A 225,269-nucleotide genomic window follows, 5' to 3' on the forward strand; every position below is an offset into this window, starting at 1 on the left:
GGCAAAGCGCGCGCCTTCGGGTAGATAGGTGCGGTTGGCAATCCGGTGCGCCAGCGTATTGTCACGCCCCTGCAAAAAGGCCATCACTGGGTCAATGGTGCTGTCGTAATGGCTGAAATTGAGCAAGAAATGCTGTACGGCCAGGCTACGCTGCTTGCGCGGTAGCTTTTCGCATTCACGCCGAATCTCGCTAAGCCCCGCGCGGGAAAACAGCCTGAGCACCAGCGCCAGCGCGAGATCTTCCTGCACTGCGATTTCTTGATTCGCTCGCAAAAAGCCGGTGATATACGCCGTGGATGGGTACGGCGTATTGAGCTGCGTCATCGGCGGAATCAGCGAAAGAATGCGAAGTTCAGACATCAGGAAACACCAGTAAAAACGCCGCCAGCTGGCGGCGGGATTGTTGCCACAGCGCGGCCATTAGGCCTTTTTCACAAATTCGGATTTGAGCTGCATCGCGCCAAAGCCGTCGATTTTGCAATCGATATCGTGGTCACCTTCGATCAGGCGAATGTTTTTCACCTTGGTGCCCACTTTCACCACCGAGGACGAGCCTTTGATCTTCAGGTCTTTGATCACGGTGACCGAATCGCCATCTTGCAGCACATTGCCGTTGGCGTCTTTCCAGACTTTCGCGACTTCAACGCTGGCGGCGGTATCGGCCGCATTCCACTCGTGGGCGCACTCTGGGCAAATCAGCAGGCTGCCATCTTCATACGTAAACGCCGAGCCACAGGCTGGACAGGGGGGCAAAGCAGACATGCTGATTCCTTGTACAATAATAAAGAGTTCGCCACATTATACCCCGAGCCGACACAACCTCAGGAGCTAAGCGATGGGCATCAATTCCGCCAAGCAAGACGCCAAACGCCTGAAACGCGATCATCAGGAAGCCGGCCACCATGAAGATGAGCTGATCAACGAGGCGCGCCGCACTGCACTCAATGATTGGCTGAGCCAGCGCAAACAAGATGGCCGCGCCGCCGCGGCACAGCGCCATCTCGATAAACAGGCACTGCAACAGTTACAGCGAAAAAAGAAATAAGCAGGGTATTGCCTTTCAGGCCTTATCTATTAATGACTACAGAGTCATACCCCACTAGCGCGCCATCAACTGCTCGGCCAGCTCACGCAAATCCAGCACGCTCAGCAAGCGCGTTTGGCTGCCTTGCCCGGCCATCACGCTTTTCCAGTTTTGCGCCTGCGGGTTCGCGTGCAAACGCTGATGGCCACTATCAAACGCATGCCCATCTTGCGGCGGCCACTCGGCTTCATCAATACTCATCAGCCGCGCTACGCCAAAGCCGATCAGTGTATCGCCGCATTCCACCACCAGCACACTGGCTGTTGGGGTGAGCGTGGGTGGCTCTAGGCCCAGCACCTGCGCGAGCGAGTAAGTCGCAATCGCTCGCCCGCGGTGCACCACCAAGCCGCCGGCGTAATCGCCGCCACCCATCATTTGCTCCTGATGCTGCCAGGGCAAAATCTCCACAATCTGCTCGATCGGGGTACCGACTTCGGCGCATAAATCATAAGTGAGCATCTGGCAGGTGGGGCGCTGTTGGCGGCTACCCGCCAGCCCGATTTCACCTTCGCTGCGCATATTCATCCGGCCCAGCCCCTGCAGATCGGCAGCGGCCTGCAATGCCGCCACATCCAGCATCAGGTAATAACCCAGCGCGCGGGTTTGCGCCGAGGTATTGTGCTCGGGTAACTGCCGGCTATCGAGCACGCCGGCCAAATAGCGCTGCTGCGCAAATGAATGTGCGGGAATCGGCGCGAGCGAGAGATCATAGGTCGGCACCACATCGTTGATCTCATCCACCAGAAAAGCCACCAGCCCAGCCGGAAACTGCACCAGAAAGGCCTGCTGATTGGCGTGGCGCAATTGGCTATTCAGCCCCAGCATGCGATACAAATCCACGGCCGGAATACTGCTGCCCGCGTGCTCCAGCACGCCAAGGCAAAACCCGCTCGCGAGCGCCGAATCGCGGTCGATATTCGGCGTGAGTATGGTGGTAAACACCGCATCGGAGGGCATGGCCAGAGGTACACCGCCGCAGCGCATCAGCATGACATAGCTCAGCTCGGCCGCGCGGCCCTCGCCCCCCCCTGCGGCCGTTTCAGCGGGCAACACCATCGGTAAATCCGGCAGACGGCTCAAGGCCGCCGGATCGAGCACGCTCACCAAAGCCTCGACATCCCGCCGCTGAAAACTACCGGCCAGCAAATGCAGCTGGCCTGTTTGTGCACTAACCGGCTGAAAATCACGCCCCTCGGGTTGAAACACTCCTTGTACGCCATGCGCCAAAAGGCCGATCAACTGGCCTTCGTGCGCCATGATCACCACGCTTTGCGCGGGCAACTCGGGCGTGCTCAGGCCGAGCACGCGGCGCAAATCCAGCACCGGGATTAAAGCGCCACGCAGATCGATTGCACCGATAATCCCGCGGGCAGCTGAGGGGTATTCACGCAAACCAAGACAAGGCGTCACCTCGCGCAAAGCTTGCAAGGGCAAAGCCAGCTGCATCTCATTCAGCAGAAAAACGCCGAATACCCGTTCCAGCTCATTGTTCATGGTATTTCACACTGCGCTGCAGCTCGTCGATCAGCCGCGCCACCACGGTGGCCATTTGCTGTTGTTGCTCGGCGGCTTTGGCAATCTCGCCCGCGCTGCTGCTGCTGCTGTGCACGCTTTGCATAATGCCTTCAAAGTGGCTGGCCGCCACTCGGCTCACTTGCGCCCCCTGATCGACTTGTTGATTCGATTGCTCGATCAGCTGCGTAATTTCTTTCGCTGCTTCCGAGCTGCGCTCGGCCAGCTTACGCACCTCGGCCGCCACCACTGAAAAACCGACGCCATATTGCCCAGCGCGCGCGGCCTCAATCGCGGCATTAAAAGCCAGCAGATTGGTTTGATTGGCAATCTCGCCAATCACGCGCACGATCTCACCCACTTTGTGCGAGCTGTGCTGGATGCGGTCGATGGCTTCAATTGATTTTTGCACCGATTCAAAGCCGGCCTCGGCCGAATGCGCCGATTCTTGGGCCAACATCGAGGCGGTGGCTGAATTCTCGGCCACCCCGCTAATTCCACCAAGTAGCTGCTGCAATTGCATCGCCATCTCTTTGGTTTTACTGGCGATTTGTAGCTCTAGCTGCACTTCATCGGTGATATCGAAGGCATATTTAACGATTTTGGCGACCTGGCCATTCAAATCAAGAATCGGGTTATAGGTAGCCTGAATCCACACGTCGCGGCCAAATTTACCCACCCGCTGAAAACGCCCGGACTTGATCTTGCCTTCGTTCAGATCCAACCAGAATTCGCGATATTCTTTGCTCTGCACATATTCAGGTGCACAAAATACCGAATGGTGATGCCCCTGAATTTCCCGCAGGGTATAGCCCATGGTGGCGAGGAAATTTCGATTGGCAGTGAGCACATTGCCATCCAGATCAAACTCCACCACTGCTTGCCCACGGCTGATCGCATCGACTTTGGCTTTGTACTCGGCGTTTTCCAGCTTGGCCGTGGTGATATCACTGGCAAACTTCACCACCTTCACCGGCTTACCGAGCGGATTAAAGATGGGGTTGTAGCTGGCCTGCAGCCAGACTTCCTTGCCCCCCTTACCAATGCGCTTGTATTCACCGGCCTCATACTCACCGCGCTCCAGTCGCTCCCAAAAAGCTTGGTATTCCGCACTGGCCGCGTGCTGCGGATCAACAAACATGCGATGGTGATGGCCCCGAATTTCATCGAGCTGATAATTCATCAGCTGCAGGAAGTTCTGGTTGGCGGTGAGCACACGCCCGCTTAAATCGAATTCAATAATCGCATCCGCACGATCAATGGCGCTGATTTTGCCCTCGGCATCCAGCTGCTGCAGTTTGGTGGCCGTGATATCGCTGGTGATCAAAAGTACCTTTTGCAGGCTGCCATCCAAGGCCATGATCGGGCTCATACTGCCGGTGAGCCAGACTTCACGCCCGCCCAGCGCCTGCAAACGAAATTCCACGCTCACCGCGCGCCCCTCGCGCAGACTACGCCAGCTTTCCTGATAGCGTGGGGATTCAATATCCTCGGCAAACATGAATTCACGTTCGGTTTTGCCCACCACTTCTCGCTGCGAATGCCCAAGCACTTTCAGCATATTCTCGTTGCAGGCGGTGATGACGCCATCACGGTCTAGTTCTGCCGTGCAATTACTCAGTGAAATGGCCTCGATCCGCGCAGTGACTTCTTGCGCCGCCGATTTACGCTCGGTGATATTGGTGCAAAATTTCACCACTTTCACGACATGACCATCAATATCAAAAATCGGGTTGTAACTGGCCTGCAGCCAGACCCGGCGCCCGGCTTTGCCAAAGCGCTGATATTCGCCGGTCTCGAATTGCCCTTTGCCCAAGCGTTGCCAGAAGGTGCGATAGGCGGCGCTTTGCACTTCTTCATGCTCGACAAATAGGCTGTGATGCTGTTGCAGCACCTCATCCAGCGTGTAACCCATGATCTGCAGAAAATTCTGATTGGCATGCAACACATGCCCGCCCAGATCGAATTCCACCACCCCTTGCGAGCGACTGATGGCCGCCACTTTGCCATCGTCTTCCATTGATTTTTGCTTGGCTGGGGTGATGTCGGTGGCGAATTTCACGATTTTTACCACCGCGCCATCCGGCCCCTGCACCGGGGTGTAGGTGGCCTGTAGCCAGACCGAGTGGCCTTTGTGGTGCACCCGGCGGTACTCCCCGCGCTGGGCCATGCCGGCTTGCAAATTATTCCAAAAGGTCTGGTATTCCTCGCTCTCGGCGTACTCTGGCAAACAGAATATCCGGTGGTTTTGCCCCATCACCGCCGGCAAACTGTAGCCCATGGTGGCAAGAAAGATCGGATTGGCCGCCAGCACATCGCCCTGCGGGGTGAATTCGATGACGGCTTGCGAGTTGTAAATGGCCTGAATTTTGGCATCGTCTTCCGCCGATTTGGTTTTGGTGGCGGTGATGTCATTGGCGAGCTTGATGACCTTATAAGGCTTGCCGGCTTTATCTTTCACCGGTGTATAGGTGGCCTGCAACCATACAGGAACGCCCTCTTTAGTGAGGCGCACAAATTCACTTTGGTGGTATTCGCCTTTGTGGAGCTTGGCCCAGAATTCTTTGTAATCATCGCTTTCAACAAAGCGCGGATAACAAAACATACTGTGGTGCTTGCCCACCAGATCGTCCAGTTCATACCCCAGCAGGTTCAGAAACACCGGGTTGGCATCCAGAATCACCCCATCTAGGTCAAATTCGATAATCGCCTGATTGCGATTGAGCGCCACCAAAAGCTCGGCCAGCTCGATCGCGTATTGCTGTTGATTGGCCTGATTTTCAAGTTGCTGCAGGATGGCTTCGTGAGTTTGATTTAACAGCATGGCGAGTTCCTCAACGGGGTGTCTGATTCACTATAAATCAGCGTGCCAAAATTGCTGCACTGCATACACGCCCAGTTTTGCGACAAAACAAACTTAGCCAAACACGGCGCCAAGCCCCCAATACCCCACCTAAGTAATTGCTTGTAGAGCAATATAATCCTTGTTCATATAGATATACCTAAGCAAAAAATCATACGAAGTAGGCAGTTACACCAGCTACTTAGCCGCTATCGCCTCCCACTGCGGGTAATTTTTATTCATCGATACCTTGCATTACAAAGTAGCTTGTTTTACTCTAAATATATCGCCGGATGATGCCTACCTCATCCGCCCTACAGCGAGGACGCATGAAAACGCAATTACGCAAAGGCACATTAGAGATGTGCGTGTTGGCGGTGCTGGCGCAGCAAGATAGCTATGTGTATGAGCTGGTGAGCCGGTTATCGGCCAGCATGGAAATCAGCGAGGGCACGATTTATCCGCTGATGCGCCGCCTGCAGGCCGATGCCTGGGTGAGCACTTATCTCACCGAATCCAGCAGCGGCCCGGCCCGCAAGTACTACCGGCTCACCCCGGCAGGGCAAACCGCGCTGGCGCAAATGCAGCAGGAATGGGCAAGTTTTGTGAGTGAAATCAATCAGGTGCTGCAAGCTCATGCTGCACCGCAAGGAGTGGATCATGCAACAAACTGAGTTTCTGAATCAGCTGGAAGCCGCTTTGCAGGCCTTGCCCGCAGGCGAGCGGGCTGAAATTTTGGCCGATTACCGCGCTTATTTTGCCGATGGGCTGGCCGATGGCCGCAGCGAGGTGGAGATTGCCGCGGCGCTGGGCGATCCGGCGCGGCTGGCGCGCGAGTTATTGGCCGAACGACGCCTGCAAAGCTGGGAAGCACATAAATCCCCGCGCAATCTGTGGGGGGCGCTGGTGGCGCTGGGAGGCCTTGGGATCATTAATGTGCTGCTGGCGCTGCCGTATTTGCTAATGCTCACGGTGTTATCGAGTTTATGGCTGGGCGCACTGGGGATTACATTCGCCGGTTTACTACTCACCGGCACTTGGGCCACGCAAACCGTGTTTGGCTGGCCCAGCCTTAACCACAGCTGGGCCACGGTGGCGCAGGATGAAACCGGCTGGCCATGGGCGGGCCGGCAAGCGGGTGAAATCTGGGCCAGCGGCCCGGCCGGTGAATCGGTGCATATTCAGCGACAAAGCGATGGCCAGGTGATTATTCAGGCCACCGATGGCGACGATGAGCTGCATATTCGCCGTGACGCCAGCGGCACGGTGCAGCAGATTCGCGCCAGCGATGGAGAAAACGTGCTGAATATTGGCGGCTGGATGGGGCCAACGCCGGGCGCGCTGCTGGCCACCGGCTTGGGTCTGCTGCTGTTGGGTGGCTTTGGTGTGGTGGTCGGTGGATTGATTTTGCGCGCCATCTGGCGTGGCACCGGGCGCTGGCTACGCTGGCAAGCCGAGTTGGTCAGCGGACAAACGCATCAATCAGCAGTCTAAATCTTGAATACAGGGTATATAGCCAAAGCCATTGATTTAAAAAGGCTGCAGACATATACCCTATTTATTTTTGTGCACCCACGCTGACCAGCCGCTAAACAGGCTTGGCGTACGGGCGGCAATGGCACTGCGGTGCCAAGGATTTTCTTCCCAGTAGCTGTCATGAAATAGGCAGCCAACTTCACCGCCGGCTTCCAGCAAGATCAACACCCCGGCCGCGTAATCCCAGAGTTTTTGTGCGCCATGCAGCATGACATCGGTGCGGCCAGCGGCCAGCCAGCACCAGTCGATGGTGGAGGCGCCAAAATTGCGGTGGCTGTGATAGGGGTTTACCGTCACCACCCGCGTGGCCAGATGGCCCGACAGCCATTTGGTTTCGATGGAAGCCATGGCTTGCTTCAGTGGCTTGTCGTCTTGCACTAGCGGCAGCCGATCATCATTTAGCCAGGCGCCAGCGCCCGCTTCGGCGGCGAAGCACTCATCCAGTACCGGCAGATACACCACCGCCAACACCGGGCGCTGCTGCTGAAACAGCGCAATCGAGACGGCAAAATACGGTAAGCCATGGGCGAAATTACTGGTGCCATCAATCGGATCGACAATCCACAAACCGTCGGCGTGCGCCGCCCACAGCGCTTCTTGCTGATCCTGACTCATTTCCTCACCCAATACCGGGCAATCGACCAACTGCGGCAGCAGGCGTTGCAAGGCGGTTTGCGCGGCCAGATCGGCTTCGGTAAACAGGCTGCCATCGTGTTTGATCTCAGCCGCTACTTTACGAAAACGTGGCATCACTTCGGTGGCGGCGACTTCGCGGGCGATCTGGATCAGGGCTTGCAGCCTTGCACTGGGCTGGGCAGAGGTAGACTTCACGGGCAGGTTTTCCACAGGCAATCAGCGAATACAACAAAGGCTCATTGTATGCCAAAAACGTAAAAAACCCGCGCTGCTTTCGTCAGCGCGGGCTAGGGTATTTCCCAGCGGCGGCGGGCACCGCTGGTCACCGGTCACTGGCTTAGTAAGGCCATTTCCAGTTTTTAACTTCTGGCATGTCATCGCCCACTTGAGAGATGTACTGTTCGTGCTCAACCAGTTTGTCCACCAGTTTTTGGCGAACATGGGCACCGATTTTTTGCAGTTTAGGTACACGGTCGATCACGTCGATAGCCAGGTTGAAGCGGTCCAGCTGATTCACCACTACCATATCGAATGGCGTAGAAGTTGAACCTTCTTCGATATAACCACGAGCGTGGATGTTGCTATGACCGTTGCGACGATAAGTCAGACGGTGGATCAGCCATGGGTAACCGTGGAAGGCAAACATCACTGGCTTGTCAGTGGTGAAGATCGCGTCGAATTCGCGGTCTGACAGGCCGTGTGGGTGCTCTTCTTTCGGTTGCAGCGTCATCAGGTCACACACGTTCACAAAGCGGATCTTCAGATCTGGGAAGTGTTGACGCAGGATGTCGGTCGCAGCCAGCGCTTCCATGGTCGGGATTTCACCGGCACACGCCATTACTACATCTGGCTCGCCGCCTTCATCGTTAGATGCCCAGTCCCAAATACCCAGACCTTTGGTCGCGTGTTTGATCGCTTGATCCATAGTCAGGTATTGCAGTGCTGGCTGTTTACCGGCTACGACCACGTTCACATAGTGACGTGAGCGCAGTACATGGTCAGTTACCGACAGCAAGGTGTTGGCATCAGCTGGCAGGTAAACGCGGATCACTTCAGCTTTTTTGTTCACCACGTGATCGATGAAGCCTGGATCTTGGTGAGAGAAGCCGTTGTGGTCTTGACGCCATACGTGTGAAGTCAGCAGATAGTTCAGTGACGGAATCGGTTTACGCCAGTTGATGTGGCGAGTGGTTTTCAGCCATTTCGCGTGCTGGTTAAACATCGAATCGATCACGTGGATGAACGCTTCGTAGCAGCTGAAGAAGCCGTGACGACCGGTCAGGTTGTATGCTTCGAGCCAGCCTTGGCAAGTGTGCTCAGACAGAATTTCCATCACACGACCATCTTGTTTCAGATTGTCGTTGTTGTTCACACCGTCCACTTCGAAGTGGTTAGCCAGCCAGTTTTTACCTGAGTACTCAATGGTGGCGTTCCAGCGATTCGATGCAGTTTCATCTGGGCCGAAGATACGGAAGTTTTTCTCGGCTTCGTTTTCTTTCATCACGTCAGCCAGGAAGTTACCCATTACACGGGTCATTTCCGCATTCACAGTACCTGGTTTGTCAAACTTCACTTCGTAGTTACGGAAGTCTGGCATTTTCAGGTCTTTCGACACTTGGCCATGCACAACTGGGTTGCTACCGATCCGTTTTTGACCTTTTGGTGCAATCGCTACCAGCTCTTCTTTCACAGTACCGTCTTCATTGAAGAGGGTATTGATTTGGTAAGATTTCAGCCAAGTTTCCAGGTTTTGAACGTTTTCGCCATCGATATCAGAGAATGGCACCTGGTGGCTGCGCCAGTAATCTTCGACTTTCTTGCCTTTGATTTCTTTCGGGCCAGTCCAGCCTTTTGGCGTGCGCATGATGATCATTGGCCAACGTGGGCGAGTGATCATTTTGCCGGCAGCCAGTTCTTCTTTAGCTTTAGCGCGAATCGCGGCAAATTTGTCCATACACAAGTCCATGGCAGCAGCCATTTCTTGGTGGATGTCGTTAAAGCTTTCTGGTTTTTCGTTGAAAGTTTCAGTTTTCAGTTCAACGAAGATCGGCTCGTAACCGTAACCGGTAAACAGGGCCGTAACTTCTTCTTTATCCATCCGCGCCAGCAGCGTCGGGTTGGCGATCTTGTAACCATTCAGGTGCAAGATTGGCAGCACGAAACCGTCATTGATCGGGTGGATGTATTTAGTAGAGTGCCAAGAAGCCGCCAATGGGCCAGTTTCAGCTTCACCATCGCCCACCACTGCGAACACAACTTGATCTGGATTATCCAGCGCAGCGCCGTAAGCGTGAGATACTGAGTAACCCAGCTCGCCACCCTCGTGCATTGAGCCTGGGGTTTCTGGGGCTACGTGTGATGGGATGCCACGTGGGAAAGAGAACTGTTTGAACAGACGCTGCATACCGGCTTCGGTGCGGTCGATGTTCGGGAAGAACTCTTCGTAAGAACCTTCAACCCAAGTGTTGGCTACGAAACCAGGGCCACCATGGCCAGGGCCAGTGATGTAGATCGCGTTGATGTCGCGGTCGTTAATCAGACGGTTAGCGTGCACGTAGATGAAGTTCAGACCTGGTGTAGTACCCCAGTGACCCAACAGACGTGGTTTGATGTGTTCACGTACGAGCTTTTCTTTCAGCAATGGGTTATCCAGCAGGTAGATCTGACCAACTGAAAGGTAGTTGGTTGCCTGCCAGTAACGATGCATTTTGTCGAGCAATTCTGCAGATAACGGTTGTTGAGCCACGATACACCTCTTTTCTAGGTTGTGTTGAGTGTCTGAAGTGAGGAGCTTTTGTATCTCCTTACCCGATGGAGCCAGTATACGTAGCCCGTTCTGCCGGCTACTGATACAAATCAAAAACTGCGTTGGCAACTACCCTAGCGGGCTGCGAATCGTTGATACAACGCAAAAAACCGGGCTCTGCGTGTAATTTTGTTACCGTCTGGGCGGCTTATTCGCCGCGCGCAAACAACAAAATCCGATTTTCCCTCCATCTGCACCACGTGTTCTGCACGCTATCGCTAGCGCGCAGGGCAGCGCCTACTGAGCGTGCCATCAGCATATTACAAGACCATAACAAGCAAACTCAACGGATTATTAACACAAATCAATCGCAATACTGACACACAACAAAAGTAAGCCGACTCGCCTGCCGCCCAAACACAAAAAAGCCCGCCAATGGCGGGCTAGATTGCTGATAAACCCCACTCGCGAAGCGAGGCCCCCCTCAAGGAGGGGGCGGGAGGGGTGGGAATAGAACATCAAGGCTGCAGTTTCAAAGCCATATTGCCTAGACTCGGCTCTACCGAGACTTGAAGAATGTGGCCCTGCCACTTTGTCAGCAGCCTGAGCCCGCCAATGGCGGGCATGGGTTTACCACATGCCACGGCTAGCGTGGCATGTGGTACTTAGTAATGGAAGAACACCAGTGTCATCAAGATATACACCGGCAGCAGGCAGCTCACCGACCAAGCCATATACCCAAAGAAGCTTGGCATTTTTACGCCCCGATCTTCGGCCACCGCTTTCACCATGAAATTGGGCGCATTGCCGATATAACTCATCGCACCCATAAACACCGCACCGGCGGAGATGGCCATTAGCGTACTGGCCAGTGGGCCCATCATATGCGCGGCATCACCGTGCGCCAGATTGAAGAACACCAGATATGTTGGGGCATTATCCAAAAATGCCGACAACAGCCCGGTGAGCCAGAAATACATCGCATCATGCGGCGTACCGTCGGGGTTGCTCACCAGCTGCACCAAACCTGCCATGGCGCCGGCCGAGCCGGCCTTCAAAATCGCCAGTGCCGGGGCCATGGCGACAAAAATACCGGCAAACAGCTTGCCCACTTCCTGCATTGGGCCCCAATTAAAGTCATTGCCCGCCCGCACTTGCGCCGGTGTGATTTTCAGCGACAGCAAGGCCACGGCCAGCAAGCCCAGATCACGCACCAGATCTTGCAGCGCCAACTCCACCCCAAACACCGACCATCCCAGCCCTGGCCGCCACATCCCTGAGAGCAAGACCAACCCCACAATCGCGCCCAGCAGCCAGAAATTACGCTTGCCATAGATTTTCAGCGCGCTATCTGGGGTTTTATCCACCGGCAGTACGCCTTCTTTGGTGAAGTAATGCCGATCCAGCAGGTAAAACAGGCCCAGCAGCAAGGCGGAAGTGAACGCCACAGGCGCGGCCATATGCTCGACCGTCCACATGAAATCCACTCCTTTCAGAAAACCCAGAAACAGTGGCGGATCGCCCAGCGGCGTGAGGCCACCGCCCACATTGGCCACCAAAAAGATAAAGAACACCACCACATGCACATTATGCTGGCGGTTATCGTTGGCCTTTAGTAGCGGGCGGATCAGCAGCATCGCCGCGCCCGTCGTGCCCATTACCGAGGCCAGCACCGTGCCCAGTGCCAAAATACCGGTATTGAGCTTGGCCGAGCCATGCAGATTGCCCCACACCAAAATCCCGCCCGACACGGTATACAGCGCAAACAGCAACAGCAAAAACGGAATATATTCTTCCAGCAAGGCATGCCACAGCACCCCGCCCATTGCCGGCCACCCCGCCAGCAGCGCATAAGGCAGCGCAAAAGCCGCCGCCCAGAAAGCCGCCACCTTGCCAAAATGGTGATGCCAGAATTTCGGCAAGAAAATCGGGCACAGCGCAATCGATAATAATAAGCCGGCAAACGGCAACATCCACGGCAATGACAGGGCAGCCCCATCAATCTGCGCGGCCTGCGCCAGCGCTGGGCACAGCGCCAATAGCGCAGTAGCAAACTTCCACATTTTTCTTCTCTCCCAAATACCATAGAGCCGTATCATGCTGCAGCACAATACGGCTCTAGGTTAGCTAGGCATACCCCTACAGGCACACCTTTTCCTTACCCCAATCAGGGCTGGATAAACTCGATTTTATAGCCATCCGGGTCTTCGACAAAAGCAATCACGGTTGTGCCATGCTTCATCGGGCCGGGCTCACGGCTGACTTTGCCGCCTTTGGCGCGCACCGCTTCACAGGTGGCATAAATATCGTCGGTTTCCAGCGCGATATGGCCATAACCGGTGCCCAGCTCGTAGCTGCTGGTATCCCAGTTATGTGTGAGTTCCAGCACGGTATGGCTGGCTTCATCACCGTAACCGACAAACGCCAGCGTAAAACGCCCTTCCGGATAATCTTTCCGGCGCAAGAGCTGCATGCCCAGCACCTCGGTATAAAACGCAATCGAGCGCTCCAGATCACCGACCCGCAGCATGGTATGTAACATTCGCATCTTTTTTCCTCGTTCAACGAAAAGCGGCCACGCCGATTTTCTCAATGGTGGCAGTAGTTTACCGTGAAGCGCGCTGTTGCGCCCGCACCAATACGGCAATTTTTTTACAGAAATTCGCGCAAAAGTGTTGACGGGCGGCTAAATATCCTTATAATTCGCGCTTCTGTATGCAACGACACGGGTCGGTAGCTCAGTCGGTAGAGCAGCGGACTTTTAATCCGTTGGTCGTGGGTTCGAATCCCACCCGACCCACCAAGCGTTCCATACATCCCTCTGGGTCGGTAGCTCAGTCGGTAGAGCAGCGGACTTTTAATCCGTTGGTCGTGGGTTCGAATCCCACCCGACCCACACAAGATTCTGCAAAAAGCCTCAACTTCGGTTGAGGCTTTTTGTTTTTCAGCGCGTCAGCGCTCATCTCTCAATGAGCCGAGCTAGCCTGCGCTCAATCAAACTTGCCGATTCGCCACCCAGCGGCAGTGCGAGGATGAATTTGGCACCGCCGGCGCGCCCGCCTGCTTCTACCCATACATCACCGCCATGCAAACGGGCAATCCGGCGTGTAATCGCCAGACCAAGGCCCGCGCCTTCGCTGGGGGCGCCGGCGCCTAAACGCACGAGCGGGGTAAAAATGCGTTCACGCTCACTCTCCGGCACGCCGGGCCCGGCATCTTCGACGATCAGATAGCCATATTGCGCATCCTCGGCGCTCGTTAGCCAGACCGGTGCAGCACCGTGGCGCAGGGCATTGGCCACCAGATTGCGCAAGGCGTACGGCAACAAAGCCGGATCAGCCCATAGCGTCAGATCTGCCGGCCATTCATCGTGCAAACCTGCAAAATCCTGCACCGCAGCTCGCAGCATGGCGCAATCTAGCCATTCGCAACGCTGGTGGGGCTCATACATTTCCAGACTGGCATAGTGCAACACCTGCTCCAATAAAGCCTGCATTTGCCGAATATTAGCCTCCAGCCCGGCGCTGGCAGCACTCGGGTCGACCTGCAATTGCTCGAGCTGGAAGAACATCCGCGCCAGCGGCGTGCGTAATTCATGCGCCACCGCATGCAATAAATCGCGCTGGGCGGCGAGTAATTCGCTGATTCTGGCGGCCAGTAAATTCATCCGCGCCGCCAGCGGATACAAGGTAGAGCTCGTCGGCAACGCCTCGATGCGGGTGGCCAATGCCCCATCCCCCAATGCCTCAACAGCCCGCTGCAAAGTTCGCACCTCGCGCCAGTAGGGCCGGATGAGCGCCAGATACAGCCCGCCACCAGCCAGCAAGACAAAACACAAGCCAGCCAGCAGCACAGAATCGAGTAGCGGCGGGATTTGCGGCATTTGCAGGCGCATCACCCACGGCGTATCCCCCAAACGCTGATACACCTGATCTGCCACCCCGTAGCCCGCAGCCGGATACAGCAATTCGCCTTGCCGCAAGCGGCTTTGTTCAGCTGAGGGAAAATCGGCCAAGGGCAACAGCTGCAACTTTACCTCGCCCAGCGTGTGCTGCAGGTGGCTCAGTCGCTGCGGCAAAGCTTGCGGGCTACTAGGGTCGAGTAATTGCTGCGCAATCAGCCGCAAAGGGCCTTGGTAGGTTTGCCGGGCATAGTGCTGCTCGCGCCCCGCCAAAAGCTGATCATAAACCGCACTGGCCACGAGCGCCGCCAACCCCAACACGGCCGCGGCCAGCAAGAGCTGGCGCAAAGTAGGCCACCACAGCCGATCGCTCATGCCGACACCTCGGGCAACAACATATAGCCCTGACACCAGACTGTTTTAATTTTTTCCGGAGATTTGGGGTGATCGCCCAGTTTGCGCCGCAGGCGCGACACCACCACATCGGCAGAGCGATCTAGGCCATCAAACTCAATCCCGCGCAGGTATTGCAGCATGGTATCGCGACTCACCGCCTGGCCGGCATGCTCGGCCAGCAGCCAGAGTAATTCAAACTCGCTGTGTGTTAGCTCCAGTGGCTGGCCACCCAGCGTGGCGCGGCGGCAGCTGCGCTGCAAATGCAATTGCCCGCGCGTGAGCTCCGCCAGCGGAGCCGGCTGGGCCCGCCGCAACAGCGCCTGAATGCGGGCCAGCAACACCCGCGGCTCGACGGGCTTCACTACATAATCATCGGCCCCGCTTTCCAGGCCATCAATCTGATCCAGATGCTGGTTGCGCGCGGTGAGCATCAACACCGGCAGATTGGAGATGCCGCGCACCAGCCGGCAAACACTAAAGCCATCCAGCCCCGGCAGCATCAAATCCAGCAAGAGCAGATCAGCGCGCTGCTGGCGCAGCCAGGGCAAGACTTCGTCGCCTCGGCTTAAATGGCTGAGCTGATACCCTTTGGCGCGCAGGTAATCGACGATCAGTGCGGCGAGCGCGGCATCATCTTCCACCAGCAAAATATGTGGCATATGTGCATGACGGTGTACTTGAGATAGCGCCGACTATAGCGCCGGCAGATGACAGGCGACAAATCCAAGTTGTTTCGGTTTTTCACATCCATTCACATCTTCACACAGGCAGCGCGGGCGGGGCTGGCTAGCATGGCGACGTCATTTCACCGGAGCCTTCTCATGTACCCAACCCTTTTACTCGCCAGTGTGGCGGCCGCCTTACTCAGCGCCTGCGGTGGCGGCTTACCCACCCCGGGCACTACCCCAGCCCCGAGCCAAGCGCCAACACCCGCCCCAAGCCCTAGCCCCGCACCGCTGACAGCGGCAGGGGTTTGGCTGGCCCCCGCCTATGGCTATGCACTGCAAATCACCCCTACGGCACAGGGCTATCGCTGGGCGCGGTTTGATTACACCTCGCAAGGCTGCCTGCTGAGTGAAACCCAGCAACTGGCGGCGAGCGAGCTGGCACAGCGCTTGCAGATCGACCCGGCCCAGCGGCTGGCGCAATATCGTGAAGCCGGTCAGGTTTACAGCCCCGGCATCGAGTTTGCCCCCGCCAGCGCCTTGCCCACGCAATGCAGCGAAGCGCAGCGCCGCCGCACCGTGGATGAGGCCGGCTATCGCGCCGACCCGAATGCCGATTTACAGCTGATCTGGCACACCTTTGCCGAGCATTATCATGATTTTCACCTAAGCCAGACCGATTGGCGGGCGCTGCGCCCCGCTGCTAATGCTTTAGCTGCCAGCGCGGGCGATGCCGAAGTGTTTGCCGCCGCCTGCACGCTGACCAGCGCGCTGCAAGATGGGCATGTCAGCATTTTTTATGGCGAAGACAGCTGCACCACCACCCGCAAACCCATGCTTAGCGTCCTGCTCGCCGAGGAATACGCCAACCAGCAGCAATGGGCACCGCCGTTCAGCTCAAGCCAGCAGGCCGCACTGCAAGACTATGTCAGCCAAGGCATTCAGCAGCGCAAAGCCCTACCCGCCCTGCGTTATGCTCACGCGGGCACGGCTGGCGCCGCGGCCAATCAACAACTGCAATGGTTTATCACTGCGGAAGGCTATGGCTATCTGGCCATTCACCAGTTATCGGGCTTCAGTGCGCAGGACACACTGGCCAGCGATGTAGAGGCGCTGGAAGCCGGCCTAACTCAAGCACTACAGCAGCTCGGCCAGACCAAGGGGCTGATTATTGATTTGCGCTACAACCCCGGCGGCTACGACGAAACGGCGCTGAGGGTGATGCGCCGGCTACTTCCCGCGGCGCAAACGCTGTTTAGCAAACAGGCGCGCCTGGGCGAAACACGCACCGCTTTGCGCCCGGTGCGCCTCAGCCCGGCGGAGGGCAGCTACCGTCAGCCGATTGCCGCGCTGATCAGCAATAGCACGTTTAGCGCGGGCGAAATTTTGGCGCTGTCTTTACGCAGCCGGCCACGCACGGTATTGATTGGCGAAGCCAGCGGCGGCGCGCTCTCCGATACCTTGGTGAAACGCACCAGCGGCAAGGTGAATTTCAGCCTCTCGAACGAGTTTTACTATTCACCCCAAGGGGAATGGTTTGAAGCGCGCGGGGTGCCGGTGAGCGTCCCCGCCGCCCTGCCCAGCAGCGCAGATCTTGCCCAGCAACACGACCCCGGCATGGTGGCGGCGCTGGCTTGGCTGCGCCAGCAATAGCGGGGTATTGGCTGCAAAGCCAAAGCAGAAATAACTTTGATGGCAATACCCCAGCACGCATCAGCTAATCGTGAAAAATTCGAATAGCTCGTAGCTGGGGGTTTGCTCTAGCAGCCGGCTGGCGCGCAAAACCTGCTCGCCAGCGGCACTGTGCAAATGCAGCTCGCGCATTGGGCCAAAACTGCCGCGCGGGGCGATCAAGAGCGCCGGGCGTTCCATCTGTGGCCAGGGCGGCAGTGCCAAGCAATGCAAGGGCGCCGCCCCTGCCACCACCGGACTGAGCTGCAACAGCGCCGGCCACGGTGACAGCGAGAGTATTTCAATACCGATCTCGGTGCTCTCCGCTTCCAGATCGACGGTTTGCCAGCGTACCGCCGCCAGCAACCAGCCCACCTCGCGCTGATCGCACACCAGCAGCGCATCCCCCACCCGGCACGGCAAATGATCGCCTTCGATACTCAGCCGCAAGGCATAGCCGCCCGCACCTGCATTCAAAATTTCCCAATACGCCGGGCCTGCCGCATCCCGGCCGCTTGGCGCGTGGCGTAAGGGCGCGGCGTCGGCCAAACTGAGCGGCTGGCCGGCATTGAGCTGCACCGCGGCCTGGCGCAGGCCATACAACACCGCGAGGCTACCTTGCTCGGGCTGGCGTGGGGCCGCCCGGCGAATGTGATTATCAAAACGGCGCGCTAGCTTGCGCCAGAGCAACACCGGAATCTCCGGCTGCACGCCGTGGTGCAGTTGATCGTTTTCGATGCGCTCGATAATGCGGGTGAGCTGGCGCAATAGCGGCCCGGTTTCCAGCCACAGCGCGATCCCGGTTTGCGGGTCGACTTCCTGATGCGGCAAGACCGGGGGCAAATCTTGATCCAGCAACAGCAAAAAGCCCGTACGCCCAGGGGCTACATCACCCAGCTTGCGGATTTCGCAGCTTTCGGTGTCGGTTTGGATAATGCGGCGGATTTGCAATTGCTCGAGGCTGCTAAACGCCTGTAGATTGGCCAGCGAAAGCAGCAGGCATTCTTTGTACAGCAACAGCATCGGCGAGGGCGGCGCCGTGCTGATCAGCTGCAAACTGATATCGCCACGTGTCACAGCGTATTTGAATAAGGTATGCAGCTGCAGCCACACGCCATCCGGCACCGGCGCATAGGCTCGCTGGCAAGCCCAGATCAGGGCCAGATAGGTACTGAATAAATCCACCAGCACGGCGGCGATTGGCTTGCGGCCCAGATAAAAGCGCGCTTCGGCCAAGTCACGCAGAGTGTGCTTCAGGCCATTGGCCTGCTCCAGCAACAGCGCACACAAAAAGCCCAGCTCTTGCTTAGTGCGGCCCATCGGCTGCTTGCTCAGCGCCTGCTCGGGCTGAATTAGCCGCGCCAGCGTGGCGATGATCGGCTGGTAGCGCTGCATCAGCTGATAGCGCAGCTTGGGCTCCAGCTGGGTGCGATTTAATTGCACCAGCTGATCGAGCACCTGGCTGGCGCTGCTTTGGGTGCTTAAGAGCTGCAAGGAGCCCAGCCATTCTTCCAGCGCATGCGGATCCCGATCCAGCCGGCTGGCGGGTTGCTGGGTGATTTCCGGAGTGATTAATGCCTCAAGCACAGCGTGTATGCCTTATTGCGCAGCGCGCAAACCAAAGAGAGACGCCAGTATGCGAGCCTCGCTCGCCGTATGTCATTGGTATTATGCCGTAAATACCTAGAGGCCAGCTTGTTGCACCGCAAGTGATGGCCTGCGCTGCAACTTAGCCCTGCGCGTCGATATCCTGCAGCGACTCTTCGCCTTTGGTGGTAAGAAAATGGCCGACTTGATCAGGGCGTACTTCCAAATGCCCTTTGCGCAGCAGAAAAGCCAGCGCCTCGCCATGCGCGCGCGCAGTTGGGTCGGCTTTCAGTTTGCGCAGGGTTTCCACGCACAAATGCGAAAACAAATACTCGCGCCCTTGCGGGGTGATTTCCAGAATGCCGGTTTTGCGCGCATAGGCCGCCAGCTTATTGCCGGTGAGTACCCGCACATTTTTGAACACATTGTGGCTCAGGCGGGTGCTGGTCAGGCCGCGGCTCACTTCGATCAGCGCCGCCAGCTCGGCTTTGGATAATTTAAGACTCATATAGATTCATCCGATAACTTTGCCCCGCATGATACGCGCTTTCGCCCCGCCTCTGCGCACCACAACACCCCAGCGGCAGAGGGCATAGCCTACCCTTGGGCCCTCGTCAGTGTTTAGCCCCATATACCTAGGCACGTATAACCCCGAAGGCACCATTATTATTTGCCTTAAAGTATATACCCAGTAAAAACCCGCCAATGGGCGGGTTTCGCAGTGTGATAACAAATCCCACTCGCGCAGCGAGGCCCCCCTCAAGGAGGGGACGGGAGGGGTGGGTATAGAACATCAAGGCTGCAGATTCAAAGCCTTATTGCCTAGGCTCGGCTTGGCCGAGACTTGAGGAAGATTGCGCTTCTACTTTGTTAGCAGCCGAAGAAACCCGCCAAGCGGCGGGTTGCTTCGGCTTCAGCGGCGCAGCGCGCCGGCAAGCTTAGAGGGCGGCGGCGAAAATCGCGCAGACTTCGTCAAAGCTTGGCTGTTTCGGATTGGTCAGACCGCAAGCATCTTTGAGCGCATTTTGGGCCAAGGTAGGGATATCTTCCGCCTTGGCGCCCAGCTGGCCCACACCACTTGGGATGCCAATATCGGCCGCCAGCGAGCGAATCGCATCCAGACACACATCCGCAGCAGCATTATCCGAGAGGCCGGCGACTGATTCACCCATCGCGCGGGCCACATCGCCCAGCCGTTTGGCCGCCACCTGCTTGTTATAGGCCTGCACATGCGGCAGCAAGATGGCATTACACACGCCATGCGGCAAATCGTAGAAGCCCCCCAGCTGATGCGCCATGGCATGCACATAGCCCAGAGAGGCATTATTAAACGCCATCCCGGCCAGGAATTGCGCATAGGCCATTTGCTCCCGCGCTTCCAGATCTTGCCCATTGGCCACCGCGCGGCGCAGATACTGGCTGATAATCTCTACCGCTTTGAGCGCGCAGGCATCGGTAATCGGGGTCGCCGCAGTAGATACATAGGCTTCGATCGCGTGAGTGAGCGCATCCATCCCCGTGGCGGCGGTCAGGCCAGCGGGTTTCAGCAGCATCAGCTCAGGGTCATTCACCGACAAAATCGGCGTGGTGTGTTTATCCACAATCGCCATTTTCACATGCCGGGCTTCGTCGGTAATGATGCAGAAGCGGGTCATTTCACTGGCCGTACCGGCGGTGGTGTTAATCGCAATCAGTGGCAGTTGAGGCTTGGCCGAACGATCCACGCCTTCGTAATCTTTGATACTGCCGCCATTCACGGCCACCAAGGCAATCCCCTTGGCACAATCATGCGGCGAGCCGCCACCCAGCGAGATCACGCAGTCACAGCCGTTTTTTTGCAACAGCGCCAGGCCCGCTTCAACATTGCCGGTGGTCGGGTTGGGCTGGACGCCATCAAACACCACACTGGCCACGCCATATTCAGTCAAGAGGCTTGTCACTTTTTGCACGATACCCACTGCCACCAGCGGCACATCGGTCACGATCAGGGCTTTTTGATAACCATAGGACTGGATGGTTTTCGCGGCATCGGCCAGACAGCCAGCGCCCATCAGATTCACGGTCGGAATAAAAAATGCAGTGGTAGTCATGAGAAATCCCCTTTCAGGATCTGGATCAGGTGTACCCAGCCTACGCCCAGTTTCACTGTAAGAATTTGCGCCAAAGCAAACCCTGCTGACGTCGATTTAGCGAGCGTGCATTTATCCACTTTCGCGCCTTGGCGCTAGCAAAATCGCGGCCTGCCAAGCAATACGGCAAAGCATTTAGCTGGCCAATTGGCGCAAAGCGTCGCCGATCTGCCACAGCCGGGCCATGCCGTAGTCCATCGCCCGCCACTACCGCTGATAATGGGCAAAACTGTGATGGAAACCCTCGGAATGAACTGTACCGGTTGCGGTGCGGCGCTCGCGATCGATGCGCTGGTTTGCCCCTACTGCGGATTGCACAATGCGGTTGACCTATTGGCGATCCGCGATTTCAAAGTGCTGGCTGAACACAGCGAGCTGCGCTGCCCGGCGGGCTGTGGCGATCTGCGCTTATTGCAACTAGGCGCAGGCCTACACACCACGGTGGGGCACTGCCCCAGCTGCAATGGCCTGCATTTCGCCCCGGGCGCTTTGCAAATTGCCCTCGATAAAGTCGCCGGCCAGGTGCGCGAAATTAACCACGGCCGGCTGGCGCGAATCAAAGCCGAGCGTATCCCAAGCGACAGCGTGCGCTACCGGCCCTGCCCGGTGTGCCAAAAACTGATGCACCGGCGCGCGTTTAGTCCACAGGTACGGATCATCGTCGATGATTGCCATGCCCATGGCCAATGGCTGGATAGCGGCGAATTCACCGTACTGGCCGAATGGCACGAGGCCGGCGGCCAGCAGCTGGCGGCGCAAGAGGCCGAACGCCAACAGCGCATTGCCAGCGTACAGGGCGATCTGCCACCCCCACCACCCACCGAGCCCACGCCCGTTGGCCAGCGCCCGCTGCCAGATTGGCTCAGTGCGCTCTTGATCGCCGGCGTAATCGCCTGGCTATTTGGCCTGATCTGGCCGGTGTGGCTACTGCTCGCTGGCGCGGCGGGCAGCTGGTGGTGGCAACGGCGGAGCTAGCGATATACCCAACCAGGTATACGATCACAGGCTATTTTAGAAAAGGACTTTAGTCATATACCCATGAGGTCCCTGTGCATTGATTGTCCTGTGCACGGCTAAGCCCTTGTTGCATCAATACCACGCAGCTGGGCGGCCTTTTTCTTTGTAAGCACCATGGCTTTTGGTCAGCATATAGAAAGAAAACCCGCATAGAGTGCGTCAAGCTTACGTATAGCTGCGGGCCTAGTGCGCGCAGCGGGCGGCTAGCCACCACAAGGCCACATCAAAGCGGCAGACCGTGTAAGCCCATTACGCCACTGACATCAATCCATCAGCAAACGGTGATAATCTGCCGTTTATCACCTTCAAACGCCGGATACCCGCATGGCTGAACCCCGTTTCGATAACCCGGTTTTTATCGTGGAAAAACAAAGCACACCCGTTGATCTGAGCGCAACGCCGTTTTTCTACAATGCCGCCGGCCAGCCCAGCTATGTAGCCAGCTTGCCCGCCGGGGTTGCGCCACTGAGCCCGGTTGCCACCGACCCAGCGCTGGCGGTGGGGCATGAATATCTGGTACGCGAGGTGGTGGGCGTGAAGCCCAATGCGCCGTATGGCATTGAAACCCAGCTGGGCATGCAGGGCGAGCGCATTACCTACGAGCCGCTGTGGGTAAGCCGCAGCATTGCCGCTGCGTTTGGCATTACGCTGGTTGCGCCGGGTGAGGCCATCCAGATCGTGAGCCCGGTGCACACGCTGGCGCATATCGAATACGAATACGGCGTGTTTGCCGGGCATTGGTCGCCGTATCAGGGCACCGGCAATCAGCTACTGACCGAGGTGTGTACCGATCTGGAGCACCATGATTTTCCGCATGTGTTTGCCTCGACCGATGCCGATTTCCCGCTGGTAATTTCGGTTGCCCGCTATTGGCCGGCGCTGGGCAAAATCCGGCTGGCCGATTTATGGGTGCCGACGGGCTATGCGCTGTATATTCCGCCCAAACCGGCCGACCCGGCGCTGCCCTGTATTGATCTGCACAATAACCGCAATTCAGCGCGCGCCTGCTGGGGCCAGCTGCACCGGCACAGCATCCACACCGACACCTTATTGCAAGCTGAGCATGGTTATTTCTACTGGTACTGGAATGCCATCCCCACCCACCACTGCCACCCGGCCCAACCCGGCTAATGGAGCCCCTCATGCCGCTCGATGAATTACTCACCCCCGATAGCGCCGTGTATAAAACCCTGCTTGAATCGACCAAGGCAATCCCCTGGCGAATCGATTGGGCCACCATGGCTTTTACTTATATCGGCCCGCAGATCGAGCCGCTGCTCGGCTGGGAGCGCGATAGCTGGCTGAGTGTGAATGACTGGGCGGAGCGTATCCACCCCGATGATCGCGAAGCGGTGGTGAATTTTTGCGTGGCGCAATCGCAAAGCGGCATCGATCACGAGGCCGATTACCGGGCGCTCACGCGTGACAATGGCTATGTGTGGATTCGCGATGTGGTGCATGTGGTGCGCAATGCTGCTGGCGAGGTTGAGGCGCTGGTGGGGTTTATGTTCGATATCAGCGAGCGCAAAAAAACCGAAGAAAAGCTCTTAAGCCTGCAAAAAGAGCTTGAAGCCCTGTCATTCAAAGATGGCCTCACCGGCATCGCCAACCGGCGCAAATTCGATGCCCAGCTGCATGCCGAATGGGCCAATGCCCAGCGCAGTGGCGAGCCGCTGTCGCTGATCCTGCTCGATATCGATTACTTCAAGCAATACAACGATTTATACGGGCATTTGCAAGGGGATGAATGCCTGCGCCAAGTGGCGCAAACTTTGCAGCTAGCCGCGGCCGGCCCGCGCGATCTGGCCGCCCGCTTTGGCGGGGAAGAATTTGTAATTTTGTTGCCTAATTCCGATCACAAAGCGGCGCAAAAAGTCGCCGCGCGCTGCTTGCGGCTGATTGATAAATTGCAATTACCCCATGCCAAATCCAGTGGCAGCCACCATATTACCGCCAGCTTCGGGGTGGGCACGCTGCCGGCCGGCGATGTGCGCAGCGCGGCCGAGCTAGTCGCGGCAGTCGATCGGCTGCTGTATCGCGCCAAGCAGCAAGGCCGCCATTGCATTGTGAGTGATCAGGCCAGCGAAGCCTGCACGGCCTAAATACCCAGGCAGGTATTGCTCACAGAGCTTGATAAAACCAAGGCCGGTGAGCAATACACCGGCCTTGTGTTTTGGCGCGCGGCTTAGCGCCCGATTAGCGCATGCACATCATGACTCATGATGGCCAAATACGCTGCCAGACCCAGATACAAGAGCCCGTAGCTAAAGCGATCACCACTGCTGGCCTGATAGTAATGCTGATTAGCCGGATCATGCGGATCAAACTGCCACGCCAGCTTGAGCTGCGGCAAGGCCAACACGGCCACCAGCACCAGCATCGGGCTGGGCCGATACACAAACAGCGCCAGCAAAATCGGCACGCCCAGCAGCCACAGCCGGGGTGACAAAATTGCAGTAATTCGCCCACCATCAAACGGCGCCAACGGAATCAGATTAAACAGATTGAGCATAAAGCCGGCATAGGCCAGCGCATAAAACAGCGGGCCGCCACCGGCACGGGCATAGAAATAACACGCCACCGCCGCCACGGTACCCGCCAGCGGGCCAGCCAGTGCGATATGGGCTTCGGTTTCCACATTCATCGGCTGCGCCTTAAGCTCGATCCACGCACCAACAAAGGGGATAAACGTCGGCGCGCCCACATCCAGCCCCCGCTGGCGCGCAGCAAGATAGTGGCCCAGCTCATGCACCAGCAGCAGGCCAACGAAGCCCACGGCATACGGCCAGCCAAAGAACCAGCCATACACCAGCACCGACAGCAGCATGCTGCCGCCGGTGGTGAGCAATTTGCCCAGCTTCGCGCTGCTTAAAAGCAGCAACAAGAGCTTCATACTTGTGCCGAATCGTCAGATTTACCGCCCAAAAAGCGCCGGATCGCCGCAAAGCCGCCGACCAGCGCCAAACCGATCAGCTTGGCCGATTTCGCCAAGAAGGCGCCAATCACCGCCAGCAGGCCGAGTTTTTTCGCAGCCACCCCACCGACCAGCGCAGCCAGGCCATATTCGGCCACCTTGTCGGTGCTGGCGTTAAAGTCGCTGTAGCGTTTGCCATCGTTAAATTCCAGCGCCGCCAGCAATTGTTTGGCGATGGGTTTTTCTGCCTCTACCGTGCTCATACCAGTCACCAGATTCATGCTGATATAGCCTTCGCGGCCTAGGGCATAGGTGTTGTAATTCACGCCCTGCTCGGCATCGCTGCTCGCGCCTTTATCGCGGGTATTGGCCGACCAGACCAAGCGATGGCTGGCCGCTTCATACGTCGGTTTTTCCACCCAGCCAATCACCTCAAATTCAGGAATACCGCGCTCTTTGCGCATTTTATTGGTTTCTTCGGTGCCTTCTTTCAGGCTGGTGAGGAGTTCGGCCGCATCCCAGTCTTTGGCATCGTCGTCTTTGATGTAGCCCGATTTTTCATAGCTGACATCAATAAACCAGTTTTGCTGCTCATCTTCCGGCATGATCAGCCCCAAGAGATCATCGCCCACCGAATTGCCCATCGCCACCATCAGCGTTTTGGCCTCGGCTTGTGGAATAAACGCATAGCCGGCCGGTAATTTCAGCTTGGCCTGATCAATCAGCCCGATCTCGGCCGGGCCATGCTGAGCCGCCTTGGCTGCGGCCTGATAGGCACTTTGAATCGCCGGATCGCTGGCCCACAGCCAGCTACTGCACAGCAAGGCCAGTACGGCCATGAAGAGTTTTTTCATCATCTCACCTTGTTTGGTTTTGGTTTTATGAAAGAAAGATGCTGATCCTGCCAACTGAGTAAGTCAAAATTTAAGCCAACATCTGTCAGACTAAGGGCAAAGTGCGCAACAAAGATCAATCCGCCAGCGCTAAGCTCACCGGCATGGAGACACCATGAAAAAAGCCGCTACCGTTCAAGACTATGCCCGCCGGCTGCAGCGCGCAGTGGGGCTGATCTGGCAACACCCGCAGCAGAGCTATTCGCTGGAACAACTGGCCGCGGCCGCGCATTTCTCGCCTTACCACTTCCACCGCATTTACCGGGAGATGATGGGCGAAAGTGTGGGCGCCACCCAGCAACGCCTGCGTTTACTGCAAGCGGCGCGTTCGCTAGGCCAAACGCCTGCGCAGCAGCTCGAACGCCTGGCGCGGCGCAGTGGCTACGGTAGCAGTGCCGCCTTTGTACGGGCGTTTGCCGCCAGCTATGGGCATACCCCGGGCGCCTACCGGCGCATGCGGCTACAGGTACTCCAGCGTCATTTACAACAGGAGCCCAGCATGTACCCGATTCGTCTGCATACCCAAACTAGCCCCTTGCCGCTGGCCTTGTGCCCGCATCAAGGGCCGTATATCCAGATTGGCGAGGCCTTTGCCAAGCTACAGCTGCACAAAACCAGCCTGCCCGTGAGCCTGCCGCTACGCTGGTTCGGGCTGTATTTTGATGACCCGCAATCCGTGGCACCCGAGCAATTACGCTCGGCCGCCGCGCTGACGGTGAACGCCGATGCGCCACTGCCCGTGGGCATCGAGGCCTTTGCGCTACCGGCCGGTCGTTACGCCGTGCTGGAGCACATCGGCCCCTATAGCGAGCTGGAGCAAGCCTATCAGTGGCTGTATGGCGTGTGGCTGCCGGCCAGTGGTGAGCAGCCGGGCAATGTACCGGTGATCGAGCAATATCTGAATCTACCGATCGACACCCCGCCAACCGAGCTACGCACTGAAATCTGGGTCGCGCTGCAATAACACCCACCACCTGTATTGCCCTACAGGCTTTTAATAACATTGCCTGTAGGACAATACCCTTGATCTCGCTCACTAGCCGGTAGAAATACCGGCCACCTTGCCATGGGCGATTCATGCCCAGCAGGCTACACTGGCGCTCTTGCCCACCTCGCCCCTGCGCCATCATGACTCGCACGATCTACCTGCTCCGCCACGGCCAAACCGAACTGAATGCACAGCGCCGCATGCAAGGCCATTGTGATTCCCCCCTAACGTCACTGGGCCAAGCTCAGGCTCGCGCCATGGGCCGCACCTTGCGCACCCTCATTACCGAACCCGCCAGCTGGCAGCTGGCCGTTAGCCCACTGGGCCGGGCACAATACACCGCACAATTAGTCTGCGCCGAGCTCGGTTTGCCGGCGGCGCATCCGCACACCGATGCGCGCCTCATTGAAGTAGGCTTTGGCGACTGGGAAATGCAGGCGGTCGAGCCGCTGCATGCACAATATCCCGAGCTGGCCGAGCGGCCCGATTGGCATTTCGCCGCCCCCAATGTGGAGCCCATGGCGGCCGTGCAAGCGCGGATTGCCGCGCTATTGGCCGACCCCGCTCTGCCCGCGCAACTGATTATCGTGGCGCACGGCTTGTTGGGGCGCTTTATCCGCGGCGCGTATGCGCAGCTGCCGCTGGATGAAATGCTGCAGCAGGAAATGCCACAAGACGCTTTTTATCGCCTGCAGCATGGGCAGATCGAGCGCATTGCCTGCCTGGACCTGTAATTATCCACAACTTATCGACGGGCTGTGCACGGTTTTATCCACAGTCGCTGCACTGCAACATTACCGGCAGGTTACCGTAAGTCGCTTGCGGACCGGCAAGGCATCGGATACAAACAAATGAACGATGCCAACCCGGAGGTGTGTGATGCGAATAATGACTGGATGTGTGTTGGCCCTCGCCCTAAGCCCGCTCTGGGTACAAGCCGCCGGCTGCCAAAAGCCACTGCGGATGGCGGTCGAGCAATGGCCGCCCTATGTGTATAGCGATGCGCAAGGCAAACCGCGCGGCGTGGATATCGAGATTTTGCAGGCGATCTTTGCCGAAGCCGGCTGTAGCCTGCAGATTGGCCCCGAATTACCGCGCAAGCGCCGGCAGGCGATGTTTATCGAAGGCAAAATCGACCTGATGCTGGCCGCCAGCATCACCCCCGAGCGCCAGCAATTTAGCTGGTTTACCGCGCCCTACCGCGATGAATCGGTCAGCCTCTTTAGCAAACCCGAACAAGCGGCCCAATACACCCAGCTCGAAGGTTTTGGCAGTATTTTGCAGCAGCGCATCGCCCTATTGGCCCCGAATGCCGGCTGGTATGGCGAAGACTACAAAAAACACTATTTCTGGCTCAATGAAGCGCGGCTGCTCTCGCCGTTTGAGACCTTTAATCAGGGCGTACGCATGCTGGCGGCCGGCCGCGCGCCTTTATTGCTAGGCGACACCGGCGCCGTACATTTTGAAGCCGGCCAGCAGCAAATCAGCGTCTATCAGCTACCCCTGCTGGTAATGAGCGAGCCGGTGCACTTTATGCTCAGCAAAAAAAGCGTAAGCCAAGCCGATAGCGAAAAACTCAACGCCGCCCTGCTGCGATTAGAAAAACGTGGTGTGCTAAAGAAAATCCGCAGCCAGTATGGTTTAAGCCTGAACGCCGCGGCCCCAGCCAGCCGCTAGGCTGTTTCCTGGCGTGACAGCCTCACCGTATGCATTGCGCATACTTTCATCGATTGATATTCTGAGTTCAAACTATAGAAAGATCACTCGGAGTATCCCATGCGCCTGTTGCAGCGTTTATCCCTGTTTACCCGTATTTTATTGTGGCTATTGGCCGTACAGCTTTTAGCCATCGTGGTATTTAGTATCAGTAGCTATCTGGGTAAAGCCGAAGAAGTACGCCATAGCATGGATGCGCGCCTGACCGCCGCGGCCAATTCGGTGCCCTATATGCTGGCCGGCGATTATATCGGCCGCGCGACTCAAGCGGGCAGCATTGCTGACGGCGAATATCGCCAGCTGGTGCGCCGGCTGGGCGAATATTCGCGCCGCGTCGGTTTAGCTTACTGCTATGTACTGACGGTGCGGGATGGCAAGGTGTTTTACATTGGCGATGGCGCCCCCGAAGCCGAAATCGCCGCTGGCAAATACGCCAAGTACTTTGACCAATACGAAGATGCCGCCCCCGCCATCCTGCAAGCCTGGCAAAGTGGCCAAGCACAGTTCGCCGAATATAGCGACAAATACGGCACGTTCCGCTCCGTATTCCTACCGATGCAGCAAAATGGCCAAACCTACCTGATTGGGGTGGATGTCACCATGGCGCAAGTGGCCGAGGCGAAGCTGGCCGAGCTGCTACGGATTATTCAACTGGCGATCCTATGTGTACTCATTGGCAGCGTGCTGGCGTATTTTGCCGCCCGGCAGATTGCCCATCGCCTGCAGCGCTCCGCACGCCGGATTGGCCAGATTGCCGCCCAGCGCGATTTGCGGCAAACCCTGCACGAACAAGGCGGCGACGAAATCGCCGCGATGATGAGCCAGCTGAATCAATTGCTGCAGCTCTTACGCGAAACCTTGGCCAAGGCCGGCCACAGCGCAGCCAGCAATGCCGGCGCAGTGCGCCAATTTCATACCTTAACCGAGCAAATGAACAAAAACCTGCTGCACACCACGCAAAACATGCAGGCGCTTAACCAAGATGTGCAAGCCATCGATCACAGCGCGCAACATTCAGCCACGCTGGCCGCCGCCACGCGCGATCGGGTAAATCAGGCCAGCAGCCAGCTGCAGCAAGCCGGCGCAAGCTTCGGGGCCATGCTCAGTGCCGTGAACGACAATGCCGGCTCGACCGAGTCTTTGGCGCACGAGCTGGACCAGCTGGCCCGCTCCACCGGCGACATTACCCGGGTTTTGGATGCGATTGGCGCGATTTCGGATCAGATTAACCTACTGGCGCTGAATGCCGCGATTGAAGCAGCGCGGGCCGGTGAAGCCGGGCGCGGCTTTGCGGTCGTGGCCGATGAAGTGCGCAAGCTGGCCGGGCAAACGCAGCTTTCGCTACAAGATTCGCGCAGCGCCATCGCCAAGGTGGTGGACGGCATCACCATCACCGCCACCGACATGAGCGATATGTCGGAACGCGCACGCCAGCTGGTGCAAACCGCCGATCAGGCCGTGAGCCATATCCACGAGCTAGTCACCATGCTGCACCAAACGGCCACCGAAGCCAGCGAAGCGGTGAGCGAGGCCGAGCGCATCGAGCAGGCCGTGCACCACATCGCCACCGAGGCCAGCGAGGCGGATCAACAACTGCAAACCACCGCGGGCCACTCGCGGCAAATTCAGGAGATCGCCCGCCAGATTGGCGAGGCCGCCAGCGAGCTGCAGCGCGAATTGCAGCAATTCCAAACCTAAGCATGAACAGGTTGGCGCGGCGGCCCTGCGTACCGTCGTGCCACTATGTCGGAACGGGTAATACCTAGCCAGGTATTGCCCGCCAATCCATATTAAAAATAGCTCAGCGGCAAATACCCCTAAGCATCAACGCCGCAGCACCTCGGCCAGCGCCTGCAGCAGCAGCGCGACATTTTCGCGCCGCGCGCCATACCCCATCAGCCCAATCCGCCAGGCTTTGCCGGCTAGCGCGCCCAGCCCGGCGCCGATTTCCAGGTTGTAATCGTTCAAAAGCGCAGTGCGCACCGCCGCATCATCCACTCCAGCCGGAATGCGCACAGCATTCAATTGCGGCAGGCGGCCGGATTCTTCCACCAGAAACTCGATGCCCAGTTCGGTCAGGCCGGCCAGCAGTAGCTGATGCTGCTGGGCATGCCGCGCCCAAGCGTGCTCCAATCCTTCGGCCGCCAGCAGACGCAGGCTTTCGTGCAGTGCATACAGCGCATTCACCGGCGCAGTGTGGTGATAGCTGCGTTTGCTGCCATTGGCATTGCCCCAATAGCCCATCACCAGGGTTTGGTCGAGAAACCAGCTTTGCACGGGTGTTTTGCGGGCTTTGAGTTTTTCCACCGCCGCCGGTGAGAATGACAAAGGCGCCAAGCCAGGCACACAAGATAGGCATTTCTGGCTGCCGGAATACACGGCATCAATGCCCCAGTCGTCCACCCGCAGCTCGATCCCGCCCAGCGCCGTCACGGCATCGACGATGCTGAGGCAACCATATTGCTTGGCCAGTGCGCACAGCGCTTGGGCATCCGAGCGCACGCCAGTGGAAGTTTCGGCATGCACAAAAGCCAGAAAGCGCGCTTGCGGATGCGCTTGTAGCGCCGCTTCTACCGCCTGTGGGTCAACGGGCTTGCCCCATTCGGCATCGACCACCACGGCATGGGCGCCCACCCGCTCCACGTTTTGCCGCATGCGCTCGCCAAACACGCCATTGCGACAGACGATGACGGTTTCGCCGGCCTCAACCAAATTAACAAAGCAGGCCTCCATCCCGGCCGAGCCAGGGGCCGACACGGCCAGCGTCATCTCGTTGCGGGTCTGAAAGGCGTATTGCAGTAGCGCCTTCACCTCATCCATCATGCCGACAAACAGCGGATCGAGATGGCCAAGCGTCGGCTTGGCTTGCGCCGCCAGCACCGATGGATACACATCCGATGGGCCGGGGCCGAGCAGCGTGCGGCGCGGGGGCTGAAACGGGGCAACTTGGGGCGGGACAAGCAGCATGGCAGGCTCCTGAGCGAAGTAGGCAACAGGCTGATTATGGCGCGCAGGCTGGCGCGCGTCACCGGGTTTTTGCTGCAAGTGCACAATATTCGCTGTACGGATCAGCCCAAGCTGAGCAATACCACTCGCGGCGCTGTGCCGGCCCCGCTAGGGCTGATCGCGGTACAGCTCGTTTTCCGCCACCGGGCTTGGGGTATTGCCCTCGGTGCCTTTTTGCATGCGACTTCTGGCGCTATACATCTTGCCGCGTGCCAGGCATTGCGGTGCAAAAGTGAGAAAGCCAATGTCGGTCGGCAGATCGTCATACACCGCCTCCATCCCGCCTTGCATGCAATAGGTTTCATGCCAGAAACCGGTGCCGCCGCTGTGGCGCATAAACTGCTGCCACCATTGGCGGTGTGGTTCGGAGCGCGCCCAGCGCTCCAGCGACTCGAAATCACGCCAGTATTGCCGCATGCCAACATGCGGTGGAAATAAGGAAAACAGCAGGTTTTCATGCCGCAGCAGGCCATCAGGCTGCTGCTCAACCGCTTGAGCGATTTTGGGCCCCAGGCCCAGCAGGGTTTTGAGGCCGGTCCAGGCGTTGACCCGTAAGCCGAGGTAAATCACCACCAGATCGGGGTAGGCCGATAAATCCACGGTACGACGATGTACTTTGCTCATGATTCGCTCAGCGGCAAACAGACCGCCTTAGCTTAAACCAGAAGCAGGGCCGCTGCTGCTGCCGCTCGCCCCGCGTGGCGCAGCCGCCGCAGCTGGCGGTGGTTTAGCTGGCTAGCCCACCGCCCCAGCTCCACCGTTTAACCAATCAGCTGGCGTAGCTGGGTGGCCCAATCCACGCGCTGCCAGTCCGGTCCCATCCACAGTGCGCGGTAGCTATCGCCACGGAAACGGCGATCCACTTCCACCAGCACATGCACGCCTTCCGGGCGTGGGATGCAGGTGACCTCGACTTCCTGTACGCCGGTGAGGCCGCCAAAGCCGCCCTGCGTCGGGCGGAATTCGAATTCCTGATAGCAGCCCAGCGAGCTGTAAATATCATTGACGCGCACGGTGCCGATTTCGACATCGGTGCTGGCGTGCATATAGCCCAGCTGGCCCAGCGCAGCGATCAGCGCCTGCATTTGTGGCAGCGGCCGTACATCGAGAAAATCACGGTCTTTGGCATCGATCGCCGCGGCAATCGCCAGATCGGTATGCACCCACACCGCCGCACGGATATGCGGGTAATACGGCGCACCCGGCGTGGTTAGCGCGGTGGCATTGTTCACCGGTAATTCAAGCGGTAATTGGAAAGAAAATGGCAGGCGTTGCTCTTGCCCAGCCTGGATTTGCAGGGCGCCACTGGCACGAAAACGCCCCAATGCATGGGCGACGCGGATTTCATCTTCGCCGGCTTCCTGCTCGGCTTCGGTCATCAGCACCAGATCTACGTATTCGATGGTTTGCTCAACGCTACCGCCTTTGATACACACCACCCCGCTCAGCGTACCGCCGGGCACCACTTGCGGATTATCCAGCACCGTATCCACCGTAGCGCCACCCACGCCCACCGCCGCAAACAGTTTCTTAAACATCGTTTCTCTCTAATTATCCGTGCAGCATATGCTGCGCTGGTTCTGATTGGTGGGCCGATAAAAAGTTTCACGCGGCAGTGAACAAAAAGATGGCTTGAGCATCTAGCGGGGTATATCGCTCAACATAAGCATTTATAATGATGATGTGGCAATACCCCAGACTAAAAACCATTCCGCCATCGCCATACCCTGCACGAGCCACTGCAGCCGTTGACAGCCTTGGTACAATGACTTTTTTGCCTGCTGTCCGAGTCCTGCCATGAGTAGCCGCCCCGAACCGAACCTCAGTGCCGATTTATCCGGGCTTAATTGCCCGCTGCCGATTTTGCGCACCAAAAAAGCCCTGGCTGCGCTCGAAGGCGGCCAGCTGCTGCAAGTAACGTGCACCGATCCAGCCACGCCAACCGACTTTGCCGCCTTTTGCAAACAAACCGGCCATACCCTGGTCGAGCACTGGCAAGCTGAGGGCAAGTTTCTGTTTCTGATTCAAAAGCGCAGCGCCTAAGCCCCATACCCGAGCATGTATCGGGCGATAGGCCATAGCCAAATTAAGCCACACGGATATACCCCACAAGGATTGCCAATATGACTACCACCTTGACCATTACCCGCCCCGATGACTGGCACCTGCATTTGCGCGATGGCGCGGGCCTTGCCAGCGTGCTGCCGCATACGGCGCGTGAATTTGGCCGCGCAATTGTGATGCCCAATCTGAAGCCGCCGGTCACCAATGTGCAGCTGGCTGGGGAATACCGTGAGCGCATTCTGGCCGCCCGCCCGGCCGGCAGCGCATTCCAGCCACTGATGACGCTCTACCTCACTGATAACACCACCCCGGCCGACATTGTGGCCGCCAAGGCCAGCGTCTTTGTGCATGGGGTGAAGCTGTATCCGGCTGGCGCCACCACCAATTCGGACGCCGGCTGTACCGACGTCAACAAAGTGCTGCCCACCATCGAAAAAATGGCCGAAGTGGGCCTGCCGTTTCTGGTGCATGGCGAAGTGGTGGATGCCGAAATCGATATTTTCGATCGCGAAGCGGTGTTTATCGACCGCATCATGAAGCCACTGCTTGAGCGTTTCCCCACCCTACGCGTGGTGTTTGAACACATCACCACCAAAGACGCGGCCGAATTTGTGGCCAGCGCCGGCCCTAATGTGGCCGCCACCGTCACCGCGCACCACCTGCTGATGAATCGCAACGCGATGCTGGTCGGCGGCATTCGCCCGCATCTGTATTGCCTGCCCGTGCTGAAGCGCGAATTGCATCGCCAGGCGCTGGTGCGCGCCGTCACCGCTCATGATGAGCATGTGCGCCGCAAATTCTTCCTGGGCACCGATAGCGCTCCACACGCCAAAGGCGCCAAAGAAAGCAGCTGCGGCTGCGCCGGTATGTATACCGCCCATGCGGCCCTGCCACTGTACGCCGAAGTATTTGATGCGGCCGGCGCGCTGGATAAGCTGGAAGCCTTTGCCAGCCTGAATGGCCCGGCCTTCTACGGATTGCCGACCAATCCGGATAAGGTGACGCTGGTGAAAGAAAGCTGGACCGTGCCCGCCGAATATCAGTTTGGCGATAGCGTGGTGGTGCCATTGCGCGCCGGTGAAAGCATCCACTGGAAACTGCAGGACTAAGGCGATGGACTGGCCTCACCGTGGTTCCTGTTTATGCGGCAGCGTGCGCTATGCGGCAGGCGAATTTGCCCCGCAAATGGCGCATTGCCATTGCAGCATGTGCCGCAAATTTCACGGTGCGGCTTTCGCCACCTTTGGCAGCACCCGCGCGTTTCGCTGGCTCAGTGGCGAAGCGCAGCTAGCCAGCTTTACCGCAGCCAATGGCACGGTGCGCCAGTTTTGCCAGCAGTGCGGCAGCAGCCTTACTTTTCAATCGCCCGCCACTCCGGCCGGGGTGGTCGAGATTGCCCTCGGCACGCTGGACACCCCACTGGCACAGCGCCCTGACGCCCACATCTGGGTAGGTAGCGGTGCCGATTGGTACTCCCCCACGGCTGAGCTGCCCTGCCATCACGCCGGACGTTCTTCGGAGCTTGTATGCCCATAATTCGTAGCCCACGCCAGCACAGCTGGCTGCTCTGGGGGCTGGCGCTGCTGGCGCTAGCGGTCTGGGGCCGGCCTTTGATTCAATCCACCCAGTTTGAAAATCATTTCTTCGGGCTGTTTTATTATTCGATTTTGGCAGGGCTGGCGCTGTTTTGGGCGCTGCCGAGCGAGCAGCGCCTGATCGCGGGCCATTTTCAGCGCCGCACCCTACTGCTGGGTCTGCTGCCGATTCGCACCGTGAGCGCGCCAGTGAGCGCGTTTCGTGAGATCCGCCTCGAGCAAGATCCGAATCTCTTCCGCCGCGATACGGTCTGGCTCATGATCTGCGGCGAGCCGGACAACCCCGAGCAAGTGGCCCGCTTTGCTTTTGCCCACTGGCCGGCCAGCGCGCGCAATATTGTGGCCGCGAGCCAGCTACAAACCGAGCTGGCCGCAGCCACCGGGCTGAGCATTGTGCGCGCAGAAGACGCCGCTGCCGAATAAGCACACTTAGCATCGGCTCAAAGCGTTGTAAGCACACCGCGCCGCGCTGCCAGAACCAGGGCCCAGCAGGCCAGAATGCTATGATCGCGGCATGATCATTTCGCCTGCTGGCCTGTTCCATGTTCAAGCTCCGTACCCTATCCTGGCTATTCCTTCTCAGCGGCGCCGCGCACGCGGCCGACCTCGCTAGCTGCCAAAGCATCGCCGATAATCACGCCCGCTTGGCTTGCTACGATCAGCTAGCCCGCAACGTGAGCCCCGTGGCCACGCCAGCTGAAACCAGCACCAGCAGCGCCACAGTAGCCGCAGCGCCGACCGAACCGAGCATCCCAAGTACAACGAACACCGTGAGCCCGGTCGCGGCCACCACGCTGGCCAGTGGCGATGCGTTTTCACAGCGCTGGGAGCTCGATGCCGCCGATCAAAAAGGCGTTTTCACTATTCGGCCGCATCAGCCGGTGTATTTCCTGCCGTTCTCTTGGCGGGAAAACGTGAACACCCAGCCTTGCTCGCTCAACCCGCGCAATTGCGCCAAACGCTCGGCCGATAGCTTTAAAAATCTCGAAGCCAAATTCCAGCTTTCATTCAAAACCAAATTCTGGGAAGACATGCTAGGCAGCCCGATTGATCTGTGGGGCGCCTACACCCAGCAAAGCTATTGGCAGGTTTACGATCAGGAAACCTCTGCGCCATTTCGCGAAACCGATTACCAGCCGGAAATCTGGGCCACCTTGCCCTTGGCGTTGGGCCCCGACTGGCTGCGGCTACGCATGCTCAATCTTGGCCTGGTGCACCAATCCAATGGCCAAACCTTGCCGCTCTCCCGCTCGTGGAATCGCCTGTATGCCAGCGTGGGCCTGAGCTCGGGTGATTTGTCGGTGATTATCAAGCCATGGTGGCGACTCAAAGAAGACCCGGCCGATGATGACAACCCGGCCATCACCGACTACAGCGGCCGTATGGAAACCCTGTTGACCTATCCTTGGGGCAAACATCAATTTGCGCTCACCTGGCGCAATAATCTGAAATTTAACAGCAGTGTACCCAATCGCTCTTACTGGCTATTGGAATGGGCCTTCCCGCTCGCCGGCCAGCTGCATGGCTATGTGCAAGCCTTTGATGGCTATGGCGATTCACTGCAAAACTATAATTTCAAAAATCGCGGCGTCGCGCTAGGTGTGTCGCTGGTGAAATGGCAATAAGCCGCCGGCCATTCGTTCGCGCCTCGCGTGCTGACTAGTGGCCATAATCCAGCGGCTGAACGTCTTGCAGCGTGCCATTCACAAAGCGCAGCTGCATCATCAGCTTATCGCGGCCAAAGTTATACACCCACACGGTGACTTCGTTGCCGGGCTGGCTGCGATCGACTACCCATTCGCCCCAGCGATTGCGATAGCGGGCCGGCTCGATCAGCGTACTGATCTCGCTGGGCTCGCCGCATTTGCTGCGGATTGAGGCTTGGCTGTCTTCCACAGTGACTAGCCGATTGCCACAGCGAAGATTCGTATCGGCCCAAGCGGCCTCCGTGCCCAATAGCGTCAGCGCTACGGGTATTGCCACCCATGCTTTATTCAAAACAGCCTCCAAAGCAATACCCCATATAGGTATCGTCATTAATACATCGTATCAGCATCCAGCCAGCCCGCGCAGCGCAAGGCCGCAGTCTGGCTGCTAGTATAGAAGCGCCACCCTGAATGGAGCGCGAACCACTGTGCAACTTGGCGATTTCGTTTATGCCCTCACCGTCGCCCTCATCGGCCTGGGCGGCTGGCTGTACGCCCGCCACGAATCCGTGCAGCAAGTGCGCCTGCAGCGCTACTGGCTGCTGGCCTGCCTGTGTATCGCGGGCGGGCTTTGCCTCGAAATTGCCGCCGAACACCTGCCCGCCTGGAGTCTCGCGCTGGCCATCAGCCTGATTGCCGCTGGCAGCCTGCTGCAAAGCCATAGCTTGGGCTTACTCCTTAACCCACCGCAAACCCTCTGCCGCTTTAATTGGAGCCTGCTGGGCGTGGCCAGCAGCGCCGAGCTCTTAGCCAGCTTTGGCCTACTGCCTGCGCGCTTGAGCATGCTGCTAACCGCGCTCACGCTAGCCACCTGCTTTTTGCTACTTAGCTGGCGCTTTTGGCAGCACGAGCAAGCCTTTGGCCGGCGCTGGCCGGGTATGTTGCCCCTGTTGGGCCTGCTGGCGGCCAGCTGTTTTCTATTTCGCGCCGGCCTTATCGCCCTGCTGAGCGACAGTTTTTCGCCGCTGCTGGAGCAGTTTTTATTTCTGATCGCCTCTACCTGCAACATCATGATGAGCCTGGGGCTTAATCTCTTGCTGCTACGGCAAACCAATCAGGCGCTTTCACGCCTGGCCATTCAGGACGCGCTCACCGGCGCCCTGAATCGCCGCGGCCTATATGACGCCGTTGCGGCCTTGCCCGCCCCCACACGCGAGCCCGTGAGCGTGGCACTGATTGATCTGGATTACTTCAAACAAATCAACGACCACTACGGCCATGCCGTCGGCGACGATATTCTGCGCCAGCTGGTTGGCCATTTGCAGCGCACGCTGCGCCCGCACGATCTGATCGCCCGCTATGGTGGCGAAGAGTTTTGCGTGCTGCTACCCGGGCTTGATCAAACCACCGCCAGCCGGCTGTTGGATGAAATCCGCGCCACGTTTGCTAGCCAAAGCTGGAGCGATACCGTGCCCGAGCTACGCTGCAGCTTCTCGGCCGGAGTGAGCGAGTGGCAAACCGAGCAAGACCCCGACAGCAATTTCGCCCTCGCTGATCAGCGGCTGTATCAGGCCAAAGCCGCTGGCCGCAATCAAATTCACCCTACCCCGCGCGGCCATTGATCATCCTTGGCTTGCGCCCCCGCCAGTGGACGGGGATAATCGCCCCCGCGAAGCGGGACAGATCATCGCTGCCGTGGCAACACGGGGGAGGAAAGTCCGGGCTCCATAGAGCAGAATGCCGGCTAACGGCCGGGCGGCGTGAGCCGACGGACAGTGCAACAGAGAGCTGAACCGCCGATGGCCCCGCAAGGGGATCAGGTAAGGGTGAAAAGGTGCGGTAAGAGCGCACCGCGGCGCTGGTAACAGTCGCTGGCAGGGTAAACCCCATTCGGAGCAAGACCAAGCAGTAGGCGTTGAGGTTGCTCGCTGAGTCTACGGGTAGGTTGCTGGAGCGCGGTAGTAATGCCGCGCCTAGAGGAATGATGATCACGGGTGGCAACACCCGGACAGAACCCGGCTTATCGGCCCGCTTCGCCCTTTCTAAGCCCCACTCAAATCGCCAACACGGCACAATCGCCATTCATACCCGGCCTAGCGACGGTGAATCACTGCATTACACATACTGCAGTTGCCGACGCTCCGCCTGAATAATCGAGAGATACACCAGCGTGGCGCTCAGGCCAAACTCACTTTTGGCTTCATTCACCGCTTGATTCAGATTCATGCCCTGCGCCATCCGCTGCTGAACAAATTGCTGTACTTGCTCATTCATTGCACTACTCCTGCCAACTGATCATGCAGAAATTGTGCCTGCACTGCCCATCGGCGCGCGTGGTAACAATACCCCGTTGGCATGTGCATAAATTACGTCAAGGCCTGTCAACCAGCGCCAAAGGCCGATGCAAAATAATCGCCCCTACAAATCAAACGACAGGTATAAGGCTACAAGCTTTATCTACTGTGCCTTGCGCGTAAATACCCATACCCCCGCCTGTAATTCAGGCGGCACAATCAGCTGAGATAAAGCTGGCACCTCGGCCCAATCAAACGCAGTTTGGGTTTCATAATCGGCCCAATTGCCGGTGATAAAGCGCGAATGGCTGCCGATCACAATATACGTCTGCACGCAGCGCTGCCGGAAAATCTGCCGCTCAAAGCCATTCCCCGCCGGCGGCCAGCTGCATATCACCACCTCCGGCTGATACCGCTGAATCGCCTCAATCGCCCCGAGGCGCTCAACTTCAGGCGGATAACTCACCACTTTTTCCCAGCTGTAATCATCGCTGGTGCGCAGCGGGATGCCCGCTTCGCGCAAGAACCGGCTTAAAGTGCCATCCCCGGCAGCGATTTCCAGCGCCGAGCGCCCCTGCAGCAATTCAGCCAGCGCGCTAATCAATTCCCGGGAGTAAAAACACCAGATCCCGCGCTTTTCCACCAGTGGCATTAGGTATTGCTTTTGCCAGATCAGCGGCCAAAGCCTGCGAAACCAGCGCAGCGACACGGGCTTGCGCACCAAATCATGCGCAAAGAGTAGCCTTTGTGCCAGCAAGCCATTCCATAAATTAAAACGCACCTTGCCGCTTTTCACGCCCGTAGCCAGCGAAAACGCATACTGCCGCAAGGCGAGCTCAGCCAAACGCAAGCGCACTTGCTGCTCGACAAACAAGGCAAACGCACGCCCATCCCGCTCACCAGCCAGGAAACGGGCATCCGGCTGTGCCCGCTGCGCGGCTTTAGCTAGCAGGCGCTTGAGTTCAGCCGGATCACGGCGGGCAAACGTTTGCGCCAGCTCATCGCGCACCCCGGCCCACAATACTGGAAAAGCCGCGGCCAATTCGCTAAAACCCGGGTTTTGCTGCAACCAGGCCCATGTTTGTTCTGCACTTTGCTGCGCCATTTTGCTCCCCTTTGGCCAGCCACTACCGTAGCAAAGCCAAGCCCTTGTGCGCAAACCATCCTGTGCCGGCGCCAACAAAGCGCAACGAGCGCCACATTTTTGCCACACATCGGCTCACCAGCGCCATTTTGCGCAATTAACCTTGACGCGGGCTAGTGAATGCGCTTTAATTGCAACCCTTGTGAGCAGCAATGCACACTGGCCAATTAGCTCAGTTGGTAGAGCAGCGGATTGAAAATCCGCGTGTCCGTGGTTCGATTCCGCGATTGGCCACCAAGAATTAAACAAAAAAGCCAACCTTCGGGTTGGCTTTTTTGTTTTGCACGCCCCATTTCAAGACGTCATTTGCAGGACCCTAGCGCGCCACCTCAATCTGCGGGGCGGAAGCCAGCTGCATTTTGCTGCGGCGTAGCATCTCTTTCTGCATAGCCGCAAATTGCTGCTGCATCTGCTGTTGCACATACTGCTTACCCAGACTGGCCATCCAGCCCGAAGCTGGCTGCCAGTCGGCGGCATAGCTCATGGTGGTGGATTGCGCCTGCTGTTGCAGCTGCATACGGCTACTGAAGGCGCCTTGCTGCGCATCCAAGCTATGCGCCACAATTTCGTCCAGACCGATTAATTCGATCTCACGGGTGGAATTGAGCGACCAGCTTAATAAGCCCAGCTGCAATTGGCCTTCCTGCTGCACCACCCAACGATTGGCTTTGCGGCTCAGCACCTTGCTGCTGCTCATGTTCGGCATGAACTCGCTCATATGCTCAAAATCACTGAGCACTGCGAAGGCCAGTGGCTTGGCCACAGGCACACTGAATTGTGCAGAGAAATATAAATGCCCATTGCGCTCGGTGCTTTGCACAGCAATGGGGGCCAAGTCTTGCGCCCAGACCGGCCCAACAAGCAAGATGGCTAGCAATAAACGGCGCATATCTCCTCCTGCGCCCACCGGCAAATCAGCTGGGCAAGTGACTGCCCGCAGCAGCCCGGAGGTTCAGTTTAGTGGCGAGAAAATTTCTGTGCCAGCTGATTCAGCTTTTCGGCACGTTTGCGGTCGGCCTCAGCGGCCGCTTCGGCGGCCTGCTTAGCACGGCGCTCGTCCGCTGCTTTTTTGAAATGCTCGTGCAGGCTGGTAGCCGCGAATTCACGCTGCTCATCGGTCACAGCATCGGCCTTGCTGCCATCGAGGTTATAACGCTCGCTCGCGGTTTGCATGGCTTTCAGGTAGCGCACTGACCGGGTATGCATCGACAAAGCACTGCGCAATACGCGCCGATTAATCTCTGGCAGCGCGGCAATCACTTGTTTGTCGATCCCGATCGCCAGCGGCTGGCAGTCACGGAATACCGCAAACTGTTTTTGCAGCTCTTTCAGCAAGCCAAAAGTAGTAGGGGTGGCGGGTTTGGTTTCTGGGGTGGTCATTCGATCAACGCTCGTCAAACAGTGGTTCTGCGAGCAGGCATTCTAGCAGATTCGCTTGCGATACCAAGCCTTGCAGATTGACGGCCGACTAAAGTCTTATGACCAGCGCTTACGCCGACGCCCCAGCAAGGCAAGCGCACCAATCCCTAGTAAAGCCCAGCCCTCAGCGCCAAAGCGCCCCTGCGCCGGAGCAGCAGGCGCTGGGGCAACAGTTTTTGGCAAGGCTGGAGCGGAGAGAGACACGCTCACAGCAGCCGGGTTGGCCGCCACAATTGCAGTTGTAGCCGCCACTTCAACCACTGCCGCTTGCGCTTGAGCGGCAAACACGAAGGCAAACACCACAAGAATCTGACGCATGCTGGCACCTTAACAAAGTAATTTTGTTACGTAATATACCAGCAAGATAAGACAATTGCATTACCAATTACAGCCAGCGTAATGACGTGTAATTGTAGTCACAAGCTGCGTCAGTACATTTTCAGCCTTAGATTTATGCTGGTAGCGCCTGCCCGAATGCGGCCAGATATTGCTCAGCCAGTTCCGCGCGAGTGAACTTGTGATTTTGCCCGCCTTGATGCGCAATCTTGATGCTACCCAGCAATGACGCCAGCCGACCGGTCGTGGGCCAATCCCAACCTTGCAGCAAGCCATGCAATAAGCCGGCCCGGAAGGCATCGCCACAACCTGTTGGGTCCACTACGGCCGCCGCTGGCACAGCTGGGATCTGATGGCAGACGCCATTGGCATAAATCTGCGCACCTTGCGCGCCCAATGTAACGATCAAGGCTTCAACCTTGGTGGCCAACTGCGCAATACTGAGTCCGGTGGCTTTGCTGAGCATTTCAGCTTCGTAATCGTTGAGCGTTAAGTAGCTTGCGAGCTCAACCAATTCCAGCAGCTCTTCACCACTAAACATCGGCATACCCTGGCCCGGATCAAAAATGAATGGCACCTTAGCCGCGGCCAGCTGCCGCGCGTGCTCTTGCATGCCTTGTTTGCCATCCGGGGACACGATCCCGATTTGCAATGGCTCTTTCACCATTGCCAATGTATTCACATGCGACATCCCCATCGCGCCAGGGTGAAAGGCAGTAATTTGATTGTCGTCGAGGTCAGTCGTAATAAAACACTGCCCAGTAAAGCCTTCTTGCTCAGTAATGTAATCGCGCCGAATCCCTTGCTGATCCAGCCATGTCGCGTAGAGATCAAAGTCTTTGCCTACAGTGGCCATGATCAGCGGCTCAGAGCCCAGCAGCTTCAGCGTATAGGCGATATTGCCAGCACACCCACCTAATTCGCGACGCATTTCGGGCACCAGAAACGACACCGACAAAATATGGATTTGCTCGGGCAGGATGTGCTTTTTGAAGTGATCGGGAAACACCATGATGGTGTCGTAGGCCATAGAGCCGCAAATCAGTGCAGACATGTTTTTCTCCTCAGTGTGGGCTGAATTATACGTGCTGAGATGGAAACACTGGCGTAATTTGCCCAGTACATTCGCTGTTGCAGCGCAACCACGGTCGGCGGGGATTTCTGGCCTTTCGTCGGAGCTGACTTTACGCTGACATCCAGTCTGGGCATAGTGCCACACATTAGGGAAATTACTTATCCGTCGTTGGTATGCCGCTCGATCTATTCTCGCTGTCTTTACTTGCCATGTTGGCCGCCTGCCTCGGGGCCGGCATGTATCTGGGCCTTGCCCGGGGCCATCGCTCGGAGCGTGGGGTGAGCACGCTGGCGGCTGGCGGCGCTACGCATCAACTCGGCTGGCTACTGTGGGCGCTCGCCACTTTTAATAGCCACCAATGGCTCAGCTGGCTGGGTGTGCTGTGTCTGTTGCTGGGTCAGCTGGTGCTTTTGGCGGGCACCCGCCGCACTTTTGCCCGCCCGGCCCTACTGGGCTGGTGGGGGGCCTTGGTCCCCTTGTGGCTGGTGGCACTCATCATGAGCCTGAGTGGCCTGATTTTGCCGCACCAAGCACCGCTGCTACATGCGCTATTGCTGGCGCCGCTGGCCTTCCAGATTTCCCGCGAAGCGTTTCACCCCGGCAATGACGAGCATTGGAGCGCTCCCCGCTGGCTGCTGGTCGGCTGCATGCAGGGTCTCTCGCTCACGCTAGCGCTGAGTGCCTTAGGTACCGCCAGTGGTGTGCTATCGCTGGAACGCGCCGCCAGCATTTGGGCAATCCTCGCCTGCCTGATCAGCCTTATCTTGCCGTATAGCTATCAACTGCTGGTAGCGCACCGCCTGCATGCCCGCCTCAGCAAACTGGTGCGCTATGACGCGCTCACCGGTCTCCTGAATCGCCGTGGCCTCGAAGAGCACGCTGGGCGCGAGCTGCATCGCGCCCGCAAGCACAATGGTTCGATGGGGTTGATGCTGATCGATATTGATCAGTTTCGCGTGGTGAACCAGCGGTATGGCTATGGCGCCGGTGATGTCGCTCTGAAAAAATGCGCCCGCGAATTGCGCAAAATCCTGGGTGAAGACGCCCTGATCGGCCGGATTGCGGGCGAAGAATTTTGCGTATTGCTCAACGATTACAATTCGCAGCAATTGCGTACTCTGGCGGTCGAAATCGAAATGAGCCTGCAGGCATTGGCGATTGAGCATGGCGATCACTGCTTTCACCTTTCGGTCACACTGTCACTGGTGAAATATGGCCGCCATGGCTATCAGTTTGAGTCGCTACTGCAAAAAGCCGAAGAAAAACTGCAATACCGCAAAGGCAATCTGCGCGGTGAAAATCCAGCGGGTAGCGGCGCGATCACCATTACTCCGGCCACCTAAGCCCCGCCCGCCAAGTCACGCTTGGCCCGACTTTGCCATAGATCAAGCGGCCACAAACTTAGTGCTAACAATCATTTAGCCGCCGATTTCAGCAGTGGTACAGTAGCCTCAACCTTAACCCGAGGATACGCCCGATGAAATTCGATACGCTTGCCATCCACGCCGGCTATAGCCCCGACCCCACCACCAAAGCCGTGGCGGTGCCGATCTACCAGACCACCAGCTATGCCTTTGATGACACCCAGCATGGCGCTGATCTGTTCGATCTGAAGGTCAAAGGCAACATCTACACCCGCATCATGAACCCGACCACCGATGTGCTAGAGCAACGGGTAGCGGCGCTCGAAGGTGGGATTGGCGCACTGGCGCTGGCGTCCGGGCAAGCGGCGATTACCTACGCAATCCTCACCATCGCCGAAGCGGGCGACAATATCATCGCCACCAGCGCGCTGTATGGCGGCACCTACAATCTGTTTGCCCACACCCTGCCGCAATATGGCATCAGCGTTAAATTTGTCGATGCAAACGACCCGCAAGCTGCTGCCGCGCTGATCGACGAGCGCACCAAGGCCATTTATTGCGAATCGATCGGCAATCCATTGGGCAACGTCGTTGACTTTGCCGCTTTCGCCGCCGTCGCTCATGCCGGAGGCGTACCGCTGATTGTCGACAACACCGTGCCCACACCGTACATCACCCGCCCGATCGAGCACGGCGCCGACATCGTGGTGCACAGCCTGACCAAATACATGGGCGGCCATGGCACCAGCATTGGCGGCATTATTGTCGATAGCGGCAAATTCCCGTGGGCGGAGCACAAAACCCGCTTCAAACGCCTGAACGAGCCGGAAGTCAGCTACCACGGCGTGGTGTACACCGAGGCGCTCGGCCCCGCCGCCTTTATCGGCCGCGCGCGCACGGTGCCGCTGCGCAATATGGGCGCGGCAATCTCGCCGTTTAACTCTTTCCTGATCTTGCAGGGGCTGGAGACGCTGGCGCTACGGATGGATAGACACGTGGAAAACGCGCTGAAAGTGGCCGATTTCCTTGCCACGCATCCGAAAGTGGAATGGGTAAACTACGCCGGCCAAGCAGGCCACCCGAGCAAACCCTTGGTGAATAAGTACTTTGGCGGCAAAGCGTCAGGCTTGTTGACCTTTGGCGTGAAAGGCGGCCGTGAGGCCGGTGCACGCTTCCAGGATGCGTTGCAATTGATCACCCGGCTGGTGAATATTGGTGACGCTAAATCATTAGCTTGCCACCCGGCCAGCACCACGCATCGCCAGCTCTCGCCTGATGAATTGAAACGCGCTGGGGTTTCGGAAGATATGGTGCGTCTGTCGATCGGGATTGAGCACATCGACGATATTCTGGCCGATCTGGATCAGGCCTTGGTGCAAGCCTAAACCCTAGGTATATCGCCACAGGCCAATTCCAGCAAAGCCTGCAGCAATATACCTGGCTAAAAATCAAACCCAGTCTGCCGCAGCGCCGCAACGGCCTGCTGGCAGCGGGCCTCGCCGCGGCCGGCCACCAGCGCAAACGGCACCTGCGCTTGCTCGAGCGCAGTTTGATAGCGCACTAGCAATGCATCGCGATCCAGCGGGTTTTCGCGCAGCGGGTCGGGCTGCCATGGCAAATCGGCGGCGGTGAGTAAATGCAGCTGATAATCCGCAGGCCGCCACAGGGCGCGTAATTCGGCAGGGCATTCGCCAAAGCGCACCTGCGCCCAGATGATGCACACCAACACACTGGTATCGCATACCAGCCACTCCGCCTCACTCGCCAGCTGCTGCTCCAGCGCCAGCTGACCATGAGCAATCGCCAGAATGTCATCCATGCTGTAGCTGGTGCGCCGCTGCGCGGCAAACCATGGGCGCGAAAACTCGGGCACCCATGGCGCGTGCAAAGTGCGGGCTAGCGCGCGGGCCAGACTGGTTTTGCCGCAGGATTCCGGCCCAACGATCGCGATTTTGCGGGTCATGCCGCCGCCAGCTCGCGTTGCCAGTTCCGCCAGCCCCATACCGCCAGGCCTGCCAATAGCAGATACAGCACGCCGGTGATGTGCAGCGATTTATAGAAATACACCCCGCTGGCCAGCAGATTGAGCACTATCCAGTACGGCCAGTTTTCTAGGCGTTTTTTCGCCTGCATCCACTGCGCCAACAAGCCAAACACAAAGATCGCCGAATCAAGCACCGGCACATCGGTGGGCAAAAAATGGATCTGCAAATTGGCCACTGCCGCCGTGGCCAGCACGCCCACCCCATTAATCAGCCACCACTCATTGCGGCTGAGGCGTTGTACCGGCAATTTGACCACCGTGGTGGCGTCCAGCCGACGCTGCCGCCATTGCAGCCAGCCATACACCGCCAGCACGGCATACACCGCCTGCAGCGTGGCCTCGCCAAACAGATTAAATTGCGCAAACAGCCACACATACAGCACGCTGGCCACCAGCTGCAGCGGCCAGGTCAGCACATGCGAGCGCGCCGCCAAGGCGATAGCCAAAATAGTCAGGGCAAAGCCGATGATCTCCAAAGCAGTCATCCGGGTTCCTTCCGGGGCAAAAGCGTTAGTGTACCGCGCCGCAGCCAGCTGGCTAGTGGGGCAGTCCGCCTGCGTGCCGCAAATGCACTGTGCTTTGCGTCACCGCAAGTTGCGCCATGATCGGGCCAAATGCTGGCAGCAAGCGGCGTGGCTCACGGTATAATCAGCCCTAACCAATGCGGAAAGATCGCCATGACCCAAGCAGCCCTGCCACTCGCCCAACGCCTTGTTATCAAAGTAGGCTCCAGCCTTGTTACCAATGATGGTAAAGGCCTCGATCATCAGGCTCTGGCCCGCTGGGCCAAAGAGATTGCCGAGTTGGCTCGCCAAGGCAAACAGGTGGTACTGGTATCGTCTGGTGCGGTCGCCGAGGGCGTGGCCCGCCTGGGCTGGAGCAGCAAACCCACCGCCATCCACGAAAAACAAGCGGCCGCAGCGGTGGGCCAGATGGGCCTGTGCCGCGCGTACGAGGCGGCTTTTCAGGCGCATGGCCTCACTTGCGCCCAAGTGCTGCTTACCCACGAAGACCTGGCCGATCGCACCCGCTATCTGAATGCTCGGTCAACCTTGCTGACCTTATTGCAGCTGGGCGTGATTCCGATCATTAATGAAAACGATACCGTGGTCACCGCGGAAATTAAATTTGGCGACAACGACACTTTGGGTGCATTAGTAACCAATCTGATTGAGGGCGATGCGCTGGTCATCCTGACCGACCAGCAAGGCCTATTCACCGCCGACCCGCGCAAAGACACAGCGGCCCAGCTGGTGCAATTTGCCACCGCCGGCGATGAAAGCCTGGAAGCAATGGCCGGTGGCGCCGGCTCTAGCGTCGGCACCGGCGGCATGTACACCAAAGTGATCGCCGCCAAACGCGCCGCGCGCAGTGGCGCAGCCACCATCATTGCCTGCGGCCGCGAAGCCGATGTCTTAACCCGCCTGGCCAAAGGCGAAGCCATTGGCACCCAGCTTACCGCGCACACCACCCCATTGCATGCCAAAAAGCAGTGGATTGCCGATCACCTCCAGCTCAAAGGCCGCGTAACGCTGGATGCCGGTGCAGTACGGGCGCTGAAACAAGGTGGCTCAAGCCTGCTGCCGATCGGGGTGATCGCCGTGGACGGCGAATTTTTGCGCGGCGAGGTCGTGAGCTGCGTTGATGCCAGCGGGCAAGAAATCGCCCGCGGTCTGATCAATTACAGCTCGCAGGAAACCAGCCGTATTCTGCGCAGCCCCACCGGCCAAATCGAAGCCAAGCTGGGCTACATTGATGAAGCCGAGCTGATTCACCGCGACAATCTGGTAATTTCCTAAGGTATTGCCCGCCAAGCCTTAATCAGCAAGCTTTACACATTAATACAAGGGTGAGGTATGCAAGATCCGGCGCAATTGGCCCAGCTGGCCCGCAGTGCAGCGCAACGCAATGACTGGGCCGCCGCCGAACAGCTGATGGCGCAAGCCCTAGCGCTCGCGCCGCAGGTGGCGCCGCTGCACCTCAATTACGGCAACATCCTCAAACAATTGGGCCGGCTCGATGCCGCCCGCAGTGCCTACGAGCACGCCCTGTACTGGCAGCCGGATTGGGCCGATGCGCATTACAATCTGGGCAATCTGGCACTCACCCAGCACGACCAACTTGCCGCGGCCGAGCATTATCGCGCGGCAATCCGCAGCCAGCCCGACTATCTGCCGGCACATTACAGTCTGGGCACCATCCTGACCAATCTGGGTCAGCTACGCCCCGCCCACCAGCATTTTGCTACCGTGCTGCAGCGCGAACCGCAGCATCTGGATTCACTACACAATCTGGGCCGGCTGTATCGCCGCGAAGGGCGGCTGGAGGAGGCGCGCGCCTGCTACAAGCAAGTGCTGCAACTGGCGCCCGAGCACGCGCTGGCTCGTTACAGCTTGGGCACCCTTGATTTGCTGGAAGGCCACTGGGCAGCCGGCTGGCAAGGCTATGAGGCCCGCTGGGCGGCGCTGGGCAAGGCGTATCCGGCGACGCCGCTGCCATGCTGGCGGGGCGAAGCGGTAGCGTCCGAGGCGAAGCTCTTGGTGATTGGCGAGCAGGGCTATGGCGATATGCTGCAATTTGCCCGTTTCTTGCCGCAGCTATGCACGCGCTTTACGCAAGTGACCGTCTTAGTCCCCGCAGCGTTGCAGCGCTTGTTGCAGCAAAGCTTTCCGCAACTGGAAATCGTGAGCGAGCTGGCTAGCCACGCGGGCTTTACTCACCATATTCCGTATATGAGCCTAGCTGGCGCTTTGCAGATTAGCGAAGCCGATCTGAGCAGCGAAGCTTACTTGCAGGTTGATTCAGCCGAGGCAGCCCAGTGGCAAGCGCAATTACCGCCGGGGCGCAAAATTGGGCTGGCCTGGCAGGGCAACCCCCAGCAAGTAGACAATGGCTGGCGCAGCATTGCGCTGAGCCAGCTAGCCCCCGTGCTAGCTCAGCCCGGTATTCAGTGGTGCAGCCTACAACATGGCCAAGCGGCGCCAGCGCCACTGCGGAACGACATGCAACACTGCCCCGATTTTGCCGCCACCGCGGCCTATCTGCAGCAGCTGGATTTGGTGATTACCGTCTGCACCTCGGTTGCCCACCTCGCCGGCGCCCTTGGCCGCCCCACGCTGCTACTCTCGCGCTTTGACGCCGACTGGCGCTGGCAAGCACAGCGCAGCGACAGCCCTTGGTATCGCTCGATGCAGATTATCCGCCAGCCGCAATTGGGGGACTGGGCGGCGGTGGTCGAACAAGTGAGACAAGGGCTAGCAGCAAAGGTATAAAAAACGCCGCTGAGTGCGGCGTGGTATTTAATCTAGGGTCTCTAGAGTGCGCTCAGGCACCGGGAAGTCAAAGCGGCGTTTGATCAGATCGGGGTTGTACGACTCTAGGAAAAAGCAAAAACGATCCGTCAGCGCATACTGCCACTGATTAAATCCACGCGTAATCTGCTTCCAGTTCACGGTTTTACCTACCGTCCAGGTTTGGTCAGGTTTGCCCCAAGCATAGGCACGGTACTGCCCAGAATTGCAGTGCATCCCCTCGTAAATAACGCTTTTACTAGCGCCACTACCCGGCACAACCGCCACCACATACCGCACCACCTCATCGGCGCCGGGGGTCACTGAATCGAGCGCCAGATAGTATTTGCTGGATTTATTGCGCTCAGGAAAGCTAAATTCCTGCCATTTCTTCAGCTCGTTTAACTTAGGCGGCTGAATCAGGGCATTATCTTCTGCGGGAATTTCGGGTGGTTGATCAGAAAACCAATCCCAGAAATCGGCTTTACCACCTGTCCGTGGATCACGATTCGCGCCATTGGGGCTATTGGGCCCAGCCCAGCTGAGCACCGAGATACTGAAAATAATCGCCAGAGTACATACTGAGCGCATCAAGATGATCCTTGTGTAGGCGACCGCTGGCCGCCGATTAATGCTCGATCCGCACAATGCGCACCGCTTCTCCTTCGTGTTCGCTATACCAAGCCGGCTGCAGCGTCACGTGGTCGATATGATATTGGCTCTCCAGCATCTCGTTCAACTGTAAAATCATCCGCGGCCAATCGGCGGGCTCGGCGATGATCAGATGGGCCGAAAGCGCATTACGCTTACCGCCGATATTCCAGACATGCAAATCATGGACTTCGCTGATGCCCGGCGTGGCTAGGATGGTGCGGGCCACGGCTTCTAAATCAACACCATCCGGTACGCCATCCATCAACAAATGCGTCGATTTACTGAGCAAGGCCCAGGTCGAGCGCAGAATCAGCAAGGACACTGCAATCGAGAGGATCGGGTCGATCGGCTGCCAGTTGGTAAAATAAATCACCGCCCCAGCCGCAATCGCCGCGACCGAGCCGAGCAAATCACCCAAGACATGAATCAGCGCGGCGCGGCTATTGAGATTGTCGTGATCATGCGAAAGCTGCCATGCGGAAATCACATTCACCAGCAAGCCGATCACCGCGATCACCATGACCCCCATGCCATTGACCGGCGCCGGATGCAGTAAGCGCTGCACCGCCTCGACCATAATCCACACCACCAGCGCAATCATGGTCAGGCTATTGATCAGTGCGCCAATCAGCTCGGCGCGCGCATAACCATACGATTTGGCCTGATTGGCCGGGCGTTGGCCAATCAGATTGGCGATCAGCGCCAACAGCAGCGCGGCGCTGTCGGTCATCATGTGGCCGGCGTCGGAAATCAGCGCCAATGAATGCGCCCACCAGCCCCCAATCAGCTCGACAAAGGCAAAGCCGAAGGTCACCACCAGTGCAATCAGTAGGCGTTTTTGCGAGCTGGGCACGCCATGATCATGATGATGGTGGCTGTGATCGTGGTGATGATCGTGGCAGGCATTGTGGCCACCGGGGCGATCGTGTGGATGCTGATGCAAAACACCATCGGGATATTTCTTCGCCGTATGAGGGGTATAGTTCGCCATGCGCTATTCCATAATCCATTTAGCGACATACCTATGCAGGTATATCTAAACAGGCCACCCGCAGTAGTGCGAGGACTTGGCTACAGTAGCATAGCTGGGCGTGCACCGGGCTGCGCCAGCGCAAAGCGCCACCAATCACTGGCTAGCGCCCAAGAAAAACGGCATCAAGCTGAGCTTGATGCCGTTGGTGTATCGCTAGGTCAATCAGCCTGACTTAGCAGGTTTCTGGCGTACAAAATGCTGCGCTCGGTGCGACCGCCGCAGGCGTCAGCATAGCTAAGGCGCTCAAGGCCTGAGCAAACGCCGCCGGCTGGCCCAGGAACGGCCCGATATCGAGGACTTGGAATCGACCTTCCCGCTCCAGCAATAGCGAAGGAAAACCGCGCAAGCCATGCTGCTGCATCAGCTGTTGCGTAGCGCGATAATGCGCCTCCACATCGCCAGCCAGCTCAGTCATGGCCGCGCTAAAGGCCACACTATCCAGACCCAGCGCCGTTGCGTGTTGCAACAAGACCGTGCCTTCGGCGATCCGCTCGCCTGCGGCATAGTGAGCGCTTTGCAAGCGGGCCAGCATCGCCCGCCCCAAGCCGGCCAGCTGCTCGGCCGCCAATATCGCCAAGGTAGGCGGCGTGGAATCAAACACCGCGCTGCTATCGCATAGCAAGCCATCAAAATACGCCGCGCCAAAAGGCTGGCCGGTCAGCTCGGCAATCCGCCGATCATGCGGAATCACATAATCGCGCAAGGCCAGGCTCACACTTTGCCGATTTGCACCGGCCATCATGCCGCCCGGGTGTAACACGAGCTGCACTGTAGGCAAAGCGGCAGCGGCTTCGATCAGCGGGGCGGCGGCATAACACCAGCCACACAGCGGATCAAACACATAATGCAGCGTGAGTTGTGGGCTTACCATTGCATTTCACCTTTGTTTACTTTGGCGCCAATCTCCAGCGCGATCCCCAAGCCGGCATCTGGATAAGCTTTTTTCATTGCCTCAATCAGTGCGGTGCCGTTGGCCGCTTGCGGCAATTGTTGCTCGAATGTTTGCAGGTAAGCCTTGGTGTAATCGATGGCGCTGATATCCATTTTCGCACCCGCCTGCATATGCCCTGGCACGACCACAGTCGGTTTCAGTGCAGCCATTTCATCCAATTGGGCAACCCAAGCTTTGCGCTCGGCAGCCGATTGCGTGTCGGCAGTCCACACGTGCAGGCCATTGAGCACACCCACATTGCCAGCAATGGCTTTGATGGCCGGAATCCACACATACGGCCGGTGCGCCAGCGCACCAGTAGTACCGCGAATCTCGACCGCTTGGCCATCAACGCGCAAAGTGGTGGTGTTTAGCGCTTCAGGTACCACCGGTTGTACCGGGGCATTGGCCCCCATTTTCGGGCCCCAGAAAGCCACTTTGGCGGGCAATTTGGCCTTGATCTTGGCCAATACGGCTGGCGTCGCCACCACTTTGGCCTGTGGGAAGAATTGTTTCAGCGTTTCCACGCCGAAGTAGTAATCCGGGTCAGCTTGGCTCACCAGAATGGTGGTCAGGGTTTTGCCGCTATCGAGCACATTGGCGGCAATTCGCAGTGCATCGGCCTTGGTAAAACCGGCATCGATCACCAGCGCTTCTTTCTGGCCGTACACGAGGGTGGAATTCACATGAAAGCTCGCGCCATCAGCGTTATACACTTTCAATTGCAACGGCGCCGTTTCGGCTTGGGCCGCGCCAAAGGCCAAGAGAAAAGAAGCGGCGAGTAAAGTTTGACGTACCATGGTGCAATCTCCTTGCATTTCGTTCGTGATTGAATGGTCGCCAGTTTAGTTGCATGAGCTGCGCAGATAAATCGGCTAAACTGCGCAATATTGTTGCAAAAATCGATCAGATAGCGAACCAAGATGGACCGACTCACCGCAATGAAAGTGTTCTGCGAAGTAGCCGCCAGCGGCAGCTTTAGCGCCACGGCCGACAAGCTGGATATGTCGCGCGCCATGGTGACCCGCTACATCGCCGAGCTGGAAAACTGGCTCGATGCGCGCTTATTGCAACGCACGACCCGCAAAGTCACCCTCACCGATGCGGGCGAAAGCTGCCTGCGCCGCAGCCAGCAAATGCTGGCACTGATGGGGGATATCGAAGAAGAAACTGCCCGCCATGACGGCGAATTGCGCGGCCAGCTGCGACTAACCAGCAGTATGTCGTTTGGCTTTGCGCACCTAGCCGCTGCCCTCAGTGATTTTCTGCAGCAACACCCGCAACTGAAAATCGATCTGAATGTCAGCGACCGCACCGTCAATCTGGTTGAAGAGCGCATCGATCTGGCGATCCGCATTAGCAGCGAGCCCGATCCATTGCTGATCGCCAAACCCCTCGCTAGCTGTCCATCTGTCTTGGTTGCCGCACCGGGGTATCTGCTTGCACACGGCACACCTACTGAGCCTGCAGCCCTTACCCACCACCGGTGTCTGAGCTACGCCAATTTTGGCAAAAGCCGCTGGCAGTTTCAGCGCGGCGAGGAGCAGCAAAGTGTGAACGTCAGTAGCCGCCTCAGCGCCAACGAAGCCACAGTGCTGCTGCATGCGGCCCTGGCCGGTGGCGGCATTGCCTTGCAGCCCACGTATCTGGCGCAGCCCTATCTGGCGACGGGCCAGCTGCAAGCGGTGTTACCCGATTGGGCCGTGCCGGCAATGACGATTTACGCGCTCTACCCTTCCCGCCGACATTTATCGCCCGCAGTGCGGGCTTTACTGGATTTTTTGCATGCGCGTTTTCAGGCGCAACCGTGGTAAATGACAAATGGGTCAATTAGCTTGCCCATACAGCGAATCCGCAATCGCCGCCCGCGCAAAATTGCCACAAGCTAGCAATCAGACCCGCCGACCAGCCTAATCCTGGTCTATGCTGTGAGGTAGATTCTCTGCACCTGCCGCGCTCAAAAATGCGGCCTACTCGGGAGTGTGTCAGCAATGCCGATCAAGTCCAAACTTCTCCTCGCCTCGCTGTCTGTCAGTGTTCTGGGCATTATCCTGGCCTGCTGGGCCGTTGCCGGCTGGGGCTGGTCAGGCTGGAGCGCGGTGGCAGTCTTTGGCGTGGCGGTCGTGGTGCTGCAAGGGGCGCTGGCCCATTGGGTGCTCAAACCGATGCAAGTGCTGCTCGATTCGATGGCTCATCTCTCGGAAGGCGGTGGCGATCTGAATAAACGCATTCCGGTACACAGCGAAGATGAGCTCGGCGAAGCCGCCCGCGGCTTTAATGAATTTGCTACTGCTTTGCAAAACACCTTCCGCGAAGTGCAGCGCGATATGGAAGGCTTGTCACTGGGCTTAAAAGAAATCACTGCAGTCACCGGCCAATTGGTGAAAGACAGCCACACGCAGGCTGATTTTGTCGCCGCTTCGGCTGCGGCGGTAGAAGAAATCACCGTTAGCATTACCCATATTGCCGATAGCGCCAACGAAGTGGATGAAGTGGTCGCCGAAACCCAGATGATTTCGGTCGATGGCGCACACACCGTACACAGTGTCTCAGATGAAGTCGCCAAAATGCAGTCGTCAATCAGCTCGCTGAGCACCGCCATGGCCGATCTGGGGCAGCGCTCAAAAGAAATCGGCGGCATCGTGAGCGTGATTAAAGACATCGCGGAGCAAACCAATCTGCTCGCGCTGAACGCCGCCATCGAAGCGGCCCGTGCTGGCGAACAAGGCCGCGGCTTTGCCGTGGTGGCTGACGAAGTCCGCAAACTGGCCGAGCGCAGCGCCAAAGCCACCGTAGAGATCACCGAACGGATTAGCTCGGTGGCTAAAGATACCGATGCTGCACTGAAAAACATGGATCAGGCCGCCAGCGGTGTACGCAATAGCGTTGATCGCGCGCAGGAAGCCAGTAATCTGATGCACGATATCGGCAACCGGATGCAAAACGTCGTGGAAGTGGTGCGCAGTATTGCCGACGCCACCCGCGAGCAAACGGCCGCCAGCACCACAATGGCGCAGTCATCCGAACAAATCAACGCCATGACCCAGTCTTCCGACTCAGCGCTGCAGCAAACCAAACGCGCGCTGGAAACCCTGGATAATCGCGCCCGCGAATTAATGGCGTCAGTGGGCAAATTCAAACTAGAAGACATCTCGGTACTGCATGGCTGGTTTGCTGCCAGCGGCTTTCGGGCGGTTGCCGATATCAAAGCGCGGTTAAATAAAATTGGCCACCACTGGAGTGACAATCATAGCGGGAAAGATGTCCCCGGCATGCTGAAAAAAGCCGTCGAGGAAGGAAAACTTCCTACTGCGGCCGCGATTGGCGGGGTAAAAATCCAAGCGTGGGCAGGTAAAGGCATTCTGGCCAATCTGGACGAGCTGGCCGCGCGTCAGCGCTGGAATCAAATTTTACCGCGGGTGCTGGATGATCAGATGCACGGCGATGGCCATTATTGTGCGGTGCCACTGGGGGTCGCCCGGGTGAACGTGATTTGGGCCAATGTCGGCTTGCTGCGCCGGGTGGGCGTGAGCCAACCGCCACGCAGCTGGGAAGAATTCATCAGCCTATGTGAAAAACTGCAGGCGGCCGGCATCACTCCGATCGCGCACAGTGAGGTGAAATGGCAAGTAGCGACGCTGTTTGAAGCAGTAGCACTGGGGATGGGCGGAGCTAAATACTATAACGATGCCTTCAGCCGGCTCGACCCGGCCACCTTGAGTGGCCAGCAAACGATTCAGGCGCTGGAATTATTCCGGCGGATCAAACCCTTCTGTAGCGAAGACCCGGTAGGCCGCGACTGGAATCTGGTTTCTGCCGACATCATCAATGCTCGCGCCGCAATGCAGCTGATGGGGGATTGGGTCAAAGGTGAATTCGACACCGCCGGCAAGCAGGCGGGCACCGATTATTATTTCTGGCCCGCGCCCAACCAGGCTGGTGAGTACAGCTTTGCCGCGGACACCCTCACCATGTTCCGGCAAGATGATCCGGCCCGCGCAATTGCCCAGCGTGACTTTGCCGAGCTGTTGATGAGCCCGGAATGCCAGATCGCATACAACCATCACAAAGGCTCAATCCCCGCCCGTACCGACATCGATCGCAATCAGCTCGATGCCTACGGCAAAGCCTCGGCGAACGACTTTGCCGATGCGGCGCAGAAAAATACCCTGGTGCCATCATGGGCCCACAATATGGCAGTACAAGATGATCTGAAAAAGGCCTGGATCGAAGTGGTGTACGAATTCTGGAATTCGCCCACCATGACCGCCGCTGCCGCGGCCAGCAAACTGGTGGCCGTTGTACGCCGCTAAACGCTGATTGCAGAAATGAGTCACCCAACCAAGCCACAGCTACTGCTGTGGCTTGGTTATTTAGGGCTTTTTGGGTAGCCACTGGATAACGCTGATGGCGTCTTCCAGCTGGCGCAGCCGACTCTGGCGGCGCGTCAATTCGGCCTGTAGTGCGGCCAACAGAACGACGGCACGAAAAGGTTTGCCTGCTTGGCTCGCCAACGCCCGTGCCACCATCTGGGCATCAACTTCCAGTAGGCGGGTAGCCTCGGGCAAGCTCACCGCCTTGGCCGAGCTGGGGCGGCGACTTACAAAGCTAATCGCGTAAGCCTGCTCATTCAGCAATACGACAAATTGCTCGTTGTGCGGGCCTAACTCCCTACGCAGGGTTTCTAGCTCGGTAATCTCGGTGCGGATCTGGGCAGCCAATGGCATGGGGCACTCCTATGTTGCCGCGATTAAAGTCAATTCGCCCCGCTGGGTCAAGACGGCAGTACGGCTTTTGGGGGCTACCGCGGCGAACAACGCTACCCTTTATCTCACGCCAGCATAATTTTACTTTTTGCATCAGCAGCTTGTAACTATAAACAAGGCATGCCAAATCCATATTCACGCCTACTGCTCAGTTGCTTGCTGTGCGGCCTCTGCTGGGGTTCGTCGGTCTATGCCGAACAACCGCTAGTGGTGCGCTTTGCGCCCGAAAAAGACTACGGGCCATTTATCTATGCGGATCAACATGGCGCCATTCGGGGTTTATCGGCCGAAATGCTCAATGCCCTGCTCCCGTATGCCGGCCTAGAGATTCAGTATTTACCGGCCCAACCGCTGGCCAGTATTTTGCAGCAAGTACAGCAGCAACAAGCTGACCTGGTTTCATCATTGCGCCCCACCCCTGAACGCGGCCGTTATCTTGGCTTTACCAGCCCGTATGTGGCGGTTCCCGCGGTATTGGTAACGCCCGCCAGCCATAGCGATGCCAATTTGCAGGCATTAGCGGGCCAGATTGTGGCCGTGGGTCAAGGCTATGCAGTAGAAGACTATGTCCGTCGCCTCTATCCACAGGTAATCTGGCATAGCGTAGAAAATGACCAACAGGCGCTACAGCTCCTCAACGAAAGGAAAGTCAGTGGTGTGGTTGCAGATCTGGCCAGTGTGCTGTTTATCCAGCGCCAATTTAGTCAAACGGCGTGGCATATTGGAGGCTCAATTGGTTTTCAATATGAATTAGCCTTTGCCTATCGGAAAGACCGTCCTGAAATCGGCGAGCGCCTTAATCACGCGCTGCGGCAATTACCCAACACCGAGCGCGAAGCCATCTTGCAGCGCTGGCTCACCGCCCATGATTTAAGCGCCCCGACCCCTTTGCAAGAGCGTCTGTTATTGCTGGGAGTCATGCTCCTTGCGGCGGCAGGCCTGATCATCACCATTTTGCTGCTCAGGCCGCGCCATGCCCAACTCTAAACGCACTCCAGCGCAGTTGTGGTCAGCACAAGCCAAGCTGATGCTCGGCTATTTTTTACTGGCCTATCTGTCCATCCAGCTATTTCGGCATGGCACTAGCATTGCGGTGATCTGGTTTGCCAATGGATGGGCGATTATCGGGCTGGCTGACCTGCCCTATCGCAATTGGCCACGCATGCTGGCCGCCATCTTAATCAGCCTCTTGGCCGCCAATCTCGCCTCGGGCGATCTGCTCGCCACCGCCATTCAGTATGTGCCCGGCAATATGGCCGAGATTTTGCTCGGGGCATGGCTTGTGCGGCGGCAACGGCTGCGAACCGGGTTTTATTACTCGGTAACCGGTGTGCTGCGCTTAATGTATCAGGCGGTATTTCTACCGGTGCTGTGCGGCGCCTTGATGTCTGCGCTGGTGTTCTGGCTGCAAGGTCAATCGGTCGGGCATCTGCTGCTGCATTGGGTGGAGGGCAGCATCATTGGCGGCGTAGCCATGGTGCCGCTCTGGTACTGGATCAGCCAGCATGGCCTGCTCGCCCTGATTGCCCGCGTGTGGCGCCTAGAGTATTTTGCCCATCTGCTGCTAACGATCGGCATCGCGATACTCGCGCCGTTAAGCATTCCATTTCCATTTATTTATGTCAGCTTACCGCTGTTTCTGATTGCCTATCGGCACGGGCTGGCGGGCAGTGTGTTGGCCAATGCACTGGTAGCACTGACGATCAGCACCGAAATCAGTTTTGGCCTGCTACTACCGCCAGCTACAGTTTACAACTGGGGCTTATCGCTGCTCTACATCCCGGTATTGGCCACGCTGATTCCACCGTTGCTACTGGCCATTGCCCTGGATATGCATAAGGCTGCGGGTGATGCCCTGCAGCTGAGCGAACAGCGCTATCGCTCGCTGTACCAGAACACGCCGGCCATGCTGTTTTCATGCAGCGCAGAAGGCGAGATCAGCAGCGTGAATCAGCTCTGGCTGGAGCGTATGCATTACACCGCGAAAGAAACCATCGGCCGCCCGGCCACCGATTTTCTTACCCCGCTCGCGCTCAGTATCTGGCGCCAAAATCTGTGGCCGCGCTTGCTGGAAACCGGCCAGTGCCAGAATGAACATCTGCAACTATTGAGCCGGCAAGGCGAAGTCATCGAAGTGCTGATGTCTGCCGCGCTAGAGCGCAATCGCCGGCATGAAATCACTCGGGTGTTGGTGGTGCAGCTCGACATCACCGCCAAGCTCAAAGCCGAACATCTGGCTTATCACGACACCCTCACCAATCTGCCCAACCGGCAATTGTTTAATGATCGCCTCAGCCAAGCTTGCCAGCAGGGCTTGCGCCATCACACCCCATTTGCGGTGGCCTTTGTTGATCTGGATCGCTTTAAAGCCGTGAATGATCAGCACGGCCATAAAGTTGGCGACTTGCTGCTGATCGAAGTGGCCAAACGTCTGCAGCTGGCCACTCGCAGCACCGACACGGTGAGCCGGCTGGGTGGAGATGAATTTGTGCTGCTGCTCAGCGGGGTGACGCAAGGTGAAGAAGCCCAGCAGTTGGCCGAGAAAATCGTCACCTCGCTGGCCGAGCCCTTTCACTTGGCCGGCCACACCTTAGCGATCTCGGCAAGCTTGGGGCTGAGCTTCTTTCCACATCATGGGCAAGACCCAGCAACCCTATTGCGCCTTGCTGATGAGGCGATGTATATCGCCAAAGGCAATGGCAAGAATGGTTTTCACTGCCATACCCAGCATGGGTATGGCCCGAGCTAGCTTTTAGGCCTGCGCGCGGGTGGCCAACCAGGCCAAGATCCCTTTGGCGGCCTGTCGCCCAGTGGCGAAACACGCGGTGAGCAAATACCCCCCGGTCGGCGCTTCCCAATCGATCATTTCCCCAGCCACAAAAACGCCCGGGCAGGCTTGCAGCATCAGGCCGGCATCCAGCGCCTCCCAGCGTACACCACCAGCCGAGCTAATCGCCTCATCCAATGGCCGTGGCGTGCGAATCGGAATCGGCAAAGATTTAATCGCTGCGGCCAGTGCCGGCCAGTCTTGCAGCTGAGGCTTGCTTAACAGCTCATGCAAGAGCGCGGTTTTTACGCCTTCCAGTTTCAATTTGCGCCGCAAATGATTGGCCAGCGAATCGGCACCGCGTGGCTGCTGCAAAGCCGCCAAAATCTGTGCCTCGCTGCGCTGCGGCAACAAATCAACATACAAATGCACCGGCTGGCTAGGTTCCGCCAAGAGCTGCTCGCGCAACTCGCGCGATAGCGCATACACCAGACTGCCCTCAACACCGCCAGCCGTCAGTACAAATTCGCCGGCCCTTTTTACTGCGCTGGGGCTCGTGGCGGCCGCCACGGCTTTCAAAGGCGCGCCGGCGTATTTGTCGGCCAGATAGCTGGACCAGCCCACATCAAAGCCACAGTTGGCCGGCTGTAATGGCGCCACCGCGACACCCTGAGCCGCTAATAGCGGCACCCAGCGACCATCCGAGCCCAGCTTGGCCCAGCTACCGCCGCCTAGCGCCAGCAGCACCGCGCTAAAGCGCCGGGTGATTTCACCCTCGGGCGTAGCCAGCCGCAATTCGCCCGCCGGCGTCCAGCCCAGCCAGCGATGGCGTACATGCAAGCGCACCCCTTGTGCTTTCAGGCGACTTAGCCAAGCGCGCAGCAACGGCGCGGCTTTCATTTCGGTCGGGAACACCCGCCCCGAGCTCCCCACAAAAGTGTCGATACCCAGCCCATGCACCCATTCGCGGACGGCCTGGCCATCAAATTGCCGCACCATCTCAGCCAATGGTGCCGACCCCGCACCATAGCGCTGGATGAATTCTGCGCACGGCTCGGCATGGGTGATATTCATCCCGCCCACGCCGGCCAGCAAGAATTTGCGCCCCACCGAAGGCATGGCATCAAAGACTTCGACCGCGACCCCGGCTTGCGCCAAAACCTCGGCGGCCATCAGCCCCGCTGGGCCGCCACCGATAATGCCCACCACGGGCGCTGCTGTTTGCATAGATTGTGCTGGCCTGCGGCCAGCCCTGTGAATTGAAGTTCGAGAAACCGATTATGGCGCGGGCGCGGCCAATTCGCGCTGAATTTTCCACTGGCCATGCTCACGCACCAGCCAGAGGGTTTTGCGATTGCGCTCACGCAGCAAATTAGAGCGATAGTCCTGCACAAAGCGCACTTCGGCGGTATCCAGCTGCTGCGCTACGATCTCAACCTCGCGCAGGCGGATCTGCACAAACTCGCCCGCTAACACGCGCTGCTCGCGCTGGGCGCGCCATTGCGCCAGCGTTAAGCCGCCCTCCGGGGTGAAGGTATCCGCATAGCTGGCCAGATAAGGTTTAAGCAGTTGCTGCTGCCAAGCGCTAGACCACTGCTCCAGCAGCGCATCGATGGCTTTGGCCGATTGCGAGCGCAGCAAAGTGGGGCTCTCCGCCGCCCATACGGCCGACGGCAGACTGATCAGCAGCGCGCTGCTGCAGGCTAGGAATAACTTACCCATGTGGGGTCCTTTCACGCGTACGGCCTGCGTGTTTGCACCACCAACACCGGTACGACAATCTAATTGACTCATTGTGCAGTCTGGCCACGACGGCCAGAGCACACCCTACTTTTGCAACTCGCTACACAGAAATTGCGCTTAGTAATGCGGCGGAATCTCGTCGAATAAGCTGCGCGGCGCGGCGGCTTCCGCCGGGGCCTGGTTTTCCTGCAACAGGCGCACGGCCGCCACCAGCTGATCAATCTGCCGCTGCTGCTGGGCCACCAGCTTGTTCAGCTCATCCAGTAAATCGTCTTGCAAGGCGAGACGGATTTCCAACTCGGTGAGGCGTTCTTCCATCTTGGATTCTCCTGCATTGCATCGATTAGGCGCCTGTGCACAGGCAGGCGCATTGTAAGCCAAGTCGCGGGGCGGCGACTACCGCCGGGCATCTTGGCACATTACTCTGCCAGGGTATCTTCCCAGAAGCATTACTAATTAACACATACCGAGCAATACCCATAGAGAAACCCCGACCAATGGTCGGGGTTGCTCGGCCCAGACTCACCTACCCGCTTATTGTGGCAGTGAGATTGTCACGCGATCCAGCGCCGGCACCGGCAGATTCGGGTTGGCTTTGAGGTAGCTTTCCATTGCATCGATGTCTTGCGCGCCGCCCAAGATATTGGTGCCCTTGGTTAACACAGTGAAGTTATCACCGCCACCCGCGAGGAAGTTATTCACCGTAATCCGGTAGCTGGCAGCAGTATCGATCTGCACCCCATTAAGCTTCACGCTATTGCGCAGCACGCGCTGACCAGCGGCGCGGCCTTTATCGTAGCTGTAGCTAAAGCCATTCGATACGAGCAAAACACGGTCAAACGGCTGGTTGTTGGTGTAACCCACAAACTGCTGCTCCAGCAATTCGATCAGATCAGCCCCAGTCACCGTCATCGACACCAAGGTATTGCCAAACGGTTGCACGGTAAACAGCTGCCCATAAGTCACCGAGCCATCCTTCGCTGGCGTCAGATCGGCACGCACACCACCCGGATTCATAAAGGCGATTTGCGCGGCGCCCAGCTTAGCATCTTTGGTCGCGGCCAATTGCGAATCGGCAATCACATTGCCCAGTGCGCTTTCGCCTGCTTTATTGGCAGATTTGCTCAGTGGGCCGGCCACGGTACCGGTGATGCGGTCTTCCAGCGGTTTAATCAGCGCTTCGTACTTGCTCACCAAGGTGCTCAAGATGCCGTCTTTCGCCACATCATTGGTCACCCACAGGTTTTTCGCGCCAGATTTCACCACATCGCGGGTTTTCGGATCGAGCTGCAGATCAATCTCGGACACCACACGGCCATATTGGCTGGCACTGGTCACCAGTTTGCCATTGATCTGGCAGTTATAGGCTTGGTGGGTATGGCCAGAAATCACCGCATCCACAGCTGGGTCAAGCCGCTTGACGATATCAACAATCGCGCCCGACACGCCTTTACATTCATTCAGGCCGCCGGTTTGCGTGCCGCCTTCATGCACCAGCACCACAATTGCTTCGATACCGTCTTTTTTCAGCGTTGGCACCAGCGCATTGACGGTATCGGCTTCATCTTTAAAGCTCAGCCCTTGCACGCCGGTTGGGGTCACGATGGCCGGGGTGTTTTTCAGCGTCATACCAATGAACGCCACTTTCACACCACCAAAGGTCTTCACCTGATACGCCGGGAACAATGATTTACCGCTGGCATCGTCAATCACATTGGCGGCCAGGAATTTAAACTTAGCGCCTTTAAAGGCACCGGCAGAGCTACAACCATCTTTCGGATGGCAGCCACCGTTTTGCATTCGCAGCAGCTCTTCACGGCCATCATCAAACTCATGATTGCCGACGGCATTCAATTCCAGGCCAATTTCATTCATGGCCTCGATGGTCGGTTCATCATGGAATAGCGCCGAAATCAGCGGGCTGGCACCGATCAGATCGCCGGCCGATACCACGATATTGTTCGGGTTTTTGGCTTTCAGGGTTTTGATCCAGGTGCCCAGATATTCCACCCCGCCCACGGCCACGGCTTTGCTGGCATCCGAGGCATCTACGCCTTTGGCAGAGCCCGGCTTGAGGTTGCCGTGGAAATCGTTAATCGCCAGGATTTTGACGTCGATCGGGCCCGAAGCCACGGCCGCTGGCGTAGCAGTTGGGGCAGGTGTGGCCACTGGATTGTCGGTCGCACCACCGCAGGCAGCGATGGCGACAGGTAATGCAGCTAAAGTCAGCATTTTGTGTAGTTGCATGCTGTTGTCTCCCTATGATGAGGCGACCACAATATGCGATTAGCATGACAAAAATGGGGCGATTCGATGAACTTAAAACGACCGTTTCATGACAAGACCGAGACTTGCTAATACAGGGTATACAGCCACAACCCATGCATTAGCTAGGCCTGATAAAGATACGCCACTAGGTATGCCGAAAACGCGCGATCAACCACAGGGTAATCAGCACAAACAGCAAATTACTACTAGCCGAAAACACCAGCGCCCAGCCTCGGCCATGCGCCAACACCTGCACCAGCGCATAAAAAGTGGCGATCAGCGAAGACAAAGTCCATACCGCCCATGAGCTCAGCGCAATATTGGCACTGGAACGCGAGCGCCAGAGCGTGCGCCATTGCGGCAAATAGGCCAGCAAAGACAGTACGCCCACGCCAGCTTGCAGCACCGTGGCCCCTTCAAGAATTAATTTATTGATGGCCATGCGCCAGCCTAGTTATCCGTTTTATCCTCGAATGACTGCCCCGGGTGCGCGAAGTTCGCCCATGCTCGCCAATTTCCAACAATAAGACAAAGACATAGCGTGCTACCAAGCAAGCCACTGGGTGTTTCACCATCACCACAGCCATTCAGCTCAGGCTTAACCCTGCCGATAAATCAGCTAAGCTAAAGCAAGCCCACGACGAGTCCGGCCATGAATCAAGCGATTACCGACCGCGCGCAATGGATCAGCTATCTGGCCAACCAGCCCACGCCCATCCTTGCCCACACCCAGCAAGAGATTCGCCATTTTCAGAGCGAGATCGACCAGATCGGTTTGCATGAGATCAGCCAGCTGATCCGGCATGATCCGCTGCTCACGCTGCATATCTTGCGCTATCAGGAAGAACACCGGCAAACCCGCCAAACCACCGATGTCACCACCATCGACCGGGTGCTCCTGATGATTGGCGTAGTGGGCTTTTTCCGCGTATTTGGCACCCTGCCCACGCTGGAAAACGATGTGCACGCTCAAAAAGCCATGATTTATGGTGCGCACCGTACTTGCGCCCGCGCCTATCTGGCCTCGCGCATTGCCGAAACCTTCAGCCACTATCGGCGCGATATCGAGCCCAAAGAAGTCATCACCGCCGCCCTCTTGCACGACACGGCCGAAATCCTGCTGTGGATGGCCTCGCCCCGCCAGATGATGATGGTGAGCGAGCTCATGCGCTCCAACCCCGGTATGCGCAGCGTGGACGCCCAGCACAAAATCCTCGGCTGCCAGATTAATGAAATCCAGCAAGGCTTAGTCGAGCTGTGGCATCTGCCCCACACCCTGCTACACCTGATCGACGACCACTACGCCGACGAACCCCGCGTGCGCTTGGTCCACCTCGCCGTCGGCATGGCCCGCCACCTAGAAAAAGGTTGGGACAACCCGTATTTCCAGGCCGACCTGCAAAACTGCGGGCAGTGGTTTCACCTCGAGCCGGCTTTGATCTACAACCACATCCGCGATGTGGCGCTCGATTGCGCCCGCAGCTGGCACTGGTATGAAGAACAACCCGTCGCCGCTATGTTAATTCGCGCCTAAGGGCGTTTAGCCTGAAAAATAAAAAAGCCACCTCGCGGTGGCTTTTTTATTGCTGCGGTCAAGACTGACCGCACTGCACGCTTAGCCGCACTGCACGGCCAGCTGTTGGCTGGCGATGGCGGCGGTTTGGCGCAGCACGCGATGCAAGGCACGATCGCGTGATTGAGGAACGGGTTGCCAGTCGGTCACCGGTTTGCGGCGGCCGCCGCGACAGATCACGATTTGAAACCAGCCTTCCATTTCCTCGGCCCGGGCTGCCGGGCGTGCTTCAATATTAAAATCAAACATGTATAAACGCTCCAAGTGGGCGCTTGCACGGGTTTTCTGGTTGGAAAAATACTGTGTTAGCGCCGTCAGCCATCCACGCCGGATGGCATAGCACCAATCGAAGAGCACCAGGTTCGGTTCGAACCCAATCCGGGTTGGTCCGGGTAGGCCATGGCTGACAGTAGAGGGGGCTGTCACCAGCGGGCGTTTTAGGTAGATCGGCAGGGCCGATTTGCGAAGATAAACTTGCTTAACACATCATGCCTTTAGCGGCACTTTGCAGGATGTGCTCGATCAATTGAGTGCCGCGAGTATGCCCGATCTAAAAAACACTGTCAAATCATTACTTTGGCTTTTATAAGCCACCCCGAACTACCCTGCCTGCCATGCACTCGCCCACCCGGCTTGCGGTATAGTGAAATGATTGCGACTCTGTGATCGGGCTACCGATGAATGAATCTGATCCGATAGGCGGCGCCTTGGCCCGGCTGCAGCGCGCGGCCGATAGCCATAAAGGCAGCTTTGGCAGTGTAGCCATTCTGGGTGGCGCGCCGGGCATGGTGGGTGCGGCGCTCTTAGCTGGCCGTGCGGCTTTGCACATGGGCGCCGGTAAAGTGTGGCTGGGCTTGCTGGACCCGCGCCCCTACTGCGATTGGCAACAACCCGAGCTGATGCTGGGCAGCACCGCGCACGCTTTGGCCCAACCCTACACCCATCTCGCCTGCGGCATGGGCATGGGTATTAGCCCGCAAAGCGCTGAATTATTAGGTTTGGCCCTCAATACCCCCACCCCCTTATTACTGGATGCTGATGCGCTCAATCTGCTGGCCACCCAAGCCCATTTGCGAGCGCAATTACAAGCCCGCTGGGCACAGGCCACGGTGCTCACGCCACACCCGGCGGAGGCGGCGCGGCTGCTGGCTTGCACCACTGCCGAAGTACAGGCTGATCGCGTGCAGGCGGTACAGACTTTAGCGCGTGAATTAGGTTGCACCGTGTTGCTCAAAGGGCATGGCACCTTAATCGCCGACCCAGATGGCCAAATCAGCCGCAACCTCACCGGCAACCCAGCACTGAGTAGCGCTGGCCAAGGCGATACGTTGGCCGGCATGATCATCGCGCTGGCCGCGCAAGGGCTAACGTTGGCCGAAGCGGCGCGGGCGGGCGCTTATCTGCATGGCGCGGCGGCTGATCGCTGGCGTAAACAGCATCCAGCCGGCATTGGTCTCACCGCCAGCGAAACCAGCCTGATCGCCCGGCAGATCCTGAATGAAGATGTCATAAAAAATTCATCAAATGGCAACACATGAAGGGGATAAGGAAAGGGAAAATCAGGTCATAAACAATTTATACCGTTTTACCTTTTCTTTTTTGGAGTCGTGCCATGACGAAAGCAGCCCCAGCCGATACCGCGTCAACAGCCCCAAGCACCACCCGCCGCCGCCCTGCCGCCCGTAGCGCGGCCAAACCGCGCGCCACCGCCGCCAATACCCAGCCAGAAGCACTGCCAGCCGCCGCCGCTGAAGTGGTCGCCGAAGTAGCTGTGCCGGCCGTGGCAGCTCCGGTAGCCGCAGAGGTAGCACCTGCCCAGCCTACGGCCGCCGAAGCCAGCAGCAAAGACAGCAAGGCCGGCAAAGCCACTCGTGGCAAAAAGGCCGAGAAAAAAGAAAAACTGGTACGCGATAGCTTCACCTTCCCTGCCAGCGACTACGCCCTGATTGCCAGCAGCAAACAGCGGGTGATCGCCGCCGGTGTGGAAGTGAAAAAAAGCGAAATCGTGCGCGCTGGCCTGTATGCGCTCAGCCAGCTGGATGACGCCGCCCTGCTCGCCTTGGTAGGCCAGCTGGAAAAAATCAAAACCGGCCGCCCAAGCAAGAAATAAGCGCCCAAGCAACAAGCCGCCCGGCTGGCGTACACCAGACGGGCGGCTTGTTTAAGAGCAAGCTTTGCTTGCCAGCGCACCGCAGCGCTTAGTACTTCGGTAAAGCAGGTTGACGGGTTTTCCACAGCGAATACAACACCCCCGCCGCCAAGAGGCCAAAGGTCACCGCCAGCGACAGGGCGGCAGGCACTTTGCCATCAAAGACGAAATCACCCAGGAAGATTTTCGAACCAATAAACACCAGCACCAGCGCCAAGGCGTATTTCAGGTAATGGAAGCGATGGATCACCGCCGCCAGCGCAAAATACAGCGCCCGCAAACCTAAAATCGCAAAGATGTTGGAGGTGTAGACAATAAATGGATCGGTGGTGATGGCAAAAATCGCCGGCACACTATCCACCGCAAACACCAAATCAACCAGCTCCACCATACACAGCGCCAGAAACAGCGGCGTTGCCCACCACACCTGCTTATCGCTGCCTGCCGCCGCCGGGGCGCGCACAAAAAAGCGCTGGCCGTGTAGTTCATTGGTTACCCGCATATGCCGGCGTAGGAAACCCAGCAGCGGGTTCTGGGCCAGATCGGTATTTTGCTCACCGGCAAACAGCATTTTCAGGCCGGTGAAGATCAGGAACACCGCAAACACATACAGCGTCCAGTAATACTGGGCCACCAGCGTAGCCCCCAGACCAATCATGATGGCCCGCAGCACAATCACGCCCAAAATACCCCAGAACAACACCCGGTGCTGATACATCCGTGGCACGGCAAAATAAGTGAAGATCAGCGAGATCACAAACACATTATCCAGCGACAGGCTTTTTTCGATCAAAAAGCCGGTGAAATACTGCATGCCGGATACTGCCCCCAGATACCACCACACCCAGGCCCCGAACAGCAGGCCGGCGGCAATATAAAACGCCGACAGCTGCAGGCTTTCACGCACGCCGATCTCGTGGTCTTCCTTATGCAAGACCCCCAAATCAAACGCCAGCAGCCCCAGAACAATGGTGACAAAGGCTAACCACAACCAGAGTGGCTGACCCAGCCATACCCCCAGTAGTATCTCCATGATCTTCACTCCACAATTAGCTTAAAAGGATATACCCCATCAACTTCGTAACACGCTGCGCGCAGTGCGCGGCTGGCTCGGGATTGGTTGTACCGCATACCAATCGTATTGCCAGCAGGCCATGGCCCGCGAAATTAACACCGCCTCGCCATCGGCCAGCCAGCCATCGGCATCCACCACCCCGAGCATTGCGCGCAATAGTTTCACCTGTAGCGCCGGGTCATCCACCTCGGCCAGCAAACGATCCAGCAAGGTGGTGTCCAGCTCAAGGTGCCCCACCGCTTGGCCGGGCAGGTATTGCAGCAGGTCATCGCACAGGTCTTGCAACACCTGCTGCAATAAAGGCTCACTGATGCCTAATTGGGCCAGCAGCCGGCTTTCGCGCACGGCGGCCAGTTCGGCGGGGTCTAGCCCCCCGTCCGACAACAGGGACAGGGCCAGCAAACGACAAACTGCTTCATGACTATTCACAGCATAACGACGCATGGTGGTTACTCCTGAGCTGGGGAAAAACCGATTGAGTCAGATTTAGTAACCCAGCCCAAGCGGGCTGGCTACTGGGGCAAAGCCACGGCTTTGCCGTACTCGGCGGCTCACCGTGCGGCTGGCCCGATCGGTGGCGCGATTAATCGCAAACAGCTGATCGGTGGCCACATCTTCGATAATCACATCGGGAATCTGATGCAGGCTAATCACTAGCTGGCAATGCTGATCCACCCCGCCGCGCGGGCCATTCACATCAGACAGGCGCACGGTCACTTTGCGGATATGGCTAGCCAAGCGCCCAAGGCCAAATTCGATCTGGCGGGCGATATGCCGCTGCAGTTTTTCGTCCAATGCAACGCCCTGGCTACTGATTTCGATTTTCATGGCATGACTCCTTTGCAGAAACAATCCGAGCTGGATATGGGTCAAATTTAATGCCGCACGCCAATAAATAAAAATCGTATATTCTTGTTTCTAACTTCAGTTTTTTGGAACAATCGCCGCCATGAACCAATTAAACTACAAGCACTTGTATTACTTCTGGGTGGTGGCCCGCTCGGGCGGGGTGATTCGCGCCAGCGAACGCCTACACCTCACCCCGCAGGCCATCAGTGGCCAGCTGCGCGCGCTGGAAGAGCAAATCGGCCAGCCGCTATTGCGCCGCGATGGTCGCCAGCTGGCACTGACCGAAACTGGCCGGCTGGTGCAAAGCTATGCGGATGAGATGTTTAGCCTTGGCGAAGAGCTGCAAACCGCGCTGGCAGGCGGGCCGCAAGCCTCGGTGCAACGTTTGCGGGTAGGGATTGGCGATATGGTGCCCAAAACGGTGGCCTTTGAGCTCTTGCAGCCAGCGCTGCAGCTGGATGAGCCACTGCGGCTCATCTGCCGTGAGGGCCAGCTGCTGCCGCTGCTGGCGGAGCTGGCGACGCACAAACTCGATCTGGTGATTGCCGATCGGCCCGTACCGCCCGAAACCAATATCCGCGCGTTTAATCATTTGCTGGGCGAAAGCACGCTCACATTGATGGGCACCCCCGCGCTTTGTGCGCGCTGGCAAGGACCGCTGCCGCAGGCGCTGCAGGGCGCGCCGCTGTTATTGCCGGGGCCAGATGCCGTAATTCGCCCGCGGCTAGAAGCCTGGCTCGAACGCGCGCAAGTGCGGCCGCAGATCGTGGCCGAATGTGATGATGGCGCTTTGCTCAAGGCCTTTGGCAAAGCCGGCGCCGGCTTTTTTGCCGTACCCACCGTGCTGGCCGCCAGCATCGGGCAGGAATACGGCGTGCAAGCGCTGGGGGTGATTAGCGAGCTGAAAGAGCAGTTTTATGCCATCAGCGCGCAGCGCCATCTGCGCCACCCGGCCGTGGTGGCCGTGACCGAAACGGCCCGCCAGCATTTGTTTGCCTAAACACCGGCTGGCGGTACGTGGCCGGGGCGGTTTAGTGCGCCAAGTGCATTTGCTGGCGCTGTGGCGCGCTGCTTTTTTTCTCGCTGCTTTTGCCCTGCTTGCCGGCATAATCGCTAGCGAGTAGCGCCTCGGCCGCCTCTGCCGACATACCCCCCTCCTGTAACCACACGCCAACCAGCTTGGCCAAGCGGTCTAGAGCAATACGGTGGGTAGCATCGGTATGCTGATACAGCCAATCGCTCAGCGCCATAAAGCGCTCGAACGGCTCATGGCCCAAAATCACCGGCAGCGTATTGGCAAAGCGGCCCGAATTGGCCACCAGATCCCAATAGCGGGCAAAGCGCACCAGTCGCTGCATAGTCGGGAAATCAATATCGCGGTTGGCCATGATGGTGTACGGCGGATACGGGTCGTACACCATCGCAAATTCAGCGGTATGGCGAATAATCGGCGTGCCGCGCAGGCGTTTCAAAATCCCGAACTGAATCTCATGCGGGCCAATGCCCACCAGCTGATTAAAGCCGGCGGCAAAGCTCTCTACCGTTTCGCCCGGCAAGCCAGCGATCAAATCCACATGCAAATGCGCTTGTGATTCCTGCATCAGCCAGCGGATATTCTCCGCCGCTTTGGTGTTATTCTGCTTGCGGCTCACCAGCGTTTGCACCGCCGGATTCAGGCTTTGAATCCCGATCTCGAATTGCAAAGTGCCCGCTGGAAACCGCCGAATACTGTCTTTGAGCCCATCGGGCAAATGATCGGGCACCACCTCAAAATGCGCAAACACCGGGTCAGCCGGGTTGGCCGCCAGCTTATCGAGGAAAAACTGCATAATCCGCTGGCTGGTTTTGATATTCAGATTAAAAGTGCGATCCACAAATTTAAACAGCCGCGCCCCACGCTGATACAGCGTTTCCATCTCGGCCAGAAACGCATCCAAATCAAACGGCCAGGCGGTTTTATCCAAGGCCGACAGGCAAAATTCGCACTTAAACGGACACCCGCGTGAGGCCTCGACATACAAGGTGCGGTGGCGAATATCTTCATCGCTATACAGCTGATACGGCATCACCAAGTCGCTGAGCTGCGCCTGCACGCCAGCGTGAATCTTCATCAGCGGCTGCGGCCCCTGCAAAATCTCGCGGCATAACTTGGGCAGCGTCACCTCGCCCCAGCCGGTGATCACATAATCGGCGTCTTTCACAATCTGCTGCTCGGCGCTCTCGTACGATACCTCAGGGCCGCCGAGGATAATCTTCACCTCTGGCGCAATGCGCTTAAGCAGCGCCACCAGCCGCGCGGTTTCTTCCACATTCCAGATATACACGCCAAAGCCGATGATCTTGGGCTGCCGCGCCAGCAACCGCTCGGCAAACTCGGTGGTTTTGCCACCGATCACAAATTCCACAATCTCGGTCTGCGCCTGCAAATCGCCCATATTGGCCAGCAAATAGCGCAAACCCAGCGAAGCATGGGTGTAGCGGGCGTTGAGCGTACAGAGCAGGATAGACATGGGGGTAGATTGCGAAGCAAAAGCGGTATTTTACGGTGTTACGGCCAGCTCGTGGCTGGGAATTGCTCAAAGGCGGGGTAGTACCGTAACACCTGCAAATTCACATTGGCAAAACGGCATTGGTGCCAAGCAGTTATGGCTCAGATACACTCTGTGACGGGCAGCAGGCGGCCAAGAGCAGGAGTTACATATGCTCCCAGCTTGCGGAGCTCCTGCCTCAGGTTACCTCCAACGTTAATGCTTAGTTCAAATGATTTCATCACACGTTTTTTACCGACTAACTTTGGCGACGTTATTCGCCACTACCCTCATAACAGCATCCTCAGCATCTGCAGATGACCTGTCCGCAACTTTGGCTAAAGTACGGCCAACACCTTGTCTAGATGCTGTGGCCCCATTCTTTATCACTGAAATAATTGCAAATGGGTCGCACTCCTTTTTGGCTGATGTCGGTCGACAAAAGAACCTCTCGCAAACTTGGGCACCCGGAAATCCGTTGTACGATCAAGCCTACTCGGTGGTTTTCAGCGTATTTAGCAACGACGAAGTATTCAAAGAACAGTTTCGCATTGTCTCTGCAAAAACTTACCTAGTACTCCAATTCCGGCGTGCATCATCACAAGAGCAAGATTACCTAAGCAAATTCTTCGCCTCGAAGGAAGGAGCGGTGTACTGGGAGTACATGTTAGACGGTGCAACGTGCGAAGGCTTATTTTCTGGAGTCTCAAAAAGAAAAGTTCCAATTACGGCAGAGCAACTGGTGGTGGCTGAGAACTGGATAAGAAAATTTCCGCTCAAAAAGGAGGAGTTTGAGGCAGAATATTTAAAACTAACCGCAGCCCAAAAGAAAAACTTTGATAAGGGTTACAAGCTTCTCTCAAGACTTTCAAACTCGGAGGCGCCTGACGAAGTTGCCTTCCAAGTTTCACTTATTTCGGACGAAAAATTCATCCTCGCAGCAAAAAGAAGTGCTCTCCCTGCAATGAAAGATTTGAATCAAATAATTGACGGATTTGCTGGTAGTAGGGATTGAGGAAATACTAAACATCCCACTTAGTCGGCTGCCCCACTTCGTAGAAGTAGGGCTGTAATGGCGAAGTAATTTTGGCCGTTGTTCATTTGCGACGACCCACCTCTTTGGGTCGGGAGCTGCCACCCAAAATCGATAAACAATTGCCAATAAAAAACGCCGCGGGCGAATACCCTGCGGCGTTTTTAATTAGCGAAGGCCCGGCTTATTCGCCTTGGGCGGCCTTGATGTCGGCAACCATCTCGGCCAGCTCACCACTTGCGTACAGCTCTTTCATGATGTCGCTGCCACCTACGAATTCGCCCTTGATATACAGCTGCGGAATCGTCGGCCAGTTGGCAAATTCTTTGATGCCTTGGCGAATTTCTGGGTCGGCCAGTACATTCACCGCCGCAAAATTCACGCCCAGATTTTTCAGAACCTGTACCGCGCCTGCTGAAAAGCCGCATTGTGGGAAAGTCGGGGTGCCTTTCATGTACAGGATGACCGGATTTTCGTTCACTTGTTGGCGGATGGTGTCTTGAATGCTCATGATGATTCGCTCGCAAAGCCTGAATAAATTAGTCGGGAATTGTAAAGCCGCTACCCGCCGCTCGCAAGGTGTGGCGACGGAGAGTCGGTCGCCGGCCACCAGCGGCCGCCGCTCACTCGGTCATTGTCGCCCAGATCGCGCCAGGTGTGTACTTCGGCAAAGCCGGCCGCCTGCAATAATTCGCGGCAGGCCGCGCCCTGATCCCAGCCATGCTCCAGCAGCAGCCACGCCCCGGCACGCAGGTGGGCCGGCGCAGTGGCAATGATAGTGTGTAAATGCCGCAGCCCATCGTAGCCATCGGTGAGCGCGCCACTGGGCTCAAAGCGCAAATCGCCCTGATGCAGATGATCATCTTCGGCGTGGATATACGGCGGGTTGGACACAATTAGCGCAAATTGCTCCGCCCCCAGCGCGCTAAACCAGTTTGACTCTAGCCAGCGCACCTGGGCGCCCAGCGCTTGGCCATTCTGCCGCGCGATCGCCAAAGCATCCGGCGATAGGTCAACCGCACTGACGGTTAAATCGGGGCGCTCTAGCTGCAACGTGATCGGGATACAGCCCGAGCCCGTGCCCAGATCGAGCACCGCCCCGCCCTGCGGCGCGCGGGCCAGCGCCAGTTCTACCAGCAATTCGGTATCCGGGCGGGGTATCAGCACCGCCGGGCTCACGGCAAATTCGCGGCCATAAAACTCGCGGCTACCCAGCAAATACGCCACCGGCTCGCCATCGCGGCGCCGCTGCGCCAACGTGGCAAAGGCCTGCGCTTCGGCTTCGCTGGCCGGCTCATCATCATGCGCGATCAGCCAGGCGCGATTTTTTTGCAGCACGTGCAGCAGCAATACTTGCGCATCGATCCGCGCTAGGCTGCTGCTTTGCAGTAGTTCTCGCCAGCTTGCCACTTAGTCGTCCCGCGTCAGTACTTCAAGCAATTCAATCTCGAATAGCAAATTGGAATTCGGTTTGATGTGAGCGCCGATCTGGCGCTCACCGTAGGCCAGATGCGCGGGGACGAAGAGTTTGCGTTTGCCGCCGACTTTCATGCCCATCATGCCCTGATCCCAGCCTTTGATCACTCGGCCGGTACCGATCACGCATTGAAACGGCTGGCCTTTGGCGACGGATGAATCAAACACCGTGCCGTCTTCCAGCGTGCCGATGTAGTGGGCGGTGATTAGCGCGCCGCGCACGCAGGTTTTGCCCTCGCCCACGACGAGGTCTTCAATGATTAATTCGGTGCTCATGCTCTACTCTGCGAAATAGCGTTAAGCCGCCGATTTTAGCATGCTGCCGCTAGCCCACCGGCGCGGGAAAGACCAGCGTAACACTGGCGCCACCCAGCCCGCTGCGGCCCAGCTCGATGCGCCCGCCATAGGCCTGCACAATATCGGCCACCACCGCCAGACCAATGCCATGGCCCGCCACGCGCTCATCCAGCCGCACGCCGCGCTGCAGCGGGGCGCTGGTATCGACAAAACCACGACCATCGTCGCTCACCACGATGGTGAGCTGCTCGCGGGCGGCAAAGAGCCGCAGCTCGACTTGGCTCTGCGCCCATTTGCCGGCGTTATCCAGCACATTGCCGATCACTTCAAACGCATCGCCCTCATCCAGCGGCCATTGCAATTCGCCCGCGCAGCTAAGCGAAAATTGCAGCGCGCGCGCGGCGTGGACTTTTTCCATGCTGGCGATCAACCGCTCGGCAATCGGGCGCAGCGCCAGCGGCGCGGCCAGCGCGGCTTGCCCACGCAGGGCGGCGCGGCCCAGCTGATGCTGCACAATATGATCCATCCGCGCTACTTGCTCGCGCACATGGCGCGCCAGCTCGGCCGATTGCTGCTCGGCGCGCAAGATGGCCAGCGGGGTTTTCAGGCTGTGCGCCAGATCGCCCAGCGCCTCGCGATAGCGTTGCTGGCGCGCGTGCTCTTGCTCCACCAGCTGATTCAGTTGCCGGCTCAGTGGTGCGATTTCGGCCGGGTAGACACCGCTCACCTGCCGCTGCCGACCGGCCTCGATCTCGCGCAATTCGCCCGCCAGCTGGCGCAGCGGGCGCAGCCCCCAGCGCAAGAGCAAGGCTTGCGCGAGCAATAAGCCTAGCGCAGCGGCGGCCAGCCAGCCCCACAAGGCTTGCTGAAATTGTCGGTATTGCTGTTGTAGATTGCGGGTGTCTTCATACACGATAAAGCGCACCACCTGCGGGGTATCGGCTGCCACCCAGCGTACCTGATAGGCTGCCAGCAGATACTCCCTACCCGCTAATTGCAAGGGCTGTTGCAGCCACTGGCCGGTAGCGAGATTGAGCTTGGGCAGTGCGGGCAATTGCGCGGCCGAGGGTGTGCGCCAGATCGGCTGCGGCTGCTGGGGAAATTCGATCTGCCCATACAGGCCCGAATCGGGCGTCACCCATTGTGGCTCAGTCAGATTATTGGGCATTTGCAGCCGGCCGCTACGATCGAGCTCGCTGACCGCCAGCAGCGTATACACGCCGCTGCGCAGGCGCTCAAAATGGCTGAGCTGCAAATGGCTGAGATAAATGCGCTGTACCGTCCAGCCAGCTAGGCAGAAAAAGGTCAGCATCACCACGCTGGCGCCGATGTGCAGGCGGGTGCGGATGGCGCTGCTCATGCGTCTTCCAGCGCCAGCCGGTAGCCGCGGCCGCGCACGGTTTCGATCACCACCAGACTGCCATCGGGGCTGAGCTTGCGCCGCACCCGACCCAGCAGCACTTCGATCACATTGCTATCGCGGTCTTCATCATGCGGGTAGAGATAATCGCTGATCGCCTGCTTGCTGACGATATTGGGCCGCGCGCCGACCAGGTATTCCAGCAGGCGAAACTCATAGGCGGTCAGCTCGATGGGTTGGTCAAACATCTTGACCTGCTGCCGCGTAATGTCGATTTTGAGCGGCCCAAGCTGCAAGCCATCGGGCTGGGCTTTCAGCGCGCGGCGCAACAGCGCCATCACCCGCGCGGCCAGCTCTGGGTATTCAAAGGGCTTGGTGAGGTAATCATCGGCGCCGGCTTCCAGCCCGGCCACTTTATCTTGCCAGGCCGCGCGAGCGGTGAGTACCAAAATCGGCATATCTTTGCCGGCGGCGCGCAGGCGGCGAATCAGCTCAACCCCGCCGAGCTTGGGCAGGCCCAGATCGACAATCAGCAAATCAAACGGGTATTCCTGCGCCTGATACAGGCCATCGGCGCCATCAGCGGCGGTATCCACGCGATAGCCAGCGGCGGTGAGCTCGCGGGCCAGCGCTTCGCGCAGGCGGGTTTCGTCTTCGATCAGCAAAATGCGCATGGCGCACTCCTTGTGCCGGGCAGCTTAGCGCACGGCTCCGGTGGCTTCATCGACAAACACGGCGCGCACATCGCCCGCCGAGGTCAGCACTTTCACGCGCCAGACCGATTTATTGCCATCGACGAATTTTTCCACGTTCAGCACTTTGCCACCGTTGGTTTTCTGTTGCGCCAGAGCGGCGGCTTCATCACGGCCGACCGCCGCTTGCACCAAGGCACTGGCACTCAGACACACCACCAGAATCGCTGTTTTCCACGCTGTTTTCATCGGTTTATCCTCCAAGATCAGCACATTGTAACCGCAAGCACCATTGGCCTACTGAGATAATTTACACACGCCCAAGCGGGCTTATTTACTGCTCTAGCTCCACCAGCACCCGCACCGGAATCCGCGAGCCGGGCCGCCCCGGATCATAGGCCAGATTGGTGGTATAAATTTGCGAGCGGTATTCATAGCTGACCCGATAATCGCGAATACGTTGCGTGGTATCGCTCACCGGGCGGCAGCGCTGCACCTCGCGGCTGACCGTGTCGTAGCGCGGGCTAGGGTTGTACTGGCTGGCCACATGATCGCCCAGCATGGCGCCGATCAGTGTGCCAGCCACGGTGGCCACATCTTTGCCACGGCCTTTGCCGATCTGGTGGCCGATCACCCCGCCGGCCACGCCGCCTAAAATCGTACCGGCGCTGTTATCCAGCGTATTGCGCGGCACTTGTTCGGTGATCCATTCGCTGCGGCACTCCTGCCGCTCTTGGCGAACTGATTCATACTGCGGCTCGACACTGCGCACGATGGCGTAATCGCGCTGCTGCCAGCGTGGAGTGCTGTTGTTGGTACGCTCACCATACCAGCCATCGCTGGCCATGGCGGTGGTGGTCATCAGCGCCAGCAGGCTGGCGCCAAGCAAGGTAGTGGTGCGCATGATGGTGACTCCTGTGCGTGGGTACAGCTGCACTATGCCTCTGACCAGCTGAATCTGCGCTGAACCGCAAATGTGCGCCCGCACTCGGAACTTCACCGCCACCCCACTGCTCAAAGTGGGCAATCAATGTATTTCGATAGGATGCCCATCATGCCTGAACACCGGCCCCGCTTTGCTGCTCGCCATGCCCTGCTCCCGCTCTTGCTGCTGGGATTGCTGACCGGCTGCGAGCAAGCCACCCAGCTCACCCAGCAAGCCGCCTCGTCCGTGGTGGGGATTGTGGGTGAAGAAGTCAAACGCCAGACCGATGGCGTGATTGAGCAAGTGGCCAGCGATGCCAATGAAGTGCTACAGCCGCTGGGCGTGGATACCAATCAGCTAGCCAGCGCGGTCAAACAAAAAACCGGGCAACTGGTGCAACAAGTATTGAGCCCGCAAGCCGACTGGAGCACGTTGCTGCAATTTAAAGGTAAATTCCCGCAAGATATCGGCCTATTTACTGCCGTTAGCCCCATCATGCCGGGGCTAGAGCAGATTTTGGGTGATCAGCTGCCCGCTTGGCTGGCCGCGATGAGCGCGCCCAGCCCGCTGCATTACGACAAGGTGCTTTACCTGATTGGCAATAAGCCCACCGCCGGCAAGCCGGATACCGCATGGCTGATCATCGATCCGGAAAACCGCAAGCTGCAAGCCGGGCTGATTCAGCAAGGGCAAGTCAAAACCTTTAGTAGCGCCGGCGAAGCCCTGCACCAGCCGGCTGAAGTACAGCAACACATTCAGCAATACAGCAAGAAATAAGCCGGCATAAGGGTATAGGCTGCCAAGCAATATCCAGCAAGGCCTGCAGCCCAATACCTATGGCTGAATATGAATAAAGCCTGGCCGGTATAAAAAGCCCTGCACCAAATCCACGCCCAGCGTGCAGGCCATCTCGCGCTGGGCTTCGGTTTCGATGCCTTCCAGCACGGTTTGTTTACCGGTGGCTTGGGCATAGGCAATCAGGCTGGAGATAGCGGCGCGGTGGAAGGGGCAATGCAAGAGGCTGAGCCAGCTGCGATCAAATTTTAGGCAATCCACCTTGATCAGCAGCGGCAAAGACAGCATCGATTGCGGCGCGCCAATGTCATCCAGCGCCAGCGGAATGCCTTGGCGGGCAAAATCATCGGCCATTTTGATGCTGCGACCGGCGGCGCTGATATCGCTGTTTTCGATGATTTCCAGCACCACATCGCCCCGGCGCGATAAGAGCTGCAAGAGCGGATGCATTTGCTCACCTTCATCGGCCACCTGATACACATCGGGGTCGAGATTGACAAACAGCGGCAGCGGCGGCGCGTAATCGAGCTGCAGCTGCTTCATCTGGTATTCGGCCTGAAACATCGTCAGCGGGCTATCGTGCAGCGCATGAAAGACCTGATCAGTACGCAAAATCTGGCCCTGGGCATCGTAAAAACGCGCCAAAGCTTCATAGGCGGCGATTTCGCCGCTGTGCGGATTGATCAGCGGCTGATATTCAACGCCGAAACGCTGCTGCCCAAGCACATCGAGCAACAGGCTGACCGGAAAGGCAGACATAACAGACAAACACTACAGCAAGGGGGCTAGCAGCTTAACCCTAATTGTGTGACCCGCGCCACCTTTATTGCACCGTATAGCCTGCTAATGCAATCTGGATATTGCTTGCAGGGCAATACCCCAGCACTAGCGTACCGGCCAATACCAGGCGGGCCGCTCCAGCGCACTTTGCCCTTCGATCTGCGTTTCGCCCAGTTCCTTCACCAAGGTAATCACCTGTGTTTCACGCTGACGGCTTAAAGCGGTTACCAATCGGGCGGCATGGCTCACCACAATGATCTGCGCCTGGGCGCTGGCGGCCACAATCAGCCGCCCCAGCGCGGGCAGTAAATCGGGGTGCAGGCTGGTTTCCGGCTCGTTCAGCACCAGCAATTCGGGCGGGCGCGGGCTGAGCAAAGCCGCGCAAAGCAATAGATAACGCAAGGTGCCATCCGATAATTCGGCCGCCGCCAAAGGCCGCAGCAGGCCGTGCTGCCACATGCGCAGCGCAAAACGGCCATGCTCGACCTCAATGTCCAGCCGTGAGCCAGGAAAAGCATCTTCGATCGCCGCCGCCAGCTCATCCCCGCGTCCCAGCTCGCGGATGGTCTGGATCGCCGCGGCCAAATCGGCGCCATCATGCGCCAATATCGGCGTATAAGTACCCACTTGGCTCTGCCGGGCGGGTGCCTGGGCATCGCTGCGCAAATGGTCATAAAAGCGCCAGCCGCGCATCCGCTCGCGCAAGAGCAGCACTTCGGGTGCGCGCAACGGGTCGGCACACTGCGCAAACAAACTATCGTAGGCCGGTAAATGCCGGCTAAGCACTTGCCACTCGCGGCCGCTGCGCACCCGGCACAAGGCATTGCGCCGATCGGCCAGCACCGCCGCTTCGCGCAGCACCGGGCCGGCCCAGATACATTCGCGCTTGATCTGCGGATCTTGCCCAAACAAGGTCGTGCTATCGGGCGCGGGCAAACCTAGGTCAATCAGATAGCCATAATCGTCGGCGGCAAAGCCCAAGCGCAAAGCGATGGTTTCTTGCCGGGTCGTACCCTGAATCGGCACTTCGCCAGCCTTCATCGCCCGGCTAATGGTTTCGGGCCCAGCCCATAACGTGGCCGCAAAGCCGCCTTCCTGCGCCAGATTGGCCACCAGCCGCCCCTGCGCGCTCTCGGCCAGCAGGCGCAAAGCGCGATAGAGGCTGGATTTGCCACTGCCATTGGCGCCGGTAATGACATTCACCTGCGCCAGCGGCACGATCAGCTCGCGCAAAGAGCGGTAATTGGCAATCGCCAAGGTTTGCAGCATGGTCATCCCGGCCAGAATAAGCAACCTTCAAGCATACCGAAAGCCCGCCCACAGCGCAGCCCGCGCAGGCCAACTTATCCACGCAAAAACAGCAAAAGGTAATTTTTATGAAAGCTATGAAATAACTCACACACATAGCCTCCAGTTATCGGCGTAGAAAAATTCGCGCAGCATATTTGGTGTAGGATGCCCTGCTTATAACAAGGAGATGACATGCGCAAACCGATCACCCCGCTGCGTGCAAGCGGCCTGTTGTTATTCAGTTTAATTAGCGGCTCGCTCTGGGCCGCCAGCCCCTGGCAAGAAGGCCGGCAATATCAGGCCGGCGAAGAAGTCAGCTATCAGGGTCAGGTGTATCGCGCGCGCGTAGCCCATGAGGCTATTAGCGGCGCGAACTGGAATCCACAACAAGCCGCCTCGCTGTGGCTGGCGCTCAAAGCCAGCCCCGCCCGCGCCACCAGCACGCCCGCCGCGCCCGCCGCGCCCGCCAATAATGGCATCGCAGCCGGCAGCTGCCCTAGCGTCTGGAGCAGCAGCGCCACCTATGTGGGTGGCAATCAGGTGAGCTACAACGGTCGTCTCTATCAAGCCAAATGGTGGACGCGAGGCGAAATCCCCGGCACTACCGGGCAGTGGGGGGTGTGGCAAGATCTAGGGGTATGCGCGGCCAACCCAGCTGCAACAAGCACACCAGGCAATACCCCCACCCCAGTCATCACAAGCAAACCAACGGCAACCCCGACCCTCGCGCCAACCGCGACGCCGAAACCCACCAGCTCGCCGAGCACCGCGCCAAGCGCCAGCCCCAAACCGAGTGCGAGTCCAAGCACCAAACCAACGGCAACACCCACCGTCGCCCCGACAGCCACGCCCAAACCAACAGCCGTGCCTACCGTTGCCCCGACCGCAACACCCAAACCGACTGCCACACCTACCGTAGCCCCAACGGCTACCCCTAAACCAACGGCAACGCCAACTGCAGCCCCCACCGCAGCACCAACGGCCAGCCCAACGCCAGCCCCAAGCGCAACGCCCGCACCTAGTAGCGGCTTGGGTTTAGTGATTAATGAAATCGCCAGCGACCCATACGGTAGCGGCAGCTGGCTGGAAATCCGCAACGACAGTGCCGCCAGCATTAATCTGGCCGAGCTGAGCCTGCGCACCCGCAATAACAGCGGCACGCTCACCACCTTTGCCCTTGGCAGCGGCACGCTGCCCGCCCAAGGCATCTTGGTGCTGGCCGCCAGCACCGGCGCCGCCGGGCAAGTGAATACCAACCAGATCCGCTATCTGGGCAGCAGCAGCAACTATCCGCGCTGGAGCAGCGCCGGCGGTGCACTGGAGCTGCTGCGCAATGGCCAAACCGCCGATTTTGTCCGCTTTGGTAGCAATAATGATGCCGCCAGCAGCGCCAATAGCTGGAATGGCAGCAACGCGCCAGCGATCAGTAATCAGTTTGGCCATGCACTGGTGCGCTATTTCACCCAAAGCAAAAACACCCGCAGCAGCGCCGACTGGACCAATGTGGCCTTCTCGACCCCGGCCGGGCGCAATGATGTGCCTGCCAATGCCAACGACGACGATGGGGATGGCATCCCCAGCAGCGCCAAAGTCGCGGGCGGCACTTATGCCGGGCTGGATTTATACAGCATGGGCGCCCGAGCGGGCCGCCGCACGATCCTGATTCAGGTCGACTACATGCAAAGTAGCGATGAAGGGGTAAAACCGCAGCGCGAAGCCCTGCAAGCGGTGGTGGACGCCTTTGCGCGGCGCAATATCGATGTACTATTTGATACCGGCAATCTGTACGCGGCCGGCTTTAGCCCGGTGAATTTCAATCTGGGTGGCGGGAAAGCAGTGCCGTTTGCGGCCTGCGTGGATTTGAGCCCACCCGCCGGCTGCAGCCGGCTGGCCGATTACAAAGCCGACAGTATGGATTTACGCCGCCGGCAGATTTTCCACTATCTGTTAATGGCCAGCAGCCGCAATGTCGATGGCAGCGCCGGCTCATCGGGCGTGGCGGAAATCAATGGCAATGATCTGGTCGTGTCGCTGGGCAAATGGGGCCTCAACAGCAGCACGGCCAGCAATCGCTACCGGCTGATCAATTTCCAGGCCGGCACCATCATGCATGAGCTGGGCCATAATCTGGGCCTGCGCCATGGCGGCTTTGAAAACACCAACGACAAGCCCAACTACTACAGCATCATGAATTACCTGTATCAGTTGCAGGGTTTGGGCCAGAGTGCCACCAGCGCCGGCGCGCTGCAGCGGTATTATCTCAAGCGCGGTTATTACAGTCTCAATAGCTGCAGTATCGAAGGCAGCCCGTGCGGCAATACCTTCCGCATTGATTATTCCGATGGCAGCGGCGAGCGCCTGAACGAAAGCGCGCTGCTCGAAAGCGCACTAATCGGCCGCGGCAGCAGTGCGGGCCTGTATGCCGACTGGAATAACAGCCGCACGCAAGATGGCGCGAGCTATGCTCTCGATCTGAATGCCGATGGCAACCTGGGCTATCTGCAAGATTACGATGACTGGGGTAATATCAATCTGCGCTTTGCCCGTACTAGCTCGGGGAATGCCGGCGTAGCCATGCTGCGCAGCTTCAGTGCAGTGAGTGAGGTACCGGCCTCGAAAGCCTTTATGCATGACGAATTTGAAGCGGCCGAAGAGCATGCGCCCGATGCCAGCTTCTTTGCCGAGCTGCAGCAGGCCTCCCCTTATCGCCAATAACTGGATCTCGAATGACCAAGTCAATCAACTTGACGTGTGCCCTGGCCAGCCTGCTGGCTGGGGTGTGGCTGGCCAGCCCGGCCAGCGCCGCACCCTTGCAAGTACACAGCACGCTGCAAATGGGCGAGCAGCTCAGCGGCCCATTGCGGCAGTTCAAACAACGCCAGGGCCGCCTGCAGGTGCAGGTGGGTGAGCAACGTATGGAAGTCAGTCCTCTGCCCGTCCGCTGGGCCGTGGCCCCGCAAGGCCTCACCGCCACGCTGGCGCGCCGCGCACATCCGGCAGGCCCGCAAGACTGGCTCACGCTGGAAGGCCAAGCCCGCGATGGCCAGCCGCCACGCTGGCTGCTGGGCCGCAATCTCACCAGCGGCGTAGCACTCAACCCACAGCAGCAGCTGGTGTGGCGCGATGGCGCACTGCAACTGAGTGATGGCCAAGGCGGCCTGCAAACGCTGCCGGCAGATGGCGTGATTGGGCGGCAGGGCCAATGGCGGCAATGCCTGCAGATTGTTGATCTGCGCGTACCCGCCGCTGAGACTAGCGACAGCGAAGTCACTTTTGATCTGCTCTCGTGGCCCACCAAGCAGGCCCGCTGCCGCTAAGCGCGATCGTCACGCCAACAAAAAAGCCAATGGTGTTTACCCATTGGCTTTTTTTATTCCTAGCGCCGCTTTACATCAGGAAAATCGTCGCCAAGCCCAAGAAGATAAAGAAGCCCAGGCTGTCCGTCATGGCGGTAATCAACACTGATGAGCCATAGGCCGGATCGCGGCCAAGTTTTTGCATGGTCAGCGGCACAAACAAGCCCACCAACGCCGCCACCTGCAGATTCAACATCATCGCGCCCATCATCACCAGGCCCAGCGAGAGCTGGCCGTACAGCGCCCAGGCCATCACGCCGAGCACTCCGCCCCACACCAGGCCATTGATCACGGCAATACCCAGCTCTTTGGCCACCAGCAGCCGCGAATTGCTGGTGGTAATTTGCCCCAGCGCCAGGCCGCGGATAATCAGCGTGGTGGTTTGCGTGCCGGTATTGCCGCCAATGCCGGACACAATCGGCATCAGCGCAGCCAGCGCCACCAGATGGGCAATGGTGTCTTCAAAGGCGCCAATCACCCGGCTAGCCACAAAAGCGGTACAAATATTGATCGCCAGCCATGGCCAGCGGTTTTTCACCGCTTTGCCCACGCTGGAAAAGAGGTCTTCTTCTTTCAAACCCGCCAGCGACAGCACTTCGGCTTCGGATTCTTCCCGGATCACATCCACCATCTGGTCGACGGTGATCCGGCCAATCACTTTGTGATTGCTATCCACCACCGGCGCGGAAACGAGGTCATAGCGCTCGAAGGCCTGCGCCGCGGCGCCCACATCATCAAACGGCTGGAAGATCACCACATCGCTGGCCATTACCCCAGCCACGTATGCATCTGGATCGCTCACCAGGAGTTTATTCAGGGGCAATACCCCCTTGATGATCTCATCATCATCCACCACAAACAGCTTATCGGTATGGGTGGGTAGCTCATCAAAGCGGCGCAAATAGCGCAGCACCACTTCCAGCTTTACATCGGCGCGGATCGTGACCATGTCGAAATCCATCAGCGCCCCGACCTGATCGTCGGTGTAGGACATCGCCGATTGCACTTCCGCGCGATCGTCGGCATCCAGCGTTTGCAGTACTTCGCTTTGCACCGCCTGCGGCAGATCGGGCACCAGATCAGCCAGCTCATCGGTATCGAGCTGCCCGGCGGCGGCGATGATCTCGTGCGGGGCCATGCTGGCCAGCAGCTGTTCGCGCACCGCATCCGAGACTTCCAGCAGAATATCGCCGTCGTCGTCGGCATCAACGAGGCTCCACACCGTTAAACGATCGGCCGGCGGCAGGGCTTCCAGAATGTGGGCAATATCGGCCGGGTGCAGATGCGCCAGCTTCATTTTCAGCTCGGCTTCGTTTTGCCGATGCACCAGTTGCTCGACCAGATCGTGCTTGGCCATGGCCTGCTTGTGCACCATGCTCTCGACGATTTTGTGCCGTTCGAGCAGATGAATCACCTGCTGCAGACTTTCTTGCAGGCTTTCCTGGGCTTTGCGGGTGGTCACATTCATAAGCAAACTCGGGCAAGGTGAACTGGCGCCAATCTGGCGCGCGCAGTGTAGCACGCGCAAAAGCACAAAATGATGGCGATAATTAGGATTACCGGTTTAAGCAATGTCGCAGCGGAGCAAGCGGCGTATAATCGCCGCCGCTGATTGATTGCATCTTCATTACGGGGCGCTTCTTATGCTCAATGCCTTTGTCCTTTCTGCAGGCCGCCTGATTCAAGTGCCGGCGCTGGTGCCAGAAGACCTCTCACGCCCCGAAGTACTGTGGGTGGATATGGTTGACCCGACGGATGATGAACGTCAGCTGGTGCAGAGCGTATTTCATCTGGAGCTGCCCGAAGATGAAGAGCTGAAAGACTTGGAAGAATCCGCCCGCTGTTATGTCGACGACAATGGCGTGCACATCAGCTCGTTTTTCCTCACCCACGCGGAGGACGAACACCAGAACGTCACCGTATCGTTCCTGCTCAATGAAGGCCGTCTGCTCACCATCCGGCAGGAAGAACTGGCGGTATTTCGTTTATTCCGCCTGCGCGCGCGGGTGCAGCCCGGCTTTGTGGCCAGCGCGCAGGAAATTTTGCTGGCGATTTACGATGCCGCGGTGGAATACGATGCCGATGTGCTGGAAGAAATCTATACCAAGCTCGACGATGTCAGCCGCCGCGTGCTGGACCATAGCGCCGAGATGACCGACGAGCTGATGGGCCAGGCGCTGGCCGAGCTGGCCGGCCACGAAGACATCAACGGTAAAGTGCGGCTGGACTTGATGGACACGCGCCGCGCGCTGTCTTTCCTCTTGCGCTCACGCCAGCTGGCCGCCGCGCAGGAAAACGATCTGCGCGAAATTTTGCGCGATCTGGAATCACTGAATAATCACAGCGCCTTCCTGTTCGACAAGATTAACTTCTTGATGGATGCGGTGATGGGTCTGATTAATTTGGCCCAGAATAAGATTATTAAAATCTTCTCGATCGCCAGCGTGGTGTTTCTGCCCCCAACGCTGGTGGCCTCGATTTACGGGATGAATTTCCAGCATATGCCCGAGCTGCAATACGATTGGGCCTATCCGCTGGCGCTGCTGCTGATGGTGATGTCGGGCATCGCGCCCTATGTGTTCTTCAAGCGCAAAGGCTGGCTCTAAGCCACTTATCTGACGGGCGCGCCGGGCGTGTGCGCCGTCTTACCGCCAATCGTGTCAATGTAAGTATTCTACTGGCATTGCCCGCGCGGCTTGCGTAGGCTCAATCGTTATCCGCAGCGCCACACGCCCATGACCCGCACAGTCCAGAATGCTGACCAACGTTTGCGCGATATTCAGCGCCTGCTGCATAGCGCGCCCGAACAGGCGCTGCAGCTAAGCGAGCAATTGCTGCGCGAAAGTCAGCAAATCGGTGATATGGCCAGTCTGGTGCAGGCCACCGTGTTTATTGCCAACACCCACAATCAGCTGGGCGTGCGCTGCGACGATCAACAACGTCTGCTTGAAGCTCTGATGATTTGCCAGCACCACGATTTACCCCATCTCGCGATGGACGTCCTTGAGCGGCTCGGCCGCGATTACTATACCGGCGGCCTGTACGCCGAATCGCTGGCGGCCTGGAAGCAATGCATCGAGGTGTGCCGCACCCTGCGCCACTGCGGCCCCACCCACGCCGATGCGCTGATTGGGCTGGGCCATGTCTGCAGCGCCTACAACGCCTACGAACAAGCGGTGGAATTTCATCGCGCGGCGCTGCAATTATTGCGCTTAAACCCACAGCTGCAGCAGCAAGCCAAAGCGCAGCTGAGCCTGGGCTGGGATCTCTATCACGCCGGCCAGATGGGTGAGGCCATCAATACCCTGCAAGCCTGTGCCGATTTCAGCCAGGCTAATGGGCTGCAACATTTTGTTTCGGAATGCCTGCTGCATCTGGGCACCATTGCCCTGAAGAGCTACCACCTGGATCAAGCCGAGCTGTATCTGACTCAGGCGCTGGAATCCATCGAGCAAACTCCGGCCCACTGGACCGAATGCAATGTGCTGGGCCAATTGGCCGAAGTGCATTTTTTGCTTGGCAATCCGCGCATGTCGCTGGACATTATCGAGCGGGCCCTGCGGCTGGCGCGCCAAGATGGCATGCGGCATATCGAAGCCCGCTTTCATGCCCAGGCCAGCGGCTATTGCGCCGCGCTGAAAGACCACGATGGCGTGGGCTTTTATGCCCAGCAACTGGATCAGATTCACCTGGAAAACAGCAAATCCTGGCATATTCCAGCGATCGACCTGAGCGACATTCGCCAGTACTTACCGAAAAAAGCCTAGGTATCTTAAGCAAAATCAATGACAACAAGCCTCGCCAGCCTATACCCTCAAGCCAAACTGCCGCGCCTAGACCGGTCGGCTTGTAATTGGCCGCTTGGCCCCCATATGCTGACGAATCATCACTGCCGCTGGAGCCGCCCATGAGCGTGCCACACCTCACCACTGCCCTGACTGGCCCCCTCTTGGAGCTGGAACGCAAAATCCTCGATGCCCAACCGGAAATCGAGCATTGGTTCCGCAATCAATGGCAAGAGCACACGCCGCCGTTTTATGGCTCGGTGGATTTGCGCAATGCCGGCTACAAGCTGGCGCCCGTGGATATGAATCTGTTTCCCGGCGGCTTTAATAATCTGAATCCGGAATTTCACCCGCTGGCCGTACAAGCGGCGATGATGGCGCTGGAAGGCTACTGCCCGGATGCGCGGCGCATTTTGCTGATTCCAGAAAACCACACCCGCAATGCGTTTTACCTGCAAAACGTAGCGGCACTGGTGAAAATCCTGCGCCAAGCCGGCATGGTGGTCCGCGTAGGTAGTCTTAGCCCCGAAATTAGCGCCCCAACCGAATTAGCCCTGCCTGATGGCAGCACCCTGCTGCAAGAGCCGGTGGTGCGCCAAGGCAATCGCGTAGGTCTGGCGGATTTTGATCCGTGCGTGGTGCTACTGAATAACGATTTGTCCGGCGGCATCCCGGCCATCTTGGAGAACATTGAACAAACCCTGCTGCCACCGCTGCACGCTGGCTGGGCGGTGCGGCGCAAAACCGGCCACTTCAGTGCTTATGACAAGGTGGTTGACGAATTTGCCAAGCTGATTGATATCGATCCGTGGTTTATTAACCCGTATTTCGAGCATGTAGATGGGCTGGATTTCCACGCCCGCGAAGGCGAAGAACAGCTGGCCGCCACGGTGGATGCGATGATCGGAAAAATCGCCGCCAAATACGCCCAGCATGGCATCGACCAAACCCCGTTTGTGATCGTGAAGGCCAATGCCGGCACCTACGGCATGGGCATTATGAGCGTGAAATCCGGCGCCGAGCTGGTGAATCTGAATCGCAAGCAGCGCAATAAAATGTCGGTAATTAAAGAAGGCCTCACCGTGCACGATGTGATCGTGCAAGAAGGGGTGCCGACTTTTGAAACCATCGACGAAGGCGTAGCCGAGCCCGTGATTTATATGCTGGATCGCTTTGTGATTGGTGGTTTCTACCGCGTACACACCGGCCGCGGCATTGATGAAAATCTGAACGCCCCGGGCATGCATTTCCAGCCGCTGGCATTTGCCACCCCGCTGACCACCCCCGATTGCGATGGCTCGCCCGATTGCGAAGCCAACCGCTTCTACGCCTACGGCGTGGTGGCGCGACTGGCCCTGCTGGCTGGCGCGCTGGAACTGGAAGCCGAACCCAACTAAGCGGAGCACCCGATGGCCCAGCTGCATATCCTGTTTGTTGCCGATCCGCTGGAAGGCTTCAAAATCTACAAAGACAGCACCTACGCCATGATGCGCGAGGCGGCGCAGCGCGGCCATCAGGTGTTTGCTTGCCTGAGTGATGATCTGCGCCTTAGCCAAGGTCGGGTGCGCGCACGGGCGCAGGCGCTGCAACTGCAGAGCGAGGCAGACGCTGGCGCTTGGTATCAGGTTACCGACACAGTCGATCGCGAGCTGGCGGATTTCTCGGCGGTGATCATGCGTAAAGATCCGCCCTTTGATCAGGCCTACCTGTATGCCACCCAGCTGTTTAGCCTGGCGGAAGCGCACGGCGCAAAGGTATTCAACCGCGGGCAGGCGCTGCGCGATCTGAATGAAAAGCTGGCGATCTTTCAATACCCAGAGCTGATCGCCCCCACGCTGGTCAGCCAGGATATGGCTGATATTCGCGCCTTTGTGGCCGAGCATGGCGATGTGATCGTTAAGCCGCTGGATGGTATGGGGGGGGCGGGTATCTTCCGCCTGACCAATCAGGATAAGAACTTGGGCAGCATACTGGAGATGCTGAGCCACAATGGCAGTCGCCTAGTGATGGCCCAACAATACCTGCCCGCCATCAAAGACGGCGACAAACGCATTTTGCTGATTGATGGTGTTCCGGTGGATTGGTGTCTGGCGCGAATTCCGGCGGCGGGCGAAACCCGCGGTAATCTGGCCGCCGGTGGCACCGGTGTTGCCCGCCCACTGAGCCCGCGTGATCGCGCGATTGCCGAACAGCTGGGGCCCAAGCTCGCCGCACAAGGCCTGCTGCTGGTGGGGCTGGATGTGATTGGCGAGCATCTGACGGAAATTAATGTCACCAGCCCGACCTGCTTTCAAGAAATCACCGCGCAATCAGGCATCAATGTGGCGGGATTATTCATCGATGCGCTGGAGCGCCGGTGCGCCTAAGCGCAGACCTGCCCCGCCTGCTGCGCGCTGGCTTGGTGCTATTGCTGTGCCTGTGGCTCAGTGCCTGCGGTAAAAACGAGCTGTATCAGCAGGAAAGCTATGTGTTTGGCACTCGCGTGCAGATCAGTATTTACGGTCTGGATGAAGCCGTAGCCGCCAAACACGCCGGCGCCGTGCTGGCTGAACTGGATCGGCTACACCGCAAGCTGCACGCTTGGCAGCCCTCCGAGCTCACCGAGCTCAACGTTGCCATTGCACGCGGAGAGAGCGTGCAGGCGGATGTTGAGCTCATCGAAATGCTGCGCAGTGCCCAGCAATATGCCCGCCAGAGTGATCAGCTGTTTAATCCAGCCGTGGGCGAGCTGGTGCGGCTGTGGGGCTTTCACCAAGACACCTTTGCGCCGGTCACTCCTGACCCCGCGCAGTTGCAAGCCGTACTGAGCGCAGCCCCCACGCTGGACGCGCTGCAAATTGAAGGCAGCAGCATCAGCAGTAGCAATCCGGCAGTGCAGATTGATCTGGGTGGTTTTGCCAAAGGCTGGGCCCTGGATCATGCCGCGCAATATTTGCGCCAGCAGCGGGTGCTCAACGCCCTGATCAATATTGGCGGCAATGTTTTAGCGCTGGGCAAAAAAGATCAGGAGCCGTGGAGCATTGGCCTGCAACACCCGCGCAAACCCTCAGCGATGGCGGTGTTACAGCTCAAAAGCGGCGAAGCCATTGGCACCTCGGGCGATTATCAGCGGTACTTTATGCAAGGCAAAGAGCGGCACAGCCACCTGATTGACCCACGCACCGGCCAGTCAGCCCACGGTATTCAAGCCGTCTCGATTATTGCCCCCCCGAGCCAGAGCGCGGGCACGATTTCCGATGTTGCTACCAAGCCGATGTTCATCGGTGGTTTGGCCACCAGCTGGCAGTATGCACAGCGCTTTGGTGTACGCGATGTACTGGTGATTAATGAGCAAGGGGAAGCCTATCTGTCGCCGAGCATGCAAGCCCGCCTGAAATGGCTAGATGCCCCCAGCCGGATTTACCGCCTGCGCTAGGCTGACGGCAAATTGCAATTTGGCCTGCGTATACTACGGCCAGTCAGCTGGCCCACAGGTAGGCACAGTGTTGCAGCGCGGCTGTTTGTCATTTTTGCTACTGCTCGAATCAGGCAAACAGTTATATGATGCATTAATTGACTGAAAACCTAATGCCCATAAGGCTTTAGGGAACGAAGAAGGAAGTACTGGTTCATGGTAGGCATAATCATCGTTACCCACTATTCGATGGGTGAGGCATTGATGACCTGTGCGCAGCACATCATGGGTCGGCCATTGCCCAATTTGGGCCAGCTTGCCGTGAGCAAAGCCGACGACCCGGAGCAGGTATTGCAACGCGCCAAAGCACTGATTGCCGAGCTGGATGATGGCGACGGCATCTTATTGCTAACCGATATTTACGGCGGCACGCCCTCCAATGTTGCCAACCGGCTGATCGAAGCCGGCAAGATCGAAGCCGTCGCCGGCGTGAATCTACCCATGCTGGTGCGGGCGCTGTCGTATAGCCATCAATCTCTCGAGATTGCCGTGAGTAAAGCCATCACCGGTGGCTTGGAAGGCGTGTTGTACATGCTCCCCGGCAACCCTTTGTAAGCAGGAACACACTATGCCGCAGCTTGAAGTCGAAATCGTCAACAAATTAGGCCTGCATGCGCGAGCCTCGAGCAAATTTACCCAGCTGGCCAGCCAGTTTCAAAGCGAAGTCTGGATCAGCCGCAATCAGAAACGTGTGAATGCCAAATCCATTATGGGCGTGATGATGTTAGCCGCCGGCAAAGGCAGCAAGATTCTGATCGACACCAGCGGCCCGGACGAAGACAAAGCCTTGGAAGCGCTCACCGCGCTGGTGGCAGATCGCTTCGGCGAAGGCGAATAAACGCAGACTTGCGCCGGATTGCCGCCTGCAGAGTGGCAACCGGCACGCCAGCCCGTGCGCTGGCCTAACCGGCGGCAACGCCAGCAGGAGGAACAGGGATGAGTATCAGCCTACACGGTTTGGGCGTGGGAGGTGGCATTGCCATCGGCCATGCTCATTTGGTATCGCACACCGATATCGAGATCGTGCATTACGTCATCCCGGCCGATGGCATCGCCGCCGAGCTGCAACGCTTTGACGAGGCCATCCGCAATACCCGTAAAGAGTTGGAAATGCTGTGGGGCAGCATCCCGGACAATGCGCCAGCCGAGCTGGGCGCTTTCCTGAGCCTGCACATCATGCTGCTCAATGACCACACCCTGTCGAAAGAGCCGCGCCACATCATTGAAACCGAGCGCTGCAATGCCGAATGGGCCGTTAAGCAGCAGCTGGATGTGTTACTTGCCCAATTTGACGAAATTGAAGAAGAATATTTACGCGAACGACGCACCGACGTCATTCAGGTCACGGAGCGAATTTTCAAAGCGCTGGCCGGCCATCAGCATGGCCCCCATGCCCTGCATTGCGGTGGCGATGACTGCATTTTGGTCGCACATGATTTGTCGCCGGCCGATATGGTGCTGTTCAAAGACACCAATTACCGGGCTTTTATCACCGATGTGGGTGGCCTGACCTCGCATACCGCTATTCTGGCGCGCTCGCTGGATCTGCCGTCCGTCTTGGCACTGCGCACCGCGCACCAGATTATCCGCGAGCAAGAGCTCATCATCGTCGACGGGATCAAAGGCTGCGTCATTATTGATCCTGATGACAAAACGCTGGCCGAATACCAGTTCCGCCAGGCCGAATGGCTCATCAAACAGCAGCAACTACAAGATATCCGTACCAAGCCGGCCGTCACCTATGACGGCACCGAAGTGGATCTCTCGGCCAATATCGAGCTGCCTGAAGATTGCGAGCTAGCGCTAGAAAATAACGCCAGCGGCGTGGGTCTGTTCCGTTCCGAATTCTTGTTTCTGAAAGAAGACGATCTACCCACTGAAGAAGAGCAATTTGTCGCCTATAAAGCGGCCGCCGAAGCCATGGCGGGTAAGCCCGTCGTGATCCGCACGATTGACTTGGGTAAAGACAAAATTCCATCCTGGCAGGCCGAGCGCGAAGCCCCCAATCCGGCGCTGGGGCTTACCGGGATTCGCCTGTGCCTAGCCGAGCCGCAAATGTTCCGCACCCAGCTGCGCGCTCTGTTACGCGCCTCGGCATTTGGCAAAATTAAATTGCTGATCCCGATGCTGTCGGCGCTGAGCGAGGCCAAACAAACGCGCCAGCATATCGAAGACATCAAGCAGCAACTGCGCGAAGAAGGCATTGCCTTTGATGAGCAGATCGAGCTTGGCGGCATGATCGAAGTCCCCGCCGCGGCCATGGCAGTGGGCGTATTCCTGCAACACCTCGATTTTATTTCAATCGGCACCAATGACCTGATTCAGTATTCGCTAGCGGTCGATCGAAATGATGATTCGGTGAGCCATTTGTATGACCCGCTCAACCCCGGGGTCTTGCAACTACTCAAACACATCATCAGCACCGCCGACAAACTCGGCAAACCTGTATCTATGTGCGGCGAAATGGCCGGCGACCCCAGCCTGACCCGACTGCTACTGGGTTTGGGGCTGCGGCGCTTCTCGATGCTGCCGATTCAATTATTGAAAGTAAAACAGCAATTACTGGGCGCCGAGCTTGGCCGGATCAAACCCATCGTTAGCAAAATGCTGAAAGCCGACGATGAAGACACGCTGCGGCAATTGCTGCAGCAGCTCAATAGCTAGCTGGGAGCTCGCCCGTGGCTCAACCCATAGGCAGCGCGCCTCACCTCCTCTCGCTGGCCTCGTTGCACGGTATGCTGGCGCAGGCCAAGGCGGACTTCACCAGTTGTTGTGAGCATAGCCAGAGTCTGGCGCTGCAAATCCTGCCACAGGCACGGCAGCATGCCGAGCCCAAGCTACTGAGCGAGACCCTGCATCTGTTGGGGCGCTGCGAGCAGGTATTACAACAAACCAGCGAAACGCTACTTCATCTGCAGGAAGCCAGCCAGCTGGCGGCTCCAGACACACTGGGCAACATTCTTGAGCTAATGGCCCGTTGTCATGCTGATCAGCAAGACGCCAGTTTAGCCATGCAGTTTTGGGGCAAGGCGCTGCAGGCGGCGCAGCCCTTTGATGACCGCGAATGCTTTGTGCAGTGCTTTCTTGGCGTGGGCAATCTGTATTTTCAGCACGAGCACTTTAATGAAGCGCTGTATTACCAAAGCCAGGCGGTCGATTGGGCCGAATTAAGCGCTGATGCCGACCTACAAGCCCAAAGCCAGCTGCATCTCGCCGCCACATTGATAAAATGCCAGCAATTCGATTTGGCGGAGCAACTACTGTTTCGCACCGAAGATCAATTGCAATTACCTGCGCGCTTAAGCTGGCTAGCGGAAGTAAACCATTATCTGGGGCAGCTCTATCAAGCCCGCGGCGATGATTTGCGCGCTGAGGTGTTTTTTCAGGCGGCCCACGATATTAACCAGCACACCGCCTACCACTGGGGGCAAACCCAAAGTCTGCTGAGCCTAGGCCGTCTGAAAATCCAGCAAGGCGCAAGCGACGCTGCCGAACATCTGTTAACGCAGGCACTGGCGCTGGCCGAAACGCACGAAAGTAATCAGCAGCGTTTGCAAATCCACCGTGAGCTATCCGCCTTGTACGAGCAGCGCGGCGACTTTATCCGCGCCACGATGCATCACATTGGCTATCACGAGCATTATCAACAACAGATTCGGCAACATACGCGGCAAAACCTCGCGGCGCTGTCCAGCCGTCGCCTGCGGCAAGCCGAAATCAAACTACGACTGCTGCGCAGCGAGCTGGAAATCCGCCAGCTACGTCAGCAAAGACATCAGGAACAAGAACGGCTAGAGCGGCTGGAAACCGCTGCTTACCGAGATGCCCTAACCGGTGTTTACAACCGGCGGGCGCTGGATGAACAACTACCGCAACTGATCCAGCAACTCGCCGAGCAAAACCTGCCTTTGTGTCTGTTGATGATCGACTTTGATCATTTCAAACAGGTTAACGACCACTATTCGCATCAGATTGGCGATGTAGTACTGCAAACTGGTATGCAGCTTCTACAAGGCATGATTCGTGATACCGATATTCTGGCGCGCTTTGGCGGGGAAGAATTTGTCCTAGCCCTACCCAAAATCCATGCGGGCCAGGCCATGCAAATCGCCGAGCGGATGCGGCGGAAAATTGCCGATTACCCTTGGAACGAAGTGACCGCTGGGCTTAAGGTCACGATTAGTCTGGGATGCGCACAATGGCATCCGGGCATGCGCCCAGCCGAGCTCATTCAACACGCTGATCTGGGCCTCTATGCCGCGAAAAATGGCGGTCGCAACCGAGTCTGTCTGCATGAGGATCGCCCATGAGCGAGGCACAAGATCTGCTCCACACGCTGGCCGAGCTGGATTTACGCTTGGATAGCGATCCGGCGTATGTCAGAGCTGCCGCACCTGAGCTCCTGAAAGCCATCCGCCGCGCTAAGCAAAGCGAATGGCTGGGGCTCACGCACCTACTACAGGCGCGCGCCAGCTACCAGCTGGGCGAAGTCCCCCTCGCCTGCGAGCAAATGCAGCAAGCCATCCGCGCCTATCAGCGCCAGCAACAGCTGCATCCACAACTGCAGTGCCATGATGAACTGGCCAACTGGCTATATAGCCAGCTGGACTACTTCCGCGCGCTGGATGAATGGCTCAAAGCGCTAGAAATCGCCACCCAGCTGCAAGCCACCGAAGGGTGTATCCGTGCCTATATCGGTGTGGGCAAAGTGCATTTGGCGTTTGGTGATGATGTAAGGGCGATGGAATGCCAGCAAATCGCCCAGCAGCTTTGCCAACCGCTAGCCGATGCGCAACTCGATTGCGAAGTCAATCTGAATATCGCCACTTCGGCCTATCGGCTGGGCGATGATCATTTAGCCGCCAGTGCGCTACTGCAGGTTGAGCAGGCGCTGGCCAAACACAGCCTGCCGCCCGCCTGGGCGGCCGAAGCCCTCACAGTGCGCGGCCTGTTGGCGCTGCGCCAAACCCAATACGAAGAGGCGCAAGAGTTACTTAGCCAAGCCTACCAGCGTTATCGCCAGCTACAACAACTTGCCGGGCAAGGGCGGGTCATGCTGGCATTGGCCCGCAGTTTTCGCGCATTACAACAGCAAGATCTGGCCGAAGAATGCCTAGAGGAAGCGGCCCGCCTCGGGGCGGCCGGCCAGTGGCCAGAAATCAGCATCGAGGCACATAGCCAGCTGGCCGAGCTGTACATCGATGCCGGCCGCTACCAGCCGGCCCTCGTGCACCGCAAAGCGTTGCACGCCTTGATCGCCGCGCAGCATCAAGAACAGGGTCAACCATTGCAATTACCCCGGCAGGCCACCAGCCAGCTGCGCAAGCTGGAACGCGAGCTGGAAACCCATAAGTGCTGGCTGCGCCTGCGCCAAGCCGCACCGACCCGCCACTAAGCCCCAGCCCGCCGGTCGCCTCGGCGGCTTGGGGTATAATCCGCTTTTTGCCTTACCCCTTGCCTCATGACTATTCAAACCACCTCGATGTCGGCCGAACTGCAGGATTACTTCCTGAATATGGCGCTGCGTGAACCGCCGATTCTGCGCGAATTACGCGAAAGCACCGCCAATCATCGGGTGGCCAAAATGTCGCTCGCACCCGAGCAAGGCGCCCTGTTGATCTGGCTGTTGCGGCTGATCAATGCCAAGCGCTACCTGGAAGTCGGCACGTTTCTGGGCTATAGCTCAACCGCCGCAGCGCTGGCGATGGGGGAAGATGGGCACGTCGTCGCCTGCGATGTGTGCGAAGAATTCACCCAAGAAGCGCAGCAGTGGTGGCAAAAAGCCGGCATCACCGAGCGCACCACGCTGCACTTGGGCCGCGCGGTTGATACCTTGGAGCGCTTACTGGCCGAGGGCCACGCTGGCCAATATGATTGCTTGTTGATCGATGCCGACAAGCCCAACTACCCCAATTACTTTGAATACGCGCTGCAACTGGTGCGCCCACGCGGGCTGATTATTCTGGACAATATGTTTCTCAATGGCCGCGTCGCCACACCGGCGGAGCATCATCCGCGCAGCGTAGCGATCCTGCACGAATTCAATCGCCAGCTGCGTGATGATCAGCGCGTGGAGCATTGCATGCTGCCCACTGGCGATGGCATGACGATTCTGTTTAAGCGCTAACTATCCATACGTATAGACCTGTAGCCCTTAGTGTATAAACCCTAGCGAGCCATACCCGCACGGGTATTTGATCCGGCATCTAACTTACCCCAGTTTTGCGGCAATGCAACAAGCGCCGCATGCCAGTGGCAAGTTAGCGCTCAGGCGCTACACTGGGAAGCATTCCTTCCCCGGTGTTCGTCATGCAAGTGCTGCAGCAGCCCTTTAGCGCCACCCCCGAATTTAGCCAGCTGATCGCCCAGATCAATGGCCAGCTGCACAATCGCCGCACCCAGGCGCAAGCCCAGCTCGACAGCCTGCTGCTGCGCTGCCGGCAAGAGCATGACGCCGTCGGGCTGATCACCACTGTGGAGCTGATGTCGCAGATCAGCTATGGCGATCAGCTGCTCAATCAGCAATACGAAGCCCTGCAAATGGCCGAAAGCCAGCATCTGCTGGCGGCGCAGGCGCGCTTACTCACCCTGATTGGTCGGGCCCTGTACGCCAGCGCCCGCTACCAAGAAGCGCTACAGCACTGGGCTCGTTGTTTGGCGGTAGCCGAGCTGGCCCAAGAAGTGGTGCCGTGGATCAAAGCCAAAATGGGCTTGGGGCAAATCTACGATGCGCTGGGCGATCCGGCCCGCGCCATTGCCCTGCACAGCGAAGCCATCCAGCGTGCCGAGGCCGTGGCCGATGCATGGCTGCTATTGCAGGCCAAAATCAATCTGGGCGTTAATCTACAAAAATTGCAGCGACTGGATGAAGCACTGGCGGCGTTTAATCATGCGCTTGATCTCGCCCGCAGCCTGCAGCATGCCGACGACGAAGCTGAAGCCCTGCTGCGCGTGGGCGGGCTGTATCTGCACAAACAAGCCTATTCGCTAGCCTTAACCGCATTGGAAGCCGCCTGCACGCTAGCCGAGCGCAGCAGCTATTGGTGGGCGCTAGGGCAGGCGCGGCTGCAACGCAGCGAGTGCCTGTTGCGGCTGCAACGCCCCAAAGAGGCGCTGCAAATGGGTTTTCAAGCGCTCGAAGCCGCCAAACAGGCCAACGCCAAACATCTGCAGCTCAAATGCCAATTGCTACTCGGCGAAATCAACGCCGAGCTCAATGAATTTGCCACCGCCTACTACACCCTGCACAGCGCTTGGCAGCTCGAGCAGCAAATCAGCCAGTCCACCCAGCGCGAGCCCTTAGCCGCGCTGGCTGAGCTCACGGCCAGCACGCCAAGCCCAGATCAACTGCTGCTTGATCTGGCTTGCAGCCCCTTACTGGCCGGCCCCGCCAGCGCCGAAGCGCGTAGCCGGCTATGCCAAGTGGCCTGCCAGGTGCTGCAAGTGGGGCAAACCAGCTGGTGGCAGCTCGCTGCCGATGGGCAGCAATTGCAATGCAAACTCCGCCACAACCAAGCCGGGTTGCCGCTACCTTGCGGCCCCGATTTAGCCCGCCCGCGGTTTACGCCGCTGCTTGAGCAGCTGGCCGCGGGGGAAACCATTATCGCTCACGCCGCCGAGCGGCATTTTTATACTTGGCAATGGAGCGAGCTGGCGCTGGCTGCACAAGGCATTGGGGCGCTGTTATTTTTCCCGATTAGGCAAGATGAGCGCTTAATTGCGGCCATCTGCTTTGAACATCTCGGCCCGCAACGTAACTGGCAACGCGCGGATGTCCTGCGCGCCGAGCGGCTGGCCCTGCTCGCATCCCGCATGTTGTGATCCGCCCGGCAACTGGCTGATCTGCAAGCAAAAACTCGCCCAAGCGGCGAAACCCCTAAAAAATTTACGGTCTTTTCGCTCCAAAATATCGCGCTATTCCGATAAAAAACAAGTATTTAGCTGCCGCAAGCGCCGCAAATCTGCGACAATACACGATTAGTCTGTTTTGTTGTCGCCATGAGTTCTGTTCAAGCCCCCCTCACCCCGATTTACCAGTTGCCGGCCGGCATGCAAGCCCGCCAGCCCGCCCCATTCTTGCCGATGAGCCGCAAGGAAATGGATGCGCTGGGTTGGGATGAGTGCGACATCATCATCGTGACGGGCGACGCCTATATCGATCACCCCAGCTTTGGCATGGCGCTCTTAGGCCGTTTGCTTGAAGCGCAAGGCTTTCGTGTGGGGGTGATTAGTCAGCCGGATTGGACTTCCGCCGAAGATTTCAAACAGCTGGGCAAACCGCGGCTGTATTTCGGCGTCACCGCCGGCAATATGGATTCGATGATCAATCGCTACACAGCCGACAAAAAGCCGCGCTCGGACGACGCCTACACCGCGGGTGGCGTGGCCGGCAAACGCCCCGATCGCGCGCTCAACGTGTATTGCCAGCGCTGCCGTGAGGCCTATCCGGGCGTACAGATTATGGCCGGCGGCATCGAGGCCAGCCTGCGCCGGATTGCCCAATATGATTACTGGAGCGACAAAATCCGCCAGTCGGCGCTGATTTACAGCAAGGCGGATCTACTGTTGTATGGCAATGCCGAACGCGCGCTGGTGGAAGTAACTCAGCGGGTTGCCGCTGGTGAGAAAATGAGCGAGATCCGCGATGTGCGGGGCACGGCCTTTCTGGTGCCGCAGGGCTGGCGCCCCGAAGGCTGGGTGGAGATGGACTCTTCCGTGGTCGACAATCCCGGAAAGATTGATCCACTGATCAACCCGTATGCCGATGAAAGCGAGCGCCAGCAAAGCGCGCAGAGCGATACCCCCAAAGATGGAGCACAGCCAATCCGTATTGTTTCACGTGAAGCACGGCTGGCCGCGCGGCGGGAAATCCGCGGCCGCACGGTAATCCGGATTCCGTCATTCGAAACGGTAACCTACGATCCGGTCAGCTATGCCCACGCCAGCCGCACATTGCATCTGGAATCCAACCCCGGCAATGCCCGCGCGCTGGTGCAGCAACATGGCGAGCGCGATGTCTGGATTAACCCGCCCCCGATTCCGCTGAAAACGGATGAAATGGATTACGTGTTTGACCAGTATTTTGCCCGTAATCCGCACCCCAGCTATGGCCAGCAAGTGATTCCGGCCTGGGACATGATCCGCTTCTCGATCAATATCATGCGCGGCTGTTTTGGCGGCTGTACCTTCTGTTCGATCACCGAGCACGAAGGCCGCGTGATCCAAAGCCGCTCGGAAGATTCGATCTTGCGGGAGATCGAGGAAATTCGCGACAAAACCGCCGGCTTTACCGGCCATATCAGCGATTTGGGCGGCCCCACTGCCAATATGTACCGGCTGGCCTGTAAAGACCCGGCCATTGAGCGCTCCTGTCGCCGGCTGTCCTGTGTTTACCCGGGTATTTGTGAAAACCTGAATACCGACCACAGCAGCCTGATTCAGCTCTATCGCAAAGCGCGCAAGATTCCGGGCGTGAAGAAAATTACCATCGGCTCGGGCCTGCGCTACGATCTGGCGGTGGAATCGCCCGAATATGTGAAAGAGCTGGTCACCCACCATGTCTCGGGCTATCTGAAAATCGCACCGGAGCACACCGAAGAAGGCCCATTATCGAAGATGATGAAGCCGGGTATCGGCACCTTCGAGCGCTTTAAAGACATGTTCGACCACTACAGCAAGCTGGCCGGCAAAAAGCAGTATCTGATTCCGTATTTCATCGCCGCCCACCCCGGCACCAGCGATGAAGACATGCTGAATCTGGCATTGTGGCTAAAGAAAAACAATTTCCGCCCCGATCAGGTGCAGGCCTTTACGCCCACGCCGATGGCCATGGCCACCACCATGTGGCACACCAAGCGCAATCCACTCAAACGCATTGCGCGTAGCTCGGAAAAAGTGGACATCATTCGGGATGAAAAACGCCGTAAAGTCCACAAAGCCTTTTTGCGTTATCACGATCCAAAAAACTGGCCGCTGCTGCGCGAAGCGCTGATCAATATGGGCCGTGCCGATTTGATCGGCCCGGGGCAGCACCAGCTGATCCCGCCAGAAAGCGCCGCCGAGAAAAGCATGAGTGCGCCAAAAGGCAATGCCCGCGGTGGCGGCGGCCCAGGCTCGGTGGGCCGGATACCCAACCGGGGTAAAGCCACCAATGGAAACCAGAGAAATACCACCGGGGCAATACCCCGCAATATCGCTGGCAAGCCCCTGGCCAAAGCCGGTGGCCCCGCCAGCAACTTCGCCGGCAGCAAACCAGCCAACAACAAGGCCGGCGCCAAACCTGCCAGCCCACGCCCAGCAGCGGGCAAACCCGCCGGTAGCGCGAAAAAGCCACGCTGAGCGGGCTTATAGCGCCAAGTCGGGCGACTCCTGCCCACAAAAAAGCCCCGCACTGCGGGGCTTTTTATTCTGGCGATCAGTACTGGCTAAGGCTTAATTGCGGCTTGGATTGATTTTGAAAATCCGCGCAATCGGCGCGCTGCTGGCCGGGCCAAACCAGCGGTTGAAAATCGTCAGCGCTTCGCCGCTGTTTTCCATATCCACCAGCGCATTATTAATCGCGGTTTGCAGGGTTTTCTCGTTTTTAGGGATACCGACCGAATACACTTCCAGTGCCAAGGCGAAATCGGTAATCGCATAGCGATTGCGCTGGGCTTCCGGCAGTTTGTTCAGCGCCATGGCCAATACTGGCGCATCGTCCACCACACCTTCCACGATATCGGCATTCAGCGCCTTGATGGTTTCCGGCACATCATCAAACTCGGCCAGCTTGGTTTTGCTGAAGTTTTGCCGCAAGAGCTTGGCGCCGGTTGAGGCATTCACCGCCGCCAGATAAGCACCGGCCAAGTCTTTATCGCTTTTGAAACGACCTTTCTTAGCCAGAATGCGCGTATCGGTCACAAAATAACCCACGCTGAAATCAATCTCTTTTTCCCGCTCAGGTGTGCGCGATAGCACGGCGATCACGATGTCAGCCTTGCCTTGTTTCAGCCACGGCAGGCGATCATTGGATTCCAGGGTTTTGAAGATCGGTTTGACATTCAGGCGCTTGGCAATGCCTAGGGCGAAATCAATGTCATAGCCGCGCAAGGCGCGGGTTTGCGGATCCATTTGCGAGAACGGCGGCGACGAATCACGCACCCCGATCACGATGGTGCCGTTGCGCTGGATGCTTTCCAGCGATGTAGCCTGAACCCATTGGGTCATGGCCAGCAATACGATGGCCAATAAGGAACGAAACATACTGCTTCCCCTTGCGGTGCGATGGTCTTTTTAATGTAGCCGTTCTGCGGCGAACTGCAGCGCCTTTTCCATCCCGCGAAGGTGAAGTAAGGCGATGCAAGTCGCGCAGTGTAGGCCAATTTATGACAGCAGCCTGTTAGGGAAACAACTAAGCCCGACAGCGCGGGCTTAGGATTAGCCGAGCTGGCGCAGTGCCGCGTGCAGATGGTCGCGATAGCGGGCAAAATCGCTCTCGATTTGCGGGGCTTTGATCACGTCATTGCACATAAAGGTGGGCAGTGGCTGCAGTCCCAGAAACTGATTGGCTTTATGCAGCGGAAAATACACCGCATCCACCCCGCGCCCTTCAAAAAACTGCACTGGGTCGCTAAAGGCCTCGGTAGGGGCATTCCAGGTGACCGAAAGCAGATAGCGTTTACCCGCCAACAGGCCGCCTGAGCCGTATTTTTTGCTCGCATCGTGGCGGCTGCGGCCATCGCTGGCATACAGCCGGCCGTGGCCGGCGGTAAAGACTTCATCGAGGTATTTTTTCAACGTCCATGGTGGGCCCATCCACCAGGCTGGCATTTGGTAAATCAGCACATCCGCCGCCAAGATTTTCTCGACTTCAGCCTCGATCTCGTAGCCTGCTTCCAGCTCAGTCACGCTGACCTGATGCCCCAGCTGACGCAGCTCGTCTTGCGCCAGCGCCGTCAGCGCATTGTTGAGGCCACCCGCCGAATGCGCCATGGCTTTGGCTGCGTTGATGATGAGAACATGGGCCATAGGGCACCTCCTGAGCAGACAAAATAGAATGTCAAAAGCATATCGCGCGCCCGGGGCGGGCAATAGGCGACTTTTACCGGCTAGGGCTGGTAAAAATACATGCAGGCGGCGAAAACTGATATTTAACCCAGGGTATACCTCCACAGGCATTTTCCAGCAATGGCCACAAGGCGATACCCTAACAAGTCAGGACCGCTGACCTAAGCAAAAAAGTCGCTAGGCGAGCAGGCAAATTGCCGCTTAAACATCGCGCTAAAGGCACTGGGGCTGTTGTAGCCACAATCGAGCGCAACATCCAGCACCCGCTCGCCTTGCGCCAGCCGCTCTAGCGCATTCAGTAGCCGCGCCTGCCGGCGCCAATCGCCCAACGTCATGCCGGTGGCTTTGCGAAACCGGCGCTGCAGAGTGCGCACTTCCAGCCCGGCGTGGCTCGCCCAATCTTCGCTACTGCGTGCGTCATCCGGCTCGGCCAGCAGCGCACGGCAAATGGGGGCCAACAGCGGGTCAGCCGGCATTGGCAGCTGCAAACTCAGGGTGGGCAACGATTTCACTTCATTCAGCAGCAATTCGGCAATCAGCCGCTGCCGTGGCGGCATGGGCTGCACTTCATAATCAATACTGATCGCCGCCAAAATCAGCTCACGCATTAGCGGCGTGATTTCCAGTACGCAACATTCCGCAGGCAAGCCCGGCACCGCATCCGGTCGCACATACAGCGAGCGCACTTCCACATGCCCAATCATCAGCACCTCATGCCACACCCCGGGCGGCACCCAGATCCCGCGATTGGGCGGCACGATCCATTGCCCGTGCGGGGTAATCACCCGCATCACCCCGCTAATGGCATACAGCAGCTGGGTCACCTCATGCCAATGCCGCGGGGTGGAAGAGCCGGGTGGATGATCGGCGGCCTTGCCATGCAATAAGGCCCCCTGCATCGCCCGCAGGGGGCCAACTCGTTCAACCAGCATGTCGTTTTCTCGATGGTGTTTGTCATATTTGCGTGCGACAGACATAGCTTAGCGCCCTAAGATGGCTTTGTCTTGCGCAAGACGCTTGTCGTTTTCATTCACCCGCAGGAGTACACCCATGACCACCGCCGCCACCGTGCGTGCCGCCGTTAGCGATGCCGCGCAGCGCACCCAATACCGCGTTCTGGGGGCCATCAGCAGCGCGCATTTTTTAAATGACATGATGCAATCGCTGATTCTGGCGCTTTACCCCATGCTTAAAGGCACATATCACCTCAGTTTTACCCAGCTGGGGCTGCTCACGCTCACCTACCAGCTCGCCGCCTCGATCTTGCAACCGCTGGTGGGGCAAATCACCGACCGCCGCCCTCAGCAACACGCCCTGGTCGTCGGCATGGGCTTTACGCTGGCGGGCTTGTTACTGCTGTCACAAGCGCACACCTTTGCGCTGTTGCTGCTGGCCGCTGCGCTGGTGGGCACCGGCTCATCGATTTTCCACCCGGAAGCCTCACGCATTGCCCGCTTGGCCTCGGGCGGGCAGCATGGCTTGGCTCAGTCGCTGTTTCAGGTGGGCGGCAATGCCGGCAGTGCCTGCGGCCCTTTGCTGGCGGCGCTGATCGTAATTCCACTCGGACAACCCAGCTTGGCGTGGTTTTCTGGCGCCGCCTTGCTGGCCATGGCCGTCTTGCACTGGATTAGCCGCTGGTTTGCCGCCCAACACCGGGCGCAAACCCGCCACGCCACGGCCAAAGCCATGCCCTTTAGCCGCGGGAAAACCATCTGGATTATGGGCGTGTTGCTCACGCTGCTGATGACCAAATTTGTGTATATGGCCAGCTTTCAGAGCTACTACACTTTTTATCTGATCGAGCGCTTTGCCCTCGCGCCGCAACAGGCGCAGCTGCTGCTGTTCGTGTTTTTGTTTGCCGTAGCGCTGGGCACTTTGGCCGGTGGACCGATTGGCGACCGGCTGGGGCGCAAAGTGGTGATCTGGTTTTCGATTCTGGGCGCCGCGCCCTTTGCCCTGTGGCTGCCGCAGGTGGGGCTGGCCGGCACCGTGTTGCTGAGCTTTGTGGTGGGACTGATTATGTCGTCGGCGTTCTCCGCCATGCTGGTCTATGCGCAAGAATTAATGCCGGGCAAGGTGGGCACGGTAGCCGGTTTATTCTTTGGCCTGGCGTTTGGCATCGCCGGCCTTGGCGCGGCGCTGGTGGGGCGGCTGGCCGATCACTATGGCATTGTGGCGGTGTATCAGGCGCTGGCCTATTTGCCGCTACTGGGGATTGTGGCCGGTTTGCTGCCCAAGCTGAAATAAGCACCGCCTGCCCGGCATCGGTCATGGCGGCGCAGCCAGCATGACCGTTCTGCGCCAAGGCAAACATCGCTGCACAAGCCCATGCGATAATGGGCTTTTGCAGCGATCTATCATTGCCAAATACCCCACATGGGTATCAACCCAGAGGCAATGATTTAAATAAAGAATCAGGCTATACCCATGAGCAGCACACCTTATTATTGCGAACTGAGCACGGAACATCGTCAACAGGCCCAGCGCCATGTGGCGCAAATTGTAGAACAAGCGATTGAACATCCGGCCGGCGCGCCCGCCCTGATCGTGTTTGATACCGAATGCCCGCTCGCCCCGCTGCTGGCCGACGCGTATCAGGCCGCCTTGCCGCAAGCGCCGCGGCTGGAAATCAGCACGGTAAGTAACGAAGAAGTGCTGGCCCGTTTTGCCGCGCTGCCCGCTGGCGCGCTGGTGGTGCTGATTCAATCCACACATTTTCGGCTAGATGCCTATCGCCTGCGGGTGCAGCTCTTTGCGCAAGGGCTGAAGGTCATCGAACACGTACACCTTGCCCGCATGATTAACGCCGAGGCGCCGCGCTATATCGCCGCCCTGGCTTACGATGCCGACTACTATCGGGGCACCGGCCAGGCGCTGCAGGCGCGCATCGCCAGCGCCCCGCATGCCCGGCTGATCAGTGCACGCGGCGATGTACTGCATTACGGCCCACTCGAGCCGGCCAAGCTCAATGTCGGCGACTATCGGCAGCTGAACAATATTGGCGGGCAATTTCCGATTGGCGAAGTATTTACCGAAGCCATTGACCTCACCAGCGTGCATGGCCGCGCGCAAGTGTATGTGTTTGGCGATACCACCTTCCACTGCAATTTCCCCGCCACGCCAATCACCATCGAAGTGGCCGCCGGACGCATTGTGGCCGTGGAAGACAGCACACCCGAATTCGACGCGGTGCTGGCGCGGATCCGCGAAGTAGAAGGCGAAGTATGGCTGCGCGAACTGGGCCTTGGGCTCAACCGCGCCTTTGATCGCGAGAACACCGTGAGCGATATTGGCACCTACGAGCGCCTATGCGGCGTACACCTTTCGCTAGGCGCCAAACACGGCAGCTACAACAAACCGCAATTCAAGCGCAAAGACACCCGCTTTCACATCGATGTCTTCGTGGATATTGCCGGCGGGGTATGGCTGGGGGAAGAGAACCTCTACCAGCAGGGGCGCTGGGTGGTGTAGTGATCTCAGCAAGTAAAAACGGGCGCCTTAGCGCCCGTTTTTTCACTGCACGCGAGCTTACTTGCTCGCAGGCCGCAGCGCTTGGTTGATTTGTTTTAACAAGGTCTCTTTGCGATCACCGGATAGCTCCCAAATCATCGCACCGCCCAGTTTTTTCTGCTTTAGATAATCCAGCTTCAAACCCAGCGACTGGTTGTCTTCATAGGTAATGAATTCGCCACTTTTAGGGTTAAACAAAAATGGGACTTTGCTAACATCGTTCCAATAACGGGTAAAACCATCTTGATTGACGAGTTTTTTCTCGATCTCGCTATAGTCCAGATTGCCTGCTTCCCAGCTCCCACGACCTTTGCCCGCGCAATCTTGGTACTCACCATTATTTTCGGCCTTACAACCCTTCCAGCTGTACCCATAAAATGGCACCCCTAAGACAATTTTCTGGCTCGGCACTCCTTCAGCCAATAGCATCTCCACCACTTTGCTGATGTTATTGTTCGGGCTGTTACTCTCGCGGGTATAGGCTGGATCATGGTATAGCGGCGCAACATGACCGGAATGCTTATTCCAGCCACCGTTGTAGTCGTACGCCATCAAGTTCATGAAATCGACCACTTGCGCCACCTTGCCCATCTCGGTGTTTTTAATCCAGCGCTCACCCGGCCCAATCGCTGTCGTCAACAGATAGGATTTTTTATCTGCCTTGCCGGCGACATCTAGTGCTTCACGCAGGGCGGTCATCAGCAAGGTGTAGTTCTGTTTGTCTTCCGGGCGCTCGATATTGCCAGCATTTCCGCCAGTGACAGGGAATTCCCAATCAATATCCACCCCATCGAACTGATGCTGACGAATAAATTCAACCGCACTATCAGCAAACACCTTCCGACTTTGCGGGGTTAGCGCCACATCGGAGAAATGTTTCGACCAGGTCCAGCCCCCTACCGAGATGAGCGTTTTCAGGTTTGGATTTTTCTTTTTCAGCTGCCGTAGCTGACGGAAATTATTTTTACCGCTGCTATCCACATTGCCATCCCCAATCACCACCTTGCCGCCCTCAATATTGGCAAAGGCAAAATTCAGATGCGTGAGCTTTGTTGGGTCTACGTCACTGGGCATGTAATTACGGGTATAGGCTCCCCAAGAGATTGAGTACCCTACCACTTTGTAATCTGCCTCTGCAGCAGCGGCGAGCTGCACAGCCCCGATCATCATGCCGGCCAATACAAACCGGGCTATTCCTGTTTTCATTTGCGCGTACCTTCTTGGTTTTATTCGTCATTCCTAAATAAACCAAGCCAATGGCCTGATACCTAGGTTGCACCAGTATAGAGGTGACGCCAGCTCACCTAAGTAAGCCACACGTGAATGTTGCAAAGAAGTTTCAGTGCAGACCTTGTCCACAGCGAGGCCAGTGATGGTGAGCGTGCCCATAGCCCTTTATGAGCACGTATACCACCTTGGTTAGCTCACCTAGAGAAGTCTGGGCTCGCAGCAATCAAATTGCATTTCGTCGGTTCATTCTGCCGACTATCGCCACTGATAGCGGCGAATGCTCTGCCTGCACACCATACTAAAATGCCCTGATGCGCAAGGACTTGCCGTGCACACCGCCCTCGCCCGCATTGATCGCGTTTCTCGCGAGCATCCTTTTTTGGCTTTCCGGCTGGCAGTGCATTTTGCCGCCGAAGCGGAGGCGGCTGGGCGGGATGATTTACTCCTAGATGCCTGCTATGCGCGCTATCTGATTCATGAACGACGAGGTGAGATCCACCTGATCCAAGGTGAAATCGAGGCTGGCATCGCGACCGCCAACCGCCTAGGGCTTACCGCCCAAGGCGCACGGCTACTGCAGGCGCGGGGACGAATCGCCCAGATTCAGGGCCGCTATCAACAGGCGATTGAGGCCTGGATGCAGGCACTCGAACTCGCCACCGTGGTCGAGGATCACGAGACACAGGCTGAAGCCCGCATTGGCCTTGCCCATGCCAATATCGAGCTGCAAAACCCGGATGAAGGCCGTCGCTATTTGCTATCGGCCAGCGCACCGGTGGCTGCCGCCGGTAGCGTTTACCTCTCCGCCAAACTTGCACTAAATCTCGGGGTGATGTGTGTGCAGTATCAGCAATGGGCTGAATCATTGCAGCATTTCACAACCGGCTTGGCGCATGCGCAGGCGGGGCGCATCCGTGAATACGTGGCCGAAGCCTACTGGCATATTGGCCATGCGCAAATGGAACTCACTCAGCTCGCTAGCGCCGAAACCAATCTGCAGCAGGCCATTGAACTCTCACGGCAAATTCATTGCCTGTGGCTTGAAAGTGTCAGCCTCGATTCGCTGGCCACGCTCTTTCGTCATAGCGGGCGGCTAAGCGACGAGATTACCTGTCTGCTGAGTGCCTACACCCTCGCCGAGAAAACCGGCTCACTAGCGCGCCAGCTGGATTATGTCACCGCCTTGGTCAACGCCTACGAGCGGCAGGGCAATCTGGTGCAGGCGATGCACTGGGTGCACCTGGAACGACAGCTCAATGCCGAGCATTTCAAGCGCAGCTTGGCACCGGTTCATCGCAACATGAAAGCGCTGGATTTAAGCGAGCAAGATGCGCATGAACAACTGCTGACCTTGTCGCTACAAGAATTGAGCGATATCCACCTTGAAGAAGCACTGCCCAACCTATTAGTGCAGGCTAAACCACTGCTGCAAGTGGAATGGCTGGGCCAATGGCTTCACCATCCCCAGCGAGCGGCAGCGATACTTGCTGCCGAAGCGCCAACCTTAGGCCTGGCAGCCAAAACTATACGCGCGGATGAATTTCCCGCCACCCAGCGTTTACTCACGCAACTCAGTAGCCCATTACCGCTTTCGCGTGCCACCCTGCATGAAGCTGCGGCTGAATTTGCCCGCCTGCTAGGCCAGCCCATTACCTCACTGCTATTTTTGCCGGTACGGCAGCGACAACAATGCGGGCTACTGGTACTCAGTCAAGGTAAGGGCCCCGCGGCACTCCCGCACAACTGGAGCCGCGATGATCTATTTCGCGCCAGCTTGCTGCAACAACTCATCGAGCGCCAGCTGGCAGAAGATGCACGCCAACAGCTACAACAGGCGCTCGAACGCGGCGAGCGGGTCCATGCGCTGGGCGCTTTGGTCGCGGCCGTGGCGCATGAGCTGAATACGCCCGTGGGCGTGTGCGTCACCACGGCCAGCATCCTCAGCAGCAACCTGCAGCGTTTACAAGATGACTTCAGCCGCGGCAAGCTGGCCAAATCGGTACTGAGCGAGTTCCTCGCCCAGCACAGCAGCGCCAGCGACACGCTCGAACGCAATCTGAGCCGAGTCGTGGCGTTGATCGAGCGCTTTCGCAATCTGAGCAAACAGCCCGCGAGTGACCCATGGCAAAGCGTAAATCTAGGCGAACTACTCAACAGCCTAGCCCCCGACTATCGAGCTGCAACTACATGGCGCCACGCTACACACGGCAGTGCCAGTGGTGGTACTAGCGCAGATTTTGGGGCAGCTGTTTGAAAATGCGGCCCAACACGCCTTCAGTGGCCCCCAAGCGGGTTGCTTGCAATTAAGCTGGGCACAAGTAGGGGATGAGATCGAGCTGGTGTATCAGGATGATGGCCATGGCGTAGCGGCCAAACAGGTAAAACGGATTTTTGATCCCTTTTTTACTTCTAAATTTGGACAAGGCACCAATGGGCTGGGACTCACCCGTGTCTATCAACTGGTCACACAGCAGCTCCACGGCAGCTTGCATGCAGAAAGTGATCTTGGCCACGGCCTGAGGCTCACGATTCGCTGGCCATGGCGGCAAGCATAAAGGGGTATTGCCCATAAACCATCGAGATCTATGGCCTATGGCGAGACACCCCCTTATTCATTCACTTGCTCATGTCTTACTGGTCAAACCCAAAACCCTGCTTGCGTGCCACTGGGGCCACTTGCGGGAAATAGAATTGCGAGTAGAACTGCGCGGTATTGGCTGACCATGGTTTGCCATCGCCACGGCCAATGCTTTGCCAGAATTCGCTCAGCGTTTGATCGTAGGCATCGATGTGCGCCGGCAGATCGGCCGCTTGGTAGGTTTCGTGATGCACAAAGCTGGCGCGCGGCAGGCGTGGTTTCAGCGGGCTATCGGTGGCCACATGGTCGATCACCACCCCGGCAATCGGGAAGGTATTCGCTGGCAGTTGCAGCAAATCAATCATCGCCTGTGGATCACGGCGAATACCCCCGATAGGTACTACGCCCAAACCAGCCGCCCGTGCCGCGGTCATCAGATTACCCAGAGCAATACCGGCATCGACCGCGCCCACGCCAAAGCCTTCCACGCTTTGCTGAATCACATGTTCGATACCGTGCTTGGCCAAAGCCTGGCTGGTTTTGTGGAAATCGATCACTACCGTCACAAACACCGGCGCTTGGGCAATCCAGGGCTGGCCACCGGCGATTTCGGCGATTTTGGCGCGGCGGGCGGCATCTTGTACCACCACCAGCGACACTTGCTGGCCATTGATCGAGGTTGGGCCTTTGTAGGCCGCATCCAAAATGGCATCCAGCACTGCGGGCTCAATGGCTTGCTCGGTGTAGCTACGGACACTGCGGTGTTGGTGCATCAGTTCCAGCGTGGCATTCATGGTGTATCTCCAAAGTACAGTCAATCAATTAGACCAGTCGTCTAGTTTAAAACTCAAAAAAAGCCGCCGTGAGGCGACGGAACATCTGCCGGCCCGTAGGCCGGCGCGGTTTATTGGGCCGGCCCTGCCGGCAATAACCATTCGGTTTGTTGCAAAGCGCGCTCTAGCGGCGCACTGCTCTGCTGAATCTTGCCCAGCAAGGCGCTGCCCATCCACAAGCTATACAAAGTGCTGGCCAGCTGGCTAGGCGGCTGGCTGGCCACCAGCTCGCCGCTGTGCTGACCACGAGCAATTGCTTCGCTCAGCAAGGCTTCGATGGCTTGCGTGCCTTGAGCCAGCGTGGTGCGCATGGCGCTGGATAAATCGGCCACTTCCGCGCCCAATTTCAGCGCCAGACAGCCGCCAGCTTGGCATTGCTGATGGGTGATCCAGCCGCCAAAATACTGCAACAAAGCCGCGCGGACATTGCCCTGCGCGGGCGAGAGCTGCTGTGCCAAGCGCGCTTGATAATCGGCAAAATACCGCTCCAGCATCGCCACCCCAAAGCCTTCTTTCGAGCGGAAATAATGATAGAACGAGCCTTTGGGCACGCCCGCTGTTTGCAAAATTTCGGCCAAGCCGGTGGCGGCAAAACCTTTATGCAAGATAATTTGCTCAGCGGTGGCCAGAAGATGGCTGCGGGTATCGTCGGTGCTGGTTTTCATCATGCCGCCATCCTACTAGACGACTGGTCTAGTAGCAAGCCCCCACCCATGCCGCTCGTCACTTGTTGCAGTGGGAATTTGCCGCAATGCTGGGTGCACGCAGGCTAGCGTGCAACTAACTGTGGAAAAACCCAACTGCGCCGCGCGTGAATTTCCCTTATCGTGCCGCACCTTTGCTGCTGTGGAGCATCACCATGCCCAAACGCCATACCTGGCTGGAAGACGCCCAAGGCTTACTCACCGGTGTCTTGTTAATGGCGCTGGCCATCCAGTTTTTCAAGCACGCCGGTTTGCTCACTGGCGGGATTACTGGCCTGGCCTTTTTGCTGTATTACGCCACCCACTGGGCCTATGGCGCGATCTTTTTCGCCATTAGCCTGCCGTTTTATCTGTTTGCCTACCGCGTGCTGGGGCGCGAATTTACGCTCAAAACTTTTCTGTGCATCGCCATGCTGTCGGTGCTGGCCGATTGGCTGCCACACTGGATTCAATTTGGCCAGCTGCAGCCTTGGTTTGCCAGCATTATTGGCGGTCTTTTGGCGGGGATCGGGATTTTAATGCTGATCCGGCACAAGGCCAGCTTGGGCGGGGTAACCGTGATGGCGCTGTTTTTGCAGCAGCGCCATGGCTGGCGCGCTGGGCATATCCAGCTGGTGTTTGATCTGTGTATTTTGGCCGCGGGCGCCATGACGGTGAGCGGCGAGAAACTATTGCTGTCGATCATGGGCGCAGTGGCGCTGAATCTGGTCATTGCCATCAATCACCGCCCTGGCCGCTATATGGGCATGTAGGGTATTTGGCTGTGCGCCCTATATTAATTAGCACTCAAGCCAATACCCACGATGCCGCATAACTAGGTAAAGGCACCTGACTGATTTCAGCTCAGCCCGGTGCCGCCCTATTTTACTGCGGGTAATACGCGCTCAGCGGCTGTTTCAGTTTCAGCAGCCACAGCTCGGAGTCTTCCTTAGTGGCTTTGACCTGCAGCGCTTCGCCTTCGGGCAACCGGCCATCTTTGATCAGGACATCATCCAGATCTTTGCCGCTGGCCAGCTCGGCTTTCAGGCCGAAATCGTTGTCGTTAATCAGCGCCAGCTGACCATCCACCACCGTTAAGCCTTCGGCTTTCTCGGCTTGCCAGCCGATTTCGCGCAGATCAAACATCCGCTGCTTGCGAATCAGCTTGAGGCCGGCCAATTGCTCGGCGGTAGCGTATTCGGCCTCTTTGCCCTCCAGCTGCGGCAAAGCTTCGGCGCCGGCAATGTCGATCACATACAGCACATTGCGCATCTGTTTATCTTTGCCTTTGCCCTGCTCCACCAGCACGAAGCGCTGATTATCCAGCGCCACCAAGTCGCCGATTTTGGCATCGCCATTTTTCTTGTAGGCGGCGCTATCCAGCGGGTAGCCCAGCATGCGGGTCGCGCCGGTGGTCGGGTCTAGCTCCAGCAAGCGGATAATGCCGGCGCTGTGTTTGGTTTCGCCATTGATATTGAGGGTAGATTGCAGCATGGCGTAGATCTTGCCATTGGGGGTGCGCGCCACGGCTTCAAAGCCGCGATTCGGCTGGCGATATTGCAGCACCTCGGGCAGGCCGCGGCCCGGGGCCAGCTGTTGCAGTACTTTGCCAGTTTTGGCTTCCACTTTCAGCAGGAAGGGGCCATATTCATCCACCACCCACAGATGACCTTTACCATCAGGCACGATGCCTTCTGGATCTACCCCACGCGGATGCGCCGGCAGCACCGCCAGCGTGTCGCTCAGCGCCACTTCACCGGTCGCACCCACCGTGCCCGCTGGCAGTGGCAAACCGCTCGCCGGGCCTTCAGCAAACTGGAACGGCTGGCTCTGGATTACACTGGCGCTCTTGCCCCGCACCAGCTTGATCTGGGCAAAACGGGGCTGGTAATCCGGGGTGAGGAAAATCTTGCTCTCCAGCTTTTTGCCACCCTCTTGCACGCGCGGCGCATCGCCATTCGGGCCGCGATCACCGGTGGACCAGAACAGCAAATTACCCTGCGCATCTTTGCCCTTAAACGCTAGGCCCGAGCCCGGTGCAAACGGCAGCCCCTGCGGGAATTCGCTGGCAAACGCACCGCTGTACGGCAGATTGAACTTGGCCGGGCTTTGCAGCGCATAGCGCTCTACCGCCGCCACCTGTGGATGATTGACGCTCTCGGCGCGAAAAGCATCGCCCGCTTGCGCCCCACTTGCCAGCACTGCCGCCAGCATCCATGCCCATTGCTGCATACCCACCTCGTTAAATGAAATCTGCTTGCAATATTACGCAGCGGCGATGACGAAACGATGACAAATTCGGTCGGTGCCGCTAGTCAGCAAGCGCCAACTTGCAGGCTAAGCAAAAACCCAAATATCAAATACCTATACCCTGTATATACGCCCAGCCTTTGCATAAAATAGCTTTTGAAAACATACCCATAGATTAATTTTCAGCCGCGCGAGCGTTTGCCGTTGAGCGTCACCACTCGTCGGCTTACATTCAAGTTTTGATAAGCCATACCTCGGTACGGTATCGGTGGGCGAAATCGGCGGGGCTTGGCGGCGGCTGGCGATACCCTGCCGCGCAAAAAGCAAGCCAAGCCCGCGACGGGCGGTGGCCACTAGGCCGAAATGATTTTCTTGTCTTTACTGAAATTCAAACAGCATGATCAATCAAGACAAGGGATACCGAAATGCAGCTCTCAATGAAAATGTGTGCCGTCCCGATTTTGCTCGGGATCGCCTGCTTACTGGGGTATGGCGTGCTCAGCAGCGCCTTTGATCTGCGCGAAATCAGCCTCGTATTGCTACTCCTGCCGCTGGGCTGGATGCTGATTTTTGGCGGCATTTATATTGGCCTGATGTATCTGAGCCAGATGAGTATCGACCCGATCCGCTTTCGCCCGCACCGCCATCACTAAGTCTGGCGCTTCACCCCCAACAACGGCTCGCTGCGGCGGGCCGTTGTGCTGTGGGCGCCGCACAGAATCAGGTCAAGGATTTTTACCTTTCGTCGCCCAATCAAATACCCCAGTGACGTATATCACCGTAGCCTATTCCAGCTATACCTCTGCAGCAGATACCTTTAATCGTTTCGCCATCTAGACGTCATCGCTTTGTCGCGTAATTGCAAACGGCCTGAAAACTGCGCCCTCTATGCTCGCGGCATTTTTTGATGACGAGGTGCATATGTCTGCCCATCCCCGCGCCGGCCTTTTTGGCTTGGCCCTGCTTCCCCTGCTACTGGCCGCGTGCGGCGGTGGCGAACTGCAAACTCCAACCAGCAGCGTCACCGCGCCCACGCTCAGCGGCCGCGCGATCCTGCCCGCCGCCACTTTCGCCGATGGCCCGATCTCGGGCCAGTATCTGGGCGGAACTTTGTTTAACGGCCACAGCGCGCCGTTTGCCAAACAGCCGGTACAAGGCTTTTCAGCGATTCTGAAAAACGCCGATGGCAGCTTCCTGGTGATGGCCGACAACGGCTACGGCAGCATCGAAAACTCGGCTGACTTTAATCTGCGCGTGTACACCATTCGCCCGAATTTCAAAACCGCCAATGGCGGCGATGGCAGCATCAAGACCGAGAAATTCATCGAGCTGAAAGACCCGAATAAACTGATCCCATTTGCGATCACCAATCAATTCAGCAAAGAGCGCGTACTCACCGGCGCCGACTTTGATATCGAATCGATGCAGCGCGCCCCGGATGGCACGCTGTGGTTTGGCGATGAATTTGGGCCGTTCCTGCTGCACACCGACGCCAATGGCGTGCTGCTGGAAGCACCAATCAAGCTGATGGATAGCGAAAACGCCGGCCAGGAAATCCGCTCGCCGCAAAACCCATACAGCGAAGAAGGCAGCGCGGTACGCATCATGAATGCCGTACGCGCCCATGCGCAGAGCTTTGGCGCCAAACGCGCGCCGGTGTTCTCGCCGTACTTTGTGCAGCTGAAATACGACGCCAATGGCGTGAAATCCAGCCCGGACGCCCACTACGCCCGCGGCAAAAACCCGCAACCGGGCCTCACCCCAGCCACCAGCGAGATTTTTGATGTTGCCTCGCTCAAGAGCGCTGGCTATCAGGTGGTGACCTGGACGGTGAACGATAAAGCCAAAATGACCGAGCTTCTGAAAGCCGGCGTGAGCGGCATTATCTCTGATCGCCCCGATCTGCTGCTGGCGGCGGTGAAAGAGTTTGATGCCAATAAAGACGGCGTGCCGGGCGACTACCTGACCAAAGACGGCCTGATCGACCCGGCCAAATTTGACGCCCAAGGCCACCGTGGCGCGCGCAATCTGCGCCCAGAAAACACCCTGCCCGCCTTTGAGGCCGCGCTGGATAATCTGATGACTACGCTGGAAACCGATTCGGGCATCACCAAAGATGGCGTCTCTGTACTGAAGCACGACCCCTACATCGAAACCCAGAAATGCCGCCGCACCGATGGCACGCCGTACAACGACATCAAGCAAGAAGTGCTGATCAAAGACCTGACACTGGCGCAAATCCAGGCCGACTATATCTGCGATAAAGTCTTCCGCGGTGCCGACCAGAGCAACGACGTAGCACTCTCGCCAGTTTCGGCCGCACTGGCCACGACCAAGGGTTACACCAGCCCGTATGTCTTGCCGAAAACGCAGGATATCTTCGATCTGGTTACGGCCTATATCGACTACTACAGCACCGGCGCGGGCAAAACCCATCCGGATGCGGCCAAACGCGTGGCCAACGCCAAGACCGTCCGCTTTAACATCGAAACCAAGATCAATCCGCGCAGCGACAAGGACAACCACGATAAAGTCTACAAAGACCGCACCGTGGGCTTTGAGCAAATGGCCGACACGCTGGCCAAGGTGATTGTCGACAACAAGATGGAAGCCCGTGCCGACATTCAGAGTTTCGATTTCCGCACCCTGCTGCGCGTACAAGAGAAATTCCCGGCCATTCGTACCGTGTATCTGTTTGGCGATTTCCCGATCTACCCAGATCCGGCCAATACCGATGACGGCACCAATATGCAGGATGAAAACGGCAAAAACACACCATGGATGGCCGGCCTGTATTGGCCGTATCGCAGCACCGCCACCAGCAATCCATTCCGCGCGAAAAAATCTGGTGGTTTTGAAGGTATGGCGCTCTCAAGCGATGGCAGCAAGCTTTACCCGCTGCTGGAACAACCGCTGACTGGCCACGATGATAAAACGCTGCTGATCAGCGAATTTGATATCGCCAGCCGTAAATACACCGGCAAAACCTTCAAGTACAAGCTGGACGCCAAAGGCACCAATATCGGCGACTTTATCCTGTTTAACGCCGAAGAAGGCATCATTATCGAGCGCGATAACAGCACTGGCGATCTGACGGGCTTTAAAAAGCTCTTCAAGATCAAGCTGGGCAAAGCCGGTGATTACGTTGAGAAAACCGAACTGGTCAACCTGATGGACATTAAAGATCCAAAAGGCATCAGCGGCACCGCCAGCAATGGCGATATCGGTCTGGGTGGCGTCTTTGCCATGCCGTTTGTCACCATCGAAGACGTGGTGGTGATCGATGAAAACACCCTTGGCGTGCTCAACGACAACAACTACCCATTTAGCGTGGGCCGCCACATGGGCACCAAGCTGCCGGATGACAACGAATTTATGTTGATCACCCTGCCAAGCCCACTGAAACTGAAGTAAACCGTGCCGGCCCGTTCTGGGCCGGCCCAATAAAAAAGCCCGCGCTTGCGGGCTTTTTTATTAGCTTGCTCTGACATACCACCAGGCTGTATTAACCTACAGAGCATTCAATATAATACCTAGATCGATATACCCTAGCGTTTCTCGCTATGCAGCAAGGCTTCACGCGCATCTTCAAAGCTCATTTCTTCCGGGCGTACCAGGCGGGTTTTATGTTTAAGGCGATAGCCCCACCAGATCGCCAGAAACAGCGGAATCCCGATATACGTCGCGGTAACGCCCAGCCAATCGATCTTGCCGGCGGCAAAGGCCTGATAGTTTTGCCCCAACATCACCAGAACACACAAGCTAAACGCAAATAGCGGGCCATACGGGAAAAACGGCGAGCGATACGGCAACTCATCCAGCGAATGGCCTTGTGCCAGAAAACCCTGGCGGAAACGATAGTGGCTCACCGCAATCCCCAGCCAGGCAATAAAACCGGTCATGCCCGACATATTCAGCAGCCACAGATACACGGTTTTATCTTCGCCCAGCGCGGTCAGGAAACACAGCATACCCACCGCCGTGGTGGCATACAGCGCATTGCGCGGCACACCGTTGCCCGCCAGCTTGGCAAAGATCTTGGGCGCCAAGCCCTGCTGGGCCAAGGTAAACAGCATCCGCGTTGAGGCATACATACCCGAATTACCGGCCGAAATAATCGCCGTGAGAATCACTGTATTCATCAAGGCGGCGGCAAAGGCCAAGCCTGCATTCTGGAACACCAGCGTGAACGGGCTCATGCCAATGTCGGCAATATCGTTTTTCAGCAGCTTGGGATCGGTATAAGGAATCAGCAAACCAATCAGGAAGATGGCAATCACATAAAACAGCAAAATCCGCCAGAACACCTGCCGGATCGCCCGCGGAATCGCTTTATGCGGGTTTTCGGCCTCGCCAGCGGCCACGCCGATCAGCTCGGTACCCTGAAACGAAAAGCCGGCCACCATCATCACGCCGATCATCGCGGGCAGGCCACCAACAAAAGGCGCCTCACCCAGGGTGAAGTTATGCCAGCCGCCCTGCTCACCGCCGTGCATCACGCCAAAAATCATCAACAGGCCGGTGGCGATAAACACAATCACCGTCACCACTTTGATCAGTGAGCACCAGTATTCGGCCTCACCAAAGCCCCGCACCGAGATGTAATTCAATGCAAACATCACCGCCAGAAAGCCGGCGCTCCAGTAAATACCGGGCACATCGGGAAACCAGAACGCCATAATCAGCTGCGCCGCTACCAGCTCGACTGCAATGGTCACCGCCCAGTTGTACCAGTAATTCCAGCCCAGTGCGAAGCCAAAGCCCGGCTCGACAAAGCGCGCACCATAGGTGGCAAACGAGCCCGACACCGGCATATAGGCTGCCAGCTCACCCAGACTCGTCATCAGGAAATACACCATCAGACCAATCAGCAGGTAGGCCGCAATCGCACCGCCTGGGCCGGCCTGGGCAATGGTAGCGCCCGAGGCCACAAACAGCCCGGTACCAATCGAACCACCGATGGCAATCATCGACAAATGGCGCGCTTTCAGATTGCGCCGCAAGGTGGGTGGGGAGGAAGAGGTACTCATTACGTGGGCTGCATCCTATGTTTTGATTAAAAAATGGTCAGTTGATGATGCCTGAAAAGCCCTGCGCTGTCGTTTGTGGCTATCCCTAGTCAAACACAGTGCAGCCACAAAGCCAGTCAAACAGCTTGACCTAAAATCAGCGACGCCAGCTTGCAGGGATTTTTCACCGCGCCAGCACAGCATGTAGGAAAGCCCACACGCCCGCCGTTTATCGTCTCAGCGCCCGTCTTGCTACCCCAGCCCCAGCGTAAGCAGCCATGCTGACGGTAAATATAATTCTGCTGCGCGCCGCCATGCCCTTGTTGCTGCTGGCCCTCTTGCTGGCAATGCCAGCACTGGCCCAAACCACCATCACCCTGAACGCCGAAGATGATTGGGCGCCGTATTCTTATGTAGAGCGGGGCAAAGAGGGCATTCAGGGCCTGGCGCCCAAAATCATCACCGCCGCCTTTGCCACCCAGCAAATCAAGGTCAATTATCGGGCGGTGCCCTTTAGCCGCTGCCTGCGCGAAACCGAGGAAGGGCAGGCGCTGGGCTGTTTTGATATTGAAATCAATAGCGACAACGCCAAGCGCTTTTACTTTCACCGCACGCCGCTGTTTCAGGAAGGCCTATCGATCTTCGCCCGCGCCCCGCATCGCACTGGCCTAAGCGCGGCCGACTTGCCCGGGCATGCAGTGGGCGCCACCAATGGCTACACCTATCCGCCGGTAATCATGCAGGATAGCCGCATCCGCAAAGATATTTCCCCCAGCGATGAAGTCCAGCTACGCAAACTACTGGCGGGCGGGCGCATCGACTACGCCCTGATCAACACCACCCCGGCCAAACTGCTATTCAAGAAAAACCCGGCCTTCAAAGGCGCGCTGCTCGAAGTCGGGCTGGTGAATCAGGCCAGCTTCTATATCGGCTTTAGCAAGAAACACCCCGATGGGCAAAAGCTGGCCGAGCTATTCGAAGAAGGCCTGCGTACCATCAAAGCCAATGGCGAATATGAGCGCCTAATGCGCGAATTTCGCGCCAGCCTGCAGTAGTTCAACTCGCTTTGCGCCGTGGCAAAACAGCAATTTTCATTGGGTGATAGCCTGCATTCCGCTATCCTGAAACTTATCCCGTTTGAATGTACTGTAACAGCCGCGTGAATCCCGCCATTCTGACCGCTATTTTGCAGGCTCAGTCCGCCTTTTTGGCCGACAGTGTTGCGCCCGCCGTGTGGCAACAAGCCTTGCGCCAGCTGCTGCCACTCGCCCCGGCGCGCGGCGGGCTGCTGGCCAGCTTGCGTGATGATGGGGCGCTGGGCATTCTGGCCATTAGCGAAGGGCCGCAACTGAGCCAACCTGCGGCACTGGCGCCACTGCAACTCCCCTGCGAAGACTGGCAGCGCCTACATCGCTGCCAACCTTGCTGGGTCTCGCTGGATCAGCTACAGGCGCTGAATCAGCCGGCCTTGGCTTGGCTGGCGGCCCAAGCCGGCACCCGCTGGCTGGCTCTGCCCCTGCACCGTGAAAACCATTTGGAAGGCATCGCCCTGCTGGCGGTGCAAGAGCACGATTTGCTGCCACTGCAGCTGGATGAACTGGCGCCGCTGTTGGCCACGCTGGCGCAATTACTGGTGTTTCAGCGGCAAAAGGCCGCTTCCGCCGCCGAACAGGCCAGCCAGCGGCGGCAACAAATGGCCTTGACCACACTCTATCGGATTACCGAACTCACCGGCGATGATGATCTGGCACTGATGCAGGCCGCCTTGCAGCTGGGGGTGGACTATTTTGGCCTTCCCTTTGGCGCCATCGGCCAAATTACCGCCCAAGATTACCGCGTGGTGGCCACCTATCTGGATGGCCAAACCCCGCAGCTGGCCGCGCATTATCCGCTGGCCGAAACCTACTGCCAGCTCACGCTGGAAACCAACGATGTGTTTAGCGTTTCGGCCATGGGCAGTTCACGCTGGTCACAAGCGCCCTGCTACCGGCGTTTCGGGCTAGAAGCTTACATCGGCGTACCGCTGCGGGTTGCGGGCCAGCGCTATGGCACGCTGAGTTTTTCTTCGCCCCAAGTGTATAGCCGGCTCTTCGATGAAATCGACGTCGGCTTTTTACGGCTGGTGGCCCGCTGGGTAGAAACCGCACTCGAGCGCCAGCAAGCGCGCAGCGAGCGCAAACGCCTGCACGAACGCTTTCAGAAAATTGGGCAGGAAGTCCCCGGCCTGATTTTCCAAACCCGGATGAATCTCGATGGCAGCAGTGCTTATCTGTATGCCAGCGCCGGCATCGAGGATATTTACGGCCTGCAGCCTGAAGACGTGGCCAACGATGCCTCGCGGGTATTGGCAGTCGTGCATCCGGATGATCTGCCCGCCGTGGTGGCCAGCTATATGCAGGCACTGGAAACCCTCAGCCACTGGGATACCATTTACCGGGTCAACCACCCTGTGAAGGGTGAAATCTGGGTTGAGGGCCATGCCAAGCCCGAGCGCACGCCAGAGGGTGACACCATCTGGTATGGCATCGCCACCGATGTTACCGCGCAAAAACAAGTGCAGTTGCAACTTGAACACGCCAAGCAAGCGGCCGAGGCCGCCAATCAGGCCAAGAGCCAGTTTCTGGCCAATATGAGCCACGAAATCCGCACCCCGATCAATGGCGTGCTCGGCATGACACGGCTGCTGCTCGATACCGAGCTCAGCCCCCAGCAGCGCGAATACGCCGATACCGTGCGCTATAGCGGCGATGTGCTACTGAGCGTGATCAACGATATTCTGGATTTTTCCAAAATCGAAGCTGGCCATCTGGCGCTGGAGCAGATCGATTTCGAGCTGGCCACGGTGCTGCACGAGCTGGGCTCGATGATGGCGCTGCGCATCCGCGAAAAAGGCCTGCACTATCAGGCCGAGCTGGCCCCAGGCGTACCCGCCCGCCTGCGCGGCGACCCGGGACGCCTGCGGCAAGTGCTGCTCAATCTGGTCGGCAATGCAGTCAAGTTTACCGACACCGGCGGGGTACAGCTCAGCATCAGCGTGGCCAGCCAAAGTGCCAGCCACTGCACGCTGCAATTTAGCGTGCGCGATAGCGGCATTGGCATACCGGCCGAGAAAATCCCGCAGCTGTTTAACCGCTTTTCGCAGCTGGATGAATCCACCTCGCGCCGTTATGGTGGCACAGGGCTCGGCTTGGCCATTTGCCAGCAGCTGGTCACGCTGATGGGCGGTGAAATCCGCGCCAGCAGCCAACCCGGCCAAGGCGCCGAATTCAGCTTCACCCTGCCGCTACAAGTGGCCGACCCCGCCAGCGCGCAGCCTGCCCCACGGGTGCCGCAAGCGGCTAATGGCCAGCATTACCGGGTTTTGCTGGCCGAAGATAATCCGGTGAATCAGCGGGTGGCGGTCAAAATGCTGGAAAACCTCGGCTGCAGTGTGCACACCGCCAACAATGGCCTGCATGCCCTGTCGGCGCTGGCGCGGCAAGATTTCGACATTGTGTTTATGGATCTGCAAATGCCGGAAATGGATGGCATAGAGGCCACTCGCGCCATCCGCGCGGGCGACGCCGAAGTGCGCGACCCGGCCATCGCCATCGTGGCGCTCACAGCCAATGCCTTGGCCGATGAAAAAGCCCGCTGCTTTGCCGTCGGCATGAATGATTTTCTGGTCAAACCGATCCAGCCCGAAGCGCTGGCCGGCGCTTTGCGCCAATGGGGTACGGCCCCCTAACACTCAGCTTGTGCGTTTGCACAACGCCAGATACCCCCAGCCCCCGCCCAGCGCAGCCCGCGTGCCATAATTTCCAGCATGACCCTCTGCTCGGAAACCGCCATGACGCTGCAAGAACGACTGGGATTTGCCCCTACCGACCGTGTTTTGATTGTGCATGCCGACGATATTGGCATGTGCGAAGCCACCGTAAGCGCCTGGCGCAGCCTGCACGGGGTCAGCGCCATGAGCTCGGCCTCGGCCATGGCGCCATGCCCATGGTTTCCCGCCGCCGTGGCCGCTGCCCGCGCTGCGGGCGCTACAGCCGACATGGGTTTGCATCTCACGCTCAATTGTGAATGGCGCGAGCATTATCGCTGGGGGCCCATTACCGGTGGGCATACCCCGGCAGGGTTAGCCGATACAGCTGGCTATTTTCATCCGCTGGCGGCCGATACCTATCAGATTGCCGATCTCAGCCGCGCCTACGATGAGCTGGCGGCACAGGTACAGCGCGCCCAAGCCTTGGGCTTGCCGCTTACCCATCTCGATACCCATATGATGACGGCGCTGCACCCTGAGCTCTTTCGCCATGTCTTGCGCCTGAGCGCCGAGCTGCAATTGCCGGTGCTGGTACCGCATTATCGCGACCCGCAGCTATTTGCAGATGAAAGCAAAATGCCGCTGCCGCTGTGCCAGCAAACCAGCGCCCTGATTAGCGGTGCCGCCGAGCAGGTCAAGCCGATTGACGCATGGGCTGTACTGCCATTCGGCCAGTATCTGCGCGATGAAGAACGGCTGCTGTGGGCCGAGCATGTACTCAAATATTATTTCCACGCCCCCGGTGTGTATGCGCTGATTGGCCATCCGGCCAGCGATACGCCCGAGCTGCGGGCGCTAGCCCCCGACTGGGCCACCCGCGTGGCCGATCTGCGCCTGTTTGCCAGCGCCGGCCTGCGCGAGCTGATTGCGCGCGAAAACTACCGGGTGGTGGGCATGCGCGAAATCGCCGCGCTGGCGCCGCACACTCACAGCACTGTCACATCCACCGCCTATGCTGCCGCGCATTAACCGGAGAAACCCGTCATGAACAATATCGCATTGCTCTTACAAGGTGGCGGCGCGCTGGGCGCCTATGAGTTGGGCGTATTGCGCCGCATGCACGAACAAGGCCTGCTGCCGGTAAAAATGGTGGCCGGCGTGTCGATTGGCGCGGTCAATACCGCGGTGCTGGTGGGTAGCAAACACGCTAATCCGCTCAGTGCGCTGGAAACACTGTGGCAAAAACTCACCGTGCCCAATATCCCCTTTGCGCCGCAAATCGTTGAGCAAAATTTATCGCTCTTGGGCAACCCGCATATGTCACGGTTGCGCACCGATGTGTGGAATATGCCGCACTGGACTTCGGTCTACTCGGCTGACCCATTGCGCGAGCTGCTAACCGAGCTGGTGGATTTCGACAAACTCAATGCCTCCGAGACGATTGTGCAGCTCTCGGCCGTGCAGATCGAAAGTGGCGAGATTGCCACCTTTAGCAATCGCGATGGCCAGCGGCTGGAGATGGAGCACGTGATTGCTTCGCTGTCGATTCCACCGATGTTCCCGCCGGTGGTGATCGAGGGCAAACATTACTGGGATGGCGGGCTATTTGATAATGCGCCACTGGGCGCAATGATTAATGCCCTGCCGCCCCAGAGCGAGGCGCATTTTGTGATCGTGAATCTGTTCCCGCTCAAAGGGCAGGTGCCGGGCAATCTGGTTGAAACGCAAGACCGGATGCTAGAGATTATTTTCTCGAACAAAGTCTTGGGTGATATGGGGCGCATGGCCGATTACAACGGCTTGGCCGAGCTGTATCAGGCGCTCAACCAGAGCCTGCCGGCCGACTCTCCGATCCGCCAGCTGGAGGGTTTTAAAGACATCGCCCGCCTGCGCATGCTGCTGTCGCCCACGGTGATCACCAATCAAATGCCCGAGGCCGAGAGCACTACGCTGGATTTCTCGCCACGCAGCATTGCCGCGCGCATCGCCGCTGGCTACCGCGATGCCTGCGCCCAATTCTAAGCTCTTTCATTATTAAGGGTATTACTTGCCAGCATATAAATTAAAGCCTGGCAAGCCATACCCCAACACCAAATCCCCACAACGCTCAATCAGCCGCCCTGAGCGGGCCAGATTGAGCGTTTGTGCATCAAAGTCGAGCGTTTACGCATCATCGCCCACCCGGCGCCCATTTATGCTGATCAGCACATTCACCCCGTTTGGAGCTTGATGATGTTGATCCGCCGTTTTAGCCAATTCACCCTCGCCTTGGTCGCCAGCAGCATGCTGCACGCGGCCGACTTTACCCTCAACAGCCCCGATCTACAGGCCGGCCAGGCCATGAGCCGCCAGCAAGAATTCAATGGCTTTGGGTGCAGCGGTGATAACCGCGCTCCCACGCTGAACTGGCAGCACGCCCCGGCTGGCACCCGCAGCTTTGCCGTCACCGTGTACGACCCCGATGCGCCCACCGGCAGTGGTTGGTGGCATTGGCTGGTGGTGAATCTCCCCGCCACCAGCAATGGTCTGCGCGCCAAAGCGCTGCCGGCTGGCGCGCTGGAAACCCGCACCGATTACGGCCAGCCCGGCTATGGCGGGGCGTGTCCGCCGGTGGGCGATGCGCCGCATCGCTATATCCACACCGTCTGGGCGCTGGATATCGAGCGTTTACCCGTGGATGCGCAAGCCAGCGGCGCGCTGGTCGGCTACCTGCTCAATCAGCATGCGTTGGGCAAAGCCCAACTCATCGCCACCTACCAGCGGCGCGCCCAGCCATGATCGCCAGCCTGGATCACTGGGTGCTCACCACTGGCGATCTGGCAAGGTGCCTGACCTTTTACAAGCAGCTGGGTTTAAGCGCGGTTGAATTCGCCCCCGGCCGCTGGGCCTTGCACTTTGGTCAGCAAAAGATCAATCTGCATGAGGCTGGCGCCGAAATCAGCCCGCATGCCCGTTACCCACAGCCGGGCAGCCAGGATTGGTGCTGGCTCGTGAGCGAGCCGCTCGCGCAAGTGCAAGCGCGGCTGCACGCACTGGGCATCGCCATCGAGCAAGGGCCAGTGCGCCGGCAAGGCGCGTGCGGACCGCAGTGGTCGATCTATCTGCGCGACCCGGATGGCAATCTGCTCGAGCTGGCCGAGCAAGACGCTGCCAGCGCAACACAGGAGTAAACATGGCCAATTTGCAGCTACGCAGCATTCAGCATGGGCTGATCTTGGCCCAAGAAACCCAGCTGCTGCGCGAAGTGCATTGCCTACTGCCGGTGTTAATGCGGGTGCGACAGGGGCAGAAACACTGGTGGCTGGGCGAGCACAGCGGGGTGGCCAGCACGGGCCAGCTGCTGCTGATGCCCGCCGGCGCGACGCTGACTGTGCGTAATGAGCCCGGCCCGCAAGGCTATCGCTGCGAAGTTATCACCCTTGGCCCGCAACTGGTGCAGCTGGCGCGCCAGCAACATGCGCAGTGGCTGGCGCCGCAGGCCACCCACAGCCCGCGCTATAGCTGCCCCGCCAGCCCGGTGATTGGCCAGCAATGGGATGAATTATTCGCCGCGCTCGCGGCGCATGAACCCGAACCGCTGCTGGAGCACCGCGCCTGCGGTTTATTGCTCAGCCTCTTGCTGGCCGACTGTGGCGGCCATCTGCTGCTGGATCGCAGCAGCCGCAGCGATGAGCGGGTGCAGCAGCTCTTGCTACTCAACCCCGGCCATGATTGGACGGTGCAAGCCCTGGCGCGCCAGTTGCATGTGGGCGAATCTACCCTGCGCCGGCAATTGCAGCAAGAAGGCACCTCGTTTCGCCAGCTACTGGATCAAGTGCGCCTGAATACCGCGCTGGGGCTGCTGCAAACCACGCGCCAGCCCATCGGCCAGATTGCACTGCAATGCGGCTACGCCTCGGCCTCGCGCTTTAGCCAGCGCTTTAGTCAGCGTTTTGGTATTGGCCCGCAACAGCTGCGTAAATCGATTCCCGCGGCCAACCACTAGTCGTGGGTATATCCATCCAAGCCAAGCGAAGAAACAGCCCCATCCATATACCCCACCAAAACAGTGAAAGCCGGCAAGGCTGCGGCAAACCCGCTATGCTGGGCAGATCTGCTGTCTTGCGTTGGAGCCTGCCATGAGCAATCACCCCGCCTTTGATGCCAAATACGCCGCCGGCCGCGCCCTGCGCGACACAACCGCCCGCGGTAGCCATCATCACCCCGGCAATCTGGAACGCGACCCGGTGCAGCTCTTGAAGCAATCCAGCCAGGGACGAGTGCAACGGCTGGTGCCGCTGCGCTATGGGCGAATGCTCACCTCGCCGTTCGCCTTTTACCGCGGCAGCGCCATCATTCAGGCGCACGATCTGGCCGGTACGCCGCACAGCGGCATTTATCAACAGATTTGCGGCGATTGCCATCTGATGAATTTTGGCGGCTTTGCCACCCCCGAGCGCAATCTGATCTTTGATCTGAATGATTTTGACGAAACTCACCCCGGCCCGTGGGAATGGGATGTAAAACGGCTGGCGGCCAGCTTTGCCCTCGCCGCCGACCACATCGGCTGCCATCAGGACAAGATGGATGACATTGTTTATGCCGGCATTCGCAGCTATCAAAGCCACCTAGCCGTTTACGCCGAGCTACCGGCGCTGTCGCTGTGGTATGAGAAAATCAGCTTTGCCGATCTGCGCGAAGACGCCACCGACCCCGATGCCGCCACCCTACTGGACGGCCTGATCGCCAAAGCCGGCAAACGCACCAATGAACTGCTGCTGCCCAAAATGAGCCAGAAGCAGCAAGGCCGCTGGATTATGAACGACAATCCGCCCAATTTATTTCATATCCACGGCGATAACCGCCTATTCGACGAAGATGACAACTGGCTCTCACTGGGCAATTGGCACACACTGGCCGACGGCCTGATCGAAAGCTATCGCACCACGCTCAGTTATAGCCACCAGCAATTGCTGGGCTATTTTTATCCACAGGATATGGCTTTTAAAGTCGTTGGGGTTGGCAGTGTGGGTACACGGTGTCTGGTCTTGCTGCTGGCCGATGATTGCGACAACCCGCTGTTTTTACAGATTAAAGAAGCCGTGCCCTCGGTACTGGCGCAATTTAGCCCCAGCCCCGCCTGCAGCTTTACGCATCAGGGCCAACGCGTGGTGACCGGGCAGCGGGTGATGCAGGCCGCGAGCGATTATTTCCTCGGCTGGGGTACTGGCCCGTTTGGCCGGCATTTTTACTTCCGCCAGCTGCGCGATATGAAGGTCGCAGTGGAGCTCGAAACGCTAGATGGCGATTTATTACAGCATTACGCCCGACTTTGCGGGCGCGCCCTCGCCCGCTCGCACGCCCGCGCCGGCGGCCAAGGCGCGCAAATCAGCGGCTATCTGGGGCGCAATGATCGCTTTGCCAGCGCACTGGTCGATTACGCGCAAAGCTATCGCGCGCAAGTCGAGCGCGACTACCAGCAGTTTCGCAGCGCCTGCCAGCGTGGCGAATTACCCGCGCAAACCGAAGCCGATTTTGGGGCCGATTTTCGGCTTTAAATCCCCCCCTGCTAGATGCAGTGAGGCAGTTCACGATGCAAGTTTTCGACAAGCGGCAGGTAAAGATCGGACATTCAACGACCCTAGATGGGCTTTTACAGTGGGGATGTGTGGCCATCCGGCCATGCTGAATAAGCGGCACAGACCGCCCACTAGAGTGAGAGCCATGCCAACGCATCAACACATACCTCCATGCAGTATTAAACCCAAAACCAGTCCAATCAAAACCTTTATAAATATACCCGTATCTTTCATCGCAGCTAGCTTACTAGCTCTAGGCAACGCAGCATCTGCGGAGTCTAGTCCAGCAATTTGCGCCAATTATTGGCAAACCGATCAGGCTTACCATGCAGGTGATGTGCGTAGCCATCTTGGCCGTAATTATCGAGCCAACTGGTGGACGCAAGCCATGCGCCCCGATCGAGCAGCCAGCCGCAGCGAATGGCAAGATTTAGGCCCTTGTCAGTACCCTGCCCATAGCGTGATCACACTGCGCGGTGATCAGCTCACACCCATCACAGGTCCAGCTATGCAGATTGGCACGCACTATCGGGTGCATATTCTGCTGCCCGCTAACTATCAGCCGGATCGGGCTTACTCGACACTGTATGTGGCAGATTGGAGCTGGCTAGGGGAGCGTAGCAGTATGCAAGACTTGCTGCGCATATATGAGCAACGTGAAGTCCCCCTCTCGGAACTGCGTAGCGTGCCCGAGCAAATTACTGCCGCCGAGGCCGCAGGTGAGGCCTCGCCAGTCATCGTGATCGGGCTCGAATGCCCCGATGACCTGCTCGCCTGCCAGATTCGCCGCGAGCGGGATTTCACGCCCAACAGCTGGGCGCCAGAAGAAGACTACATTCGCGGTGTATTGTGGCCGGAATTGCCAGCCGGTCTAACCGTTAGCGGTGGCGGTGAGGCATTTGGCCGATTTCTGCGTGAAACCGTGATACCACACGTTGAACAACGCTTTCGCGTTGATCCAAAGCAGCGAGGTTGGCTGGGCACTTCTCTAAGCGGTTTATGGGGGCTTAGCCAACTCAATCAACGCTCACGGCTATTTAGTCATTACCTGCTCAATAGCCCATCACTGTGGTATGCCGATGGCGCGGTGCTCACAGAATTGACAGCCCAATCTCCAGTGAATTTACGGGGTATCCGCACGGTTTATCTCAGTAGCGGCAGCGAAGAAGCCGCCGAACAGCCCTTGCTGGATTTGCTGGGTGCACAATTACGGGAAAAACAGATTCCCACTGAACAGCGCACCCTGCCAGCAGCCACCCATCTTTCCGCCCCCAGCAGCGCCACCCGCATCGGCCTGCCATTGGTTTATCCTGCTAGCAGTGCGCCCTAACTGGGCACACGCACTCCGCTAGGGTCGCAGTTTTGTGGCCCTAGCCAGTCGTCTGGGCTCTCAATAGCTGGAAGGATGAGCATAGGCGAGGCTTCGGCAACCCAGCATCCGGCACGATTGTGCGATGGCCGCGTGGAAAAATATTCGTTCAAGGACCATAGGCCCGATTCCATGCACACTCTAAGTGCAAAGAAAATACGAAGGTGGAAAGGGTAAATTGGCGCCTTTGCATTCGCAGGGCGGCCCCCTAAGATGAGAGTGACTCTCGCTCCGGGTACAACAATGCGAACTGCTTTTCTGGCTCTGTTAATGTGCTGTACGACGGCGCAAGCGGTTTGGGCGCCAGTGCAAGCCACGGTGGATGGTAAGGCCCAGCGCTATACCCCGCTGGCAAAAGCCCAAACCCCATGGCGGATTTGTGCCTTGTTACCCCAAGGCAAAGATAAATTCTGGTGGGGTGTCTCGTGGGGGCTGGCACAACAAGCAACCCAAGTCGGCGTCAAAATTGGCATCTATCAAGCCGGCGGCTACGATCAGCCGCAACGCCAGAAAGCTCAGTTTGAAGAATGCCTACAGCTGGGTGCCCAGGCGATTATTCTAGCCACCATCGATAGCGCCGATATTTCGCCGCAGATCAGCAAGGCCAGCCAGCAAGGTGTACCCGTCATAGATCTAACCAATCAAAATGATCATCCGCAGATCAGCGCTCATGTTTACAGCAGCACCCAAGCCATGGCCCAAATGGCCGCCAATTACCTGCTAGCCAGCACCACAGGCAAAAAACCCGTGGTGGGCTGGTTGCCCGGGCCACTGAATGCGCAATGGGTAAAAAAGGCCGAAACCGGGCTGCAACGCAGCCTGCCGGCCGAGAAAGCACAGGTCATTCACGGCGGCTACGCCCCAACCGATCTGAGCTCGCAAATGACGCAGTTACGCGCCCTGCTGGCCCGCGTTCAGCCTGATTTCTTGCTCCTGAACGCCGTTGCCGCCGAAGCCGCAGCACGGCTGATGCCGCATCAACCCGTGGCGGTGCCCATCGTGGCTTATTACAGCAATGAGGGCGTACTGAATGCGCTCGCGCACAGTAAAATCAAAGCCGCCGTCACGAGCTCACCGGTGATAGAGGCGAGGATTAGCGTGGATCTGGCCGTGTGGGTGCTGGAGAAAAAACCCTACCCGCGAGTGGTTAATCCGCCGATCACGCTGCTAACGCCGGAAAATGTTCAGCAATTCAACCGCAGCCAACTCAATGCGCCAGAGCAGCAATGGTTTATTGCCCGTCCGCTGCCGAAATAAGCCCAACACAGACAACTACGGCGCGATAAAAGTTGGCTGACCCAATCATCTAGCAACAGTGCAGGCGCCCCAACAATGCTGAACAACCAGATTCCTACAACCAATAATCCTTCCCCAGATCCAAGTCACCCAAGCCCACAGCCGGCCTGCCCCACCCCCGCTAGCCTGAGTGGCAATCTGTTTGCGGCGGCCACGCCACCCGCCAGTGGCGAGCTATTTAGCGTCTTGCTGGAGCGGCCGGATTTATTGATTGAGCGCATCGTCAGCTCAGATCAACTCAGCCCCACGCTGTATTGCCAAACGCAAGACGAATGGGTGGTGCTGCTGCAGGGGGAAGCCAGTGTGCAGTTGGGCGCTGAGCGCGTGCAGTTGCAGGCCGGGGATTATCTGTTTATCCCTGCGCAAACGCCGCATCAGGTGCTCGCAACCAGCGCGGGTGCGCTATGGCTGGCGATTCATCATGGACCGCGCGGGGCGGCGTGAATATCACCACGCCAGCCGGCTAAGCTCACAGGTATATCGTCAAAAGCATTATTTGAATTAGCCTACAATTAAATACCCACAGCAGGTATTTTAACAAAGCCAGCGGCAGCACCACCGCAGGCCTGCGCCCGCTAGGCAAAGCAGCTGCAGCGGCGTAGCGTAATGCGCAGAGATCAACGCTTGGAGCCGCTATGTCTAGCTACGCCTCAGAATACCTCAACACGGTCACCGCCCTGCTGCAGCGGGTGCAGGATGAACAACTGCTCCAGCTAGAGGCCGCCGCCGCGCGCATTGCCGCCTGCATTGCCAGCGGTGGGCTGTGGCATGTGTTTGGTAGCGGCCATTCGCAGTTGCTGGCCGCCGAGCTGTTTTACCGCGCGGGCGGCCTCGTGCCGGTGAATGCGATTCTGGATTTACCGCTATCGGTGATGGTGAACGCGCGCCGCTCAACGTGGCTGGAGCGAGTGCCCGGCTATGCCGAGCAATTGCTGCAGGATGAACCGGTCAGCGCCGGTGATGTGGTGCTGGTGATTTCCAACTCGGGCCGCAATGCCGTGCCGATCGAAGTGGCACTGGCCGCCAAAGCGCGCGGGGCAACGGTGTTTGCGCTCACGGCGGTGGATTTTTCGCGCCGGGTCAGCTCGCGCCACCCTAGCGGCTATAAGCTGCTCGACTGCGCCGAGATCGTGTTTGACAACTACGGCGTTGATGGCGATGCCGTGGTGCAGATCCCCGGCTGCGCCAGCGCGGTGGCCGCCACCTCTACCGTGGTGGGCAGCGCATTGTTGCAAGCGCTGGCCGCAGCCACCGTGGCGCAATTACAGCAAACTGGCCACGCAGCCCCGGTCTGGCAAAGCGCCAATGCCGAAGGTGGCGAGGCCCAAAATGCCGCCCACCTCGCCCAGTATCAGGGCCGGATTAAGCGGCTATAGCCATGCGCAACCCTCGCCTACTACGCTGGCTACAAGGTGCGGCGGTGATCCTGCCGCTGCTGTATCTGCTGGGCGGCGCCATCGTGCTGCTGCTATTTTATCGTACCCCGCCCGATGGTCTGGGCAATCTGTTTATTGTTTTATATACACTGCCGCTGGCGCTATTGGGGCATAGGCTGTGGCCGGGGCAGTTTCCCTTTATGCCCGGCGGCTATTATCTAGCACATACGCTGTACTTTATCCCCAGCGTTTTGCTGCTGACGGGGCTGCTGTGGCTGGCTTTGCGCGCACTGGCGCGGTGGCTGGCACGCGGCCCATCTCACGCGCAGCCCGGCAATCAGCAATAAAAAACCCGCTCGATGTCCCGAGCGGGTTCAGTCTGCTTTAGCCTACAGCACTGCGGCGCTTTAGCTGGCGAGCTTCAAGCCCATCACGCCAGCCACGATCAAGCTCAGGCAAGCAATGCGGGCGGCATTAAGCGGATCGCCAAACCAGATAATCCCGCCAATCGTGACACCCACCGCGCCCAGGCCAGTCCAGATCGCGTAAGCGGTGCCGGCCGGAATATCTTTCATCGCCCACGAGAGCAGGCCCATATTCAGAAACGACAGCAACACCGAGCCCAGCATCAGCCAGCGGCTAGGGTAAATCTGCACCAGTTTGAGCGACAGCGCCCAGATAATTTCAGTAAAAACGGCAAAAGCCAGAATCAGCCAACCTGACATCACAACCTCCTACGGGGCCTTGAACAACGGGCTCGGAAGGTCGAGGCTGCCGGAAACCCGCAAGAGGCAGCGGCCGGCATTATCGCCGGCCACTGCGGGCGGGGCAAGCATGTCAGGCGGGTAAAAATACCATTCGGCGCATCAATTCAAGCACTTAGCCTTCAGCGCCGGTAGTTGTAAAAGCCATCATAAATTCGGCCAGTGCGGTCAAAATTGCAGCTATAGGTCAAGTTCCGTGACCCACCCTGCACAAAAATCACCTGCCCATCGCCGGTTAAATTACGGCCATTCAGATTGGTGCTAAACAGGCTAAGCGATTTCACTGCGCCATGATCGTCATCCAGATGGCGCTGCAAGACCTGACTGCATTCCTGGCGCAGGTATTGCGTATCGCTCAGCGGATTACCGCCAGTGCCAGTGGCGTAGCTCTCGCGTTTCTGGTTTTGCGCCAGCTCGCTGTCGCTGGGCTTTTCGTTGGCCTTATCGCCGTTTTTATTGCCACTCATCATCGCGGCCAATGCCACTAACCCGACCACCCCCGCGCCGATCGCCAGCGCGCGGTCCCGTTTTTTGTGCGAATCATCTTTACCACCCAGCGCATCCTGATTCACATTCCAGCTCACCACTTCGCGATACCGCACTTTGCAGGTAAAGGCATGGTCTTTGCCATCGCGATTGGCGCGCACCCGGCCATTCAAATCATACGAATCCCAGCCGGTATCTTGCACATCGTCATAGCGGGCATCGCTGTATTCATTGCCCCAATGCACAATCTTGTCATCGCAATCGCGGCGGGCGCTCGATTCGTTGTATGCCAGCGCAGGGCTGGCAGTGCCTAACAAACTTGCAATCAGCAAGCCAATCAATACTGGGCGGGTCGTGGCCATTGTCGTGCTCTCCAGGTGCTAGTTGATCATTTGCATGCGGGTGCATGTCATTCAAGCTAGCAGACGGAGACAACAATTCGATGACATGCTGGCCAAGCGAGCGCTGAACAACCGCCAGTAGGTAGGCACTTGCGCGCCAGCAGCGCGGGCTGCACACGGCCACCTCATCCAAACAAAAGGGGTATAGCCACAAGAAGCTCTAAAACAAATGCCTCTGTCGCTATACCCCATTTAGATCAAATAGCTTGCCTTATTTCAGCCGACGCAGTTTGGCGATAAAAAAGCCGTCATACACCTCATTGGGCAAAATCCGGCGCGCCAGCGCCACGGCCGCGGGCCAGTCTTTGCCTTGCCAGTGCGTGATGCCGGGCTGGGTATTGGCGATGGGTAGCTCAATCGCTTCCAGTGTCACCGCATCGCCGAGGCGGTCGAGCACATAGGCCAGCACCCCTTCGTTTTCTTCAGGGGCGAACGAGCAGGTGGAATACAGCACCAGCCCGCCCGGCTTCACCGCCTGCAGCGCCGAGAGCAACAGCCGCTGCTGCTTTTTGCTGCATTCTTTCACCTTGGCCGGCGTCCAGTGGGTGAGGGTTTCCGGGTCGTTCAGATCAAAGCGCGCCTCGGATGAACACGGCGCATCCAGCAACACCCGATCGAAGGTATCGGGCGTTTTGCTGCCGACCGCACGGCCATCGTGCATATAGCAGCGGGCCATGGTGACGCCTTGCTCGTCCAGATTGCGTTTCAGCCGGAAAAACCGATCTTTCACCGGCTCCACGGCCGACAGACGACCGTCATTTTGCATCAGCGCAGCCAGTAGCGTGGTTTTACCACCGGGCGCAGCGGCCAGATCCAGCACCGCTTCACCGGCCTGCGGCGCCACCAGCAAGGCGGCCAGCTGGCTAGAAAGGTTTTGCAGATAGATTTCGCCTGCGTAAAACTCGGGGGTTTCGGTCAGCGCGCGCTTTTGTGCCGCCGGCACAATGGCAGCAGCCGGATAATAATCCAACGGCGTGAGCGTAAAGCCCGCCGCGCGCAGACGCTCCAGCACTGCCGCCGGCTCGGCTTTGAGCGTATTCACCCGAAAAGCCACCGGCTTTTCACAGGCAAAGCTATCCATCACCGCCGGCAATTGCGCTGCCGGCACAATTTGGGCCAGACGGGCCGCAAAAGCCTCTGGCAAAGAAAGTGTCGTCGTGGTCATGCCGGTATTGTAACTGTAAATCCGGCCTCGCTAGGCTGCCGGCTTGACGCGCGGCCCACCTCGGCGCAGCATGGTCCCACCCTTGCAAACCTTGTCAATTACCGGAGCTTCAATATGCGCACCGCCCTACTGAGCGTACTGGCCATCACCACCCTGAGCGCCTGCGCCGCCAGCCCGCCAACTCCACCCGCCAACTCCACCCGCAAACTGCCTACCCGCCAATCTAGCCGGCGGCTACCACCCGCAAACCAGCGTATCGCCCGAAGCCGAAGAAGCCGCCGCCGTGGCGCTGCAGCAAATGAACACCACCGCCAAGCTGGAGCAAATTTTAGAAGTACGCACCCAGGTGGTGGCCGGCCTGAATTACGCGCTGCGCCTGCGGCTGAGCAATGGCGAGGAATACCAAACCGTGGTGTGGCGCAAGCTGGATGGCAGCTGGGAAGTCACCCAGCCACTCAACAAAACCCCGCTGCAGCCACTCTGCCCAGCGCAATAAGCCGAGCTGCCCGCGGCTCACCCCAGACTTGAGGCACGCAGCCCAGCCGGCTATGCTGGGTGCATGCGACTTTCTCTGTTTCTTGCACTTCTGCTCTGGCTGGGCCTTTGGGGCTCTAGTCAGGCGCAAACCCGCGTGCCGCTGTATACCTATTACGACGAAGCGCCCTTTGCCCTCGATCGCCCAGATAACTGGACTCAGCGCCTAGCAGAGCACCTAACCCAAGCCTCACGCGGCAAATACCTTTTTACCCCGACCGCCTTACCGCGCCGGCGCCTCGATCGCCTATTGGCTCAGCCGGGCTGGAATGGCGTGGTGGCTTGGGGCAACCCGGAATTCTTTCCGAATGTCCCCACCCAGCAACTGCGCTGGAGCCATAGCTATTTATATGATGCCGATCTGGTTGTCAGCCGGCGCGAGCGGCCGGTGCGGTTTCAAGGCCCGCCGTCTTTATATGGGCTGCGCCTTGGCGCCGTATTAGGCCGCCAACTTAATGACTTTGAAGACAGCATTCGTGCCGGCTTGATTGTGCGCGAAGATGCCCCCAGCACGCTGTCTAATCTGAAAAAGCTACGCGCCGGCCGGATTGATTGCACGCTGATTCAGCGCACCGCGCTACCAGGCCTGCGGCAAAGCTTCCCCGATCTGGAACAATGGCTGTACATCAGCCCAACACCACGACGGGCTTTCAGCCGCCATTTCGCCGTTGAGCCGGGTCAGCAGGCCTTGTTTGAATTTCTGCAAACTGCCAGCCTGCAAATGCCGGCCAACTTATTCAACCATTAGCCCACCCGCTCAAAGCGCAGCTTCATCAGCAATACCCCGCTGGCCAAGAGTAGCGTAAAGGCATTGGATAAAATAATCGGTGCCGACTGAATCAACAGCCCATAAGCCAACCAGCTCAAGAGCCCCACACACAGCAGCGCATACATCCCCAGCGAAATATCCTGCGTACTGCGCGTGCGCCAGACTTGCACCACCTGCGGCACAAAGCAGCTGGTGGTGCAGGCGGCAGCAAATAGGCCTAATAGCTCAACCGGATTCATGCGGCCACCTCCGCGCTGGGCGCCCAGCGCACCTCGCGCCAATCGCTGATCTGGCCAGCGATGCCGGCCGGGCTTGGCGCCTGCTGCCCCACCTGAATCACCGTACAGCCCGCTGCCAACGCGCTGGCCATGCCGGCGCTGGCATCTTCAAACGCCAGACATGCGCTGGCGGGGACACCCAGCAGGGCGGCGCCGCGCAAATAGGGCTCGGGGTGCGGCTTGCCGTGCTCAATATCATCGGCACAAATGCTGTAGCGTGGCAGCGGCAGGCCGCAATGCGCCAAGCGAGCCTCCATCACCGCCCGCGAGGCGGATGTCACCACCGCCCAGCGTTCGGGCGGCAATTGCGCCAGCCACGCGGCAGCGCCTGCTATCGCCACCACTCCCGTGCTATCGCTGGCTTCCAGCTGATCTAGCCACGCGCTTTCTGCCGCGGCATCCAGCTCAGGGGCGACTAATTTCACCGTGCTGCTACCCGGGATACCATGGCATACGGCCAGCACCCGCTCCAGCGCAATGCCATGCCGCTGACACCAGCGCGCCCAGATTTGCTCGATATTGGCCGTTGAATCAATCAAAGTGCCATCCATATCAAACAGAAAATAGTTTGAATTCAATAACATGCCACTCACTCCTTCGCCTGTGATATGCCACAGTATTCACGATCTGGTGCCCGATAAAATCGAGTTTTGGCCGGATTTTCTCTACAATCAGCTCAATACTTAGCCACGGATTGCGATGATGCTGGTCAGGGAATGGATTTCCCCCACCGAGGGGCAGGGCTGGTTTTATCAATGCCTGGAAGAAACTCTGTGCCCGTTTCAGTGGCACTATCACCCCGAATTCGAGCTGACCTTTACCCTGCGTGCCCGCGGGGTGCGCTATATCGGCAGCGATATTGCCCCCTTTGGCGAAATCGATCTGGCGCTGGTGGCCCCCGGCCAGCCGCACACCTGGCAGGCCAATCCGCCCGAACAGGGTCAGCTGCATCAGGTGCAGGTGGTGTTATTTCGCCTCGAATGGCTGGATGGGCTGGCGCAAGGGGGCTTACCCGAGTTGCGCGCCTTGCGCAGCTGGCTGGCCAGTGTGCGCACCGGCGTGGTGTTTAGCCAGGCGCTTGCGATAGCACTGCAGCCCGCGTTTGCCGAGCTGCACAGCTTGCGCGGTGTACCGCGGCTGGCCTGCTTGCTGAATATTTTGCACGCACTGATGCAGGATGCTGGCGCGCGACTGATCGATGGGCCGGGGCTGGTGTTTCACGAAGATCGCCGCTTGCAGGTGGCGCTGGCGCATCTGCAACAGCACTACACCCGCCCGCTGGCGCTGGCCGAATTGGCCGCCGTGGCCGGGGCCAGCCCGGCGACCCTGAAGCGGCTATTTCATGACGGCATGAAAACCACCTTTAGCGCCTTGCTGGCCAGCTTGCGCATTGGCCATGCCTGCCATTTGCTGCTGACCACCGAGCGCAGCATTGCCTTTATTGCCACCGCCAGTGGTTTTCCGAGCGTGAGCCAGTTTTACCGCAAATTTATTGAGCTCAAGGCGCTGCCGCCGGCGCAATATCGCAGCGCCGTACGCAGCTAGGCCATAAGTATTGCCGCCCGATGCATATCTATCAATACTTCTAGGGCAATACCTAATCCCCCTATTCGATTCTGAAGCGCGCTACCAAGCTTTGCAGCTCGGCTGCCACTTGCTCCACGCCGGTGGCGCTATCGGCGGTATGGCGGATCGACACGCTGGTTTCTTCCACCATTTGCGAGATATCTTCCACTCGCACCGCAATGCTATTGCTCGCCACGCTCTGCTCGCGGGTGGCGGCGGCCACTTCGCGCAGATGCTCCAGCGTGGCTTCGGCGCCGTGGTGTATCTGTCCCAGCGAGGCCGATACATGGCCAGCCAGCGCCACGCCGCGCTCCACCTCTGGCAAGGCGCCTTGCATTAGCTCGACCACTTGCGTGGTTTCACCCTGAATCGTAGCCAGCATGCGCTCGATATCCACCGTGGCCGATGAGGTGCGCTCGGCCAGCTTGCGTACTTCGTCGGCCACCACGGCAAAGCCGCGGCCTTGCTCGCCGGCGCGGGCGGCCTCGATGGCGGCATTCAGCGCCAGCAGATTGGTCTGCCCGGCAATATCTTTAATCACCGCAGCAATGCCGGAAATCTCGCGCGCCTTGCTATCCAGCTCGCGAATCTGGCAGGTGGCGGTACTGACGCTGCTGGCGATTTGCGCCATCGAATCGCTGGCCTCGCCCACCTGATTCACGCCGGCATGCGCCAGCGCCGTGGCTTCTTGCGAGGCTTGCTCGGTCACCGCCGAATTATCTGAAATATGCGTAATGCTCACGGTCAGCTCTTCCATCGCCGCCGCCATCGAGGTGGTGGCATCGGCCTGCCGCGCGGCAGCTTGGGCAATTTCGCGACTCGAGAGCGCGATCTGCGCCGATTGCGTACCCAAGGTGCCGGCATGTTGCTGCACATCGCGCAGCATCTGCCGCAGCCCATCCACCATGGTATTGAGCGCCCCAAGCAAGCTGGCCGGATCGCGGCCGGTGATATTCTGGCGCAAATCGCCAGCAGCAATCGCCTGCATAATCTGCATGGCCTCGCGCGGCTCGCCCCCCAGCTGCGACAAAATCGAGCGGGCAATCAACCACGAAGCGCCGCCCAGCAACACCGCCAACAGCAAAAGCTGGCCCACGCCCAGCCAGAGCTTATGCTGGTAGGCGGCGTTCAGATCATCTTCATACACGCCGGTACACACCACCCAATTCCAGCCCGGCACCGGCAGGGCGTAGGCAATTTTCGGCTGCGGCTGCGGGTTGCCCGGCTTGGCAAAATGAAAATAGGCAAAGCCGCCACCCTGCTGCGCGGCTTTCACCAGCTCTTGCAAAATCATCACGCCGTTCACATCCTGCAGGCTGCCCTTAAACTGGCCTTCAAATTCAGGCTTGAGCGGGTGCATGCGATACACCATCGCAGTATCGATGATGAAAAAATACTCGGTCCGCTCAAAGCGCACGCCGCGTAGCGCGGCCGCAGCCTGCTGCTGCGCTTCGGCCTGGCTTAGCTCGCCGCGCTCGGCGCGATCTTTAAAGTAATTCACCACTCCAACAGCCGATTCGACCTGCGCCCGTACCTTGGCCTGCCGCTCTTCGAGCATGCTGCGGCGTAAATCCTGCAAAGTCAGCGCGCCGCTCAAAGCCAGCATCAATAAAGCCACGCCACACAAGACCCATAAGCGGGCGCCTACGCGCCAGCGCTGTAATAGTGCATTCATTTTTTGTCCTCCCAGACTGAGAGCTGGACTACGCCAGCCTTGATCAAGGCCGGAGTCTAGCCAGTGGCCACCCACGGCGGGGCCAGGATCTGGCGAGCGGCTGCAAGACTTAGGTCAGCGGCATAAAAGCCACCCTCAGCGGTTGAAAACATTAGCGTTATCTAATTTTAAGTTGGGCGCGCCATGTCCCAGTCGGCGGCAGGGCTTGCGCCCCTCAAGCGGGCTGCCTACGCTGGCGGCTGGGTAGAGGCCAACAGGTTTTCGCGCAACAATAATGACGGGTATCTGCCAATAAATAATATTCATCAATGCCCGCATTGATATACCCCCACCAAGTACATCACCCCAGCCCTGTCGTCGCCTACTCTACGGCGGGCGGGGCTCAGCGCAGGCAGGCTTAGGTCAACACCTTTGTCATAGATGGCGGCCGGCCGAGTTCCCGCCCTGCGTGTTTATTTTTACCTTTATGGCATCGGCATTTCTCCACAGCGCCCACTGGGGTTGGCGCGATACGCTAAATACATGCGCCAAACTCAGGAAACCCCACGATGACGACCCCACGCATCCCCCCGCTCAAGATCATTGAAGACCGCCCCAGCGCCATGGCCCCGCCGCCGCGCCCAAGCCAGCCGCCACGCCAGCGCTGGCTGGGCTATCTGCTCACCGGGCTGGCGTTTGCATTGCTTAGCTTTGGGCTAGTGAGCGCCCAGCATATCTACCCGGCTTTTCACCTGCCGCTGTGGTCGGAGCTCACGCTGTTTGCCTCGTTTCCGGTGGTGATTTACGGCGTGGTGAAGCTGGGCTAAGCCAGCAAAAACTGTCAGCCCGCTGTCATTCAAAGCTGGCATACTGCGATTTTCCGCCCGAAAATCGCCACCATGCGCCACCTGCTGCTGCTTGCCCTGCTTGCCCTCACCCCATTCGCGCAAGCGCGCACCATCGGGATTTTTAATGGCGCCGGCACGTGCGAAGGCTGCGGCGAAACGGTGGGTGCATTTTTTCAGGCGCGGCAGGACAAGGTGATTTACCTAAATGAGAAAACCCTCAGCGCCGCCACCTTGGCCAAGATTCAGGTGTATGTGCAGCCCGGCGGCTCGGATGACATCGACGAAACGCTCAATGCCCTGCGCCCAGCGCAAATTCGCGCCTTGCGCCAGTTTGTGCAACAGGGCGGCAGCTATCTGGGTATTTGTGCCGGCGCTTATCTGGCCGGCCGCTACAGCGATGCCGCCAGCCGCAAACCCGCCTTTGGCCTCGTGCCCATCAATGAAGTCGATGCCGAAATCGCCAGCCCCGCCGCCACCTTGCTGCCGGTGCAATGGCAGGGGCAAACCCGCTGGTTTTATCACCAAAGCGCCCCACATCTGGGTAAAACCGCGCCCGCCGGGGCCGAGATTTTAGGCCGCTATCAGCGCAGCGGCCGCATCGCCGGGCTAAGCACTCGCTTTGGCCACGGCAAAGTGTTGCTGGTCGGCCCGCATCTGGAAGCCGGCCGCGACTGGTATCAGGCCGATGGCCTCAGCTTGCAATACGGCACAGCCGAAGCGGATTTTGCCCGCCTGCTAGATCGCCTGTAAGCCGCGCGGTGTGAATGCTGCCGCTTTTCTGCGGCAATTGTTACGGGTGGCTGGCTGACGAGCTGATTACAATCGCCGGCTTTCATTGCTCTATCCACCCGTCATGCGCTGCTTAATTCCTGTTGCCCTCCTTCTTCTCACCACTGGCTGTGCCTCGCTCAGCGATAGCGAATGCCGTACCGGCGATTGGTATAGCATCGGCCTGCGCGATGGCCAAAATGGCTATAGCTCGCAAGTTGCCGAGCATGCCAAAGCCTGTCGCAAGCAGCGCGTGGCGCCCGATCTGGAACAATACAATCGTGGGCGCGAAGAAGGTCTGCGCAGCTATTGCACGGCCAGCAATGGTTATCAGGTGGGTTTGCGCGGCGCGCAGGCGGGCAATGTGTGCCCGGCCGGCACGCAGGCCGCATTTCAAAATGCCTATCAGCGTGGCTATCAGCGCTATAAGGTGCAGCAAGAGCTGCAGCAGGTGGAATGGCGCATCGATAATTACAACAAGCAGCGCGGCCAGCTCGAAGAAAAACTGCGCGCGGCCCAAACCGATAAAGATCGCCGCAAATACGAGCGCGAGCTAGACAACCTGCGCCAGCAAAACCGTGATGACCGCCGCCTGCGCGACATTTTGCGCGCCCAGGTGATCGCCCTGCCGCTGCTGTATTCGCAATAACCCCATGCCAAAATGGGTATATCCAGCCAGCCCTTATAAATATTGGCCTTTAGAGACATACCTAGCTCAAAGCTTAATTGGGCTAATCGCCACAGCCTAGTGCGCCGGCGCCGCAGCCGGCAGTGGCAGCCGCACGCTAAAGCGGCAGCCGCGCCCCGCCAGCCCGGTGCCTAATTCAATCTGGCCGCCCAACCGCGCCACCGCCTGCGCCACAATCGCCAGGCCCAGCCCGGTGCCGGCTACGCTGTGGCCAGTGCCACGCACAAAGCGCTCGAAAATCCGCCCCTGCTCGGCGGGCGGAATACCCGGGCCGCTATCGGCCACTTCCAGCAACAGCTGCGCGCCCTGCTGGCTGAGGCTCACTTCGATCTGATCGCCGGCATGAATATACGCCACGGCGTTATTAAGTAGATTTTGCACAATCGATTGCACGGCATGGGCATCTAGCCGGGCGGGCAAGGTATCGGGCGCATTCAGCCCCAGCTCGATCTGCCGCGCCAGCGCCGCCGGCGCCACGCGGGCCAGCTCGGTTTGCAGCAGATCGGCCAGATCAATCTGTTGCGATGATTCGAGCCGATCATTATCGATATGCGATAGCTCCAGCAGCTGGGCAATCAGATGCGAAGCACGGGCAATCGCGGCCTCCAGATCTTGCCCGGCCGCTTGCCGCGCCGCGGGCGTGTCGGCCCGCGCCAGCACATGCGCCTGCGCCGAAATCACCGCGATGGGCGTGCGCAGCTCATGCGCGGCATCTTGCACAAAGGCATGCTCGCGGGCGATTTTGCTGCGTAATTGCTGCAATAGCCGCTCTAGCGCCGCGGTCAGCGGCTTGAGCTCGGTGTAGGGGCTATGAAAATTCAGCGGCGATAGATCATCTTTATCTTTGCTGGCAATCAGCTGCGAGAGCTGACGCAATGGCCGCAAGCCGCCCGACACCACCAGCCCGATCACCAGCGACATCACCGGCAGGGCGATCAACATCTGGATGGTCATTTCGGGCAGCAGTACTTTCAGCAGCACCTGCGCGCTAAATTTGGGCGCCGCCAGGCGGATTTCCCACTGCGCAGCGCGCATCAGGCACACCCGATATTCGGCGCCATTGATCACCACATCGTAAAAAGCCTGCGGTTGCAACGCCAGTGGCACGCCCCGGCTTTCCGGTGATAAATACAGCTGGCGGCCTTGCCGGTCATTGAGCTGCAGCAGCATTGATTGCTCGACTTTGGAATCGCGCAGGCCGGTATTAAACATCTCGGAAGCCGTCGCCATCACGCCGATGGCATCGCGCTCAGAACGGGCCTTGCCCAGCTCCACTAGCAGCGTCTGGCCATACAGCTGCAGGCTACGGTCGCGCTCGGAAGTGCGCGTGAATTGCCAATAGCCATAAATCGCCAGCGTAAACCACACCGCCACCAGCGCCAGCAGCAAGGCCAGCAACACCCGCCGGATCAGGCTGGGGCCCAATAAGCTCAGGGATAATTTCATAGCTCAAATAAATACCCAACACCGCGCAAAGTGCGAATACGGTGCGCGCCGATTTTGCGGCGCAGATGCGATAAATGCACTTCCAGCGCACCAAAATCCAGCGCGTCACCCAGTGGCGATAGCCGCTGCGCCAGCGCACTTTTGGGCACCACCAGCCCCGGCTCGCGCGCCAGCTCCAGTAGCAATTGAAATTCGCGCGGCGATAAATCCAGCGGCACGCCATTGAGGCTGGCCAGGTGTTTGCGTGGCTCGATCTGCAGCTCGCCCAGCTGCCACACCTCGCTGGCCTGCTGCGCATAGCGGCGCAACACCGCCCGCATGCGAGCGATCAGCTCGGCAGTGGCAAAGGGCTTGATGATGAAATCATCGGCGCCGCTATCCAGCCCGGTTAAACGATCATCCAGCGCCGAGCGCGCGGTAATCACAATAATCGGCGTGGCGATACCCGCCCGGCGCCAGCGCTGCAGCAGATCAAAGCCCACCCCATCGGGCAAGGTGAGATCGAGCAGCACGCAGTCGTAATCCATATCTTGCCCGCTGTGCGGGGCCGTCGCCAAATTACGCCGCCAATCACTGCTAATGCCTTCGGCTTTTAAAGCCTGCTGCAGGGCAAAGCCCAGATCGAGGTCGTCTTCAATAATCAGAATATGCATGCCAGCACTGTACCTGAAGAACCTTAAGCTTTTCCTAAGGATGCGTTTGACATACTGCCAGCGTTGCTTCCCGCCGGCGAGCGGCCAGCGCCCGCCCACTGCGGCGAATGTCTAACCCAACCATTCTGGATTCAATCATGCGTACTGTACTGACCCTTTCTTTGCTTTTGCTTGGCCACACCGCACTGGCCGAAACCCCGAATTCCGCCACCGAACAAGGCCTGCCCCGGCTGCAAAGCCTGTGGGAAGAAGCCAGCGATAGCCGCAACTGGCAAGCCGTGGCTGGGCTGGGCGTGGGCTACGCGCCCGAAATTATGGGCGGCGAAGTTTACAAAGCCACGGCGCTGCCGAGTTTTGATTTATCACACCGCTCGGGTTTCTTTTTGGGTAGCAGCAAAGGGCTGGGCTGGAGCTATGCCGCCAACCCCGACTGGCAAGCCGCGATTTTTATCGGCATGAGCCCGAGCCGCAAAGAAAAAACCAAGCTCACCGATAAGCAGACTTTTAAAGGCATGGGCGAAATCAAAGCCGCCGCGCAAGCCGGCCTGCTGCTGAGCTACAGCCTGCAAGACCTCAATCTCTCGCTGCAGGCCACCACCGGGCTGGATAGCAAAAACCGTGGCCAGCAAATCACGCTGGGCGCCGATTACACCGTCTACAGCAGTGCGCAATTTGCGCTGATGATCAATGGCGCACTCACCGCCAGCAGCAGCGATTATCAGCAACGCTGGTATGGCGTATCCGCCACGCAAGCCCGAAAGAGCGGCTTTAAAGCCTATCAGGCCGGCAGCGGGCTCACGCAGGGTAGCGTTGGCCTCACCGCCATTGTGCCGCTCAGCAATAGCCTGCGCTGGGTGAATGCCGTGAGCTATAACCAGCTTTTAGGCGATGCCGCCGATAGCCCGCTGGTGAAAGAAAAAGGCAGCGCCGCCCTGATGTCCGCCCTGCAATACACCTGGTAAACCCCGCGGAGAACCCCATGCCCTTCAGCATCCGCCACGCCCTGCGCCGGCTGCTTACCGCCCAGCCCCCCACCGCGGGGGCCGCGGCCGCCAGCCCCGCTCACCCTGCCAGCCCGGCCACCCCGCCGGCATTCGAGCACCGCAGCCGCGCCTTTGAAATCGAAGCCCCCACCAGCGCGCCCCCACGCCGGCGCACGGCGGAATACCACGACGTGATACCGCCGATGAATTTGCAGGGCTAAGGCGTGGGGCGCTGCCGGCGCAATCTAGCTCACAGCCTACCGCGCCACTTACAAAAACTAACCCTCGCCCCGCCGTCCGCTCACCATACTGAGCAGCGCACAGGCTAGGCCTGCAGCGATGAGTGGGGGAAAGATGGACGGGATAGGCGGGGTGATACTGGGTACTTTGCTGTACGGCACGGCCAAAGTGCTGGGCTATCGCTGGTGGTGCAGCGTAGGGCTGGCGTGGCTGCGGCCTGATCTGGGCGCAGAAGCCCTGCGCCGGCGTAGTTGGGAGCTGGGAATGACTCGGCTACTGATCGGCTTTGGGGTCGGCATACCGATGGCCGCGCTGCATGCCATGGTGCTCGAGCTGACTGGCGTGCAGGCGCTGGCTTATTTACTGGTGTATGTGCCGATCCGCTGGTTTGAATGGGGCCTGATCGTGCCGCTGATGCCCGCCGGCAAACTCAGCTGGGGCCAGCTCTGGCGCGGCCAGCACCGCACCGAGCGCCGCTGGCGACTCATTGGCATCGCCGTATCGTGCGCGCTGGATATGGTGTTTCTGCTCGGGGTGCTCAATGGTATTCGGGGCATGGGGCGGATATTTTGCTAGCCCGTAGATACAGGTAGTGGCGGCCATATTAACGGGTATAGCCGTGTAGGCATTATTTATTAAAGCTTTGCTGGCTATACCGCTGCATGTATATATTTTAAGCGGCTGCGCCGCAATGTTTTGATGCGCGTTCCGCCGCGCAGGCAGGTAGGGGGCTTTGCTTCTCCAAAGCCCCCTACACCCCAAAAGAGCCCCGATCGACGCGAAACCCCGCCCGTCCGGCAATTGGCAAGGCGCCGCAAAACTCGCTGCGCGCTACCGTCGCGCAGCTCAAACAGGTTGCGGCTTAAAACCTTGCCAATCACCTCCCGAACGGCGCGTCTCCACGGGCAATCCGTGCTAACCACCGCAGGGGTATATCCGCCAAAGCCAATTCCTAAATAATCTTCAGAGCAACACCTTGGCGGGTATATGCCGCAATCGTTGAACTGCACGGTTTCCCCTGTCATCAAGCCGAGCGAGGAACAAGCGGCAAGGGGTTTCGGCGGGCTCTGTTTTGTTAAAGCCCGCCGCCTTGCCGATTGTCCGCAGCGAGGGCATTTTGCGTAGCAAAACTTGATGAGGGTTCGCCTTTGGGGTGAAGGGGTATTTGGCGAAGCAAATACCCCTTCCCGCCTGCGCGGCGGCACGCGCACCCAAACCCGCGGCGCACAGCCGCCAAACCCGCTCACATGCAAACCACCGCACACCATACCGTGGCCTTGCGCCAGATTCGCCTTTCAGCAAGAAAGCTACATTTTTCCAACAAACAGCTGACGTTGATTTTTCGATTAGATAGGATATTAAAACCCGACGAACGGTAGGGCGTATTCGACGCGAAACGGTAATACGCCATTGAGTGATTCAATCGATGTATGTGGAACACATCCATGTGTAATGTCTTCGCCGATTACACCCTACGCCGTACCGCGGTTAAGCAAGTATCTGACGTTGAGCTTGCAAATGGTTACGATCCCATAATAAGATGAATGGTGGGTTCTATTCACTGCGACGCGGCATACCTACGCTTCTTGACGAGTCAATAGCCTTTCCCGTATAATTGCGTGTTTCCTGAAAGCCGCCGAGCATCAAATCAATGGCGGACCAGCTCCAAACTCGGGGTCAGGCTACGCTTATTAAAGCGGACAATACAATGAAGGATGTAAACATGAGGTTTGGTCAATTTTTTGCTGCTATAACTGGTCGGCAAGTGGCTAAACGTGATGATTTAAGTACAATTGAATCAGCAGCCGAGCAAGCTCTTGGTACGAAGCTGAATCTTGTGCGATCTTCATCAAATCTAGTCGCAGCACGAGGAAATGTTTTTTCCTATTCCACAGGCGCCATGAAAGACCTAGACGCTCGGATTGATGCCCTCTTACACACGCACTGAGCAACGGTCAGTAACGAATATGGAATAAGCCGTAGCTTAGCTACGGCTTTTTTGTGATTATTTTATGGCAACCGAAAAAGAAGTTTTTGAGCTGTACGAATTAACATTCAAACCAATTTATGCAGACTTGATTGTAGTATTAGGCAACAAACCCCAAGAAGTACTTTTTGAATTGGAAGCATGTCTCTCACACCTTGGTGTTGCAAAAAACGATCAAGATAACGATGTTATCCAGAAAAACATAAACAGCGCTCATGGTCACATACAGCGCGCAGCCTTGGATTCAGTTAAGTTATTATGGCTAACGCTCAGAGAGCGTAGTGAGAAAATTATTTCAAATGAAGATTTCCGGCGTTATTGCGTGAATTGTCCAGAAGGTGACTTGCTTAATCTTTTCAACGCAGCGGAAAGCAAGGCACTAGAGGCAAGAAAGAAGGAAACACAGAACACAGGTAGAGATCCTAATCAATCAATCACTGACTGGTACGAGGCAGCATCAACGTTACAAGAATTACTGAAGAAAATTGATTACACCAAGATCGATTCATTCAAAAAATTCAAGCTGATATACATAGTTAAATCACAGTGGATTGGATTCTTACTTGGACTTCTTGCAAGCGCAATAGTTAGCTTTGTTTTTTGGATACTACCTTCACATCAATCGATTGAAGATGCTAAAAAAGAAACCCCCTCAAATATTGCAATTGCATCCAAACCAGCAATCGCAGCTAGTTCAGCATCCGCTACAACTCATAAACAGCAATAGCCTGTATTTGTTGTATTAAACAACACATAAAACTGACAGATTCAATAAAAAGCCCCGCATCCGCGGGGCTTTTTCATATGTATTGCTACCCAGCCATCATCCAACAAGACCTCACGCCACATACCCCAAGTTCGGCGCCAAATCGCGTTCCGCTTGAGCGACCGACACCCCACGCCGCTGCGCATAATCCTCCACCTGATCTTTGGTGATTTTGCCCACGCCAAAGTAGCGTGACTCGGGGTGCGCGAGGTAGAAGCCGCTGACTGCTGCGGTGGGCAGCATGGCGTAGCCTTCGGTGAGCGTCATGCCGATGTTCGGCGCGTTTAGCAGTTTGAATAGCTCCACCTTGCTGGTGTGATCCGGGCAGGCTGGATAGCCGGGGGCGGGGCGGATGCCGGTGTATTTTTCGTCGATCAGCGCTTCGTTATCCAGCTGCTCGCCCGCCGCGTAGCCCCATAGCTCGGTGCGCACGCGGGCGTGCATGTGCTCGGCGAAGGCTTCGGCGAGGCGATCGGCCAGCGATTTGAGCAGGATGGCGCTGTAGTCGTCGTTGGCGTCTTCAAAGCGTTTCACGTGCTCATCAATACCGATGCCGGCGGTGACGGCAAAGGCGCCGATGTAATCAGTGATGCCCGTCTCTTTCGGCACGACAAAGTCGGCCAGACACCAGTTGGGCTTCACATCGGCCGCGTTGCGCTCGTCGGTTTTGGCCTTCGGCAATTGCTGGCGCAGGTTGTGCCACAGCATGGCGGTTTCGCCGGTGGCTGGGTCGCGGATTTCGATGTCGTCGTGGTTCACCGCATTGGCGGGGAAGAAGCCGATCACGCCGGCGGCGGACAGCCATTTTTCTTCGACGATTTGCTTGAGCATTTTTTGCGCGTCTTCAAACAGCGGGCGCGCGGCTTCGCCGACGACTTCGTCGTTCAAAATCGCTGGATAGCGGCCATACAGCTCCCAGCTTTGGAAGAACGGCGTCCAGTCGATATAGGGTACCAATTCGCTCAGATCATACTGGGTATATTCGCGCACGCCAGTAAAGCTAGGCACTACTGGCGTATACCCTGCCCAATCTTGTTTGAATTTGTATTCGCGGGCTTCATCAATGCTGATCAGCTTGGTGCGATCTTTGTTTTCAAATAGCTCGCGCGCTTTGGCGTATTCGGCTTTTACTTCAGCCACGAATGGCGCTTTCAGATCATCCGACAGCAGATTCGAGCACACGCCGACAGCGCGGCTGGCGTCGGCCACGTAGATCACTTGGCCGTTTTGGTAGTGCGGCTCGATCTTCACCGCGGTATGCACTTTCGACGTCGTTGCGCCGCCGATCAACAGCGGAATATCAAAGCCCTGGCGCTGCATTTCTTTGGCGACGTGCGCCATTTCTTCCAGCGATGGGGTAATCAGGCCGGAAAGGCCAATGATGTCGGCGCCGACTTCGCGGGCTTTATCCAGAATCGTCTGGCACGGCACCATCACGCCCAGATCAAACACCTGATAGTTATTACAGCGCAGCACGACGCCGACGATGTTTTTACCGATGTCGTGCACGTCGCCCTTCACCGTCGCCATAATGATCTTGCCCTTGGCCGGCGCGTCGGCCAGACCCATGGCGATTTTTTCGGCTTCGATAAATGGCTCCAGATGCGCCACGGCGGCTTTCATCACGCGGGCGGATTTCACCACCTGCGGCAGGAACATCTTGCCCGCGCCAAACAAATCGCCGACGACGTTCATGCCGTTCATCAAGTGGCCTTCGATCACGTGGATCGGGCGCTCGACGCTTTGGCGCGCTTCTTCGGTGTCTTCAACGATGTAGGTGGTAATGCCCTTCACCAGTGAATGCGTAATCCGCTCTTGCAGCGGCAGTGTGCGCCAGCTGAGGTCTTCACCCGATTTTTGCGCCGCATCGCCACGGAATGATTCGGCCAGCGCGATCAGCGCGTCGGTGTCGGCCATTGGGTCGGCACCGTCCATCAGCACCACGCGCTCGATGGCGTTGCGCAATTCCAGCGGCACTTCGTCGTAGTTTTCCAGCGCACCGGCGTTCACAATACCCATCGTCATGCCGCGCTGAATCGCGTGGTAGAGGAACACGGCGTGGATCGCTTCGCGCACCTTATTATTGCCGCGGAAACTAAACGACACGTTCGACACGCCACCACTGATTTTGGCGTGCGGCAGGTTTTGCTTGATCCAGCCGGTGGCTTCGATAAAGTCGAGGCCATAACGGGCGTGCTCTTCAATCCCGGTGGCGACGGCGAAAATATTCGGGTCGAAAATAATGTCGGCCGGGTTAAAGCCGATTTCGTCAACGAGGATGCGGTAGGATTTTTCGCAAATCTCGACTTTACGCGCGTAGGTATCGGCCTGACCGACTTCGTCGAAGGCCATCACGATCACCGCAGCGCCGTACATTTTCAGCAAGCGCGCGTGGTGTTTGAATGCTTCCACACCCTCTTTCATCGAGATCGAGTTCACGATGCACTTGCCCTGCACGCATTTCAGGCCCGCTTCGATCACGTCCCATTTCGATGAGTCGATCATGATCGGCACGCGGCTGATGTCGGGCTCGGCGGCGATCAGGTTCAGGAAGGTGACCATCGCCTGATGGGCATCGAGCATCCCCTCATCCATATTGATGTCGATGATCTGAGCACCGTTTTCCACCTGCTGGCGGGCGACCTCCAGCGCGGCCGGATAATCGCCAGCCAAGATCAGGCGGGCAAAGGCTTTGGAGCCGGTGACGTTGGTACGCTCACCAACATTCACGAATAGATCTTTATCACCGATGTTGAAGGGCTCTAGGCCAGACAGGCGGCATTTTGGCTCGATTTCTGGCAGCTTGCGCGGTGGCAAATCTTTTACGGCTTCGTAAATCGCCTTGATATGCGCCGGCGTGGTACCGCAACAGCCACCGATGATATTCACCAAGCCCGAGGCCGCCCATTCGCGCACTTGCGGCGCCATATCTTCAGGCAGCAAATCATAGCCAGTCGGCGCCAGTGGGTTCGGCAAGCCGGCGTTGGCGTGTACCGACACATAGGTGTCGGAAATGCGGCTCATTTCTTCCACATACGGGCGCAGCAGATCAGGGCCCAGCGCACAGTTCAGGCCGAACGACACGGCATCGGCGTGGTGCAGCGAGTTGTAGAACGCCTCGGTGGTTTGACCGGTCAGCGTACGGCCCGATTGATCGGTGATCGTGCCGGAAATCATGATCGGCAGCTCTTCGAGCTCGGGGCGATCGGCAAAGTATTTCTTGATCGCAAACACAGCCGCTTTGGCGTTCAGCGTGTCGAAAATCGTCTCGACCATCAGAATATCGGCGCCGCCTTTCACGAGGCCGTCGATCGATTCGAGGTAAGCCTCGACCAGCGCGTCAAACGTTACGTTACGGTAGCCGGGGTCGTTTACATCCGGGCTGATCGACGCCGTGCGGCTGGTGGGACCAAGAATACCGGCACAGAAGCGCGGTTTGCTTGGGTCTTTGGCCGTTTGCGCCACGCACAGGTCTTTCACCAATTTGGCGGCGGCGTGGTTGATCTCCCACACCAGGCCTTCCATCTCGTAATCGGCCATCGCCATCGAGGTGGCGTTAAAGCTATTGGTTTCGATGATGTCGGCACCAGCATCAAGGTATTGCTGGTGGATTTCGCTGATGATCTGCGGCTGCGTCAGCACCAGCAAATCGTTATTGCCTTTGACGTCGGTATGCCAATCGGCAAAGCGCTCACCGCGATATTGCGCCTCGGTGAGCTTGTATTGCTGAATCATCGTCCCCATGCCGCCGTCGAGCATCAGTATTTTTTCGGCTAGCAGTTTTTTCAGGTGTTCGGCACGCGTCATGGGGCTTGTCAATCAGTAAAAAAATCAATCGGCTAGTTTACCATGAGCACGGCCAAGCTGCGTAAGCTACGCCCCCTAGCGCCTGTGCGCCGGCCGCCGATCGGCGCCCCCGCCGCAAGATGCGCCCAACTGATTTACCACAAGGTCGCAGATAGAAAATTAGGAAACCATGAACCCCAAATGATCCGGCCTGTCGTAGACTCACGCTTTTGTCATAAAGCTGACACAAAGCACAATAACAAGAGGAATCCACCGTGTTATCCCGTCTGTCCACCCGTAACAAACTTTTTATGCTCAGCGGCACTTTGCTGCTGTTAATGACTGGGCAAATTCTGTTCACCCTGTATCAGCTCTCGTTTAATCGCAGCAAGGTCGAAGAGCTGCTGCAAGATCGCTATCCCAAAATCGAGCAACAGCAACTGATTACCGCCAATACGCTGGCAATTGGCATGCTGCTGCGCGAAGCCATCATCGATAACGAAGGCCGCGAAATCGAACAGGGCCTAAGCCGGATTGGCGAATTGCGCCAAAGCTCGACCTCGGCGCTGCAATATTTAGAAACCCACACTGAAAGCGCCGAGAGCAAGGCGGTACTGAGCGAGATTAACGCCGCACGCGCGCCACTGGCCCAGCATTACGAGGCGCTGTTTAGCCTGATTCGCGCCAATCAGGATGCCGAGGCGATGCAATATCTGCGCACGCAATACGATCCGGCCTATCAGCTGTTCCAGCAAAAAGTGGATGCCATGCTGGCCTCGCAAAAAAGCAAAATGAACGCCGCCGGCCAAGCCACCACCGACAGCATCGACCAGCTCTTTTGGCTGATGCTGATTAGCGGCGGGATTGCCGCGGCGCTGGGCCTGGCCGCCTCGCTGCTGATTGCCCACGCGATTACCCGCCCGATTGCCCAGGCGCTGAGCGAAGCCGAGCGCATTGCCGCCGGCGATTTGCGCGCAGGCCCTGCCCAAAATATCGACGGGGATGACGAACCGGCCCGCCTCTTGCAGGCGCTGCACACCATGCGCGGCAATCTGCAAACCATGGCGCAGCAAATTCAGCGCCATGCCCAGGCCGTCAGCGGCGCGGCGCATCTCTTGGCCAGCTCATCTCAGCAAGTGGCTGTGAGTGCACAGCAGCAATCGGCCTCAACCACCGGAGCAGCCGCCACGCTGGAAGAGCTGACCGTGAGTATTCATCTGGTGGCCGATAGCGCCAGCGAAGCTTCGCAACAAGCGCAAAACGCCGGCGAAACGGCGCAGCTGGGGGGCAAATTTGTGGTGAAAGCCTCGAAACAAATGAGCGCGGTGGGCAGTGATGTCAGCCAGTCGGCCAGCCAGATGTCGGCGCTGGAGCAAGATGTGAGCGAAATCGGCAAGATGGCGACGATTATTCGTGAAGTGGCCGACCAAACCAATCTGCTGGCCCTGAATGCCGCGATTGAAGCGGCCCGCGCCGGCGAAACCGGCCGTGGCTTTGCCGTGGTAGCCGATGAAGTGCGCAAGCTGGCCGAGCGCACCACGCATTCGGCGCATGAAATCAGCGAGATGATTACCCGCATTCAAAATGGCAGCGCCACGGTGAACCAGTGGATGAATGAAAGCGTGCACAGTGTGGATGAAGCCGCACTCAGCGCCGATTCGGCCGCGCTGGCCATGGAAGAAATCGAGGGCAACGCGGGCGCCGTGGTGGCCGCGGTGAACCAGATTAGCCATTCGCTGAACGAGCAAAAACTGGCCGGCCAGGATCTGGCCAGCCGGATGGAGCAAGTCGCCCAGATGGCCGAAGAAAACGGCCAGACCGTGCAGCAGCTGGCCAGCACCGCGCAGGAATTATCGCGCCTGGCTACGGAGCTTAATACCACGGTGGGGCAATTCCGCTTGCACTAAGCGCCCCGCACCGCAGCACTTGGCGCAGGCAAAAACTGCGCCAAGTACTTGGTTCCGTTGAAAATTACCAAATCCAGCGCGGCAAAGTACGCAGCGCTGGCCACCAGCGGCGCGTTAGCATTTCAGTATCCACAACTGAAAGGTGACGCCGATGCAAATCCGCTCTCTCACCCCGACTTACAGCACCATCCAGCCGCGCAGCATGAGCAGCGGCCTACCCACCACCACGCAAAGCGAGGCGCATAGCCTGTGGCAGGAAGACCTGTACAGCAGCAGCCCCGACCTACCGACGCTAAGCAAGCCCGAGCTTCCCAGCGCCACCAAGCCGGTGTTGCTGGAGCTGGCCAAGGCCGACCATGTGAACCGGCTGGTGGATATTTATCTGCAATCGAGCGGGCAAGCGCCGCTTAGCCGTCAGAGTACACTCAGCGCCCAGCAGCAGCGCCATTGGCTGCAGCAAACCTATCAGCCCGAGCTAGCCGCCCCTAGCCAGCTGAGCGTTAGCGCGTAAACCACACCCCACGCCACACGCATGCCGCCGGCGGCCAGCCCTACTTTTAGCCTACACATGGCTGTCGCCAATTTTTCATACAACCGTGAAACAATCGCCATTCCCACCCCCGAATGAGGTGCAAGATGCTGGTTTCACAGGAAAAAACGGCGCTCTGGTGGCGCCTGAACGAGAAAGTGTTCGCACTGGCCCAGCAGAATCTGCGCCGCGCCTGCGAAACCCAATTGCCCAAGCTGCTGCCCCCGCCGCTGCGTGATTACCCGCTGGCCAGCTGGCTCAATACCGGGGCAGTGTATTGGCAGGATAGTCTTGAGCGACAAGCACTGTACTGGGATACCCTGCGCGAACGCGGTGATCAATTTTTGCAGCACGAAGCCGCCGGCAAGCCACCGGTACTGAAATTTGCCTACGAGCTGGTGGTGGATGCCCGCACTTTCGCCCAGCCGGTGAATTACGCGCTGGTGCGCATTACCCCGCCGGCCGTCGTCACCGTCAACCCGGCCAGCCGCCCCTATGTGGTGATCGACCCGCGTGCCGGCCATGGCCCCGGGATTGGCGGCTTTAAAGCCGAATCGGAAATCGGCGTGGCGCTGCAGGCCGGCCATCCGGTATATGCGGTGATTTTCTTCCCGATCCCCGAGCCCGGCCAGACCTTGGCCGATGTCACCTCGGCCGAAACCGAATTTTTGCGCTATGTGCGCCAGAGCCACCCTGATGCCCCCAAACCGGTGCTGATCGGTAACTGCCAAGGCGGCTGGGCGGCGCTGCTGGTAGCGGCCAGCTCGCCTGAGCTGGTCGGCGCGGTGGTGGCCAATGGTGCGCCGGTGTCGTATTGGGCCGGCAACGATAACAACCCGATGCGCTACGCCGGCGGCATGCTGGGCGGTAGCTGGCTGGCGCTGCTGGCCGCCGATCTGGGTAACGGCCTCTTTGATGGCGCGCATCTGGTCAGTAATTTTGAAAATCTGGATCTGGGCAATACGCTGGTGAGCAAGCATTACCACCTGTATGACCAGATCGATACCGAGGCGCCGCGCTTTCTGGATTTCGAGCGCTGGTGGGGCGCCAATTACCTGATGAATGCGGCGGAAATCCGCTGGATTGTCGATCACCTGTTTATTGGCAATGATCTGGTCGAGGGTAAAGCGCAAGCCGCCAGCGGCGCGTATGACCTCACCGCGGTGCATGCGCCGGTGGTGATTTTTGCCTCGCTGGGCGACAACATCACCCCGCCGCAGCAAGCTTTTAACTGGATACTGGATCTTTACCCGAGCACCGATGCGCTGAAAGCCGCTGGGCAAGTGGTGGTGGGGCTGGTGCATGAGTCGATTGGGCATTTGGGGATTTTTGTCAGCGCCGGCGTGGCCAGCAAAGAGCACGCGCAGATTGTCGAGCTGATGACCATCATCGAAACGCTGCCACCGGGCCTGTATGCGCTGCAGATCGAAGCGGACGCCGATGGCGGCTGGCGCGCACAACTGCAGGAACATCCGGTTGAGTCGCTGCATGCGCACCAGCGCTTTGACCGCCGCGATGAGCTGGCCTTTGCCGCGGTAGAGAGCGTCTCTGCCGCCAATATGGCCGCCTATGAGCAATGGCTGCGCCCGTGGGTGCAAGCCTGCAGCAATGATCTCACCGCCACGCTGGGGCGCTTATATCACCCGCTGCGCCTGCAGCGCTGGGCGTGGAGCAGCCTCAACCCGCTGGCGCTGGCCAATAGCATCTGGGCCGAGCAAGTGCGCCAGCAGCGCCAAGCGCCGACCGAGACGCTGCCATGGCGGGCGCTAGAACGCCAAAGCGTGCAGCAGCTGGCCGCCGGGCTGGATTGGCTGGGTGCGCTACGCGATATTCAAACCGAAACTGCCTTTTTGCTCGGCTACGGCACACTCACCCTGCTGGGGGTGGGGCAGGAACATCAGCAAGCCGGGCAGCTACCCACTGCCGAATCAGCAGCGACAGCCCCGAGCCCAGCCACAGCGCCGGCGTCAGAGTCACCCACGCCGCTGGATTTGCAAGAACAGCTGCAAGCGGGGGATGCCAATACCGGCCTGATCCGGCTGGGGCTGTTGCTGCAGGGCGAGCAGATCGATGTGCAGCAACGGCAGCTGAGCGTGAGCTGGCTGCGCACGCACACCCCACTGGCGGAGTTGGATGACGATACGCTGGCCACGCTGATTCACCAGCAAAGCCTACTGCTTTGGCACTGGCGGGAAGCCGCCATCGACACGCTGCCAACGCTGTTTGGCAGCAAAGCGGCGCTAGAGCGGGCGTTTAAGCTGTATCAGGCCTTGGCCAAAGAGCATGCGGCCGATCTGGCCCTGAGCGAGCGGCTGAGCGCCCTGCGCAAAACCCTGCTGCCCACCCGTCGCCGTGGCAAAACCGATGATGCCATCACGGTAGATGCCGCCTGATTGGTGAATTAGCCACACAAAAACAAACCGGGGTATTGCCCGCCAGTGCATGAATATCAATGCACGGCAGGCAATACCCCGGTTTTATTTGGCTAGGCGCCTTGGCGCTTAGATCATTTCCTGCGCCTGAATCGCCGTCAGTGCGATGGTGAAGACGATGTCATCCACCAAGGCCCCGCGCGACAGATCATTCACCGGCTTGCGCAAGCCCTGTAGCATTGGGCCCACCGACACCACGTTGGCGCTACGCTGTACGGCCTTGTAGGTGGTATTGCCGGTATTCAGATCCGGGAACACAAATACCGTCGCCTGACCGGCCACCAGCGAGCCTGGGGCTTTTTGCTGGCCCACTTCCTGCACCGAGGCCGCATCGTATTGCAGCGGGCCATCGATAGTGAGCTGTGGGTGGCGGGCTTTGGCGATTTCAGTCGCCGCGCGCACTTTATCCACATCCGCGCCCGAGCCAGATTGGCCGGTGGAATAACTGATCATTGCTACTTTCGGATCAATGCCAAACGCTTTGGCCGAGTAGGCACTTTGCGCAGCGATTTCGGCCAGTTGCTCGGCAGTTGGGTTCGGGTTCACCGCGCAATCGCCGTACACCAGCACTTGCTCGGGCATCAGCATAAAGAACACCGATGACACAATCGAATTGCCCGGTGCGGTTTTGATCAGCTGCAGCGCCGGACGGATGGTGTTGGCGGTGGTGTGGATCGCGCCCGAAACCAGACCATCCACTTCATCAATCGCCAGCATCATGGTGCCAAGCACGACATTATCTTCCAGCTGGCGCAGGGCCTGAATTTCGGTCAAGCCTTTTGACTTACGCAGCTCAACCATCGGTGGCACGTAGCGCTGGCGAATTTCGTCCGGATCGAGGATTTCCAACGTTGGCGGCACGGTCACACCCTGGGTTTGCGCTACTGCTTCGATCGTGGCGCGTTTACCCAGCAGCACGCAGCGCGCGATGCCTTTTTCTTCACAAATGATCGCGGCGCAAATGGTGCGTGGCTCTTCGCCTTCAGGCAGCACAATGCGTTTGTTGGCGGCGCGGGCTTTCTGGATCAGCTGATAACGGAAAGCCGGCGGGCTCAGATGATGCACCCCCAGGGTATTCACCCCGGCCACCAGTGCATCGACATCCAGTTGCTCGGCCACGGCATTCATCACCCGGGTCATGCGATCTTTGTCATCGGCCGGCACCACGGTCGGTACTTTACTGATGGCCAGCGCGGTGCCGAAACTATCGCCATCGGTGCGCAAGACCGGAATCCCGGTATTAAAGGCCATATGCACAAAATCGCGCACGGTGTGGTTGATTTCGGTATTGTGCGTCAGCACCAGCCCGGCCAGCTGCACACCATTGCTGGCGGCCAGCGCGGTGGCCAGAATCACGTCATCGCGATCGCCTGAGCTCACAATCAGCGCGCCCGGCTGCAGGCGGCGAATCACTTCGGGTACGGCCCGGGCCGCCACCACGGTTTCGGTGACGCGACGCTTGGTCAGCTCGCCCTTGACCAGAATTTCGGCATCCAGATGCAGCGCCACATCAAGCGTACGCGGCGCCAGCAGGTGCGGATCAAATTCGATCACGCCCCAGATCGGCAAACCATCCAGCTGGGCTTGCATCTGCGCGCTATCAAAATCAACCGGCGCTTTGTTAAAGATCACCCCACCAACGCGCACGCCTTCGTTACCAAACTGGCGCGCCGCGACTTTGACTTCTTCGGCGGCGTGTTTGGCGCTGGCATCGGTGACCAGAATCACCGTGGCCTGCAAACCCAACGCCATCGAGGTATTGAGCTGGCTGGTATAGGGGTTGCCACCATCCGGGTGCAGGCCTTCCACCACCAGCACATCGGCGTCATTGGCGGCGTTCATGCACATGGTGACGATTTCTTCGAGCAGATCGTCAGTCTGGCCAATGGAAATTTGCTCGATGGCATAGGCGGCATTCAGGGCATCGGGCACTTCCAGCGAACAAATGCGGCGAGCAAAGTGGCTAGAGCGCTCCACATCGCTGGCAGCCTGATCCTGGGCAACCGGTTTAACAAACCCTACTTTCAAGCTTTGGTTTTGCAGGCAGCGAACCACACCCAAGGTCACCGAGGTCAGGCCGACATTGTGGCGGGTTGGCGCAATAAAAAAGGTTTGCATGGTGTCTTTTCCAAATGGCGTACGCAGACAAGTGCGCACTATAAACAAACAGCAGCTATAGCATCATGACATAGCTCTAATAAAAGTCGAAAAGCGCCCGCAATGCCACTATTCACCTCGTCAAACCCCCAGCCTTATGCTGCAGGGGACGCCGATGAACGGCACAATAGACGCTTCACGCGCCCCGACGAGGACACCCGATGATTTGCGACCAGATTTTGATTCAACAACACGGCGATGAAAATCAGCTGCAACTGACGCAGCGCGAGCTGGCCGCACCGGGCCAGGGAGAAGTACTACTGCGGCAAACCGCCATCGGGGTGAACTTCATTGATACCTATCATCGCTCGGGCCTGTATCCGCTACCGCTGCCCAGTGGGCTGGGGCTGGAAGCCTGCGGCATCGTCGAGGCGGTCGGGCCGGGGGTCGAAACTCTGCAAGCCGGTGATCGGGTTGCGTATGCGGGGGGCACACCCGGCGCGTATGCGACGCACCGTATTATGCCAGAAGCCAAACTGGTCAACGTGCCTAGGGATATACCTGATGAGCTGGTCGCCGGCACGCTACTGCGCGGCATGACGGCGCAGTATTTGCTGAAACAAACCTACCCGGTCAGCGCAGGCCAGACCATCTTGGTGCACGCGGCCGCGGGCGGTGTGGGGCAGATTTTGTGCCAGTGGGCGCAGGGGCTGGGCGTGCGGGTCTTGGGTACCGTGGGTGGCGCCGCCAAAGCCGAATTGGCGCAGGGCTGGTGCGATGCAGTGCTGGATTACACCCAGCCCGATTGGGTAGCCGCTGTACGCGAGCTCACTGCCGGCGCGGGCGTGCCGGTGGTGTATGACGGCGTGGGGGCGGCGACTTTCCTGCCTTCACTCGATTGCCTAGCCCCGCGCGGCCTCCTGGCCAGCTTTGGCAATGCCTCGGGCGCGGTCGAGAGTTTTAATCTGGGCCTGCTGGCGCAAAAAGGCTCGCTCTTTGTCACCCGCCCCACGCTTGGCCACTACACCGCCAGCCGGGCGGCACTTGTGGCCTGCGCGGATGATTATTTCCAGGCCCTGCTCAGCGGTCTGGTGCAGCCCACCGTCGGCCAGCGTTATGCCTTGGCTGACGCCGCCCAAGCGCACCGTGATTTGGCCGCCCGCCGCACCACCGGCGGCACGGTGTTATTGCCATGACCACCCTGATTTATCTGCACGGCTTTTTATCCAGCCCGCTGTCGGAAAAAGCCCAACAAACGCAGGCCTGGATGCAAGCACAGGGCTTGGCAGAGCAGTATCTGTGCCCACAGCTGCCGATGAATCCACAGCAGGCCATCGCCCAATTGCGCGAGCTATTGGCGCCGCTGGCCGGGGATTTTTGCCTGATTGGCAGCTCGCTGGGCGGTTTTTTTGCCACCTGGGCCATCGAGGAGTACGGCGGCCGGGCGGTGCTGATCAACCCCGCGGTGCAGCCCTATACACTGATCGAGCAGTATCTGGGGCCACAGCAAAATTACCAGACCGGCGAAATTCACATTATTGACGCCTCGTTTGCATTAGAATTACGCCATTACGAAAGAAGGCCCAGCCAAGCGCAGCGCTACTGGCTCTTGAGCCAAACCGGCGATGAGGTATTGGACTATCGGCACGCGGTGGACTATTACCAAGGATGCCGCCAAACCATCCTGCCAGGTGGCGATCACGGCTTTATCGGCTATGCCGACTGGCTGCCCGCAATCTGGGCCTTTGCCAACGGCACGGCAGCAGCACAAGGGAATACAGAAGAATGACAACGCCACAAACCGGCATTCTGCCACCGGCTTCCAGCAATGGATTATTTATGCTGTTTCACCGCCGCTTGGGTCGGCGCGTGGATCAGGCGTGTAAGCAACTCGTGGCCAGCTGGCCATCCCGCGTGGCGGAGCTGGCGCAAGCCAACCCCGATGCCGAGCTCTACGCCACGCTCGGCATCGGCCCGGAAGTATGGCCCGAATTTTTTGGCGCCAACAGCAAACCTGCCCAATTACGCGCCTTTCCCCGCATTGCCGGCGCGATTCATCCGGCCCCGATTACCCAGTGTGATTTGATGCTGCATCTGCGCGCCGAGCGCTACGATGTGCTGTTTGAGCTGGCCGACCAATTTACCCAGGCGCTGGGCGAGTGGTTTGATGCCATTGAAACGGTGCAGGGCTTTCGTTATCGCGATCGCCGCGACCTTACCGGCTTTGTGGATGGCACCGAAAACCCGGCCGATGACGAGCGAGCCGCCGTGGCGCTGGTGGGCAGTGAAGACGCGCAGTGGGCCGGCGGCAGCTATTTGCATATCCAGCGCTATGTGCACCGGATGGAAAGCTGGAACAAACTGCCGGTCAAACAGCAAGAAGCCATCATCGGCCGCACCAAAGACAGCGATGAAGAGCTACCCGATGAAGATCGCCCCCTCACCGCGCACATTAGCCGGGTGGTGATCGAGGAAAATGGCGAAGAGCTGCAGATTCTGCGGCAAAGCCTCCCCTACGGCTCGCCCAGTGGCGATAAGGGGCTGTACTTCACCTCGTATTGCAAAACCCCGGCGGTGTTCGAGCAAATGCTGACCCGCATGGTGGCGCCCACCGACGATGGCCGAGTCGATCATTTGCTGAATTTCAGCCGGGCCGTGACCGGCGCCGCTTTTTTTGCCCCCAGCATTGAAAAGCTGCGCAGTCTGGCTGAATAAAGGCAGACGAAAACAAAAAAGCGCGGTGTAGACCGCGCTTCAGGCTGCTGCCACAGTGCAAGTGCAATATTCTTTAAGTCTCGGCAAAGCCGAGCCTGAGGAAATAAGGCTTTGAATCTGCAGCCTTGATGTTCTATTCCCACCCCTCCCGTCCCCTCCTTGAGGGGAGCCTCGCTTCGCGAGTGGGGTTTGTCATCTGGTCTTGCCTAATTCCTTCAATTCGCAGGCAAAGATTAGCTTGCGAATAGCCGCTCGGCATACAGCGCTTCTGGGAAAACATGCCGCCACCACAAGCCTTCCACATAGAAACCTTCGTTGCGCTCGCAGCGCGCGGCCACCGCATTAAAAAATGGGCTGGTTGGTGAAGTTTGCCGCGATAAGCTGGCCGGCAGGCAAAACAATGGTTTGTCGTTCAGCTCGCCCGCCAGCTGAGCTGCCAACTCGGGGCGATTGGCTTTGATCATCAGCGGCACATCGCCGCGTAGTTTTTGCTCGGCCCCGCTGAGCTGGTTTTTGAACGCCAACGCGCCCTTCTGATCCAGCTCGAACATACTTTGCGGCAAAATGCCGCGGGCGACAAATTCTTCATTCAACGCCGGCTTGTGATCACCAAACACCACCAGCACCAGCGGGCGTTGCCGCTGCTTAGCCAGTTTGAATAGGGCAGCCTCGAAGTTTTCCAGATCGCGCACCGCGGCCGCCAGCCGGGTTTGATACTGGCCAATGCCGCTGTCGTTATTGGGGATAAACGGGCCATGGGTCGATACCGTCACCAGAAACATAAACTGTTTTTGCTCGGGGGCGGCGCTGCGATAGTTTTGCAGCGCGACGTCATACATCGATTTATCCAGCGGCCAACCGGCTTTGCGATCCCAGTACATGCGATCAATAAAGCGGCTTTGCTGAAAGCCAAATTTTGGATACACCTCGGCGCGCTTGTAAAAACTGCCGTGATAATTGTGCATCCCGGTGGTGAGGTAGCCGGCGCTATCAAGCTCACTGGCCAGCGTGGCGCTTTGCTCGCTGTAACGCGAGGAGAAATTCTGAAAATCGATCCCCGGCAAGGAAAGTGATGAAAGCCCGGTCAGCGCCTCATATTCGGCATCGGCCGTGCCGCCACCATACACCGGGCTGATCGCGCGGGCATGCACAAAACCGCGCCGGGTGAGCTGCTGCAGCGCGGTGGGGAGTTTGTCATCCCGGCTGGTGTAACACGACTCGCACATCACCACCACCAAATCCGGGTTGGCCGGCTGCGCGAGCGGGGGTAGCTGCACACTGTAAAAATCATGCTGGCCGGGCTTGGGCACATGCATGCTTTCTGCGCTTAACACCAGATGCGCCAGAATGCCGTTTTGTTTCACATTTTCGCGAAAGTTATAAAAAACATAGCGGGTATCTAGCGTTTTACCAAGCCAGCGCTGCGTTTCCAGCGCATACCTACCCGACGTATCGAACTGACAACCCACAATGCCACACAGCACCAGCCCAGGTAGTAAACGGCGCTTACGAAAACTCGGTCGATACCACAGCCCTAAGCTCACCGCCGCCACGAGGCCGACGGCAAAACCGATGATGTCCCAATCGATATAGGCAGTGAGTGCCAGCCCTTGGCCCACCTCGAGGAGATCGCGCCCGAGCAAAGGCTCGCCAGTGGCCTTGGTTTTGACATAGCTCACATTCCACAGCAGGCCTTCGAGGCTCAGCGCCGCCCAAGCGGCGCACCAGCGATTGAGGAAAATCGCAAAAAAGAAAAACAGCAGCGCGGAAAACCCCAGTCGCGGCACATCCCACTGGCGATCAATAAAATACCGCCCTGCCAGCAGCAGCACGCACACGGCGGCCAACAGCAGGGCCGATTTAAGCCAGGGATGAGAAATAGCAGGCCACTTCAAACGCAAAACCATCACACCATATAAACAAGAATGCCCGGCACCAGCCAGGCATGAGGTCTGTGTCAGCGCAGCACACAGACTAAATACACAGAAATTTTCAGCCATTGATTCAGGCACTTGCCAGCCAGCGGTGCGAATCCGCGCCCGCTCTTGGCGATGCCTAGCAGAATATTATGACCGAATTACGCGCCCCTCGCAGTGAGACATTTACACTACAGACCAACGGTTAGGCCCGGCGCGGCGGGCGAAAACGCAATGCCTCAGGATAGGGGAAAAAGTCTTCGATTTGCCCGGCTTTGATCCGCGCCTTACAGCCTTGCCAGAACTGCGGCGTCAGCAAATCGGCGTGGTAACGCTCAAAAGCGGCGCGCACATCGGCGCGAGTGAGCAGGAAATTGCCAAATTCCTCGGGGTATACCTCGTTTTTATTGCCGCTAAACCAGGTATCACCACTGAGCTCAAATTCGGGCGAGGGCGGCGGCGGAATCCGGCGAAAATCGCAGTCGGTCATGTATTCGATTTCGTCGTAATCGTAAAACACCACCCGGCCGGCGTGCGTGACCCCAAAGTTTTTAAACAACATATCGCCGGGGAAAATATTGGCAATCGCCAGCTCGCGCAGCGCATTGCCATAATCGCGAATCACCGCCTCCACCGCCGCGCCTTCGCGATGCTGGATATATAAATTCAGCGGTTTCATCCGGCATTCGATAAATAAATGCCGGATCACCACTTCATCGCCCTCTTCCTCAATCGCGGTCGGCGCCAGCTCGCGCAGCTCGGCCAGTACCTCGGGGGCGAAGCGCGCTTTGGGCAGCGCGACATTCGAAAACTCGAGCGAATCGGCCATCCGCCCCACCCGATCATGCTGCTTCACCAGTAAATACTTCGCCCGCACCGTGGCGTGATCCACTTCTTTCGGTGGGGCAAACACGTCTTTAATCACCTTAAACACATAGGGAAACGACGGCAGCGTAAACACGCTCATCACCATGCCCTTGGTACCCGGCGCAAACACAAATTGATCGCTGGAGTGGCGCAAATGATGAAATAGCTCGCGGTAAAACATGGTTTTGCCCTGCTTCCCCAGCCCCAGCATCATATACAGCTCAGCGCGTGGCTTATTGGGCAGCATGTCATGCAAAAACTGCACATACGCCGATGGCGCAGCCATATCGACCAGAAAATACGCCCGCGAAAGCGAAAACAGATGGCGGATTTGTTCACCACGAAATAGCGCGGCATCTACATACAGATGGCCATCCTCGCGCCGACAAATCGGCAGCGCGAATGGGATTTTTTTGCGGCCATAATTGGCCTGCCCCAGTAAATAGGCCGCCTTATTGCGATAAAACGGCGAAGCCAGCACCTGAATATAGCTATTGAATTTGGCCTTGGGCGCTTTGCCCAGATGGCGCCGCAGCGCACACATGATTTGCCGCACATCCCGCTCAAGATGCGCAAAGGGCAGGCGAAAGCCGAAATCCGCCAAAATGGCCCGAATAGTGGCAGCTAGGCCCGCTTCATTCGGGTAGTAAGTGCGAAACGCGGGGCCATCGGCCTCGATGTATTCGGTAGAGACCGCCGGACGGTAAAAGATAAAATCGTTGTGAAAATAAGTGCGATGCAAGATGCGGCAGCACACCGAGTTAAAAAACGTCTCGGCCAACTCCATTTGCTGGTGGTTGACTAGTAAGCCGATATATTGCTGCTTCACCCGCTGCCACACACTATCGGGCAAGGATTCAGCATTAAAACTCTGTTTGAGCTGCTGCACACACTCTTGCACCCGCAAATCGTAAAAAGCAATCCGCTCACGCACGAGGGTTTGCTGGGCATGAATATCGCCAGCCTCAAAATGTGCCTGCGCCGCACGGCTGGCTTCGCGAAAGACCCGATAGTGGTGATCAAAGCCAGCCAGAATCGCCCGCGCAATCGCATGGCCCAGCTCCAGTTCATCGGCAAATTCAGCAGGGGCGTTCATCAGCGTAGCTCCACAGTTTGGTCTCTCGCTTCAGTGTAGGTAAGCCCGGCCAAAATGCTGCAAAGCAATAGCAAAATTGCCAGCGGTTTTTGCCGGCCGCGCCTTGCTTTCTGCCCGGCCAACGCCCACGATGAAAGCAGTCTGCTCTGGAGAAACACATGCAGCGCACCTTCAACCTTGCCGGGCTAATCATTGGCCTGACCGTGCTCAGCCTCGTTTTGCTGCTGTGGCAACAACTGGGCATGAATAAAGTCTTGCTGATCGATGTGCGCACGCCATTTCCCGTCAGCGTAGCGGATGATCGCATCAATGGCGGCCTCTCTCAGGCACAGCTGATCCGCACTCCCGATGCCCTGCGCCTCGATTGCGAGCTTGCGGATAAATATGAATGGCCATTTTGCGAGCTCGGCATCACGCTAGGCAAAGTACCCCATGGCTTAGACCTCACCAATTACGATAGCGTGCGGCTGAAATTCAGCTACAAAGGCCCGGGCAAACATCGGGTGCGCTTCTTTTTACGTAACTACAACCCCGACTACAGCAACCCGCAAGAAAGCACCACCTGGAAGCTCAACGAAATCCAGTTCATCGTGCCCGATGGGATTGAACAGACCGTACCGCTGAAAAACTTCAATGTCGCCTCATGGTGGCTGGCCGACCGCAATATCCCGCTTGAGCATTTCGGTGTGGATTTACGCAATGTGCCCTTGCTGATTATCTCTACCGGGGGCGAGCGCGAAGCTGGCCATCATCAGATTGATGTGCACCAGATTGTGTTTGAAGGCAAATGGGTTAGCCTTGAACACATGCTGATTTTTATCCTTTCGCTGTGGGGGCTGATGGCGCTGGGGGTGAGTATTAATCTGCTCTATAAACTGCACCTGCGCCTGAATGTCATTCGCCAGGAAGCGTCGCAGCTGGTCATGGCCAATGAGTCACTGCAGGCCGAGAAAAAACGCATTGCCGATCAGGCCAAGATCGACCCACTGACCCAAGTGCGCAATCGCTCTGGCATCCGCAACGACATTGCCCGCGAAATGGCCAATGCCACTGATTTCTCGCCACTGGCGATGATTATTTGCGATATCGATCATTTCAAAGCGGTGAACGACACCTATGGCCACGGGGTGGGCGATGAGGTGCTGGTGAAATTTGCCCGCCTGCTCAGCACCCATGTGCGACATGGCGACTATGTGGTGCGCTGGGGCGGCGAGGAATTCGTGCTGTTTCTGCCTAACGCCCGACTCGAGCACGCCCAGCAAATCGCCGAAAACCTGCGCCAAACCGTGGAAGAAACCCGCTGGCCCAAGGCTATCGCCCTCACGGCCAGTTTTGGGGTAACGGTGATTGGCGAAGATGGTTTTGCCCGCGCATTGGAGCGAGCCGATGCCGCGCTGTATCGCGCCAAACAAGGTGGGCGCAATCGGGTGGAAACCGGCGAACACAGCCAAAGCGCCGACTGAGCGGCGGCGGTTTTCCCCCCAAGCCGGTGGCAAAGCCCTACAATATGCCCCGTGTTGAATAACCACCAACCCTGAGCATTATTTATGTTACGTATTACCGAACTCAAACTGCCGCTGGATCACAGCGACAGCGAATTACGCGCGGCCGCCTGTCAGCGCCTGGGCATTCAGGAACAAGATCTACTGGATCTGCTGGTCTTCAAGCGCAGCTACGATGCGCGCAAGGGCCAGATGATGCTGACCTATATCCTGGATCTCACCTTGCCCGCCGCGCTGCTGGCCAAGCTCTTGCAGCAAAACGCCAATGACCCGCATATTCTGCCCACGCCTGATACCAGCTATCACTTTGTTGGCCAAGCCCCGGTACAGTTGCCACATCGCCCGATCGTGATCGGCTTTGGCCCCTGCGGGATTTTTGCTGCCCTGTTGCTAGCGCAAATGGGCTTTAAGCCGATTGTGCTGGAGCGCGGCAAGAAAGTACGCGAGCGCACCCAAGACACCTGGGGCCTGTGGCGCAAAAATCAGCTCAACCCCGAATCGAATGTTCAATTTGGTGAAGGCGGCGCGGGCACATTCTCCGATGGCAAGCTGTATAGCCAGATCAAAGACCCGCGCCATCTGGGCCGCAAAGTGCTCACCGAATTTGTGAAAGCCGGCGCGCCCGAAGAAATCCTGTACGTGGCCAAGCCGCATATCGGTACTTTCAAGCTGGTGGGCATGGTCGAAAAAATGCGCGCCGAGATCGAAGCGCTGGGCGGCGAAATTCGTTTTCAGCACCGCGTAACCGATCTCTTGCTCGAGCCAATGGCCAATGGCCAGCAGCAATTGCGCGGGGTACGGGTCGAAGCTACCCATGCCGATGGCAGCAAACATCACGAAGAATTGCGCAGCGAGCACGTGGTGATGGCGCTGGGGCATAGCGCCCGCGACACCTTCAGCATGCTACATGAGCGGCAAGTGTTTATGGAAGCCAAGCCATTTTCGGTAGGTTTCCGGATCGAACACCCACAATCGCTGATCGACAAAGCCCGCTGGGGCAAATATGCCGGTCACCCGATTCTGGGCGCCGCCGATTACAAACTCGTACACCACGCCAGCAATGGCCGCGCGGTGTATAGCTTCTGTATGTGTCCGGGCGGCACCGTGGTAGCCGCCACCAGTGAAGAAGGGCGCGTGGTGACCAATGGCATGAGTCAGTATTCGCGCAATGAGCGCAATGCCAATTCGGGCCTGGTGGTGAGTATCAATCCGGAAGACTATCCGGGCGGCGCGCTGGCCGGCATTGAATTTCAGCGCCAGCTGGAAAGCCACGCTTATGTGCTGGGTGGCAGCAATTACAACGCGCCGGCGCAATTGGTCGGTGACTTTATTGCCGGGCGCGCGTCCAGCAGCGTCGGCAGTGTCGAACCCTCGTACAAGCCAGGCGTCAACTGGACCGATCTGGCCACCAGCTTGCCTCGCTTTGCCATCGAAGCGGTGCGCGAAGCGCTGCCCGCCTTCGGCAAGAAAATCCACGGCTACGATATGCACGATGCAGTGCTCACCGGCGTAGAAACCCGCACTTCATCACCGCTGCGCATTACTCGCGGCGACGATCTGCAATCGCTGAATGTACGTGGCCTGTATCCGGGCGGAGAAGGCGCAGGCTATGCCGGCGGGATTTTATCCGCCGGGGTCGATGGCATTAAAGTGGCCGAAGCCGTAGCGCTCGACATGCTGCGCTAAGGGGTATCAGGCTGAAGGCCTTTTATTTAATAGCCTACATGGCAATACGGCGGCGGGTATATCCCGCCGTTTTTTATGCGCACATAAATCCAAAAGTTGGCAATTTTCACTCTTTGTAATACTAAGTGGAACTTTTGCACAAACTACGTAGTAATGTTACTTTTTGGCATGACGTTGTGATTTTGCCGGCGTAATCTGCATTCAGGCAATGCAGCAAGACAATTTAATTTCCAATTAAGTTTAATTACGTCACAGGTGAATCAAATGTCAATTCAACACACAATCAGCTGTCGCATTACCACCCTCGCCGTAGCCAGCGCTATTGCTTTTAGCTCAATGACTGCAGGTGCCGCCAATAATGAATTTCAATACCTCACCAATAATGGCATCCAGAATAGCCATAATGCCTTAGAAGGCCGGGGTTATCAGCAAGTGCATAGCGAAATCAACAATAATCAAAATCAAGTCGTATGGTGGAATAGCCAGCAAAAAGATTGTGTGGTCACCAATGAACGCTTTGGCAAAACCACTTCTGTTTATGATATATCTAAAAGCGATTGCGACCCTTATATTCGCAAAGAATCCGGCATGAGCCCGATGGTAGGTTTATTGGCCGGTGCGGCCGCCATTGCTGGGATTGCGGCCATTGCCAATCACAATAAACATAAACAAGAAGCGCGCGATAATGAAGCCCGGAATAATGAAGATTACGAACAAGGCTATCAGGATGGGCTTGAACGCTATCACCGTTATGGCAGCCATTCAGATGCCTACAATAATGGCTACGAAACCGCCCGCCGTGAACGCGAAGAACGCGCCTCATCACGCTACAGCAATAACTACAATAATTACCACAACGATTACAACCATCACTTTGGCGCCCCGCATGAATCGCGCTATGTCAAAGTGGCCGATTTGTACAATCTGCGCGCCTCAGCCGGGGAGCAAGAATTGATCAATCGCGGTTTTCACGCGATTGATGGCGCCAAAGGCTGGCGCAGCAGCAGTGTGCTGTGGGTGAATGAAGATGCACAAGAGTGCGTGAGCGTCACCACCAAAGATGGCCGTTTCCAAATGCCGGCGATCGTCGCCATGAGTCAGTGTGCTTGAACACAATCGGCTGGTAGCTGGGCGTTAAATTGTCATCTATTTGACCTAGCATTAATCGCGGCATTAAATTGCAAAGCTCGTCAGGTTTGCCGCAAAACGCCCAGCTGCAGCACCTTCAAACGCCATCGGAGCGAGTGATGATGACCCATCGCCATACCGCCTTCCCCCTGCGCCAGTTGAGCCTAGCACTCACCGTGCTGGCTACGCTGGGGATGCAGGGTTGTAGTAGCGTTCCCCCGCAGCAGGCCATGGGCCCCGCGACTATTGATAACAACTTCGGCCTGCCGGTCGGCTTCTCGACCCAGAAAATGGATCTGACCGCCGACCCGCGTGTGGATTTTGCCCGCTATGCCGGCGGCGGCTTCCTGGCCGCGGCGCAGATTCCCGGTGACTTACCGCGCATTTCCAGCTTTGATGTCCTTGCGCGGCGTACCGACCGGCAATTACAAGCGCTCATCGAGCAAGCTAGCCAAGTGAGTGCACAAGCCAGCAAGGGCAGCGTACTGCAACAAGTGGGGGATTTTTACGCCTCCGGCATGAATGAAGCCCAGTTGCGCAAAAACGGCAATGCGCCGCTGCAGCCGTATTTCCAGCGCATCAATCAGGCCACCGCGGGGGCTGATTTTGCCCGCATGCTGGCCGAATTCACTATCACGCTGAATGATTCATTCATGTTTGCCACGCAGGTGGCCGGTGATACGGCCGATCGCCAGCGCAATGCGATCTACTTTGCCGACGGCGGGCTGTTGCTCAGCCGTGATAATTATCTCAAGCCCGACAATGCCGCGATCCGCAGCGCGTATCTGAATTACATTCGTGACAATCTGCAGCTGGCTGGCATCAGCGCCACCGAGGCGCAGCAGCAAGCCGAGCAGATTTTAGCCATCGAGCGTCAGATCGCGGCAAAAAAACTCACCCCAGTGCAAAAGCGCGATCCGAACCTGCGCTATAGCAAAATGCCGTATCGCCAATTGCAGGCCGAACTATCCAATTTTGATCTGGACGCATTTTTCCACACTTTGGGTTTACCCACCGATCAAGACGTGATTGTGGTTGAGCTGCAGGCGCTGCGCGAACGCAATGCTATTTTGCAGCAATATCCACAAGCCACCATTCAGGCCTACCTGCGCTGGGAATTCCTGCGCCATACCAGCGCCTTCCTTGATCCGGCTTTTGATCAGCCACGGCAAGCCTTTAGCGATGCGCTGTATGGCCCTAGCGTTGCGCCAAGCCGCGCCGAGCGCATAGCCCGCTTACTACCCGCCCAACTGGGGCATCCGCTGTCGAAGCTATATGTCGATCGTTATTTCCCGGCGGCCAATCAGCGCGCAGTTGAAGAAATCACCACGCTGATCAAGCAGGAATACCGCCAACAGCTGGTAAATAATGATTGGCTCAGCACGCAAACCCGGCAAAACGCGCTGGATAAATTCGACCAGATCACGCTGAAAGTGGGCTACCCCAGCCAGTGGATCGATTACAGCTCAGTCGAAATTCGCCGGGATGATTTCTTTGGCAATGTGTTGCGCATCAATCGCTTCCAAGCGTTACGCAATCTGCGCCAGTTCAATCAGCCGGTGACACAAGATGAATTTGCGATGCCTGGGCAAACACTGCCTATCGACATCAATGCCGCTTATGACTCGTCGCGCAACGGCATCGAAATCCCGGCCGCCTTCCTGCAAGCGCCGCTATACGATGCCAAAGCCGATCCGGCGGTGAATTTCTGCGGTATGGGCGCGGTGATTGGCCATGAGCTCACTCACGGCTTTGACGCCACCGGCCGCAATTATGATGGCGGCGGCAATGTACGCAACTGGTGGAGCACGCAAGACGTGCAAAACTTCGTGAGCCGAACAGGCAAGCTCGTGCAGCAAGCCAATCGGTATTCGGCCGGCCCTGGCTTGCAGATCAATGGGGAGCTAGCGGTGGGTGAAAACCTCGCCGATGCCGGCGGGCTGGCGCTGGGCTACCGTGCACTGCAAACCTATCTGCGCGCGCACCCAGAGCAAAACCGCAGCATTGATGGCTTTACGCAGAGCCAGCGCTGCTTCCTTGCCTGGGGGCAACTCTGGGCATCCAAAGCCAAACCGGAATGGCTGAAACAAGCACTGGCAACCGATCCGCACCCACCGGGCAACTATCGTAGCTACGCCCCAGCCCAGCATCTGGATGCCTTCTATCAGGCTTTTAACATTCAGCCCGGCGACCCGATGTGGCTCAACGAAGCTGACCGCGCCAAGGTCTGGTAAACCCCGCTTTCAGGCCAGCACCTGCGGCTGGCCACTTTTTGCAGCACCACGACTTCAATGACAAGGAAAAAACCATGAAAACACTACTTCTCGCTAGCGCCGCTATCTTGTGTGCCGGTATCGCCCACGCCGAAATTCCAACCATGAACTACAGCTGCCCGACCGGCATTGAGTTGCATGTCGACCAGGGTGGCTATGCCTACCTGAATGGCAAAAAAGCCAAGCTAAAAGTGACCAGCAAAGATTTCTTCACCGTCAGCGGGAATGGCGTATCGGTGGATGTGATGACCAACCCGGACGGCACCCGCACCGTGAGCTACACCGGCAAGCATGGCGCCAATGGTATGTGTTCGGAAGCTAATTTCAGCGCCGCAGCCGCCGCCACCCCAGCACCGAAAAAAGCCGGCCCCATGCCGAAAAATATGCCTGCCTATTGCAAAGGCGAAGCCGCTGGCCAGTTTAATACCAAACCGATGTATATCCAGGTGGGCAAACCTTTTGCCACCGCCACCGGCTATGCGATTAAAGGCACTGGCGATTTAGGCAACGAAGGCAAAAAACCATTCCAGTGCAATTTTGATCAGAACGGCAAGCTACAAAATTTTCAATCACTGGTGAATGAAGGCAGTCTATAAGAGCGTATTGCCTGCCAAGGCAAACAACCAAAGTCCTACAAAGCAATACAGCGGCGGGTATAGCCCGCCGCTGTATTTTAAAGCGCTGGTAAATGCTTATTGTACGGCAGCGACTTTCTGCTCAGAGCTTGGGGCACTGGCAGCTGGTGCATTGGCTTTTAGCTTGGCGCGTTGCCATGCAGCCAAGAGCTCGGTGTTGATTTTATCTGCATGCTGCCGTAGCTGACGCTGCGCCATGGCCGGTACTTTTTCCGCATCGGCCAACACCCCAGCCCAGGTCATATAAGTTTCTTCGTTGGCGGGCTGAAACGTCACCAGCTCCTGCCCCAACACAACCCGCGCGGGATTGCCTACCTGCACGCTGTATTTGGTGATCACAATCGGTTTAAACGAATCAGTGGTACCAACTGCGCCATACCCAGTCACGGATTCCAGCTCAACCCGCGCCTGCTTATCAGCCAAGGCAGCCGGCGCCGCCACGCCTGATGCGGTGCTGGCGCGTGCAAGCAGTTTTACTTGTGCGCCGGTTTCCTGAGCGATCTTGGCTCCGATGTATTCAGCCTGCACGCGGTTTACATCCCAGTCGGCCGCTTTGCCTTTAATGGTTTTATCCAGCGCCTCGGTGCGCTCGAGATTTTTCGACGCGACACCGGCTTCCACCGCCTGATCAATGGCCACCGCGGCTAACAAACCCAATGGCCCCAATAAGCCGCCCAAATTACCCAAGCCAGTGGCCCCGCGGCCCGTATATTTGGTGACCAAGGCATAATTGGTGGGCGTATAGCTGATCACCACTTCATTAAATGGCTCAATGCTGGGTTCTACTTTGGCAGTCGGCTTGGTGGATGTGCTCGCACAACCCACGAGCGTGATAGCGAGGGCGGCGGCAGTCAACAGTTTGCAGTTCATAGCAGGTACATCTTTCCCAATAGATTATTCGTAAGCAAAATGAAATTTTACAGAAGCAATACATTAGCACAATCTAATATTCAAAAGGGATAAAACCGCCGAATTGCTGACAAGGCACGACACTCTTATCGCATGGAGTAAACGCGCTCATCGTCGCAGCGGAGCCAAACGAAAACAGAAGAGATTGCAGAGTACAGAGAGGGCGCAGCACACTAACGGAGCCGCCAAGAGAAGCCAGTGCAGGCTGGCGATCGACAACAAAAAAGCCGCTTCGCAGCGGCTTGTTTGTGAGTGGCAGGGGAAGAAGGATTCGAACCTTCGCATGCCGGAATCAAAATCCGGTGCCTTAACCAACTTGGCGACTCCCCTACACAGGCTGCGCAGTATATATAGCCTAATTCAGCTTGGCAAGCCTTTTTTGAAAATATTTTTGCCCGGCGGTTTAGGCCGCGCGATAACGGGTGGGGTCGGCCACGCCGGCGGCGGCAAAACCGGCGGCGCGCAGGCGGCAGGCATCACACAGGCCGCACGCTTCGCCAGCCTCGTTGGCTTGGTAGCAGGTGGTGGTGAGGCTGTAATCCACGCCCAGTTTCAGCCCTTCGCTAATGATCTGCGCCTTGGTCAAGCGAATGAGCGGCGTGTGGATGTGCAGCGCCGAGCCCTCTACGCCCACCTTGGTGGCCAAGCGCGCCATGGCCTGAAAGGCCGAAATGTATTCGGGGCGGCAATCAGGGTAGCCGGAATAATCCACGGCATTCACGCCTATGTAGATGTCATCGGCTTTCAGCACTTCGGCCCAGGCCAGTGCAAATGACAGCAGCACGGTATTGCGCGCCGGCACGTAGGTCACCGGGATTTCGTCTTCCTGCACGCCACTGGTGGGCACCGCGATATTGCCATCGGTGAGCGCCGAGCCACCAAAGGCCGCCAGATCAATTTTCACCACGCGGTGCTCAATTGCCCCGAGGCTGGCGGCCACGCGCTTGGCGGCGGCCAGCTCGGCGTTATGCCGCTGGCCGTAATCAAATGACAGGGCATAGCAGTCAAAACCGGCGGCTTTGGCCATGGCCAGACAAGTGGCCGAATCTAGGCCACCCGATAATAAAATAATCGCTTTTTTGTTCATGTTTGGCTCCTTAGCATGGGTATAGTTGGCAAAGCTAATTAATAAAATGCTTAGCGGGCTATACCCCCGGTTTTTCACCCCAAAGGATTTTATGTAACTGCACTTGCACGCGCACCGGCAGCTTGTCGGCGATCACCCATTCGGCCAGCTCCACCGGCTTGAGGCTTTCCCATACTGGCGAGAAAATCACCGGGGCTTTGTGATGCAGGGATTGGGTCAGCACCAGCTCGCGCGCCCATTCGTAATCACTACGATCCACCAGCACGAATTTAATTTCATCGTGCTCGTTCACGGCCTCCAGATTGGCCCACAGCATATTCGGCAGCTCGCCGGATTTGGGGGTTTTGACATCCAGAATGCGCGATACGCGCGGATCCACGCAATCAATCGGCTGGCCGCCGCCGGTTTCGGTGCTGACGCTATAGCCGGCATCGCACAGGCGCTTAAACAGCAGATGCACCGGCTTTTGCGCCAGTGGCTCGCCACCGGTCACACAGACAGTAGGACAGCCATAGCTTTCCACCTGCGCCATGATGTCATCCAGACTCATGGTTTTGCCACCGGTGAAGGCATAGGCGCTATCGCAGTAGGTGCAGCGCATCGGACAGCCGGTGAGGCGAATAAACACGGTGGGCAGGCCCATCCGGCTGGTTTCACCCTGCAGTGAGTGAAAAATCTCGGTAATACGCAAACTTTCGCGCATAAACACTTTATCCTTTCCAGAAAAACAGTCTGGGGGAAGCAAACAAAAAAGGCATTGAACGAGACAATGCCGCAGGCTGGCCGGCAGGCGAATCCCACCCCAGTATGCTCGGCATTTTATACCTGTAAGCGAACAAGATACAGGCAGGATTACCCTAGCCGGCGCCAGGCAGACGACTGTCGGCTGGGCGGCGCTGTATGGATTTTTACACTGGTATGCGCCCGGCATTCGGCGTCTAATAGAGAACCACTCTCATTTTCTCTGCCGCACCACGGGATAGCCCCACTGGCTCTCACCTCCCCAGCCGCGGCAGCATAAACGTATGACCACAACGACCCCACCGCACAGCCGCTTTGCCGGCTGGATTTTATTGCTGGCCGCGCTCACCGCGCTGGGCCCGCTATCGATTGATATGTATTTGCCGGGCTTGCCCGCCATCGGCCATGAGCTGCACGCCGGCGATGGCACGGTGCAGCTGACGCTCGCGAGCTATTTTATTGGCCTGGCTATCGGGCAGATTTTGTATGGGCCGCTGTCCGATCATTACGGCCGCAAACCGCCGCTGTTACTCGGCCTCGGCGTCTATCTGCTTGCTTCGCTGGGCTGCGCGCTGGCCAGCAGTATCGAAGCCTTGGTGGCACTGCGCTTTTTGCAGGCGCTGGGCGGCTGCGCCGGGATGGTGATTGCGCGCGCCGTGGTGCGTGATCGCTGCGACCCACGCAGTGCGGCGCAGGTGTATTCCTCATTGGTTTTGGTGATGGGGATCGCCCCGATTCTGGCACCGCTGCTGGGTAGTTGGGTAGTCACCACCCTGAGCTGGCGGGCGATTTTTGGCTTGCTGGCAGGCTTTGCGCTGCTGTGCCTGCTGGCCATGCATTACCTGCTGCCAGAAACCCGCCCCGCCGTACAAGGGCAGCGGCTCGCACTGGGCGATACTTTGCGCGCCTATCGCGGCTTGCTGCGAGATCGGCATTTTATGGGCTACGCGCTCACCGGCGGGCTGGCAGTCGCCGGCTTGTTTGCCTACATTACCGGCTCGCCGATTGTCATGATGAAGGTGTATGGCTTGAGCCCCACGCATTACAGCCTGACCTTCGGCAGCATCGCCGCCTGCTACATTCTGGCCAGCCAACTGAATGCCCGTGCGCTGAAAACCAGCTCGATTGATCAGCTATTGCACCGCGCGAGCTTAGCCTTAGGGTTGGCCAGCGGCACCTTGCTGGTGGCCAGCCTGATTACCCACCCACCGTTCTGGCTGGTAGTGGGCTGTATTTATCTGTATCTGCTGGCGCTAGGCTTTGCTGCCCCCAATGCCACGGCCGGCGCGCTGGCTCAGCATGGCCAGCAAGCGGGCCTGGCCTCGGCGCTGATGGGCACGCTGCAGTTTGGCATTGCCACGCTAGCCGGCGTACTGATGGGGGTATGGCACGATGGCAGCAGCCTGCCCTTGGCGAGTACTTTGGCGGTATGCGGCATCGGCGCGCTGCTGGCTTATCGGCTGGTGGCCATCAAATTACAGCCTTAAATGCGAATTGGGGGTATTGCTCTCAAGTCAAATAATATCAATACTTGTACGGCAATACCCATCAAGAAACTAACGACTCAGTTGCCGCTGTTGCTGAACTCGACGCCACAGCAGCAGCAAACCCATCGCCCCCAGCACCGCGGCCAGCAGTTGCAACACGCCGCCGTGCAAGCCCAGTAATGCGAGCAAGCCACTGGCCAACCAGCTACCGGCAAGCCCCACCAAACAGGTGGCCAACCAGCCGCCCGGATCGCGCCCTGGCAGCAACCACTTCGCCACAGCGCCAATCAGCAAACCTATCAATGCGGCAAAAAATACCCCCATGACACTTCCCATTACGATTGCTGTTTCCATGATGCACTCCTTCGATTCGAGCAATTAACAACGAAAACTACCTTTCACTGGTGAATAACCACCAGGTCACCAGCCCCGCCACCAGCAGCACGGCCAGCTGTAATAGCGGCAAAATCACCAAAACAATGGGTCCCTGCGGATCTGGATTGAGATACACCACATCCAGCAGCACAATCGGCCCTTGCACGGCGGCAAGGCTTGCTGCGACTTGCCACGCGCCCCGCCCCTTTGCGCCAATGAAACGCACGCCGGCCAGCATCAGCAAATACGGCCAGCCCAACCAGCACCACCACCCCAGAGGATAAGGGCCCAGCTGCGCGAGCAAATATCCAGCCGCACCACCGGTGGCAAGAAGCCAGACACCGCAGCCATACCGGGCTGCCCAACTCTCATCCGGGCTGATCAAAGTCCGCATCTGAGCCTCCTTCGTCGCCACCGGCATTACAGGCAGGCACTGTTATCCACCACATTGACATCGCTATACCGCCCCTGCCGGGTAGTCACTTGCACACATTCGCGGGCCGCACCGTTCCACCACGTGGTGTAACTGCGATGCCAGCCTTTTTCGCCATCCACATTGTGAAAACCACGCGATTGCAACTCGGATTCACCATAGGAAGCCCGGATGCCTTGCAAATCTTCAACATCCACAAAGTACCGATGCTGTTGCTCATCCATGTCGTCATGTTGATGCTTATGCCGCTGATGATTAATCAAGGCCGCAACGCCGACCGCCGCAGCAACGCCCAATCCGAGGGCAACGGCATTGCTTTTCGAGCCGCCGCCATCGGCGTATTTTTCGCAATCCGCACGTGGGGTATTGCGCAGCGATTGATAGGTGTAGCCGGTTTGATAGGCGGTGATGCAATCCTGCGTACTGGCATTCCACCAGGTATCCCATTTGTCATCGCCCGAAGTTTCGGTATGCACTTGGCTATAACCCGCCTGCACTAATTGATCGGCCACTTTGCGATTATCTCGCCCAGCCAGATAGCTAAAATCACGCGCTTGGGCCTGAGCCAGCAGGAATGGATTGGCGAGCAACGCCACCAACACGCTACTAGCAATCGAGGAGTAGGTTTTCATTTTGATCTCCTTGCTTGAGAACATAGAACTAGCAATGGGTGTGGCAACTTAGCGCGATTCGCCCACGGTCAATAAGGCTTTCATTTCGGTAGCAATCAGCTCGGCCAATGGGCCCAACACAATTTGGATGTGCTGCTGATCGAGCTTGATCACGCCAGCGGCGCCCAAGGCTTTCAGCGGGGCTTCATCAATCTGGGCAGAGTCATTAACGGTGAGGCGCAGCCGGGTAATGCAGGCATCAATTTGCTGCAGATTCGTAGCCCCACCCACCACGTCCAGATAAGCCATTGCCAGCGCGGTTTTGTCATTACTGGCTGGCGCGCTGGGCACCACTTCTTCGGCTTCCCGCCCCGGGGTTTGCAAGTTAAAGCGCACAATGGCCCAGCGGAAAGTGGCAAAATACAGCCCAAAAAACACCAGCCCCTGCAGCAGCAACATATACCAGCCCGTGGCGAGCGGATTCTGGCTCGACAACAAGAGATCAACGAAACCCGCGCTAAAACCAAACCCCGCCATCCAGTGCATGCTGGCCGCGATATACAGGGAAAGCCCTGTCAGCACAGCGTGCAACACATACAACGGCGGCGCGGCAAACATAAAGGCGAATTCCAGCGGCTCGGTAATTCCAGTAAAAATCGATGACAACGCCGCAGTGGCCATGAGCGCCCCGACTTTGGCACGGTTTTCCGGTTTTGCACTCTGGTAAATCGCCAGTGCAGCGCCGGGCAGGCCAAACATCATGATGGGAAAAAAGCCCGCCTGATACATGCCGGTAACCCCTGGAATAGCGCGGCCTTCGGCAATGGCCCGTGCCCCGCCCAAGAAGTTGGGAATATCGTTAATCCCGGCCACGTCAAACCAGAACACCGGATAAAACGCGTGGTGCAAGCCGATGGGAATCAGCAAGCGATTGATCAGGCCAAATAAGCCCGCCCCCACTGCGCCGAGGCTACTGATCTGCTTACCGGCACTGATCAAACCTGCAAACAGCCATGGCCAGATCACCAGTAGCGGCAGGGCGAGCACTAACATGGCCAGCGACACCAGGATGGGTACTAGACGTTTGCCAGAGAAAAAGGCCAAACCCGCTGGCAACTCGGTTTGAGCAAAGCGGTTATACAAGGTTGCCGCAATGACCCCACACAAGATCCCAATGAATTGATTATTGATTTTGCCAAAGGCCGGCGAGACTTGCGCCAGCGGCTGCCCCTGGATCAGGGCCACGGCATGCGGGCTGAGCAAGGTAGTTAGCACCAGAAAACCCACGACCCCGGCCATCGCGGCTGCGCCGTCTTTGTCCTTGGACAGACCATAGGCCACACCAGCGGCAAACAGAATGCTCATATTATCGATAATGGCACTACCTGCCCCGCCCAGCGTGCTGGCAAACGGATGGTCACCCCCACTGGCCGACTGTAGCCAGTAGCCAATCCCCATCAGGATGGCCGCAGCGGGCAGAGTGGCCACGGGCAACATCAACGCCCGCCCGATTCTTTGCATATATCCAATGATATTCATGATGAACTCCTCAAGCGCTTAAGGCAGATGGCTTGACTTAGCCTTCTGCCGAATTTGGTCTTAGCGCCGACACAAGGTACTGAGATTGCGACCCGATGCCGGATTCATCGGTGTGCCATTGATGCGATTCACGATGTGAACGGTATCGGGCTGATCGGTGAAGTAATACGCGCCTACGCCTTCAATCCAGCGGGCGTCGTTGTTGCGGCAATCCACTTCATAAGTACCGATGGTAATAAAGCGCTTGCCATTGAAGTCACGGGTCACCGCCCAATCTTCAACCACCACGCCGTTGTCCCGTAGATCAACCAGCCGGACAAACTCTTTGTCACTGATTTGGCGCATATCCCGCTCGATACTGCGGGTATTGAAGGTTTGCCCCGGGTAATACTGCATCGCGCTAGCGCCGAATGAAGCTAGACCCAAAACGGCGGCTAAAAGTAGCTGTTTCATGCTGAATTCTCCTGTGTTGTGAATTGACAGAGACATAATATTCCGATCGAAAATTCACTTCAATACACAAACGAATTGTTTTGCATGTAAAAATTGCACAACCACCACGTTGCAGGTAATAAAAAGCCAGCGCTTTGGCTGGCTGATCTGGCTATTTACATCAAAAACTTAACTCAAGGTGCCGCCCCGCCAGACCACGAGGCCCAGCACCAGCAAACTGGCCTGCGCCGGCAGCTGCACAGCAAAGTAGCGGCTGTGGTCGGGATTATCCGGCTGCAGCGTAATGTAATCAGGGCTCAGCCCGATCCGCCGAATCATCACCGCCCCATCCATCGCCACCGCAAAAATCTGTCCAGCACAGAGTTCGGTCCGCGCGCGGTCGATGAGCACCCAGTCGCCTTTTTGAATCGTGGGCGCCATCGACTGATGGGGCGCCACTGCCGCGATCAAAGTAGCCGGATCAGCAGCCAACTGACGGGCTAGCACCGCTGAAAACCCCAGCCCCTGCGCCGCAAAGTGCGGCTGTGTATCCACAAAACCCTCAATGACCGGGATCGCCACCAGCGCTTCTACCGCCGCTTCGGCCACCACCCGGGCACTTGGGCCGGCCTCGAACTCGCTCACACTAAGCCCCAGCGCATCAATCAGCTTGCGCAAGGTTGCCGCCCGTGGCGAGGCAGTATCGCCAGACAAAATACGGTGCACTGTTGGCTGCGGCACACCGGCCCGCTCACCCAGTTGACCCTGGCTCAGCCCAAAATGTCGCATCCATTGTCGTAATGCTTCAGAATTATTCATTTTCGTATAATCGATGTATTTTCAAACATATTAATACATTTTTCACGCTACAGGATAACAACCTGCCGTTTATGCCACGTGCCCCCCCTATCCCGCGCCACCTCTAGATCATCCCCATGCTCAGTGCCCACACCCAAACATCGCCCATAAAAAAGATCGCCCGCAGGCGATCTTTTTGCTGGCAGCGGCTTGCCCATCGGCACGCCAATGCTTAGTTCGGCGCCGCCAATGCCTTTTTGGCCTTGGCTGCCGCTTCCGACTGTGGATAACGCTCGATGATATTGATCAGGTAGCTGCGCGAGCCCTTTTTATCGCCGGTTTGCGCGGCGACCGAGGCAAGGCCCAATAGCGCGTCGGGGGCTTTGGCGTCGTCTGGCGCGTTTTCGACCACGTTTTTAAACGCAATCGCGGCGGATTTATAGTCTTTGTTAAAAGCGTAATTCATGCCCATCCAATACTGGGCGGCCGGCATTTTGTCGCTATTGGGAAAGTCGGCCACAAATTTGGCCCAGGCGGCGCCCGCTTCTTTGAACTTCTTGCCTTGTACCAGCGCTACGGCCGCGTCAAAGCTTTCTTGCTCGGTGGCTTTAACTTCGGCTTTGGCCTCGGCCTTGGCTTGCTCCAGCGTACGCAGGCGGGCATCCAGATCGACATACAGGTCTTTCTGGCGTTTTACCGCTTCTTCGAGGCTGAATTGCAGGTTTTCGTTCGCCCCACGCAGCTGGGCGATTTCGTCTTTTTGCTGATCCAGCTGGCGCACCAGATCAAGTACGCGCTTATTGCTGGCTTCGAGCTGCTCCAGCCGCTGCTGGTTTTCCTGCTGCAGTCGGGTCACATTATTGGATAAATCGTTGATCTGCTGACGAGCCACATTATCGTCAAACAGACCAGCCTGAGCCTGCAGCGACAAGCCCGCCAGAATCAGGGCCATCAGGCTACGTTTCAGCATTTGCATGATTCAAATCCTTCAGACAATAAACACAAACCCCGCCAGGCGGGGTTTGTTTGGTGCAATACGCCCCAGCACAAACATTAGGCAAGAGCGTAGGGCAGGCGGTCAACTCAGGGCAAGCCCCTTATTTGCTTTGTTCGCCGTTATACACAATTTCCGCGCGGCGGTTACGTTCCCACGCTTCTTCGGTATCGCCATTTTCCAGCGGACGCTCTTTACCAAAGCTCACCGCTTCGATCTGGTCGGCATTCACACCCAAGGCGCTCAGCATTTTAGCCACGGCTTCGGCCCGTTTCTGACCCAGCGCCAGATTGTATTCGGCAGTACCGCGATTGTCGGTGTGGCCTTGCAGAATGATCTTGTAATCACGGTTCTGCACCAGGAATTTAGCGTGAGCCTGCACCATTTCGTCGAAGTCTTTCTTCACGGTGTATGAATCGTAATCGAAGTACACGCGACGTTGTGACAGCACATTGTTCGGATCAGTCAGGCGTGGATCCAGTTTCACCCCGGTGGTGCCGGTGGTATCCACGGTTTTGATCTCGCTACCGGTGTTAGCGCTTGGCGCTGGGGTGGCGGCGGTGTTTGGCGTCGTCACAGGAGCAGGGGTAGTTGAACACGCTGCCAGCAGGGCAGTCATCAATACACTCAGGGCAATCTTTTGCATCGCACTATTCCTCATTATTGAAAAGACAAAACACACTCGAACCACTTACCGCAGCATTGGCCCCCAGGCAGGCTGGCGCACTTCACCGCCCTGCGCTTTTAGCCGCTGTTTCACCCGGCCATCGGCCGAAACAATCGCCAGCTGGCCACGACGACCCACATCGGTTTCGTACAGAATCATCTGGCTATTGGGCGCAAAAGATGGCGAATCATCGGCATTGGTATCGGTCAACACCATGCTCTGGCGGCTGGCCAGATCCATAATCGCCACCCGATAGCCATTGCTGCGGGTGATATAAGTCATCGAACGACCATCCGGCGACAACTTGGCGCTGGCATTGTAGGGGCCTGAATTGGTCAGCCGTACTACATCACCACCGCTGACTGACATCCGGTAAATCTGCGGGCTACCACCGCGGTCCGAGGTAAAGATGATGTTCCGACCATCAGGGGTAAAAGAAGGTTCCGTATTAATTTCACCGGTCTGGGTCAGGCGGCGCGGATTGCTGCCATCAACGTTCACCAGATAAATCTGGCTGCCGTAATCTTTGGTCAGCACTACGGCCAGCTGGCGGCCATCTGGCGACCAGCCCGGCGCGGAGTTAGAGCCTTTGAAGTTAGCCGCTTGCCAGCGTTTGCCTGTCGCCAGCTCATGCACATACACCACCGGCTTTTCGTTCTCGAACGAGACATAGGCCAGTTTGCTGCCATCTGGCGACCATTTGGGCGACATAATCGGCTGGCGCGAGGCCAACACGGTTTGCGCGCCATAGCCATCCGAATCGGCCACTTGCAGCTGATGACGGCCCGGGGTTTTCAGCACATAGGCGATCCGCGAGGCAAAGCTGCCGTTTTTACCGGTGAGCTTGGCGTAGATCATGTCGGCGATCTGATGCGCCAGCCGGCGGGTTTGCGCAGGATTACCGCGTTTTTCAAACGCGATCAGCTCTTGCTTGGTGGCCAAATCTACCAGCCAGAAACGCACCACCACTTGCCCAGCATCGGGCACGATCTGCCCCACCAGCGCGGTTTGCGCGCCCTTGGCCTGCAACGCAGCATAGTTGATCTCGCCCGAGCTATATGGCAGTGGCGCTACATCGCCGGCACCAATCACCTTGAATAAACCGCTATTGGTCAGATCAGAGCCCACCACCGGGGTGATTGGCTGCTGCATGCCAATTTCGTTTTTAAAGGGCACGATGGCGATCGGGTATTGCTGGCTGCCAGAGGTAACAATTTCGAGCTGAATGTCTGCTTTAGCCGTGGCACTGACTAACATTAATGCAGTCATAACCCTGCAAATTAGCTTCACGAATTTCATCGTTCGTCCTTAATCATTAATTCTTTTGTTTGATATCCAATCTAAAACTACGCAATTCACCAGTAAATGTTTGTCCATCTGGTAAGCGAGGGAACGGATTCACACTCAAAATGGCACGACGCGCAGCATCATCCCAAGCCTTATTCCCACTGGATGACACCAATTCCAATTGCGACTCTAAAATACTGCCATCAGGTAACAACACCACTCGATATACCGCTTGACTAGAGCCTTTTGGCCCGTTGTAAACCATACGTGAGTCGATCAGATTAATCAGCCGACTGTAATAGTCTTTTAGCGCTGCGCCATTCGCGCCCGAACCTTTGCCAGGCCCACTATTAGCCGCGGCATTCGGATTCGTGCCCGTACCGCCCGGCTTACCGCCTGCAACGGGCTTGGCATCTGACTTCGCATTCGAAGACATAATGTTGTCACCACTGAGTAACGAGGCCAAATCATCGTCTTTTTTCTTCGGCACAACCGTTGCTTTAGCTTTCGGTGCGGCGGTTGGCTTGGCCACTGGCGCGCTCGTTGCCTTCGGTGCCGCAGTTGCTTTTGGTGTGGCTGTTGGCGCAGCGGTAACTTTCGGCGTTGCCGTAGGTTTCACCGTCGGTTTGGGCGTGGATTTGACTTTCTCTGTGGCAATATCCACTTTCTCAGGCACGACTTCGGGTTTAGCTGGCTCAACTTTGACAGGCTTTTGTTTCACCGGCTCTGGCTGTGCTTGCTCGGGCGCGGCGGGCGGCGGACCACCCCAAAGTTCGACGACAACAGGTTTGGGCTTTTGCGTTTTCCACTGCACAGACAAGAGCAAAGCCGCGGCTAAAATCACGTGCATCAACACCGCCAGCACAAAGGCTAGGCCGCGTTGCTCGGCATGGGCAGGGTTATGCACTGGACTCATTGTTTCGGCTGCACCATCAAACCCACGCGAGCGATATTCTCGCGCTGCAATTGATCCATGGTTTGCACCACGACTTCGTATTTCACGTTTTTATCCGCCGAAATAATCACCGGCCGCTCTTGGCCAGCCAAGCGGGTTTTGATGCTGGCCACCAGCGCGCTGACATTCGCTTGCGGCTCGGCCTTGCTGCCGGGGGCATCCACCAGCCCCAGCGCGCCCTCGGCCGAGATTTCTACCGTTAGCGGCTTGGCATTCACTTCGGTATTGGCTTTACCCACGCTGGGCAGATTGATCACCGAGGGCTGCATCATTGGCGCGGCCACCATAAAAATCACCAGCAGCACCAGCATCACATCAATGTAGGGCACCACATTGATTTCGCTTTTGGCGCGACGGGGTCGACGATTACGCATGCCACCACCGCCTTAGCGCACTTGGCGCTGCAGTACGTTAGAAAACTCTTCGATGAAGGTATCAAAACGATTGGCCAAGCGATCCACATCGTAGGCAAAGCGGTTGTACGCCACCACGGCCGGAATCGCGGCAAACAGACCAATCGCAGTTGCCACCAGCGCCTCGGCAATGTGTGGCGCCACGGTCGCCAGCGTGGCCTGGCCGACATTACCCAAGCCTTTGAACGCGTACATAATCCCCCACACGGTACCAAACAGCCCGATATAAGGGCTCACCGAGCCGACCGAGGCCAGGAAGGCATTGTGTTTATCCAGAAAATCCAGCTCGCGCTGGCACGAAGCCCGCATCGCCCGGCGCGTACCTTCCATCACATCCGATAATTCCATATTGCCGCGCTGGCGCAGCTTGAGAAATTCGCCAAAGCCGGCTTCAAAGATTTTTTCCATGCCGATGCTGCGCGAGCGTTTAACCTGCTCATACAGCGCGGAAAGATCCGAGCCGCTCCAGAAGCGGTCTTCAAATTCTTCGGTGCTTTTTTTGGCATTGGCCAGCGTGAAATGCTTGCTGAAAATATGCCACCAGGACATGAAGGACAGCGCCAGCAGGATCACCATCACCAGCTGCACGACAAAACTCGCCTGGATAACCAGGTTGATAATCGACATATCTTCAACGCCAGTGCTCACGGGGTCACTCCAAAATCCTGAAAATTAAACAAATCGGCTGTCAAAATAGAAACTGCGGCCGGCGAAAAGTTCAGCCGACAGCGTGGGCAGTGTAGCGCAGGGTCACACGCGGGGCTGTTAGCCAGCGCATGCTGCGGCAGTGCCATGGCTAGTTATTGTGCATAAAAAATGCCCCGTCTGGGGCATTGTTGTGTGAAATTACCGTTATTTACTCGCTATCGACGGCAGATTTGGGCGGATTTAGCCCGAAATGCTGATAAGCCCCTAACGTAGCCATCCGCCCGCGTGGGGTGCGCTGCAATAAGCCCTGCTGAATCAGGTAAGGTTCCACCACCTCTTCGATGGTATCGGTAGATTCACCAATCGCCGCGCCGACGTTATCCAGCCCCACCGGGCCGCCGCCGAATTTTTCCAAAATTGCCAGCAGCAATTTGCGGTCCATCACATCCAGCCCGCCCGCATCTACATCCAGCATCTGCAAGGCGGCATCGGCCACCTCGCGGGTCACCAGACCATCGTGCTTCACCTCGGCAAAATCGCGTACGCGGCGCAGCAGCCGGTTGGCGATCCGCGGTGTGCCGCGAGAACGGCGGGCGATTTCAAATGCGCCATCGTCGGCCATTTCCACATTCAGCAAGCTGGCCGATCGGCTGACGATGCGGGTGAGCTCTTCTGGGGTATAAAATTCCAGCCGCGCCACAATGCCAAAACGATCGCGCAGCGGATTGGTCAACATACCTGCCCTAGTCGTCGCGCCGACCAAGGTAAACGGGGGCAAATCCAGCTTCACCGAACGCGCGGCCGGGCCCTCGCCGATCATGATGTCAATCTGAAAGTCCTCCAGCGCCGGGTAGAGAATTTCTTCCACTACCGGCGAAAGGCGGTGAATTTCGTCGATAAATAGCACATCATGCGGCTCTAGATTGGTGAGCAAGGCCGCCAGATCACCGGCGCGTTCCAACACAGGGCCAGAGGTTTGACGCAGATTCACCCCCAGCTCGCGGGCAATAATATGCGCCAATGTAGTTTTGCCCAAACCCGGCGGGCCGAATAGCAGCACATGATCGAGCGCTTCGCCGCGTTTTTTGGCCGCCTCGATAAAAATCTCCAGCTGGCCGCGCGCCTTCATTTGGCCCACATATTCATCCAGCTGCTTGGGGCGCAGGGCGCGCTCCAGCTGCTCTTCATTGCTGGAGATTTTCTGTGTGGTCACCAGCCGCTCGGGCGGGGCAGAAAACAGCGAATCGGTTTCGATCATCGTGATACCCATGCTGGTATACGCATACCAGCCAGATCAGTTATAAGTTACAGAGCAATACCCTAGGCTTTAGCCAGCGATTTCAGCGCCAGGCGGATACCATCGCTCACCGACGCATCGGCCGGCAGGGTTTTCATCGCCAGATTGGCTTCGCGCTCGTTATACCCCAGCGCCAACAGCGCATTCAGAATATCACTGCGATCATCCGGCGTGGTGGCCAATGGCAACTCGCCCGGCATACTCACCAGCCCGTCGGTGGCCAGCTTGCCGCGCAATTCCAGCACCAGCCGCTCGGCCGTTTTCTTGCCGATGCCCGGCACGGCCGACAAACGCTTGATGTCTTCCGAGGCCACCGCCAGCGCCAGCTCATCGGCGGTCATGCCCGATAACACCGCCAGTGCGATCTTGGCGCCAATGCCGGTGACTTTAATCAGTGAGCGAAAGGCATTGCGTTCTTCGCGGGTCGCGAAGCCGTACAGCAGCTGCGCATCTTCGCGCACTACCAGATGGGTAAAGAGGGTTGTCGCTTCGCCCAGATGCGGCAGCACATAAAACGTGCTCATCGGCACATCCACTTCATAACCCACGCCACCGACATCCAGCAGGATTTGCGGCGGCTGTTTTTCCAGCAGTTTGCCCGTCAGGCGACCAATCATGATGAGACTCTGCGCCAAGCGCCAAGGTGAACGAACGTACAGTATACCGGCCACAAGGCAAAAACCAAACCGGTGCGGCGCGCGCTGCGGCATTCATGCGTGGCCAGCAGTGTTGCCGGCTAAATTTACACCCGGGTATAGCGCCAAAACCAATTTGGAATAATACCTACAGAGCAATACCCTAGGCCATGCGCCCGCGCTTCATCGACATCCGATAAGCCGCCAGCTGCTTGGCCGCGCCCCCCTGATGCTGGGCATGGGTAAGGGCCACCCCGAGCGCATCGGCCGCATCGGCCTGCGGCACGCCGGATAGGCGCAGATGGCGTTGCACCATCAAGCCCACTTGCTCTTTATCAGCATGGCCATTGCCGACCACCGCCTGCTTGACCTGCAAGGCGGTGTATTCCGCCACCGGTAAACCCGCCAGCACCAGCGCGGCCACACAGGCACCCCTCGCTTGCCCCAGCATCAGCGTGGCGGCTGGGTTTACATTGACGAACACTTGCTCGATGGCCGATTCGCTGGGCTGATAGGTGGCCACAATTTTCTCGATACCATCCAGAATAATGCGGATGCGATCAGCCAGCGCGCCGCCTTGGGTTTTGATACAACCCGAGGCTACATAAATACGCTCTTGGCCCACCACATCAATCACCCCAAAGCCGGTGGTGCGCGAGCCGGGGTCAATGCCGAGGATGCGGGCGCGACTCATTCGCTGGTGAGGGTTTGCCGCTCGAAAGTCCAAGTGCGGGTAATGACCAGCACTGTTGCCGGCTTGCCGCTGGCGTCGAGCATATCGGGTGGCAGGCGCGAGAAGGGAGCCGCCATTTTGAGAATGCGCAGTGCGGCAGCATCCAGCTCGGCATTGCCTGAGGATTTATCAATCTGCGAGCTAAGCATTTGCCCATCGGCGCCAATCTCAACCGTCACGCGGAGCTGGCCATAAATCTTGCGCCCACTGGCATCCACCGGATAGGCCATGGTGCCGATTTTTTCGATTTTTTGCCGCCAGCCATCCATATACATGGCCACGCTGGTTTGCTTGGCGCGGGCGCCAACAAAGGCTTTGCGCGGCTTGCTTTGATAATCGTGATTTTGCTTGGCGATCTGCGCAGCCAGCGCGGCGATTTCCTGCTGGCGGCGGGTTTGTTCTTTCAGGGTTTCCAGATCCAGCGGCGCTTCCGGCGCGGCTTCGCTGTTTTTTTGCTGGCTGGGGGCGGCGGGCGCCGGTTTAAGTTGCGACATCAGCCGCACATTTTGTTCTTCCAGCTGCTTGAGCTTGGCTTCCACTTGCTCCAGCTCAGGGTCGCTGGGCTTGGTTTTGGCCGGCAGCGCCGATTTCACCCGATGATTGGCCGCATCGGTATTGCCGCCGCCATCCAGATCAACCTGGGCCTCTACTTCGGCATTGCTGGGCTTGGTAGTGGTTTTTTGATTCACCAGCACCACTTCCAGCGGATTTTGCGACAGCAATTGGCGTGGCGAGGGCAGCACAAATTTGATGCCGAAAATAGGAAAGGCGTGCAGCACCAGCGATATCAACATCGCGGTGACCATAAAACGTTGCCCCCGATCCATTTAGCTCTTCCCGCATCCGATTTTGCACAATCGCGCGAGTGTAGCACAGCCATCCCCGCCGCCACTGTGGCGGGCGCAACTTGGCTAAAGCGGAGTAGAATGAAAGGAAGGAAAACGACACGGATTGATGATTATGCGCAACACTTTGATGCTGATGCTGCTGTTAGCCTGTGGGCTAAGCCACGCCGCCGAGGATGGCGCAAAAGTAGCCGCTAAATATAACTGTCTGGGCTGTCATGCCGTGGATAAGAAAATCGTGGGCCCAGCCTATAAAGATGTCGCCAAACGATATAAAGGGCAGAAAGACGCCGAAGCCATGCTGATGGCCGAAGTGCGCAAAGGACTGCCGGGTGGCAAGTGGGGGCAGATCCCGATGCCGGCCCAGCAAATCGAAGATAAAGATTTACGCACGATTATCCGTTGGGTTTTGGCACAGTAGCCCCCATATAGCGAAATCGGCAGGGTGTAGATTTAACGGGATTGTCATTCAGGCCGTATTGCCATCCCAACCCCAGTTAGATTAAGCTGCCCCTCCTATTGGGTTTGCTTAGTTTGTAAGCGGACAATTCAAAGAAAAGCGAGAAAAATCATGGCAAAACTCACGGAACAAGACATCCGGAACTGGAATGGTCCCGAAGATGACTACATGAATGCGGCTCATCTCGAGTTCTTCCGCGAGCGTCTGTTGCAGATGAAAGCCGAGCTGGTTGCCAATGCATCGCAAACGACCAACCACCTGCAAGAGCAGGAAGCGACGCCTGATCCGGCTGATCGCGCCACGCTGGAAGAAGAATACGCACTGGAATTGCGCACGCGCGATCGCGAACGCAAGCTGCTGCTGAAAATCGATTCGACGCTGCGCAAGATCGACGAAGACAACTACGGCTACTGCGAAGACACCGGCGAGCCAATCGGTTTGCTGCGTTTGCTGGCCCGCCCAACGGCTTCATTGTCGCTGGAAGCGCAAGAGCGTCGCGAGCGGCAGAAAAAGCAATACGCTGACTAAGGCTGGCGCATGAACGACGCCACGCTGGCGCAAGCCCGCGAGCTGCTTAGCAAAACCCGCGCCCGGCAAACCCCGGCGCGGGTTCATATTTTAGCGACCTTGCTCGGCGCGCAGCGCCCGCTGTCGCACCAAGATGTGCAAGAGCTACTGGAGCCGAGCCTAGATCGAGTCACCGTTTATCGGGTGCTCGACTGGCTTACCGCTGAAAACCTCGCCCACAAGCTAGCGGGCGATGACCGGGTCTGGCGCTTTTCCGCCGCCAAAGCCCCGCACCATCACGCGCATTTTCACTGTCAGCAGTGCGGTAAATTCTACTGCCTGGAAGACATTCGCACCGATTTGCCGATGGCCCTGCCCAAGCATTTCGTGGCCGACTCGGTGGAAATCACAGTCAAAGGCCTGTGTGCCAGCTGCCAAACCAGCTAAGCAGCGGCAGCCTGCGCCGCCGTTTGGCTTGCCGCCCGGCGCGTAAGACGCTAATCTGTTCCCTTTAAGAGATACAGGCAATCACCGATTGCATCTGACTGCTGACTGTTGATCTACTCAGCCACAGACGCGCCGCGATAACCACCGCGGCAGTCACCGACACACCACCGTGATGTTGAGATCGCGCCCCAATATACCGTACCAGGGTATCTTGCTATAGACCAAGGGCGAGCAGCACTCTAAGACAATACTTCGATTGCAATTTTGCCGCAGGGACGACCATGCATTACCAAACCGACGACGTACGCATCCGTGAAATTAAAGAATTACTGCCCCCGGTGGCGGTGATTGAAAAATATCCTGTTAACGAAACCGCGTCGACCGCCGTGTTTGAAACCCGGCAGGCGATTCACCGCATCCTGAACGACGAAGACGACCGCCTACTGGTCATCATCGGCCCCTGTTCGATTCACGACACCAAATCAGCGCTGGAATACGGCGAGCGCCTGCTGAAACTGCGCGAAGTCTACAAAGACCAGCTGGAAGTCGTGATGCGCGTGTATTTCGAAAAACCGCGTACCACCGTGGGCTGGAAAGGCCTGATCAACGATCCGTTCCTCAATGGCAGCTTCAATATCAACGAAGGCCTGCGCATTGCGCGTAAGTTGCTGGTGGATCTGAACAACACCGGCCTGCCAACCGCCGGCGAATTCCTCGATATGATCACCCCGCAATATGTGGCCGATCTGATGAGCTGGGGCGCGATTGGCGCGCGCACCACCGAATCACAAGTGCACCGCGAGCTGGCGTCTGGCCTGTCTTGCCCGGTAGGCTTTAAAAACGGCACCGATGGCAATCTGAAAATCGCCTTCGACGCTATCAAATCAGCCAGCCAGCCACACCACTTCCTGTCGGTGACCAAATATGGTCATTCTGCGATTGTGGCCACCGGCGGCAACCCGGATTGCCACGTGATTCTGCGCGGCGGTAAAGAGCCTAACTACGACGAAAACCACGTGCGCGCCGCCACGGCCGATCTGGCTGCCGCCGGTCTGGCACAGAAAATCATGGTCGATTTCAGCCACGCCAATAGCCGCAAAGACTATCGTCGCCAGATGGAAGTCTGTAACGACGTTTGCGCGCAAGTCAGCGGCGGCAACGAGGCGATCTTTGGTGTGATGGTAGAAAGCCATCTGGTGGAAGGCCGCCAGGACGACAACAGCGGCAAAGAGCTGTGCTACGGCCAATCGATTACCGATGCCTGCATCGGTTGGGCCGACACGGAAAAACTGCTGGCCGATCTGGCCAATGCCGTAGCCACCCGTCGCGCACTGAAAAAAGTGAACGTGTAAGCGCTCCGCGCCATTCTTTCATCAAGGGTATTGCCCGCCAAGCATTCATTTGCAAGGCGCACAGGGCAATACCCTTTTATTTTTTGCGGCACTAGCTGCGCCATCTCACTGCGCAGAAAAAACCAATCCGCGCTAGAAATAATCGATCCGTGGCTGCGTTTCGGCCGCCAGCAAACGCTCGGCCAGCGCTTTTTCGCGCGCCGCCAGCGCCTGCATATTGTCGCGCTGACCCACGGCCAGCCGCTGGCAATACACATCGCCATGCCGTGGCTCCAAAATCACCTTGCGCGCCCAAGCGCCGCCCCAGTCACACGCCACCAGCGGGATTTCTTCCGCCGCCAGCCAGCGCTCGGCAAACAGCATGTTTTTGCGCCCCATACTGAATTGCAGCGAGAGATTGAGCAAATCACCACCACCAAAGGCCTTGGCCTGCAGGCGCGTACGCATGGCGCCGGCTTTGAGCATGGCATTGAGCAGCACTTCCATCGAGGTCAGCCCCGACAGATAGCCGGCTTCATCATCTTGGGAATGTTTCAGGGGCACCAGAAAATGATTCATCCCGATCAGATGCAGCTCGGGGTCGTGCAAACAGACGGCCACGCACGAGCCGAGCGTGGTCTTGATCGGGTGATGGCGGTGCACGGCCACTTCGCCGGCCAGCAGATTATGCGCCCGGATTTCCAGCTGGCGCAGATCGCAAGCGCGCTGGTCGACCGTTTCACCGGGCGTATCGTAATGAACCCATTTCATTGGCGGCATACGGGTGGGAGAACCGCTTTACTATAGGCCAGCCCACCCAGCCTTGCCTTAGGCGAGCGCCGGCGCTGTCTGGGCGGTTTCGTCGCTCACCTCGCCCCAGCGCGGGAAGGGGTCGGGCAGGGCGCGCCAGCTGCCGCTGCTCAGCTCCGCCGGGGTGAGCAGGCAAGCATCCAGCTGCCCACGCAGCGCGGCTTCATCCATACCACAGCCAATCAGCACCAGCTGCTGGCGGCGATCGCCATACAGCGGGTCCCAGTTGGCGCGGATTTCGGCTTGGCTCTCTTCATCGCTGGGCCAGTATTCTTCTGGCGTGGCCGCCCACCAGTAGCCACCAGCGCCATGCCGGCAAGCCCCGCCCGCCTGCGACCAGCTACCGGCAAATTCAGGCCGGCTGGCGAGCCAGAAAAACCCCTTCGAGCGAATCACGCCCGGCCATTCGCGATTGATCAAAGCCCAGAAGCGCTGCGGATGCAGTGGGGCACGGGCGTTCCAGACAAAACTACTGATGCCGTATTCCTCGGTTTCTGGCAGATGTTCGCCGCGCAGCTCGGCCAACCAGCCGGGGGCGTTTTCGGCTTCGGCAAAATCAAAGCGCCCGGTGCCCAAAATCGCCGGTAACGGCACTTGCCCTTGCTCGGCCACAAGCTGCACTGCACGCGGGTTCAGCGCCGCCAGAATGCCCTGCAGCTGGCCCAGCTGCTCGGCGCTGACCAAATCCGGCTTGCTGATCACCAGCACATCGCAAAACTCCACCTGCTCGATCAGCAGATCAACCAGCGTTCGGTCGTCGTCTTCGCCGGCGCTGCCGCCGCGTTCGGCCAACAGCTCGCTACTGGCGTAATCACGCAGAAAATTAAACGCATCCACCACCGTGACCATGGTATCGAGCTGGGCCAGATCGGCCAGCGATTGGCCTTGTTCGTCGCGGAAGGTGAAGGTTTCGGCAATCGGCAGCGGCTCGGCAATGCCGGTGGATTCGATCAGCAGATAATCAAAGCGGCCATCGCGCGCCAACTGGGCCACTTCTTGCAGCAAATCTTCGCGCAACGTGCAGCAAATGCAGCCATTGCTCATTTCCACCAGCCGCTCTTCGCCGCGGCGAAAGCCGCCCTGATGGATCAGCTCGCCATCGATATTTACATTGGAGAGATCATTCACAATCACCGCCACCCGCAAGCCTTCGCGGTTGCGCAGCACGTGATTGAGCAAAGTGGTTTTCCCGGCGCCCAGAAAGCCGGATAAAACGGTGACCGGAAGTTTTTGCGACATGGCGGTTTTCCTGTTGCACTGAAAACGGCCATCATAATTAAACGCAACTCAGTTGCGCAACTATGTTGCATATAGAGCCAAAAAAATGGCCGGTGAGCAACCGGCCAAAACAGGGAGGATTTTCGACAATATTCGATTACAGGGTGCCGATTTGCTGGCGGGCTTGTGCCAGCGCGGGGTCACGCACATCCGGGCCCATCGCCAGGCCTTCGGCGGTGATGACGCGAATATCGGTGATGCCCAAAAAGCCCAGCAGCACGCGCAGATAATCCACATGGGCAATCCCGGTAGGGGTGCCGGCATGCTGACCACCGGCGGTGGCCACGATCACGGCGCGTTTGCCACCGGCCAGGCCTTCCGGGCCATTGGCGCCGTATTTAAAGGTTACGCCGGCCACGCTGATCATATCGATCCAGGCTTTGAGCTGGCTGGGGATCGAGAAGTTGTACATCGGTGCGCCAATCACCAAGGTATCGGCCGCCAGAAACTCGGCCATCACCGCTTCGGCTTCACGTACTTGCGCGGCTTGCTCGGCGCTACGGCTTTCGGCCGGCGTACCTTTGGCCGCCAGCAGCGCGCCATCCAGTTGCAGTGCATGCTGAGCCAAATCGCGGTAAACCACATTCACGCTGCTTTCCGCCAGACGAATGCTTTCTACGACTTCGCGGGTCAGTTGGCGCGAAACAGAATGGTCGGCCAGGATGCTGGAATCAAGATGCAGGATATTCATGGTGGTGTCCTTTGCGCGGGGCGCATTTAAGTTTTGATGGACACAGAATATATTCGATGCAAAATTGGCACTAGTTAGTAAATCTGGGAAGGATTGTTCTATCTATGCAACCAATCTGTGCCGATTTTAATGATTATGTCTATTTCGCCCGCGTGGTGGATTGCGGCGGTTTTTCGGCTGCGGCACGCCACATTGGCATCCCCAAGTCGCGGTTATCGCGGCGCATTGCCGCACTGGAAAGCCGGCTTGGGGTACGGCTGTTACAGCGCAGCACGCGCAAGCTCACGCTCACCGATGTCGGGCAACAGTTTCTCAGCCATTGCCAAACCATCTTGCGCGAGGGCGAAGCCGCCGAGCGGGTGGCCGCCAGCTTGCTTGCCGAGCCGGCTGGGCGAGTGCGGCTATCGGCGCCGGCTGAATTACTCAATCGCCTCACCGAAATGCTGCAGCGCTTTATTCTGCAACACCCCAAAGTGGTACTCGAAACCGTGGCCACTGCGCGGCGAGTCGATCTACTGGAAGAAGGCATCGACGTGGCGCTGCGGGTACGCACTACCGATGATGAAGACCCGCAATGGGCCACCCGGCGCCTGCGCCCGGCCTATGCGGTGCTGGTAGCTAGCCCCGCGCTGGTGCAGCAGCTGGGCGGCATACTCACCCCCGGCGCGCTGGCGATGGCGCCGGCTCTGGGCGTGGTGGGCGCGGATCAGCGCATTCACTGGCGGCTGATGAATGCCCAGGGCGAAGTGCGCGAATTTAGCTTGCCGCCCCGCTTAGTTACCGAGCATTTTGGCTTGCGCCGGCAGGCGGCGCTGGATGGCTTGGGCGTGACCATGATGCCGCGGGAAAACGTTGCGGCCGAGTTGGCCGCCGGTACGCTGGTGGAAGTTTTACCCGACTGGCATTTCCCGCCCAGCTATTTGCAGGCGGTGTATGTCAGCCAGCGGGGCTTATCGCCCGCGGTGCGGGCCTTGCTCGATCTGCTGGTGGAAACGCTGGGCTGATTACTGCGCGGCCCCGCGCAGCTTGGCCAGCCAAATGGCATAGCGTACCGCCACATAGCCAATCACCACGGTGGCAATCGCCAGCTCGATCCGCGCCAACGTTTGTACCTGCAAGATAATATCGCCCGGCAGTGCCCAATCGATAAAAAAGGCCTGCACTTTAAACAGCGCGGTGGCGCCAATCGCCAGCGGGAAGGTGAGGGCGGCAAAGCCGGGGGTAAACGGCAAGCGCAACAGATGCAGCAGGGCCACGTACACAATCAGCGTCATCGTCACCGCCACCCCCAGCAAGATCATCACCAGCAGCGGGCTAGGGTCGGTGGCGACGCGCAGATAGGCCGCCAGCGTGAGGCTAGCTGGCGCGGCCAAGATGGCAATCGTGGGCTGCGCGCCTTCGGGAATCGTGGGGTGAAAAATCAGCCGGTAAAACATCCACGGCAGCATGATGGCATAGCAGGCCAGCGCAAACGCCATACAGCCCCAGGCCAGCAGATAGCTCCAGCTACCCACGGTGCCCGACCAGCTCACCGCCGCCACGGCAATGCCTACCGGCGGCACAAACCAGCTTGGTACCATATGATGCATGGCGAATTCCTGCCGGCGGTGACGGATAAACTGCGCCAGAAACCAGCCATGCAGCCCAATCGCCAGCACCCACACCGCCGTGCCCAGATCGGCATGCAGCAGGCTGAGGCCATGGCTCACCACCATCAGCGCCATCGCAAACGTGGGCACCACGCTGCCCACCACCGGGTGGCGCAGATCATTGCCCAGCGACGGTAAATCCAGCGTAAAGCGCGTGGCGAGCGCCAGCAGCAGTAGCGCAGCCAGCGTCATCGTGACCAGCTCGAGCCGCCCATTGGCCTGCAGCACAAAATCCAGACACATGCCCAAGCCGCTAATCCCCAGCGCCAACCCGGCCAGTGGGGTAGGTAATTGCCGGCACCAGCCACCGGCTTGTTGCGAAAGTTGCAGCGCCATGATTATCTCCAAAACAGATCGATAATTTATTATCTATCTATTATGACAATATATCGACGCAACTATGCACAATCCGCCAGCAGCCAAAATACCGCCAAGGGTATAGCCAGCTAAACACTATCAAATAATGATTAGCTGGCTATACCCTCAGCAAAATCGCCACATCGCCTTAACCCAGGCGCAGGCTGCGGCCCACGCTTTGCGCCGCGCGGTATGCATCCCAGGCTTTTTCGTGGAAGAAATACGCCACGGTATTCACCATCGGCTCGATTAAGGCCAGCGCGCTTGCCACGCCCCAGCTGCCGGTCAGCAGATAGGCCACGGTGAAAGCCACACTGAAATGCACAATCGCGAAAGTAATGGTTTTAAGCATGATGCGCTCCTTGCGGCCGCTCGGCCAATGTCTTGAATTGAAGTAATGATAATGAGTCGCAAATGATAGATCTAATTGATTGTTTTTCTGATCTCGATAGCCATTAGCAATGCGCGGTAAAACTGCCGCGCCGCCGCGCCCCACGCCAGCTACACTGACGGCCACGCACGCCAAGTCATTGTTTTGCCATTTGTTACTGATAAGGTGAGGGTATGCACAGCATTTTGAATCTGGATTGGGCATCGCTACTCGATAGCCTGATCAGCCTTGCCACCGCATTTATTCTGGGTGGCCTTGTGGGGCTAGAGCGCCAGGTGCGCCAGCGCACGGCCGGCCTGCGCACCAATGTACTGGTCTGCGTGGGTGCCGCCATTTTTGTGGATATCGCCATGCGGTTTCACCAGCTGTATGGCGGCTCGCCCAGCCCGCTGCAGGTAATCGCCTACGTAGTATCTGGGGTGGGCTTTCTGGGCGCGGGCGCCATCATGCGCGAAGAAGGCAATGTACGCGGCATCAACACCGCCGCCACCCTGTGGGGCTCGGCCGCCATTGGCTGCGCCGCCGGTGCCGATCTGATCGCCGAAGCCATTCTGGCCACCGGCTTTGTGCTGGCCGCCAACACGCTGCTGCGCCCGATGGTGAACCGCATCAACCGCCAGCCGCTCGATACCGAAGTGGAAGCCACCTACACCGTGCATGTCATCGGCCCACGGCAACAGCGCAAAGAGCTACTAGCCCAAATCAAATACGCCTGCGCCGCCGCCCAGTTTCCGCTGCATGATGTGGATATCGCCCCCTTTGATGGCGACGAAATCGAAATCGAAGCCGTACTGCTCCCCACCTCACTGGATAGCCGCGAGCTGGATCAGCTGGTGGATACCCTCAGGCTTGATCCGCAGGTGAAGCAAGCGTTCTGGAGCTTGAGTACGATTGATTAAATAGACAATACCCACACCAGGTATTGCAGCAGATCTTCTTCAAATAGACTGCTTCATGGCGATACCCTAGACCGTCAGTAGCACCTCAGCCACAGGCTTACGTGGTTTTCGCGGCCAATTGCCCGCGCCAGCGCGACCAACCGGCAACAACATCACCGGCACTTCATGCTCAGCCAGACCGAATTCAGCTCTTACCCCGACTGCATCAAACCCGATCATCGGGCAGCTAGCCCAGCCGTGGTGCTGCGCCGCCAGCATCAATGCCATCGCCGCCAACGAGGCGGACCGGATGGCTTCATCGCGCTGCAACTGCGGCTGTGCCTGATAGCCCTCGGTGGCATAGTGCACCATCAACTGCTGCAGCTCGCTACTTAAAATACCTGCCGCAACGGCGGGTTGCAGCGTGTTGGCCAGCTCGGAATGAAACCCCATTTGCCCGCAAATAATAAAAGTAACCGCCGCATCAGCCACTTTCTGCTGGCCGTAGGCTAGGGGCAAGAGCCGCGCCTTGGCCGCGGCGCTTTGCACAGCAATAAAGCGCCAGTTTTGTGCGTTGTAAGCACTGGGTGCCTGCGTAGCCAGCGCAATCAATGTCTGTAGCTGGGCGGGGCTCAGTTCGAAATCCGGGTCAAAATAATTGCAGGAAATACGCTCTTGCAGCAGGGTGGGCAACATGGTTTTACTCCGTGATGGTGTAGGTGGATAAACACTGCCGTAGCCAGTGCTGTACGGCGCGTGCTTGGGTGTGCAATTCGGCAGGGGAGCCGGGCGACAGGCATTCCAGATACAGCCGGCCGCCATCCGTAAGTGCCTGCCATTGGGTTAGTAGCGCAGGAAAATCCACTATCCCGTGCCCCGGCTGCACCGCCACATCGGGGCCACGAGGACCAAACTGACAGTCTTTCAGGATGAAGTGATCGATGGCCGGAGCCAGCTGCTGCAGATACGCTTGCAAGGGCACTTCCGCTCCGCCGTAATACAGCCAGTTGCCCGGATCAAAACTAAAGCAAAACGCTTTGCTGCCCAGTATGTCGCGTAAGCTCAATAAATCATTAGCCGTCTGACTAATACCCCCGTGGGGCTTAATTGCAATCACGAGCCCAGCCGCTTCGGCCAGCGGCAATACCGACTGCATCAGCGCTAAATAAGCTGACCGCTGCGCTGGCTCGCAGCCCAAATCCAGCAGCGTGCTAACCCCCAGCGCAGCGGCATGCTCGATCAATCGGGCATAGCGCAGACTGGCGGCCGCCAGACCCAATCCCAACCGCGTTTCAGCCAAGAGCAGCGGCACTTGCAAGCCCGCATCAGCCAACAGCTGCTGCACAGCCCACCGCTCTCGCTCGCTACTAGCGCCATGCACCGGCACTTGCCAACCTTCAGCACTCGCCTGGTACATAAGGCCCACCTCAGTAAAACCGGCAGCAGCGATCGCCGTCAGCGCCGCAGGCAAGGGCAGACTCTGCCACGGTCGGGTGGTACAGGCCAAAGTAAACATAACAGCACTCGTGGATGGAATGTGTGCAGTATTCTCCAAACAAAAACCGGAATAAATATCGGTATAATTTGTTAATTACTTATTTTTGGTTAGTAATTGTGGACAAATTGCGCGCAATGGCGGTGTTGGTTAGCGTGGCCGAAGCTGGCAATTTCACCCTGGCAGCTGAGCGGCTGGGCATCTCGGCGGTGATGGTAGGTAAACATATTCAGCAGCTAGAGCACGCACTGGGCGCAGTGTTGATCGAGCGCACGACCCGCAAACAGCGCCTCACTGCACAGGGGCAAAGCTATTACCAGCAATGCAAGCTCGTGCTGGCGCAAGTACAGCATGCCGACCAGCTACTGGCGGCACAACAAATCCAGCCCAGCGGCCGTCTGCGCATTAGCGCGCCACGTACACTGGGCAGCCTGTGGCTGGCGCCACGGCTCATGGCGTTTATGGCGCAATATCCACAGCTCAGCCTTGATCTGCAGCTCAACAACCGACCGGTGGATTTACTGGAAGAAGATTTTGATTTGGCTGTACGCATCGGCCCAGTGCACAACGAGGCGCTCATTGCCCGCCGGCTGGGCGACTATCAATTGGTGCTAGCCGCCGCCCCCAGCTATCTAGCTCAACACGGTATGCCAAGCCATCCATCCGAGCTGAACCGCCACCAATTAATGCAACATCAAGTCTGGGATGAGCGACCGCACGATGTGCAAATTACCCTGCGCGATCACCAGCGCTGGCCGGTGCAATCTCGGCTTTGCAGCAACGACAGCCAGGCCCTGCGTGCCGCGGCTCTGGCTGGGCTAGGGCTGATTTTTCAACCCGCACTACTCCTGAGCGACGTACTCGCCAGCGGCGAGCTGATCCCCGTCCTGCCCGAATATTGGCCGCAGCCATGGCCGATTCATCTGCTCTATCGAACCTCACAGCGCGGCAGTGTGAAAATCGAACGGCTGGTGAGCTGGTTGCAGCAAACAGATTTCAAAGCGGAAGCGCCAGAAAATTAACATACCTACTTAGGGTATATAGGCCAATGCCAATTCAAAATTGGCTTACAGAGCAATACATAGTCACATATAGAAAAACAGCGTCGAGCGTGGAAGAAGCGGCAATAGGCAATCGGGCGCGGTGTTGTTAACGCCCGCCGCCTTGCCGATTGTCCGCAGCGATGTGCAACAAAGCCTCGGGGCATAAGAAATGCACTTATTGCATTGAATGAAGGCCAATCATATTGCCTTCGGTATCGACCACCATCGCAATAAAACCATGCTCGCCAATCGACATTTTGTGCTTGAAGATTTCGCCGCCGTTGGCTGCTGCTCGTTCGGCCTCCACGGCACAATCCTCACACGCGAAATAAACCATCGTGCTGCCGCCAGATGGGCAGCCCGCCATTTTTACGAGTGCGCCAGCGGCACCAGAGTCTTCCATTGACATTGGAAATGCCCACATTTCCATCTCAGGAAACCCTTCGGGATCAGGACTCTTCAATTCCTCTAATGAGCCTTGGAATACCGCTTCGTAAAATGCCTTGGCACGGGCCATGTCTTGAACATAAATTTCAAACCACGCAACTGGATTACTTTTCATTCGATTTTTCCTTTTGAATGCCAATAAAACAGAGTCAGCGAACGGTAATTATGAGTGGGCGCACATGTGAAAAACAAGGTTTGCCGTGCGATTTATCCCCACTGCTTAGCCTGACGCAAAAACCGCTCAATGCTCTCGCACTACAATCAAGGCCTCCACCTTTTGTTGGAACCGAATAGCATGCCCAATTTGATTACTGCGATCGAATCCGCCATCACCGCCACCACCGGCCAGCCGTTTCACGTGAAACAGCAACGCAGTGTGGGTGGGGGCTGTATTAATCAGGCGCGGGTGTTGAGTGATGGAGCGGCGGGTGGGCGGCAGTTTTTTGTAAAGCTCAATCGCGCCGCGCTGCATGGCATGTTTGTGGCCGAGGCGGCAGGGCTGGCGGCGCTCAGCGCGGGGATACGCGTGCCGCAACCCGTTGTGCATGGCGTGAGCGATGGGCAGGCCTGGTTGGTGTTGGAGTATTTGCCGCTATCGGGATCACCCGACCCCACCGCCATGGGGCAGGCGCTGGCCCAACTGCATCGCATTACCCCAATTGGCGCGCCTCGCTTTGGTTGGGAAATGGATAACACCATCGGCAGCACGCCGCAAAGTAATCGCTGGCACGATAGCTGGGTGGATTTCTGGCGCGAGGAGCGGCTGCTGCCGCAGTTTAAATTAGCGCGGCAAAATGGCTGTGATTTTGGCGCGGCGGGCGCACAGCTACTGGATAAAATCCCCGCGTTTTTTCGCGATTACACGCCGCAGCCCAGCTTGCTGCATGGCGATTTGTGGGGCGGTAATGCGGCGGTGCTGGCGGATGGTACGCCGGTGATTTTTGACCCAGCGTGTTACTTTGGCGACCGCGAGTGTGATCTGGCCATGACCGAGCTATTCGGTGGCTTCGGCCCACGCTTTCTCGCCGCCTATCATGCGGCATGGCCGATTGATGCCGGCTACGCGCAGCGCAAAACGCTGTATAACTTGTACCACATCGTGAACCATGTGAATTTATTCGGCAGCGGCTACGCAGGGCAAGCGCGGCAGATGATCGCTAGCTTGCTACGGATGGCGGCATAAGCCGTACAGTGCATAAAAAACGGGGGCGATGCCCCCGTTTTGCTTGATGACTAGCTTAGCCGGATTACATACTGGCCACAGTAAAACGCTGGCGGCTGTGTTTTGGTGTTTCGATTTCATCCACAATCGCCACCGCAAGGTCGGCCACGGAAATGCCGGCGGGCTGCTCACCGGCGAACAAGACGTCATCGCCACCCAAGCGGTATTGGCCGCTACGCTCGCCTGGAGCGAGGAATACGGGTGGTGAGACAAAGCGCCAGTTCAGTGCGGTTTCTTCGCGCAGCAGGTTCAGTGCCGTGCGGGCACCCAGCGCGCCTTCTTTCCATTCAGCCGGAAATTCGGGCGTATCAATCACTTGCAGGCCTGGCGCGATATACAAGCTACCGGCGCCGCCCACTTCCAGAAAGCTTTGCACACCGGCGGCTTTAACGCCCGCCACAATCGCATTGTGGCCTTGCACAAACAGCGCCTGAATATCTTCTTTGCCCCAACCTGGGTTAAAGGCCGAAATCACCGCATCGTGGCCGGCCACGGCGGCGGCGATATCGGCTGCATCATAGGCATTGCTTGCGCGGGCATTCACACCCGGCAGCGCCGGCACTTTGGCTACATTGCTCACCAGCGCGGTAACGGTATGCCCGCGTTGCGCCAGTTCTTGCAATACTGCTGAGCCTACAAAACCAGTTGCACCAATCAAAGCGATTTTCATTGTGTTTCTCCAGATCAATTAAACAGTGCAGCCATCATATTCCCTTGCTAATCCGCTGATAATCCGCCAAAAATAGCATTCATTCTTTAGTTAATCTAAACAATAGGCCCAATATGGAAGCATTACGCCGCATGGCGATTTTTGCCCGCGTGGTTGAGCTGGGCTCGATGAATGCCGCCGCCAAGGCGCTGGGGATGACGCCCTCGGCGGTGAGCCAGCAGCTCAGCAAACTTGAAGCACAGCACAATGTCACGCTCTTACATCGCACTACGCGCAAGCTCACCCTCACCGAAGCGGGCAGCGTGTTTTATCAGGGCTGCGCCGATATGTTGGCGGCGGCGCAATTGGCCGAGCAGCGGATTAACGAGCTACGCGACGCGCCGGTAGGGGAGCTGCGCCTGTCTGCGCCTACCGGTTTTGCCGGCCCTTTGATCAGCCAGGCACTGGCGCCGCTACTGAAATTGCACCCTAAATTATCACTGCGGCTGTTTTTTCACGACGAGATGATTGATCTGGTGGCTAACCGCATTGATCTGGCGCTGCGCGCGGGCGAGCTAAAAGACTCTAGCCTGATCGCCCGCCATCTCACCGACTGGCCCAATGTGCTGGTGGCCGCGCCGCAATATCTGGCGCGCCAAGCGCCGATACAGCATCCCGATCAGCTTAGTCAGCTCGATTGGATTGCGATTGAAGCCGGGCGGCATGATTTCGCTTTCTTTCACCCCGATGGGCGGGTGGTGCAGCCGACGCTCACGCCGCGCATCCGCAGCAATAACATCGTGTCGGCGCGTGAATTTGTATTGGCGGGCATGGGGATGGCGATTCAGCCTGAGCCCGAAGTGCGGGCGGCGATTCAGGCTGGGCGCCTGAGCGTGGTGCTGCCGGAATGGCGTTTACCCGCCATTGCCATCTATGCCGTTACACCGCGGCGCGAGGCGCAGCCGGCCAAAGTGCGCTACGCCATCGAGGCGCTGCAAGCGCAGTTGGCCCAGTAATGCGCTAAAAGCCTATATTAGCGCGACTTTTTATCCACAAAACTTATCCACAGCCAGCAGAACCAGCAAAGGCCAACTCGCCAAATGCCAAAACACCGAATTCCACGCCAGCAAAATCGGGTTTTCCAAGCCTAGCCCCACGATTTAGAACCGCGCGAATCACGGATTTGCTTGGCAAGCAGACCAGATCAGCCAAGGCAGGCGCTTAAACTCGCCCGCTTGCCCGCAGTTATAGACCGCCAGTGAATTTTTGCCAGCCGCATCTGCGAATCGATCGGTGCATGGCAAAACTCGCTCAGGGTAGGGGTAAAGTTGCCTCACCCTTGCTGTGGATAATTTTGTGGGCAACCACTGGGCAAGCTGTGTGCTTGCTGTGGGTCTGGTGTGTGCCTGATCTGTATAAGCAGTGGGCAAGCCGGTATAAATTGCGTTACGCCGGTGTGGCGGTGAAGTCGAGCCCCGCCGGGTTATCGCGCACCATCATGCGTTCTGGCGTTGGGTATTCAATAAATCCAAACTGCTTGTACAAGCCATGCGCGTCGCCAGTTTGCAAAAAACAGCGCGATACATTGGCTAGTATGGGCTCAGACATCAATCTGGCAATCATCCTCTTTGATATACCCCTAGCTCGATACGCTTCATCGACGATCACATCGGCTAAATAAGCAAAGCGCACCGTATCGCTAATCACGCGCGCGTAGCCCACTTGCTGCCCACCAATAAACGCGCCAATCACCACCGTTGAAGCGCGCGCGGCTTGCTCGACGTAAAACTGGCTAATCCCCGGCGACCAATAACTCGCCGCCAACCACGCCGTAATGCGCGGCCAATCGAGCGTGGATAAGTCGGTGCGAAACACTAATTCATCGTGCATGCAATTCTCGCTTACGCCGTTTCAGTCGCAGCAAATAGCGCCGGCCATTGCGCGATAATGCGCTCGGCGGCCTGCGCTGGCTGGCATTGCTCGGTGTCGATCAGCATCCAATCGTCGGGCCAAGGAAATTGGCCCAGACTTTGGTCTTGGTAATGCTCGGCGGCATGCAGCAAATAATTACGAGCCCATTCCACATCACGCTTGGCCGGCTTCATCTGCAAGCGCTGAGGCGTACCTTCGCGCGCCATGCGCGTGGCTAAATCGGCGCTCAGCTCAACAAAGCGCACGCGGCGGCTGTGCGACAAAAATAATTCACGTAGCTCGGCCATCTGCTCACCGTCCTCAGCCACATTAAACGCCCAGACAAAAGTAAAGATCACGCCCGGATGCGATTGATCGGCCAGCGCGGCGCGAAACAGCTGCATGCGCAAAGACCAGCTTAAATCTTGAAACTGCGGATGATCCCAGCCCAGAAGCTGGGCCACCGGGTCGGTCGTTAGATGGTTATGAAATAAGCGAAACCCCGTCTTTTCTGCCAGAGCTTGCCCCACGCTGGCTTTACCCACCGCACCGGGGCCAAAGATCACGATTAAATCAGCCATGTTTTACCCCGCGACCCGCCGCCAGATTTCAAATTCCAGCCGCTCGCCTTGCTCGCCAAAGCGCTCGTTCTGCCATTCACCCGTGGCGGTGAGCTGGGAGCGAAAGGCAAACTGGGTGCCCGCACTGGCGCCCCAGCTGGCGAGCGCAATGGTTTCGACATAATGGCCATCTTGCAGCGTATAGCTGCCACTGCCAGCGCTGTAAAACTGCCCATCTTGCAGGGTGATAAAGGCAAAGCCGGTGGCCGAGAGTACTTTGCGCGCGCTTAGGCGCTGCATATCGTAGGGCTGCGGCGCCTGGCCGGGCTCGGCGATTTCGCCACGTACTAATTCCCAAGTACCTGCCAGTGAGATGGTTTGCATGGGTTTACTCCTTTTGAGTAAAAAACAGCGGATTAACCCGCCACAGATTGATGACAAACCCCACTCGCAAAGCGAGACTCCCCTCAAGGAGGGGACGGGAGGGGTGGGAATAAAACATAAAGGCTGCTAGTTTCACGCCCTTATTTCCTAGGCTCGGCTTTGCCGAGACTTGAAAATCGTAGTTTTCACTTTGTCAGCAGCCTGCAGCGGATTAACCCGCCAGGGCGAGATCCGCGCAGGACTGCTCGTAGCGGGCCAGTTTGTCGGCAAACCACGCTTCGTCGTACCACTGCAGATTCTGGCTGTGCTTCACGTCATCCCACAGCGAGAAAAACCAGCGCCGCGCTTCAAAGCCGGCTGGCGGGGTGTATTGGGCTAAATACGCCTCCAATAAGCCCAGCTGCGGCGCCACATCGGCGAGGTGGAAAATATCTTGCTCACGATGTCGGTACGCCACATCGCACGGGTCTAACGCCGCCAGCAGCTCCCCGCTGGTGGGCGAGAACAGAAAATTCCCCGCATGCGGGTCATCGTGCACCAAGCTGGAGGGCATACCGGCCAGCGGCGCCAAGATGGCCGCGCGCTGCGCCCAGAGCTCCAGCAAGGCTTGCCGCTGCGCGGGGGGGAACGGGGAATGCGGGTCGGCGACATAAGCGGCCAGTGGCGCGGTCCAGGCCTCGAAGGCCGGCAACAGCGTGGGATAAAACTCGCCAGCGGGGCCTTCAAAGCCACGCGCATCAGTTTGGGCATGCCACGCCGCGAGCAAGGCGACCACTGCCGCCGCCGCGCGCTCGGGTTGCGGCCAGGGGCTAGGCACATCCCACGGGGCAACACCGGGCAGGCGGTTAAGCAGCAGGGCTTCGCATTCGCGCTCGCCCACCGCCAATACGCCCTGCCAAAGCGGCGTGGGCATCGCGACAGTTGCGTGGGGCGTCAGCCGCGCCAGCCCGCGCAGCTCTTTGGCCACCCGGCCGGGCTGCCAGCTGAATTTGAGCACCACTTCGCCAGCCGCGCCGGCCAAGATCACGGCACAACCATAAAAGCCCTGCACCGCATGCACCACCTGCGCCTCAGCACCATACAGCTGCTGGTAATGCGCCTGCGCAACGTGGGCATAGGCCGCCATGGCGGCATCAAGCTCAGGAACTGACATCGGCATGACCTCGAACTGAATCAATCAATTTAAACAGCTTGCCAGCCCAGCGGGAATGCTCGAAGATCACCTGCGATTTGTCCAAAAATCACCTGCGGGGCGTGGGGATGGCATTGATTTACTACGAGCGGTTTGATTGTGACGACCAGGGCTGGAACCGCCTGGTGGGCGCGCACGTGTTTCATCAGCCGTCGCACCCGCCCATGCGCGAACGTGGGCTGTTTATGTGCGGGATTTCCGAAGCGCGCGGCCATACCGAAATCGAGCGCATTGATGCCAATTTTCATGTACTGCTATTTTGCCTTGGCGGCAGTGGTGAATTATTTGAAGGCGACCACACCTGGCCCTTTCAGGCTGGCGAGCTGGCAATGCAGCCCGCCCGCGGGCAGCGCGGTTTTCGCCGCACCGGCGACGAGCCGATGCATCTGGTGTGGTTTCTGCTGCGCGATGAGCCGCGCTGGGCGCATCTGAATGCCGCGCACTGCTACGTTAAACCCAACCCGCATGGCTGGGCGCTGCACGATGCTGTATCCATGTATCAGCGTGAAGCCCAATACAGCAATGACCGCCAGAGCTATACCCTGGTAATGCCTGCGCTAGAGTTGCTGTGCCAGCAGCTGGAGCGCGCCGTGGGCCCGAGCGAAGCCAGCCCCGGCTGGCCGCAGCAGCTACAAGCTTTATTCAACGCCGTAGCGCGCGAGCTGGCCCGCGATTGGCCGCTGGATACCCTAGCCAGTCAGCTACACATCAGCCCGGCGCATTTGCACCGCCTGTGTCTGCAGCATCTGGGCATGCCGCCCGGGCAACAGGTGTTTGTGTTGCGCATGCAAAAAGCCCGTGAGCTACTCGCCAGCGGCCTACCGGTGGGCAAGGTCGCCAGTCTGGTTGGCTATCAGGAAGTAGCCAGCTTTTCGCGGCGGTTTCGCCAATATTTTGGCTATTCGCCCAGCCAAAGCCCGCACCAGAAACCCAGCCGCGCCCCTACCGAAGGATCGTAATACCCGGCATGACTGCGTTCTTTTATGACATTAGCTGGTACGGCATGATGGCCGTGGGGGTGCTGTTTTTTGCGGCACTGTATTTGGGCTTTGGGGCGCTCAATCACGCCCTAAGCCAATGGCTGCTGCCCGCCTTGGGCTACGGCGGGCGGCTAGACCCGCGCCCGATTCCGGCCGGGCAAATCCGCCGTGAGCTGCGCCATTCGGCGCTGGTGGTGTTGCTGTTCGGGGCGGGGATGGTGTTTCCGTGGGGGCTGTTGCAGCTGGGCTGGGCCCGGCTGGCGCCGCAGGCCAGCGCCGGGCAGATTGCGCTGGAAATGCTGGCGCTGATTATCTGGAACGAAATCCATTTTTACCTCAACCACCGGCTGCTGCACACCCGCTGGCTGCAGCGCTTTCATTTGCCGCATCACCGCTCGGTGGTGACAACGCCGTGGGCCACCTACAGCCTGCATCCGCTGGAAGCCATGATGCTGGGCAATGTGATTTTGCTGCCGATGGTGGTGCATGATTTCAGTGTATATTCGCTGATGATGGTGCCGGTGTTCAGTATTATTTTTAATAACATCGGTCATTCCAATTACGATTTTCTGCCCGATTACCAGCATGACCGCTGGTGGCTCAATGGCGCCCGCCGCCATCATTTGCACCACGCCTGCTACCACGGCAATTACGGCTTTATGTTTCCGTTTATGGATCGCTGGCTCGGCACCGATTTGCCGCCCGATGCCGCCGCCGAGAAAATCCGCCGTGCGCTGGCCAAAGCAGAGCAGGGCGATGCTGCTTAATCGGCGTGATTGGCAGTCGGTGGCCTATCTGCTCGCCCAGCCGCTGCTGGTGGCACTGCTATGGCACGTACCTATGCACTGGGCGCTAACGGCGGTGGTCTATGGGTTGGTGCTGTTTCTCACCCTCGGGGTGGGGGTGATTCACCATAATCACACCCACCGCAAAATGTGGCGCAGCAAGCGCCTAAACCGCCTGACCGATCTGTGGATAACCGCCCTGCAGGGTCACCCGACCTTTGTGTTTTACCCGGCACATATCGCCAACCACCACCGCTACCATCACGGCCCGCAAGACGTCGCCCGCACCTATCGTTTTGGCGGTGATACCAATCATTTACTGGGCTATTTGCTGCATCCGCTACAGGCGAGCTGGGTGTTGTACCCCTTGTTTATCCGCTGGCTGCGCCAGCTGCAGCAGCGCCATGCCGGCGCATTTCGCTATTGCCTGCTGCAATACGCCATTGTGCTGCTGCTGTGGGGCACGCTGGCGCTGATCGATGCGCAAAAAATGTTCTGGCTGGTGCTGCTGCCGCAACTGCATGGCCTGCACTGGTTACTGGCTACCAATTACCTGCAACACGCGCATGCCGATGGGCATTCAGCGCTGAATTTCGCCCGTAATTTCGAGGGTTGGGTAAACCCGCTGCTGTTTAATATCGGCCTGCATACCGCCCATCATCGTCATCTGCGCGCGCATTGGTCGAGCCTGCCGCAGCTGCATGCCCACTATCGCCAGCAAATTCACCCTGCGCTCAATGCCGGCCCTTTGCTGGCCTATATGGGGCGCACTTATCTACTTAGCCTGCTGCACCCTCGCTGGCGCAGCCGTAGTCTGATGACCACAGGAACACCGCATGCCGATTCAGTTTGACCACGTTTATCTGGCCGCCGCCAGCCATTTTCTACCGGGTGAGCCGGTGGATAACCACGCAATGGATGCCTATATCGCCCCGCTAAACCGCATTTCGGGGCGGATCAAGCAGCGCATTTTGGCCGAAAACGGCATTCAAACCCGGCACTACGCCATTGATGCCGACGGCCATACCCGCTTTAGCCACGCTCAGCTGGCCGCGCAGGCGGTGCAGGCTTGCCTCGCCCAGTCGAACACCCCCTTAAGCGAGATTGGCTTGCTCACGATGGGCTCATCGGGCGGCGATGCGCTGATGCCGGGCTTTGCCAATATGCTGCAGGGCGAGCTGGGCGCGCCACCGATGCAAACGCTTTCCAGCCAGGGCGTTTGCGCCGCGGGCGTGACCGCAATCGAATTTGCCGCGCAGCAAATCGAGCTGGGCGCGCAGCAGCATGCGCTGGCGGTAGCGGCCGAAATGCCGTCGCGGATGTTCAAACGCTCGCGCTTTGCTCCGCGCGGCTATCAAAGCGATTTTGATGCGCATTTTTTGCGCTGGATGCTCTCGGATGGCGCCGGGGCGCTGCAGCTCTCCCGCCAACCCTTTGTGCATCAGGGCAATTTGCGCATCAAGCTGAAATGGATCCACCAAAAGAGTTTTGCCGGTGATTACCCAGTGTGTATGCAGCTGGGGCTGACCGAAGATCGCAGTACGTCGTTTCTGGATTTTCCATCTTCATCCGAGGCCGAAGCCGCGGGGGCGCTGGCTTTGCGCCAGGATATCCGCCTGCTGCCGCATCTATTTGATGTTTGCATTCATGAATACGTCAAGCTGGTTGACCAGGGCTGGATTCACTCGACGCAGGTCGATCATTTCCTCTGCCATTATTCCTCGGCCAAATTTATGCCGGTGGTGGAAGAGCTGCTGGCCAAGGCGGGCCTCACCATCCCGGCCGAGCGCTGGTATAGCAATCTGAGCAGCCGGGGCAACACCGGGGCGGCCTCGATTTTTATTATGCTGGCCGAGTTTTTGCAGCAAAAAACCCTGCGCGCCGGTGAGAAGATATTCTGCTTTATCCCCGAGTCGGGCCGCATTAGCGCCGCGTTTATGCTATTTGAAGTGGAAGATGCCAGCAGCGACACCAATACCCAGCCCGAGTATCAGGCTGCAACCAATACGTTAGAATCACCCCAGCTATATACCCCTAACATCCAGGCACCACACAATCCGAGCGAAGCGCCCGAGCCCTTGCAGCCATTACTCGGCCGGCTGGCTAGTTTATGGCAGGACTATCGCTCATCAGTGTGGCGCACGCCGGTGATTCATCAACTGGTTAGTGGACGTTTTGATGTGGCAGCCTATCGCAACTGGACTGCGCAATGGGTGCCGCAAGTGCGAGAGGGTAGCCTCTGGATGCGCGAAGCCGCGGCCTCGCTTGACGGCGATTTTGCTGCGTTGGGCGCGCTGATTGATCTGCACGCCAGCGATGAGCAAAATGATTTCCAGATTCTGTATCAGGATTATCAAGCCGCTGGCGGCACTCAGCCATTGGATGCGCTGCGGCGTAATCCCGGCGGCGAGGCGCTCAATAGCTATTTGCACGCTCTGGCTGCCACGCCCAATCCGGTGGGGCTACTGGGGGCGATTTATATCATCGAAGGCACCGGCCAGCGCATTGTGCCGGCGCTATTGCCGCTGTTGCGCCAGCAAGTGGCACTGCCACCACAAGCCTTTCGCTTTTTGGAATATCACGGCACCAATGACGAGCACCACTTGGCACGCTGGCTGGCCGCGGTGGAGATCACTTTGGCCTTAGCCCCCGAGGCCGCCGACGCCATCTACGCCACGGCGCGCCGCACCGCGCAGCTGTATTTAATGCAATTTGACCATATTCAGGAGCCGGTATGAGCCATTTTCTGGATGCACCGCACGACCCCCGCGACCCTAACCCCTGGCAGGCCTTGTATCTCGACCAGAGCACCCCGTTGCCCGAGCCGGTCAAGCGCGCGTGGCTGACGGATTCGGCCTCGCCCTCGCGGCAATATCTACTGCCGCTGGTGCGGCCATTGGCACGGCTGCTGATCATTGTGATTCAGCTATGCAAAATCGTGCTGCCGAAAAATTGGGCCGCCTCCAAGCTCTTGCACCGTATTCTGGTGTGGGGGCTGAAGGGTTTTGTTTCGCCCGAGGCCAACTGGCTGATCTTGCGCCATTTTCACTTGGGCGCGCAGATCATCGAGTTTGTGGCCCGCAATGCGCCGGTGGAAGTGCCCCTATCGCCACTCAAGCCCGCTGACATCGATGCGCTGGAAGACGAGCTGTTTCTCAAGCACGACCTGAACCTATTCAATTTTGTGATTCGCTTAAATCAGGCGCTGCAAGCCAGCGACCAAACGCTGGCACCAGTAAATCCGGTGGATTTCAGCATGATTAGCGAGCCGCCGCTGGCGCTGGCCGATATGCCGCAGGGGCGGCTGAATGGGATTGATCTACAAACAGCGATCGAGATTTTCACCCCGGTGTATCAGCTCTTTCTGACTGACAATGATTTCTGGCGCGCGGCCAACTCGCTGCAGCTGGATGAAACCATGGGGGTGTACGCCGCCACGATTCTCAATACCCCCCAACACCTGCTGCTATTGAATAACAAGCATCCGCTGGTGCCGCTATCCACCCTGCGCGCCGGCCACCGGCTGGTGCTGCATGGCTTATCCACCGAAATGCTGCACTGCCTGCTCAGCCGGCTACGGGCGGAGCAAGAGCTGGCGCAGGCGGGCGAGCAGGGCTAATTCCTGCCGTGCAAAGGCATAAACCGCGGCTTCATCAATCACGGCCACGCCTTGCAGCTGGCTCAAATCCAGCCCCAGCTTGGCCGCCAAGGTGGCGGCAGCGGGGCTGACCGCCAATAGCGGAGGGCTGGCGGGCGCGGCGCTTGGCGCTGCGTCAGATTCATCGGCAGGCAGCAGTAAATCGCCGGTGGGCAATTCGGCGATTTCCATCATCAGCAATAAATCATTGCTGTTCACGAAATCGCCATACTCGACCATCAAACTGCTGACTTGTCCGGCCTCGGGCGCCAGCACCGGCCATTCCTGATCGGCAGCCAGCAAGGTGATCAGGCAGGTATCCGCGGCTACTTGCTGGCCCGGTTTCACGTGAAACACGGCCACTTCGGCAGCTTCGGGTAATTCTGGGGCACAAATCAGATGCGTGGTGTAGCGCATTGTCATTATTTACTATCCAAGGCTTGATATTCGCCAATACGATGTCGGCCTTTGCCGACTAGACTATGCTGCACATAGTCGTCAGGCAGTATTCATTAAACAATCCTGCGCCGGCAAGAGCCAACCTTCGCCGACGTCGTTTTTCCGCCTTTGAGGAGTTCGTTCATGAGCGATTTGGTCTTGGTGATTAATGCCGGTTCGTCGAGCATTAAGTTTTCACTGTTTGAAACGACGGCGGCTGATCCACAAGTGCTGTACAAAGGCCAGATGGAAGGCCTGTATGTTGAGCCCAAATTCAGCGCCAAAGATGCCAACGACGAGAAAGTCGCCAACGAAACACTGCCTGCCGATGTGCCTAAAAACCATGATTACGCACTGCGCCATATGCTTGCTTGGCTGCAGCAACGTTTGGGCGGCCGCCAGATCAAAGTGATCGGCCATCGCGTGGTGCACGGCGGTACGCAGTATTCTAAACCCGAGCGGGTTACGCCTGAGCTGCTGGCTGGCCTTGAAGCGCTGATTCCGCTGGCGCCATTGCACGAGCCGCACAACATCGCGCCGATCAAGATTCTGCAAGACTTGCTGCCCGATGCGCCACAAGTCACCTGCTTCGATACCGCATTCCACACCACACAGCCCGAACTGAACCAGATGTTTGCGCTGCCGCTGGATTTTGCCCAGAAAGAAGGCATTCGCCGTTATGGCTTCCACGGTTTGTCGTATGAATATATCGCCAGCGTTCTGCCACAGATCGATACCCGCGCCGCTGAAGGCCGCACTGTAGTTGCGCACTTGGGCAATGGCTCATCGATGGCCGGCCTACTGGGTGGCGCCTGCCAAGCAACCACCATGGGCTTTACCGCGCTGGAAGGTCTGCCAATGGGTACCCGCTGCGGTAGCATCGATGGCGGCGTGTTGCTGCATCTGATGAACCATCTGAAGATGGATGCCAAACAGATCGAAACCCTGCTGTATAAAGAATCTGGCCTGTTGGGTCTGTCAGGGATTTCTAGCGATATGCGCGATCTGCACGCCTCGAGCGATCCACGCGCTAAATTTGCCACCGACTACTTCGCCCGTCGCGTAGCACGCGAAACAGCTTCACTGGCCGCGGCCATTGGTGGCCTGGATTGCCTGGTATTCACCGCCGGGATTGGCGAAAACGACGACATTACCCGCGCGAATGTTTGTCACCAGCTGCGCTGGCTGGGTGTTGAGCTGGATGAAGCCGCCAACGCGGTACGCTCTGGCGAACCACGCCGGATCTCGCTGGCCGACAGCAAAGTAGCGGTGTATGTGATCCCGACGAACGAAGAGCTGATGATTGCCCGTCAGGCACTGGCCGCGCTGTAATTCGCGACCAAGCTCAACCCTCAAAACCGCGCGGCAAGGCGCGGTTTTTTCATGCCCGGAACCGGGTGCGGGGATTTAAGTCTGAGTTAATATTCCCACGCTAAGCTGCGATCCTGTCATGGCGCTGTCATCATGTCGATGAAAAATAGCCGACACTGGGCCTTGCTGCTAGCATTAGCGTCAATCAAGACTATTGGATGTGAAATGCACGATCAGAATGTGATCATTGATCTGGCCCTTGAGCCACGCAAACGACCGCTCGCGGCCGGCTGGGCTTGGCTGCAGCGCTCGTATCAGCTTTACCGGCAGGCCCCAGTGCCGTGGCTAAAAATTAGCACGCTGTTTTTTGGGCTGATGCTGCTGACCGGCTTGCTGCCTGTACTCGGCTTTGTTGTGAGTGTGATCATCGCGCCGATTTTCCTGGGCGGCATTGCGGTGGCAGCCCAGCGTACGGTAGCTGGGCAATTACCGCCGGTGGAAGATCTATTCCTCGGCTTTAAAACCAAGGCCAGTGAGCTAGCGAAAGTGGGCGGGTTTTATATCCTCGGCGGCTTTGCGGTAGTCGTGGCGGTATCGATGCTCACGGGCATCCTGCATAGCATCGGCCTCATTGGCGCCTTGCCCGAAAAGCTGGAAAGCCTGCAGCAAATCCGGCATTTATGGCCAATTGGCGTATTGCTGCTGGTGGGTTTGCTGGGGGTATACAGCGCCTATTTTTATGCGCCGATCTTGGTAATGCTGGATCAGTTATCCGCTGGTGAAGCGATGAAAATGTCTTGGGTCGGCTTCTGGCGTAATTGGCTACCGCTGATGATGATGTCTTTGCTGCTGGCCGTGATCCTGTTTGCCGCCCTGATGTTAGGTACCCAGCTAAATCAATTGTTGAGCGGCATTCCTTTGCTGGCCGATTTGCCGCTGTTTGTGGTTTGGTGTTTATGCATGCCGCTGGTGCTGATTAGTAGTTATGTGTGTTATGCCGATGTGTTTGTCTCTACAACCCCCACTGGAGATCATTTGTGAGCGAAAGTCCATTTAAAGGTAAGACTGGGATCAAGCGCGTATTCAACGCCTTGGGCTACTCGCTAGATGGCCTCGCGGCCGGCTGGAAAAATGAAGCGGCATTTCGCCAAGTAACCCTGCTGGCTTTGGTCGGGATTCCGATCGCGCTGTTTTTACCGGTGCCGGTCTGGGGTAAAGCCTTGCTGGTGGGTAGTCACCTCGCTTGCGTGATTGTCGAGCTGCTCAATTCGGCAGTGGAAGCCGCGGTTGACCATACATCGCTGGAAAAACACATTCTGGCCAAACGCGCAAAAGACTTGGGTAGTGCCGCGCAGTTGGTGGGCTTGCTGAACCTCAGCGCCATGTGGGCGCTGGTTTTGCTGGCCTAAAGCACTCACCACAGACGCAAAAAAACGGGCCTCGGCCCGTTTTTTATTGCCCACATCGCAGCTTATGACTGATGTTGGCGAATATCGTCTTCCAGATCCGACATCAGAATTTTTAGCGCGGCATCTGACACCATCACTTCCATCAGACACAACAGCAAAGAGCCCACCATCATCAAGAGGCTGGCAAAAAACAAGCCTTGCGCCCAGGCGTTGTGTTCAAGCGAAACCAGCACCATCGAGATAATGCACATCAGCAGGCTGCTTACTCCAAACGCCTGCATATAGCGGATCAACCAAACCCGCATTTTCAGGTTTTTTAATTGCCGCAAAATATTAACGTGGGGGGTGGCGCGGTGGTGTTCGTACAGCTGGCGAATGATGCTGGACAGGGCCAGAAAGCGATTGGTGTAGGCCAGCATCAACAGGGAAATAGCGGGGAAGAGCAGTGAAGGGGTATTGATACTAAAGTTATCCATCATGACCTTTCTTGAATTCTTTGATCACGTGCTGTTGCCGACGGCTAACCGCCAATCGCTCGGGCACATCACGCAATACCACCACCCAGTGCGCCTCGCCGCCATTCACTGCGGCGCGCTCGAATCCGGCAATACTATCGCGCGCCACCAAGCAATTGCGGTGAATTCGCACAAACTTTGATCCAAATTCATCTTCCAGTTTGGTGAGGGAGTCTTCCAGTAAATATTCACGGTCATGCGTGCGCAAGGTAATGTATTTCTGCTCAGCTTTCAGAAAACGCGCCTCAGACACCGGGATCAAGTGCACACGGCCTCGCTCTGAGACACTGAAATGGGTGCGGGCGCCTTCATTAGCCGGCGTTACTTGAATGGGCTCACCAGCGTGCTGACGCAGTTCCAGCGCACGACGCAGTGCCGCCAGCAGGCGCTCGGTGCGAATCGGTTTGAGCAGGTAATCCACAGCACGGACATCAAAAGCCGCCACACCGTAGTCTTCAAAGGCAGTAGCAAAAATCACGGCTGGTGGTTTGGCCAGCTGCAGCAGTTTGCGTGCTACTTCAATCCCGCTCATTTGCGGCATCTGGATATCCAGAATCACCAAATCAATGTCGTGTTCAGCGATTTGCGGCAGCGCCGCAATCCCATTGGTGGCGGTGCCCACCACGGTATGCGGACACTCGCTGGCGCAATCGGCCAGCAGGTCTTGCAAGCGGGCAAGGGCCGGTAATTCATCATCGACTAAAAACAGACGCAGCGGTTTGCTCATGCTTCAGCTCCCGAAAAGGCAGCACGATATGTATTTGATAATAGTCATTTCCACGCTGAATGCTCAGATTTGCCTCAGCATCAAAGTACAGCAGCAATCTTTCTCGCACATTATCCTGGGCCATGCCATTACCGATTCTCTGTACGGCACTGGGGACCAAGGGATTGCGGATATCAATGTGGACCTCGTTGCGGACCCGAAAAGCGTTGATATGGATCGTGCCGGTTTCGATACTGGGTTCGATCCCGTGGTAGACCGCATTCTCAAGCAACGGCTGCAAAATCAGTGGCGGAATCAATGCCTTTTTCGGCATTTGCTCGATGTGCCATTGCACATCCAGTCGCTCACCCAAGCGGGCTTTTTCGATTTCCAGATAGCCGCGAGCGAGTTCGATCTCCCGCTCCAGCGTTGATAGGCCCTGTTGCGTCCCCATCGCCACCCGGAATAATTCGGACAGATTTTGCAGTAGCTGCTCCGCTAATTTGGGCTGGCTACGAATCAAAGATAGCACTGCATTCAAACTATTGAAGAAAAAATGTGGGCGAATCCGTGCCTGCAACGCCACCAGCCGTGCTTCAGCCAGCCGAGGCGAGAGCGTTTTCAGCCACAATTGGTAATGCCACAGCAGCAAGGTAGTCGATAATGCAGCCAACAATAGCATTTGCCACGGATCAGGCTGGGGCAATTCCAGCAGCAAGCCACCCAGAAGTTGCTGCAATAGCCACGTCCAGCCCAGCACCACGCCATACACCACCGACACGGCTCGGCGATAGGGCCAGCGGGATAGCCAGGGCGCCAGCGCTCCTAGGCAAGCCAGTGCCCCCAACAACACCGGCTCGACCCAGAAAGCGGCATCCGTCAATCGGCTTGACCATTCACTCCAATGGGTCAAGCTACTTAACACATACATCAATAGCCCCACATGGGCGAGCAACAGCGCGCGGAAAACCACGCCAAAATTCCGAAAGTCGGGCATTACAGGTGCTGCGTCGTGCATGGGTTTGCCAAATCCTGAATCTGTCTTCTTAAATGGTGAAGATCAGCATAGCATCGACTCGGGTCCACCATGGGATTGGCAGTACTGTATTCGCGCGCTTTAGACGGCATGCACGCCACCCCGGTGACGGTGGAAGTCCATTTATCCAATGGCTTGCCAGCCTTCAGCCTCGTGGGCCTCGCCGACACCGAGGTGCGCGAAGCCCGCGAACGCGTGCGCGCGGCCATCTTGGTAGCCGGCTTTGAATTTCCGATGCAACGCATAACCGTAAACCTCGCACCGGCCGATTTACCCAAGGGGGCAGGGCATTTTGATTTGGCGATTGCGCTGGGCATACTGGCCGCAAGTGGGCAAATCCCGGCCGAGCGCCTGGCCGAGTGCGAATTTGCGGGCGAGCTCGGCCTCACTGGTGAATTGCGTGCCGTGCGTGGCGCACTGGCGCTGGCGGTAGCGGCAAAGCAGGCCGGGCGGCAGCTGATAGTGAGCGCCGCCAGTGCAGCAGAAGCGGCCCTGATCGCTGAGGCGCAGGTCTTGAGCGCCGAGCATTTACTGGCGGTATGCCGCCATTTGCATCAACAAGGCGACCTATTGCCCGCCAAGCCAATCGCCACAAGCACTGGCGAGACATACCCCGATATGCAGGATGTAAAGGGCCAACATGCGGCGCGGCGTGCGCTAGAAATCGCCGCCGCCGGCGGGCATTCATTACTGCTGATCGGGCCACCGGGCACCGGCAAATCGATGCTGGCCCAGCGCCTACCCGGCATCTTGCCCCCGCTCACGCCGCAAGAAGCCCTCGAAGCCGCCACCATTCAATCCTTAGGGCAACAGGGGCTCGATGCGCGCCGATTTGGTCAACGTGCTTACCGTAGTCCACACCACACCGCCAGCAGCGTAGCACTGGTTGGCGGCGGCAGCACGCCGCAGCCGGGCGAAATCTCGCTGGCGCATCATGGCGTGTTGTTTCTCGATGAATTACCCGAATTTGATCGCAAAGTGCTGGAAGTGCTGCGCGAACCACTGGAAAACGGCCGCATTCATATCTCGCGCGCCGCGCGGCAAGCCGAGTTTCCAGCCCGTTTTCAGCTGATTGCTGCGATGAATCCCTGCCCTTGTGGGTATCTGGGGCATCCGCATAAATCCTGCCGCTGCACCCCAGAGCAAATCGCCCGTTATCGCGGCAAGATTTCTGGCCCATTGCTGGATCGGCTGGATTTGGTGGTGGAAGTCGGAGCACTGAGCGAGAGCGTATTAACCAGCGCGCAAACCGGCGAGCCCAGCGCCGCCATTCGCCCACGAGTGCTGCGGGCGCGAGAAGCCCAAACCAGCCGCCAGGGCCACGCCAATGCGGCGCTTAACGGCCCTGCCTTAGATCAGTGTTGCCAGCCAGATGCTGCGGGCCTGGCGCTGCTGCAAAAGGCGATACAGCAGTGGCAATGGTCTGCGCGCGCCTATCACCGCGTATTACGCGTGGCTCGCACCATCGCCGATTTAGCGGCAAGTGCCGATATTCAGCCCCAGCATGTAGCCGAGGCGATCCAGCTACGCCGCACGCTAGAGTAAAAAACTATGGGCAACGTAGCAACAATCAATTTCAACAATCAAGCACCACTCATTAGACTGAAGCAAACCTAAGGAGAAGCGCCATGACCCCACTCAACGAAATCTGGCAAATCCTGCTTGAAGTTAGCGCCGATTTTGCCGCCAGCCACGCCTAATCTGCATGGGTATAGCCTACCAAGCAAGCTCCATAAATGCGTACAAGGCAGTACCCATTGTCTTTTATTTAGTCAACATCGCTGACACTTCATCGCAAGACCCGCCTAGCAATGACTAATTGCAGACGAATCGTGCAAGCGCCGACGGGATAGAGCACGACATAGTTTCCCCACTGCGGCAACGATGCGCAGCTAAAACTTACATCGCAAGCTTAAAAAAGGCGGCCCTAGGTATTGGCCGCCCTTTAATTACCCCAAAGGGTATAAGCTGAAACACGATAACTGACAAAGCCTAGGCAGCAATACCCTACAGATCCGCCTCGACCTCATTACCACGCGCTTCCAGCCATGCGCGTCGTGAGCTCGCTTCGCCTTTACCCATCAGCATGTTCATCACATCCTGGGTATTGCGCTGCACATCTTCCGGCACCGCCACTTTCAGCACCCGGCGCGTGTCCGGATTCATGGTGGTTTCAAATAACTGCTCGGCGTTCATCTCGCCCAGACCTTTGAAGCGGGAAATGCTCCAGGCCCCTTCGCGGATTTTTTCTGCCCGTAGCTTATCAAGGATGGCGGTAAGCTCGCCGTCATCCAGCGCGTAGAATTTACGCGGTGGTTTGCCCTTGCCACTGCCGGCCACATCCACACGGAACAGCGGCGGTTGCGCCACATACACATGGCCATGGCGGATCAACTGCGGAAAATGCCGGTAGAAGAGGGTGAGCAGCAGCACTTGAATATGCGAGCCATCCACGTCGGCATCCGACATGATGATGATCTTGCCGTAACGCAGCCCCGAAAGATCAACTTCGGCATTCAGTGGATGGGGGTCCACCCCGATTGCCACCGCAATATCGTGCACTTCGTTATTGGCAAAAATCTGGTCTTTATCGACTTCCCAGGTATTCAACACCTTACCGCGTAGCGGCAAAATGGCTTGGAAATCTTTATCACGCCCCAGCTTGGCCGAGCCGCCGGCAGAATCCCCCTCGACGAGGAAAAGCTCGCAACGCTCGTATTCGTCTGAGGCACAATCGGTGAGCTTACCGGGCAAGACCGCAACGCCCGATGATTTTTTCTTTTCAACCTTTTGCGCGTTTTTTTGCCGAGATTGTGCGGCTTTAATCGCCAATTCGGCGAGTTTTTTGCCAAATTCCACATGCTCGTTCAACCATAATTCGAATGGTGAGCGCACCATGGTTGAGACCAATTTCAGGCCATCACGGCTGGTGAGTTTGTCTTTGGTTTGCCCCTGAAACTGCGGATCAAGCACTTTCGCCGACAGCACAAAGGAGCAACGGCTGAATAAGTCTTCCGGCAGCAGCTTGACGCCCTTGGGCAATAAATTGTGAAAATCGATAAAGGTTTTCACCACCTGAAACACGCCATCGCGCAGGCCGGATTCATGCGTGCCACCCGCCGGTGTCGGGATCAGATTCACATACGATTCGCGATTAACCAGGCCATCTTCGGTCCAAGTCAGCGCCCAGGCGCAACCCTCGCCACGGCTAAAGGTATCGTCTTCGCCATCGATGTATTTTTCGCCGCGGAAAATCGGCACGATTTGGGTATAGCCGGCAACTTGCTCGGCCAGATAGCCAGTCAGGCCATCGGGATAGCACCAGCGTTTTTCCTGCAGCTCGCCATTGGCTTGCTCCACCCACAAAATCACCACCAAGCCGGGCAAGAGCACGGCTTTGGATTTGAGCAAATGCTCCAGCTCGGTTTGCGGGATCGTAGGGCTATCGAAGTATTGCGGATCGGGCTGCACAAACACCCGGGTACCGGTGTCTTTCTTGGCGCAAGTACCGATCACACTCAGCGGCTCGAGCAAATCACCGCCAGCAAAAGCCAGCTGATTGATCTGGCCCTCACGCCGTACTTCAACTTCCAACCGGGTAGCAAGGGCATTGGTAACGGATACCCCAACCCCATGCAGACCGCCAGAAAACGCGTAAGCGCCGCCGTCTTTTTTATCGAATTTACCGCCAGCATGCAGCTGGGTAAACACTACCTGCACGGTAGGCACGCCTTCTTCGGGGTGCAGACCGACGGGAATCCCGCGGCCGTTATCCACTACCCGCAGCGATTGATTGCGATACAGCGTCACCTCAATCTGCGTGGCATGGCCGCCCAGCGCCTCATCGGCGGCATTGTCGATCACCTCTTGGCAGATATGCAGCGGATTATCCGTGCGCGTGTACATGCCCGGCCGGTGGCGGACAGGATCAAGACCTTTTAAGACCTTGACCGACGATTCGTCATATTTGGGAGCTGCCATTGTTTCACGTGAAACCAAAAAATGAATTTGCGGCTAAGTCTAGCAGATGCCGCCGCAATAATGAAAAAGCCCGCACGCACGCGGCGGGTTTTAAGGAAAATGCAAAGTAATCGCCAAACCGGGCTCACCGCGTTGCAATTGCAAATGCCCACCATGCAATTCGGCAATCGCCTTCACCAGCGCCAGGCCCAAGCCATGGCCACCTTGTTCGCTGGTATCTTGTCGGCTGGCTTCGGTTTTGTAAAACGGCTCGCACAGCCGGGCTAACTCAGCCTCGCTAACACCGGGGCCAAAATCGCGCACGCAAATCCAGCGCTCGCCGACATGCAATTCGATATCGCTTTGCGCATAGCGCAGCGCATTCTCGATTAGATTACTCAGCGCAGCAAACACCAGCTCACGATCTACCGCCACCTGCACCGGCTGTGGCTGCACCAAACTAATGGTTAGGCCAGCGTCTTCGAGCAAAGGTTGATACAGCTCCACCACATCACCGGCCAGCACGGCCAGATCGCTGCGCTCGGCATGGAGCGCTTGTGCGCCCGACTCAATCCTCCCTAAGCGCAAAATAGCCGAAAACAGCGCCTGAATCTGCTCGAGTTGCGCCAGCGCCGCGTCTTTGATCGCCAGATCAGCCGGCTGGGCCTCGCTTAACTCTAATAATTTGCCGCGCAACAAAGACAATGGCTGGCGTAAATCATGGGCAATTGCGGCCGAGGTTTGCCGCGAATAGGCGAGTAATTTTTCTTGCTGATCGAGCAGGGCGTTTAATTCTTTAATCACCCCCTCCAGCTCATCATCGCTACCAGAAAGGGGAATCCGCGAGCCTTGCTGGCCAATGCGGATGGCCTGCGCAGTTTGCCGAATGGTCGCCAAGCGGCGGCGAATCAGGCGGGACAGCGTGAGCCCGGCGATGATGGAGGCGGCAAACATCAGCACCCCCAACCATAAATAATTCAAAATCAGATGATTACCGACCTGCTCATAAATCGCCCGCCGCCCCACAAGGAGCCGGTAGTCGCCATACAGCAGAAACACCTCTGCCGCGATGGTTTCACCGCTGGCAGGGTCCTCAAACACCGCCGAGCTTTCATCTTTCACCAACACATGCCGTGGCCAGTGATGCAAATTGCCGGCCACGTATTGGCCTTGCGCCGTGGTGAGTAAATACACGCGCTGCGAGCCACGCTGGCTGGCGCGCAAATTGATGGCAGTTTGCAGCGCTTTAAAACCCTGCTCGCGATAGATCAGCTCCAATACCGTGACTTCTTCCCGCAGGGCCGTATGAAACTCACCCAATAGCGCCTGTTGCGTTTCGCGAAAAGCCAACGCACCAAAGCCGGTAATGACCACACTCATTACCAAGGGCAGGGCAATTGCCCAACGTGTAAATGGATTACGCAGCGCCCGCGACCAGCGCGCAGGGCTCATTGCTCGGCCAGGCGGTAGCCCGCCCCACGCACGGTATGCAATAAGGGCTTGGGAAACTCACCATCGATCTTGCCGCGCAATTTACTGATATGCACATCGATCACATTGGTGTTCGGGTCAAAATGGTAATGCCAGACAGCTTCGAGCAGCATGGTGCGCGTCACGACCTGGCCCGCATGCCGCATCAGATATTCCAGCAGCTGATATTCGCGCGGCTGCAGATCGATAGTGCGCCCAGCCCGAGTCACAGTGCGCGAGAGCCGATCCAGCTCTAAATCAGCCAGCACCAGTTTATTACTATCAGCCGTATTGTTTTGCTGCACGCGGCGGGTAATCACTTCAAGCCGCGCCAGAAGCTCAGCGCTGTGAAACGGCTTGGCCAGATAATCATCGGCCCCCGCCCGCAAACCATCTACTCGCTCATCAGGCTCACCCATCGCCGACAGCAATAACACCGGTGTTTGTATTTTGGAAGCGCGCAGCGTGCGCAAAATGGTCAAGCCATCCACATGCGGCAACATGCGATCAAGCACAATGGCGTCGTAGCTTTCGGTGGTGGCTTGGAACATCCCTTCACGCCCATCGGCCGCATGCGTGACGGTATGGCCGCCTTCCTGCAAAGCTTTTTGAGTGTATTGCGCCTGCTGCAGCTGATCTTCGACCAAAAGAATACGCATGGCTTTCACCGACATTGTCATGGGTTAGCGCTTATTGTTACTGCGCCCGTGACCAGATTCAAGCCCACGCGCAGGCAAGCTGGGTAATTGCCGGTTTGCATTGGCAGGAATCGGGCGGATATCGCGAATGATGCAACTATTCTTTAGCCCCACTAATAAGGGCTGATGGGCCTGAATATGCCCTTGCACCAGTTGCACTTGCAGCTCTTTATTCGGCCAGGCTGGGCAATCGCTCGACATGGTTAAACGCCACGCTTCTTCAGTGCCAAGCCATAAATCAATCTGCTGTGCACTAACCACCCGCCAATACATTTTTTCCGCGGGGCGTAGCTGCTCACGCGGGGGCGGCACTGGGCTACTGCTACCCAGCGCCAACCAGAAGAGGGTGCTAATCATCATGGGAAACCCCCAGATAAAAAAAGCCTTGCTGCGCTAGCAGCAAGGCAAGTTTCGGGGAGGAAGACACTCGGGCCGAATTACTTCACTGCAGAAGCTTTAGAAGCTACATGTGATGCTTTTTTAGCTTGAGCTTTTTGTGCAGCTGAGGCTTTAGAAGCGTGTGATGCTTTCTTAGCTTGAGCTTGTTGCGCTACTGAAGCTTTAGAAGCATGGGATGCTTTTTTAGCTTGGGCTTTT

General features: G+C 57.9%; 218 protein-coding genes, 4 tRNA genes, 1 other RNA gene and 1 pseudogene (2 of these 224 only partly in view). 110 read left to right on the plus strand and 114 right to left on the minus strand.

All coding sequences use genetic code 11. The features are described 5' to 3' along the window. Both QV747_RS04070 and QV747_RS04075 read right to left on the minus strand, forming a co-directional pair. A protein-coding gene (locus QV747_RS04070; RefSeq protein ID WP_273429603.1) for a radical SAM protein crosses the window boundary here: on the minus strand, positions 1–360 show its 5' portion. 1,542 nt of this gene lie to the left of the window's left edge; the window shows 360 of its 1,902 coding nt (coding positions 1–360); the start codon lies at positions 358–360; its stop codon lies beyond the left edge, outside the window. A gap of 60 nt (positions 361–420) precedes the next feature. Then, positions 421–762: a zinc ribbon domain-containing protein YjdM gene (locus QV747_RS04075; protein WP_273429601.1), complete on the minus strand. Its 342-nt coding sequence runs from the start codon at positions 760–762 to the stop codon at positions 421–423. Between the two features lie 73 nt (positions 763–835). Between QV747_RS04075 and QV747_RS04080 the strand changes: the two genes are divergently transcribed. Further along, positions 836–1,045 carry a hypothetical protein gene (locus tag QV747_RS04080; RefSeq protein ID WP_273429599.1) on the plus strand — a complete coding sequence of 70 codons (210 nt, stop codon included), beginning with the start codon at positions 836–838 and terminating at the stop codon, positions 1,043–1,045. Between the two features lie 54 nt (positions 1,046–1,099). Here the strand turns inward: QV747_RS04080 and QV747_RS04085 are convergent, their stop codons facing one another. Both QV747_RS04085 and QV747_RS04090 read right to left on the minus strand, forming a co-directional pair. After that, positions 1,100–2,578 carry a chemotaxis protein CheW gene (locus QV747_RS04085; protein ID WP_288791475.1) on the minus strand — a complete coding sequence of 493 codons (1,479 nt, stop codon included), beginning with the start codon at positions 2,576–2,578 and terminating at the stop codon, positions 1,100–1,102. Next, on the minus strand, positions 2,568–5,420 hold the full coding sequence (locus QV747_RS04090) for a PAS domain-containing methyl-accepting chemotaxis protein (protein WP_081986707.1): 2,853 nt from the start codon (positions 5,418–5,420) through the stop codon (positions 2,568–2,570). The genes QV747_RS04085 and QV747_RS04090 overlap by 11 nt, the downstream gene beginning before the upstream one ends. Positions 5,421–5,767: 347 nt before the next feature. Here QV747_RS04090 and QV747_RS04095 point away from each other — a divergent pair, with 347 nt between their 5' ends. Together QV747_RS04095 and QV747_RS04100 are read left to right on the plus strand one after the other, a co-directional pair. Then, positions 5,768–6,112 carry a PadR family transcriptional regulator gene (locus QV747_RS04095; protein WP_047396805.1) on the plus strand — a complete coding sequence of 115 codons (345 nt, stop codon included), beginning with the start codon at positions 5,768–5,770 and terminating at the stop codon, positions 6,110–6,112. Beyond that, the gene (locus tag QV747_RS04100) at positions 6,099–6,932 is read left to right on the plus strand and encodes a DUF1700 domain-containing protein (RefSeq protein ID WP_273429595.1); all 834 of its coding nucleotides are present in this window, start codon (positions 6,099–6,101) and stop codon (positions 6,930–6,932) included. The genes QV747_RS04095 and QV747_RS04100 overlap by 14 nt, the downstream gene beginning before the upstream one ends. 60 nt (positions 6,933–6,992) lie before the next feature. Here QV747_RS04100 and QV747_RS04105 read toward each other — a convergent pair whose 3' ends face one another. The 4 genes from QV747_RS04105 to gloA form a co-directional block, all read right to left on the minus strand. Then, complete coding sequence (locus QV747_RS04105; protein ID WP_028450450.1) at positions 6,993–7,763, minus strand: inositol monophosphatase family protein; 771 nt, start codon at positions 7,761–7,763, stop codon at positions 6,993–6,995. 184 nt (positions 7,764–7,947) lie between these two features. Further along, positions 7,948–10,485: a phosphoketolase family protein gene (locus QV747_RS04110; RefSeq protein ID WP_308417286.1), complete on the minus strand. Its 2,538-nt coding sequence runs from the start codon at positions 10,483–10,485 to the stop codon at positions 7,948–7,950. Positions 10,486–11,021: 536 nt separating this feature from the next. Next, positions 11,022–12,419, minus strand: a complete 1,398-nt coding sequence (locus QV747_RS04115; protein WP_273429592.1) for a sodium:proton antiporter — start codon at positions 12,417–12,419, stop codon at positions 11,022–11,024. Positions 12,420–12,523: 104 nt separating this feature from the next. Further along, positions 12,524–12,904, minus strand: a complete 381-nt coding sequence (gene gloA, locus QV747_RS04120) for a lactoylglutathione lyase (RefSeq protein ID WP_047396807.1) — start codon at positions 12,902–12,904, stop codon at positions 12,524–12,526. 179 nt (positions 12,905–13,083) lie between these two features. On the opposite strand from gloA, the gene QV747_RS04125 reads away from it, so the two are divergent. Both QV747_RS04125 and QV747_RS04130 read left to right on the plus strand, forming a co-directional pair. Next, positions 13,084–13,159, plus strand: a tRNA-Lys gene (locus tag QV747_RS04125). 20 nt (positions 13,160–13,179) lie between these two features. Continuing rightward, positions 13,180–13,252, plus strand: a tRNA-Lys gene (locus tag QV747_RS04130). 63 nt (positions 13,253–13,315) lie between these two features. Here the strand turns inward: QV747_RS04130 and QV747_RS04135 are convergent. Together QV747_RS04135 and QV747_RS04140 are read right to left on the minus strand one after the other, a co-directional pair. Then, a complete protein-coding gene (locus tag QV747_RS04135) occupies positions 13,316–14,632 on the minus strand; it encodes an ATP-binding protein (protein ID WP_273429588.1) in 1,317 nt (438 codons plus the stop codon). Further along, complete coding sequence (locus QV747_RS04140; RefSeq protein ID WP_273429587.1) at positions 14,629–15,312, minus strand: response regulator transcription factor; 684 nt, start codon at positions 15,310–15,312, stop codon at positions 14,629–14,631. The genes QV747_RS04135 and QV747_RS04140 overlap by 4 nt, the downstream gene beginning before the upstream one ends. Before the next feature lie 162 nt (positions 15,313–15,474). Here QV747_RS04140 and QV747_RS04145 point away from each other — a divergent pair, with 162 nt between their 5' ends. Continuing rightward, positions 15,475–16,971 carry a S41 family peptidase gene (locus QV747_RS04145; protein ID WP_273429584.1) on the plus strand — a complete coding sequence of 499 codons (1,497 nt, stop codon included), beginning with the start codon at positions 15,475–15,477 and terminating at the stop codon, positions 16,969–16,971. Positions 16,972–17,031: 60 nt separating this feature from the next. Here QV747_RS04145 and QV747_RS04150 read toward each other — a convergent pair whose 3' ends face one another. The 3 genes from QV747_RS04150 to yiaY all read right to left on the minus strand — a co-directional run bounded on the left by QV747_RS04150 (position 17,032) and on the right by yiaY (position 20,666). Then, a complete protein-coding gene (locus QV747_RS04150) occupies positions 17,032–18,576 on the minus strand; it encodes a hypothetical protein (RefSeq protein WP_273429581.1) in 1,545 nt (514 codons plus the stop codon). A gap of 142 nt (positions 18,577–18,718) precedes the next feature. Then, positions 18,719–19,084, minus strand: coding sequence for a hypothetical protein (locus tag QV747_RS04155; protein WP_273429579.1), 366 nt, complete (start codon positions 19,082–19,084; stop codon positions 18,719–18,721). A gap of 430 nt (positions 19,085–19,514) precedes the next feature. Next, positions 19,515–20,666 carry an L-threonine dehydrogenase gene (yiaY, locus tag QV747_RS04160; RefSeq protein ID WP_273429577.1) on the minus strand — a complete coding sequence of 384 codons (1,152 nt, stop codon included), beginning with the start codon at positions 20,664–20,666 and terminating at the stop codon, positions 19,515–19,517. A 273-nt stretch (positions 20,667–20,939) separates the two neighbouring features. Here yiaY and QV747_RS04165 point away from each other — a divergent pair, with 273 nt between their 5' ends. The 3 genes from QV747_RS04165 (at position 20,940) to QV747_RS04175 (ending at position 23,824) form a co-directional block, all read left to right on the plus strand. Continuing rightward, positions 20,940–21,680 carry a hypothetical protein gene (locus QV747_RS04165; RefSeq protein WP_273429574.1) on the plus strand — a complete coding sequence of 247 codons (741 nt, stop codon included), beginning with the start codon at positions 20,940–20,942 and terminating at the stop codon, positions 21,678–21,680. A 366-nt stretch (positions 21,681–22,046) separates the two neighbouring features. Then, entirely contained in the window at positions 22,047–22,853 is an 807-nt protein-coding gene (locus QV747_RS04170) for a hypothetical protein (RefSeq protein WP_273429573.1), read from the plus strand. Between the two features lie 11 nt (positions 22,854–22,864). Beyond that, positions 22,865–23,824, plus strand: coding sequence for a sensor domain-containing diguanylate cyclase (locus QV747_RS04175; protein ID WP_273429571.1), 960 nt, complete (start codon positions 22,865–22,867; stop codon positions 23,822–23,824). An 83-nt stretch (positions 23,825–23,907) separates the two neighbouring features. On the opposite strand, the gene QV747_RS04180 is transcribed toward QV747_RS04175, so the two are convergent. Further along, a complete protein-coding gene (locus QV747_RS04180; protein ID WP_028450463.1) occupies positions 23,908–24,615 on the minus strand; it encodes a site-2 protease family protein in 708 nt (235 codons plus the stop codon). Then, complete coding sequence (locus tag QV747_RS04185) at positions 24,612–25,490, minus strand: DUF2167 domain-containing protein (protein ID WP_273429567.1); 879 nt, start codon at positions 25,488–25,490, stop codon at positions 24,612–24,614. The genes QV747_RS04180 and QV747_RS04185 overlap by 4 nt, the downstream gene beginning before the upstream one ends. A gap of 154 nt (positions 25,491–25,644) precedes the next feature. Here QV747_RS04185 and QV747_RS04190 point away from each other — a divergent pair, with 154 nt between their 5' ends. From QV747_RS04190 to QV747_RS04205, 4 genes are all read left to right on the plus strand, one after another. Then, complete coding sequence (locus QV747_RS04190) at positions 25,645–26,493, plus strand: GyrI-like domain-containing protein (protein WP_273429564.1); 849 nt, start codon at positions 25,645–25,647, stop codon at positions 26,491–26,493. Between the two features lie 164 nt (positions 26,494–26,657). Continuing rightward, the gene (locus QV747_RS04195) at positions 26,658–27,251 is read left to right on the plus strand and encodes a histidine phosphatase family protein (protein WP_273429562.1); all 594 of its coding nucleotides are present in this window, start codon (positions 26,658–26,660) and stop codon (positions 27,249–27,251) included. A 145-nt stretch (positions 27,252–27,396) separates the two neighbouring features. Then, the gene (locus QV747_RS04200; protein ID WP_273429559.1) at positions 27,397–28,194 is read left to right on the plus strand and encodes an ABC transporter substrate-binding protein; all 798 of its coding nucleotides are present in this window, start codon (positions 27,397–27,399) and stop codon (positions 28,192–28,194) included. Positions 28,195–28,293: 99 nt separating this feature from the next. Beyond that, on the plus strand, positions 28,294–29,931 hold the full coding sequence (locus QV747_RS04205) for a methyl-accepting chemotaxis protein (protein WP_273429558.1): 1,638 nt from the start codon (positions 28,294–28,296) through the stop codon (positions 29,929–29,931). 126 nt (positions 29,932–30,057) lie between these two features. Here QV747_RS04205 and QV747_RS04210 read toward each other — a convergent pair whose 3' ends face one another. The 3 genes from QV747_RS04210 to QV747_RS04220 form a co-directional block, all read right to left on the minus strand. After that, positions 30,058–31,200 carry an alanine--glyoxylate aminotransferase family protein gene (locus QV747_RS04210; protein ID WP_273429557.1) on the minus strand — a complete coding sequence of 381 codons (1,143 nt, stop codon included), beginning with the start codon at positions 31,198–31,200 and terminating at the stop codon, positions 30,058–30,060. Between the two features lie 147 nt (positions 31,201–31,347). Further along, positions 31,348–31,863 carry a DUF4188 domain-containing protein gene (locus tag QV747_RS04215; protein ID WP_273429556.1) on the minus strand — a complete coding sequence of 172 codons (516 nt, stop codon included), beginning with the start codon at positions 31,861–31,863 and terminating at the stop codon, positions 31,348–31,350. A gap of 137 nt (positions 31,864–32,000) precedes the next feature. Then, entirely contained in the window at positions 32,001–32,777 is a 777-nt protein-coding gene (locus QV747_RS04220) for a sporulation protein (RefSeq protein ID WP_028450471.1), read from the minus strand. A gap of 259 nt (positions 32,778–33,036) precedes the next feature. Between QV747_RS04220 and QV747_RS04225 the strand changes: the two genes are divergently transcribed. The 5 genes from QV747_RS04225 (at position 33,037) to QV747_RS04245 (ending at position 36,523) form a co-directional block, all read left to right on the plus strand. Beyond that, entirely contained in the window at positions 33,037–33,282 is a 246-nt protein-coding gene (locus QV747_RS04225; protein WP_028450472.1) for a sulfurtransferase TusA family protein, read from the plus strand. Between the two features lie 80 nt (positions 33,283–33,362). Continuing rightward, positions 33,363–34,412, plus strand: coding sequence for a dihydroorotase (gene pyrC, locus QV747_RS04230; RefSeq protein ID WP_273429552.1), 1,050 nt, complete (start codon positions 33,363–33,365; stop codon positions 34,410–34,412). Positions 34,413–34,416: 4 nt separating this feature from the next. Beyond that, entirely contained in the window at positions 34,417–34,839 is a 423-nt protein-coding gene (locus tag QV747_RS04235; RefSeq protein WP_273429549.1) for a GFA family protein, read from the plus strand. Then, complete coding sequence (locus QV747_RS04240) at positions 34,830–35,321, plus strand: hypothetical protein (RefSeq protein WP_273429547.1); 492 nt, start codon at positions 34,830–34,832, stop codon at positions 35,319–35,321. The genes QV747_RS04235 and QV747_RS04240 overlap by 10 nt, the downstream gene beginning before the upstream one ends. 119 nt (positions 35,322–35,440) lie before the next feature. Continuing rightward, the gene (locus tag QV747_RS04245) at positions 35,441–36,523 is read left to right on the plus strand and encodes a phospholipase A (RefSeq protein WP_273429544.1); all 1,083 of its coding nucleotides are present in this window, start codon (positions 35,441–35,443) and stop codon (positions 36,521–36,523) included. 34 nt (positions 36,524–36,557) lie between these two features. Here QV747_RS04245 and QV747_RS04250 read toward each other — a convergent pair whose 3' ends face one another. Then, positions 36,558–36,896 carry a DUF2845 domain-containing protein gene (locus tag QV747_RS04250; RefSeq protein WP_273429543.1) on the minus strand — a complete coding sequence of 113 codons (339 nt, stop codon included), beginning with the start codon at positions 36,894–36,896 and terminating at the stop codon, positions 36,558–36,560. 136 nt (positions 36,897–37,032) lie between these two features. Here QV747_RS04250 and QV747_RS04255 point away from each other — a divergent pair, with 136 nt between their 5' ends. After that, positions 37,033–38,166, plus strand: coding sequence for a GGDEF domain-containing protein (locus QV747_RS04255; RefSeq protein WP_273429541.1), 1,134 nt, complete (start codon positions 37,033–37,035; stop codon positions 38,164–38,166). 49 nt (positions 38,167–38,215) lie between these two features. Next, an RNA gene (rnpB, locus tag QV747_RS04260) (RNase P RNA component class A) lies at positions 38,216–38,583 on the plus strand. 76 nt (positions 38,584–38,659) lie between these two features. Here the strand turns inward: rnpB and QV747_RS04265 are convergent. Together QV747_RS04265 and QV747_RS04270 are read right to left on the minus strand one after the other, a co-directional pair. Then, on the minus strand, positions 38,660–38,818 hold the full coding sequence (locus QV747_RS04265; RefSeq protein ID WP_156129101.1) for a hypothetical protein: 159 nt from the start codon (positions 38,816–38,818) through the stop codon (positions 38,660–38,662). Between the two features lie 183 nt (positions 38,819–39,001). Next, a complete protein-coding gene (locus QV747_RS04270) occupies positions 39,002–39,943 on the minus strand; it encodes a hypothetical protein (RefSeq protein ID WP_273429538.1) in 942 nt (313 codons plus the stop codon). Between the two features lie 200 nt (positions 39,944–40,143). Here QV747_RS04270 and QV747_RS04275 point away from each other — a divergent pair. Continuing rightward, a tRNA-Phe gene (locus QV747_RS04275) sits at positions 40,144–40,219 on the plus strand. Between the two features lie 79 nt (positions 40,220–40,298). Here QV747_RS04275 and QV747_RS04280 read toward each other — a convergent pair. The 4 genes from QV747_RS04280 to QV747_RS04295 form a co-directional block, all read right to left on the minus strand. Beyond that, a complete protein-coding gene (locus tag QV747_RS04280; RefSeq protein WP_273429537.1) occupies positions 40,299–40,871 on the minus strand; it encodes an SRPBCC family protein in 573 nt (190 codons plus the stop codon). 68 nt (positions 40,872–40,939) lie between these two features. Beyond that, positions 40,940–41,362, minus strand: a complete 423-nt coding sequence (locus QV747_RS04285; RefSeq protein ID WP_273429534.1) for a ProQ/FinO family protein — start codon at positions 41,360–41,362, stop codon at positions 40,940–40,942. Between the two features lie 96 nt (positions 41,363–41,458). Further along, on the minus strand, positions 41,459–41,719 hold the full coding sequence (locus tag QV747_RS04290; RefSeq protein ID WP_273429532.1) for a hypothetical protein: 261 nt from the start codon (positions 41,717–41,719) through the stop codon (positions 41,459–41,461). 133 nt (positions 41,720–41,852) lie between these two features. Beyond that, a complete protein-coding gene (locus QV747_RS04295; protein WP_273429530.1) occupies positions 41,853–42,791 on the minus strand; it encodes a carbohydrate kinase family protein in 939 nt (312 codons plus the stop codon). Between the two features lie 194 nt (positions 42,792–42,985). On the opposite strand from QV747_RS04295, the gene QV747_RS04300 reads away from it, so the two are divergent. Further along, on the plus strand, positions 42,986–44,155 hold the full coding sequence (locus tag QV747_RS04300; protein ID WP_273429527.1) for a GGDEF domain-containing protein: 1,170 nt from the start codon (positions 42,986–42,988) through the stop codon (positions 44,153–44,155). Between the two features lie 134 nt (positions 44,156–44,289). Further along, positions 44,290–45,561: an O-acetylhomoserine aminocarboxypropyltransferase/cysteine synthase family protein gene (locus tag QV747_RS04305; protein ID WP_273429524.1), complete on the plus strand. Its 1,272-nt coding sequence runs from the start codon at positions 44,290–44,292 to the stop codon at positions 45,559–45,561. Positions 45,562–45,617: 56 nt separating this feature from the next. On the opposite strand, the gene QV747_RS04310 is transcribed toward QV747_RS04305, so the two are convergent. Further along, a complete protein-coding gene (locus QV747_RS04310; protein ID WP_273429522.1) occupies positions 45,618–46,139 on the minus strand; it encodes an ATP-binding protein in 522 nt (173 codons plus the stop codon). Next, positions 46,136–46,705: a nicotinamide riboside transporter PnuC gene (gene pnuC, locus QV747_RS04315; protein WP_028450490.1), complete on the minus strand. Its 570-nt coding sequence runs from the start codon at positions 46,703–46,705 to the stop codon at positions 46,136–46,138. Before pnuC ends, QV747_RS04310 begins: the two co-directional genes overlap by 4 nt. A gap of 192 nt (positions 46,706–46,897) precedes the next feature. Between pnuC and proB the strand changes: the two genes are divergently transcribed. After that, positions 46,898–48,019, plus strand: coding sequence for a glutamate 5-kinase (proB, locus tag QV747_RS04320; RefSeq protein ID WP_273429518.1), 1,122 nt, complete (start codon positions 46,898–46,900; stop codon positions 48,017–48,019). Between the two features lie 57 nt (positions 48,020–48,076). Then, on the plus strand, positions 48,077–49,492 hold the full coding sequence (locus tag QV747_RS04325; protein WP_273429516.1) for a tetratricopeptide repeat protein: 1,416 nt from the start codon (positions 48,077–48,079) through the stop codon (positions 49,490–49,492). A gap of 27 nt (positions 49,493–49,519) precedes the next feature. On the opposite strand, the gene QV747_RS04330 is transcribed toward QV747_RS04325, so the two are convergent. From QV747_RS04330 to QV747_RS04345, 4 genes are all read right to left on the minus strand, one after another. Beyond that, positions 49,520–50,101 carry a CNP1-like family protein gene (locus QV747_RS04330; RefSeq protein ID WP_273429513.1) on the minus strand — a complete coding sequence of 194 codons (582 nt, stop codon included), beginning with the start codon at positions 50,099–50,101 and terminating at the stop codon, positions 49,520–49,522. Between the two features lie 37 nt (positions 50,102–50,138). Further along, on the minus strand, positions 50,139–51,155 hold the full coding sequence (locus QV747_RS04335; RefSeq protein ID WP_081986712.1) for a cation diffusion facilitator family transporter: 1,017 nt from the start codon (positions 51,153–51,155) through the stop codon (positions 50,139–50,141). A 214-nt stretch (positions 51,156–51,369) separates the two neighbouring features. After that, positions 51,370–52,068, minus strand: a complete 699-nt coding sequence (locus tag QV747_RS04340) for a DsbA family protein (protein ID WP_273429510.1) — start codon at positions 52,066–52,068, stop codon at positions 51,370–51,372. Then, entirely contained in the window at positions 52,062–52,928 is an 867-nt protein-coding gene (locus QV747_RS04345) for an MBL fold metallo-hydrolase (RefSeq protein WP_273429507.1), read from the minus strand. The genes QV747_RS04340 and QV747_RS04345 overlap by 7 nt, the downstream gene beginning before the upstream one ends. A gap of 123 nt (positions 52,929–53,051) precedes the next feature. Between QV747_RS04345 and QV747_RS04350 the strand changes: the two genes are divergently transcribed. Together QV747_RS04350 and QV747_RS04355 are read left to right on the plus strand one after the other, a co-directional pair. Then, complete coding sequence (locus tag QV747_RS04350; RefSeq protein WP_273429504.1) at positions 53,052–53,942, plus strand: LysR family transcriptional regulator; 891 nt, start codon at positions 53,052–53,054, stop codon at positions 53,940–53,942. Positions 53,943–54,119: 177 nt separating this feature from the next. Then, on the plus strand, positions 54,120–56,441 hold the full coding sequence (locus tag QV747_RS04355) for an extracellular solute-binding protein (RefSeq protein WP_273429502.1): 2,322 nt from the start codon (positions 54,120–54,122) through the stop codon (positions 56,439–56,441). Between the two features lie 60 nt (positions 56,442–56,501). Here the strand turns inward: QV747_RS04355 and QV747_RS04360 are convergent, their stop codons facing one another. Continuing rightward, complete coding sequence (locus QV747_RS04360; protein WP_273429499.1) at positions 56,502–56,855, minus strand: hypothetical protein; 354 nt, start codon at positions 56,853–56,855, stop codon at positions 56,502–56,504. A 159-nt stretch (positions 56,856–57,014) separates the two neighbouring features. Here QV747_RS04360 and QV747_RS04365 point away from each other — a divergent pair, with 159 nt between their 5' ends. Both QV747_RS04365 and QV747_RS04370 read left to right on the plus strand, forming a co-directional pair. Next, entirely contained in the window at positions 57,015–57,881 is an 867-nt protein-coding gene (locus QV747_RS04365) for a transporter substrate-binding domain-containing protein (RefSeq protein ID WP_273429497.1), read from the plus strand. Next, a complete protein-coding gene (locus QV747_RS04370) occupies positions 57,868–59,643 on the plus strand; it encodes a sensor domain-containing diguanylate cyclase (RefSeq protein ID WP_273429495.1) in 1,776 nt (591 codons plus the stop codon). Before QV747_RS04365 ends, QV747_RS04370 begins: the two co-directional genes overlap by 14 nt. Positions 59,644–59,646: 3 nt before the next feature. Here QV747_RS04370 and QV747_RS04375 read toward each other — a convergent pair whose 3' ends face one another. From QV747_RS04375 to QV747_RS04395, 5 genes are all read right to left on the minus strand, one after another. Then, positions 59,647–60,888, minus strand: a complete 1,242-nt coding sequence (locus QV747_RS04375) for a TIGR03862 family flavoprotein (protein ID WP_273429493.1) — start codon at positions 60,886–60,888, stop codon at positions 59,647–59,649. Between the two features lie 51 nt (positions 60,889–60,939). Next, positions 60,940–61,383: a hypothetical protein gene (locus QV747_RS04380; RefSeq protein ID WP_273429491.1), complete on the minus strand. Its 444-nt coding sequence runs from the start codon at positions 61,381–61,383 to the stop codon at positions 60,940–60,942. 138 nt (positions 61,384–61,521) lie between these two features. Further along, positions 61,522–61,722 (minus strand): SlyX family protein, encoded by a 201-nt coding sequence (locus tag QV747_RS04385; protein ID WP_028450501.1) that lies wholly within the window; start codon positions 61,720–61,722, stop codon positions 61,522–61,524. A gap of 216 nt (positions 61,723–61,938) precedes the next feature. Beyond that, complete coding sequence (locus QV747_RS04390; RefSeq protein WP_288791476.1) at positions 61,939–63,651, minus strand: bifunctional UDP-sugar hydrolase/5'-nucleotidase; 1,713 nt, start codon at positions 63,649–63,651, stop codon at positions 61,939–61,941. Positions 63,652–63,817: 166 nt separating this feature from the next. Further along, entirely contained in the window at positions 63,818–64,114 is a 297-nt protein-coding gene (locus QV747_RS04395) for a PQ-loop domain-containing transporter (protein WP_028450503.1), read from the minus strand. Between the two features lie 210 nt (positions 64,115–64,324). On the opposite strand from QV747_RS04395, the gene QV747_RS04400 reads away from it, so the two are divergent. Further along, positions 64,325–65,206, plus strand: a complete 882-nt coding sequence (locus QV747_RS04400; RefSeq protein ID WP_273429486.1) for an HDOD domain-containing protein — start codon at positions 64,325–64,327, stop codon at positions 65,204–65,206. Positions 65,207–65,287: 81 nt separating this feature from the next. On the opposite strand, the gene QV747_RS04405 is transcribed toward QV747_RS04400, so the two are convergent. Continuing rightward, positions 65,288–65,494: a hypothetical protein gene (locus QV747_RS04405; protein ID WP_028450505.1), complete on the minus strand. Its 207-nt coding sequence runs from the start codon at positions 65,492–65,494 to the stop codon at positions 65,288–65,290. A gap of 428 nt (positions 65,495–65,922) precedes the next feature. Between QV747_RS04405 and QV747_RS04410 the strand changes: the two genes are divergently transcribed. After that, positions 65,923–66,783, plus strand: a complete 861-nt coding sequence (locus QV747_RS04410; protein ID WP_273429483.1) for an NAD(P)H-hydrate dehydratase — start codon at positions 65,923–65,925, stop codon at positions 66,781–66,783. 74 nt (positions 66,784–66,857) lie between these two features. Next, positions 66,858–67,355 carry a hypothetical protein gene (locus tag QV747_RS04415; RefSeq protein ID WP_273429480.1) on the plus strand — a complete coding sequence of 166 codons (498 nt, stop codon included), beginning with the start codon at positions 66,858–66,860 and terminating at the stop codon, positions 67,353–67,355. Positions 67,356–67,443: 88 nt separating this feature from the next. Here QV747_RS04415 and QV747_RS04420 read toward each other — a convergent pair whose 3' ends face one another. Genes QV747_RS04420 through QV747_RS04430 form a run of 3 tightly spaced genes read right to left on the minus strand, consistent with a single transcriptional unit; the run spans position 67,444 to position 69,297 of the window. Next, positions 67,444–68,427, minus strand: a complete 984-nt coding sequence (locus tag QV747_RS04420; protein WP_047396844.1) for a TerC family protein — start codon at positions 68,425–68,427, stop codon at positions 67,444–67,446. A 39-nt stretch (positions 68,428–68,466) separates the two neighbouring features. Then, positions 68,467–68,913 carry a TerB family tellurite resistance protein gene (locus QV747_RS04425; protein WP_273429477.1) on the minus strand — a complete coding sequence of 149 codons (447 nt, stop codon included), beginning with the start codon at positions 68,911–68,913 and terminating at the stop codon, positions 68,467–68,469. Positions 68,914–68,955: 42 nt separating this feature from the next. Then, positions 68,956–69,297, minus strand: coding sequence for an HPF/RaiA family ribosome-associated protein (locus tag QV747_RS04430; RefSeq protein WP_028450507.1), 342 nt, complete (start codon positions 69,295–69,297; stop codon positions 68,956–68,958). Positions 69,298–69,418: 121 nt separating this feature from the next. Here QV747_RS04430 and nhaR point away from each other — a divergent pair, with 121 nt between their 5' ends. Further along, the gene (nhaR, locus tag QV747_RS04435; RefSeq protein WP_047396845.1) at positions 69,419–70,318 is read left to right on the plus strand and encodes a transcriptional activator NhaR; all 900 of its coding nucleotides are present in this window, start codon (positions 69,419–69,421) and stop codon (positions 70,316–70,318) included. A 31-nt stretch (positions 70,319–70,349) separates the two neighbouring features. Here nhaR and QV747_RS04440 read toward each other — a convergent pair whose 3' ends face one another. Then, positions 70,350–71,828, minus strand: coding sequence for a B12-binding domain-containing radical SAM protein (locus tag QV747_RS04440; RefSeq protein WP_273429474.1), 1,479 nt, complete (start codon positions 71,826–71,828; stop codon positions 70,350–70,352). A gap of 496 nt (positions 71,829–72,324) precedes the next feature. Between QV747_RS04440 and QV747_RS04445 the strand changes: the two genes are divergently transcribed. Further along, on the plus strand, positions 72,325–72,861 hold the full coding sequence (locus tag QV747_RS04445) for a hypothetical protein (protein WP_273429472.1): 537 nt from the start codon (positions 72,325–72,327) through the stop codon (positions 72,859–72,861). A gap of 202 nt (positions 72,862–73,063) precedes the next feature. Here QV747_RS04445 and grxD read toward each other — a convergent pair whose 3' ends face one another. The 7 genes from grxD to QV747_RS04480 form a co-directional block, all read right to left on the minus strand. Then, positions 73,064–73,390, minus strand: coding sequence for a Grx4 family monothiol glutaredoxin (gene grxD, locus QV747_RS04450; protein WP_028450512.1), 327 nt, complete (start codon positions 73,388–73,390; stop codon positions 73,064–73,066). A 50-nt stretch (positions 73,391–73,440) separates the two neighbouring features. Continuing rightward, on the minus strand, positions 73,441–74,289 hold the full coding sequence (prmC, locus tag QV747_RS04455; protein WP_273429470.1) for a peptide chain release factor N(5)-glutamine methyltransferase: 849 nt from the start codon (positions 74,287–74,289) through the stop codon (positions 73,441–73,443). Further along, positions 74,290–74,631 (minus strand): FKBP-type peptidyl-prolyl cis-trans isomerase, encoded by a 342-nt coding sequence (locus QV747_RS04460; RefSeq protein WP_047396847.1) that lies wholly within the window; start codon positions 74,629–74,631, stop codon positions 74,290–74,292. Between the two features lie 49 nt (positions 74,632–74,680). After that, a complete protein-coding gene (locus QV747_RS04465) occupies positions 74,681–76,012 on the minus strand; it encodes an ATP-binding protein (RefSeq protein WP_047396848.1) in 1,332 nt (443 codons plus the stop codon). Continuing rightward, positions 76,009–76,686: a response regulator transcription factor gene (locus QV747_RS04470; protein ID WP_028450515.1), complete on the minus strand. Its 678-nt coding sequence runs from the start codon at positions 76,684–76,686 to the stop codon at positions 76,009–76,011. The genes QV747_RS04465 and QV747_RS04470 overlap by 4 nt, the downstream gene beginning before the upstream one ends. A 24-nt stretch (positions 76,687–76,710) precedes the next feature. After that, the gene (locus QV747_RS04475; protein ID WP_051259040.1) at positions 76,711–76,953 is read right to left on the minus strand and encodes a PepSY domain-containing protein; all 243 of its coding nucleotides are present in this window, start codon (positions 76,951–76,953) and stop codon (positions 76,711–76,713) included. 85 nt (positions 76,954–77,038) lie between these two features. Beyond that, positions 77,039–77,608 (minus strand): glycine zipper 2TM domain-containing protein, encoded by a 570-nt coding sequence (locus tag QV747_RS04480; RefSeq protein ID WP_052190956.1) that lies wholly within the window; start codon positions 77,606–77,608, stop codon positions 77,039–77,041. A gap of 150 nt (positions 77,609–77,758) precedes the next feature. Here QV747_RS04480 and QV747_RS04485 point away from each other — a divergent pair, with 150 nt between their 5' ends. After that, positions 77,759–78,406, plus strand: a complete 648-nt coding sequence (locus QV747_RS04485; protein ID WP_028450517.1) for a hypothetical protein — start codon at positions 77,759–77,761, stop codon at positions 78,404–78,406. Between the two features lie 57 nt (positions 78,407–78,463). Here QV747_RS04485 and QV747_RS04490 read toward each other — a convergent pair whose 3' ends face one another. Beyond that, positions 78,464–79,183, minus strand: a complete 720-nt coding sequence (locus tag QV747_RS04490; RefSeq protein ID WP_028450518.1) for an EAL domain-containing protein — start codon at positions 79,181–79,183, stop codon at positions 78,464–78,466. A gap of 126 nt (positions 79,184–79,309) precedes the next feature. Beyond that, positions 79,310–80,473 carry an AAA family ATPase gene (locus tag QV747_RS04495; RefSeq protein WP_273429463.1) on the minus strand — a complete coding sequence of 388 codons (1,164 nt, stop codon included), beginning with the start codon at positions 80,471–80,473 and terminating at the stop codon, positions 79,310–79,312. Between the two features lie 213 nt (positions 80,474–80,686). On the opposite strand from QV747_RS04495, the gene QV747_RS04500 reads away from it, so the two are divergent. Together QV747_RS04500 and QV747_RS04505 are read left to right on the plus strand one after the other, a co-directional pair. Continuing rightward, positions 80,687–83,209, plus strand: coding sequence for a carbohydrate-binding protein (locus QV747_RS04500; RefSeq protein ID WP_273429462.1), 2,523 nt, complete (start codon positions 80,687–80,689; stop codon positions 83,207–83,209). Between the two features lie 11 nt (positions 83,210–83,220). After that, entirely contained in the window at positions 83,221–83,811 is a 591-nt protein-coding gene (locus QV747_RS04505; RefSeq protein ID WP_273429459.1) for a hypothetical protein, read from the plus strand. A 70-nt stretch (positions 83,812–83,881) separates the two neighbouring features. On the opposite strand, the gene mgtE is transcribed toward QV747_RS04505, so the two are convergent. Continuing rightward, positions 83,882–85,318 carry a magnesium transporter gene (gene mgtE, locus QV747_RS04510; RefSeq protein ID WP_028450521.1) on the minus strand — a complete coding sequence of 479 codons (1,437 nt, stop codon included), beginning with the start codon at positions 85,316–85,318 and terminating at the stop codon, positions 83,882–83,884. A 175-nt stretch (positions 85,319–85,493) separates the two neighbouring features. Between mgtE and corA the strand changes: the two genes are divergently transcribed. From corA to QV747_RS04575, 13 genes are all read left to right on the plus strand, one after another. Then, positions 85,494–86,456 carry a magnesium/cobalt transporter CorA gene (corA, locus tag QV747_RS04515; RefSeq protein WP_028450522.1) on the plus strand — a complete coding sequence of 321 codons (963 nt, stop codon included), beginning with the start codon at positions 85,494–85,496 and terminating at the stop codon, positions 86,454–86,456. Positions 86,457–86,585: 129 nt separating this feature from the next. Next, complete coding sequence (locus QV747_RS04520; RefSeq protein ID WP_028450523.1) at positions 86,586–87,617, plus strand: tetratricopeptide repeat protein; 1,032 nt, start codon at positions 86,586–86,588, stop codon at positions 87,615–87,617. 140 nt (positions 87,618–87,757) lie between these two features. Next, the gene (gshA, locus tag QV747_RS04525) at positions 87,758–89,032 is read left to right on the plus strand and encodes a glutamate--cysteine ligase (protein WP_273429454.1); all 1,275 of its coding nucleotides are present in this window, start codon (positions 87,758–87,760) and stop codon (positions 89,030–89,032) included. Positions 89,033–89,053: 21 nt separating this feature from the next. Next, positions 89,054–90,001 (plus strand): glutathione synthase, encoded by a 948-nt coding sequence (gshB, locus tag QV747_RS04530; protein WP_273429695.1) that lies wholly within the window; start codon positions 89,054–89,056, stop codon positions 89,999–90,001. Continuing rightward, a complete protein-coding gene (locus QV747_RS04535; protein WP_273429453.1) occupies positions 89,992–91,050 on the plus strand; it encodes an FAD:protein FMN transferase in 1,059 nt (352 codons plus the stop codon). The genes gshB and QV747_RS04535 overlap by 10 nt, the downstream gene beginning before the upstream one ends. Before the next feature lie 195 nt (positions 91,051–91,245). Continuing rightward, positions 91,246–91,644: a PTS sugar transporter subunit IIA gene (locus QV747_RS04540; RefSeq protein WP_028450527.1), complete on the plus strand. Its 399-nt coding sequence runs from the start codon at positions 91,246–91,248 to the stop codon at positions 91,642–91,644. A gap of 13 nt (positions 91,645–91,657) precedes the next feature. After that, positions 91,658–91,927: an HPr family phosphocarrier protein gene (locus QV747_RS04545; RefSeq protein ID WP_028450528.1), complete on the plus strand. Its 270-nt coding sequence runs from the start codon at positions 91,658–91,660 to the stop codon at positions 91,925–91,927. Between the two features lie 98 nt (positions 91,928–92,025). Then, positions 92,026–93,753, plus strand: a complete 1,728-nt coding sequence (gene ptsP, locus QV747_RS04550; protein WP_047396855.1) for a phosphoenolpyruvate--protein phosphotransferase — start codon at positions 92,026–92,028, stop codon at positions 93,751–93,753. Positions 93,754–93,767: 14 nt separating this feature from the next. Further along, positions 93,768–95,399 (plus strand): diguanylate cyclase, encoded by a 1,632-nt coding sequence (locus QV747_RS04555; protein WP_273429447.1) that lies wholly within the window; start codon positions 93,768–93,770, stop codon positions 95,397–95,399. Then, positions 95,396–96,484, plus strand: a complete 1,089-nt coding sequence (locus QV747_RS04560) for a hypothetical protein (protein ID WP_273429446.1) — start codon at positions 95,396–95,398, stop codon at positions 96,482–96,484. The genes QV747_RS04555 and QV747_RS04560 overlap by 4 nt, the downstream gene beginning before the upstream one ends. 66 nt (positions 96,485–96,550) lie before the next feature. Continuing rightward, positions 96,551–97,216 carry an O-methyltransferase gene (locus QV747_RS04565; RefSeq protein ID WP_028450532.1) on the plus strand — a complete coding sequence of 222 codons (666 nt, stop codon included), beginning with the start codon at positions 96,551–96,553 and terminating at the stop codon, positions 97,214–97,216. Positions 97,217–97,398: 182 nt separating this feature from the next. Further along, positions 97,399–98,910, plus strand: a complete 1,512-nt coding sequence (locus QV747_RS04570) for a GAF domain-containing protein (protein ID WP_273429443.1) — start codon at positions 97,399–97,401, stop codon at positions 98,908–98,910. A 177-nt stretch (positions 98,911–99,087) separates the two neighbouring features. Further along, on the plus strand, positions 99,088–101,427 hold the full coding sequence (locus tag QV747_RS04575; RefSeq protein ID WP_373317281.1) for a YgiQ family radical SAM protein: 2,340 nt from the start codon (positions 99,088–99,090) through the stop codon (positions 101,425–101,427). Between the two features lie 93 nt (positions 101,428–101,520). Here the strand turns inward: QV747_RS04575 and QV747_RS04580 are convergent, their stop codons facing one another. The 3 genes from QV747_RS04580 to QV747_RS04590 all read right to left on the minus strand — a co-directional run bounded on the left by QV747_RS04580 (position 101,521) and on the right by QV747_RS04590 (position 104,111). Next, positions 101,521–102,330 (minus strand): transporter substrate-binding domain-containing protein, encoded by an 810-nt coding sequence (locus QV747_RS04580; RefSeq protein WP_273429441.1) that lies wholly within the window; start codon positions 102,328–102,330, stop codon positions 101,521–101,523. 174 nt (positions 102,331–102,504) lie between these two features. Next, positions 102,505–103,095, minus strand: coding sequence for an NAD(P)H-dependent oxidoreductase (locus tag QV747_RS04585; protein WP_273429439.1), 591 nt, complete (start codon positions 103,093–103,095; stop codon positions 102,505–102,507). Between the two features lie 200 nt (positions 103,096–103,295). Further along, positions 103,296–104,111: a helix-turn-helix transcriptional regulator gene (locus QV747_RS04590; protein WP_273429436.1), complete on the minus strand. Its 816-nt coding sequence runs from the start codon at positions 104,109–104,111 to the stop codon at positions 103,296–103,298. A 73-nt stretch (positions 104,112–104,184) separates the two neighbouring features. Between QV747_RS04590 and QV747_RS04595 the strand changes: the two genes are divergently transcribed. Together QV747_RS04595 and QV747_RS04600 are read left to right on the plus strand one after the other, a co-directional pair. Next, entirely contained in the window at positions 104,185–105,381 is a 1,197-nt protein-coding gene (locus tag QV747_RS04595) for an MFS transporter (RefSeq protein WP_273429435.1), read from the plus strand. Positions 105,382–105,561: 180 nt separating this feature from the next. Continuing rightward, the gene (locus QV747_RS04600; protein WP_273429434.1) at positions 105,562–106,605 is read left to right on the plus strand and encodes a hypothetical protein; all 1,044 of its coding nucleotides are present in this window, start codon (positions 105,562–105,564) and stop codon (positions 106,603–106,605) included. A gap of 57 nt (positions 106,606–106,662) precedes the next feature. On the opposite strand, the gene QV747_RS04605 is transcribed toward QV747_RS04600, so the two are convergent. After that, positions 106,663–107,799, minus strand: a complete 1,137-nt coding sequence (locus tag QV747_RS04605; RefSeq protein ID WP_273429432.1) for a glycoside hydrolase family 18 protein — start codon at positions 107,797–107,799, stop codon at positions 106,663–106,665. Positions 107,800–108,202: 403 nt separating this feature from the next. Between QV747_RS04605 and QV747_RS04610 the strand changes: the two genes are divergently transcribed. Next, complete coding sequence (locus QV747_RS04610) at positions 108,203–110,128, plus strand: histidine kinase dimerization/phospho-acceptor domain-containing protein (protein WP_273429431.1); 1,926 nt, start codon at positions 108,203–108,205, stop codon at positions 110,126–110,128. Continuing rightward, positions 110,094–110,429, plus strand: coding sequence for an ATP-binding protein (locus tag QV747_RS04615; RefSeq protein ID WP_273429692.1), 336 nt, complete (start codon positions 110,094–110,096; stop codon positions 110,427–110,429). Before QV747_RS04610 ends, QV747_RS04615 begins: the two co-directional genes overlap by 35 nt. Positions 110,430–110,505: 76 nt before the next feature. Here the strand turns inward: QV747_RS04615 and QV747_RS04620 are convergent, their stop codons facing one another. Beyond that, positions 110,506–111,246, minus strand: a complete 741-nt coding sequence (locus QV747_RS04620) for an NADPH-dependent oxidoreductase (RefSeq protein ID WP_273429429.1) — start codon at positions 111,244–111,246, stop codon at positions 110,506–110,508. Between the two features lie 110 nt (positions 111,247–111,356). Then, entirely contained in the window at positions 111,357–111,953 is a 597-nt protein-coding gene (locus QV747_RS04625; RefSeq protein WP_047396867.1) for a TetR/AcrR family transcriptional regulator, read from the minus strand. Positions 111,954–112,144: 191 nt separating this feature from the next. On the opposite strand from QV747_RS04625, the gene QV747_RS04630 reads away from it, so the two are divergent. Then, the gene (locus QV747_RS04630; protein ID WP_034619750.1) at positions 112,145–112,741 is read left to right on the plus strand and encodes a YitT family protein; all 597 of its coding nucleotides are present in this window, start codon (positions 112,145–112,147) and stop codon (positions 112,739–112,741) included. Positions 112,742–112,853: 112 nt separating this feature from the next. Here QV747_RS04630 and QV747_RS04635 read toward each other — a convergent pair whose 3' ends face one another. Beyond that, positions 112,854–114,200, minus strand: coding sequence for an esterase-like activity of phytase family protein (locus QV747_RS04635; protein WP_273429427.1), 1,347 nt, complete (start codon positions 114,198–114,200; stop codon positions 112,854–112,856). A 455-nt stretch (positions 114,201–114,655) separates the two neighbouring features. Here QV747_RS04635 and QV747_RS04640 point away from each other — a divergent pair, with 455 nt between their 5' ends. Both QV747_RS04640 and QV747_RS04645 read left to right on the plus strand, forming a co-directional pair. Then, entirely contained in the window at positions 114,656–114,871 is a 216-nt protein-coding gene (locus QV747_RS04640; protein WP_047396868.1) for a hypothetical protein, read from the plus strand. Between the two features lie 268 nt (positions 114,872–115,139). Continuing rightward, positions 115,140–117,632 carry an esterase-like activity of phytase family protein gene (locus tag QV747_RS04645; protein WP_273429425.1) on the plus strand — a complete coding sequence of 831 codons (2,493 nt, stop codon included), beginning with the start codon at positions 115,140–115,142 and terminating at the stop codon, positions 117,630–117,632. A gap of 134 nt (positions 117,633–117,766) precedes the next feature. Here QV747_RS04645 and QV747_RS04650 read toward each other — a convergent pair whose 3' ends face one another. After that, the gene (locus QV747_RS04650; RefSeq protein ID WP_028450546.1) at positions 117,767–119,248 is read right to left on the minus strand and encodes an amino acid permease; all 1,482 of its coding nucleotides are present in this window, start codon (positions 119,246–119,248) and stop codon (positions 117,767–117,769) included. A 257-nt stretch (positions 119,249–119,505) separates the two neighbouring features. Here QV747_RS04650 and QV747_RS04655 point away from each other — a divergent pair, with 257 nt between their 5' ends. The 13 genes from QV747_RS04655 to QV747_RS04715 all read left to right on the plus strand — a co-directional run bounded on the left by QV747_RS04655 (position 119,506) and on the right by QV747_RS04715 (position 132,921). Continuing rightward, a complete protein-coding gene (locus tag QV747_RS04655) occupies positions 119,506–120,282 on the plus strand; it encodes an ABC transporter substrate-binding protein (protein WP_051259045.1) in 777 nt (258 codons plus the stop codon). A 104-nt stretch (positions 120,283–120,386) separates the two neighbouring features. Next, positions 120,387–122,954: an ATP-binding protein gene (locus QV747_RS04660; RefSeq protein ID WP_273429423.1), complete on the plus strand. Its 2,568-nt coding sequence runs from the start codon at positions 120,387–120,389 to the stop codon at positions 122,952–122,954. Positions 122,955–123,056: 102 nt separating this feature from the next. After that, positions 123,057–124,004 carry a ChbG/HpnK family deacetylase gene (locus tag QV747_RS04665; RefSeq protein ID WP_273429420.1) on the plus strand — a complete coding sequence of 316 codons (948 nt, stop codon included), beginning with the start codon at positions 123,057–123,059 and terminating at the stop codon, positions 124,002–124,004. Between the two features lie 15 nt (positions 124,005–124,019). Further along, positions 124,020–124,997, plus strand: a complete 978-nt coding sequence (locus tag QV747_RS04670; protein WP_273429417.1) for a patatin-like phospholipase family protein — start codon at positions 124,020–124,022, stop codon at positions 124,995–124,997. A gap of 210 nt (positions 124,998–125,207) precedes the next feature. After that, entirely contained in the window at positions 125,208–125,753 is a 546-nt protein-coding gene (locus QV747_RS04675; RefSeq protein ID WP_373317280.1) for a YbhB/YbcL family Raf kinase inhibitor-like protein, read from the plus strand. Beyond that, positions 125,750–126,145 carry a VOC family protein gene (locus QV747_RS04680; RefSeq protein ID WP_273429415.1) on the plus strand — a complete coding sequence of 132 codons (396 nt, stop codon included), beginning with the start codon at positions 125,750–125,752 and terminating at the stop codon, positions 126,143–126,145. Before QV747_RS04675 ends, QV747_RS04680 begins: the two co-directional genes overlap by 4 nt. A gap of 2 nt (positions 126,146–126,147) precedes the next feature. Then, entirely contained in the window at positions 126,148–126,960 is an 813-nt protein-coding gene (locus QV747_RS04685) for a helix-turn-helix transcriptional regulator (RefSeq protein WP_273429413.1), read from the plus strand. A gap of 133 nt (positions 126,961–127,093) precedes the next feature. After that, a complete protein-coding gene (locus QV747_RS04690) occupies positions 127,094–128,512 on the plus strand; it encodes a DUF2252 domain-containing protein (protein WP_273429411.1) in 1,419 nt (472 codons plus the stop codon). Positions 128,513–128,870: 358 nt separating this feature from the next. Beyond that, complete coding sequence (locus QV747_RS04695) at positions 128,871–129,863, plus strand: alpha/beta hydrolase-fold protein (RefSeq protein WP_273429409.1); 993 nt, start codon at positions 128,871–128,873, stop codon at positions 129,861–129,863. Positions 129,864–130,172: 309 nt separating this feature from the next. Continuing rightward, entirely contained in the window at positions 130,173–131,159 is a 987-nt protein-coding gene (torT, locus tag QV747_RS04700; protein WP_273429407.1) for a TMAO reductase system periplasmic protein TorT, read from the plus strand. Between the two features lie 75 nt (positions 131,160–131,234). Further along, positions 131,235–131,642 (plus strand): cupin domain-containing protein, encoded by a 408-nt coding sequence (locus tag QV747_RS04705; RefSeq protein ID WP_273429405.1) that lies wholly within the window; start codon positions 131,235–131,237, stop codon positions 131,640–131,642. A gap of 191 nt (positions 131,643–131,833) precedes the next feature. Beyond that, positions 131,834–132,574: an SIS domain-containing protein gene (locus QV747_RS04710; RefSeq protein ID WP_273429403.1), complete on the plus strand. Its 741-nt coding sequence runs from the start codon at positions 131,834–131,836 to the stop codon at positions 132,572–132,574. A gap of 2 nt (positions 132,575–132,576) precedes the next feature. After that, the gene (locus QV747_RS04715) at positions 132,577–132,921 is read left to right on the plus strand and encodes a hypothetical protein (RefSeq protein ID WP_273429401.1); all 345 of its coding nucleotides are present in this window, start codon (positions 132,577–132,579) and stop codon (positions 132,919–132,921) included. Between the two features lie 60 nt (positions 132,922–132,981). Here the strand turns inward: QV747_RS04715 and QV747_RS04720 are convergent, their stop codons facing one another. From QV747_RS04720 to QV747_RS04730, 3 genes are all read right to left on the minus strand, one after another. Beyond that, positions 132,982–133,299: a multidrug efflux SMR transporter gene (locus QV747_RS04720; RefSeq protein WP_273429398.1), complete on the minus strand. Its 318-nt coding sequence runs from the start codon at positions 133,297–133,299 to the stop codon at positions 132,982–132,984. A 161-nt stretch (positions 133,300–133,460) separates the two neighbouring features. Next, positions 133,461–134,186 carry a hypothetical protein gene (locus tag QV747_RS04725; protein ID WP_273429396.1) on the minus strand — a complete coding sequence of 242 codons (726 nt, stop codon included), beginning with the start codon at positions 134,184–134,186 and terminating at the stop codon, positions 133,461–133,463. Between the two features lie 250 nt (positions 134,187–134,436). After that, positions 134,437–135,390, minus strand: coding sequence for an RsmB/NOP family class I SAM-dependent RNA methyltransferase (locus tag QV747_RS04730; protein ID WP_273429395.1), 954 nt, complete (start codon positions 135,388–135,390; stop codon positions 134,437–134,439). A 241-nt stretch (positions 135,391–135,631) separates the two neighbouring features. On the opposite strand from QV747_RS04730, the pseudogene QV747_RS04735 reads away from it, so the two are divergent. Together QV747_RS04735 and QV747_RS04740 are read left to right on the plus strand one after the other, a co-directional pair. Continuing rightward, positions 135,632–135,886 (plus strand): annotated as a pseudogene (locus QV747_RS04735) (cystatin domain-containing protein); the annotation flags it as partial. Positions 135,887–135,949: 63 nt separating this feature from the next. Continuing rightward, positions 135,950–136,672: a transporter substrate-binding domain-containing protein gene (locus tag QV747_RS04740; RefSeq protein WP_273429394.1), complete on the plus strand. Its 723-nt coding sequence runs from the start codon at positions 135,950–135,952 to the stop codon at positions 136,670–136,672. Here the strand turns inward: QV747_RS04740 and QV747_RS04745 are convergent. Both QV747_RS04745 and QV747_RS04750 read right to left on the minus strand, forming a co-directional pair. Beyond that, positions 136,669–136,932 (minus strand): SemiSWEET transporter, encoded by a 264-nt coding sequence (locus tag QV747_RS04745; RefSeq protein WP_273429392.1) that lies wholly within the window; start codon positions 136,930–136,932, stop codon positions 136,669–136,671. The two genes, QV747_RS04740 and QV747_RS04745, sit on opposite strands and share 4 nt — an antisense overlap. Continuing rightward, complete coding sequence (locus QV747_RS04750; protein ID WP_273429391.1) at positions 136,929–137,555, minus strand: HAD-IA family hydrolase; 627 nt, start codon at positions 137,553–137,555, stop codon at positions 136,929–136,931. Before QV747_RS04750 ends, QV747_RS04745 begins: the two co-directional genes overlap by 4 nt. A gap of 118 nt (positions 137,556–137,673) precedes the next feature. Between QV747_RS04750 and QV747_RS04755 the strand changes: the two genes are divergently transcribed. Then, on the plus strand, positions 137,674–138,516 hold the full coding sequence (locus tag QV747_RS04755) for a helix-turn-helix transcriptional regulator (RefSeq protein ID WP_273429389.1): 843 nt from the start codon (positions 137,674–137,676) through the stop codon (positions 138,514–138,516). 61 nt (positions 138,517–138,577) lie between these two features. Here the strand turns inward: QV747_RS04755 and QV747_RS04760 are convergent, their stop codons facing one another. Continuing rightward, entirely contained in the window at positions 138,578–140,212 is a 1,635-nt protein-coding gene (locus tag QV747_RS04760) for a methyl-accepting chemotaxis protein (protein ID WP_273429386.1), read from the minus strand. 548 nt (positions 140,213–140,760) lie between these two features. Here QV747_RS04760 and QV747_RS04765 point away from each other — a divergent pair. The 3 genes from QV747_RS04765 (at position 140,761) to QV747_RS04775 (ending at position 142,456) form a co-directional block, all read left to right on the plus strand. Then, entirely contained in the window at positions 140,761–141,018 is a 258-nt protein-coding gene (locus QV747_RS04765) for a hypothetical protein (protein ID WP_273429384.1), read from the plus strand. A 72-nt stretch (positions 141,019–141,090) separates the two neighbouring features. Further along, a complete protein-coding gene (locus tag QV747_RS04770; protein ID WP_273429382.1) occupies positions 141,091–141,789 on the plus strand; it encodes a BPL-N domain-containing protein in 699 nt (232 codons plus the stop codon). Between the two features lie 103 nt (positions 141,790–141,892). After that, positions 141,893–142,456, plus strand: a complete 564-nt coding sequence (locus QV747_RS04775) for a DUF2799 domain-containing protein (RefSeq protein ID WP_051259052.1) — start codon at positions 141,893–141,895, stop codon at positions 142,454–142,456. A 96-nt stretch (positions 142,457–142,552) separates the two neighbouring features. On the opposite strand, the gene QV747_RS04780 is transcribed toward QV747_RS04775, so the two are convergent. Continuing rightward, positions 142,553–143,941, minus strand: a complete 1,389-nt coding sequence (locus tag QV747_RS04780) for a HAMP domain-containing sensor histidine kinase (protein ID WP_273429380.1) — start codon at positions 143,939–143,941, stop codon at positions 142,553–142,555. Then, positions 143,938–144,594: a response regulator gene (locus QV747_RS04785; protein WP_028450567.1), complete on the minus strand. Its 657-nt coding sequence runs from the start codon at positions 144,592–144,594 to the stop codon at positions 143,938–143,940. The genes QV747_RS04780 and QV747_RS04785 overlap by 4 nt, the downstream gene beginning before the upstream one ends. A 137-nt stretch (positions 144,595–144,731) precedes the next feature. Here QV747_RS04785 and QV747_RS04790 point away from each other — a divergent pair, with 137 nt between their 5' ends. From QV747_RS04790 to QV747_RS04805, 4 genes are all read left to right on the plus strand, one after another. After that, entirely contained in the window at positions 144,732–145,556 is an 825-nt protein-coding gene (locus tag QV747_RS04790) for a MipA/OmpV family protein (protein ID WP_273429377.1), read from the plus strand. Between the two features lie 17 nt (positions 145,557–145,573). Further along, positions 145,574–145,798 (plus strand): hypothetical protein, encoded by a 225-nt coding sequence (locus QV747_RS04795; RefSeq protein ID WP_273429376.1) that lies wholly within the window; start codon positions 145,574–145,576, stop codon positions 145,796–145,798. 133 nt (positions 145,799–145,931) lie between these two features. Continuing rightward, a complete protein-coding gene (locus tag QV747_RS04800) occupies positions 145,932–146,393 on the plus strand; it encodes a hypothetical protein (protein WP_273429374.1) in 462 nt (153 codons plus the stop codon). Positions 146,394–147,829: 1,436 nt separating this feature from the next. Next, positions 147,830–148,531: a hypothetical protein gene (locus QV747_RS04805; protein ID WP_273429373.1), complete on the plus strand. Its 702-nt coding sequence runs from the start codon at positions 147,830–147,832 to the stop codon at positions 148,529–148,531. A 111-nt stretch (positions 148,532–148,642) separates the two neighbouring features. On the opposite strand, the gene metH is transcribed toward QV747_RS04805, so the two are convergent. After that, on the minus strand, positions 148,643–152,377 hold the full coding sequence (gene metH / locus QV747_RS04810) for a methionine synthase (protein ID WP_273429371.1): 3,735 nt from the start codon (positions 152,375–152,377) through the stop codon (positions 148,643–148,645). Between the two features lie 254 nt (positions 152,378–152,631). Between metH and QV747_RS04815 the strand changes: the two genes are divergently transcribed. The 3 genes from QV747_RS04815 (at position 152,632) to QV747_RS04825 (ending at position 157,185) form a co-directional block, all read left to right on the plus strand. Continuing rightward, on the plus strand, positions 152,632–154,263 hold the full coding sequence (locus QV747_RS04815) for a methyl-accepting chemotaxis protein (RefSeq protein ID WP_273429369.1): 1,632 nt from the start codon (positions 152,632–152,634) through the stop codon (positions 154,261–154,263). Positions 154,264–154,414: 151 nt separating this feature from the next. Then, positions 154,415–154,774 (plus strand): hypothetical protein, encoded by a 360-nt coding sequence (locus QV747_RS04820; RefSeq protein ID WP_273429368.1) that lies wholly within the window; start codon positions 154,415–154,417, stop codon positions 154,772–154,774. 125 nt (positions 154,775–154,899) lie between these two features. Next, a complete protein-coding gene (locus QV747_RS04825; RefSeq protein ID WP_273429366.1) occupies positions 154,900–157,185 on the plus strand; it encodes a DUF3141 domain-containing protein in 2,286 nt (761 codons plus the stop codon). A 108-nt stretch (positions 157,186–157,293) separates the two neighbouring features. Here QV747_RS04825 and pta read toward each other — a convergent pair whose 3' ends face one another. After that, positions 157,294–159,342 carry a phosphate acetyltransferase gene (gene pta / locus QV747_RS04830; RefSeq protein ID WP_028450576.1) on the minus strand — a complete coding sequence of 683 codons (2,049 nt, stop codon included), beginning with the start codon at positions 159,340–159,342 and terminating at the stop codon, positions 157,294–157,296. 200 nt (positions 159,343–159,542) lie between these two features. Here pta and QV747_RS04835 point away from each other — a divergent pair, with 200 nt between their 5' ends. From QV747_RS04835 to QV747_RS04845, 3 genes are read left to right on the plus strand one after another with little or no spacing between them, the layout of a single operon-like run. Further along, positions 159,543–160,517 (plus strand): quinone oxidoreductase, encoded by a 975-nt coding sequence (locus tag QV747_RS04835; RefSeq protein WP_273429363.1) that lies wholly within the window; start codon positions 159,543–159,545, stop codon positions 160,515–160,517. Beyond that, entirely contained in the window at positions 160,514–161,110 is a 597-nt protein-coding gene (locus QV747_RS04840) for a YqiA/YcfP family alpha/beta fold hydrolase (protein WP_273429362.1), read from the plus strand. Before QV747_RS04835 ends, QV747_RS04840 begins: the two co-directional genes overlap by 4 nt. Then, a complete protein-coding gene (locus tag QV747_RS04845; protein ID WP_028450579.1) occupies positions 161,107–162,036 on the plus strand; it encodes a Dyp-type peroxidase in 930 nt (309 codons plus the stop codon). The genes QV747_RS04840 and QV747_RS04845 overlap by 4 nt, the downstream gene beginning before the upstream one ends. A 233-nt stretch (positions 162,037–162,269) precedes the next feature. Here QV747_RS04845 and QV747_RS04850 read toward each other — a convergent pair whose 3' ends face one another. Beyond that, complete coding sequence (locus tag QV747_RS04850; protein WP_273429360.1) at positions 162,270–163,931, minus strand: LTA synthase family protein; 1,662 nt, start codon at positions 163,929–163,931, stop codon at positions 162,270–162,272. 226 nt (positions 163,932–164,157) lie between these two features. Beyond that, positions 164,158–165,915, minus strand: coding sequence for a bifunctional isocitrate dehydrogenase kinase/phosphatase (gene aceK / locus QV747_RS04855; RefSeq protein ID WP_273429359.1), 1,758 nt, complete (start codon positions 165,913–165,915; stop codon positions 164,158–164,160). Positions 165,916–166,073: 158 nt separating this feature from the next. On the opposite strand from aceK, the gene QV747_RS04860 reads away from it, so the two are divergent. The 5 genes from QV747_RS04860 to QV747_RS04880 all read left to right on the plus strand — a co-directional run bounded on the left by QV747_RS04860 (position 166,074) and on the right by QV747_RS04880 (position 173,100). Next, the gene (locus QV747_RS04860; RefSeq protein WP_273429357.1) at positions 166,074–167,378 is read left to right on the plus strand and encodes a GGDEF domain-containing protein; all 1,305 of its coding nucleotides are present in this window, start codon (positions 166,074–166,076) and stop codon (positions 167,376–167,378) included. A gap of 84 nt (positions 167,379–167,462) precedes the next feature. After that, positions 167,463–169,103 carry an NAD(P)/FAD-dependent oxidoreductase gene (locus QV747_RS04865; RefSeq protein ID WP_273429355.1) on the plus strand — a complete coding sequence of 547 codons (1,641 nt, stop codon included), beginning with the start codon at positions 167,463–167,465 and terminating at the stop codon, positions 169,101–169,103. A gap of 264 nt (positions 169,104–169,367) precedes the next feature. Then, on the plus strand, positions 169,368–170,213 hold the full coding sequence (locus QV747_RS04870) for a hypothetical protein (protein WP_273429354.1): 846 nt from the start codon (positions 169,368–169,370) through the stop codon (positions 170,211–170,213). Between the two features lie 137 nt (positions 170,214–170,350). After that, positions 170,351–172,465 carry a M13 family metallopeptidase gene (locus QV747_RS04875; protein WP_273429352.1) on the plus strand — a complete coding sequence of 705 codons (2,115 nt, stop codon included), beginning with the start codon at positions 170,351–170,353 and terminating at the stop codon, positions 172,463–172,465. 74 nt (positions 172,466–172,539) lie between these two features. Further along, complete coding sequence (locus tag QV747_RS04880; RefSeq protein ID WP_273429350.1) at positions 172,540–173,100, plus strand: hypothetical protein; 561 nt, start codon at positions 172,540–172,542, stop codon at positions 173,098–173,100. 96 nt (positions 173,101–173,196) lie between these two features. Here QV747_RS04880 and QV747_RS04885 read toward each other — a convergent pair whose 3' ends face one another. From QV747_RS04885 to queE, 4 genes are all read right to left on the minus strand, one after another. Then, a complete protein-coding gene (locus QV747_RS04885; RefSeq protein ID WP_273429348.1) occupies positions 173,197–174,009 on the minus strand; it encodes a hypothetical protein in 813 nt (270 codons plus the stop codon). Positions 174,010–174,301: 292 nt separating this feature from the next. After that, positions 174,302–174,378, minus strand: a tRNA-Gln gene (locus QV747_RS04890). Between the two features lie 73 nt (positions 174,379–174,451). Next, the gene (queC, locus tag QV747_RS04895; protein WP_273429346.1) at positions 174,452–175,135 is read right to left on the minus strand and encodes a 7-cyano-7-deazaguanine synthase QueC; all 684 of its coding nucleotides are present in this window, start codon (positions 175,133–175,135) and stop codon (positions 174,452–174,454) included. Between the two features lie 58 nt (positions 175,136–175,193). Continuing rightward, a complete protein-coding gene (gene queE, locus QV747_RS04900) occupies positions 175,194–175,838 on the minus strand; it encodes a 7-carboxy-7-deazaguanine synthase QueE (protein WP_273429344.1) in 645 nt (214 codons plus the stop codon). A gap of 322 nt (positions 175,839–176,160) precedes the next feature. On the opposite strand from queE, the gene QV747_RS04905 reads away from it, so the two are divergent. After that, on the plus strand, positions 176,161–177,363 hold the full coding sequence (locus tag QV747_RS04905) for a Bcr/CflA family multidrug efflux MFS transporter (RefSeq protein WP_273429342.1): 1,203 nt from the start codon (positions 176,161–176,163) through the stop codon (positions 177,361–177,363). Between the two features lie 69 nt (positions 177,364–177,432). Here the strand turns inward: QV747_RS04905 and QV747_RS04910 are convergent, their stop codons facing one another. The 16 genes from QV747_RS04910 to QV747_RS04985 form a co-directional block, all read right to left on the minus strand. Next, on the minus strand, positions 177,433–177,717 hold the full coding sequence (locus QV747_RS04910; protein WP_273429340.1) for a GlsB/YeaQ/YmgE family stress response membrane protein: 285 nt from the start codon (positions 177,715–177,717) through the stop codon (positions 177,433–177,435). Between the two features lie 37 nt (positions 177,718–177,754). Beyond that, complete coding sequence (locus QV747_RS04915; protein WP_273429338.1) at positions 177,755–178,132, minus strand: hypothetical protein; 378 nt, start codon at positions 178,130–178,132, stop codon at positions 177,755–177,757. Positions 178,133–178,158: 26 nt separating this feature from the next. Further along, positions 178,159–178,803 (minus strand): hypothetical protein, encoded by a 645-nt coding sequence (locus tag QV747_RS04920; protein WP_273429336.1) that lies wholly within the window; start codon positions 178,801–178,803, stop codon positions 178,159–178,161. A 48-nt stretch (positions 178,804–178,851) separates the two neighbouring features. Next, entirely contained in the window at positions 178,852–180,321 is a 1,470-nt protein-coding gene (gene nagE / locus QV747_RS04925) for an N-acetylglucosamine-specific PTS transporter subunit IIBC (RefSeq protein WP_273429335.1), read from the minus strand. Between the two features lie 60 nt (positions 180,322–180,381). Next, on the minus strand, positions 180,382–180,774 hold the full coding sequence (locus QV747_RS04930) for a hypothetical protein (RefSeq protein ID WP_028450593.1): 393 nt from the start codon (positions 180,772–180,774) through the stop codon (positions 180,382–180,384). Between the two features lie 168 nt (positions 180,775–180,942). Continuing rightward, the gene (locus QV747_RS04935; protein ID WP_273429333.1) at positions 180,943–181,572 is read right to left on the minus strand and encodes an XRE family transcriptional regulator; all 630 of its coding nucleotides are present in this window, start codon (positions 181,570–181,572) and stop codon (positions 180,943–180,945) included. Positions 181,573–181,783: 211 nt separating this feature from the next. Next, positions 181,784–182,527, minus strand: a complete 744-nt coding sequence (gene ybgF / locus QV747_RS04940; protein WP_273429331.1) for a tol-pal system protein YbgF — start codon at positions 182,525–182,527, stop codon at positions 181,784–181,786. A gap of 121 nt (positions 182,528–182,648) precedes the next feature. Further along, the gene (gene pal, locus QV747_RS04945) at positions 182,649–183,191 is read right to left on the minus strand and encodes a peptidoglycan-associated lipoprotein Pal (RefSeq protein WP_028450596.1); all 543 of its coding nucleotides are present in this window, start codon (positions 183,189–183,191) and stop codon (positions 182,649–182,651) included. A gap of 45 nt (positions 183,192–183,236) precedes the next feature. Then, a complete protein-coding gene (gene tolB, locus QV747_RS04950) occupies positions 183,237–184,481 on the minus strand; it encodes a Tol-Pal system beta propeller repeat protein TolB (RefSeq protein WP_273429329.1) in 1,245 nt (414 codons plus the stop codon). Between the two features lie 46 nt (positions 184,482–184,527). After that, positions 184,528–185,349: a cell envelope integrity protein TolA gene (locus QV747_RS04955; protein ID WP_273429327.1), complete on the minus strand. Its 822-nt coding sequence runs from the start codon at positions 185,347–185,349 to the stop codon at positions 184,528–184,530. Between the two features lie 62 nt (positions 185,350–185,411). Then, positions 185,412–185,828 (minus strand): ExbD/TolR family protein, encoded by a 417-nt coding sequence (locus QV747_RS04960; protein ID WP_028450599.1) that lies wholly within the window; start codon positions 185,826–185,828, stop codon positions 185,412–185,414. A gap of 12 nt (positions 185,829–185,840) precedes the next feature. Continuing rightward, entirely contained in the window at positions 185,841–186,494 is a 654-nt protein-coding gene (gene tolQ, locus QV747_RS04965) for a protein TolQ (protein WP_028450600.1), read from the minus strand. A 229-nt stretch (positions 186,495–186,723) separates the two neighbouring features. Continuing rightward, a complete protein-coding gene (gene ruvB / locus QV747_RS04970) occupies positions 186,724–187,773 on the minus strand; it encodes a Holliday junction branch migration DNA helicase RuvB (protein WP_273429686.1) in 1,050 nt (349 codons plus the stop codon). A gap of 62 nt (positions 187,774–187,835) precedes the next feature. Then, a complete protein-coding gene (gene ruvA, locus QV747_RS04975) occupies positions 187,836–188,429 on the minus strand; it encodes a Holliday junction branch migration protein RuvA (protein WP_273429326.1) in 594 nt (197 codons plus the stop codon). Positions 188,430–188,610: 181 nt separating this feature from the next. Next, positions 188,611–189,141, minus strand: coding sequence for a crossover junction endodeoxyribonuclease RuvC (gene ruvC, locus QV747_RS04980; RefSeq protein WP_028450603.1), 531 nt, complete (start codon positions 189,139–189,141; stop codon positions 188,611–188,613). Further along, the gene (locus tag QV747_RS04985) at positions 189,138–190,007 is read right to left on the minus strand and encodes a TonB family protein (RefSeq protein ID WP_051259057.1); all 870 of its coding nucleotides are present in this window, start codon (positions 190,005–190,007) and stop codon (positions 189,138–189,140) included. The genes ruvC and QV747_RS04985 overlap by 4 nt, the downstream gene beginning before the upstream one ends. Before the next feature lie 133 nt (positions 190,008–190,140). Here QV747_RS04985 and QV747_RS04990 point away from each other — a divergent pair, with 133 nt between their 5' ends. The 4 genes from QV747_RS04990 (at position 190,141) to aroG (ending at position 192,791) form a co-directional block, all read left to right on the plus strand. Beyond that, positions 190,141–190,446: a c-type cytochrome gene (locus tag QV747_RS04990; RefSeq protein WP_028450605.1), complete on the plus strand. Its 306-nt coding sequence runs from the start codon at positions 190,141–190,143 to the stop codon at positions 190,444–190,446. Between the two features lie 150 nt (positions 190,447–190,596). Then, complete coding sequence (dksA, locus tag QV747_RS04995; RefSeq protein ID WP_028450606.1) at positions 190,597–191,013, plus strand: RNA polymerase-binding protein DksA; 417 nt, start codon at positions 190,597–190,599, stop codon at positions 191,011–191,013. Between the two features lie 9 nt (positions 191,014–191,022). Next, positions 191,023–191,439: a Fur family transcriptional regulator gene (locus QV747_RS05000; protein ID WP_028450607.1), complete on the plus strand. Its 417-nt coding sequence runs from the start codon at positions 191,023–191,025 to the stop codon at positions 191,437–191,439. Positions 191,440–191,720: 281 nt separating this feature from the next. Continuing rightward, the gene (gene aroG, locus QV747_RS05005) at positions 191,721–192,791 is read left to right on the plus strand and encodes a 3-deoxy-7-phosphoheptulonate synthase AroG (protein WP_028450608.1); all 1,071 of its coding nucleotides are present in this window, start codon (positions 191,721–191,723) and stop codon (positions 192,789–192,791) included. A 132-nt stretch (positions 192,792–192,923) separates the two neighbouring features. Here the strand turns inward: aroG and QV747_RS05010 are convergent, their stop codons facing one another. The 3 genes from QV747_RS05010 to QV747_RS05020 form a co-directional block, all read right to left on the minus strand. Then, on the minus strand, positions 192,924–193,541 hold the full coding sequence (locus tag QV747_RS05010; RefSeq protein ID WP_052190994.1) for a chemotaxis protein CheD: 618 nt from the start codon (positions 193,539–193,541) through the stop codon (positions 192,924–192,926). A gap of 57 nt (positions 193,542–193,598) precedes the next feature. Then, the gene (gene zigA, locus QV747_RS05015; protein ID WP_273429322.1) at positions 193,599–194,819 is read right to left on the minus strand and encodes a zinc metallochaperone GTPase ZigA; all 1,221 of its coding nucleotides are present in this window, start codon (positions 194,817–194,819) and stop codon (positions 193,599–193,601) included. Positions 194,820–194,955: 136 nt separating this feature from the next. Further along, the gene (locus QV747_RS05020; protein WP_273429320.1) at positions 194,956–195,549 is read right to left on the minus strand and encodes an FMN-dependent NADH-azoreductase; all 594 of its coding nucleotides are present in this window, start codon (positions 195,547–195,549) and stop codon (positions 194,956–194,958) included. Between the two features lie 104 nt (positions 195,550–195,653). On the opposite strand from QV747_RS05020, the gene QV747_RS05025 reads away from it, so the two are divergent. After that, positions 195,654–196,553, plus strand: a complete 900-nt coding sequence (locus QV747_RS05025; protein ID WP_034619760.1) for a LysR substrate-binding domain-containing protein — start codon at positions 195,654–195,656, stop codon at positions 196,551–196,553. On the opposite strand, the gene QV747_RS05030 is transcribed toward QV747_RS05025, so the two are convergent. Both QV747_RS05030 and QV747_RS05035 read right to left on the minus strand, forming a co-directional pair. Then, positions 196,554–197,534, minus strand: coding sequence for a TDT family transporter (locus QV747_RS05030; protein WP_273429319.1), 981 nt, complete (start codon positions 197,532–197,534; stop codon positions 196,554–196,556). Between the two features lie 169 nt (positions 197,535–197,703). Continuing rightward, positions 197,704–197,907 (minus strand): DUF2061 domain-containing protein, encoded by a 204-nt coding sequence (locus tag QV747_RS05035; protein ID WP_028450614.1) that lies wholly within the window; start codon positions 197,905–197,907, stop codon positions 197,704–197,706. Between the two features lie 212 nt (positions 197,908–198,119). On the opposite strand from QV747_RS05035, the gene QV747_RS05040 reads away from it, so the two are divergent. Continuing rightward, positions 198,120–198,845, plus strand: coding sequence for an MgtC/SapB family protein (locus tag QV747_RS05040; protein WP_028450615.1), 726 nt, complete (start codon positions 198,120–198,122; stop codon positions 198,843–198,845). A 66-nt stretch (positions 198,846–198,911) separates the two neighbouring features. On the opposite strand, the gene QV747_RS05045 is transcribed toward QV747_RS05040, so the two are convergent. Both QV747_RS05045 and QV747_RS05050 read right to left on the minus strand, forming a co-directional pair. After that, positions 198,912–199,520: a nitroreductase family protein gene (locus tag QV747_RS05045; protein WP_273429315.1), complete on the minus strand. Its 609-nt coding sequence runs from the start codon at positions 199,518–199,520 to the stop codon at positions 198,912–198,914. A gap of 4 nt (positions 199,521–199,524) precedes the next feature. Then, entirely contained in the window at positions 199,525–200,340 is an 816-nt protein-coding gene (locus tag QV747_RS05050) for a sugar phosphate isomerase/epimerase (protein ID WP_273429314.1), read from the minus strand. A gap of 98 nt (positions 200,341–200,438) precedes the next feature. Between QV747_RS05050 and QV747_RS05055 the strand changes: the two genes are divergently transcribed. Then, the gene (locus QV747_RS05055; protein WP_273429312.1) at positions 200,439–201,341 is read left to right on the plus strand and encodes a LysR family transcriptional regulator; all 903 of its coding nucleotides are present in this window, start codon (positions 200,439–200,441) and stop codon (positions 201,339–201,341) included. A 196-nt stretch (positions 201,342–201,537) separates the two neighbouring features. Here QV747_RS05055 and QV747_RS05060 read toward each other — a convergent pair whose 3' ends face one another. Beyond that, positions 201,538–201,924 (minus strand): VOC family protein, encoded by a 387-nt coding sequence (locus QV747_RS05060; protein ID WP_273429311.1) that lies wholly within the window; start codon positions 201,922–201,924, stop codon positions 201,538–201,540. A 180-nt stretch (positions 201,925–202,104) separates the two neighbouring features. Here QV747_RS05060 and QV747_RS05065 point away from each other — a divergent pair, with 180 nt between their 5' ends. Next, positions 202,105–202,992, plus strand: a complete 888-nt coding sequence (locus tag QV747_RS05065; protein ID WP_273429308.1) for a fructosamine kinase family protein — start codon at positions 202,105–202,107, stop codon at positions 202,990–202,992. A 64-nt stretch (positions 202,993–203,056) separates the two neighbouring features. On the opposite strand, the gene QV747_RS05070 is transcribed toward QV747_RS05065, so the two are convergent. Then, positions 203,057–203,701 carry an NAD(P)-dependent oxidoreductase gene (locus QV747_RS05070; RefSeq protein ID WP_273429306.1) on the minus strand — a complete coding sequence of 215 codons (645 nt, stop codon included), beginning with the start codon at positions 203,699–203,701 and terminating at the stop codon, positions 203,057–203,059. A 113-nt stretch (positions 203,702–203,814) separates the two neighbouring features. On the opposite strand from QV747_RS05070, the gene QV747_RS05075 reads away from it, so the two are divergent. Next, positions 203,815–204,696 (plus strand): LysR family transcriptional regulator, encoded by an 882-nt coding sequence (locus QV747_RS05075; protein ID WP_273429304.1) that lies wholly within the window; start codon positions 203,815–203,817, stop codon positions 204,694–204,696. A 430-nt stretch (positions 204,697–205,126) separates the two neighbouring features. Here QV747_RS05075 and QV747_RS05080 read toward each other — a convergent pair whose 3' ends face one another. From QV747_RS05080 to QV747_RS05095, 4 genes are all read right to left on the minus strand, one after another. After that, complete coding sequence (locus QV747_RS05080) at positions 205,127–205,570, minus strand: GNAT family N-acetyltransferase (protein WP_273429302.1); 444 nt, start codon at positions 205,568–205,570, stop codon at positions 205,127–205,129. Between the two features lie 11 nt (positions 205,571–205,581). Then, positions 205,582–206,172, minus strand: coding sequence for a hypothetical protein (locus tag QV747_RS05085; protein WP_273429300.1), 591 nt, complete (start codon positions 206,170–206,172; stop codon positions 205,582–205,584). Positions 206,173–206,175: 3 nt separating this feature from the next. Then, complete coding sequence (locus tag QV747_RS05090) at positions 206,176–206,535, minus strand: hypothetical protein (RefSeq protein ID WP_273429298.1); 360 nt, start codon at positions 206,533–206,535, stop codon at positions 206,176–206,178. 211 nt (positions 206,536–206,746) lie between these two features. Continuing rightward, the gene (locus QV747_RS05095) at positions 206,747–207,688 is read right to left on the minus strand and encodes a phosphotransferase (RefSeq protein WP_273429297.1); all 942 of its coding nucleotides are present in this window, start codon (positions 207,686–207,688) and stop codon (positions 206,747–206,749) included. A gap of 107 nt (positions 207,689–207,795) precedes the next feature. Here QV747_RS05095 and QV747_RS05100 point away from each other — a divergent pair, with 107 nt between their 5' ends. The 5 genes from QV747_RS05100 to QV747_RS05120 are packed head-to-tail and all read left to right on the plus strand — an operon-like array spanning position 207,796 to position 213,111. Further along, positions 207,796–208,686 (plus strand): AraC family transcriptional regulator, encoded by an 891-nt coding sequence (locus QV747_RS05100; RefSeq protein WP_273429295.1) that lies wholly within the window; start codon positions 207,796–207,798, stop codon positions 208,684–208,686. 8 nt (positions 208,687–208,694) lie between these two features. Beyond that, positions 208,695–209,474, plus strand: a complete 780-nt coding sequence (locus QV747_RS05105; protein WP_273429293.1) for a sterol desaturase family protein — start codon at positions 208,695–208,697, stop codon at positions 209,472–209,474. After that, on the plus strand, positions 209,464–210,345 hold the full coding sequence (locus tag QV747_RS05110) for a fatty acid desaturase (protein ID WP_273429291.1): 882 nt from the start codon (positions 209,464–209,466) through the stop codon (positions 210,343–210,345). The genes QV747_RS05105 and QV747_RS05110 overlap by 11 nt, the downstream gene beginning before the upstream one ends. Beyond that, positions 210,329–212,230 carry an iron-containing redox enzyme family protein gene (locus QV747_RS05115; RefSeq protein WP_273429290.1) on the plus strand — a complete coding sequence of 634 codons (1,902 nt, stop codon included), beginning with the start codon at positions 210,329–210,331 and terminating at the stop codon, positions 212,228–212,230. Before QV747_RS05110 ends, QV747_RS05115 begins: the two co-directional genes overlap by 17 nt. Further along, positions 212,227–213,111, plus strand: a complete 885-nt coding sequence (locus QV747_RS05120) for a DUF6999 family protein (protein WP_273429289.1) — start codon at positions 212,227–212,229, stop codon at positions 213,109–213,111. Before QV747_RS05115 ends, QV747_RS05120 begins: the two co-directional genes overlap by 4 nt. Here the strand turns inward: QV747_RS05120 and QV747_RS05125 are convergent. Then, positions 213,067–213,552, minus strand: coding sequence for a biotin/lipoyl-containing protein (locus tag QV747_RS05125; protein WP_273429287.1), 486 nt, complete (start codon positions 213,550–213,552; stop codon positions 213,067–213,069). The two genes, QV747_RS05120 and QV747_RS05125, sit on opposite strands and share 45 nt — an antisense overlap. Positions 213,553–213,711: 159 nt before the next feature. Between QV747_RS05125 and QV747_RS05130 the strand changes: the two genes are divergently transcribed. The 3 genes from QV747_RS05130 to QV747_RS05140 all read left to right on the plus strand — a co-directional run bounded on the left by QV747_RS05130 (position 213,712) and on the right by QV747_RS05140 (position 216,287). Further along, on the plus strand, positions 213,712–214,899 hold the full coding sequence (locus QV747_RS05130) for an acetate/propionate family kinase (protein WP_028450631.1): 1,188 nt from the start codon (positions 213,712–213,714) through the stop codon (positions 214,897–214,899). 204 nt (positions 214,900–215,103) lie between these two features. Then, entirely contained in the window at positions 215,104–215,919 is an 816-nt protein-coding gene (locus QV747_RS05135) for a BPSS1780 family membrane protein (RefSeq protein ID WP_273429284.1), read from the plus strand. Next, positions 215,916–216,287 (plus strand): diacylglycerol kinase, encoded by a 372-nt coding sequence (locus QV747_RS05140; RefSeq protein ID WP_028450633.1) that lies wholly within the window; start codon positions 215,916–215,918, stop codon positions 216,285–216,287. Before QV747_RS05135 ends, QV747_RS05140 begins: the two co-directional genes overlap by 4 nt. Positions 216,288–216,349: 62 nt before the next feature. Here QV747_RS05140 and QV747_RS05145 read toward each other — a convergent pair whose 3' ends face one another. The 3 genes from QV747_RS05145 to QV747_RS05155 are packed head-to-tail and all read right to left on the minus strand — an operon-like array spanning position 216,350 to position 218,505. Further along, complete coding sequence (locus tag QV747_RS05145) at positions 216,350–216,766, minus strand: DUF2721 domain-containing protein (RefSeq protein WP_028450634.1); 417 nt, start codon at positions 216,764–216,766, stop codon at positions 216,350–216,352. After that, positions 216,756–217,529, minus strand: coding sequence for a LytTR family DNA-binding domain-containing protein (locus QV747_RS05150; protein ID WP_028450635.1), 774 nt, complete (start codon positions 217,527–217,529; stop codon positions 216,756–216,758). The genes QV747_RS05145 and QV747_RS05150 overlap by 11 nt, the downstream gene beginning before the upstream one ends. Further along, entirely contained in the window at positions 217,495–218,505 is a 1,011-nt protein-coding gene (locus QV747_RS05155; protein ID WP_288791477.1) for a sensor histidine kinase, read from the minus strand. Before QV747_RS05155 ends, QV747_RS05150 begins: the two co-directional genes overlap by 35 nt. A gap of 90 nt (positions 218,506–218,595) precedes the next feature. Here QV747_RS05155 and QV747_RS05160 point away from each other — a divergent pair, with 90 nt between their 5' ends. Beyond that, positions 218,596–220,089 (plus strand): YifB family Mg chelatase-like AAA ATPase, encoded by a 1,494-nt coding sequence (locus QV747_RS05160; protein ID WP_273429277.1) that lies wholly within the window; start codon positions 218,596–218,598, stop codon positions 220,087–220,089. A gap of 462 nt (positions 220,090–220,551) precedes the next feature. On the opposite strand, the gene parE is transcribed toward QV747_RS05160, so the two are convergent. The 5 genes from parE to QV747_RS05185 all read right to left on the minus strand — a co-directional run. Next, positions 220,552–222,525, minus strand: coding sequence for a DNA topoisomerase IV subunit B (parE, locus tag QV747_RS05165; RefSeq protein ID WP_273429275.1), 1,974 nt, complete (start codon positions 222,523–222,525; stop codon positions 220,552–220,554). A 90-nt stretch (positions 222,526–222,615) separates the two neighbouring features. Then, a complete protein-coding gene (locus QV747_RS05170; RefSeq protein WP_273429273.1) occupies positions 222,616–223,956 on the minus strand; it encodes a HAMP domain-containing sensor histidine kinase in 1,341 nt (446 codons plus the stop codon). Next, positions 223,953–224,633, minus strand: coding sequence for a response regulator transcription factor (locus QV747_RS05175; RefSeq protein WP_273429271.1), 681 nt, complete (start codon positions 224,631–224,633; stop codon positions 223,953–223,955). Before QV747_RS05175 ends, QV747_RS05170 begins: the two co-directional genes overlap by 4 nt. A 24-nt stretch (positions 224,634–224,657) precedes the next feature. Continuing rightward, entirely contained in the window at positions 224,658–225,032 is a 375-nt protein-coding gene (locus QV747_RS05180; protein ID WP_273429270.1) for a hypothetical protein, read from the minus strand. A gap of 77 nt (positions 225,033–225,109) precedes the next feature. Next, on the minus strand, positions 225,110–225,269 hold the 3' end of the coding sequence (locus QV747_RS05185) for a hypothetical protein (protein ID WP_273429268.1). The gene runs 275 nt beyond the window's last position; the window shows 160 of its 435 coding nt (coding positions 276–435); the start codon falls outside the window, past its right edge — the gene reads right to left on this strand; the stop codon is at positions 225,110–225,112.

The sequence above is a fragment of the uncultured Chitinibacter sp. genome, from assembly GCF_945957625.1.
Taxonomy (GTDB): Bacteria; Pseudomonadota; Gammaproteobacteria; order Burkholderiales; family Chitinibacteraceae; genus Chitinibacter; species Chitinibacter tainanensis.

What these genes read in the sequence shown, in the direction of transcription:
- QV747_RS04185 (WP_273429567.1), bottom strand. Translation starts at nt 25,490, where the DNA reads ATGAAAAAACTCTTCATGGCCGTACTGGCCTTGCTGTGCAGTAGCTGG.
- zigA (WP_273429322.1), bottom strand. Translation starts at nt 194,819, where the DNA reads ATGTCGCAAAAACTTCCGGTCACCGTTTTATCCGGCTTTCTGGGCGCC.
- QV747_RS04725 (WP_273429396.1), bottom strand. Translation starts at nt 134,186, where the DNA reads ATGGCCACGACCCGCCCAGTATTGATTGGCTTGCTGATTGCAAGTTTG.
- QV747_RS04405 (WP_028450505.1), bottom strand. Translation starts at nt 65,494, where the DNA reads ATGTTTGATTTTAATATTGAAGCACGCCCGGCAGCCCGGGCCGAGGAA.
- pal (WP_028450596.1), bottom strand. Translation starts at nt 183,191, where the DNA reads ATGCAAAAGATTGCCCTGAGTGTATTGATGACTGCCCTGCTGGCAGCG.
- ruvB (WP_273429686.1), bottom strand. Translation starts at nt 187,773, where the DNA reads ATGATCGAAACCGATTCGCTGTTTTCTGCCCCGCCCGAGCGGCTGGTG.
- QV747_RS04885 (WP_273429348.1), bottom strand. Translation starts at nt 174,009, where the DNA reads ATGAACTGCAAACTGTTGACTGCCGCCGCCCTCGCTATCACGCTCGTG.
- QV747_RS04845 (WP_028450579.1), top strand. Translation starts at nt 161,107, where the DNA reads ATGACAACGCCACAAACCGGCATTCTGCCACCGGCTTCCAGCAATGGA.
- QV747_RS04585 (WP_273429439.1), bottom strand. Translation starts at nt 103,095, where the DNA reads ATGGCCCATGTTCTCATCATCAACGCAGCCAAAGCCATGGCGCATTCG.
- yiaY (WP_273429577.1), bottom strand. Translation starts at nt 20,666, where the DNA reads ATGACTACCACTGCATTTTTTATTCCGACCGTGAATCTGATGGGCGCT.
- ybgF (WP_273429331.1), bottom strand. Translation starts at nt 182,527, where the DNA reads ATGCAAATGCTGAAACGTAGCCTGATGGCCCTGATTCTGGCGGGCTTG.
- QV747_RS04480 (WP_052190956.1), bottom strand. Translation starts at nt 77,608, where the DNA reads ATGCGCACCACTACCTTGCTTGGCGCCAGCCTGCTGGCGCTGATGACC.
- QV747_RS04290 (WP_273429532.1), bottom strand. Translation starts at nt 41,719, where the DNA reads ATGCGTCAGATTCTTGTGGTGTTTGCCTTCGTGTTTGCCGCTCAAGCG.
- QV747_RS05170 (WP_273429273.1), bottom strand. Translation starts at nt 223,956, where the DNA reads ATGAGCCCTGCGCGCTGGTCGCGGGCGCTGCGTAATCCATTTACACGT.
- QV747_RS04375 (WP_273429493.1), bottom strand. Translation starts at nt 60,888, where the DNA reads ATGCAAACAGCAGCGCCCGTGGTGGGCATTATCGGTGGCGGCCCAGCG.
- aceK (WP_273429359.1), bottom strand. Translation starts at nt 165,915, where the DNA reads ATGAACGCCCCTGCTGAATTTGCCGATGAACTGGAGCTGGGCCATGCG.
- QV747_RS04570 (WP_273429443.1), top strand. Translation starts at nt 97,399, where the DNA reads ATGCAAGTGCTGCAGCAGCCCTTTAGCGCCACCCCCGAATTTAGCCAG.
- QV747_RS05020 (WP_273429320.1), bottom strand. Translation starts at nt 195,549, where the DNA reads ATGAATATCCTGCATCTTGATTCCAGCATCCTGGCCGACCATTCTGTT.
- QV747_RS04370 (WP_273429495.1), top strand. Translation starts at nt 57,868, where the DNA reads ATGCCCAACTCTAAACGCACTCCAGCGCAGTTGTGGTCAGCACAAGCC.
- QV747_RS04600 (WP_273429434.1), top strand. Translation starts at nt 105,562, where the DNA reads ATGAGCAGCACACCTTATTATTGCGAACTGAGCACGGAACATCGTCAA.
- QV747_RS04915 (WP_273429338.1), bottom strand. Translation starts at nt 178,132, where the DNA reads ATGCGGACTTTGATCAGCCCGGATGAGAGTTGGGCAGCCCGGTATGGC.
- QV747_RS04270 (WP_273429538.1), bottom strand. Translation starts at nt 39,943, where the DNA reads ATGGCGCAGCAAAGTGCAGAACAAACATGGGCCTGGTTGCAGCAAAAC.
- QV747_RS04800 (WP_273429374.1), top strand. Translation starts at nt 145,932, where the DNA reads ATGGACGGGATAGGCGGGGTGATACTGGGTACTTTGCTGTACGGCACG.
- QV747_RS04355 (WP_273429502.1), top strand. Translation starts at nt 54,120, where the DNA reads ATGCCGATCAAGTCCAAACTTCTCCTCGCCTCGCTGTCTGTCAGTGTT.
- QV747_RS04920 (WP_273429336.1), bottom strand. Translation starts at nt 178,803, where the DNA reads ATGAAAACCTACTCCTCGATTGCTAGTAGCGTGTTGGTGGCGTTGCTC.
- QV747_RS04910 (WP_273429340.1), bottom strand. Translation starts at nt 177,717, where the DNA reads ATGGAAACAGCAATCGTAATGGGAAGTGTCATGGGGGTATTTTTTGCC.
- QV747_RS04770 (WP_273429382.1), top strand. Translation starts at nt 141,091, where the DNA reads ATGCGCCACCTGCTGCTGCTTGCCCTGCTTGCCCTCACCCCATTCGCG.
- QV747_RS05135 (WP_273429284.1), top strand. Translation starts at nt 215,104, where the DNA reads ATGCACGATCAGAATGTGATCATTGATCTGGCCCTTGAGCCACGCAAA.
- ptsP (WP_047396855.1), top strand. Translation starts at nt 92,026, where the DNA reads ATGAGTATCAGCCTACACGGTTTGGGCGTGGGAGGTGGCATTGCCATC.
- QV747_RS05040 (WP_028450615.1), top strand. Translation starts at nt 198,120, where the DNA reads ATGCACAGCATTTTGAATCTGGATTGGGCATCGCTACTCGATAGCCTG.
- QV747_RS04205 (WP_273429558.1), top strand. Translation starts at nt 28,294, where the DNA reads ATGCGCCTGTTGCAGCGTTTATCCCTGTTTACCCGTATTTTATTGTGG.
- QV747_RS05100 (WP_273429295.1), top strand. Translation starts at nt 207,796, where the DNA reads ATGGCATTGATTTACTACGAGCGGTTTGATTGTGACGACCAGGGCTGG.
- QV747_RS04680 (WP_273429415.1), top strand. Translation starts at nt 125,750, where the DNA reads ATGATCGCCAGCCTGGATCACTGGGTGCTCACCACTGGCGATCTGGCA.
- QV747_RS04860 (WP_273429357.1), top strand. Translation starts at nt 166,074, where the DNA reads ATGCAGCGCACCTTCAACCTTGCCGGGCTAATCATTGGCCTGACCGTG.
- QV747_RS04390 (WP_288791476.1), bottom strand. Translation starts at nt 63,651, where the DNA reads ATGCAACTACACAAAATGCTGACTTTAGCTGCATTACCTGTCGCCATC.
- QV747_RS04595 (WP_273429435.1), top strand. Translation starts at nt 104,185, where the DNA reads ATGACCACCGCCGCCACCGTGCGTGCCGCCGTTAGCGATGCCGCGCAG.
- QV747_RS04090 (WP_081986707.1), bottom strand. Translation starts at nt 5,420, where the DNA reads ATGCTGTTAAATCAAACTCACGAAGCCATCCTGCAGCAACTTGAAAAT.
- grxD (WP_028450512.1), bottom strand. Translation starts at nt 73,390, where the DNA reads ATGAGCATTCAAGACACCATCCGCCAACAAGTGAACGAAAATCCGGTC.
- QV747_RS04620 (WP_273429429.1), bottom strand. Translation starts at nt 111,246, where the DNA reads ATGAATGCCACGCTGGAACTGATGCACCAACACCGCAGTGTCCGTAGC.
- QV747_RS04580 (WP_273429441.1), bottom strand. Translation starts at nt 102,330, where the DNA reads ATGTTTCGTTCCTTATTGGCCATCGTATTGCTGGCCATGACCCAATGG.
- QV747_RS04505 (WP_273429459.1), top strand. Translation starts at nt 83,221, where the DNA reads ATGACCAAGTCAATCAACTTGACGTGTGCCCTGGCCAGCCTGCTGGCT.
- QV747_RS04380 (WP_273429491.1), bottom strand. Translation starts at nt 61,383, where the DNA reads ATGGGTAAGTTATTCCTAGCCTGCAGCAGCGCGCTGCTGATCAGTCTG.
- pta (WP_028450576.1), bottom strand. Translation starts at nt 159,342, where the DNA reads ATGCAAACCTTTTTTATTGCGCCAACCCGCCACAATGTCGGCCTGACC.
- QV747_RS04140 (WP_273429587.1), bottom strand. Translation starts at nt 15,312, where the DNA reads ATGCCACATATTTTGCTGGTGGAAGATGATGCCGCGCTCGCCGCACTG.
- QV747_RS04790 (WP_273429377.1), top strand. Translation starts at nt 144,732, where the DNA reads ATGCGTACTGTACTGACCCTTTCTTTGCTTTTGCTTGGCCACACCGCA.
- QV747_RS05070 (WP_273429306.1), bottom strand. Translation starts at nt 203,701, where the DNA reads ATGAAAATCGCTTTGATTGGTGCAACTGGTTTTGTAGGCTCAGCAGTA.
- QV747_RS05175 (WP_273429271.1), bottom strand. Translation starts at nt 224,633, where the DNA reads ATGCGTATTCTTTTGGTCGAAGATCAGCTGCAGCAGGCGCAATACACT.
- QV747_RS04710 (WP_273429403.1), top strand. Translation starts at nt 131,834, where the DNA reads ATGTCTAGCTACGCCTCAGAATACCTCAACACGGTCACCGCCCTGCTG.
- QV747_RS04085 (WP_288791475.1), bottom strand. Translation starts at nt 2,578, where the DNA reads ATGAACAATGAGCTGGAACGGGTATTCGGCGTTTTTCTGCTGAATGAG.
- dksA (WP_028450606.1), top strand. Translation starts at nt 190,597, where the DNA reads ATGGCAAAACTCACGGAACAAGACATCCGGAACTGGAATGGTCCCGAA.
- QV747_RS05025 (WP_034619760.1), top strand. Translation starts at nt 195,654, where the DNA reads ATGCAACCAATCTGTGCCGATTTTAATGATTATGTCTATTTCGCCCGC.
- QV747_RS04930 (WP_028450593.1), bottom strand. Translation starts at nt 180,774, where the DNA reads ATGAAACAGCTACTTTTAGCCGCCGTTTTGGGTCTAGCTTCATTCGGC.
- QV747_RS04805 (WP_273429373.1), top strand. Translation starts at nt 147,830, where the DNA reads ATGGCAACCGAAAAAGAAGTTTTTGAGCTGTACGAATTAACATTCAAA.
- nhaR (WP_047396845.1), top strand. Translation starts at nt 69,419, where the DNA reads ATGAACCAATTAAACTACAAGCACTTGTATTACTTCTGGGTGGTGGCC.
- QV747_RS04075 (WP_273429601.1), bottom strand. Translation starts at nt 762, where the DNA reads ATGTCTGCTTTGCCCCCCTGTCCAGCCTGTGGCTCGGCGTTTACGTAT.
- QV747_RS04365 (WP_273429497.1), top strand. Translation starts at nt 57,015, where the DNA reads ATGCCAAATCCATATTCACGCCTACTGCTCAGTTGCTTGCTGTGCGGC.
- QV747_RS04685 (WP_273429413.1), top strand. Translation starts at nt 126,148, where the DNA reads ATGGCCAATTTGCAGCTACGCAGCATTCAGCATGGGCTGATCTTGGCC.
- QV747_RS04340 (WP_273429510.1), bottom strand. Translation starts at nt 52,068, where the DNA reads ATGGTAAGCCCACAACTCACGCTGCATTATGTGTTTGATCCGCTGTGT.
- QV747_RS04540 (WP_028450527.1), top strand. Translation starts at nt 91,246, where the DNA reads ATGGTAGGCATAATCATCGTTACCCACTATTCGATGGGTGAGGCATTG.
- QV747_RS04750 (WP_273429391.1), bottom strand. Translation starts at nt 137,555, where the DNA reads ATGTTATTGAATTCAAACTATTTTCTGTTTGATATGGATGGCACTTTG.
- QV747_RS04420 (WP_047396844.1), bottom strand. Translation starts at nt 68,427, where the DNA reads ATGGAGATACTACTGGGGGTATGGCTGGGTCAGCCACTCTGGTTGTGG.
- QV747_RS05180 (WP_273429270.1), bottom strand. Translation starts at nt 225,032, where the DNA reads ATGATGATTAGCACCCTCTTCTGGTTGGCGCTGGGTAGCAGTAGCCCA.
- QV747_RS05085 (WP_273429300.1), bottom strand. Translation starts at nt 206,172, where the DNA reads ATGGCTGATTTAATCGTGATCTTTGGCCCCGGTGCGGTGGGTAAAGCC.
- aroG (WP_028450608.1), top strand. Translation starts at nt 191,721, where the DNA reads ATGCATTACCAAACCGACGACGTACGCATCCGTGAAATTAAAGAATTA.
- QV747_RS04625 (WP_047396867.1), bottom strand. Translation starts at nt 111,953, where the DNA reads ATGATGAAAACCAGCACCGACGATACCCGCAGCCATCTTCTGGCCACC.
- ruvA (WP_273429326.1), bottom strand. Translation starts at nt 188,429, where the DNA reads ATGATTGGTCGCCTGACGGGCAAACTGCTGGAAAAACAGCCGCCGCAA.
- QV747_RS04650 (WP_028450546.1), bottom strand. Translation starts at nt 119,248, where the DNA reads ATGAGTACCTCTTCCTCCCCACCCACCTTGCGGCGCAATCTGAAAGCG.
- QV747_RS04095 (WP_047396805.1), top strand. Translation starts at nt 5,768, where the DNA reads ATGAAAACGCAATTACGCAAAGGCACATTAGAGATGTGCGTGTTGGCG.
- QV747_RS04560 (WP_273429446.1), top strand. Translation starts at nt 95,396, where the DNA reads ATGAGCGAGGCACAAGATCTGCTCCACACGCTGGCCGAGCTGGATTTA.
- QV747_RS04490 (WP_028450518.1), bottom strand. Translation starts at nt 79,183, where the DNA reads ATGTCTGCCTTTCCGGTCAGCCTGTTGCTCGATGTGCTTGGGCAGCAG.
- QV747_RS05045 (WP_273429315.1), bottom strand. Translation starts at nt 199,520, where the DNA reads ATGTTGCCCACCCTGCTGCAAGAGCGTATTTCCTGCAATTATTTTGAC.
- QV747_RS04115 (WP_273429592.1), bottom strand. Translation starts at nt 12,419, where the DNA reads ATGTGGAAGTTTGCTACTGCGCTATTGGCGCTGTGCCCAGCGCTGGCG.
- QV747_RS05075 (WP_273429304.1), top strand. Translation starts at nt 203,815, where the DNA reads ATGGAAGCATTACGCCGCATGGCGATTTTTGCCCGCGTGGTTGAGCTG.
- QV747_RS04155 (WP_273429579.1), bottom strand. Translation starts at nt 19,084, where the DNA reads ATGAGTCTTAAATTATCCAAAGCCGAGCTGGCGGCGCTGATCGAAGTG.
- QV747_RS04300 (WP_273429527.1), top strand. Translation starts at nt 42,986, where the DNA reads ATGCCGCTCGATCTATTCTCGCTGTCTTTACTTGCCATGTTGGCCGCC.
- QV747_RS04485 (WP_028450517.1), top strand. Translation starts at nt 77,759, where the DNA reads ATGCCTGAACACCGGCCCCGCTTTGCTGCTCGCCATGCCCTGCTCCCG.
- QV747_RS04590 (WP_273429436.1), bottom strand. Translation starts at nt 104,111, where the DNA reads ATGTCTGTCGCACGCAAATATGACAAACACCATCGAGAAAACGACATG.
- QV747_RS04745 (WP_273429392.1), bottom strand. Translation starts at nt 136,932, where the DNA reads ATGAATCCGGTTGAGCTATTAGGCCTATTTGCTGCCGCCTGCACCACC.
- QV747_RS05060 (WP_273429311.1), bottom strand. Translation starts at nt 201,924, where the DNA reads ATGAAAAGTAATCCAGTTGCGTGGTTTGAAATTTATGTTCAAGACATG.
- QV747_RS04475 (WP_051259040.1), bottom strand. Translation starts at nt 76,953, where the DNA reads ATGAAAACAGCGTGGAAAACAGCGATTCTGGTGGTGTGTCTGAGTGCC.
- QV747_RS05095 (WP_273429297.1), bottom strand. Translation starts at nt 207,688, where the DNA reads ATGTCAGTTCCTGAGCTTGATGCCGCCATGGCGGCCTATGCCCACGTT.
- QV747_RS04665 (WP_273429420.1), top strand. Translation starts at nt 123,057, where the DNA reads ATGACGCTGCAAGAACGACTGGGATTTGCCCCTACCGACCGTGTTTTG.
- QV747_RS04955 (WP_273429327.1), bottom strand. Translation starts at nt 185,349, where the DNA reads ATGCACGTGATTTTAGCCGCGGCTTTGCTCTTGTCTGTGCAGTGGAAA.
- QV747_RS05125 (WP_273429287.1), bottom strand. Translation starts at nt 213,552, where the DNA reads ATGACAATGCGCTACACCACGCATCTGATTTGTGCCCCAGAATTACCC.
- QV747_RS04195 (WP_273429562.1), top strand. Translation starts at nt 26,658, where the DNA reads ATGACTCGCACGATCTACCTGCTCCGCCACGGCCAAACCGAACTGAAT.
- QV747_RS04635 (WP_273429427.1), bottom strand. Translation starts at nt 114,200, where the DNA reads ATGCAGCAATGGGCATGGATGCTGGCGGCAGTGCTGGCAAGTGGGGCG.
- QV747_RS04430 (WP_028450507.1), bottom strand. Translation starts at nt 69,297, where the DNA reads ATGAAAATCGAAATCAGTAGCCAGGGCGTTGCATTGGACGAAAAACTG.
- QV747_RS05145 (WP_028450634.1), bottom strand. Translation starts at nt 216,766, where the DNA reads ATGATGGATAACTTTAGTATCAATACCCCTTCACTGCTCTTCCCCGCT.
- gshA (WP_273429454.1), top strand. Translation starts at nt 87,758, where the DNA reads ATGAGCGTGCCACACCTCACCACTGCCCTGACTGGCCCCCTCTTGGAG.
- QV747_RS04080 (WP_273429599.1), top strand. Translation starts at nt 836, where the DNA reads ATGGGCATCAATTCCGCCAAGCAAGACGCCAAACGCCTGAAACGCGAT.
- QV747_RS04135 (WP_273429588.1), bottom strand. Translation starts at nt 14,632, where the DNA reads ATGAGCGATCGGCTGTGGTGGCCTACTTTGCGCCAGCTCTTGCTGGCC.
- QV747_RS04780 (WP_273429380.1), bottom strand. Translation starts at nt 143,941, where the DNA reads ATGAAATTATCCCTGAGCTTATTGGGCCCCAGCCTGATCCGGCGGGTG.
- QV747_RS04325 (WP_273429516.1), top strand. Translation starts at nt 48,077, where the DNA reads ATGCAAGATCCGGCGCAATTGGCCCAGCTGGCCCGCAGTGCAGCGCAA.
- QV747_RS04760 (WP_273429386.1), bottom strand. Translation starts at nt 140,212, where the DNA reads ATGAATGCACTATTACAGCGCTGGCGCGTAGGCGCCCGCTTATGGGTC.
- QV747_RS04210 (WP_273429557.1), bottom strand. Translation starts at nt 31,200, where the DNA reads ATGCTGCTTGTCCCGCCCCAAGTTGCCCCGTTTCAGCCCCCGCGCCGC.
- QV747_RS05105 (WP_273429293.1), top strand. Translation starts at nt 208,695, where the DNA reads ATGACTGCGTTCTTTTATGACATTAGCTGGTACGGCATGATGGCCGTG.
- QV747_RS04440 (WP_273429474.1), bottom strand. Translation starts at nt 71,828, where the DNA reads ATGTCTATCCTGCTCTGTACGCTCAACGCCCGCTACACCCATGCTTCG.
- QV747_RS04870 (WP_273429354.1), top strand. Translation starts at nt 169,368, where the DNA reads ATGTCAATTCAACACACAATCAGCTGTCGCATTACCACCCTCGCCGTA.
- QV747_RS04215 (WP_273429556.1), bottom strand. Translation starts at nt 31,863, where the DNA reads ATGAGCAAAGTACATCGTCGTACCGTGGATTTATCGGCCTACCCCGAT.
- QV747_RS04545 (WP_028450528.1), top strand. Translation starts at nt 91,658, where the DNA reads ATGCCGCAGCTTGAAGTCGAAATCGTCAACAAATTAGGCCTGCATGCG.
- QV747_RS04775 (WP_051259052.1), top strand. Translation starts at nt 141,893, where the DNA reads ATGCGCTGCTTAATTCCTGTTGCCCTCCTTCTTCTCACCACTGGCTGT.
- QV747_RS04795 (WP_273429376.1), top strand. Translation starts at nt 145,574, where the DNA reads ATGCCCTTCAGCATCCGCCACGCCCTGCGCCGGCTGCTTACCGCCCAG.
- QV747_RS04400 (WP_273429486.1), top strand. Translation starts at nt 64,325, where the DNA reads ATGAATCAAGCGATTACCGACCGCGCGCAATGGATCAGCTATCTGGCC.
- QV747_RS04730 (WP_273429395.1), bottom strand. Translation starts at nt 135,390, where the DNA reads ATGACCACGACGACACTTTCTTTGCCAGAGGCTTTTGCGGCCCGTCTG.
- QV747_RS04565 (WP_028450532.1), top strand. Translation starts at nt 96,551, where the DNA reads ATGACTATTCAAACCACCTCGATGTCGGCCGAACTGCAGGATTACTTC.
- QV747_RS04985 (WP_051259057.1), bottom strand. Translation starts at nt 190,007, where the DNA reads ATGGATCGGGGGCAACGTTTTATGGTCACCGCGATGTTGATATCGCTG.
- QV747_RS04335 (WP_081986712.1), bottom strand. Translation starts at nt 51,155, where the DNA reads ATGGCGAACTATACCCCTCATACGGCGAAGAAATATCCCGATGGTGTT.
- QV747_RS04190 (WP_273429564.1), top strand. Translation starts at nt 25,645, where the DNA reads ATGAAAAAAGCCGCTACCGTTCAAGACTATGCCCGCCGGCTGCAGCGC.
- QV747_RS04330 (WP_273429513.1), bottom strand. Translation starts at nt 50,101, where the DNA reads ATGCGCTCAGTATGTACTCTGGCGATTATTTTCAGTATCTCGGTGCTC.
- QV747_RS04425 (WP_273429477.1), bottom strand. Translation starts at nt 68,913, where the DNA reads ATGCGTCGTTATGCTGTGAATAGTCATGAAGCAGTTTGTCGTTTGCTG.
- QV747_RS05035 (WP_028450614.1), bottom strand. Translation starts at nt 197,907, where the DNA reads ATGCTTAAAACCATTACTTTCGCGATTGTGCATTTCAGTGTGGCTTTC.
- parE (WP_273429275.1), bottom strand. Translation starts at nt 222,525, where the DNA reads ATGGCAGCTCCCAAATATGACGAATCGTCGGTCAAGGTCTTAAAAGGT.
- QV747_RS04145 (WP_273429584.1), top strand. Translation starts at nt 15,475, where the DNA reads ATGTACCCAACCCTTTTACTCGCCAGTGTGGCGGCCGCCTTACTCAGC.
- QV747_RS04220 (WP_028450471.1), bottom strand. Translation starts at nt 32,777, where the DNA reads ATGTTTAAGAAACTGTTTGCGGCGGTGGGCGTGGGTGGCGCTACGGTG.
- ruvC (WP_028450603.1), bottom strand. Translation starts at nt 189,141, where the DNA reads ATGAGTCGCGCCCGCATCCTCGGCATTGACCCCGGCTCGCGCACCACC.
- nagE (WP_273429335.1), bottom strand. Translation starts at nt 180,321, where the DNA reads ATGAATATCATTGGATATATGCAAAGAATCGGGCGGGCGTTGATGTTG.
- QV747_RS04905 (WP_273429342.1), top strand. Translation starts at nt 176,161, where the DNA reads ATGACCACAACGACCCCACCGCACAGCCGCTTTGCCGGCTGGATTTTA.
- QV747_RS04645 (WP_273429425.1), top strand. Translation starts at nt 115,140, where the DNA reads ATGTCTGCCCATCCCCGCGCCGGCCTTTTTGGCTTGGCCCTGCTTCCC.
- QV747_RS04655 (WP_051259045.1), top strand. Translation starts at nt 119,506, where the DNA reads ATGCTGACGGTAAATATAATTCTGCTGCGCGCCGCCATGCCCTTGTTG.
- QV747_RS04500 (WP_273429462.1), top strand. Translation starts at nt 80,687, where the DNA reads ATGCGCAAACCGATCACCCCGCTGCGTGCAAGCGGCCTGTTGTTATTC.
- QV747_RS04935 (WP_273429333.1), bottom strand. Translation starts at nt 181,572, where the DNA reads ATGAATAATTCTGAAGCATTACGACAATGGATGCGACATTTTGGGCTG.
- QV747_RS04200 (WP_273429559.1), top strand. Translation starts at nt 27,397, where the DNA reads ATGCGAATAATGACTGGATGTGTGTTGGCCCTCGCCCTAAGCCCGCTC.
- QV747_RS04395 (WP_028450503.1), bottom strand. Translation starts at nt 64,114, where the DNA reads ATGGCCATCAATAAATTAATTCTTGAAGGGGCCACGGTGCTGCAAGCT.
- QV747_RS05130 (WP_028450631.1), top strand. Translation starts at nt 213,712, where the DNA reads ATGAGCGATTTGGTCTTGGTGATTAATGCCGGTTCGTCGAGCATTAAG.
- torT (WP_273429407.1), top strand. Translation starts at nt 130,173, where the DNA reads ATGTGCTGTACGACGGCGCAAGCGGTTTGGGCGCCAGTGCAAGCCACG.
- QV747_RS04345 (WP_273429507.1), bottom strand. Translation starts at nt 52,928, where the DNA reads ATGGTACGTCAAACTTTACTCGCCGCTTCTTTTCTCTTGGCCTTTGGC.
- mgtE (WP_028450521.1), bottom strand. Translation starts at nt 85,318, where the DNA reads ATGAATGTGACCACCCGCAAAGCCCAGGAAAGCCTGCAAGAAAGTCTG.
- proB (WP_273429518.1), top strand. Translation starts at nt 46,898, where the DNA reads ATGACCCAAGCAGCCCTGCCACTCGCCCAACGCCTTGTTATCAAAGTA.
- QV747_RS04385 (WP_028450501.1), bottom strand. Translation starts at nt 61,722, where the DNA reads ATGGAAGAACGCCTCACCGAGTTGGAAATCCGTCTCGCCTTGCAAGAC.
- pyrC (WP_273429552.1), top strand. Translation starts at nt 33,363, where the DNA reads ATGACTACCACCTTGACCATTACCCGCCCCGATGACTGGCACCTGCAT.
- QV747_RS04640 (WP_047396868.1), top strand. Translation starts at nt 114,656, where the DNA reads ATGAAAATGTGTGCCGTCCCGATTTTGCTCGGGATCGCCTGCTTACTG.
- QV747_RS04705 (WP_273429405.1), top strand. Translation starts at nt 131,235, where the DNA reads ATGCTGAACAACCAGATTCCTACAACCAATAATCCTTCCCCAGATCCA.
- QV747_RS04415 (WP_273429480.1), top strand. Translation starts at nt 66,858, where the DNA reads ATGACGAAAGCAGCCCCAGCCGATACCGCGTCAACAGCCCCAAGCACC.
- QV747_RS04755 (WP_273429389.1), top strand. Translation starts at nt 137,674, where the DNA reads ATGCTGGTCAGGGAATGGATTTCCCCCACCGAGGGGCAGGGCTGGTTT.
- QV747_RS04630 (WP_034619750.1), top strand. Translation starts at nt 112,145, where the DNA reads ATGCCCAAACGCCATACCTGGCTGGAAGACGCCCAAGGCTTACTCACC.
- QV747_RS04880 (WP_273429350.1), top strand. Translation starts at nt 172,540, where the DNA reads ATGAAAACACTACTTCTCGCTAGCGCCGCTATCTTGTGTGCCGGTATC.
- tolQ (WP_028450600.1), bottom strand. Translation starts at nt 186,494, where the DNA reads ATGTCGATTATCAACCTGGTTATCCAGGCGAGTTTTGTCGTGCAGCTG.
- QV747_RS04835 (WP_273429363.1), top strand. Translation starts at nt 159,543, where the DNA reads ATGATTTGCGACCAGATTTTGATTCAACAACACGGCGATGAAAATCAG.
- QV747_RS04470 (WP_028450515.1), bottom strand. Translation starts at nt 76,686, where the DNA reads ATGCGCATTTTGCTGATCGAAGACGAAACCCGCCTGCGCGAAGCGCTG.
- QV747_RS04170 (WP_273429573.1), top strand. Translation starts at nt 22,047, where the DNA reads ATGGCTGAACCCCGTTTCGATAACCCGGTTTTTATCGTGGAAAAACAA.
- QV747_RS04575 (WP_373317281.1), top strand. Translation starts at nt 99,088, where the DNA reads ATGAGTTCTGTTCAAGCCCCCCTCACCCCGATTTACCAGTTGCCGGCC.
- QV747_RS04305 (WP_273429524.1), top strand. Translation starts at nt 44,290, where the DNA reads ATGAAATTCGATACGCTTGCCATCCACGCCGGCTATAGCCCCGACCCC.
- QV747_RS04465 (WP_047396848.1), bottom strand. Translation starts at nt 76,012, where the DNA reads ATGAGCAGCGCCATCCGCACCCGCCTGCACATCGGCGCCAGCGTGGTG.
- QV747_RS04785 (WP_028450567.1), bottom strand. Translation starts at nt 144,594, where the DNA reads ATGCATATTCTGATTATTGAAGACGACCTCGATCTGGGCTTTGCCCTG.
- QV747_RS05000 (WP_028450607.1), top strand. Translation starts at nt 191,023, where the DNA reads ATGAACGACGCCACGCTGGCGCAAGCCCGCGAGCTGCTTAGCAAAACC.
- QV747_RS05065 (WP_273429308.1), top strand. Translation starts at nt 202,105, where the DNA reads ATGCCCAATTTGATTACTGCGATCGAATCCGCCATCACCGCCACCACC.
- QV747_RS04495 (WP_273429463.1), bottom strand. Translation starts at nt 80,473, where the DNA reads ATGCTGCAAACCTTGGCGATTGCCAATTACCGCTCTTTGCGCGAGCTG.
- queC (WP_273429346.1), bottom strand. Translation starts at nt 175,135, where the DNA reads ATGAACAAAAAAGCGATTATTTTATTATCGGGTGGCCTAGATTCGGCC.
- QV747_RS05090 (WP_273429298.1), bottom strand. Translation starts at nt 206,535, where the DNA reads ATGCAAACCATCTCACTGGCAGGTACTTGGGAATTAGTACGTGGCGAA.
- QV747_RS04240 (WP_273429547.1), top strand. Translation starts at nt 34,830, where the DNA reads ATGCCCATAATTCGTAGCCCACGCCAGCACAGCTGGCTGCTCTGGGGG.
- QV747_RS05110 (WP_273429291.1), top strand. Translation starts at nt 209,464, where the DNA reads ATGCTGCTTAATCGGCGTGATTGGCAGTCGGTGGCCTATCTGCTCGCC.
- QV747_RS04690 (WP_273429411.1), top strand. Translation starts at nt 127,094, where the DNA reads ATGAGCAATCACCCCGCCTTTGATGCCAAATACGCCGCCGGCCGCGCC.
- QV747_RS04840 (WP_273429362.1), top strand. Translation starts at nt 160,514, where the DNA reads ATGACCACCCTGATTTATCTGCACGGCTTTTTATCCAGCCCGCTGTCG.
- QV747_RS04350 (WP_273429504.1), top strand. Translation starts at nt 53,052, where the DNA reads ATGGACCGACTCACCGCAATGAAAGTGTTCTGCGAAGTAGCCGCCAGC.
- QV747_RS05010 (WP_052190994.1), bottom strand. Translation starts at nt 193,541, where the DNA reads ATGAAATGGGTTCATTACGATACGCCCGGTGAAACGGTCGACCAGCGC.
- QV747_RS04100 (WP_273429595.1), top strand. Translation starts at nt 6,099, where the DNA reads ATGCAACAAACTGAGTTTCTGAATCAGCTGGAAGCCGCTTTGCAGGCC.
- QV747_RS04670 (WP_273429417.1), top strand. Translation starts at nt 124,020, where the DNA reads ATGAACAATATCGCATTGCTCTTACAAGGTGGCGGCGCGCTGGGCGCC.
- QV747_RS04165 (WP_273429574.1), top strand. Translation starts at nt 20,940, where the DNA reads ATGGAAACCCTCGGAATGAACTGTACCGGTTGCGGTGCGGCGCTCGCG.
- QV747_RS04280 (WP_273429537.1), bottom strand. Translation starts at nt 40,871, where the DNA reads ATGCGCCGTTTATTGCTAGCCATCTTGCTTGTTGGGCCGGTCTGGGCG.
- QV747_RS05155 (WP_288791477.1), bottom strand. Translation starts at nt 218,505, where the DNA reads ATGCCCGACTTTCGGAATTTTGGCGTGGTTTTCCGCGCGCTGTTGCTC.
- QV747_RS04225 (WP_028450472.1), top strand. Translation starts at nt 33,037, where the DNA reads ATGAGTAGCCGCCCCGAACCGAACCTCAGTGCCGATTTATCCGGGCTT.
- QV747_RS05050 (WP_273429314.1), bottom strand. Translation starts at nt 200,340, where the DNA reads ATGTTTACTTTGGCCTGTACCACCCGACCGTGGCAGAGTCTGCCCTTG.
- QV747_RS04175 (WP_273429571.1), top strand. Translation starts at nt 22,865, where the DNA reads ATGCCGCTCGATGAATTACTCACCCCCGATAGCGCCGTGTATAAAACC.
- QV747_RS05160 (WP_273429277.1), top strand. Translation starts at nt 218,596, where the DNA reads ATGGGATTGGCAGTACTGTATTCGCGCGCTTTAGACGGCATGCACGCC.
- queE (WP_273429344.1), bottom strand. Translation starts at nt 175,838, where the DNA reads ATGCGCGAAAGTTTGCGTATTACCGAGATTTTTCACTCACTGCAGGGT.
- QV747_RS04675 (WP_373317280.1), top strand. Translation starts at nt 125,208, where the DNA reads ATGTTGATCCGCCGTTTTAGCCAATTCACCCTCGCCTTGGTCGCCAGC.
- QV747_RS04310 (WP_273429522.1), bottom strand. Translation starts at nt 46,139, where the DNA reads ATGACCCGCAAAATCGCGATCGTTGGGCCGGAATCCTGCGGCAAAACC.
- QV747_RS04265 (WP_156129101.1), bottom strand. Translation starts at nt 38,818, where the DNA reads ATGAATGAGCAAGTACAGCAATTTGTTCAGCAGCGGATGGCGCAGGGC.
- QV747_RS04820 (WP_273429368.1), top strand. Translation starts at nt 154,415, where the DNA reads ATGCAAATCCGCTCTCTCACCCCGACTTACAGCACCATCCAGCCGCGC.
- tolB (WP_273429329.1), bottom strand. Translation starts at nt 184,481, where the DNA reads ATGACTGCATTAATGTTAGTCAGTGCCACGGCTAAAGCAGACATTCAG.
- metH (WP_273429371.1), bottom strand. Translation starts at nt 152,377, where the DNA reads ATGACGCGTGCCGAACACCTGAAAAAACTGCTAGCCGAAAAAATACTG.
- gloA (WP_047396807.1), bottom strand. Translation starts at nt 12,904, where the DNA reads ATGCGAATGTTACATACCATGCTGCGGGTCGGTGATCTGGAGCGCTCG.
- QV747_RS05080 (WP_273429302.1), bottom strand. Translation starts at nt 205,570, where the DNA reads ATGCACGATGAATTAGTGTTTCGCACCGACTTATCCACGCTCGATTGG.
- QV747_RS04285 (WP_273429534.1), bottom strand. Translation starts at nt 41,362, where the DNA reads ATGACCACCCCAGAAACCAAACCCGCCACCCCTACTACTTTTGGCTTG.
- QV747_RS04460 (WP_047396847.1), bottom strand. Translation starts at nt 74,631, where the DNA reads ATGAGCACCGAATTAATCATTGAAGACCTCGTCGTGGGCGAGGGCAAA.
- QV747_RS04360 (WP_273429499.1), bottom strand. Translation starts at nt 56,855, where the DNA reads ATGCCATTGGCTGCCCAGATCCGCACCGAGATTACCGAGCTAGAAACC.
- corA (WP_028450522.1), top strand. Translation starts at nt 85,494, where the DNA reads ATGCTCAATGCCTTTGTCCTTTCTGCAGGCCGCCTGATTCAAGTGCCG.
- QV747_RS04825 (WP_273429366.1), top strand. Translation starts at nt 154,900, where the DNA reads ATGCTGGTTTCACAGGAAAAAACGGCGCTCTGGTGGCGCCTGAACGAG.
- QV747_RS04960 (WP_028450599.1), bottom strand. Translation starts at nt 185,828, where the DNA reads ATGCGTAATCGTCGACCCCGTCGCGCCAAAAGCGAAATCAATGTGGTG.
- QV747_RS05115 (WP_273429290.1), top strand. Translation starts at nt 210,329, where the DNA reads ATGCCGATTCAGTTTGACCACGTTTATCTGGCCGCCGCCAGCCATTTT.
- QV747_RS04410 (WP_273429483.1), top strand. Translation starts at nt 65,923, where the DNA reads ATGAATGAATCTGATCCGATAGGCGGCGCCTTGGCCCGGCTGCAGCGC.
- QV747_RS04180 (WP_028450463.1), bottom strand. Translation starts at nt 24,615, where the DNA reads ATGAAGCTCTTGTTGCTGCTTTTAAGCAGCGCGAAGCTGGGCAAATTG.
- QV747_RS04235 (WP_273429549.1), top strand. Translation starts at nt 34,417, where the DNA reads ATGGACTGGCCTCACCGTGGTTCCTGTTTATGCGGCAGCGTGCGCTAT.
- QV747_RS04865 (WP_273429355.1), top strand. Translation starts at nt 167,463, where the DNA reads ATGTTACGTATTACCGAACTCAAACTGCCGCTGGATCACAGCGACAGC.
- QV747_RS04245 (WP_273429544.1), top strand. Translation starts at nt 35,441, where the DNA reads ATGTTCAAGCTCCGTACCCTATCCTGGCTATTCCTTCTCAGCGGCGCC.
- QV747_RS04715 (WP_273429401.1), top strand. Translation starts at nt 132,577, where the DNA reads ATGCGCAACCCTCGCCTACTACGCTGGCTACAAGGTGCGGCGGTGATC.
- QV747_RS04520 (WP_028450523.1), top strand. Translation starts at nt 86,586, where the DNA reads ATGACCCGCACAGTCCAGAATGCTGACCAACGTTTGCGCGATATTCAG.
- QV747_RS05150 (WP_028450635.1), bottom strand. Translation starts at nt 217,529, where the DNA reads ATGAGCAAACCGCTGCGTCTGTTTTTAGTCGATGATGAATTACCGGCC.
- QV747_RS04875 (WP_273429352.1), top strand. Translation starts at nt 170,351, where the DNA reads ATGATGACCCATCGCCATACCGCCTTCCCCCTGCGCCAGTTGAGCCTA.
- QV747_RS04740 (WP_273429394.1), top strand. Translation starts at nt 135,950, where the DNA reads ATGCGACTTTCTCTGTTTCTTGCACTTCTGCTCTGGCTGGGCCTTTGG.
- QV747_RS05030 (WP_273429319.1), bottom strand. Translation starts at nt 197,534, where the DNA reads ATGGCGCTGCAACTTTCGCAACAAGCCGGTGGCTGGTGCCGGCAATTA.
- QV747_RS05120 (WP_273429289.1), top strand. Translation starts at nt 212,227, where the DNA reads ATGAGCCATTTTCTGGATGCACCGCACGACCCCCGCGACCCTAACCCC.
- QV747_RS04295 (WP_273429530.1), bottom strand. Translation starts at nt 42,791, where the DNA reads ATGTCTGCACTGATTTGCGGCTCTATGGCCTACGACACCATCATGGTG.
- QV747_RS04990 (WP_028450605.1), top strand. Translation starts at nt 190,141, where the DNA reads ATGCGCAACACTTTGATGCTGATGCTGCTGTTAGCCTGTGGGCTAAGC.
- pnuC (WP_028450490.1), bottom strand. Translation starts at nt 46,705, where the DNA reads ATGACTGCTTTGGAGATCATCGGCTTTGCCCTGACTATTTTGGCTATC.
- QV747_RS04765 (WP_273429384.1), top strand. Translation starts at nt 140,761, where the DNA reads ATGACGACCCCACGCATCCCCCCGCTCAAGATCATTGAAGACCGCCCC.
- QV747_RS04720 (WP_273429398.1), bottom strand. Translation starts at nt 133,299, where the DNA reads ATGTCAGGTTGGCTGATTCTGGCTTTTGCCGTTTTTACTGAAATTATC.